195 protein-coding genes, 1 tRNA gene, 3 other RNA genes and 3 pseudogenes (2 of these 202 cut by a window edge) are annotated in these 229,636 nt (G+C 65.7%); 104 read left to right on the top strand and 98 right to left on the bottom strand.

Features of this window, described 5'->3' with window-relative positions; all coding sequences use genetic code 11:
- On the bottom strand, positions 1 to 397 hold the 5' portion of the coding sequence (locus tag ACDH77_RS02225; protein ID WP_109291335.1) for a lectin. The gene continues 227 nt to the left of window position 1, outside the view; 397 of the gene's 624 nt are visible here — the first part of the coding sequence; it begins with the start codon at positions 395 to 397; the stop codon falls past the left edge of the window.
- A 165-nt stretch (positions 398 to 562) separates the two neighbouring features.
- Here ACDH77_RS02225 and ACDH77_RS02220 point away from each other — a divergent pair, with 165 nt between their 5' ends.
- The gene (locus ACDH77_RS02220) at positions 563 to 1,114 is read left to right on the top strand and encodes a hypothetical protein (protein ID WP_008575544.1); all 552 of its coding nucleotides are present in this window, start codon (positions 563 to 565) and stop codon (positions 1,112 to 1,114) included.
- A 321-nt stretch (positions 1,115 to 1,435) separates the two neighbouring features.
- Here ACDH77_RS02220 and hmgA read toward each other — a convergent pair whose 3' ends face one another.
- The 3 genes from hmgA to hppD form a co-directional block, all read right to left on the bottom strand.
- Positions 1,436 to 2,755, bottom strand: coding sequence for a homogentisate 1,2-dioxygenase (gene hmgA / locus ACDH77_RS02215; protein WP_031420829.1), 1,320 nt, complete (start codon positions 2,753 to 2,755; stop codon positions 1,436 to 1,438).
- Between the two features lie 85 nt (positions 2,756 to 2,840).
- Positions 2,841 to 3,233 (bottom strand): endonuclease domain-containing protein, encoded by a 393-nt coding sequence (locus ACDH77_RS02210; RefSeq protein WP_046932216.1) that lies wholly within the window; start codon positions 3,231 to 3,233, stop codon positions 2,841 to 2,843.
- A gap of 178 nt (positions 3,234 to 3,411) precedes the next feature.
- Entirely contained in the window at positions 3,412 to 4,527 is a 1,116-nt protein-coding gene (hppD, locus tag ACDH77_RS02205; RefSeq protein WP_008575541.1) for a 4-hydroxyphenylpyruvate dioxygenase, read from the bottom strand.
- Between the two features lie 122 nt (positions 4,528 to 4,649).
- Here hppD and ACDH77_RS02200 point away from each other — a divergent pair, with 122 nt between their 5' ends.
- Positions 4,650 to 5,138, top strand: a complete 489-nt coding sequence (locus ACDH77_RS02200) for a MarR family winged helix-turn-helix transcriptional regulator (RefSeq protein WP_008575539.1) — start codon at positions 4,650 to 4,652, stop codon at positions 5,136 to 5,138.
- Positions 5,139 to 5,496: 358 nt separating this feature from the next.
- Here the strand turns inward: ACDH77_RS02200 and ACDH77_RS02195 are convergent, their stop codons facing one another.
- From ACDH77_RS02195 to ACDH77_RS02185, 3 genes are all read right to left on the bottom strand, one after another.
- Complete coding sequence (locus tag ACDH77_RS02195; RefSeq protein ID WP_008575538.1) at positions 5,497 to 6,087, bottom strand: thioredoxin family protein; 591 nt, start codon at positions 6,085 to 6,087, stop codon at positions 5,497 to 5,499.
- 11 nt (positions 6,088 to 6,098) lie between these two features.
- Positions 6,099 to 7,619, bottom strand: coding sequence for a peptide MFS transporter (locus ACDH77_RS02190; protein ID WP_011346143.1), 1,521 nt, complete (start codon positions 7,617 to 7,619; stop codon positions 6,099 to 6,101).
- 249 nt (positions 7,620 to 7,868) lie between these two features.
- Positions 7,869 to 8,765 carry a tryptophan 2,3-dioxygenase gene (locus ACDH77_RS02185; protein WP_008575535.1) on the bottom strand — a complete coding sequence of 299 codons (897 nt, stop codon included), beginning with the start codon at positions 8,763 to 8,765 and terminating at the stop codon, positions 7,869 to 7,871.
- A 440-nt stretch (positions 8,766 to 9,205) separates the two neighbouring features.
- Here ACDH77_RS02185 and ACDH77_RS02180 point away from each other — a divergent pair, with 440 nt between their 5' ends.
- The 5 genes from ACDH77_RS02180 to ACDH77_RS02160 all read left to right on the top strand — a co-directional run bounded on the left by ACDH77_RS02180 (position 9,206) and on the right by ACDH77_RS02160 (position 17,006).
- Complete coding sequence (locus ACDH77_RS02180; protein WP_031420826.1) at positions 9,206 to 12,787, top strand: lamin tail domain-containing protein; 3,582 nt, start codon at positions 9,206 to 9,208, stop codon at positions 12,785 to 12,787.
- A 177-nt stretch (positions 12,788 to 12,964) separates the two neighbouring features.
- A complete protein-coding gene (gene pdhA / locus ACDH77_RS02175; protein WP_008575531.1) occupies positions 12,965 to 14,053 on the top strand; it encodes a pyruvate dehydrogenase (acetyl-transferring) E1 component subunit alpha in 1,089 nt (362 codons plus the stop codon).
- Positions 14,046 to 15,116 (top strand): alpha-ketoacid dehydrogenase subunit beta, encoded by a 1,071-nt coding sequence (locus ACDH77_RS02170; RefSeq protein ID WP_008575529.1) that lies wholly within the window; start codon positions 14,046 to 14,048, stop codon positions 15,114 to 15,116. The genes pdhA and ACDH77_RS02170 overlap by 8 nt, the downstream gene beginning before the upstream one ends.
- 1 nt (position 15,117) lies before the next feature.
- Positions 15,118 to 15,501, top strand: a complete 384-nt coding sequence (locus tag ACDH77_RS02165; RefSeq protein ID WP_008575527.1) for an SH3 domain-containing protein — start codon at positions 15,118 to 15,120, stop codon at positions 15,499 to 15,501.
- A complete protein-coding gene (locus tag ACDH77_RS02160) occupies positions 15,498 to 17,006 on the top strand; it encodes a dihydrolipoamide acetyltransferase family protein (protein WP_008575524.1) in 1,509 nt (502 codons plus the stop codon). The genes ACDH77_RS02165 and ACDH77_RS02160 overlap by 4 nt, the downstream gene beginning before the upstream one ends.
- A gap of 2 nt (positions 17,007 to 17,008) precedes the next feature.
- Here ACDH77_RS02160 and ACDH77_RS02155 read toward each other — a convergent pair.
- Positions 17,009 to 17,319, bottom strand: a pseudogene (locus tag ACDH77_RS02155) (transposase); the annotation flags it as partial.
- 75 nt (positions 17,320 to 17,394) lie between these two features.
- On the opposite strand from ACDH77_RS02155, the gene ACDH77_RS02150 reads away from it, so the two are divergent.
- Positions 17,395 to 18,503 (top strand): IS3-like element ISXca2 family transposase gene (locus ACDH77_RS02150; protein WP_087944180.1). Its coding sequence is split into 2 segments (ribosomal slippage): positions 17,395 to 17,647 and positions 17,647 to 18,503, totalling 1,110 coding nucleotides; the frame shifts between segments, so codons are not numbered across the junction.
- Positions 18,504 to 18,715: 212 nt separating this feature from the next.
- A complete protein-coding gene (locus tag ACDH77_RS02145) occupies positions 18,716 to 20,008 on the top strand; it encodes a DEAD/DEAH box helicase (RefSeq protein ID WP_109291297.1) in 1,293 nt (430 codons plus the stop codon).
- A gap of 435 nt (positions 20,009 to 20,443) precedes the next feature.
- On the opposite strand, the gene ACDH77_RS02140 is transcribed toward ACDH77_RS02145, so the two are convergent.
- The 5 genes from ACDH77_RS02140 to ACDH77_RS02120 form a co-directional block, all read right to left on the bottom strand.
- Positions 20,444 to 20,779 (bottom strand): DUF6172 family protein, encoded by a 336-nt coding sequence (locus ACDH77_RS02140; protein ID WP_109291299.1) that lies wholly within the window; start codon positions 20,777 to 20,779, stop codon positions 20,444 to 20,446.
- Between the two features lie 179 nt (positions 20,780 to 20,958).
- Positions 20,959 to 21,882 (bottom strand): oxidoreductase, encoded by a 924-nt coding sequence (locus ACDH77_RS02135; RefSeq protein ID WP_218489138.1) that lies wholly within the window; start codon positions 21,880 to 21,882, stop codon positions 20,959 to 20,961.
- Positions 21,883 to 21,897: 15 nt separating this feature from the next.
- Positions 21,898 to 24,996, bottom strand: coding sequence for an efflux RND transporter permease subunit (locus tag ACDH77_RS02130; RefSeq protein WP_218489137.1), 3,099 nt, complete (start codon positions 24,994 to 24,996; stop codon positions 21,898 to 21,900).
- A complete protein-coding gene (locus tag ACDH77_RS02125; protein WP_014089164.1) occupies positions 24,993 to 26,141 on the bottom strand; it encodes an efflux RND transporter periplasmic adaptor subunit in 1,149 nt (382 codons plus the stop codon). Before ACDH77_RS02125 ends, ACDH77_RS02130 begins: the two co-directional genes overlap by 4 nt.
- Positions 26,142 to 26,218: 77 nt before the next feature.
- Positions 26,219 to 26,836, bottom strand: a complete 618-nt coding sequence (locus ACDH77_RS02120; protein WP_008575513.1) for a TetR/AcrR family transcriptional regulator — start codon at positions 26,834 to 26,836, stop codon at positions 26,219 to 26,221.
- A gap of 88 nt (positions 26,837 to 26,924) precedes the next feature.
- Here ACDH77_RS02120 and ACDH77_RS02115 point away from each other — a divergent pair, with 88 nt between their 5' ends.
- A complete protein-coding gene (locus ACDH77_RS02115; protein WP_372353701.1) occupies positions 26,925 to 28,433 on the top strand; it encodes an efflux transporter outer membrane subunit in 1,509 nt (502 codons plus the stop codon).
- A 125-nt stretch (positions 28,434 to 28,558) separates the two neighbouring features.
- Here the strand turns inward: ACDH77_RS02115 and ACDH77_RS02110 are convergent, their stop codons facing one another.
- On the bottom strand, positions 28,559 to 28,990 hold the full coding sequence (locus ACDH77_RS02110) for a VirK family protein (protein WP_003486419.1): 432 nt from the start codon (positions 28,988 to 28,990) through the stop codon (positions 28,559 to 28,561).
- A gap of 230 nt (positions 28,991 to 29,220) precedes the next feature.
- Complete coding sequence (locus ACDH77_RS02105) at positions 29,221 to 30,630, bottom strand: FAD/NAD(P)-binding protein (protein ID WP_071118540.1); 1,410 nt, start codon at positions 30,628 to 30,630, stop codon at positions 29,221 to 29,223.
- A gap of 376 nt (positions 30,631 to 31,006) precedes the next feature.
- Here ACDH77_RS02105 and ACDH77_RS02100 point away from each other — a divergent pair, with 376 nt between their 5' ends.
- Positions 31,007 to 31,765 (top strand): SDR family NAD(P)-dependent oxidoreductase, encoded by a 759-nt coding sequence (locus ACDH77_RS02100; protein ID WP_011346127.1) that lies wholly within the window; start codon positions 31,007 to 31,009, stop codon positions 31,763 to 31,765.
- A gap of 170 nt (positions 31,766 to 31,935) precedes the next feature.
- Here the strand turns inward: ACDH77_RS02100 and ACDH77_RS02095 are convergent, their stop codons facing one another.
- From ACDH77_RS02095 to glgA, 8 genes are all read right to left on the bottom strand, one after another.
- Entirely contained in the window at positions 31,936 to 32,568 is a 633-nt protein-coding gene (locus tag ACDH77_RS02095) for an NAD(P)H-binding protein (RefSeq protein ID WP_029818445.1), read from the bottom strand.
- Between the two features lie 16 nt (positions 32,569 to 32,584).
- A complete protein-coding gene (gene glgX / locus ACDH77_RS02090) occupies positions 32,585 to 34,747 on the bottom strand; it encodes a glycogen debranching protein GlgX (RefSeq protein WP_008575501.1) in 2,163 nt (720 codons plus the stop codon).
- A gap of 117 nt (positions 34,748 to 34,864) precedes the next feature.
- On the bottom strand, positions 34,865 to 35,050 hold the full coding sequence (locus tag ACDH77_RS02085) for a DUF2934 domain-containing protein (RefSeq protein ID WP_008575499.1): 186 nt from the start codon (positions 35,048 to 35,050) through the stop codon (positions 34,865 to 34,867).
- Between the two features lie 21 nt (positions 35,051 to 35,071).
- Positions 35,072 to 37,681, bottom strand: a complete 2,610-nt coding sequence (treY, locus tag ACDH77_RS02080; protein WP_071118541.1) for a malto-oligosyltrehalose synthase — start codon at positions 37,679 to 37,681, stop codon at positions 35,072 to 35,074.
- On the bottom strand, positions 37,678 to 39,627 hold the full coding sequence (locus tag ACDH77_RS02075) for a 4-alpha-glucanotransferase (protein ID WP_372353700.1): 1,950 nt from the start codon (positions 39,625 to 39,627) through the stop codon (positions 37,678 to 37,680). Before ACDH77_RS02075 ends, treY begins: the two co-directional genes overlap by 4 nt.
- Positions 39,624 to 41,381 carry a malto-oligosyltrehalose trehalohydrolase gene (treZ, locus tag ACDH77_RS02070; protein WP_218489135.1) on the bottom strand — a complete coding sequence of 586 codons (1,758 nt, stop codon included), beginning with the start codon at positions 41,379 to 41,381 and terminating at the stop codon, positions 39,624 to 39,626. The genes ACDH77_RS02075 and treZ overlap by 4 nt, the downstream gene beginning before the upstream one ends.
- 2 nt (positions 41,382 to 41,383) lie before the next feature.
- Positions 41,384 to 43,615 (bottom strand): 1,4-alpha-glucan branching enzyme, encoded by a 2,232-nt coding sequence (locus tag ACDH77_RS02065; protein ID WP_031420814.1) that lies wholly within the window; start codon positions 43,613 to 43,615, stop codon positions 41,384 to 41,386.
- Positions 43,612 to 45,195 carry a glycogen synthase GlgA gene (gene glgA, locus ACDH77_RS02060; RefSeq protein ID WP_008575489.1) on the bottom strand — a complete coding sequence of 528 codons (1,584 nt, stop codon included), beginning with the start codon at positions 45,193 to 45,195 and terminating at the stop codon, positions 43,612 to 43,614. Before glgA ends, ACDH77_RS02065 begins: the two co-directional genes overlap by 4 nt.
- 487 nt (positions 45,196 to 45,682) lie before the next feature.
- Here glgA and ACDH77_RS02055 point away from each other — a divergent pair, with 487 nt between their 5' ends.
- Positions 45,683 to 47,311, top strand: a complete 1,629-nt coding sequence (locus tag ACDH77_RS02055; RefSeq protein WP_014089156.1) for a sensor domain-containing diguanylate cyclase — start codon at positions 45,683 to 45,685, stop codon at positions 47,309 to 47,311.
- 86 nt (positions 47,312 to 47,397) lie between these two features.
- Here ACDH77_RS02055 and ACDH77_RS02050 read toward each other — a convergent pair whose 3' ends face one another.
- On the bottom strand, positions 47,398 to 48,339 hold the full coding sequence (locus ACDH77_RS02050) for a DUF808 domain-containing protein (RefSeq protein ID WP_057682285.1): 942 nt from the start codon (positions 48,337 to 48,339) through the stop codon (positions 47,398 to 47,400).
- Positions 48,340 to 48,398: 59 nt separating this feature from the next.
- Between ACDH77_RS02050 and ACDH77_RS02045 the strand changes: the two genes are divergently transcribed.
- Together ACDH77_RS02045 and ACDH77_RS02040 are read left to right on the top strand one after the other, a co-directional pair.
- Positions 48,399 to 50,300: an ABC1 kinase family protein gene (locus ACDH77_RS02045; RefSeq protein ID WP_372353699.1), complete on the top strand. Its 1,902-nt coding sequence runs from the start codon at positions 48,399 to 48,401 to the stop codon at positions 50,298 to 50,300.
- Positions 50,301 to 50,993: 693 nt separating this feature from the next.
- On the top strand, positions 50,994 to 53,102 hold the full coding sequence (locus ACDH77_RS02040; RefSeq protein ID WP_031420811.1) for a phosphoglycerol transferase I: 2,109 nt from the start codon (positions 50,994 to 50,996) through the stop codon (positions 53,100 to 53,102).
- A 96-nt stretch (positions 53,103 to 53,198) separates the two neighbouring features.
- Here ACDH77_RS02040 and ACDH77_RS02035 read toward each other — a convergent pair whose 3' ends face one another.
- Positions 53,199 to 55,589: a DUF3772 domain-containing protein gene (locus ACDH77_RS02035; protein ID WP_228735371.1), complete on the bottom strand. Its 2,391-nt coding sequence runs from the start codon at positions 55,587 to 55,589 to the stop codon at positions 53,199 to 53,201.
- Positions 55,590 to 55,941: 352 nt separating this feature from the next.
- On the opposite strand from ACDH77_RS02035, the gene ACDH77_RS02030 reads away from it, so the two are divergent.
- Positions 55,942 to 56,283, top strand: coding sequence for an HPF/RaiA family ribosome-associated protein (locus tag ACDH77_RS02030; protein WP_007974834.1), 342 nt, complete (start codon positions 55,942 to 55,944; stop codon positions 56,281 to 56,283).
- A gap of 1,428 nt (positions 56,284 to 57,711) precedes the next feature.
- Positions 57,712 to 59,271: a hypothetical protein gene (locus ACDH77_RS02025; RefSeq protein ID WP_338334675.1), complete on the top strand. Its 1,560-nt coding sequence runs from the start codon at positions 57,712 to 57,714 to the stop codon at positions 59,269 to 59,271.
- 461 nt (positions 59,272 to 59,732) lie between these two features.
- Here ACDH77_RS02025 and ACDH77_RS02020 read toward each other — a convergent pair whose 3' ends face one another.
- Entirely contained in the window at positions 59,733 to 60,296 is a 564-nt protein-coding gene (locus tag ACDH77_RS02020) for a lytic transglycosylase domain-containing protein (protein WP_031420808.1), read from the bottom strand.
- A gap of 375 nt (positions 60,297 to 60,671) precedes the next feature.
- Between ACDH77_RS02020 and xopA the strand changes: the two genes are divergently transcribed.
- Positions 60,672 to 61,067, top strand: coding sequence for a XopA/Hpa1 family type III secretion system protein (gene xopA, locus ACDH77_RS02015; RefSeq protein WP_029818428.1), 396 nt, complete (start codon positions 60,672 to 60,674; stop codon positions 61,065 to 61,067).
- Between the two features lie 736 nt (positions 61,068 to 61,803).
- Here xopA and sctC read toward each other — a convergent pair.
- The 9 genes from sctC to ACDH77_RS01970 form a co-directional block, all read right to left on the bottom strand.
- Positions 61,804 to 63,627 carry a type III secretion system outer membrane ring subunit SctC gene (sctC, locus tag ACDH77_RS02010; RefSeq protein WP_277573009.1) on the bottom strand — a complete coding sequence of 608 codons (1,824 nt, stop codon included), beginning with the start codon at positions 63,625 to 63,627 and terminating at the stop codon, positions 61,804 to 61,806.
- 81 nt (positions 63,628 to 63,708) lie between these two features.
- The gene (sctT, locus tag ACDH77_RS02005; RefSeq protein WP_029818425.1) at positions 63,709 to 64,539 is read right to left on the bottom strand and encodes a type III secretion system export apparatus subunit SctT; all 831 of its coding nucleotides are present in this window, start codon (positions 64,537 to 64,539) and stop codon (positions 63,709 to 63,711) included.
- Positions 64,536 to 65,045 (bottom strand): type III secretion protein HrpB7, encoded by a 510-nt coding sequence (locus ACDH77_RS02000; RefSeq protein ID WP_014089145.1) that lies wholly within the window; start codon positions 65,043 to 65,045, stop codon positions 64,536 to 64,538. The genes sctT and ACDH77_RS02000 overlap by 4 nt, the downstream gene beginning before the upstream one ends.
- Positions 65,038 to 66,366, bottom strand: coding sequence for a type III secretion system ATPase SctN (gene sctN / locus ACDH77_RS01995; RefSeq protein WP_014089144.1), 1,329 nt, complete (start codon positions 66,364 to 66,366; stop codon positions 65,038 to 65,040). The genes ACDH77_RS02000 and sctN overlap by 8 nt, the downstream gene beginning before the upstream one ends.
- Positions 66,356 to 67,057 (bottom strand): type III secretion system stator protein SctL, encoded by a 702-nt coding sequence (gene sctL / locus ACDH77_RS01990; protein WP_031420807.1) that lies wholly within the window; start codon positions 67,055 to 67,057, stop codon positions 66,356 to 66,358. Before sctL ends, sctN begins: the two co-directional genes overlap by 11 nt.
- Positions 67,042 to 67,671, bottom strand: a complete 630-nt coding sequence (locus ACDH77_RS01985) for a type III secretion protein HrpB4 (RefSeq protein WP_031420806.1) — start codon at positions 67,669 to 67,671, stop codon at positions 67,042 to 67,044. The genes sctL and ACDH77_RS01985 overlap by 16 nt, the downstream gene beginning before the upstream one ends.
- 7 nt (positions 67,672 to 67,678) lie before the next feature.
- Complete coding sequence (gene sctJ / locus ACDH77_RS01980) at positions 67,679 to 68,440, bottom strand: type III secretion system inner membrane ring lipoprotein SctJ (RefSeq protein WP_031420805.1); 762 nt, start codon at positions 68,438 to 68,440, stop codon at positions 67,679 to 67,681.
- Between the two features lies 1 nt (position 68,441).
- Positions 68,442 to 68,834, bottom strand: a complete 393-nt coding sequence (locus ACDH77_RS01975; RefSeq protein WP_008575450.1) for a type III secretion protein HrpB2 — start codon at positions 68,832 to 68,834, stop codon at positions 68,442 to 68,444.
- Between the two features lie 33 nt (positions 68,835 to 68,867).
- Positions 68,868 to 69,323 (bottom strand): HrpB1 family type III secretion system apparatus protein, encoded by a 456-nt coding sequence (locus ACDH77_RS01970; RefSeq protein WP_071117730.1) that lies wholly within the window; start codon positions 69,321 to 69,323, stop codon positions 68,868 to 68,870.
- A 214-nt stretch (positions 69,324 to 69,537) separates the two neighbouring features.
- Between ACDH77_RS01970 and sctU the strand changes: the two genes are divergently transcribed.
- From sctU to ACDH77_RS01910, 12 genes are all read left to right on the top strand, one after another.
- Positions 69,538 to 70,611: a type III secretion system export apparatus subunit SctU gene (gene sctU / locus ACDH77_RS01965; protein ID WP_031420803.1), complete on the top strand. Its 1,074-nt coding sequence runs from the start codon at positions 69,538 to 69,540 to the stop codon at positions 70,609 to 70,611.
- A complete protein-coding gene (locus tag ACDH77_RS01960; protein WP_372353698.1) occupies positions 70,605 to 72,542 on the top strand; it encodes an FHIPEP family type III secretion protein in 1,938 nt (645 codons plus the stop codon). The genes sctU and ACDH77_RS01960 overlap by 7 nt, the downstream gene beginning before the upstream one ends.
- Positions 72,542 to 73,180 carry a type III secretion system protein SctP gene (gene sctP / locus ACDH77_RS01955; protein WP_372353697.1) on the top strand — a complete coding sequence of 213 codons (639 nt, stop codon included), beginning with the start codon at positions 72,542 to 72,544 and terminating at the stop codon, positions 73,178 to 73,180. Before ACDH77_RS01960 ends, sctP begins: the two co-directional genes overlap by 1 nt.
- A 92-nt stretch (positions 73,181 to 73,272) precedes the next feature.
- Complete coding sequence (gene sctQ, locus ACDH77_RS01950) at positions 73,273 to 74,226, top strand: type III secretion system cytoplasmic ring protein SctQ (protein ID WP_372353881.1); 954 nt, start codon at positions 73,273 to 73,275, stop codon at positions 74,224 to 74,226.
- A complete protein-coding gene (gene sctR / locus ACDH77_RS01945) occupies positions 74,213 to 74,857 on the top strand; it encodes a type III secretion system export apparatus subunit SctR (protein WP_003485742.1) in 645 nt (214 codons plus the stop codon). The genes sctQ and sctR overlap by 14 nt, the downstream gene beginning before the upstream one ends.
- A gap of 4 nt (positions 74,858 to 74,861) precedes the next feature.
- Positions 74,862 to 75,122, top strand: a complete 261-nt coding sequence (gene sctS / locus ACDH77_RS01940; protein WP_008575435.1) for a type III secretion system export apparatus subunit SctS — start codon at positions 74,862 to 74,864, stop codon at positions 75,120 to 75,122.
- Entirely contained in the window at positions 75,119 to 75,946 is an 828-nt protein-coding gene (locus ACDH77_RS01935; protein ID WP_277573012.1) for a 4-hydroxyphenylacetate catabolism regulator HpaA, read from the top strand. Before sctS ends, ACDH77_RS01935 begins: the two co-directional genes overlap by 4 nt.
- Positions 75,943 to 76,881, top strand: a complete 939-nt coding sequence (gene hrpD5, locus ACDH77_RS01930) for an HrpD5 family protein (RefSeq protein ID WP_029818413.1) — start codon at positions 75,943 to 75,945, stop codon at positions 76,879 to 76,881. The genes ACDH77_RS01935 and hrpD5 overlap by 4 nt, the downstream gene beginning before the upstream one ends.
- Before the next feature lie 11 nt (positions 76,882 to 76,892).
- Positions 76,893 to 77,135: an HrpD6 family protein gene (gene hrpD6 / locus ACDH77_RS01925; RefSeq protein WP_031420799.1), complete on the top strand. Its 243-nt coding sequence runs from the start codon at positions 76,893 to 76,895 to the stop codon at positions 77,133 to 77,135.
- A gap of 80 nt (positions 77,136 to 77,215) precedes the next feature.
- Positions 77,216 to 77,497 carry an HrpE family protein gene (gene hrpE, locus ACDH77_RS01920; protein WP_139790233.1) on the top strand — a complete coding sequence of 94 codons (282 nt, stop codon included), beginning with the start codon at positions 77,216 to 77,218 and terminating at the stop codon, positions 77,495 to 77,497.
- Between the two features lie 54 nt (positions 77,498 to 77,551).
- Complete coding sequence (locus ACDH77_RS01915; protein ID WP_008575425.1) at positions 77,552 to 78,022, top strand: CesT family type III secretion system chaperone; 471 nt, start codon at positions 77,552 to 77,554, stop codon at positions 78,020 to 78,022.
- A 284-nt stretch (positions 78,023 to 78,306) separates the two neighbouring features.
- Complete coding sequence (locus ACDH77_RS01910; protein ID WP_150114869.1) at positions 78,307 to 78,540, top strand: hypothetical protein; 234 nt, start codon at positions 78,307 to 78,309, stop codon at positions 78,538 to 78,540.
- 101 nt (positions 78,541 to 78,641) lie between these two features.
- Here the strand turns inward: ACDH77_RS01910 and xopF1 are convergent, their stop codons facing one another.
- Both xopF1 and hap3 read right to left on the bottom strand, forming a co-directional pair.
- Positions 78,642 to 80,654: a type III secretion system effector XopF1 gene (gene xopF1, locus ACDH77_RS01905; protein WP_338338634.1), complete on the bottom strand. Its 2,013-nt coding sequence runs from the start codon at positions 80,652 to 80,654 to the stop codon at positions 78,642 to 78,644.
- Positions 80,651 to 81,097, bottom strand: coding sequence for an Hpa3 family type III secretion system protein (gene hap3, locus ACDH77_RS01900; RefSeq protein ID WP_081711028.1), 447 nt, complete (start codon positions 81,095 to 81,097; stop codon positions 80,651 to 80,653). The genes xopF1 and hap3 overlap by 4 nt, the downstream gene beginning before the upstream one ends.
- Before the next feature lie 886 nt (positions 81,098 to 81,983).
- Here hap3 and ACDH77_RS01895 point away from each other — a divergent pair.
- From ACDH77_RS01895 to ACDH77_RS01885, 3 genes are all read left to right on the top strand, one after another.
- On the top strand, positions 81,984 to 84,428 hold the full coding sequence (locus ACDH77_RS01895; protein ID WP_372353880.1) for an HrpF/NolX family T3SS translocon protein: 2,445 nt from the start codon (positions 81,984 to 81,986) through the stop codon (positions 84,426 to 84,428).
- A gap of 1,042 nt (positions 84,429 to 85,470) precedes the next feature.
- On the top strand, positions 85,471 to 86,922 hold the full coding sequence (xopAE, locus tag ACDH77_RS01890; protein WP_372353879.1) for a type III secretion system effector XopAE: 1,452 nt from the start codon (positions 85,471 to 85,473) through the stop codon (positions 86,920 to 86,922).
- Positions 86,923 to 86,969: 47 nt separating this feature from the next.
- On the top strand, positions 86,970 to 87,158 hold the full coding sequence (locus tag ACDH77_RS01885; RefSeq protein ID WP_011346088.1) for a hypothetical protein: 189 nt from the start codon (positions 86,970 to 86,972) through the stop codon (positions 87,156 to 87,158).
- A gap of 165 nt (positions 87,159 to 87,323) precedes the next feature.
- Here ACDH77_RS01885 and ACDH77_RS01880 read toward each other — a convergent pair.
- A tRNA-Arg gene (locus ACDH77_RS01880) sits at positions 87,324 to 87,400 on the bottom strand.
- A 476-nt stretch (positions 87,401 to 87,876) separates the two neighbouring features.
- On the opposite strand from ACDH77_RS01880, the gene ubiA reads away from it, so the two are divergent.
- On the top strand, positions 87,877 to 88,782 hold the full coding sequence (gene ubiA, locus ACDH77_RS01875; protein ID WP_008575414.1) for a 4-hydroxybenzoate octaprenyltransferase: 906 nt from the start codon (positions 87,877 to 87,879) through the stop codon (positions 88,780 to 88,782).
- A gap of 360 nt (positions 88,783 to 89,142) precedes the next feature.
- Here the strand turns inward: ubiA and ACDH77_RS01870 are convergent, their stop codons facing one another.
- Positions 89,143 to 89,868 (bottom strand): ComF family protein, encoded by a 726-nt coding sequence (locus tag ACDH77_RS01870; RefSeq protein WP_011346085.1) that lies wholly within the window; start codon positions 89,866 to 89,868, stop codon positions 89,143 to 89,145.
- A gap of 49 nt (positions 89,869 to 89,917) precedes the next feature.
- On the opposite strand from ACDH77_RS01870, the gene bioB reads away from it, so the two are divergent.
- The 7 genes from bioB (at position 89,918) to lpxO (ending at position 96,607) form a co-directional block, all read left to right on the top strand.
- On the top strand, positions 89,918 to 90,952 hold the full coding sequence (gene bioB / locus ACDH77_RS01865) for a biotin synthase BioB (RefSeq protein WP_022558035.1): 1,035 nt from the start codon (positions 89,918 to 89,920) through the stop codon (positions 90,950 to 90,952).
- On the top strand, positions 90,876 to 92,249 hold the full coding sequence (bioF, locus tag ACDH77_RS01860) for an 8-amino-7-oxononanoate synthase (RefSeq protein ID WP_372353696.1): 1,374 nt from the start codon (positions 90,876 to 90,878) through the stop codon (positions 92,247 to 92,249). Before bioB ends, bioF begins: the two co-directional genes overlap by 77 nt.
- Positions 92,250 to 92,440: 191 nt before the next feature.
- Positions 92,441 to 92,815, top strand: coding sequence for a hypothetical protein (locus ACDH77_RS01855; RefSeq protein ID WP_008578119.1), 375 nt, complete (start codon positions 92,441 to 92,443; stop codon positions 92,813 to 92,815).
- A gap of 100 nt (positions 92,816 to 92,915) precedes the next feature.
- Entirely contained in the window at positions 92,916 to 93,677 is a 762-nt protein-coding gene (bioH, locus tag ACDH77_RS01850; RefSeq protein ID WP_014089124.1) for a pimeloyl-ACP methyl ester esterase BioH, read from the top strand.
- A gap of 44 nt (positions 93,678 to 93,721) precedes the next feature.
- Complete coding sequence (locus ACDH77_RS01845) at positions 93,722 to 94,504, top strand: SDR family oxidoreductase (protein WP_338338635.1); 783 nt, start codon at positions 93,722 to 93,724, stop codon at positions 94,502 to 94,504.
- A 63-nt stretch (positions 94,505 to 94,567) separates the two neighbouring features.
- Complete coding sequence (gene bioC, locus ACDH77_RS01840; RefSeq protein ID WP_372353695.1) at positions 94,568 to 95,452, top strand: malonyl-ACP O-methyltransferase BioC; 885 nt, start codon at positions 94,568 to 94,570, stop codon at positions 95,450 to 95,452.
- A 249-nt stretch (positions 95,453 to 95,701) separates the two neighbouring features.
- Positions 95,702 to 96,607: a lipid A hydroxylase LpxO gene (lpxO, locus tag ACDH77_RS01835; protein WP_008578114.1), complete on the top strand. Its 906-nt coding sequence runs from the start codon at positions 95,702 to 95,704 to the stop codon at positions 96,605 to 96,607.
- A gap of 101 nt (positions 96,608 to 96,708) precedes the next feature.
- Here lpxO and ACDH77_RS01830 read toward each other — a convergent pair whose 3' ends face one another.
- From ACDH77_RS01830 to ACDH77_RS01820, 3 genes are read right to left on the bottom strand one after another with little or no spacing between them, the layout of a single operon-like run.
- The gene (locus ACDH77_RS01830) at positions 96,709 to 97,128 is read right to left on the bottom strand and encodes a nuclear transport factor 2 family protein (RefSeq protein ID WP_008578113.1); all 420 of its coding nucleotides are present in this window, start codon (positions 97,126 to 97,128) and stop codon (positions 96,709 to 96,711) included.
- Between the two features lie 43 nt (positions 97,129 to 97,171).
- Positions 97,172 to 97,789: a YdcF family protein gene (locus ACDH77_RS01825; protein ID WP_005912742.1), complete on the bottom strand. Its 618-nt coding sequence runs from the start codon at positions 97,787 to 97,789 to the stop codon at positions 97,172 to 97,174.
- A complete protein-coding gene (locus ACDH77_RS01820; protein WP_008578111.1) occupies positions 97,774 to 98,733 on the bottom strand; it encodes a pyridoxal-phosphate dependent enzyme in 960 nt (319 codons plus the stop codon). The genes ACDH77_RS01825 and ACDH77_RS01820 overlap by 16 nt, the downstream gene beginning before the upstream one ends.
- A gap of 157 nt (positions 98,734 to 98,890) precedes the next feature.
- On the opposite strand from ACDH77_RS01820, the gene ACDH77_RS01815 reads away from it, so the two are divergent.
- The 4 genes from ACDH77_RS01815 to ACDH77_RS01800 all read left to right on the top strand — a co-directional run bounded on the left by ACDH77_RS01815 (position 98,891) and on the right by ACDH77_RS01800 (position 102,758).
- Positions 98,891 to 99,364: a hypothetical protein gene (locus tag ACDH77_RS01815; RefSeq protein ID WP_005912746.1), complete on the top strand. Its 474-nt coding sequence runs from the start codon at positions 98,891 to 98,893 to the stop codon at positions 99,362 to 99,364.
- A gap of 138 nt (positions 99,365 to 99,502) precedes the next feature.
- Positions 99,503 to 99,673: a hypothetical protein gene (locus ACDH77_RS01810; protein WP_014089120.1), complete on the top strand. Its 171-nt coding sequence runs from the start codon at positions 99,503 to 99,505 to the stop codon at positions 99,671 to 99,673.
- 261 nt (positions 99,674 to 99,934) lie between these two features.
- Positions 99,935 to 101,839, top strand: coding sequence for a tRNA uridine-5-carboxymethylaminomethyl(34) synthesis enzyme MnmG (mnmG, locus tag ACDH77_RS01805; RefSeq protein ID WP_372353694.1), 1,905 nt, complete (start codon positions 99,935 to 99,937; stop codon positions 101,837 to 101,839).
- 238 nt (positions 101,840 to 102,077) lie between these two features.
- Positions 102,078 to 102,758, top strand: a complete 681-nt coding sequence (locus tag ACDH77_RS01800; RefSeq protein WP_008578109.1) for a DUF2490 domain-containing protein — start codon at positions 102,078 to 102,080, stop codon at positions 102,756 to 102,758.
- A gap of 298 nt (positions 102,759 to 103,056) precedes the next feature.
- Here ACDH77_RS01800 and ACDH77_RS01795 read toward each other — a convergent pair whose 3' ends face one another.
- Complete coding sequence (locus ACDH77_RS01795; protein WP_109291321.1) at positions 103,057 to 104,025, bottom strand: alpha/beta hydrolase; 969 nt, start codon at positions 104,023 to 104,025, stop codon at positions 103,057 to 103,059.
- Between the two features lie 254 nt (positions 104,026 to 104,279).
- The gene (locus ACDH77_RS01790) at positions 104,280 to 105,140 is read right to left on the bottom strand and encodes a PA4780 family RIO1-like protein kinase (protein ID WP_008578107.1); all 861 of its coding nucleotides are present in this window, start codon (positions 105,138 to 105,140) and stop codon (positions 104,280 to 104,282) included.
- Between the two features lie 148 nt (positions 105,141 to 105,288).
- Here ACDH77_RS01790 and ACDH77_RS01785 point away from each other — a divergent pair, with 148 nt between their 5' ends.
- Positions 105,289 to 106,149, top strand: coding sequence for an IclR family transcriptional regulator C-terminal domain-containing protein (locus tag ACDH77_RS01785; protein ID WP_008578106.1), 861 nt, complete (start codon positions 105,289 to 105,291; stop codon positions 106,147 to 106,149).
- Between the two features lie 225 nt (positions 106,150 to 106,374).
- On the opposite strand, the gene ACDH77_RS01780 is transcribed toward ACDH77_RS01785, so the two are convergent.
- From ACDH77_RS01780 to ACDH77_RS01735, 10 genes are all read right to left on the bottom strand, one after another.
- Positions 106,375 to 106,449: non-coding RNA, sX9 sRNA (locus tag ACDH77_RS01780), on the bottom strand.
- A gap of 60 nt (positions 106,450 to 106,509) precedes the next feature.
- A complete protein-coding gene (locus ACDH77_RS01775) occupies positions 106,510 to 107,436 on the bottom strand; it encodes an alpha/beta hydrolase (protein WP_109291323.1) in 927 nt (308 codons plus the stop codon).
- 180 nt (positions 107,437 to 107,616) lie between these two features.
- Entirely contained in the window at positions 107,617 to 108,030 is a 414-nt protein-coding gene (gene pcaC, locus ACDH77_RS01770; protein ID WP_008578104.1) for a 4-carboxymuconolactone decarboxylase, read from the bottom strand.
- Between the two features lie 26 nt (positions 108,031 to 108,056).
- A complete protein-coding gene (gene pcaD, locus ACDH77_RS01765) occupies positions 108,057 to 108,839 on the bottom strand; it encodes a 3-oxoadipate enol-lactonase (RefSeq protein ID WP_008578103.1) in 783 nt (260 codons plus the stop codon).
- Positions 108,840 to 108,849: 10 nt separating this feature from the next.
- Positions 108,850 to 110,202 (bottom strand): 3-carboxy-cis,cis-muconate cycloisomerase, encoded by a 1,353-nt coding sequence (locus ACDH77_RS01760; RefSeq protein ID WP_042773779.1) that lies wholly within the window; start codon positions 110,200 to 110,202, stop codon positions 108,850 to 108,852.
- A 357-nt stretch (positions 110,203 to 110,559) separates the two neighbouring features.
- Complete coding sequence (gene pcaG / locus ACDH77_RS01755; RefSeq protein WP_011346072.1) at positions 110,560 to 111,123, bottom strand: protocatechuate 3,4-dioxygenase subunit alpha; 564 nt, start codon at positions 111,121 to 111,123, stop codon at positions 110,560 to 110,562.
- Between the two features lie 4 nt (positions 111,124 to 111,127).
- Positions 111,128 to 111,862 (bottom strand): protocatechuate 3,4-dioxygenase subunit beta, encoded by a 735-nt coding sequence (gene pcaH, locus ACDH77_RS01750; protein WP_014089110.1) that lies wholly within the window; start codon positions 111,860 to 111,862, stop codon positions 111,128 to 111,130.
- A gap of 78 nt (positions 111,863 to 111,940) precedes the next feature.
- The gene (pcaF, locus tag ACDH77_RS01745; protein ID WP_029818388.1) at positions 111,941 to 113,149 is read right to left on the bottom strand and encodes a 3-oxoadipyl-CoA thiolase; all 1,209 of its coding nucleotides are present in this window, start codon (positions 113,147 to 113,149) and stop codon (positions 111,941 to 111,943) included.
- On the bottom strand, positions 113,146 to 113,934 hold the full coding sequence (locus tag ACDH77_RS01740) for a CoA-transferase subunit beta (RefSeq protein WP_031420782.1): 789 nt from the start codon (positions 113,932 to 113,934) through the stop codon (positions 113,146 to 113,148). Before ACDH77_RS01740 ends, pcaF begins: the two co-directional genes overlap by 4 nt.
- A complete protein-coding gene (locus tag ACDH77_RS01735) occupies positions 113,931 to 114,794 on the bottom strand; it encodes a CoA transferase subunit A (protein WP_031420781.1) in 864 nt (287 codons plus the stop codon). The genes ACDH77_RS01740 and ACDH77_RS01735 overlap by 4 nt, the downstream gene beginning before the upstream one ends.
- A gap of 251 nt (positions 114,795 to 115,045) precedes the next feature.
- Between ACDH77_RS01735 and ACDH77_RS01730 the strand changes: the two genes are divergently transcribed.
- From ACDH77_RS01730 to glpK, 6 genes are all read left to right on the top strand, one after another.
- A complete protein-coding gene (locus tag ACDH77_RS01730) occupies positions 115,046 to 116,122 on the top strand; it encodes an aromatic ring-hydroxylating dioxygenase subunit alpha (RefSeq protein WP_008577962.1) in 1,077 nt (358 codons plus the stop codon).
- A gap of 100 nt (positions 116,123 to 116,222) precedes the next feature.
- Positions 116,223 to 117,206, top strand: coding sequence for a PDR/VanB family oxidoreductase (locus tag ACDH77_RS01725; protein WP_008577963.1), 984 nt, complete (start codon positions 116,223 to 116,225; stop codon positions 117,204 to 117,206).
- Between the two features lie 341 nt (positions 117,207 to 117,547).
- A complete protein-coding gene (locus tag ACDH77_RS01720) occupies positions 117,548 to 118,375 on the top strand; it encodes a DeoR/GlpR family DNA-binding transcription regulator (protein ID WP_008577964.1) in 828 nt (275 codons plus the stop codon).
- A 223-nt stretch (positions 118,376 to 118,598) separates the two neighbouring features.
- The gene (gene glpD / locus ACDH77_RS01715; protein WP_008577966.1) at positions 118,599 to 120,113 is read left to right on the top strand and encodes a glycerol-3-phosphate dehydrogenase; all 1,515 of its coding nucleotides are present in this window, start codon (positions 118,599 to 118,601) and stop codon (positions 120,111 to 120,113) included.
- A 174-nt stretch (positions 120,114 to 120,287) separates the two neighbouring features.
- Positions 120,288 to 121,109, top strand: a complete 822-nt coding sequence (locus ACDH77_RS01710; protein ID WP_008577967.1) for an MIP/aquaporin family protein — start codon at positions 120,288 to 120,290, stop codon at positions 121,107 to 121,109.
- Between the two features lie 139 nt (positions 121,110 to 121,248).
- Positions 121,249 to 122,748, top strand: a complete 1,500-nt coding sequence (glpK, locus tag ACDH77_RS01705) for a glycerol kinase GlpK (protein WP_031420778.1) — start codon at positions 121,249 to 121,251, stop codon at positions 122,746 to 122,748.
- Positions 122,749 to 122,863: 115 nt separating this feature from the next.
- On the opposite strand, the gene ACDH77_RS01700 is transcribed toward glpK, so the two are convergent.
- The gene (locus tag ACDH77_RS01700) at positions 122,864 to 123,376 is read right to left on the bottom strand and encodes a nuclear transport factor 2 family protein (protein WP_014089102.1); all 513 of its coding nucleotides are present in this window, start codon (positions 123,374 to 123,376) and stop codon (positions 122,864 to 122,866) included.
- 440 nt (positions 123,377 to 123,816) lie between these two features.
- On the bottom strand, positions 123,817 to 125,001 hold the full coding sequence (gene pobA / locus ACDH77_RS01695; protein WP_008577971.1) for a 4-hydroxybenzoate 3-monooxygenase: 1,185 nt from the start codon (positions 124,999 to 125,001) through the stop codon (positions 123,817 to 123,819).
- Positions 125,002 to 125,097: 96 nt separating this feature from the next.
- On the opposite strand from pobA, the gene ACDH77_RS01690 reads away from it, so the two are divergent.
- Positions 125,098 to 125,985, top strand: a complete 888-nt coding sequence (locus ACDH77_RS01690) for a helix-turn-helix domain-containing protein (protein ID WP_014089100.1) — start codon at positions 125,098 to 125,100, stop codon at positions 125,983 to 125,985.
- Positions 125,986 to 126,255: 270 nt separating this feature from the next.
- Here the strand turns inward: ACDH77_RS01690 and ACDH77_RS01685 are convergent, their stop codons facing one another.
- The 6 genes from ACDH77_RS01685 to ACDH77_RS01660 all read right to left on the bottom strand — a co-directional run bounded on the left by ACDH77_RS01685 (position 126,256) and on the right by ACDH77_RS01660 (position 133,350).
- Positions 126,256 to 127,737 carry a benzaldehyde dehydrogenase gene (locus ACDH77_RS01685; protein WP_008577973.1) on the bottom strand — a complete coding sequence of 494 codons (1,482 nt, stop codon included), beginning with the start codon at positions 127,735 to 127,737 and terminating at the stop codon, positions 126,256 to 126,258.
- A gap of 31 nt (positions 127,738 to 127,768) precedes the next feature.
- Positions 127,769 to 128,536 carry a coniferyl-alcohol dehydrogenase gene (locus ACDH77_RS01680; RefSeq protein WP_014089098.1) on the bottom strand — a complete coding sequence of 256 codons (768 nt, stop codon included), beginning with the start codon at positions 128,534 to 128,536 and terminating at the stop codon, positions 127,769 to 127,771.
- A gap of 33 nt (positions 128,537 to 128,569) precedes the next feature.
- Entirely contained in the window at positions 128,570 to 129,562 is a 993-nt protein-coding gene (locus ACDH77_RS01675; protein ID WP_008577975.1) for a transporter, read from the bottom strand.
- Between the two features lie 167 nt (positions 129,563 to 129,729).
- A complete protein-coding gene (locus ACDH77_RS01670; protein ID WP_011346056.1) occupies positions 129,730 to 130,260 on the bottom strand; it encodes a MarR family winged helix-turn-helix transcriptional regulator in 531 nt (176 codons plus the stop codon).
- 382 nt (positions 130,261 to 130,642) lie between these two features.
- Positions 130,643 to 131,890 carry an HD-GYP domain-containing protein gene (locus ACDH77_RS01665; RefSeq protein WP_008577977.1) on the bottom strand — a complete coding sequence of 416 codons (1,248 nt, stop codon included), beginning with the start codon at positions 131,888 to 131,890 and terminating at the stop codon, positions 130,643 to 130,645.
- A gap of 149 nt (positions 131,891 to 132,039) precedes the next feature.
- Entirely contained in the window at positions 132,040 to 133,350 is a 1,311-nt protein-coding gene (locus ACDH77_RS01660) for an MFS transporter (RefSeq protein WP_031420775.1), read from the bottom strand.
- A 240-nt stretch (positions 133,351 to 133,590) separates the two neighbouring features.
- Here ACDH77_RS01660 and ACDH77_RS01655 point away from each other — a divergent pair.
- Positions 133,591 to 133,815 (top strand): annotated as a pseudogene (locus ACDH77_RS01655) (hypothetical protein).
- The gene (locus ACDH77_RS01650; protein ID WP_031420774.1) at positions 133,812 to 134,357 is read left to right on the top strand and encodes a gamma carbonic anhydrase family protein; all 546 of its coding nucleotides are present in this window, start codon (positions 133,812 to 133,814) and stop codon (positions 134,355 to 134,357) included. Before ACDH77_RS01655 ends, ACDH77_RS01650 begins: the two are co-directional and overlap by 4 nt.
- Positions 134,358 to 134,413: 56 nt before the next feature.
- Here ACDH77_RS01650 and ACDH77_RS01645 read toward each other — a convergent pair whose 3' ends face one another.
- A complete protein-coding gene (locus tag ACDH77_RS01645; RefSeq protein WP_031420773.1) occupies positions 134,414 to 134,602 on the bottom strand; it encodes a hypothetical protein in 189 nt (62 codons plus the stop codon).
- Between the two features lie 126 nt (positions 134,603 to 134,728).
- On the bottom strand, positions 134,729 to 136,090 hold the full coding sequence (locus ACDH77_RS01640) for a glycoside hydrolase family 5 protein (RefSeq protein ID WP_031420772.1): 1,362 nt from the start codon (positions 136,088 to 136,090) through the stop codon (positions 134,729 to 134,731).
- 385 nt (positions 136,091 to 136,475) lie between these two features.
- Between ACDH77_RS01640 and ilvD the strand changes: the two genes are divergently transcribed.
- From ilvD to ACDH77_RS01615, 5 genes and pseudogenes are all read left to right on the top strand, one after another.
- A complete protein-coding gene (gene ilvD, locus ACDH77_RS01635) occupies positions 136,476 to 138,314 on the top strand; it encodes a dihydroxy-acid dehydratase (RefSeq protein WP_031420771.1) in 1,839 nt (612 codons plus the stop codon).
- Between the two features lie 64 nt (positions 138,315 to 138,378).
- Positions 138,379 to 138,594 (top strand): annotated as a pseudogene (locus ACDH77_RS01630) (hypothetical protein); the annotation flags it as partial.
- A gap of 1,187 nt (positions 138,595 to 139,781) precedes the next feature.
- Positions 139,782 to 140,018: a hypothetical protein gene (locus tag ACDH77_RS01625; RefSeq protein ID WP_144080855.1), complete on the top strand. Its 237-nt coding sequence runs from the start codon at positions 139,782 to 139,784 to the stop codon at positions 140,016 to 140,018.
- A 619-nt stretch (positions 140,019 to 140,637) separates the two neighbouring features.
- Positions 140,638 to 141,740 (top strand): IS3 family transposase gene (locus tag ACDH77_RS01620; protein WP_094030629.1). Its coding sequence is split into 2 segments (ribosomal slippage): positions 140,638 to 140,896 and positions 140,896 to 141,740, totalling 1,104 coding nucleotides; the frame shifts between segments, so codons are not numbered across the junction.
- Positions 141,741 to 142,236: 496 nt separating this feature from the next.
- Positions 142,237 to 142,512: a hypothetical protein gene (locus ACDH77_RS01615; protein ID WP_014089090.1), complete on the top strand. Its 276-nt coding sequence runs from the start codon at positions 142,237 to 142,239 to the stop codon at positions 142,510 to 142,512.
- Between the two features lie 193 nt (positions 142,513 to 142,705).
- Here the strand turns inward: ACDH77_RS01615 and ACDH77_RS01610 are convergent, their stop codons facing one another.
- A complete protein-coding gene (locus tag ACDH77_RS01610) occupies positions 142,706 to 143,137 on the bottom strand; it encodes a winged helix-turn-helix transcriptional regulator (protein WP_008576183.1) in 432 nt (143 codons plus the stop codon).
- A gap of 136 nt (positions 143,138 to 143,273) precedes the next feature.
- Here ACDH77_RS01610 and ACDH77_RS01605 point away from each other — a divergent pair, with 136 nt between their 5' ends.
- The 3 genes from ACDH77_RS01605 (at position 143,274) to kdgT (ending at position 147,556) form a co-directional block, all read left to right on the top strand.
- Positions 143,274 to 144,152 carry an SDR family oxidoreductase gene (locus ACDH77_RS01605; protein ID WP_031420769.1) on the top strand — a complete coding sequence of 293 codons (879 nt, stop codon included), beginning with the start codon at positions 143,274 to 143,276 and terminating at the stop codon, positions 144,150 to 144,152.
- An 836-nt stretch (positions 144,153 to 144,988) separates the two neighbouring features.
- The gene (locus ACDH77_RS01600; protein WP_031420765.1) at positions 144,989 to 146,446 is read left to right on the top strand and encodes an OprO/OprP family phosphate-selective porin; all 1,458 of its coding nucleotides are present in this window, start codon (positions 144,989 to 144,991) and stop codon (positions 146,444 to 146,446) included.
- A 153-nt stretch (positions 146,447 to 146,599) separates the two neighbouring features.
- Entirely contained in the window at positions 146,600 to 147,556 is a 957-nt protein-coding gene (gene kdgT, locus ACDH77_RS01595; protein WP_033478904.1) for a 2-keto-3-deoxygluconate transporter, read from the top strand.
- 216 nt (positions 147,557 to 147,772) lie between these two features.
- On the opposite strand, the gene ACDH77_RS01590 is transcribed toward kdgT, so the two are convergent.
- From ACDH77_RS01590 to msuE, 4 genes are all read right to left on the bottom strand, one after another.
- A non-coding RNA gene (locus ACDH77_RS01590) (sX9 sRNA) lies at positions 147,773 to 147,849 on the bottom strand.
- A gap of 60 nt (positions 147,850 to 147,909) precedes the next feature.
- Complete coding sequence (locus ACDH77_RS01585; RefSeq protein ID WP_033478903.1) at positions 147,910 to 148,938, bottom strand: methionine synthase; 1,029 nt, start codon at positions 148,936 to 148,938, stop codon at positions 147,910 to 147,912.
- Between the two features lie 28 nt (positions 148,939 to 148,966).
- Positions 148,967 to 149,950, bottom strand: coding sequence for a DUF1852 domain-containing protein (locus ACDH77_RS01580; protein ID WP_109298535.1), 984 nt, complete (start codon positions 149,948 to 149,950; stop codon positions 148,967 to 148,969).
- A gap of 141 nt (positions 149,951 to 150,091) precedes the next feature.
- On the bottom strand, positions 150,092 to 150,679 hold the full coding sequence (gene msuE / locus ACDH77_RS01575; RefSeq protein ID WP_071118791.1) for an FMN reductase: 588 nt from the start codon (positions 150,677 to 150,679) through the stop codon (positions 150,092 to 150,094).
- Positions 150,680 to 150,867: 188 nt separating this feature from the next.
- Between msuE and ACDH77_RS01570 the strand changes: the two genes are divergently transcribed.
- From ACDH77_RS01570 to ACDH77_RS01555, 4 genes are all read left to right on the top strand, one after another.
- Positions 150,868 to 151,782, top strand: a complete 915-nt coding sequence (locus ACDH77_RS01570; protein WP_008574897.1) for a LysR family transcriptional regulator — start codon at positions 150,868 to 150,870, stop codon at positions 151,780 to 151,782.
- The gene (locus tag ACDH77_RS01565) at positions 151,782 to 152,447 is read left to right on the top strand and encodes an epoxyqueuosine reductase QueH (protein WP_014089082.1); all 666 of its coding nucleotides are present in this window, start codon (positions 151,782 to 151,784) and stop codon (positions 152,445 to 152,447) included. Before ACDH77_RS01570 ends, ACDH77_RS01565 begins: the two co-directional genes overlap by 1 nt.
- 107 nt (positions 152,448 to 152,554) lie before the next feature.
- A complete protein-coding gene (locus ACDH77_RS01560; protein ID WP_071118790.1) occupies positions 152,555 to 153,454 on the top strand; it encodes a methylenetetrahydrofolate reductase in 900 nt (299 codons plus the stop codon).
- Positions 153,455 to 153,866: 412 nt separating this feature from the next.
- Positions 153,867 to 155,825, top strand: coding sequence for a choice-of-anchor X domain-containing protein (locus tag ACDH77_RS01555; protein WP_071118789.1), 1,959 nt, complete (start codon positions 153,867 to 153,869; stop codon positions 155,823 to 155,825).
- 237 nt (positions 155,826 to 156,062) lie between these two features.
- Here ACDH77_RS01555 and ACDH77_RS01550 read toward each other — a convergent pair whose 3' ends face one another.
- From ACDH77_RS01550 to ACDH77_RS01540, 3 genes are read right to left on the bottom strand one after another with little or no spacing between them, the layout of a single operon-like run.
- Complete coding sequence (locus ACDH77_RS01550) at positions 156,063 to 157,511, bottom strand: efflux transporter outer membrane subunit (RefSeq protein ID WP_039417711.1); 1,449 nt, start codon at positions 157,509 to 157,511, stop codon at positions 156,063 to 156,065.
- The gene (locus ACDH77_RS01545) at positions 157,511 to 160,660 is read right to left on the bottom strand and encodes an efflux RND transporter permease subunit (RefSeq protein ID WP_372353693.1); all 3,150 of its coding nucleotides are present in this window, start codon (positions 160,658 to 160,660) and stop codon (positions 157,511 to 157,513) included. Before ACDH77_RS01545 ends, ACDH77_RS01550 begins: the two co-directional genes overlap by 1 nt.
- A 9-nt stretch (positions 160,661 to 160,669) precedes the next feature.
- Positions 160,670 to 161,893, bottom strand: a complete 1,224-nt coding sequence (locus ACDH77_RS01540; protein ID WP_372353692.1) for an efflux RND transporter periplasmic adaptor subunit — start codon at positions 161,891 to 161,893, stop codon at positions 160,670 to 160,672.
- Positions 161,894 to 162,053: 160 nt separating this feature from the next.
- On the opposite strand from ACDH77_RS01540, the gene baeS reads away from it, so the two are divergent.
- Together baeS and ACDH77_RS01530 are read left to right on the top strand one after the other, a co-directional pair.
- Positions 162,054 to 163,433 (top strand): sensor histidine kinase efflux regulator BaeS, encoded by a 1,380-nt coding sequence (baeS, locus tag ACDH77_RS01535; RefSeq protein ID WP_039417708.1) that lies wholly within the window; start codon positions 162,054 to 162,056, stop codon positions 163,431 to 163,433.
- A complete protein-coding gene (locus tag ACDH77_RS01530) occupies positions 163,430 to 164,113 on the top strand; it encodes a response regulator (RefSeq protein WP_071118186.1) in 684 nt (227 codons plus the stop codon). Before baeS ends, ACDH77_RS01530 begins: the two co-directional genes overlap by 4 nt.
- 114 nt (positions 164,114 to 164,227) lie before the next feature.
- On the opposite strand, the gene purU is transcribed toward ACDH77_RS01530, so the two are convergent.
- The 6 genes from purU to ACDH77_RS01500 all read right to left on the bottom strand — a co-directional run bounded on the left by purU (position 164,228) and on the right by ACDH77_RS01500 (position 170,069).
- Complete coding sequence (purU, locus tag ACDH77_RS01525) at positions 164,228 to 165,079, bottom strand: formyltetrahydrofolate deformylase (protein WP_014089076.1); 852 nt, start codon at positions 165,077 to 165,079, stop codon at positions 164,228 to 164,230.
- A gap of 212 nt (positions 165,080 to 165,291) precedes the next feature.
- Positions 165,292 to 165,684, bottom strand: a complete 393-nt coding sequence (locus ACDH77_RS01520; RefSeq protein WP_008574877.1) for an XVIPCD domain-containing protein — start codon at positions 165,682 to 165,684, stop codon at positions 165,292 to 165,294.
- A 213-nt stretch (positions 165,685 to 165,897) separates the two neighbouring features.
- The gene (locus tag ACDH77_RS01515; protein ID WP_057681340.1) at positions 165,898 to 166,776 is read right to left on the bottom strand and encodes an NAD(P)-dependent oxidoreductase; all 879 of its coding nucleotides are present in this window, start codon (positions 166,774 to 166,776) and stop codon (positions 165,898 to 165,900) included.
- 34 nt (positions 166,777 to 166,810) lie between these two features.
- A complete protein-coding gene (locus tag ACDH77_RS01510) occupies positions 166,811 to 167,929 on the bottom strand; it encodes an NADH:flavin oxidoreductase/NADH oxidase (protein ID WP_011346028.1) in 1,119 nt (372 codons plus the stop codon).
- 59 nt (positions 167,930 to 167,988) lie between these two features.
- Positions 167,989 to 168,870, bottom strand: a complete 882-nt coding sequence (locus tag ACDH77_RS01505; RefSeq protein ID WP_033479224.1) for an NAD-dependent protein deacetylase — start codon at positions 168,868 to 168,870, stop codon at positions 167,989 to 167,991.
- Positions 168,871 to 169,148: 278 nt separating this feature from the next.
- Positions 169,149 to 170,069, bottom strand: coding sequence for an alpha/beta fold hydrolase (locus tag ACDH77_RS01500; protein ID WP_277574427.1), 921 nt, complete (start codon positions 170,067 to 170,069; stop codon positions 169,149 to 169,151).
- A gap of 90 nt (positions 170,070 to 170,159) precedes the next feature.
- Here ACDH77_RS01500 and ACDH77_RS01495 point away from each other — a divergent pair, with 90 nt between their 5' ends.
- On the top strand, positions 170,160 to 170,588 hold the full coding sequence (locus ACDH77_RS01495; protein ID WP_031420750.1) for a MerR family transcriptional regulator: 429 nt from the start codon (positions 170,160 to 170,162) through the stop codon (positions 170,586 to 170,588).
- 19 nt (positions 170,589 to 170,607) lie between these two features.
- Here the strand turns inward: ACDH77_RS01495 and ACDH77_RS01490 are convergent, their stop codons facing one another.
- A complete protein-coding gene (locus ACDH77_RS01490; RefSeq protein WP_372353691.1) occupies positions 170,608 to 171,894 on the bottom strand; it encodes an MFS transporter in 1,287 nt (428 codons plus the stop codon).
- 96 nt (positions 171,895 to 171,990) lie between these two features.
- Between ACDH77_RS01490 and ACDH77_RS01485 the strand changes: the two genes are divergently transcribed.
- Positions 171,991 to 172,878, top strand: a complete 888-nt coding sequence (locus ACDH77_RS01485) for a LysR family transcriptional regulator (RefSeq protein ID WP_014089071.1) — start codon at positions 171,991 to 171,993, stop codon at positions 172,876 to 172,878.
- Between the two features lie 286 nt (positions 172,879 to 173,164).
- Here ACDH77_RS01485 and ACDH77_RS01480 read toward each other — a convergent pair whose 3' ends face one another.
- On the bottom strand, positions 173,165 to 174,043 hold the full coding sequence (locus ACDH77_RS01480) for a hypothetical protein (protein WP_372353690.1): 879 nt from the start codon (positions 174,041 to 174,043) through the stop codon (positions 173,165 to 173,167).
- Between the two features lie 332 nt (positions 174,044 to 174,375).
- Here ACDH77_RS01480 and ACDH77_RS01475 point away from each other — a divergent pair, with 332 nt between their 5' ends.
- Positions 174,376 to 175,044, top strand: coding sequence for a VOC family protein (locus ACDH77_RS01475; RefSeq protein WP_372353689.1), 669 nt, complete (start codon positions 174,376 to 174,378; stop codon positions 175,042 to 175,044).
- A gap of 142 nt (positions 175,045 to 175,186) precedes the next feature.
- On the opposite strand, the gene ACDH77_RS01470 is transcribed toward ACDH77_RS01475, so the two are convergent.
- Positions 175,187 to 176,005: a TatD family hydrolase gene (locus ACDH77_RS01470; RefSeq protein WP_372353688.1), complete on the bottom strand. Its 819-nt coding sequence runs from the start codon at positions 176,003 to 176,005 to the stop codon at positions 175,187 to 175,189.
- A gap of 210 nt (positions 176,006 to 176,215) precedes the next feature.
- Positions 176,216 to 177,133, bottom strand: coding sequence for a LysR family transcriptional regulator (locus ACDH77_RS01465; protein ID WP_372353687.1), 918 nt, complete (start codon positions 177,131 to 177,133; stop codon positions 176,216 to 176,218).
- Positions 177,134 to 177,258: 125 nt separating this feature from the next.
- Between ACDH77_RS01465 and ACDH77_RS01460 the strand changes: the two genes are divergently transcribed.
- The 8 genes from ACDH77_RS01460 (at position 177,259) to gvpU (ending at position 188,125) form a co-directional block, all read left to right on the top strand.
- Entirely contained in the window at positions 177,259 to 178,311 is a 1,053-nt protein-coding gene (locus ACDH77_RS01460) for an aromatic ring-hydroxylating oxygenase subunit alpha (RefSeq protein WP_011346019.1), read from the top strand.
- A gap of 17 nt (positions 178,312 to 178,328) precedes the next feature.
- Positions 178,329 to 179,285: a PDR/VanB family oxidoreductase gene (locus ACDH77_RS01455; RefSeq protein WP_071118470.1), complete on the top strand. Its 957-nt coding sequence runs from the start codon at positions 178,329 to 178,331 to the stop codon at positions 179,283 to 179,285.
- Positions 179,286 to 179,654: 369 nt separating this feature from the next.
- Positions 179,655 to 180,968 carry an NCS2 family permease gene (locus ACDH77_RS01450; RefSeq protein ID WP_338338830.1) on the top strand — a complete coding sequence of 438 codons (1,314 nt, stop codon included), beginning with the start codon at positions 179,655 to 179,657 and terminating at the stop codon, positions 180,966 to 180,968.
- A gap of 127 nt (positions 180,969 to 181,095) precedes the next feature.
- Positions 181,096 to 182,646, top strand: a complete 1,551-nt coding sequence (locus ACDH77_RS01445; protein ID WP_372353686.1) for an adenosine deaminase — start codon at positions 181,096 to 181,098, stop codon at positions 182,644 to 182,646.
- Between the two features lie 151 nt (positions 182,647 to 182,797).
- Positions 182,798 to 183,940: a nucleoside hydrolase gene (locus ACDH77_RS01440; protein WP_372353685.1), complete on the top strand. Its 1,143-nt coding sequence runs from the start codon at positions 182,798 to 182,800 to the stop codon at positions 183,938 to 183,940.
- A gap of 462 nt (positions 183,941 to 184,402) precedes the next feature.
- Positions 184,403 to 185,863: an AtzE family amidohydrolase gene (locus tag ACDH77_RS01435; protein WP_057681331.1), complete on the top strand. Its 1,461-nt coding sequence runs from the start codon at positions 184,403 to 184,405 to the stop codon at positions 185,861 to 185,863.
- The gene (locus tag ACDH77_RS01430) at positions 185,863 to 187,443 is read left to right on the top strand and encodes a gamma-glutamyltransferase family protein (protein ID WP_008572350.1); all 1,581 of its coding nucleotides are present in this window, start codon (positions 185,863 to 185,865) and stop codon (positions 187,441 to 187,443) included. Before ACDH77_RS01435 ends, ACDH77_RS01430 begins: the two co-directional genes overlap by 1 nt.
- Before the next feature lie 223 nt (positions 187,444 to 187,666).
- Positions 187,667 to 188,125 carry a gas vesicle accessory protein GvpU gene (gene gvpU / locus ACDH77_RS01425; RefSeq protein WP_008572349.1) on the top strand — a complete coding sequence of 153 codons (459 nt, stop codon included), beginning with the start codon at positions 187,667 to 187,669 and terminating at the stop codon, positions 188,123 to 188,125.
- 4 nt (positions 188,126 to 188,129) lie between these two features.
- On the opposite strand, the gene ACDH77_RS01420 is transcribed toward gvpU, so the two are convergent.
- Together ACDH77_RS01420 and ACDH77_RS01415 are read right to left on the bottom strand one after the other, a co-directional pair.
- Positions 188,130 to 188,206: non-coding RNA, sX9 sRNA (locus ACDH77_RS01420), on the bottom strand.
- A 240-nt stretch (positions 188,207 to 188,446) separates the two neighbouring features.
- The gene (locus tag ACDH77_RS01415; RefSeq protein ID WP_011346013.1) at positions 188,447 to 189,334 is read right to left on the bottom strand and encodes an alpha/beta fold hydrolase; all 888 of its coding nucleotides are present in this window, start codon (positions 189,332 to 189,334) and stop codon (positions 188,447 to 188,449) included.
- Between the two features lie 366 nt (positions 189,335 to 189,700).
- On the opposite strand from ACDH77_RS01415, the gene ACDH77_RS01410 reads away from it, so the two are divergent.
- From ACDH77_RS01410 to ACDH77_RS01370, 9 genes are all read left to right on the top strand, one after another.
- On the top strand, positions 189,701 to 190,633 hold the full coding sequence (locus ACDH77_RS01410) for a LysR family transcriptional regulator (RefSeq protein ID WP_008572345.1): 933 nt from the start codon (positions 189,701 to 189,703) through the stop codon (positions 190,631 to 190,633).
- A gap of 566 nt (positions 190,634 to 191,199) precedes the next feature.
- Positions 191,200 to 192,420: an allantoate amidohydrolase gene (locus ACDH77_RS01405; RefSeq protein ID WP_372353878.1), complete on the top strand. Its 1,221-nt coding sequence runs from the start codon at positions 191,200 to 191,202 to the stop codon at positions 192,418 to 192,420.
- Complete coding sequence (locus ACDH77_RS01400) at positions 192,410 to 193,666, top strand: alanine--glyoxylate aminotransferase family protein (RefSeq protein WP_372353684.1); 1,257 nt, start codon at positions 192,410 to 192,412, stop codon at positions 193,664 to 193,666. Before ACDH77_RS01405 ends, ACDH77_RS01400 begins: the two co-directional genes overlap by 11 nt.
- Entirely contained in the window at positions 193,663 to 194,553 is an 891-nt protein-coding gene (puuE, locus tag ACDH77_RS01395; protein WP_031420725.1) for an allantoinase PuuE, read from the top strand. Before ACDH77_RS01400 ends, puuE begins: the two co-directional genes overlap by 4 nt.
- Positions 194,550 to 194,945, top strand: coding sequence for an oxalurate catabolism protein HpxZ (hpxZ, locus tag ACDH77_RS01390; RefSeq protein WP_014089057.1), 396 nt, complete (start codon positions 194,550 to 194,552; stop codon positions 194,943 to 194,945). Before puuE ends, hpxZ begins: the two co-directional genes overlap by 4 nt.
- Positions 194,942 to 195,433 (top strand): 2-oxo-4-hydroxy-4-carboxy-5-ureidoimidazoline decarboxylase, encoded by a 492-nt coding sequence (uraD, locus tag ACDH77_RS01385; protein ID WP_011346006.1) that lies wholly within the window; start codon positions 194,942 to 194,944, stop codon positions 195,431 to 195,433. The genes hpxZ and uraD overlap by 4 nt, the downstream gene beginning before the upstream one ends.
- Entirely contained in the window at positions 195,430 to 196,851 is a 1,422-nt protein-coding gene (gene hpyO, locus ACDH77_RS01380) for an FAD-dependent urate hydroxylase HpyO (RefSeq protein WP_014089055.1), read from the top strand. The genes uraD and hpyO overlap by 4 nt, the downstream gene beginning before the upstream one ends.
- Positions 196,821 to 197,180 (top strand): hydroxyisourate hydrolase, encoded by a 360-nt coding sequence (uraH, locus tag ACDH77_RS01375; protein ID WP_014089054.1) that lies wholly within the window; start codon positions 196,821 to 196,823, stop codon positions 197,178 to 197,180. The genes hpyO and uraH overlap by 31 nt, the downstream gene beginning before the upstream one ends.
- Before the next feature lie 167 nt (positions 197,181 to 197,347).
- Positions 197,348 to 197,821 carry a DUF1456 family protein gene (locus tag ACDH77_RS01370; protein ID WP_003489391.1) on the top strand — a complete coding sequence of 158 codons (474 nt, stop codon included), beginning with the start codon at positions 197,348 to 197,350 and terminating at the stop codon, positions 197,819 to 197,821.
- Between the two features lie 180 nt (positions 197,822 to 198,001).
- Here the strand turns inward: ACDH77_RS01370 and ACDH77_RS01365 are convergent, their stop codons facing one another.
- Positions 198,002 to 198,286, bottom strand: coding sequence for a hypothetical protein (locus ACDH77_RS01365; protein ID WP_008572328.1), 285 nt, complete (start codon positions 198,284 to 198,286; stop codon positions 198,002 to 198,004).
- Positions 198,287 to 198,517: 231 nt separating this feature from the next.
- Between ACDH77_RS01365 and hrpB the strand changes: the two genes are divergently transcribed.
- Complete coding sequence (hrpB, locus tag ACDH77_RS01360) at positions 198,518 to 201,019, top strand: ATP-dependent helicase HrpB (RefSeq protein ID WP_372353683.1); 2,502 nt, start codon at positions 198,518 to 198,520, stop codon at positions 201,017 to 201,019.
- 262 nt (positions 201,020 to 201,281) lie between these two features.
- Positions 201,282 to 201,713 (top strand): hypothetical protein, encoded by a 432-nt coding sequence (locus ACDH77_RS01355; protein WP_008572324.1) that lies wholly within the window; start codon positions 201,282 to 201,284, stop codon positions 201,711 to 201,713.
- A gap of 329 nt (positions 201,714 to 202,042) precedes the next feature.
- On the opposite strand, the gene ACDH77_RS01350 is transcribed toward ACDH77_RS01355, so the two are convergent.
- Entirely contained in the window at positions 202,043 to 202,615 is a 573-nt protein-coding gene (locus ACDH77_RS01350) for a pseudouridine synthase (protein ID WP_218195841.1), read from the bottom strand.
- A gap of 93 nt (positions 202,616 to 202,708) precedes the next feature.
- On the bottom strand, positions 202,709 to 203,563 hold the full coding sequence (locus tag ACDH77_RS01345; protein WP_008572322.1) for a class I SAM-dependent methyltransferase: 855 nt from the start codon (positions 203,561 to 203,563) through the stop codon (positions 202,709 to 202,711).
- 234 nt (positions 203,564 to 203,797) lie between these two features.
- Here ACDH77_RS01345 and ACDH77_RS01340 point away from each other — a divergent pair, with 234 nt between their 5' ends.
- The 3 genes from ACDH77_RS01340 to xopE all read left to right on the top strand — a co-directional run bounded on the left by ACDH77_RS01340 (position 203,798) and on the right by xopE (position 207,313).
- On the top strand, positions 203,798 to 204,769 hold the full coding sequence (locus tag ACDH77_RS01340; RefSeq protein ID WP_008572321.1) for an aldo/keto reductase: 972 nt from the start codon (positions 203,798 to 203,800) through the stop codon (positions 204,767 to 204,769).
- 134 nt (positions 204,770 to 204,903) lie between these two features.
- On the top strand, positions 204,904 to 205,932 hold the full coding sequence (locus ACDH77_RS01335; RefSeq protein WP_277575248.1) for an NADP-dependent oxidoreductase: 1,029 nt from the start codon (positions 204,904 to 204,906) through the stop codon (positions 205,930 to 205,932).
- 178 nt (positions 205,933 to 206,110) lie between these two features.
- Positions 206,111 to 207,313 (top strand): XopE/AvrPphe family type III secretion system effector, encoded by a 1,203-nt coding sequence (gene xopE, locus ACDH77_RS01330; protein WP_372353682.1) that lies wholly within the window; start codon positions 206,111 to 206,113, stop codon positions 207,311 to 207,313.
- A gap of 309 nt (positions 207,314 to 207,622) precedes the next feature.
- Here the strand turns inward: xopE and ACDH77_RS01325 are convergent, their stop codons facing one another.
- On the bottom strand, positions 207,623 to 208,039 hold the full coding sequence (locus ACDH77_RS01325) for a hypothetical protein (RefSeq protein ID WP_014089047.1): 417 nt from the start codon (positions 208,037 to 208,039) through the stop codon (positions 207,623 to 207,625).
- Between the two features lie 219 nt (positions 208,040 to 208,258).
- Here ACDH77_RS01325 and ACDH77_RS01320 point away from each other — a divergent pair, with 219 nt between their 5' ends.
- Positions 208,259 to 209,062, top strand: a complete 804-nt coding sequence (locus ACDH77_RS01320) for a DUF2884 family protein (RefSeq protein ID WP_338338498.1) — start codon at positions 208,259 to 208,261, stop codon at positions 209,060 to 209,062.
- 234 nt (positions 209,063 to 209,296) lie between these two features.
- On the opposite strand, the gene ACDH77_RS01315 is transcribed toward ACDH77_RS01320, so the two are convergent.
- The 4 genes from ACDH77_RS01315 to ACDH77_RS01300 all read right to left on the bottom strand — a co-directional run bounded on the left by ACDH77_RS01315 (position 209,297) and on the right by ACDH77_RS01300 (position 212,533).
- Positions 209,297 to 209,725, bottom strand: a complete 429-nt coding sequence (locus ACDH77_RS01315; RefSeq protein WP_003488682.1) for an organic hydroperoxide resistance protein — start codon at positions 209,723 to 209,725, stop codon at positions 209,297 to 209,299.
- A gap of 108 nt (positions 209,726 to 209,833) precedes the next feature.
- On the bottom strand, positions 209,834 to 210,295 hold the full coding sequence (locus ACDH77_RS01310) for a MarR family winged helix-turn-helix transcriptional regulator (protein WP_005912321.1): 462 nt from the start codon (positions 210,293 to 210,295) through the stop codon (positions 209,834 to 209,836).
- 399 nt (positions 210,296 to 210,694) lie between these two features.
- Positions 210,695 to 211,789 (bottom strand): cell division protein ZapE, encoded by a 1,095-nt coding sequence (gene zapE, locus ACDH77_RS01305; RefSeq protein WP_011345994.1) that lies wholly within the window; start codon positions 211,787 to 211,789, stop codon positions 210,695 to 210,697.
- Positions 211,790 to 211,870: 81 nt separating this feature from the next.
- Positions 211,871 to 212,533 carry an alpha/beta hydrolase gene (locus ACDH77_RS01300; protein WP_014089045.1) on the bottom strand — a complete coding sequence of 221 codons (663 nt, stop codon included), beginning with the start codon at positions 212,531 to 212,533 and terminating at the stop codon, positions 211,871 to 211,873.
- Positions 212,534 to 212,599: 66 nt separating this feature from the next.
- On the opposite strand from ACDH77_RS01300, the gene ACDH77_RS01295 reads away from it, so the two are divergent.
- Both ACDH77_RS01295 and xopR read left to right on the top strand, forming a co-directional pair.
- Entirely contained in the window at positions 212,600 to 213,475 is an 876-nt protein-coding gene (locus ACDH77_RS01295; protein ID WP_031420709.1) for an EamA family transporter, read from the top strand.
- A 96-nt stretch (positions 213,476 to 213,571) separates the two neighbouring features.
- Entirely contained in the window at positions 213,572 to 214,786 is a 1,215-nt protein-coding gene (xopR, locus tag ACDH77_RS01290) for a type III secretion system effector protein XopR (protein ID WP_277612564.1), read from the top strand.
- Positions 214,787 to 214,949: 163 nt separating this feature from the next.
- Here the strand turns inward: xopR and ACDH77_RS01285 are convergent, their stop codons facing one another.
- Positions 214,950 to 216,275 carry a GTP-binding protein gene (locus ACDH77_RS01285; RefSeq protein ID WP_008572284.1) on the bottom strand — a complete coding sequence of 442 codons (1,326 nt, stop codon included), beginning with the start codon at positions 216,273 to 216,275 and terminating at the stop codon, positions 214,950 to 214,952.
- A gap of 52 nt (positions 216,276 to 216,327) precedes the next feature.
- Between ACDH77_RS01285 and ACDH77_RS01280 the strand changes: the two genes are divergently transcribed.
- Complete coding sequence (locus tag ACDH77_RS01280) at positions 216,328 to 216,723, top strand: MerC family mercury resistance protein (protein WP_014089041.1); 396 nt, start codon at positions 216,328 to 216,330, stop codon at positions 216,721 to 216,723.
- Positions 216,724 to 217,016: 293 nt separating this feature from the next.
- Here the strand turns inward: ACDH77_RS01280 and ACDH77_RS01275 are convergent, their stop codons facing one another.
- Both ACDH77_RS01275 and ACDH77_RS01270 read right to left on the bottom strand, forming a co-directional pair.
- On the bottom strand, positions 217,017 to 218,735 hold the full coding sequence (locus ACDH77_RS01275) for an ExeM/NucH family extracellular endonuclease (RefSeq protein WP_071117906.1): 1,719 nt from the start codon (positions 218,733 to 218,735) through the stop codon (positions 217,017 to 217,019).
- Positions 218,736 to 219,011: 276 nt separating this feature from the next.
- Positions 219,012 to 219,530 carry a c-type cytochrome gene (locus ACDH77_RS01270; RefSeq protein WP_008572280.1) on the bottom strand — a complete coding sequence of 173 codons (519 nt, stop codon included), beginning with the start codon at positions 219,528 to 219,530 and terminating at the stop codon, positions 219,012 to 219,014.
- A gap of 281 nt (positions 219,531 to 219,811) precedes the next feature.
- Between ACDH77_RS01270 and ACDH77_RS01265 the strand changes: the two genes are divergently transcribed.
- The 4 genes from ACDH77_RS01265 to ACDH77_RS01250 all read left to right on the top strand — a co-directional run bounded on the left by ACDH77_RS01265 (position 219,812) and on the right by ACDH77_RS01250 (position 222,896).
- Positions 219,812 to 220,456, top strand: a complete 645-nt coding sequence (locus tag ACDH77_RS01265; RefSeq protein ID WP_109290517.1) for a DUF4198 domain-containing protein — start codon at positions 219,812 to 219,814, stop codon at positions 220,454 to 220,456.
- A gap of 180 nt (positions 220,457 to 220,636) precedes the next feature.
- On the top strand, positions 220,637 to 220,948 hold the full coding sequence (locus ACDH77_RS01260) for a DUF3649 domain-containing protein (protein ID WP_008572273.1): 312 nt from the start codon (positions 220,637 to 220,639) through the stop codon (positions 220,946 to 220,948).
- On the top strand, positions 220,945 to 222,564 hold the full coding sequence (locus ACDH77_RS01255) for a PepSY domain-containing protein (protein WP_277575196.1): 1,620 nt from the start codon (positions 220,945 to 220,947) through the stop codon (positions 222,562 to 222,564). The genes ACDH77_RS01260 and ACDH77_RS01255 overlap by 4 nt, the downstream gene beginning before the upstream one ends.
- Positions 222,561 to 222,896 carry a DUF3325 domain-containing protein gene (locus ACDH77_RS01250; RefSeq protein ID WP_014089036.1) on the top strand — a complete coding sequence of 112 codons (336 nt, stop codon included), beginning with the start codon at positions 222,561 to 222,563 and terminating at the stop codon, positions 222,894 to 222,896. Before ACDH77_RS01255 ends, ACDH77_RS01250 begins: the two co-directional genes overlap by 4 nt.
- Positions 222,897 to 223,002: 106 nt before the next feature.
- On the opposite strand, the gene ACDH77_RS01245 is transcribed toward ACDH77_RS01250, so the two are convergent.
- From ACDH77_RS01245 to ACDH77_RS01235, 3 genes are all read right to left on the bottom strand, one after another.
- Positions 223,003 to 223,527, bottom strand: coding sequence for an RES family NAD+ phosphorylase (locus tag ACDH77_RS01245; protein ID WP_008572268.1), 525 nt, complete (start codon positions 223,525 to 223,527; stop codon positions 223,003 to 223,005).
- A complete protein-coding gene (locus ACDH77_RS01240; RefSeq protein WP_031420702.1) occupies positions 223,524 to 223,898 on the bottom strand; it encodes a hypothetical protein in 375 nt (124 codons plus the stop codon). The genes ACDH77_RS01245 and ACDH77_RS01240 overlap by 4 nt, the downstream gene beginning before the upstream one ends.
- An 86-nt stretch (positions 223,899 to 223,984) precedes the next feature.
- Entirely contained in the window at positions 223,985 to 224,605 is a 621-nt protein-coding gene (locus ACDH77_RS01235) for a TetR/AcrR family transcriptional regulator (protein ID WP_031420701.1), read from the bottom strand.
- 128 nt (positions 224,606 to 224,733) lie between these two features.
- On the opposite strand from ACDH77_RS01235, the gene ACDH77_RS01230 reads away from it, so the two are divergent.
- The 3 genes from ACDH77_RS01230 to ACDH77_RS01220 form a co-directional block, all read left to right on the top strand.
- The gene (locus ACDH77_RS01230; RefSeq protein WP_033837229.1) at positions 224,734 to 225,897 is read left to right on the top strand and encodes an isovaleryl-CoA dehydrogenase; all 1,164 of its coding nucleotides are present in this window, start codon (positions 224,734 to 224,736) and stop codon (positions 225,895 to 225,897) included.
- Between the two features lie 10 nt (positions 225,898 to 225,907).
- A complete protein-coding gene (locus ACDH77_RS01225) occupies positions 225,908 to 227,518 on the top strand; it encodes a carboxyl transferase domain-containing protein (RefSeq protein ID WP_029818300.1) in 1,611 nt (536 codons plus the stop codon).
- Between the two features lie 240 nt (positions 227,519 to 227,758).
- Positions 227,759 to 229,636 carry the 5' portion of an acetyl-CoA carboxylase biotin carboxylase subunit gene (locus ACDH77_RS01220; RefSeq protein WP_372353681.1) on the top strand. Its footprint extends 150 nt past the window's final position, so 1,878 of the gene's 2,028 nt are visible here — the first part of the coding sequence; it begins with the start codon at positions 227,759 to 227,761; the stop codon falls past the right edge of the window.

The raw sequence follows: 229,636 nt of genomic DNA, 5'->3' as shown, positions 1-229,636 counted from the left end.
CCGTCTCTTTCGCTTCGTTGGTCTGCAAGCGCACCAATTGCCCGCCTTCGAACATGAAGCCCAAGCGACGCGCATCGCTGGCCCACCGTGGGCGCAGCAGGTAACAGCCATTATCGGGTGCCGCCTCGCCCTGCAAATCGCCACCCCAGGCAGCCCGCGCCTGGCCGGCATCCATCCCAAAGCGCAAGTCGCCATAGCCATCCATGCGCGCAAGCGCAGCGGGGTCCTGCTGGGTGCGCGGAGGAAATGTGCCAGCTGGCGCCGTGGCCGGCGGGACAGTGGCCGCCGGTTGATCGTCAGCGGCCGCAACCGGTACGTGCTCGGCGTTGGCGGGCGCGGCCGGCGCGGGCGATTGGTCGGCGCGGTTGCAGCTGGTCAGTACGAGCAATGCGCTCATCAGGCCCAATAGTCTGTATGTCATCTGCGCGTTTCCTAGAGTTGCAGTACAGCGTACACAGCCACCATCGCGACCATGTGCAGAGCGTGGCCACACACCGTCGCCGCCATGTCATCGGCGCTTCATTGGCGGGCGTCACGCTATTGGCTTCGCAGGACCGCCGCCATGATCCCACGCAAGACCGAGCTCGCCCTAACCACGTTGCAATCGCACCGCAGCCCGCTGACGCTGCTGCAACGGCGCGCGTTGATCCTGGCCGACGGCCAGCGCGATCTGGCCACGCTCGCCATGCTGCTGGGCGGCGACGGCACCGGCTTGGTGCAGAGCCTGTGCGCGATGGGGTATCTGGATCTTGGACCCGCTGCAGGCGGTGCTGCGGGTCAAACGCGCACGGCAGCCACTGCCGCGCTGCCCGATGTGCACGAAGCACCCGTGGCCCTACCGGACGCAGGGCCCAGCGAAGAAGAGCTGCGGCGCCTGCGTCGCCGTGCAGCGACCAATGCACGCCTGTATTTGCTCGATATCCTGCAGTTGCAACGCAATGCCCTTGCCGCTGCGCTGCATCGGCAACTGCACGCCGCGCGCGACGACGATCAGATCCGCACGACCATCGCCGAGGCGTTGCACGCGCTGCCGCAGATCACCTCGGCGAGCTACGCCGAACGTGTCCGTACACGGATCGGCGAGCTGCTGCCGGAGACCTTGCAAGCCGCGTGATACATCCGCGTGATCTGGCAGTGGTGGCCAGCGCGCGCCGACCGGCTCGTGCCGAGTCGCTCAACATGCGCAGGGGCTGGAGCCGAGCGCCGCATCACCGCAACGGCCGCGCTCGCGCACCCACCGCTCGCATCACATCGCTGGCGCGCTGACAGAGCAGCTGCAGTCCGGCTTGAGAGCGTCGGACAACCTGCCGCTCAGCCGCCAGGTGCAGCCGGCTGGTACTCGGGGCAGGCATCTGGCCGTCATCCACTCCAGGCACCGTGTGCCTGAGCATCGTCCGCACCATCTGCCAATTGCTTGCGAGGTCTTGACCACGCGCTAGGTTGCGTCTTCCGTTGTCGGCGGTTGAAACGCAGCGCGCAATCCGGACCAGCACTGCTGGTAATCGGCTTGCCGATGGGCGGCGTTCAATGCCTGCTGCGTAGGGCGCAACACCGCGCGCGTTTCGAACATGAAGGCCATGGTGTCGGCGATCACGTCCGGGCGCGTGAGATCTGCCTGTGACGCCTTGTCGAAGGTGGCCGCATCCGGGCCGTGCCCGCTCATGCAGTTATGCAACGAGGCGCCACCGGGCGCGAAGCCTTCGGCCTTGGCATCGTAGACGCCATGCACCAGGCCCATGAATTCGCTGGCGACGTTGCGATGGAACCACGGCGGGCGGAAGGTGTGCTGTGCCACCAGCCAACGCGGCGGGAAAATCGCAAAATCCATGTTTGCCGTCCCGTGCGTGTCGCTGGGCGAGGTCAGCACGGTGAAGATGCTGGGATCGGGATGATCGAAACTGATCGAGCCGATGGTGTTGAAGCGACGCAGGTCGTAACGATAAGGCGCGTAATTGCCGTGCCAGGCGACGACATCCAGCGGCGAGTGACCGATGTCGGCACGCCAGAGATGGCCCTGGAATTTGGCCACCAGTTCGAACCTGCCTTCGCGTTGTTCGAAGGCGGCGCGAGGGGTCTGGAAATCGCGCGGATTGGCCAGGCCATTGGCGCCGATCGGCCCCAGGTCCGGCAGGCGCAGCAGGCCGCCGAAGTTTTCGCAGACGTAGCCACGCGCTTCACTATCGAGCAGTTCCACCCGGAAACGCACACCGCGCGGTATCACGCCGATCTGTTGCGGCTCCAGTTCAAGCACGCCCAGTTCGGTGCAGACCCGCAACCGGCCAAGCTGCGGCACCAGCAGCAGCTCGCCGTCGGCGTCGTAGAAGAAACGATCGCGCATGGAGGCGTTGGCCGCATACAGATGCACGGCCACGCCGGTCATCGCCTCCGGGCTGCCATTGCCGGCCATGGTGTACAGGCCATCGACGAAATCGGTGCGCGTGGCCGGCAACGGCAACGGCAACGGACTCCAGCGCAGCTGATCCGGCGGCACCGGGCCGCCGCCGAAGTCGTTGTGGAGCCGAGACTGCTCGATCAGCGAGAAACGCCCATGCACCGCTGCCGGACGAATGCGGTACAGCCAGCTGCGCCGGTTCTCGCCGCGTGGCGCGGTGAAGGCGGTGCCGGACAACTGCTCGGCGTACAGGCCATGCGCCACGCGCTGCGGTGAGTTCTGCCCGACCGGCAGACTGCCGGCCACCGCCTCGGTTGCGAACTCATTGCCGAAGCCGGTCATGTAGGAAGTCTGGTCATGCATGGGCGTGGGCTCTTTGGTTGCGGCACCACCGTTGCAGGGAGGTGCGATGATTGCAGGGAGGTGCGATGTTAGAGAAACGCAATGTTCAAGCCCCTCTCCCACCGGGAGAGGGGTTGGGGTGAGGGTACGGCGTCGCGACTATCGTGAAGATCGCCTCAACCACAGCATCGAGTGAAAGCAGCACATCGTTGTTCCAAAAGCGCAGCACGATCCAGCCTTTCGATTGAAGCCACCGCGTCCTTGCCTGATCGAAGGATGCCTGATGCTGCGATCCGTCCAACTCAACAATCACCTTAGCTTCAATGCAACAAAAGTCTGCGATGTACGGTGGAATCGGATGCTGCCTTCGGAACTTGAAGCCTTGGAGCTGATTCCCACGCGGACGGCGCCAAAGTGCACGCTCTGCCTCGGTCATGTGGCGACGCGATGCACGGGCGTGGGCACGGGTGACGGTAGGCAATGGCGGTTTGATTTTCATCGCTCCACCGTACCCTCACCCCAACCCCTCTCCCGTGGGGAGAGGGGCTTCAAGCACGTCCGTTTTCATGGGCTTTTCTTATCAGACAGCCTGGTCTTGCTGAGGTGGCGCTCGAGGGTCTTGCTCCAAGCGAATCCCGAATCCCGAATCCCGAATCACCAATACCCAATCCCCGCCCTCAAAGCACCCCGCGCTTGATCTGATCGCGCTCGATGCTTTCGAACAACGCCTGGAAATTGCCTTCGCCAAAGCCTTCGTTGCCCTTGCGCTGGATGATCTCGAAGAAGATCGGGCCGATGCAGTTGGTGGTGAAGATCTGCAGCAGCTTGCGCTGCTTGGTATCGGGGTCGGCGTCGATCAGGATCTTGTTGCGGCGCAGGCGTTCGACATCTTCGCCATGCGCGGGGATGCGCAGGTCCACCACATCGAAATACGTGTCCGGCGTATCCAGGAAACTCACGCCGGCGGCGCGCATCTTTTCCACGCTGGTGTAGATGTCGTCGGTAAAGCAGGCGATGTGCTGGATGCCTTCGCCCTGATACGCGTCCAGATACTCGTTGATCTGGCTCTTGGGGTCGGAGGATTCGTTGAGCGGGATGCGCACGATGCCGTCCGGCGCGGTCATCGCCTTGGACACCAGGCCGGTCTTGGCGCCCTTGATGTCGAAATAGCGGATCTCGCGGAAGTTGAACAGGCGCTCGTAATAGTCCGACCAGCGCTGCATGTTGCCGAAATACAGGTTGTGGGTCAGGTGGTCGATGAAGGTCAGTCCGAAGCCGGCCGGGTGCTGGTCGGCACCGTCGATCGGCTCGAAATCGGCGTCGTAGATACTGCCGGCCTCACCGTAACGGTCCACCAGGTACAGCATGCAATCGCCGATTCCCTTGACCACCGGCGCCGGAACCGCGCGGGTGTCGGGCTTGTTCTGCACGGCTTCACCGCCGTTGCCCAGCACCGTCTGCAGCACGGTCTCGGACGGGGTGCGGAAGCGGATGGCAAAGCCGCAGGCGCAGGGGCCGTGCGCGGCGGCGAAATCGGCAGCGAACGAATCGGGATCTTCGTTGAGCAGGAAGTTGACCCCGCCCTGGCGATAGACGGTAATGGGGCGGCTGCGGTGACGCAGCACCGCGCTGAAGCCCATCTTGCGGAAATAATCGTGCAGCTGTTCCCCCTGGCCGGCCGGTGCGGCGAATTCGACGAACTCGAAGCCGTCGATGCCCATCGGATTGTCGAAGGTGGTGACCTGCATGCCAGGATCGGGGCGGGTTGCGGTGGTGTTCGGTTGTGCGCTCATCTTCGTTTCTCCACGCTTGGGGGGCCGCAGGGCTATGCGGAGTAGCAGAAGACCCGCGAGAATGCGCAGGCCACCCTCGGTTTGTAGTTGCAAATGAAACCAAAATCAAGACACAGTGCAACATGAGCGATCTCGACAGCCCCCACCCGCCGCAATATCCCGTGCTGCTCAACCTCGAGCAGTTCCTGCCGTATCGCCTGAGCGTGCTGTCCAACCGGATCAGCAGCAACATCGCCAAGGTATACGGCGATCGTTACGGCATGGCGATTCCCGAGTGGCGGGTGATCACGATCCTGGCGCTGTATCCGGGTTCCTCGGCCAGCGAGGTCTCCGACCGCACGGCGATGGACAAGGTGGCAGTCAGCCGCGCCGTGGCGCGCCTGCTGGAGCGCGGCTTCATCCGCCGCGAGACCCATGGCGACGATCGCCGCCGCTCGATGCTGGCGTTGTCGCCGGCCGGGCGGCAGGTCTACGAGACCGTCGCGCCGCTGGTCAACGAGATGGAACAACGGCTGATGTCGGTGTTCAGCGCCGAAGAACAGCAGGTCCTGGAAACGCTGATCGACCGGCTGGCCAAGGACGGGCTGCCGCGCATGGCCAGCAAGGACTGAGCAGCGCTACGCCGGGAGCCAATGCGTGGTGCCTTGGCGCCGCACAGGATCGGATCCGGTTGCAATCGGCGCTGGCGCAGCACTGGCCTGGATGCCGTGCCGCGGCGCCCTCGCGTGATTTCGATAGATTGTCGGCGCGCTCGGAAACGACTGTTCGCTGGCTCGCAAATCACGCATTGACGCAGCGCATCGCATGCCGGTGTGGCTGCCGTCGCCAGCAAGGCCTCATCACATCGCGCCAGGGCTGCGCGCGTGGAAGTCACAGGCTGAGTTCGCGCCGGGCGATAGCCATCGGCACGATGCAAATAAAAACCCCCGCAGCAATGCGGGGGTTTTTGTGTGACGCGTTCGCGCAACGTCAGGCCTGCGGTGGCGCCCACTGCTTGAGGAAATCGAACAGCTTCTTGCGGTCGAAACCCTCGCCCTTGCGCAACTCCGGGCCGGACTGCGTGGTCAGCAGCTTGCCGTCGCTGTCCAGCACCAGCAGCGACGGGGCGTCGTTGAGCTGGGCGAACGCCGACAGGAAGGCAGCGTTCTCGTTGGCTGCATCGCGATTGACCTTGACCACCACGAAGTGCGCGTCGCGGAAGCTGCGCAGCTCCGCATCGCCGCCCATCAACTCGTCCAGCGCCTTGCAGGGCTCACAGGCGGCATTGCCGACATTGAGCACGATGCGCTTGCCGCCGCGCTTGGCCTCGACCTTGGCCGTCTCCAGATCGGCCGCCGGATCGCGCGAGGGATCGTATTGCGCATTGAGCGCAGCGGCCGCGGCGATGTCGGCCGCGGTCGGCGTGTTGCCCGAAGACACCGGCTGGCTGGGATCGGCGCTGGGCGGCTTCTGCATCGAGGTATCCAACGGCTTGGGCGCCTCCTGCGGGCTGCTGGTCTGCCCGCAGGCGCTCAACAGACCGGTCAGCAGCAGGCCACAGACAAGGGGTTTGATCGGCATCGCTGTTCTCCTCACTTCACACCATGCATCAATTTATTGATCAGCGGCGCGATCAGGAACAGCAACGCGCCGGCGCCCACCAGCGCCCAGAACCCGAACGTATACCCACCCAGCGCCGAGGACACGCTCATGCCTTCGTTTCCGCTGACATGGCCGGCGAAAATGCCCGACAGGTTGTTGCCGATGCCGGTGGACAAAAACCAGCCACCCATGCCGAAACCGACCAGGCGTACCGGGGCCAGCTTGGTCACCATCGACAGGCCGATCGGCGACAGGCACAGCTCGCCGACCGACTGGATGACGTAGACCATGAACAGGGTCCAGAACGGAATCTTGCCGGCGTCGTTGACCAGGCTGGACAGCGCAAACATCAGCAGCAGGAAGGCCAGGCCGTTGAACAGCAGGCCCAGGCCGAACTTGCGCGGAATCGACGGATTGAAGCGGCCGGACTTGACCCAGATCCACGCGATGACCGGTGCCAGCGCAATGATGGCGATGGAGTTCACCGACTGGAACCAGGCGGTAGGGAAGGTCCAGCTGCCGAAATTGCGGTTGACGATGTTGTCGGCCAGGAAGGTAAACGAGCTGCCGGCCTGTTCGAAGAACATCCAGAACAGCACGTTGAAAGCGAAGATGATCAGCATCGCGATCACCTTGTCGCGCTGTACCTTGCCTTCACGGATGCCTTCCACCAGCAGCATCACCGACAGGCCGATGAACAGCACCGTCAGCACGATCTGCAACACGTCCGCACCGACGGCGAGCAGGAAGTACACGCCCGGAATCGCCAGCAAGCAGCCCACCAGCACCATCAGCACGCGGCCCATGCCCTGCGCGTTGGGCGCCGGGGCGCCGATGCCCTTGAGCTGGACGCGGCCGAACCAGAACCACACCAGGCTGATCAGCATGCCCACGCCGGAAGCCATGAACACCATCTTGTAGGACGGCATGACTTCAGTGCCGAACACCTTTTCGGCCAGCAACTGGGTCAACACCGGCGAGATCATCGCGCCCAGGTTGATGCCCATGTAGAAGATGGTGAAGCCGCTGTCGCGGCGCGGATCGGCCACCGAATACAGCTTGCCGACCATGGTGGAAATGTTCGGTTTGAACAGCCCGTTGCCGACCACCACGGTGGCCAGGCCGATCTCGAACATGGTGTGGTCGGGAATGGCGATCAGGAACAGGCCGGTCGCCATGACGGCCGCCCCGACCAGGATGGAGCGCTGGTAACCGAGCACGCGGTCGGCCACGTAGCCGCCGAAGATCGCCGCCGCGTACACCAGCGCCAGGTAGGCGCCATAGGTCCGCCCCGCCGGCGCCTGGCCGGTGGCATCGCCATTGAAGAACTGCGCCACGATGTACAACACCAGCGCCCAGCGAATGCCGTAGAACGCGAAGCGTTCCCAGAATTCGGTCATGAACAGCAGCCACAACGGCCGGGGGTGGCCGAGCAACGTGGGGAACTCGGGAGGCGCCGGCGGCTGCGGCGGTGTGGAGGCGGATGTCGGCGCGGTCGCGTCAACGCTCATAGAGGTCCCTTGCGTATTCAGTGATGGCTGGGTGCACCGAGGCGAGCCCGGGCGACGCGCGAGGATCACTTAGACGTCATGTACGCGTCAAATTCGCCGGAGTCAGCTGCCTGATGGCCGTGGGTGGAGTTGGCGGAATTTGGCCGCGTGCTGGGGCACCAGGGGCCGGCGTGAGATCGCGCCGGCCCTGTTCCGAAAGCACAAGCGCTTGCGTGCGCTTGCCTTGCCCTTGCGCATGCCTGGCCTTGCTCAGCCCTGCGCGGCGTCCGGGGCGCCTTGCGGGGGGCGGCCGTCCACGCCCACCGAGGTGCGCACGTCGAACAGTTCCGGGAAGAACGTCAGCGCCAGCGCCTGCTGCAGGAAGCCGACGCCGCTGGAGCCGCCGGTGCCGCGCTTGAAGCCGATCACCCGCATCACCGTGCGCATGTGGCGGAAGCGCCACAGCTGGAACTGGGTTTCCACATCCACCAGGTCCTCGCACAGCGCGTACTCGCGCCAGTAGCGGTCGGTGTTTTCGTAGATGCGCTCGAAGACCGGCCGCAGGCTGTCGTCGGCCACGTGTGCGGCGGTCCAGTCGCGGGCCTGGTAGTGCTGCGGAATCGCGTGACCGAAGCGCGCCAGATAGCGCAGGAACTCCTCGTACAGGCTGGGTGCTTCCAGCGCCTCGCGCAGCCGCGCCTGGCCGTGCGGGTCGTAGGCGAACACCTGCAGCATCTGCGGGTTCTTGTTGCCGAGCAGGAACTCGATGTAGCGGTATTGCAGCGACTGGAAGCCCGACGACGGCCCCAGCACGTCGCGAAACCCCATGTACTCGCTCGGGGTGAGCGTTTCCAGCACCGACCACTGCTCGGTCAGTTGCCGCAGGACCTGCTTGCTGCGCGCCAGCACCTTGCGGCATTGCCAGACTTCGTCGCGCTGCAGATGCACGATGGCCGCGCGCAACTCGTGCGCCAGCAGCTTCAGCCACAGCTCGGAGGTCTGGTGCTGGATGATGAACAGCATTTCATCATGATGCGCCGGCTCGGACAGGGGCTGCTGCGCAGACAGCAGTTGATCCAGCCGCAGATACCCGCCGTAGGTCAGCCGCCCCTCCAGGTCGGTGTGGATGCCAGGTTCCAGGTCACGCAGGTTCTTGTCGACGGGCATGGCATCGCGCTGAAGATCGGGCCACGCAGGGTAACGCAGCGGCCGGGATTCGGGATTCGGGATTCGGGATTGGCGGATGGCGGATGGCGGATGGCGGATGGCGAAGCGTATTGGGCCACGGCTATCCCCGGCCCTGGCTGGCTGCTTGCAGCCCTGGCGGGATTGCCTGAGGGGATCGGGGCCAGCGAGATACGTGCGCAGGTGCCTCGTAGAAAATCCGTATGCACGATTGGCACGCCCGGGCCTCAGCGTCGAGCCCGCTTCCTTCAGCTTTGAACCACTTGGCAGGCGCCCGGTGCGGTCTCAGCCACTGCGCCGCTGTCACCATATCGTCAACCTAGGTCTGCAAATTCATGCAGAATCGAACGGCGCTGCCGGCCAGGGACGTGGCCGGACCAGGGGAGCGTTTCACGTCTCAAGGATCAGGGGACTCTCATCTCATGCATGTGTTGCAGCGTCGTGCAGCCGTATTTCTGTGTGCGCTGGCCGTGGCCGGCCACGCCAATGCCCAGGTCGTCATCAGCCAGGTCTACGGCGGTGGCGGCAATAGCGGCGCCACCCTCCGCAGCGATTTCATCGAGCTGCACAACATCGGCAGTGCCCCGGTCAGCCTGGACGGCTGGTCGGTGCAGTACGCCTCCGCGGCCGGCAGCAGCTGGCAGGTCACCCCGCTGGCGGGCACTGTCCCGGCCGGCGGCTATTACCTGATCAAGCAGGCCGACGGCAGCGGCGGCAGCGTGGCGCTGCCCACGCCCGATGCCACCGGCACGCTGGCCATGAGCGGCACCGCCGGCAAGGTGGCGCTGAGCAATAGCGCCTCCGCGTTGAGCGGCACCTGCCCCACCGGCAATGCCGATCTGGTCGGCTACGGCAGCACCGCCAGCTGCGCCGAAGGCAATGCGCCCACGCCGGCCCCCAGCAACACGCTGGCGGTGCTGCGCGGCAACGACGGTTGCACCGATACCGACACCAACGCCGCCGACTTCGCCACCGGCGCGCCTGCCCCGCGCAATGCCGCCAGCCCCGCGCGCCTGTGCAGCGGCGGCGGCCAGCCGGTCGCCACGCTGGCCGATGTCAGCCAGGCCGAAGGCAATGCCGGCACCCGCAGCTTGGTGTTCACCCTGAGCCTGAGCCAGCCGGCCGGTGCGAGCGGGGTGAGCTTCACCGCCGCCACCGTCGATGGCACCGCCACTGCCGGCAGCGACTATGTCGCCCTGCCCGCCACCACCCTGCGCATCGCCGCTGGCGAACGCAGCGCCACCATTTCCGTCGATGTCCTGGGCGACACCACGCCGGAGCCGGATGAAAGCTTCCGGCTGCAGATCAGCGGCCTCACCGGCGCGCTGCCGGCCACGCTGAGCGCCACCGGCACCATCCTCAACGACGACTTCAGCCTGTTGCCGATCCACGCCATCCAGGGCAAGGGGGCGCGCTCGCCGCTGGAGGGCCAGGTGGTGGCCACCTCGGGCATCGTGACGGCACGCCGCAGCGCCGGGTTCTTCCTGCAGGCGCCCGATAGCGAAGCCGACGCCGACCCGTCCACCTCCGAAGGCGTGTACGTCTACACCGGCAGCGCACCGCCGGAGGCGGCCGCCATCGGCAACCGGGTGCGCGTGCAGGGCACGGTGATCGAATACGTGCCCACCGCCGACCCCACCCAGCCACCGCTCACCGAGATCGGCGGCAGCCTGACCGTGCTGGCCGATTCCACCGGCAACCCGTTGCCGATGCCGGTGGCGTTGAGCGCGAACTTCCCCAACCCCAACGGTGCCTTCGATCAGCTCGAAGCGCTGGAAGGCATGCGCGTGGCCGCCGCCAGCCTCACCGTCAATACCCCCACCGGCGGCAGCGTCAACGAGACCAACGCCACGGCGACCAGCAATGGCGTCTTCCATGCCGTGGTCACCGGCGTGCCGCGCGCCTACCGCGAGCCGGGCGTGCAGTTGCCCGACCCGCTGCCGGCCGGCTCGCCTGCCGGCGTGCCGCGCTGGAATACCAATCCCGAAGTGATCGCGGTCGGCAGTGCCGGCGTCGGCGCCGAGCGGCTGGATCTGGCCTCCGGCTGCCAGGTGCTCGATGTCGTCGGCCCGCTGGATTACAGCTTCCGCCGCTACACGCTGTACCCGGAACGCACCCCGCAGGTGAACTGCAACGGTGCCGACCAACCGCGCCCGGCACCGGTACCGCAGGCCGACGACGTGGCCGTGGCGACCTACAACATGGAGCGCTTCTTCGACGACCAGAACGACCCGGCGATCGGCGAACCGGTGCTCACGCCGGCCGCCTTCCAGGCCCGCCTCAACAAGGCCTCGCTGGCGATCCGCAACTACCTGCACACGCCCGACATCCTGGGCACGGTGGAAGTGGAAAACCTCAGCGTGCTGCAGACCCTGGCCGCGCGCGTCAACGCCGATGCGGTGGCCGCCGGCCAGCAGGATCCCAAGTACGTGGCGTACCTGCAGGAAGGCAACGACGTGGGCGGCATCGACGTCGGTTTCCTGGTCAAGACCGCACAGATCGCCGGCGGCGTGGCGCGCGTGGAAGTTCTCTCGATCGCTCAGGAAGGCAAGACCACCACCTGGACCGAGCCGGGTGGCGGCGTGAGCCTGCTCAACGACCGCCCGCCGCTGGTGCTCACCGCCAACGTGCACCAGGCCGACGGCCGCGTGCTGCCGCTGACCGCCATCGTGGTGCATCAGCGTTCGCTCAACGGCGCCGAAACCGACGATGCGGCCGGCATGCGCATCCGCGCCAAGCGCCAGGCGCAGGCCGAGTATCTGGCGCGCCTGCTGCAGACGCGTCAGCAATTGAACCCTGACGAAAAAGTGCTGGTCATGGGCGACTTCAACGCCTTCGAATTCAACGACGGCTATGTGGATGCGATGGGCACCGTCACCGGCAAACCGGCGCCGGATGCGCAGACCGTGGTGGGCGGCGATGGCACCGATCTGGTCAACCCGGATTACACCGACCTGACCTGGTTCAACACGCCCGACCAGAGCTACTCGTACGCCTTCGACGGCAACGTGCAGTCGCTGGATCACATCCTGGCCAACGATGCGCTGATGCGCGCGCCGCAGATCGCCTCGCTGTCGGTGGGCCACGCGCGCATCAATGCCGACTTCCCCGGCACCGCGCGTAACGATGCCAATACGCCGACGCGGCTGTCCGATCACGATCCCACCGTGGTGCTGTTGCGCATGACCAAACAGGTCAATGCGGACCTGGGCGTGGCGGTCACTGCTGCGCGCGATCAGGTCACCGAAGGCGAGCGCATCGATTTCAGTGTGGACGTCGAAAACCGCGGCCCCGACAGTGCGGCGTTCGCTGCGGTTGCCTTGGCGTTCGATGCCGCAGTGAGCCCACGCGTCACCGCCGCACCTGGCTGGGTGTGCCAACCGCCGCAGACCGGCACCCAGACGGTGGTCACCTGCACCATTGCAGCGTTGGCAGCCGGTAACGCGCAGAACTTCTCGGTGCAGGTGGAGGCGGGTGCGGCATTGGCCGGACGGACGTTGACCCTGGCTGCATCGGCGGCTTCGCAAACCCCCGATCCGCAGTCGGGCAACGACACCGATGCGGCCAGCGTGACGGTACAGGCGCAACCCCGCAGCGACCTGGCGGTACGTTTCGACGGCCCAAGCAGCCTGCCGACCACCGCCTTCAGCGCCACCTACCGCGTGCTGGTGAGCAATGTCGGCGCCGCACCGGCGCAAGGCTCCGGCCTGGTGATCGAAGGCAACACGGTGTCGGCGTTGTCGCAATTGGTACCGCCGCAAGGCTGGCGTTGCGACAAGCAGACCCAATCGCTGCGTCGGGCCCGCTTCGTCTGCAGCACCGCCGCGGTGGTACTGCCCGGCGCGCAGGCAACGTTCCAGCTGACCGTCGCTGCCAGGCCCATCCCGGCCGACGGCGCGGTGCGGGTGCAGGCCACGGCCACCTCGCGTTCGCCCGATGCCAACCCAGCCGACAACACTGCGCTGATCGTGACGCCGATCGGCGGAGGTGATGGGCGCCGCTGATCGCAGTGCAACACGTCGCAGTTCTCTACTGCGACAAAGGGCGCGGCCTGGTCCGCGCCCTTTTTTTTGTGCAAGCCAGCATGATTGTCTGCTGCGGTGCAGGACAGCGTTTTGCTTCGCCGTCCTTAACATGGCAACTCATATCATTTGAAACTTCTTGATGAAGGTGTCGTCGCAATGAGCGTAGCCGCGCAGTTCCAGATCGACTATCTGCAATACATGGACGCGGACGGCCAATGGGTCCGCGACGACCTTCCGGCCGACGCCGCCAACCCGCAACAACTGCTCGCCCTGTTCAAGCGCATGTTGTTCGTGCGCACCTTCGACACCAAGTCGGTGGCCTTGCAGCGCACCGGCAAGCTGGGCACCTACGCGGCCTGCATCGGCCACGAGGCCACGCATGTGGGCATCGGCGCTTCGATGCGCAGCGGCGATGTGTTCGCGCCCAGCTACCGCGAATACGGCACCATGTTCGAACGCGGCGTGCGCCCGCGCGATGTGCTGCTGTACTGGGGCGGCGACGAGCGCGGCAGCGACTATCCGCGCGATGCCGATGCGGCGATCGACTTCCCGATCTGCGTGCCCATTTCCACCCAGTGCCTGCACGCGGCCGGTTCGGCGCTGTCGTTCAAGCTGCAGGGCAAACCGCAGGTTGCGGTGGCCTGCTGCGGCGACGGTGGCAGCTCCAAGACCGACTTCTATGCCGCACTCAATTCGGCCGGCGCCTACAAGCTGCCGCTGATCCTGTGCGTGATCAACAACGGCTGGGCGATCTCGGTGCCGCGCTCGGCGCAGACCGGCGCGCAGACGCTTGCGCAGAAGGGCCTGGCCGGCGGCCTGCAGTGCCTGCAGGTGGACGGCAACGATCTGGTTGCCGTGCTCGAAGCCATGCGTCAGGCACGCGTGCGCGCACTGGCCGGCGATGGCGGCACGGTGATCGAGTTTTTGACCTATCGCCTGTCCGACCACACCACCGCCGACGACGCGCGGCGCTATCGCGGCGAAGAAGAGGTCAAGCAGGGCTGGGCGCGCGAACCGCTGCTGCGCCTGCGCCGCTACCTCACCGCGCAAGGCCTGTGGGACGCCGCCCAGGAAGACGCCTGGAAGGCCGAATGCAGCGCGCGCGTGGACGAAGAGGTCAACGCCTATCTCAACACGCCGGTGCAGCCGGTCGAAGCGATGTTCGATTACCTCTACGGCGACCCGCCGGCCGAGTTGCTGGCACAGCGCGCCGAGGTGATGGCGCTGGAGTCGCGCCATGGATGAGCTCACCCATGTGCCTGCCGACACCTCCCAGCACGCCAGTGCCCCCTACAACGCTGCGGCAACGCGCGGAGAGATCGCCATGAGTTCGCCCATCACCCTGATCGAAGCCATCACCCAGGCGCTAGCCTGGGAGCTGGAACACGACCCCGCGGTACTGGTGCTGGGCGAGGATGTCGGCGTCAACGGTGGCGTGTTTCGTGCCACCGCCGGCCTGCAGCAACGCTTCGGCAGCGACCGCGTGCTGGACACGCCGCTGGACGAAACCACCATCGCCGGGCTGAGCGTCGGGCTGGCCGCGCAAGGCATGAAGCCGGTGGCCGAAGCGCAGTTCGACGGCTTCGTGTATCCGATGGTCGACCATCTGATCTGCCACGCCGCCCGCCTGCGCAACCGCACCCGTGGCCGCCTGCATTGCCCGATGGTGCTGCGCGTGCCGTGGGGCGGTGGCATCCGCGCGCCGGAACATCACAGCGAAGCCAACGAAGCCATCTTCACCAACGTACCGGGCCTGCGCGTGGTGCTGCCGTCCTCGCCGCAGCGCGCCTATGGCCTGCTGCTGGCCGCCATCCGCGACCCGGATCCGGTCATCTACATGGAGCCCAAGCGCATCTATCGCCAGTACAAGGAAGTGGTGGCCAACGACGGGCAAGCGCTGCCGCTGGATGTGTGCTTCGTGCTGCGCGACGGCACCGATGTCACCCTGGTGACCTGGGGCGCGCAGGTGAAAGAGGCACTGGAGGCGGCCGACAAACTCGCTGGCGAAGGCATCAGCGCCGAAGTTATCGACGTGGCCACGTTGCGCCCGCTGGACTTCGACACCATCGCCGAATCGGTGGCCAAGACCGGCCGCTGCGTGATCGTGCAGGAAGCCCCGCGCAGCGCCGGTTTCGGTGCGGAAATCGCCGCGCGCCTGGCCGAACAGTCGATGTACGACCTGGTGGCGCCGGTGGAACGCGTCACCGGTTACGACACGCATATCCCGCTGTTCCGGCTGGAAATGAAGTTCCTGCCGAGCGTGGAGCGCATCGTCGCCGCGGCACGTCGCGCGGTGGCTGCCGGCTGATATGCGCGCCCGTCTGCTTTGCGACCATCGCGCCGCCTACGCCAACCCGGTCCGCTTCCAGGCAGGCCAGCAGGTTGGCGTGGGCGTGCGCGACGAAGAATGGCCGGCGTTTGCCTGGGTCACGACCGATAGCGGACGCGCCGGTTGGGCGCCGCTGGCCTGGTTGCGCCCGCTGGGGGACGGCCGGGCCGAAGCCCTGCGCGATTACGACGCACGCGAACTCGATGCCCAGACAGGCGAGGACGTGTTGCTGCATCACGAACACGGTGGCTGGTGGTGGTCCGAACGTGCCGACGGCACGCAGGGCTGGCTGCCGGCCGCCGACCTTGAACTCCTCGACGACACCACGCCGCAGCTGCCGGCCGCGCAAGAGAACCTGCCATGAGCGACAACAAGAATTTCCACCTGCCCGACCTGGGCGAAGGCCTGCCCGACGCCACCATCGTGGAATGGTTCGTCAAGGAGGGCGACACCGTGCGCCTGGACGACCCGTTGGTGTCGATGGAAACCGCCAAGGCGGTGGTCGAGGTGCCCTCGCCGTTTTCCGGGACCGTGGTCAAGCTCGCCGGCGCCGCCGGCGATGTGATCGTGACCGGCTCGGTGCTGGCGCAGTTCGCGCTGGATGCCTCGCAGCCGCAACGCGCCGACGGCCAGGACACCGGCCATTCGCATGGCCCGGCGCCGACGCACGCACCCACGCCCAGCACCGGCGACAGCGCGACTGGGCACACCACGCGCGTGGTGGCCTCCGATAACGGCGGCGAAATTGCCGATGCCGATGCTGGCGATGGCAGCAGCGATCGCGACGATGCCGGCACCGTGGTCGGCGCGATGCAGAGCTCCAACGCCGTGCAGAGCGAGCAGGCCATTACCGTCGGCGGCGTGCGCGCCATGCCGGTGGTGCGCGCGCTGGCGCGCAAGCTGCGTGTGGACCTGGCACAGGTGCGCGCTACCGGCCCGGACGGCACGGTCACGCTGGCAGACGTAAAGCAGGCAGCGGCCGCCGGTACCGCGCAGCCCTCACCCGGCGCGCACGGCGCGCCGACCTCTCCTGCCCGCGGGCGAGGTGGTCCGATCGATGACGGTGGGAGAGCTGCTGGGATCGCTGCCGACGGCAGGGATCGACCCGCAACAGCACCCCTTCTTCCGCCTGCGGGAGAAGGTGCCCGCAGGGCGGACGAGGGCAACGCCCGCTCCACGCTGTCGGCCAGCGGCAAGCCGATGCGCACCCAGTCGCCCGGCATCAGCGCCAAGGGCCAACCCGAGCAACTCAAGGGCGTGCGCCGCAACATGGCACGTGTGATGGCCGATGCACACACCAAGGTGGTGCCGACCACGCTCAACGACGATGCCGATCTGCACGCCTGGCAGCCCGGTAACGATGTCACCGTGCGTCTGGTGCGCGGCATCGTGCGCGCCTGCCAGGCGGTGCCCGCACTCAATGCCTGGTTCGACGGCGACGCACTCAGCCGCACCCTGCACCACCAAGTCGACATCGGCATTGCCGTGGATACCGAAGAAGGCTTGTTCGTGCCGGCGTTGCGCAACGCCGACATGCTGGATGCGCATGGCATTCGCGAAGGCGTCAACCGGCTGCGCCAGCAGGTGGAAAGCCGCAGCATCGCCGCGTCCGAACTGAGCGGCTACACCATCTCGCTGTCCAACTTCGGCATGTTTGCCGGCCGCTACGCCACGCCGGTGGTGGTGCCGCCCTGCGTGGCGATCGTGGCCGCCGGCCGCGCGCGCTACCAACTCACCCCGGTGATGGGCGGAGTGGAAACGCACAAGGTGATGCCGCTGTCGCTGACCTTCGATCACCGCGCCGCCACCGGCGGTGAAGCGGCGCGCTTCCTGCGCGCCTTGCTGGACGATCTGGCGTTGACCAACTGAGCACTGTCTTTTTTGCCATGTAGCACGATGTGCGTCACCGTGACAGCGGCAACATTGGCCGCTGTCCGATGCACATGCTGCACCGGCCCGGAACACTCATTCACGCCGATGTGCGCCTTCATCCCGAGATACCACACTTGCCCTCTCGGCGTGATGCATCTCAGGGTCGCGCGCGTGATCGGCACTTTTGGTCGAACCGGGCGTAGCGATCCGCGTCGCATCGACGATCGTCCGGGGACGTAGACTCTGGCCCTTGCGCGTCAGAGGCGCGTTGACCGCTTCCAGCAACACCATGGGCCTCCAGCAAGCGTCGATGTCGACTCCCCGTAAACTTGATCCAGCCATAACTAGAGGTCTCCGGGCACACTAGCCATCAAGGAGACCACCAATGCGCAAGAGCAAGTTCACCGATAGCCAGATCGTCGCCACGCTGAAGCAGGTCGAGGGTGGCCGCCAAGTCAAGGATGTGTGTCGTGAGCTAGGGATTTCCGATGCGACGTACTACGTCTGGAAATCCAAGTACGGCGGCATGGAGGCCGCTGATGTGCAGCGCCTTCGCGACCTGGAGACCGAGCACAACAAGCTCAAACGCATGTACGCCGAGCTGGCGATGGAAAACCATGCATTGAAGGATGTCATCGCAAAAAAACTGTAGACCCGGCGCACAAGCGCCCGCTTCTGGCCTGGCTCATCGAGCAGCATGGCTGGAGCGAGCGCCGGGCCTGTTCGGTGGTTGGCGTGGCGCGCTCGACGATGCGCTATCAGCGTCGTCCCGATCGGGATGATGAGGTTATCGCGCTGTTGTCCGAGTTGGCCGAGCGTTTTCCTGAGCGTGGATTTGGAAAACTTTTTCAAATCATCCGCCGTCGCGGACATGTGTGGAACCACAAGAGGGTCTGGCGCGTGTATTGCCTGATGAAGCTCAATCAACGTCGTCGCAGCAGGCGCCGGGTACCGACGCGTCATCCACAGCCGCTGGCCTGCGGTGATCGACCCAATGCTGGATGGTCGATCGACTTCATGTCCGATGCGTTATGGGACGGTCGGCGTTTTCGCACGTTCAATGTCATCGACGATTTCAGTCGGGAAGCCTTGGCGATCGAAGTGGACCTGAATCTTCCGGCCGCCCGCGTCATCCGCACGTTGGAACGCATCGCAGCTTGGCGCGGCTATCCGAACAAGCTACGTTTGGACAACGGGCCGGAATTTGTCGCGCTGGCCTTGTCCGAGTGGGCCGAGCGTAAGGGCATCGCCTTGGACTTCATTGAACCGGGGCGTCCGATGCAGAACGGTTTTATCGAACGCTTCAACGGCAGCTACAGGCGCGGCGTGCTGGACATGCATCTCTTCCGCACGCTGAGCGAGGTCCGCGAACAGACCGAACACTGGCTTGCCGACTACAACCAACAGATCCCGCACGACAGCCTGGGCGGACTAACGCCCGCTGAGTTCCGTGATCAACATCAACCGCAGACCTCTAGTTTTAGCTGGCATTGAATTGCGGGGAGTCGACAACAGGCGCAGCTCCCCATAGCCTGACCCACCCCGGGAGACCGGGCCACGGCCAAGGCGAAGTCGCATTGGACGCAGCAGACCTCGGGTCGACACACCGGTTGTTGCCACTGCCGCTTGGCGGCGCCACGCGCGGCTAGCGCACCTGCACTTCGTTTCGGCATGCACGCCGTCGACAATGCGCGGATAATCGCGCGATGTCACTGAAAGCAGATTTGCTGTCGCTACAGCTACAGCCCGTGTTCGAGTCCGCGCTCGCCAGGGCCGGTGTGCGTGCGCTCACGCCGATCCAGGTCGCGATGATTCCGCCGATGCTGGCCGCACGCGACCTGATCGCCACCGCGCAGACCGGCTCGGGCAAGACCCTGGCATATGCCTTGCCGCTGCTGCAGCAGCGCCTGCAGGCGCCGGAACAGGCCCCGCGCGTGCTGGGCGGGCTGATCCTGGTACCGACGCGTGAGCTGGTCGCGCAGGTCGCGCAGACCCTGCTGTCGCTAGCCGCCGCCTTGCCGCGACGGCTGAAGATCGTCGCCGCCACCGGCGGTGAAGCCATCAATCCGCAGCTGATGGCCTTGCGCGGTGGCGCCGACATCGTCATCGCCACCCCGGGGCGGCTGCTGGACCTGGTGACGCACAATGCGCTGCGCCTCTCGCAGGTAAGCACGCTGGTGCTGGACGAAGCCGATCGCCTGCTCGACCTGGGCTTTGGCGCCGAGCTCGATCGCATCCTGGCCTTGCTGCCGGCGCAGCGGCAAAGCGTGCTGGTCTCGGCCACCTTCCCAGCCGCCATCGCGTCGCTGGCCAAGCGTCGCCTGCGCGATCCGTTGCGCATCACCCTCGACGCCACGCCCGAACAGGCACCGGCGATCGCGCAACGCGCCATCGCAGTGGATGCCGGCCAACGTACGCAGCTGCTGCGTCACCTGCTGCTGGAATACGGATGGCCGCAACTGCTGGTCTTCGTCGCCAGCCGCCACAGCGCCGACAAGGTTGCCGAGAAACTGAGCAAGACCGGCATCGCCGCCTTGCCGCTGCACGGCGAATTGAGCCAGGGCCGCCGCGAACGCACGCTGCGCGCCTTCAAACAGGCGGACGTGCAGGTGCTGGTGGCCACCGACCTGGCCGGGCGCGGCATCGACATCGACGCCTTGCCGGCCGTGCTTAATTACGACCTGCCCCGCTCCACTGTCGACTACACCCACCGCATCGGCCGCACCGCACGCGCCGGTGCCAGCGGCGTGGCGATCAGCTTCGTCACGGCAGACAGCGCCCAGCAGTGGCGGCTGATCGAAAAACGCCAGGGCCTGCGCGTGCCGACCAGCGTGATCGAAGGGTTCGAGCCAACTCCGGTCCAGGCGCCTGCCCCCGACCATGCGCCCGGCGCAGCGGTGCGTGCAGCGGATGACAACGGCGGCATCAAGGGCAAGCGGCCGAGCAAGAAGGACAAATTACGTGCCGCGGCGCAGGCGCAGGCTGGCAAGCCGGGCTGAGAGTAGCGAACGCATCGTCGCGAGCAGTCCTAGCACCGGCGCGTGATGACTGCGCCCACACCGCCGCACTGCAGCGCGGGCTGGCCTGGCAACCGCCCGCCTCGGCAGCCGAACGCGCTCAGCATGCCTAAGCCGCAACCGCCCAGCAAAACGCGCTGGCGCAACAGCGTCGGCCAGCCACGGCCCGCTCGAACCGCTGCGTCCGAGCGGCAAGTGCCCGCTACCAAGCACCAGCAGGGTTGGCCGATGGCAGCGTCCCCGTCGCTCCGCCAACAAGGGCGCTCGCCAGCGTTAAGGCACCGCAGGCCTCCTGCACCCCTGCCAGTTGCCATCCGCAACGCACGAGGCCTGGCTCGTCCATGCGATGCGGTCGACAATCCGCCAGCAACTGCTCGTCCCGTAGCGGTGCGCCGCCGACGGGACGACGATCAAACCTCAGTCCTGCTCGAAATCCAGTTCGCCATCACCGAACGCATGATCGCTCTGCGCGCGCGGCGTGCGCTTGCCCGGCTTGCGCAGGATTTCGACGAAGAACTGCTCGCCACCGTCGGCGACGAGTGCGTTGATCGAGCGGATCAGCTCGGCCGGCGGCAGTGCCACGGCACTGGCTTCATCCACACCGAAGCGCATATCGAAGTCCCAGTAGTCCGCGCCAGCCGGCAGCTCCTTGCGGCGCTCGCGGCGGATGTACTTGCGGATATCGTGCTTGCTGGATTCCAGCAGACGATCGCGGTTCTTGCCTTCGAGGTTGAGCTGGTAGGTCTTGCGCATGGCGACATCGGTGGTGGGGACTGGCCGCCTATTGTGAGGCCAAGGCGGCATCCTCGGTGAATCCAGCATCAAGTGGCGCTGCAGAACCGCCAAATGGCGGCATGCGCGCCTGGACTGACGCAATCGCGCCGTACGGCCCAACCCCTGCGTTCCCGGCCGCATCGACGCCCTGACGCATCTCACCGCAGCCCGAGCTGTTTGCGCAGGCTGCCGTCCACCGCGCTGGCGGGCAGGAACCGGCGCAGCTTGCTCAGCAGCGATGCCTGCCCGGCGGGTGTGCGGCGCATGCGCCACCTGCCCAGGGCCGCCTCCACCACGTTGGCGGCCACGCCATGCGGTTCCGGCGCGGTGTCGATACTGTGCGTGACTGCCCGCGCCACCACGCCACGCTCGCGGTCGTAATCGGCAATGGTGGCCTGCACCACCGGCGAATTGCTGCCCAGGCTGGTTTTCGTATACGCAGGCTCCACCAGCGTCACGCGAATGCCGAATTGACGCAGCTCGTGATCCAGCGTTTCCGACAGCCCTTCCACCGCATGTTTGGAGGCGGCATACACACCCATGTACGGCGCCGGCAGGAACCCCAGCACCGAGCTGACATTGACGATGCGGCCCTGGCCGCGTGCGCGCATGTGCGGCAGCACGGCCTGCACGGTGCGCAGGATGCCGAGTAGGTTGATGTCGAATAATGCGGCCGCTTCGTCGACGCTGGTTTCTTCAATGGCACCGACAAGATTGGTGCCTGCGTTGTTGACCAGTACATCGATGCGGCCCGCGCGGGCGATGATGCCATCGGCCGCACGCTGCACCGAAGCGGCATCGCGGATATCCATTTCCACCAGCTCCACGGCCGTCAACGGTGTGGCACCGGCCAGGTGACGCACGCTGCCGTAAACGAGGCAGCCGGCTCGGGCGAAGTGTTCTGCGGCGGCACGGCCAATGCCGGACGACACGCCCGTGATCAGCACAACGGTCTGCTGTTGCATTGCGGTTCCTTCAATCAAGAGAAAGACATCGGCGATACGCGTGCGGCCTGCAGGGCATGCGTTCGGAAGGTGGTGACGATGGCGCACGACATTGCGCTGCGACGGCACCGTGGCCACCGTCGCAGAAGTGCTTCATGCAGGCCGGGCAATGTCCGGTGCGTTATTCCCTTTGCCGGGATCGGGCCGGATCTTGAACCAGATCGAATACATCGCCGGCAGGAACACCAGGGTCAACACGGTGCCGGCCAACGTGCCGCCGATCAGCGTGTAGGCCAAGGTGCCCCAGAACACGGAATGGGTGAGTGGAATGAATGCCAGGATCGCCGCCAGTGCCGTCAGAATCACCGGACGCGCACGCTGCACGGTGGCTTCCACCAACGCATGGAACGGATCCAGACCCTCGGCTTCGTTGTGATGGATCTGTCCGATCAGGATCAGCGTGTTGCGCATCAGGATGCCCGACAGCGCAATCAATCCCACCAGCGCATTGATGCCGAACGGCTGCTGGAACAGGATCAAGGTCGGCACCACGCCGATCAGGCCGAGCGGGCTGGTGAGAAACACCATCACCATCGCCGAGATCGAGCGCACCTGCAGGATGATGATGAGCAACGTGGCCGCCAGCATGATGGGGAACAGCGGCAGCATCGCGGCGGTGGCCTTGCCGGACTCCTCGATGGAGCCGGCCTCCTTGATCTGATATCCGCTGGGCAGTTTGTCGATGATCGGCTGCAGCTGCCTGGTGATCGCAGCCGAGACATCCGGCGGCTGCAGCGTGTCGTCGACATCGCCGCCCACCGTGATGGTCGGCACGCGATCGCGGCGCCGCATCACCGGCTCTTCCATCCGCACATCCACCTTACCTACCTGCGACAGCGGGACGCGTTGGCCGTTGCCGCCGGCCAGGGTGAAGTCGGCGATGCGTGCCGGATCCAGACGGGTATCGCCGGCCGACCGCGCCACCACCTGCACGCTGCGGATATCCTCGCGCACCAGCGTGGTCGGCACGCCGCTGAGCAGGAACTGCAACTGCTGGGCGACCGCGGCCGAGGTCAGCCCCACCGCCTGCAGGCGATCCTGGTCCAGGCTGAAATGCAGGGTCGGTGTGCGCACGCCCCAGTCGGTATTGACGGTGCGCAGCATCGGGCTGTCCTGCATCACCTGCATGACCTGCGCAGCGATGCCGCGCAGCACCGTCGGGTCCGGACCGCTCACCCGGTAGGCGACCGGAAACTTCGAATACGGGCCGAAGGTCAATTGCGTCACGCGCACGCGCGCTTCCGGTGCCAGGCCTTGCGCGATCGCCTCACGCAAGCGCAGCTTCAGCGCATCGCGCTCGTGCTGGTCGTCGGTGCGCACCACGATCTTGGAGAACGAGGGGTCCGGCAGTTCCGGACCCATCGCCAGGAAAAAGCGCGGCGCGCCCTGACCGATGTAGGCGGTCACGATCTTTGCTTCCTTCTGCTTGGACAGCCAGGCTTCCACCTTGGCGGCCGCCGTGCTGGTCTGGTTGATCGAGGTGCCGTACGGCAGCTGCACTTCCACCAGCACTTCGGGCCGGTCGGAGATCGGGAAGAACTGCTTCTTGACCATGCCCATGCCCACGACCGCCAGCACGAACAGCCCCACCACGGACCCTGCGACCAGCCACTTGCGGGCAATGACGCGACCCAGCGCCTGGCGGAAGCGGTTGTAGCGCGGCGTGTTGTAGATCGCTGCGTGGCCGCCTTCGACCTTCTTCAGGTCGGGAAGCATCTTCACGCCCAGATACGGCGTGAACACGACCGCCACCACCCACGACACGATCAACGCAATGCCCACGATCCAGAACATGTTGCTGGTGTATTCGCCGGCAGTGGAAGCAGCAAATCCGTTCGGCATGAAGCCCACCGCGGTGACCAGGGTGCCGGACAACATCGGTGCGGCGGTGTGGCTCCAGGCATACGCCGAGGCGGCAACGCGGCTATAGCCTTCTTCCATCTTCACCACCATCATCTCGATGGCGATGATGGCATCGTCGACCAGCAAGCCCAGCCCCAGGATCAACGAGCCCAGCGTGATTCGGTCGAAATTCTTGCCCGTCGCCAGCATCACCACGAACACTGCTGCCAGCGTCAGCGGCACGGCTGCCGCCACCACGATGCCCACGCGCCAGCCCATGCTGACGAAGCACACCAGCATCACCACCAGCAACGCGACGAAAAACTTGGTCATGAACTCGCCGACCGACGCATCGATGTTGACGGCCTGGTCGGTGACCTTGCTCAGACGCATGCCCAGCGGCAGTTCGGCATTGATCGCCCCCACTTCGGCGTCGAGCGATTTGCCCAGATCCAGGCCATTCCAGCCATCGCGCATGATGATGCCCAGCAACAATGCCGGTTCGCCGCCGCTGCGGATCATGAAGGTGGACGGATCTTCGTAGCCGCGTTTAACGGTGGCGATATCGGACAATTTCAGCGTGCGGCCCTGCACGACCAACGGGGTGTCGCGGATCTTCTGCAGGCTGTCGAGCGCACCATCCAGGCGAATGAACACCTGTGGCCCGCGCGTTTCCACCGAGCCGGCCGCATTCAACGCGTTTTGCGCGTTGAGTGCGGCAAACACGTCCTGCGGACTGACCCCCAGCGTGGCCAGACGCTCATGCGAGAACTCGACAAAGATGCGCTCGGGTTGCTCGCCGATGATGTTGACCTTCTTGACGCCCGGCACGTGCAGGATGCGCTGGCGCAGGGTCTCGGCATCGCGTGCCAGCAAGCGCTGCGGCTCGCCCTTTGCCTTGAGCGCGAACAGCGCAAAGGTGACGTCGGCATATTCGTCGTTGATCAGCGGCCCGATCACGCCGGCCGGCAAGTTGGCCACTTCATCGCCGGCCTTCTTGCGCGCCTGATAGAACTGCTCCTGCACCTCCCCAGGCGGGGTACTGTCCATCAAGGTCAGCGTCGTAAACGCAAGACCCGGACGCGTGTAGGTTTCGGTACGGTCGTACCAGCGCAATTCCTGCATGCGCTTTTCGAGTTTCTCGGCCACCTGGTCCTGCATTTCCTGCGGCGTGGCACCGGGCCAGGCGGTCACGATCGTCATCACCTTGATGGTGAATGCCGGGTCTTCGGCACGACCGAGCTTGAGAAACGCCACCAGGCCGGCCAGCGAGATCAGGAAGATCAGAAACAGCGTGATGGAGCGCTCGCGCACGGCAAGCGCCGAGAGATTGAACCGGCCCTCGCTCACGGCTGCGCTCCTGCCGCCTTGGCGGTGCTGCCAGCAGTGGCCGCGCTGCTACCGGCCACGCCTTCGCCGGCAATGCGTACCTGCTCGCCTTCGCGCAACAGATGCGCCCCCAACGCCACGATGCGCTCGCCGCGTGCCAGCTTGCCGGCCACGTTGGCGTGGTCATCGTCCAGGCCCAGCACCGTCACCGGCCGCCAGCTCACCCTGGTCGGGTTGCCGGCAATCACCCACACGCCCGGCCCCTTGCCGGCGTCGAACAGCGCGGCCAGCGGTACCTGCAGGCCGGCCTGGTTCCCGGAGGCGGTGCCGCCGGGGACGCGCACGCTGACCGTGGTGCCGAGCGGTGCCTGTGCGAGCGCGCCGTCCAGCACGTAGCGTGCCTCGAAGGTGCGGGTGAGCCGGTCGGCGCTCTCGGACAGCTGGCGCAAGGTGGCCGGCACGGTGACGGCGGCGTTGCCGAACAGCGTGGCTTGGGCCACCGAGCCGACCTGCGGGCGCAGAGTTTCCGGCAGCTGGATCACCGCTTCGCGCGGGCCGGCGTGCGCCAGCCGCACCACCGGCTGCCCGGCCGCAACCACCTGGCCCGGCTCGACCAGCGTTTCCATCACCACGCCGTCGGCGTCGGCCGCCAGGTCGGTGTAGCGGTTGGCGTTGCGCGCCACGTCAGCCTGGGCCTGGGCGGCGCTCAGCTGCGCCCTGGCCGCATCGGCGGCGGCCTTGATCTGGTCGTAGGCCGAAGCCGAGATGGCGCCGGTACCGCGCAGGTCGCGGTACCGGGCTTCATCTTCGGCGGTCTGCTGCGCCCGGGCGCGCGCGGCGGCCACCGTGTCCTGCTGCGCACGCGCAGCCAGTTGCAGATCCACCGGGTCGATACGCATCAGCGGTTGCCCGCGCTTGACGCTCTGCCCGGCATCGACCAGCCGCTCGGACACCTTGCCGGCCACCCGGAACCCCAGGTCGCTCTGCACGCGCGCCGCTACCGTGCCGGAGAAGGTGCGCACCGCAGCGCTGGCATCCCCAGCCGTGGCAACCCGCACCCGCGGCGCGGCGGTCCGTGGATCGGGCTGCGCCTTGCCGCCGCAGGCGCTCAGCGCCAGCGGCAAGACACAGAGGAAGGTAAAGGCGACAAGGCGGCGGCGACGCATGGCAATCCCGGAGCGATCGGATGAAGGCTCGCATCCTGATACTTGTGACTAAATCAGTCAATAGTCACAAACATTTTTTACGGCGACAGGCTTCGCAATACCAGGCTGGACAACAGCAGCGGCACATCGCCGGCATGATCCAGGCTGTGCTGCAGCAGCACCGGATTGATGTATGGGCGCATCACCAGATAGGTGGCCTGGGTCAGTTCGTCCAGCGGCGTCTTGCGCTCGAAGTCACCGTTCTGGCGCCCTTGCACCAGAATGTCCTGCAGCAGTGCCTGGATGTGGCCCTCGTACGCAATGACGGGCGGCCAGCGCTCGGTCGCGGCCGACGTGGCGATCTCGTACAACTTGCGCTCGCGCGAGTACAGCCGCAGGCTCGCCTCGATAATCGCCTTGAAAAGGCTACGCAATTTCTCTGGCGGCGACGCCGCGGCAGACACCGCAGCCAGCACCTCGGCCTCGATCTCCCCCAGGCAATGCGAGCAGATCATCTCGCCGATGGCCTGCTTGGATTCGAAGAACTTGTAGATGTAGGCCTTGGAAAAACCGATCTCCCTTGCCAGGTCGGACACGGCCGTCTTTTCGTAGCCGTAGCGGCTGAAATGCTCGGTGGCGGCCACCACGATCTGGTCGCGAACGTCATGGTCGGCCGGGCCGCGGCCCGACACGGGATAGTTGGATGCTTTGCTCATCGCGACAGCTTAGCGCCGTCGTTGCCGACTTACAAAAGTGACTATTTCGTATTATAGTCACTTACCACTCGTCATTCCGGCCCCGCCCATGTCGTCACTCCGCACCCTCGCAGTGTTCGTTGCCGCCAGCCTCGTCACAGGTTGCGCGGTTGGTCCCGACTACGCCCGGCCGGAGGTGCCGCTGCCGGACCGCTACATCGGCCAAGCGGATATCGCGCAGCGCCAGGCCGCAGTGCCAGCCGACCTGTCGACCTGGTGGGACGGCTTCAACGATCCCGACCTGAGCCGCTACGTCAATGCGGCGCTGGCGCAAAACCTGGACCTGGCCCAGGCCGGCGCACGCGTGGCCCAGGCGCGCGCCGGGCTGAGTGCCGCCACCGCGGCGCTACTGCCGGCCGGCAACATCAGCGGCAGCGCCACGCGTGCCTACCAATCGCTGGAAACCCCATTGGGCCAGGTGCTCAGCAGCACGCCCAGCTTCGACCGCCATGCCAGCGTGTACGAAGCCAACCTGGGCGCCAGCTGGGAGCTGGATCTGTTCGGGGGCCTGCGCCGCGGCCGTCAGGCGGCATTGGCCGATTACCAGGCCACCGAAGCCGGCGCCGCGGCCACCCGTCTGGCGGTGGCCGCGCAGACCGCCGATATCTACATCAGCGTCCGCGGCTTGCAGGCGCGGCTGGACGTGGCGCAGCGCCAGGTCGCCACCCAGCAAGGGCTGGTTTCGATGGTGACGCTGCTGCACGGCAAAGGCCTTGCCGCCGAACTGCAGTTGCAGCAGGCCCAGGGCGCGCTCGCGCAGGCGCAGGCCGGCGTACCCGGCCTGGAAGCAGGCCTGGTTGCGGCAATGAACGCGCTGGACGTGATGCTTGGCGTGCCGCCCGGCACGCACCGTGCCGAGCTGTCGGCGACCAAACCCATTCCGCCAGCCCCCCAGATCGCCGACAGCGGCACCCCCGGCGACCTGCTACGGCGCCGGCCCGACCTGATCGTGGCCGAGCGTCGGCTGGCCGCCTCCAATGCGCGTATCGGCGTGGCGATGGCCGAGTACTACCCCAAGTTTTCGCTGAGCGGCCTGCTTGGCAGCGCCACCGCCATCTCCGGTGCGAACCTGTTTACCGGCGACGCCGCGCAGTCGTCCGGCGTACTCGGCCTGCGCTGGCGGCTGTTCGACTTCGGCCGCATCAACGCACAGATCGCACAGGCCAAAGGCCAGCAAGCCGAACAATTGGCGGCTTATCGCCTTGCGGTATTGCGCGCCACCGAAGACGTCGAAAACGCATTCACCGCACTGATCAAACGTGAGCAGCAGGCAGCGGTGCTGACGCAGGGCGTGGATGCACTCGGCAAGGCACGCGGCGCCTCTGCGCTGGCCTACGAAAAAGGCACGGTGAGCCTGATCGAAGTGCTCAACGCCGACGACAGCCTGCTACGCGCCTCCGACGCGCAGGTGCAGGCGCGTACCGACGCGGCGCGCAGCGCGGTTGCGACCTTCAAGGCGCTGGGCGGCGGTTGGCAGGCCGGCGGTGCGGGTCCTGCTGCGATCGCTGTCGCCGTGGACAGCAACCGTCACCGAGACGACACGACAGCAACTAAGTGAATGACACGCCACGCTGACGTTGATGGGCGTCTGCGCAGGTGGCACGCCACCGCTACCGATGTCGCCGGCTACACGCAACCGCAAGAGCTGGCCGACAGGGTCAGCAAACGGCTTGTCAGCCGTGCTCAATCGGCATGGAAGCGCACGCCTGCATTAATCTTGCATTGATACGCCAGCACCGGCCCGCGTTGCTGCAGGCCCGGCAAGTCGTACATGTAGGTGGTGAAGCGCAGCGTGTCATCCGGGCGCAGCTGGTAGCGCATGAATTGCTGGATCGGCTTGCCGTCGTTGGCCACGGTAAAATGCGCATCGGAAAAGGCCACGGTACCGTCGGCGGTGATGCGATAGGCGTCGATGTGGCGGCCGCCGCGGGTCTGCGTGGCCGGCGTGCCTTCTTCGGGCGTGCAACGTGCAAGGTCGGTGCTCACACTGACGTCGTAGCCGGCGTCCAGGGCAGCGAGAACTTCGGCGCGGTTGTTCAGCGATTCGGTGGCCAGGGCAGGCAGCGCACACGCGCACAGCGTGGCGAACAGCGCGGCAGGAACAAGACGTGGCATGGCGGACTCCAGGCGGGGAAATGGATGCGACGGCCTGGGCTTGCATGCGCCCAGGACCGCCAACATGACCCAGTTCGGCCTGCATGAGCGCGCGGCACTACGCATCGCGCGGCATGAGTGCGCTCGCCGGCGGACGCCGCGCACAGATCCAGAGGCCGGCCATCACTGCGCATGCGCGGGCGGCGCGATGCGCAGGTCGAGATCGTCAAAGATCTCGTCAATTGCCACATCTACAACCGCGCGTTGACCTCGCGCGGCACGTGCTCGGGCATGGGCTGTAACGCCGGCGTTGCGCCCAGCAACAAGCGGTCGGCCAATGCACGCGTGGCCACGCGCAACTCGGGCACGGCGGTGATTTCCCAATAACGCCCCCGCAAGAGCGGCCCGACGCAATACAGTCCCGGCACGATCTGACCGGCGCTGTCGCGGACGCGCAACTGCGCATCGGTGTCCACGCCCAGGCCCAAGGGATCGGCCCGCAACAGACCGGCTTCGCGCATGCCGGCGATCAGGGGATCGCTGGTGCGATCGATGTCGGTATCCAGCCCGGTAGCGCGAATTACCGCATCGTAATGACCGGTCTGCGCGTCGGCAGCACCACGCGGGCGGATCACCGCCTCTACGCCATCTGGCACCCAGCGCGCCCGCAGCAAGCGCGCAGAGACGATCTGCAACTGGCCAGATGCCTGCAATTGCGCCAGCTGTTCGGCCGCACCGGGCGCCACGCGATGGCGGGCCACTTCCCAGTACGGGCGCAGGTGCCGCAAAAAGCGTGCACGCTGGGGAAGTTCCAGGCGCTGCCACAGCGGCTGCAGATGCGGGCGCAGCGCGTCCACCACGCGACGCCAATCGTCGACCACCGCACTGAGCTGACGCACTCCGCGCAGCAGGCCACGCAGGTCGGCGTCCTTGAGCGCACGCTGCAGATGCGGCGGCAATTCCAATGGCGCGCCGGGCTGGCGCAGATGCGCCTGCGGTGCCAGTCCGCGCCGCGAAATCGCCAGCAGGCGGCCGCGATGCCCTCGTGTGTGCAAGGTCAGCGCCACGTCCACCATGGTCAACCCGGTACCGACGATCAGCACATCGTCGTCCGGCGACAGCCGCGCCAATGCGTCGCCCTGCCACGGCCACCCGATGTAACGCGGATGCACGCTCAAGCGCGGGCCGATACCCGCCAGCGCCTGCGGTTGCAGTGCGCCGACCGCCAGCACCACGCGATCGCTCTGGAAGGCATCGCCATTGGCCAGAAACACGCGGAACCCCTTGCGCACGCGCTCCACCGCCACCGCTTCCTGCGACAGCCGCATGACCGACGCCTGCGCACTGCTCACTGCTGCATCCAGTTCGCTGCGCAGATAGTCGCCGTACGCCAGCCGCGGCAGGAATTCCAGCCGCCCGCTCTCGCCCAGGTGCAGGGTGTCGGCGAACGCGCCGGGGGCCTGCGCGTCGATGCCCAGATCCTTGGCACGCACGTTGAGCAGATGCTCTGGTCGCGCTGCGCCGTAGGCGATCCCGCTGCCAAAGGTGTCGGCCACGCCGACCAGGGTGATGCGTACCTGCGCATCGGCCGTCTGCGCCAGTGCACGGACCAGCGCGGTGCCGCAGAAGCCGGCGCCGATCACGGTGATATGGGTTTCCATGTGCAAATCCCGCTGAATGACCCGCACGTTGTGCCCGCAGCGCGCCGCCGATGTGTAAACGTTTGGTTAGCGCCGAGCAAGCAAAAACGCATGAGCTGATCGCCGGCAGTGATGAGGCAGGCGGGGCATGCAGCGCCGATCGTCCATGGCAGCGATATGACAGCGGTCGCCACCGTACGTGGTGATGCCGCGTGCGTTGCGCATGGCTGTTTTCTGCGGCGCTGCGCAATGCGGCGATGCAAACGGCTGAGGCCAATGGTCCGGTGCAGCGCAAACATGCAGGGCGATCGTCGTCCGTGCCGCACTTGCGATACGCGTGGCGACCCCGTGGCCCGCGGCTATCGGATAATACGACCATCCAAACCGAGCAGCCGCCATGTCAAACACCGCAGTTCGTCCGCAACGCGTGCTGATCGCTGGCGGCAGCCGTGGCATTGGCCTGGCGATCGCAGAAGGCTTCGTGCGTCATGGCGCGCAGGTTTCGATCTGCGCACGCAATGCCGCCGGTCTTGCACACGCTGCAGACGCACTGGCAGCGCATGGCACCCCGGTGCATACACTGCCTTGCGACCTGGCAGACGCCACGCAGATCGATGCCTACGTGCACGCTGCAGCACAAGCGCTGGGCGGTCTGGACGTAGTCATCAACAACGCCTCCGGCTTTGGCCATGGCAACGACGATGCAAGCTGGCAGGCGGGCCTGGATGTCGACCTGATGGCCGCAGTGCGCTGCAACCGCGCCGCGTTGCCGTATCTGCGCCGCAGCGCGGCTGCGGTGATCCTCAACATCAGTTCGATCAATGCGCAACGCCCCACCCCGCGCGCGATCGCCTACTCCACCGCCAAGGCCGCGCTCGATTACTACACCACCACCCTGGCTGCAGAGCTGGCGCGCGAGCGCATCCGCGTCAATGCCATCTCGCCTGGCTCAATCGAATTTCCAGGTGGTCTGTGGGACAAACGCAGCCGCGAGGAGCCGGAGCTCTACGCACGCATCCGCGACAGCATCCCGTTCGGCGGCTTCGGACAGGTGCAGCATGTTGCCGATGCCGCGTTGTTTCTGGCATCGCCACAGGCGAGTTGGATCACCGGGCAAGTGTTGGCCGTGGATGGCGGGCAGTCGCTGGGCGTGTAAGCACCATCTCTGCTGACGGAGATACCGATCGGCTGCTCGCGGACTCGTAGGAGCGTGCCTGCGCGCGACCCAGCTGCATCGGTAACGCGTCCTCGCGCGCAGTCACGCTCGACGACACGGTGGCGTTTCGCCTGTATCCGATGTCCCCACGCCGAAGCGACGAGATCCCGTTAGCCAGCCAACTCCGCCGCCTCGATGCTGTGCTCACCCCGTGCCGGTGCCAGCGCAGCTGACACCATCGCCGCGGCAATCCGTTCGGCCGGATTGATGCGAAAACGACGTGGCAGGAGCGGGCCGAGCGCGCCAAGGACGACGCTGCCGATGTGCTCGCCGGTGCGGCGCTCTTCGCGTTCGCCGCCGATCAGGCCGGGGCGTACGAAGGTGAGCGAGGGGAAACCGATCTGGCGCAGATCGCGCTCCAGTTCGCCCTTGACGCGGCTGTAGAAGATGCGCGACTGCGCGTTGGCGCCGGCCGCCGAGTTCAGCACGAACACCGAGGTACCTTGTGCGCAGGCGGCGCGCGCGATGGCAAGCGGGTAATCGTGGTCGATACGATAGAACGCATCGCGCGAGCCGGCCTGTTTCATCGTGCTCCCCAACGCACAGATGGCCGCTTCCATGCGCGGTGCCGTCCAGTGCTCGAGCCGTTCGAAGTCGATCACCTGATTGCGCAACTTGGGATGGATCTGCGCCAGCGGCCGCCGCGTCATCGCGACCACGCCGGTGCACCGCGTATCGCCCAGCAATTGCTGCAGCACGTGCCTGCCGACCAGGCCGGTCGCCCCTGCCAACAAGACATCCATCAGGCCATCCTCGCCATCAGCGCGCGCCTTCGGAGACGATCCGCGCACTGCTGACGATGCGATCGCGCTCCACTGCCAATAGCGTCAGCGAATGCGCCGGGGCCTTCCATTCGCTGCCACCGGCCACCACACGGCCGCCGTGGCGCGCGGTGTCCACCAGCACGCGCCAATGTTCGTCATGCATGGCCGGCAGCGTAAACGACACCGCGGTAGAGGCGGCATTGATCAGCATCAGCAAGGTCACGTTGGCGGCAATCTCGCGCAGGCCGGTGGTCGGCGAGCGGCCATCCAGACGCAGCATCAACGCGCGCGCTTCCGGGTCGTGCCAGGCGGCTTCATCCATCTCGGTGCCGTTGGGCGCCAGCCAGGTCAGATCCTTCAGGCCCAGCGCTTCGTCGAACTTGCCGTCGAAGAAACGCGCGCGATGCAACAGCGGATAGCGCTGCCGAATACGAATCAATCGGCGCACGAATGCGGCCTGGTCGGCGGCGGCAGCCTTGGTGGCAGCGGTCCAGTCGATCCAGGTCAACTCGTTATCCTGGCAATACGCGTTGTTGTTGCCGTTCTGGCTGTGGCCGAACTCATCGCCGGCCAGCAGCATCGGCGTGCCCTGCGACAACAGCAAGGTGGCGAGCAGGTTGCGCATCTGCTGGCGACGCAGCTGCTTGATCGCCGGGTCGTTGGTCTCGCCTTCCACGCCATAGTTAGAAGAGATGTTGTGGTCGCTGCCGTCCCTGCCGTCTTCGCCATTGGCGAGGTTGTGCTTGGTTTCGTAGCTGACCAGATCGCGCAGGGTGAAGCCGTCATGCGCGGTGACGAAATTGACCGATGCGGTGGGGCGGCGGCCGCTGTGATTGAACAGGTCCGCAGAGCCGGTGAGGCGCGTGGCCAACTCGGCCAGCTGGCCGCTGTCGCCGCGCCAGAACGCGCGCACGTTGTCGCGGAACTTGTCGTTCCATTCCACCCAGCCGGGCGGGAAATTGCCCACCTGATAACCGCCGGGGCCGATATCCCACGGCTCGGCGATCAGCTTGGTCTGGCTGAGCACCGGATCCTGGCGCACCGCATCCAGGAAACTGCCGGACGGATCGAAGCCATAGCGTTCGCGGCCCAGGATGCTGGCCAGATCGAAACGGAAGCCGTCCACGTGCATCTCCTGCACCCAGTAACGCAGCGAATCCATCACCATGCGCAGCGCGCCGACATTGGTGAGGTCGAAGGTGTTACCGGTGCCGGTGTCGTTGATGTAGAAGCGGCGATCGTCGGCCAGGCGATAATAGCTGGCGTTGTCGATGCCCTTGAACGAGAGCGTGGGCCCGAGCTCGTTGCCTTCGGCAGTGTGGTTGTAGACCACGTCCAGCAGCACTTCCAGGCCGGCGTGATGCAGGCGCGCCACCATCTGCTTGAACTCGGCCACCGTGCGCGTGGACATGTAACGCGCCTGCGGGGCAAAAAAGCCCAGCGTGTTGTAGCCCCAGTAATTGCGCAGGCCTTTTTCCAGCAGATATTGATCGTCCACGAACGCATGCACCGGCAGCAATTCCACGGCGGTGACGCCGAGCGAACTGATGTGGTCGATCAATTCGTCGGTCTTCAGCGCCGAAAAGGTGCCGCGCTCTTCCGGCGGCACCGCCGGATGCAGCATGCTCAGCCCGCGCACGTGCGCTTCGTAGATCACCGTGCGGTTCCAGGGCGTCTGCGGCGGGCGGTCCTGGCCCCAGGTGAAGGCCGGGTCGATCACGGCGGATTTGGGCATGAACGCGGCGCTGTCGCGGCGGTCGAAGCTCAGGTCCTTGTCGCGATGGCCGATGATGTAGCCGAACAGGTGCGGCGCCCATTTGAGTTCGCCAACGATCTGCTTGGCGTACGGGTCCAGCAGCAATTTGTTGTGGTTGAAGCGGTGCCCGGCATCGGGCGCATATGGCCCGTGCACGCGGTAGCCATACAACTGGCCGGGCCGTGCGTCGGGCAGATAACCGTGCCAGACCTCGTCGGTGTATTCGGGGAGCGCAATGCGCTCCTGTTCGCGGCCACGTTCGTCGAACAGACACAGCTCCACCCGGGTGGCATTGCGCGAATACAGCGCGAAGTTGACGCCCAACCCATCCCAGGTGGCACCGAGCGGGTTGGGACGGCCTTCGCGAATGCGCGAGCGCTGGGTGAACTTGCGAGTGGCCATCGGTGACTCCTTAGAACGGTGAACGCAAACGGTGCGCGATTTTGCACTGGCGGCGCAGTCCGCAGCACACGGGCCGGCGCGCAGCAGGCCGGCCCATGCACGCTGCCAGACGCGCCGTTACTGGCGTGCAGCGATCGGGGTGGCCGCGTATTCGGCGGCCTGTTCGGCGGCGCGCTCCTCGGCCTCCACCAACCGCTCGGCCATGGCCCAATGGCGGTCCGCGTGCCCGTCCGGGCGGCCCTCCGCCTCCCAAATCTCCCGTGCCAACTGGGCAAGCCGCGCCTGCCGTTCCATGTCATTCATTGCGTACGTTTCTCTCAGGGGTCAATTTTCTTGGGACAACAACACTGCCACCGGCGCACGTGCAAACAGCGTGGATAGCGCCACGCGGCCGCGCTGCGACTGCAGCGTGCTGCCATCGAGCACATTACGGTATGTGCCCTCGCCCAATGCCAACGACGCCTGACCCCAGGTGGCAGGCGCCACCAGCAACGGCAGATCGCCATCGCCTTCGACGCCGGCGCCCAGCCGCGTGACGGCCACCACCAGCGACTGACCGCGATACTGGCGACGGAATGCCAGCGCCTGTGCATCGCCGCCGACCGCCACGTTCAAGGGTTGGTAGTCGCCCTTCGCAAATAGCGCTGGAAATTCGCGGCGCAACTGCAGCAACAGCGCCGTCAGGCGCGCCTTGACCGCGCCATCGCGCCAGCTGCGCAGCAACCCGGAGAAGTCGCGCGCCTGCTGCAGCCACTGCTGGCGCTGGACGTAATCCACCGGACGGCGGTTGTCCGGATCCACCAGCGACAGATCCCAGCCTTCGGTCCCCTGGTACAGGTCGGGCACGCCGGGCACGGTCAGGCGCAAGGTGGTTTGCACCAGGCTGTTGCGCGCGCCGGCGGCGGCGATGTAGTTGCTTGCGCGCAGCAGCGCGCGCCGCAGCGGCAGCCCGGCGCGGCTGCACAGCACCTGCTCCACGGTGGCCTGCACGGCGTGCTCATAGGCCGGCGAGCCGTCGGTCCAGCTGGTGTGCAGCTTGGCTTCGCGCACCGCCTTGAGCAGCCATTGCGCGATGCGCTCGGCGTAGCCGGCAAGCGGCTCGGTCTGGTCGGCGCCCAGGCCGATCGGCCAGGCCGCCACCAGGGTCTGCCACAGCATCTGCTGGTCGCCCCCGGACAGGGCCGGCGATTCCAGCGCGTCGACCAGCGCATCGAACTGGGCGCTCTGCTCGATCCACCAGCGCGGTTGCTCGGACAGTACCGCCAGCCGCATGCGCAGGTCTTCGCCACGCTTGTGGTCGTGGGTGGCGGTAGCCAGCAACGCGCGCGGGTAATGCTTGGCGCGCTCGAGATTCTGCGCGTGGAACTCGGCCGCTTCGTTGGCGAAATGGGTCGGGTGGCTGCCGACCTCGTTGCGCGACAGCAGCACGCCGTGCCGGTAGAACGCGGTGTCCTCCACCGACTTGGCATTGAGCGGTGCGGACAGCTGCTCCACGCGACGGCGCAGGATGCGCCGCAAGGCGATCTGCGCACGGTCTGCGCCGGCATCGTCGAGCAACCACCGCTCGATCGCATCCACGGCCGCCACGATCGATTCCGGCATCCCCTCGCGCGCCTTTACGGCGGTAGCGCGCAAACGCTCCGCTTCGCTGCCGGTGATGCCCTTGGCGCCGGCATAGGTGCGATACACCGGGAACCAGCGCAGCAGCACGCACAAGCCGCGCGCCAGCATCTGCGGGCTGAACTCGCGCGTGGGCGGATCCAGCCGCGCCAACGCCGACAACGCCCCCACGGCGCGATTGAATTCGCTCTGCAGCGGGCCACGCAGGATTTCGTCGCGGGCGGTGCGTTCTTCCTGCGCGAAATCGCCGCTGCGCCCGCTCACCTTCTGCCAGGCACGCGCCAATGGCCGGAAGCCGGCCGCATCGTGCAGCACGCCGCCCACCTGGTCCATGAAGTCGTAACCGGTGGTGCCATCGCACGGCCAGTCGGCTGGCAGGTGCTCGCCCGGTGCGAGGATCTTTTCCAGGTACAGGCCCAGCGTGCCGGGCTTGAGCCCACGCGTGCGGCCGGCCGCATCCAGCCGGCTGCGCAGCTTGCGCACATAGCCGGTGGGGTCGGTCAGCCCGTCCACGTGGTCGATGCGCAAGCCGTCCAGATGGCCTTCGGCCACCAGCCGCAGCGGCAACGCGTGCACCGCGTCGAACACCGCCGGCAATTCCACCCGCAAGGCCACCAGCGAGGTGATATCGAAGAAGCGGCGGTAGTTGAGCATGTCGTTGCCCACGCGCCACCAGTTCAGGCGATACGGCTGGCGTTCGATCAACTTGTGCAGGCGGCCGTCGCCGCGTTTGGCGCCGTCGTTGTAGTCGCGCAGCCATTGCGCACGTGCGGCTTTCTCGGGGATGTCCAGCGTCTGCGGACGAATCGGGTAACGCTGGTCATAATGCGCCAACGCCGCGCTGCCGTCGTCTTCGATCACCAGCGTGATCAGGCCTTCGGCCAGCGCTGTCGCATAGGGGCGGTCCAGGACTGCCAGCCACAGCTTGCCGTCGCGCCCGGGCGCGCGCCAGTCGATGTCGAACCAGTCGGCGTGCCTGGCACTGCGGCCATTGCGCAGCACATCCCACCACCACGCATTCTGCGCATGCGTGGCCATGTGGTTGGGCACGATGTCGGCGATCAGACCCATGCCGTGTTCGCGCGCGGCCTGCGAGAGCGCCACCAGGGCGTCTTCGCCGCCGAGTTCGGGATTGACCACGGTGGGGTCGATATTGTCGTAGCCGTGCGTGGAGCCCGGCACGGCCGTGCCGATCGGCGACAGGTACAGGTGACTGATACCCAGGCCTGCGTAGTACGGCACCTGCGCGAGCGCATCGTGCAGGGTGAAGCCGGCATGCAGCTGCAGGCGGGCGGTAGCGCGAAGATCGATCATGGATGCGGTTCCGAAACGGCCGCGACGCGACGCGCCTCGGCAAAGCCGTGCAGCGCCGAACTCAGGCGCGCATGCGGCAAGGGATCGGGCAGGCGTCGACGCCAGTTGGGATGCACTTCGACGGTGCCCGGCAGGTTGGGTTGTTCGTCCAGGGCCAGCGCGTCTTCCACCGGCAACAAGGCCAGCGGCGAGACACTGGTGGCGGTGAAGCGCAATGCGCCCAGCAGCGGGTCGCGCGCACTGCTCAGGCCGGCAAGTTCGACAGCGGCATCCAGCCGTGCCACGTCCTTGTTGCGCGCGGCCGCATCGTCGCTGGCCTGCGCGGGCTGGATCAGTTCCAGCTTGCGCCGCCAGTCGATATCGCGGCCGGTGCGCCAGCCGGTGAGCGTGGGCAGATCGTGCGTGGTAGTGGTGGCGATCGCATCCGGCCGCCACAGCGCCGGCGAGACGAATGCGCCGTCGTCGTTGCGCGTGAACATCAACACATCGATGCCCATCACTCCACGCTGCGAGAGTTCTTCGCGGATGCCCGGCGGCACCACGCCCAGGTCCTCGCCGATGACGATCGCCCGGTGCCGCCACGATTCCAGCGCCAGCAGGTTGAGCAGATCGTGCAACGGGTAGGCCAGATACGCACCTTCATTGGAACTGGCGCCATCGGGGACCACCCATAGCCGCATCAGGCCCAGGATGTGGTCGATGCGGATGCCGCCGCGGTCGCGCAGCACCGCACGCAGCAGCGCGATATACGGCGCGTAGCCGCTGCGCCGCAGCGCCGTGGGCGAATACGCCCCGATGCCCCAATGCTGGCCATCGGCATTGAAGGCATCCGGCGGCGCGCCCAGCACCAGCCCGCGCAATACGGTGTCGGCCGCCGCTGCGGCTTCGGCGCCGTTGGGGTCGAAGCCCACCGCCAGATCGGCGATCAAACCGATCTTCATGCCGCGCTCGTGCGCCTCGCGCTGCGCATCGGACCAGCTGCGCGCCGCCAGCCATTGCGTGAACACATGCAGCTGCGGATCGTTGTCGCCGAAATCCTGCGCAGCAAAGCGTGCAAAGCCCTCCAGCGCCGCGCCGCCTGCGTTGCGGAAGGCGACCAGATCGGCATGATCGGGCGAAACGCGCGTGTACAACTGGCGCAGCAATTCCCACTTGGCGTGCGCCGAGGCCTGCCAATCGATCAATGCAGCGTTATGCAAGCCATCGAAACGTTCGCGCAGGCCGGGCACCGCGTTGATGGCATCCAGCGCCAGTTCGCCCAGGATGCGCACCGGCGCGGCATGCAAGGGATCGAGAAAGCGCCGATCGCTGGGCGAATACGGGCTGTAGCCGCCGCTCACCGGGCGCGCGGCGTGCACCGGACTCAATGCCAGGGCGTCGGCGCCGGCCAAGGCCGCGTGCCGCAACCATTCCACCGTGCCGGCGGCATCGCCGATACCGCCGTCATCCAGGCTGCGTGCCGAATACACCTGCAGCGCCATGCCCCAGGCACGCGGCGATGGCTGGCCACAGGCATCGGCCACACTGAAGCAACGTGGCGGCGCCACGGCCACCTGCTGGGTAATCGCGCCGATCTGCAGCGTCCAGTAACCGAAACGCTGCGGCGCGCGCAGGCGCCCTTGCGCATCGGCACGCACGTCTTCGCTGGCGCCGCTGTCGTCGCTCCAGCGGCCACTGGCGTGTGCCGCCACGCGCAACGGCAGCGGCTGACCCACCTGCACCGTCAGCAGCGGCGCCGGCTCGTCGACCTGCGCCTGGCAGCGGCGCAGGCTGTCGGCGCGCTGCGCCGCGGTGGCGGCCGGCAGTTCCAGCGCGCTGAGCACCGCATGCACCGATTGCTCGGAGACCTGCCGCGGCTGGTCGCTGGCATCCACCCAATCCACCATCACCCCGGCCGCGGCGGCCAGGGTGTTGAGATCATCCCCGCCCGGATCGCGCGTACTCATGCCTGCGCCTCGTGCCAGGCGATGAAGCCGTCGACCGGTAGTTCCCGCGCATCGGCAGCCACGTTTTCGACATGCGCCACGCGTCCGCGCAGCGGCGGCAACGGCACCGGCTGGGTGCCGACATTGAAGGCGATATGCCACAGCCCGCCCGGCAGCTCCCAGGTGGCGGCCACCGCGCCATCGGCAAGCACGCTGGCACGCACGGCGCGCGCCTGCGCCAGGCCCGGCACCAGCCACTGACGACGCACGTCCAGCAGCGCCGTGAACCAGCTTGCCCACTGCGCGCCGTCGCCATGCGCGGCATCGGCGATCGGCGCACGCGATGCCGCGAACGTGGCATGGCTGTTCGGATCGGGAATGGTGGCGCGCTGGGCCTCATCGGCAAACGCGGCGAAGTGCGCGAACTCCTTGCGGCGGCCTTCGCGCACCGCATCGTCCAACGGTGGGCCGAAGTCGGTGAAGAACAGGAACGGTTGCTTGGCGCCCCACGGTTCGCCCATGAAAAACAGCGGAATCATCGGCGTCAATGCGGTCAGCGCCAACGCCGCGCGCAAGCGTTGCGGCGACACCAGCACGCTCAGCCGCTCGCCGCGGGCGCGGTTGCCGATCTGGTCGTGATTCTGCGCAAACACCACGAATTTGTGCGGCGGCAAGGCGCCACTGGGTTCGCCCCGCACATGCCCGCGCGGGTCCGGCTCGCCCTGATAGGCGAACCCTTCGCCCAGCACGCGCGCCAGGTGCTCGGTCGGCTTGTCGGCGAACGCGGCGTAATAGCCTTCCTCTTCGCCAGTGAGCAGCACATGCAGTGCGTTATGGAAGTCGTCGTCCCACTGCGCGGTATAGCCACGCTGCAGTTGCGAGGCCTGATTGGCCTCGTTTTCCAGCACCAGATGCACATGCCGCCCGGCCGGCAGGCTGGCCTCGACGGTCTCGCGCAAGGTATCCAGGAACGCGTTGGGCGATATCGCATGCACCGCATCCAGGCGCAGGCCGTCGAAACCGTATTCGTGCAGCCACATCAGCGCGTTGTCGAGAAAATACCGCTGCACCGGCGGCTTGCGGAAATCGATCGCCGCGCCCCACGGGGTGGGCTTGTCCTCGTTGAAGAATGGCGCGGCATAGCTGTGCAGGTAATTGCCGTCCGGGCCGAAGTGGTTGTAGACCACATCCAGCAACACCATCAGGCCATGCCCGTGCGCGGCATCGATCAGCGCCTTCAGTTCGTCCGGTGTGCCATACGCCTCCACCGGTGCATACGGCAGCACGCCGTCGTAGCCCCAGTTATGCGCGCCGGGAAACGCGCTCAACGGCATCAGTTCGATGGCGGTGATGCCCATCGCCGCCAGCTGCGGCAGTTGCGCCTGCACACCGGCATAGCCGCCGCAGGTGCCGACATGCACTTCGTAGATCACTGCCTCGTCCCACGGCCGTCCCTGCCACTGGGCGTTTTGCCAGGCATAGCCGTCGGTCGGCTGTACCGCGCTGGGGCCGTGCACGCCTTCGGGCTGCCAGCGCGAGGCCGGGTCCGGGACCGGCTCAGCGCCGTCGACGCTATAGCGGTAACGCGCATTGGCAGCGCAGTCGATGACGGCGCTGAAAAAACCGTCCTGTCCCGCCTGCAGCGCGCGGCGCGCGCCGTCGTCGAAGACCACGTCCACGCTCTTGGCTGCTGGAGCCCAGAGCGCAAAGCGCACCTGTCCCTCACCCGCCGGCCAGGCGCCCCAGGCCGGTGTGATTGCATTGCGCTGGTTCATCGTTATTTCTCCGCTTGCAGATAGATCGTGGCCAGCGGCGGTAGGGTCAGGCGCAGACGTTGCGCATGCCCATGCATGCCCACCGGCTCGGTCGCCAGGCGACCGCTGTTGCCGAGGTTGCTGCCGCCGTAATGGGCACTGTCGGTGTTGAGGATCTCGCGCCAGAGGCCAGCACGCGGCACCCCCACGTGATAGTCGTGATGCGGTTGCGGGGTGAGGTTGCTCACTGCCAGCAACGGTGCGCCGCCGGCAGGATCGTGGCGGACGAACGCCAGCACGCTGTTGCGCGCATCGTCGGCCACGCTCCAGTCGAAGCCGTCGGCGCGATGGCTGCCGCGATACAGCGCCGGCGTGCGGCGCAGTGCGGCGTTGAGATCGCCCACCAGTTGCTGCATGCCACGATGGCGCGCGCCGTCCAGCAGATGCCAGTCCAGCGACTGGTCGTGATTCCAGTCGGCCCATTGGCCGAACTCGGCGCCCATGAACAGCAGTTTGTCGCCCGGGTGCGCCCACATCAGCGCCAGGTAGGCGCGCAGGTTGGCGAAGCGGCGCCAGTCATCGCCCGGCATCTGCCCGAGCAGGCCCCCGGTGCCGTGCACCACTTCATCGTGCGAGAGCGGCAACACGAAGCGTTCGTCGAAGGCGTACACCAGCCCGAAGGTGAGCTGGCTATGGTGCTGCGCACGTTCGGCCGGATCGCGCTGCATGTAGCCCAGCGTGTCGTGCATCCAGCCCATGTTCCATTTGTGGGTGAAGCCCAGGCCGCCATCGCTGATCGCGGCGGTCACGCCCGGCCAGGCGGTGGATTCTTCGGCAATGGTGAGCACGCCGGGGAACTGGGTGGCGATTTCGCGGTTGAGCTGGCGCAGGAACGCGACCGCCTCCAGGTTCTCGCGGCCGCCATGCGCATTGGGCACCCACTCGCCTTCGGCGCGGCCGTAGTCGCGATACAGCATCGAGGCCACCGCATCCACGCGCAGGCCGTCGAGGTGGTAATGCTCGATCCATTCCAGCGCGCTGCCCAGCAGGTAAGCGGTCACTTCCGGCCGACCGTAGTTGTAGATCAGCGTATTCCAGTCGCGATGCATGCCTTCGCGCGGGTCGGCATGCTCGTACAGCGCGGCGCCGTCGAACTGGGCCAGGCCGTGCGCGTCATCGGGAAAGTGCGCGCTGACCCAATCCAGGATCACGCCGATCCCGGCGCGGTGACAGGCATCGACGAACTGCGCAAAGCCGTCCGGGCTGCCATGGCGCGCGGTGGGCGCATACAGGCCCAGCGGCTGATAGCCCCAGGAACCGCCGAACGGGTGTTCGGTGATCGGCAGCAATTCGATATGCGTGAAGCCGAGCTGCTGTACGTAAGGAATCAACTGCTCGGCCAGCGTTGGCCAGTCCAGCGGTTGGTTGTGTCCGTCGCGGCGCCAGGAGGCGGCATGCACCTCGTAGATCGACAGCGGCGCCGGCACGGCGCCGGGGTCGCGGTTGGCCATCCAGGCCGCATCGGTCCAGGCGAATGCGGCGGCGCTGGGCACCACCGAAGCGGTTGCCGGCGGCAATTCGGTTTGCCGGGCCACCGGGTCGGCCTTGAGCAGCACCCGCCCATCGGCTGCGGTGACGGCATATTTGTACCGGGCGCCGGCTTCCACGCGCGGCAGGAAGAGTTCCCAAAAGCCACCGATGCGCTGCCGCATCGGATGCCGCCGCACGTCCCAGCCGTTGAAGTCGCCAACCACCGCCACGCGTTGGGCATGGGGTGCCCACACCGCAAAGCGCACGCCCGGCACATCGCCACAGTGGACATGCTGCGCGCCCAGCGCACGACGCACGGCCTGGCCATCGCCGGCAGCGATCTGCAGCAACAGCGATTCGTCCAACGTGGCCGCGAACGCGTACGGGTCTTCGACCTCCTGCACCCTGTCTGGCCACACGATGCGCAGCCGGTACGGCCCATCGGCCGCCAGGATGCCTTCGAAGACGCCATCGATGGCGCTGGCCTGCATGCGCGCGAGCAGCTTGCCGCGCGGGTCGATCAAGCCCATCGCCTCGGCGCCCGGTGCCAACACGCGCACCTGACGGCGGCCATCGGCCAGCGGTTTCGGTCCAAGCACCGCAAAGGCATCGGCCGGCAAGCCGTTGGCCAGGGCTTGCAGGGTCTGCGACGTTTCCGAGATCCCTTCCGTGGTCATGCCGTCTGCTTCCGTGCGCTGCTCCTGCCCGCCCTGCCGTTCGCTCATGACACCGTCGCGAGCGCGGGCGCGGTTGCGGCGGTGTGTTCGTAGAGCGAGAGGTATTTTTTGCCTGCCACGTCCCAACCGCTGGGACGCAGCATGGCCGCGCGCCGCATCGCAGACAGCAGGCTGGGCAGGCGGAAGGTGCGGAAGGCGCGCTCCAGGCAGCGGCGCAGCGCTTCGACGCTGGCGTGCTGGAACAGGAAGCCGGTCACGCCATCGTCCACGGTGTCGATCAGCCCGCCGGTCGCATGCGCGATCGGCAGGCAGCCGAAGCGCTGCGCATACATCTGGCTCAGGCCGCAGGGCTCGAAGCGCGAGGGCATCAGCAGGAAGTCGGCACCGGCGAACATGCGCCGCGCCAGGCCTTCCTCGAAGCCGATGAAGGCGCCCACCTGACCGGGATAGCGCCTGGTCAGCTCGGCCACCTGCCGTTCGATCTCCGGCTCGCCGCCGCCGATCACCGCGATCTGGCCACCAGCGGCCACGATCTGCGGGGCCACCTCGCAAATCAGGTCCAGGCCTTTCTGATGCACCAGCCGCGACACCACCGCAAACAGCGGGCCGGTGCTCTCGCGCAGCCCGAATGCCTTGCGCACCTGCGCTGCATTGGCCTGCCGGCCCTGCCACTGGTTCACGCTGAAGTGCGAATCCAGGTATTCATCGGTGCGCGGATCCCAGCTGGCGTCGATGCCGTTGACGATGCCGGTGAGCGCGCCCTTGGCAGCGCGACCGGCCAACAGCCGGTCCAGGCCGCAGCCCTGTGCCGGGCCGGTGATCTGCTTGGCGTAGCTGACGCTGACCGTGTTGACGTGGTCGGCATTGACGATGCCGCCGCGCAGGAACGACATCTGCCCATAGAACTCCAGCTCGGCCACTCGCTCGGCAGGGATGCCCAGCGCGGCAGCCATCGAATACGGCACCAGGCCCTGGTAGGCCAGGTTATGGATGGTCAGCAGGCACGGCGTGGTGCCGCCGGACCAGCGCACATAGCCGGCCGCCAGCGCGCAGGGCCAGTCGTTGAGATGCAGCAGGCGCGGTTTCCAGCCCAGGCCGGCGTGGCCGGCCGCAATCTGCGCGGCGGCATGCGACAAGGTGGCAAAGCGGATCGCGTTGTCCTCGAACTCCGAACCGCTGGTGCTCACATAGGGCGAGCCGTCGCGTTCGAACAACTCCTTGGACAGCAGGATATAGATCGGCAGCCCGTCCGATTGCACGATGCGGCCGATGTCGCAGGCCGGCAGCGCGGCATGCGCCAACACGCGGCCCACGATCTCCACCTTGCCCGCACGCTCGAGCACGGCGCGGTAGCCAGGGATCAGCACACGTACGTCGTAGCGGTGGCGCAGCGCGCGCGGCAACGCGGCCGCCACATCGCCCAACCCGCCGGCCTTGATGAAGTCCGCCATTTCCGACACCACGAACAAGGCACCGCGCGTGTCTGCCAACGAGACCGGCAAGCGCTCGTGGTGACGGATGAAGCGGCCACGCGCATCGCGCGGGCGCCCGCTCTTTTTCAGAGTCGGGAGCAGCGTGCTGCGCTCTAAGCGTGCGGTAGTAGCGTGAAGCGGCATCATGGCAACCATCGAAACATCCGTCGTAATGTGGGTGGAGACGGAAAAACGGCGAAGCGAAAACCGCCGTCTGCCGATTCAGCCAGACGACTTGCTACGAGTGAGGAGCGTGGGCAACGCGCGTACTCCACGTCGCCCTTGCAGAGGAATCTACACCCCGACCAAATAAAATATGCGTGAACACGTGCTGACTTTTCTGCGACAGCCCACATTCCTTTACGCGCAGTTGCGCACGCCTCAAGGCATAAGCGCCACATTGCAGTGCGATGACATCCCCGTCTCGGTGCGTTGGCCGTGACATGCACCGAATGCGGGAACTTCCGGCCGCGTTCGCCCTCATCCGGGTAACCGGTTCATCAATGCCTTGTTTCGGGCCTGGCGACCATGCTTCGCGCCCGGCCTGCATGCCGTTGCCGCGCGCTACGGCCCGGCTTGCTCAAGCGCCCCCTCCATGGGCCGATATCGAGCGTTAGCACAAGACCTCTCGAGACCCTGGCGCATGGCAGACCAGCCCGAACACCCAAGCCGCCCCCGTGGCGGGCTGCGCCGCCTGTTGCCCTGGGGCGGCACGGACACCGCGCGCCCTGCCGCTGCCCTGCCGACGGTGATCAATGGCGAGCGCAGCGGTCATGGCCTGGCCGCGCACCAGCTGGTGCCGGCCAAGGCCAAGTCCGGCGCACACGATCCGGCCGCTGCCACTGCATTGCTGATACGGCTGTTCTCACATGCCGCGCATCCCGAAGCGCTGCTGCTCGCGTTCGCTGAAGGCATCGCCAGCCTGCATGGCGAGCTCGGCGACATGGGCGTGCGCCTGAGCGCGGCGTACGCGGCCGGCGATTGGCCCGGCTATGGCCGTGCCTTGCGCCAGCTCATCGACAAATACATCCGCACCATCGATATCGGCGATTCGCTGGCCGAAGGCCGCACGGAAGCCGAGCAGCTGCGCGATCTGCTGCGCCACGCGCTGGGCAATGCCCTGGCCACGCTGTTGCAACGCAGCCCGGAGCTGGCCGAAGAGGCGCAAACGCTGGCATCGGCGCTGCGCCACTGGCGCCCCGGACACGAGCTGATCACGCTGGAACAACGCCTGCGCGAACTCAGCCACCAGATCGGCCTGCGCGCCGAAGATGCCAGCGAACAACAGAACCTGTTACTGGGCCTGTTCGACCTATTGCTGGAGAACGTCGGCGAACTCCTGGACGATCGCAGCTGGTTGCAGGGCCAGATCTCGGTGGTGCGGCAACTGATTTCCGGCCCGCTGGATGTCAGTTCCATCGAACAGGCACGCGGCACCCTGCGCGAGGTGACCTACAAGCAGGGTCTGCTCAAGCAGGGCATCGCCGAGTCCAAGACCGCCATGCGCGAAATGATGGTGTCCTTCGTCGACCGGCTGGACGGCATGGCCACCAGCACCGGGCAATACCACGACCGCGTTGCCGGCTATTCGCAGGCGATCGGCGAGGCGCGCGGCATCCCCGACCTCAACCGGCTGCTGCAGGACCTGCTGCAGGACACCGCCGGCGTACAGGCACAGGCCCTGGCAGCGCGCGACGAACTGCTCGCGGCACGCCGGCAGGTGGAAGATTCCGAACAGCGCATCGCCTTGCTCGAACAGGAGCTCAAGGACGTCGCCGGCCTGGTGCGCGAAGACCAACTGACCGGCGCGCTCAACCGGCGCGGCTTCGAAGAATTGTTCCAGCGTGAAGCCGTGCGCACCCAGCGCAGTGGCCAGCCCCTATGCGTGGCAATGCTGGACCTGGACGACTTCCGCCGCCTCAACGAGACCCACGGCCACGCCGGCGGCGACGCCGCGCTGCGCCACACGGTGGAGGTGGCCAAGGCGGTGCTGCGCACCACCGATGCCATCGCCCGCTTCGGCGGCGAGGAATTCGTGCTGCTGCTGCCGGACTCGACCATCTTCGAAGCCAGCGCGGCAGTGATCCGCCTGCAACGCGCACTGTCGCAGCGCTCGCTGCTGCATGACGACGTGCGCGTGTTCATCAGCTTCAGCGCCGGCGTGGCGCTACGCGGGACCGACGAGACCCAGGACGAGGTCATCCGCCGCGCCGACCGCGCCATGTACGACGCCAAGGCGGCTGGCAAGAACCGGGTGATCAACGCCGATTAGCGGCGATCGTCGGCGAACGCACGGTGCACCCGGGCGATCGCTAAGCGGCGTGTACCGTGCTGGCTGGCCTGGCGCCGCGCCGTGCATCAATGCGCGGGCTTGGCTCCGCGCAGCTTCTGAAACAGCATCACCGCGCCGAGCACGAGCGCGCCGGCGACCACGCCCACCAGCATGTTGCCCAGCGCCTCGACCAGCCAGCCCATGCTGCCGGACGACTCGGCCAGATCCACCACCAGGTGATGCAGCGCCGGGATGTTGTGCACCAGGATGCCGCCGCCGACCAGGAACATCGCCAGCGTGCCGGCCACCGACAGGAACTTCATCAACCACGGCGCCGCCACCAGGATGCCGCGACCCAGGGCCGCCAGCGCGGCGCCCTTCCTGGTCAGGTACAGGCCCAGGTCGTCCAGCTTCACGATCGCGGCGACCACGCCGTAGACGCCGATGGTCATCGCCAGCGCAATGGCCACCAGCACCGCCACCTGCTGCCCGAAGGACACCTCCGAGACCACGCCCAGCGAGAGCACGATGATCTCGGCCGAGAGGATGAAATCGGTGCGGATCGCGCCCTTCACCTTGTCCTTTTCCAGCGCCACCACGTCCACGTTCTGGTCGGCCAGCGCGCGGGTGCGTTCGGCATGCCGCTGTGCTTCTTGCTCATCGTTGTGCAGAAACTTGTGCGCCAGCTTTTCCACGCCCTCGAAGCACAGGTAGGCGCCACCGATCATCATCAGCGGCATCACCAACGGCACGTTGTAGCCGCGCCCGCGCAGCCACGCTTCCAGCGCGCTGATCCCCAACGCCGCCGGCACCAGGATCATCTTGTTGACCAGCGAGCCCTTGGCTACCGCCCACACCACCGGCAATTCGCGGTCGGCCGTGACGCCGGTGACCTGCTGCGCATTGAGCGCCAGATCGTCGCCCAACACGCCTGCGGTCTTCTTGGCCGCAACCTTGGTCAGGATGGAAACGTCGTCCAGCAGTGTGGCGATGTCGTCGAGCAGGGTGAACAGGCTGGCACCGGCCATGCGCAAGGTCCTTCTGGGGTGGTCGCGAATTCTCGCCGATCCCGCACCCGCGTGGGGTGATGAGCGGCCATTGCGCGGTCGTTGCACGCTGTTGGCAGAGCGATGCAGGCACCGCAGCGCCTGCGCTTGCGGCCGTTCGTACTCGCCTTGGGCAGGTTTGCCTGCGGTGTGCGGGAGCGCGCGGATTCACCACGCGACGACCCGTCGCTGGCCACACTCGCCGCCTGCATGACGCCCCGGAGATGGCCTTGAGTCACAACGACCCGCACCGCGCCCCGGCTGCAAGCCCGGCTGATCATGCCGTGATTGGCGGCATGAGCCGGCGCACGCAGATCCTGCGCTTGCTGTTGCGCTACCGCGGCTCGGGCGTGTTCGCTGGCATGAACCTGGACCCGGCGGCCATCAACGAATACGAAGTGCCCGCAGAAGGCACCCCGGACCAGTTCGTCTCCGACCTGGAATCGCTCGGGCCCACCTTCGTCAAACTGGGCCAGATGCTGTCGACCCGGCCGGACATCGTGCCGCCGGAATTTGCCACCGCGCTGGAGCGCATGCAGGAGAACACCAGCTCGGTGCCGGTGGAGCGCATCCGCCAGATCATCGAGGAAGAGCTCGGGGTCTCGGTCAACAAGGCGTTCTCGTTCTTCGACCCGGCCCCGTTGGGCTGCGCCTCGCTGGCGCAGGTGCACCGCGCTGCGCTGCGCGACGGCACGCCGGTGGCGATCAAGGTGCAGAAGCCCGAAGTGGCCGCGCAGGTGCGTTCGGATCTGGACGTGCTCAAGAGCTTCGCCACTGCCGCCGACCGTCTCACCGGCATTGGCCGGCGTGTGCGCTTTGCCGACTGGCTGGGCGAATTCGGCAAGACCCTGCGCGCCGAGCTCAACTACGAAGACGAAGCCGAAACCCTGGCGCGCTTCGGCAAGCACCTCAAGCCGTTCCCCTTGCTGTGGGTGCCGCAACCGGTGTGGGACCTGAGCAGCCGCAAGGTGCTGACCATGCAGCTGGCCGAAGGCGTGCGCGTGGACAAGATCTCCGGTCTTCGCCGCACCGAACAGCCGATGGACGAGCTGGCCGCGGAACTGGTCAAGGGGTATCTGGACCAGATGTTCGTGCATGGCGAAATCCATGCCGACCCGCATCCGGGCAATTTGCGGGTGCTGCAGGACGGGCGTCTGGCCATCTTCGACCTGGGCATGGTGGCGCATGTGCCGCCGCGCCTGCGCGAGCGCCTGCTCAAGTTGCTGTTTGCCGCGGTCGATGGGCGCGGCGAGGAAGTGGCCGAAGAGACCATTGCGCTGAGCACGCGGCTGGAGGATTACGACGAAGAACGCTACCAGCGCGAAACCGGGCAGATGATCGCGCGCTACGCAGCGCACGATGCCACCTCCGAAGGCCGGGTGGTGCTGGATCTGGTGCGCATCGCCACCTCGACCGGCTTGCGGACGCCGCCGGAGTTGAGCCTGCTCGGCAAGACCTTGCTGAATCTGGAAGGCGTGTGCCGCGCGTTGTCGCCCACGCTGGATACCCGCCGCATCGTCGAGCGCCATCTGCAGCACGTGATGCGCGCGCGCCTGAAGAAATCCCTGTCCGCGGCCAACCTGGCCAGCGAGGCGATGGAACTGCAGCACCTGGTGCGCGAAGGACCGCGCCGCATGTCCGAGATCCTGTCGCTGGCTGCGGAAAACCGCCTGCAGATGCGCGTCACCGGGCTGGAAGAATCGCACCTGATGGAAAGCCTGCAGAAGATCGCCAACCGCGTGGCGGCGGGCATCGTCACGGCTGCGCTGATCATGGCGTCGGCGCAGATGATGCGCATCGAAACCGGCTTGAAGTTATGGGGCTACCCGGCTATTGCGATGGTGCTGTTCCTGCTCGGGGTCGTGCTGGGGCTGGGCATCGTGGTCAGTGCGCTGCTGTTCGACCGCCGCGTGCGTGCGCGCGAAGAGCGTGGGCACCGCTAGCCGTTAGGGCTGGTTGCCGCAGGTGGGCGCCTTGGTGCCCTGCGGGCAGGCATTGGGTCTGCGTCAGTCACCAGCCTGCGAACAAGTGCCCCTGACAAGACCGCGCCGCACGCACCCGGCGGGCGCGGCCGGAACCGGCATGTGACGTGTAAGCGACGGTTGCTGCGCGCTGTCCACGTTCAGTGACGACTGCTTCTTATCGTGTCGACAGTCCGTTCAACCGCGCAGGCAGGTGTGAGCGATTGCGCGTCAGGGGTAGCGCCTGTGATCTCCGCATTGCATGCGTGCACGACACGCAGCGAACGGTGCAAGAAAAGCGCCAGTTCCGTTCGTGCGTCTTGCAACGTGCTCGATGCAGCGGATTGCAGGCGTCCTGCGCACACCACGGTGTCCCCACCCCTGCTCGCTGCGTGCAGCAGCGCTGCAGCGAGCACAACCACTATCACGCGTGGGCGCAAGGCATCTGACGCCACCAGCGTTTCAGCATCTTCGCGCTGGTTGGTGCGCACGGATGCGTCGCCGCTGTCCGGCGATGCTGGCCGGAGGTCAGGCCGGATCTGTCTCCAACAAACATTTCAGTCAGCTTCGGCGCGGCATAGTCCGTCATCCGGGTGTCACATTGCAGGTGGCGCACAGGACATGGCGAGCAAGGCGTCCGGTACGCGCTCGCATCATTCCCCACGGACGCTGCGCATGCATTGGATGTTGTTGGTTTCGTTGTTGCTATTGCTGTGGCTGTTGGTCGCTTCTCCGCGTCTGGCATGGCTCAAGGCTGGCCTGTTGTCGCTCTTTCTGCTGCTGCTCAGCGCCTGGGGATTGGTCGACCGGCTCAGCGGCGACGGTATCAATGCAGCCACGCTGTATCACCTGCGCGCCGACATGGACGGCGCCGGCGTCAGCGACTTTTCCGGCTATATCGCGGTTTTCGTCGGCATGCTGTTGCTCTCGCTGAGCCCGCTGTTGCTGGTGCGGGTACGCCGCTTCCAGCGTCCGCGTGGTGGCGGCGCCGTGTTCGCAGGCTTTGTGGGCATGTTGTTGGTCGGCATCGCCGCAAGCCCGCTGTATCGCGATGGCAAGCGCCTGTACTACCAGCTGCGCCCGGTCGATTACGCCACCGTGGTGCCGGAATACCAGGTGCCGCAGCAACCGCTGCACAAGCGCAAGAACATCGTCTGGATCTATGGCGAAAGCCTGGAGCGCACCTACTTCGACGAACAGGTGTTTCCGGGCCTGATGCCCAATCTGCGCGCGCTTGCGACCGAAGCGGTGGACGTACGCAATCTCGCCTCCACCGAAGGCAGCGGCTGGACCATCGCCGGCATGGTCGCCTCGATGTGTGGCGTGCCGCTCACCACCGCGCCAGGCGACGAGAACAGCATGGACCGCATGGGCATGTTCCTGCCCGAAGCGCGCTGCCTGGGCGATTACCTCAAGGATCAGGGCTACCGCAATCATTACGTGGGCGGTGCCGATGCCAGCTTTGCCGGCAAGGGCCGTTTCCTGTCCAGCCATGGCTTCGACGTGGTGCATGACGTGCACCATTTCCACGACCAGGGTGTCGCGCCAAAGCATTTTTCTGCATGGGGCGTGCACGACGATGTCCTGCTGGACGACGCCTGGGATACCTTCCAGACGCTGTCGCGTGCCGGCCAACCCTTCATGCTGACCACGCTGACCATGGACACCCACCATCCGGCCGGCCACCTGCCACTGGCGTGCAAGGGCCAGCAGTACGACAGCGCACTGGGCGATATCGGTCTGCTGCATGCAATCAAATGCAGCGACCGTTTGATCGGCGAACTGGTCGCGCGCATCCGCAGCAGCCGGTATGGCAAAAACACCATCATCGTCATCGCCTCCGATCATCTGGCCATGCCCAACGACCTGAGCGACGTGCTGGCCAAGCAGAAGCGCGAGAACCTGCTGTTGTTCCTGGGCAAGGACATCGCGCCACAACAGGTCCTCACGCGCGCAGGTAGCACGCTCGATTCGGGCGCTACGCTGCTGCAGTTGCTGGAACCAGGCATGCGCACGCTGGGCTTTGGCCGCTCGTTGCTGGCCCGCGATGCCCCACCCAGTGCCAGCGCGGCCGCCAGCCGCGACAGCGGCAAGGACTATCCGCGCTACCTGGCCTACGCGCGCACGCTGTGGACCGGGCGCAGTACGCGCATGCTGCGCATCAATGGCAATGGCGATGTGGTGGTCGGCGTGCAACAGGTGCGCCCACCGGTGCTGCTGGAATACGACAAGGACACCAACCTGAAAACGGTGTACCTGGAAAACACCTCGCGCCAGTTCGACCGCACGCATTCCAAGGGCACGCTGGCCTATGTGGACCGCTGCACGGCGTTCGAAGACGGCTCGGCCGATGGCCACTGGTGTGCGCTGGTGGTGGACCGCCACCAGAGCATGAAGCTGTATCGCGACCCGGACCTTACCCGCGGCATCGCCGTCGACGCGCCGCTGGAAGCCACCCAGCAGGGCCCGCGTCCGCGCGTGCGTCAGCCGATCATGCTCACCCAGGCGGCGCGTAAGACCGATGCCGGCCGCTACATGCTCGAGCTCTACGCCAAGCGCCGGCCCACGCGCGCGTTCTGGGTGGAAGCGGTGTCCTCCGAACGTAAGGTCGTGCTGGCACAGCAATGGGTCGTGCCCGACGCCGCCGGGCGCATCCGCATGCCGGTGGGCCTGGAACATGCGGTGGAAGACCTGGAGATTCGTGCCTGGCTTGATTACACCGAAGACGTCAGCGTGGACGACCTGGCCTTGGTCAAGGACATCCCGGTGGCGGATCGCTCCTGATGTGCCGACATGCGTCCATCGATGGTCGGGCATGGTTGTGCAATCAGCGCAAGCCGACCGACTTGCCGCTGCGCAGCCCTCGCCGACCTCGCCAGCTCAGTCATCCGACGCAGGCGCACCATCTCCGGCCTCGCGTGCCACGGCGGCCCCTGCACGACTGAAGCGGATCTCCTGCGGCGACTGCAACGCAATGCCCACCGTCGCCATGCGCTGCAGCAGCGCGAAGAACAGCTGGCTGCGCACGCCATACGAATCGCGCGGACTGCTCACGTAGGCGAACGAGTTGAAATTGACGTGCCCGCCGGCCAGCGAATCGATGAACACCGATGGCGCCGGTTCGGCCAGCACCTTCTCGTGCTCGGCGAACAAGGCCAGCAACATGTCGCGCACCCTGGCCACGTCGGTTTCCAGCGGCACCGAGAACTGCAACTGCACACGGCCCATCGGATTGGACAGCGTCATGTTGCGCACGCTCTTGGTGATCAACTCCGAGTTGGGCACGATCAACGTGGAGCGGTCGCCCACCTGGATTTCGGTCGCTCGCACGCTGATCTTGCGCACGTCGCCTTCCTGATCGCCGATACGCACCCAATCGCCGATCTTCACCGGACGCTCGGCCAGCAAGATCAACCCGGACACGAAGTTCTGCGTAATCGCCTGCAGACCAAAACCAATGCCCACCGACAGTGCGCTCAACACCAGCGCCAACCGCTTCAAATCCAGACCCAGCGCCGTGAGCCCCCACACCACCACGATCAACCAGCCCAGATAGCGCGCCACCGTGCTGATCGAATTCCGCGCTCCCGCATCCAGTTCGGTCTTGGGCAGATAGGTGTTGAGCAGCCACTTCTGCACCACATGGACCAGACCCATGCCGAGCAGGAACACACACAGCGCCCTGGCCACGTCGCCGGGCGTGATGACAAGTTCCTTGCCAATTGCAATACCGTGCGAAACGTTTTCCAACCAGCCGGTCACTGCGGCGAGGTTGGCGCCGTACGGCGTCACCAGCGCGGCAATGCCTAGTAGCACCAGCAGCACGCGTACTGCCGCAGAGATCAGTAACCCTACCTGCACCAACCGCCCGCTGCCGACATTCAGTGCATGCGACAGCGCTCGGCTGAAACGGCTCTCCGGCTTGAACACCCAGGTCGTCAGGTCGTCGGCAAACATCACCAGTAGCGCGAGCACGCTGCACACCAGGGTGATCCAGATGATCTGCTGCTCGACGAACAGTGCCAGATTGATGTAGCCGAACAAGGCCGCCACTAACGCGAAGATCACCGCCAGATGGCCCAGCAGACGGATCAGCACGATGTAACCGCCGCCACGCGACACCACCGGCGGTGGTGCGCTGCTGTCCGCATCGGCCGCGCCCACGTTTGCGGCATGAGCGCGCAACGACAGGGTCAGGCCAGCCAGTGCCGACAGGATCAACCCCGCATACAACAGCGCGGCAACTGCATCGGTAGCGATGGTTAATGCGCTGCTGCTGCGCGCCACGTCGTTGATTCTGATCGCCATACCGCTAAACCAGCTCACCGCGGCCGTGGCAAGACAATGCACACGCAAACGATCGACAGTGGCATCGTCCAACGGGAACAGACGCCAGGTGGGCTGGTGCTTCATCAATAGGCTGGCGCTGAGCGAACCGACGAAGGCCGCCACGCAACTGATCACCACAAATGCACTCAGCAGCTGCTCCAGATCGGTCGGCAGCTCGCTGAGTGCGCGGACGCTCTCGGCCAACGCCCATGCCGCCATGCCCAGCGTCAGGGTGCCCACCAACAAAAACCACAGTGCAAGGCCGGAGCGCCGCAAGCGGCCACCGGGCGCGCGCGAGGCCGCATACCGCCGCCCCAGGTGACGCAGGAAGATGCGCAACGGAAATGCCAGCATCAATGCCGCCAGCGTTCCGATCATCAGACCGGCGACGCCATTGGTCGCTGTGCCGGTGCGCACCGCCTGTACGGCCTTGTCGGACAGCGCCTGCAGGCGCGCTCGGTCGTCGGGCCATTCCCGCGCGATCTCATTCCACAACGCGGGCGACAGCGGCGAGGCAGCGCGCGCGGAGAGCTTCTCGCTGAAGCGCTGGGCGCGCTCGCCTTCGAGCCGGTCGGCGAGATCCTTGGCATCCAGTGCCAGCAGGTTCGCCCGCTTGAGCTCGGCATCTAGCCCGTTGCGCTCTCGCGTGAGCGCGCGGCGTTGGTCGCGTAGATCTGGTGGGTCGGTCTTCTGCTCTTCGCCAAGCCCGGCCAGCCGGACAGACAGCTCCTTCAACGGAGGCTCCAGCGAGCGCGCCAGATCCTGGGCCTGGCGCTGTGCGCCGGTGACATCGTCAGCCAGCTTGCGCAACTGGTCGGTGTCGGACTTTTCCATCCCCGCTTCGGCTTGGGTCAGCACCTTTTGCATGCTGTCCAGTTGGGTCTGCGCGGTCTCCAGCACCGTGTCCTCGTCCTGGGCCACAGCCGTGCCAACACAGACCATCCCCAGCGCGGCAAGCAACAACAGACGCCGCAACAAGCCCTGACGGGCACCACAGGTAAATCGGAATTCGGACACAGGCAGGCATCGAACAGGCGCGGGCGACCGCGGGTGCCGGCATCTTAAGGCACCGCCCCTGATCGAGCCGATTGCCCGGGACCGGTGATTCAGCCGCGGCAGGTCTGGGTCCGCGAACCGATCGGACGATCTCGTTGCACCGCGGCGATGGCGGCAGAGGACCCTGCTAGCGCATGAATGGGCCTACCGCGTTGTCACTTTGCGACAACACGCCGCTGACGCAGAATCGAGCCACCGCTGCGGCAGACGCAGCGGATGACCGCGAAGGAGATCCTCTATGCAGATTCAGATCCAGACCGACAAGCACGTGCCACACGATCCGTCCGTTGTGGCGCATGTCGAAAAGACCTGCACCGCCCAGCTGGCCCATTTCGCCAGCGACATCACCCGTGTGGAAGTGCATTTGCGTGATGAGAACGGCCAGCGCGGCGGCGCGGCGGATCGAACCTGCAGCATCGAGGCGCACGTCGCCGGCCTGCCGCCGATCGCGGCTACCAACAGCGCCGAAACGACGGCCTCTGCCGTGACCGGAGCTGCGCGCAAACTGCGCACTGCCATCGAACATGCACGCGGCAAGCAGCACTCCAAGGCCACCGCCCCGCCGCCGGACATGCTTTGATCTGATCTGGAGGTTGGCATCTGCCTCGGCGGCTGCCAACCTTTGCGGCGATGGCATCGCGGCACGTCATCTAGCGATGCGCGAAGCGCCCCTCCAAAACCTGTGACCATTAAACGGCATTCGGCCCGTCGCACTCATCTTGCGGCGGGCCGAATGCTTTGAATCTCTTGGTGCTTACGGAAAGAGCCCAATCCCAAGCACACGGCGCCGATTTTAAGGATTGTCGAGCTGATCTCTGGCTTTTACGCCAGCAGCGTCCAGGCAACTGGGCTCATGACCAGCGACGCGGATAACCCGCGTAGCGACAGGCTGAGCCGCACCAATCGGGTGCAACGTTGCCTGGATCCTTTCGCCCATTGCACGGCACTGCTGAAGGTATACGTATGGTTTGCTTCCCACAGCAGCACGGGATTATGTCTTGAGTCCGGCAGCAAACCGATCAAACTCGCCTTGCGCAGTTCGGCTTTCGATCTCCATGACTTACCGGCAGATTCGTAAGTCAGCCCGTTCGAGTTCCCGGCAACTCCCAGGCGCGTTACCGTAATTGCATGGCCTGGAAAAGATAGCCAACCGCTGCTGCAATTTTCCATGATCGCAGCAATGCAATCGCTCGACCGCGGACTGGCCACGGACCGACGCAGCCACTCGATTCCCTCCTCCAGCCCGGCTCGCCCCGGTCCGCAGGGTTCGGCAGCGTGTGGCTGGCATGCGAATCAGGGTATGCGCAGAAACAGATAGGTCGCAGTGGTGTTGGGGAAAATGCGGCTTAAAGGCCGGCTGCAGCCTTGGTGCGGTTGCACCTTGTTGGCTTCGCGATCTTGGTGCTCGGAAATGCTGCCATCTGCTCTCCAAGCCACACCACGCGTCCTGGGCGATCGCTCGAACGCTCTAACCAGTCATTGCGCCATCGATCCGCACGGGCACCGACGCCCATCAACCAACACATGTCGCAGCGCTGGCACACGCGCACGTCTTCGTCCCTGCAAGGACGGCCGCGGCAGCAAACATATTTGGCCAGCACAGACGAATTGGTTGTTCGGATGTGGAATGATCGTTTCGCCAAGCGCGCGTCAAGATTCTGTGGATTCATGCGAACTTCAAGCTCGCCGACGACGATGACACATACCACGCAAGGTGGCCGTGGATAGCAGGGACGCCTGGGCGCATCGATTGCGAGCGAAGAAGTCACGCTCTGGTTGCACGGGCAGCTGAGCGCAGCATATGCACCTTGCCGGGTCGGCGTGCCGCACGTCACGCATGATTGTCCGGTCCACGCGTCTGGCTGCCGATCGCGATCCCCACGCTGCAATCAAGCCCCTCGCCGCCATGCCCTTCTTGATGAGGTACCCATCGTCCGGCGCTATCGATCAATCGCCCCGCAAGCCTGGGCGAGAGCATGCCGATATCCCCCCAACGCGAGGACAAGCCGTGACGAAGATCTCTTCAGCCAGTACCTCCCAGCAACCGCAAGCCACAAGCGGCGATATTGTGATCGAGATACCGGCACAACGACGCGACGATACATCGACGCCCAGGATCGATTCTCCCCTCTCCGCCCTGCCGCCCAGACCTTCGGGACGACGCAATAGCACAGGAAGCGACAGCGGATATGAAACCGCCAACGACGCAGATCTGTCCCCCTATGGAAGTCCGCAGCCGCATGCTCCGCTGCGGGGGGAAGAGAGCAGCAGCGAGCAGTTCTACGACGCTGAAGACTCCTTGGAACCATCGGCTCTGCCATCACTTTCCCAGGAACACGCTGCACAACATGGCTCCCAAGCGCATGCATCCACCACTGCGACAGGCACTGCGCGCTTGGGCGCACTGGCGGCGTCGGTCCGCGCAGGTGCAACACATGGAGTCACCACCCTCCTTGGACCCGCCGCGACAGCGGTCGCAGCTGCGGCGCGCGGTGTCATACCGATCAGCTTCGACAAACAATACCTGGGCGCTGCGCTGGGACATCTCGTGCACCAGACCACTTCCGTGGGACCGACCACGTTCGTGCGCGAGTTGATCGGCGAAGCGCTGTTTGCCGCGTTTCGCCAGCTCCCACCCGAAGCGGTCGTTGCCATGCAGGCGGTGTCGGGCACGCTGCATCTGGCCCTGCATACGCTGCGGCGCAACCGCGAAAACCGCAATCCGGATGCCGCCGCCCGAGGTTTTCACAACCTGAATCTTGAACAGTGGGAAGCGCTGTCCGAAGACGAACGTCATCACAAGAGGAGCGAGCAGCAACATTACTCGAATCTGGTCACCCGGCTCGCGCTGACCGGCATCTTGAGCAATATCGCCATCGGCGCTGCGGGCAAGGCTTCTGGCCGACCGGAGATGGCGGCCAGGCTGCTGGCCAGTGAGCTCAAGGTCGCCCCTTATGCTGCGGCCCGCGACGCCATCCAGGCGACATTCCGCATGGTGGGAATGCGGTCACCGACCAACGGTGGCGTCAGCGATCCCCACGTCACCAGTGCAGGCAGGTTTTACGGCATGGCCAACGTCCTGACCAACCTGGCGTCGAACGAGCTGGAGGCACCAGACTTTGCATCGGCCAGGCAGCGCTGGGCAGGACTGATGTCGCCCTTCAATATGGGAGAGGCGACCAGGGTCGTCTTTCAGCAAGCGGCGGTGAACGCGGCCTTGAATGTCGGTCTGGAGACAGCCGACTGGCTCAATGTCACCCAACACGAAGCCGACGAAGCCGGGACGCAGCAGATCTGGGAACCAACCTGGAAGGCCAAGCGCGAGGATTATGAGCGGGTCATGGATCATTCTGTCGCGCGCACGGCCGCCATCAACTCCAACATCGCATTCGGTACAGCAGTCAACATGATTGGCACCTGGCTCGGTTTGTCGCCAGCACGCAGCGCATTGCTCTCCAATACGTTGGCGGGCATGGCTGCCGGCATGCAGTACAAGGTCATCGCCGGCACCTGGCAGGCTGCAGCGGCGGTGCGCGAAGCCGAGGCCGCTCGCACGCGAACTGAGTGAGCGTGGCCGCGCCTGGCGACGGCTATCGCGCAGCCCTCGGCGAGTGCAGCACCTGGTGGTCGCACACGCACTGCCGGTTCAACGGCAGTGCGTGTGCAACAGCTGTGTGGTGGCCCCATGCGCAGCCTCCAGCACGTCCTAACAAACCGACCGGCGGCGGACAGCAGGGATTGATCGAAAGCTAGGCTGCGTATGCCAATTCTCAGCTCAGGTCGCGGCTAGCGGGTCTCTGCACCACAGGTCTCCAGCCGCGCTATGCACCTTGTCGACCCATGATGACGGATGCTGCTGTGGCGATCGCCATTTCAGCCACCGTATGCGCGACAGCATGGTCACCGCGCTATTTTCTGCGGATGACTCCGTCGCGGGGCGCCGCCGCTTTGTACGGTCGTACGTTATCACCCCAGGGAATCCCCGCGCACATCGGGCTGCGCCTACGCCCTCCTGCAGTGGCACACCCGCTATTCATCAATCACACCGCGCCTTAGCAGAATCGAATGAATGGCATGCGCATATTTATCGCGCTCTCCCGGCGTTTCGGAATGGTAGGCGCCTACTGCAGCCCAGGTATTTCCATATTTATTGGTCATCTCGCGCAACCTCCAAGCTGCCACATACACGCTGACGCACGGCTGCATCAACGCGTCCTTGGAGATTCCATAGCCGGATAGCCGCCGCAGGTGGATGGAGTTGATCTGCATCTTTCCGTAATCCACCGTACCGTTGTTGTTGCGATGGATCGCGTCGGCGCGACCTCGCGATTCCTGCCAGGCAATGGCCCGCAGCACCCAAGGGTTGACATGCTGATATCCGGCAGCTTCTTCGAAGCAATCCGCACGTGCGAAAGGCGCCGCGCATGCCAGCGCTGCCGCAAACAAAATGCGCTGCGGACCAGCCCCTGCCCGACGACCACGTCCGGACCATTGCGCGCGCATGCGCCGCTTTGGCGAAAGCCCGGACGAGGCCTCCCACTGCCAATTGGATGCTTTATCGACATACTTGCATGCGATCGTTGAATTGATCATGTGTCGTTACCTCGATCTCGATTGAATACAGGTCTCCAGGTGAGTAGAGCGCCGGCACACAACGACCCACGACGCTCGACGGCGGCAACATAACGCCACCTGTACGCGATTTACTCAGGACCGACGAAACACTTAACAGGCAAGCGAAAAAACCTTTTTCCAACAATGCCGCGCGGATTTACTTATCGATCCTAGAACATTTTTTCACTTGCGCTCTTCGCGCGGACAAGCGCGATTTCGCAAACTTTCTGACAATAATGGGTTGCCGCTTCTACTGTTCGATCGGGGCGCAAAACCCGCCCCGCAGCCACCGCCGTCTAGGCACGGCGGTTGATACAAAGACAAATCCCAGTTAATCAGAGAGGAATCGTCATGATGAATTCTTTGAACACACAGATCGGCGCCAACTCGTCCTTCTTGCAGGTCGATCCCAGCCAGAACTCGCAACCCGGTTCGAACCAGGGCAACCAAGGCATCTCGGAAAAGCAGCTGGACCAGCTGCTGACCCAGCTCATCATGGCCCTGCTTCAGCAGAGCAACAATGCCGACCAGGGTCAGGGCCAGGGTGGTGACTCTGGTGGTCAAGGCGGCAATTCGCAGCAGGCCGGGCAGCCCAATGGTTCCCCCTCGCCATACACCCAGATGCTCATGAATATCGTCGGAGACATTCTCCAGTCGCAGAATGGCGGTGGCTTCGGCGGCGGGTTCGGCGGTGGCTTTGGTGGCGGCCTCGGCACCAGCCTGGCCAGCGACACCGGATCGATGCAGTAAAAAACTGCTGGTCGCCCCTACCGGCCACGGCCTGCAGGTTGCCGCTTCATGCGTCAGCCTGCAGGTGCCTTGGTTGCTGTCACCGCAAACATTCGCTACCCACTTCAGGCGCGCTTGTCAGCTTTCGCGCCGCAGGTGCCTGACATATAGCCATCGGCATGCGAGCAGAGCCGTTCCGGCTTCAACGCAGACGAAATATCCGGATTTTCTTCCGGCACACGCCTTCTCAACTGGGTCTCCACTGCCGGCGTGACGTTGGTTGGATGTTCAACCGCACACCATCACGCCACGTCGCTCCACTAGAGCCTGCCGCGCCCACGTACCGGCCATGCACACTGCTGCCGGCCCAGCACTTCTTGACACGATTGCGCGCAACCGCCGCCCGCTGAAGGCTTGGATGCCGCTTCGCCCTCTTAGCGTCTACCGCAGATACCGAGCTGACTGCAAAAAACTTGTCTTTCGCACGCGACAAGCCTGCCATGTGATCGCCAGGTCAGGCTCCGGCAACGCATAAGAACCAGCATGTGCGAGTGACACATGCTGATTCCGGGCACCGCCCGATGATCATCCAGGCGGTGGCGTCAGGCGCTCCGGGTCAATACGCATACGCGCCAATTGCATTGCCCTTCTAATGAATTCCCAGGCAATCCCGGCAGTACTCGGCCGATGATATGCACCGAATGTCAGGCAATCGCAGCAAACCCTCTCATCGCCTAGCGATGGCGTTCGCGAACCATCAGGGCGACACCACATGCGGGGTCAGCAGAAACAGCCGTTGCATGCGGGTCCCGCTTTTTTGGCGGTGCTTGAACAGATTACCGACCAATGGAATCTTCGACAGGCCCGGTACCGCATTCAGATCGGTCTCGTCGGCATCGTAGGCGTATCCTGCAATCAGCAGGCTTTGGCCTTCATTGACGAATGCCTGGGTCGTGATCTCGCTGGAGGTAATGACCGGAATGCCGTCCACGGTGTTGGATCCGAGCTGGCCATCCTCGATACGCACATCCAGACGCATCTGACCGTTCGGCGAGCCCGGCACCACGCTGGGGAGGACCCGCAACGACACCCCGGCGGAGAGGTTATAAAGATCGGCCGATGCGTATCCGCTGACCCGGACAAATGCCTGTTGCTTGTGATCCATGACCGCTTCGACGTTGTCCAGCGTCGCAACCTGGGGCGAAGACACGATCTTGGCCTTGTTGGTCGTCTCCAACGCCGACACGCGCGTCATCAGGTAGCGTCCGGCGTCTCCCAGCACGGCCGTCAAGGTGCCCCCAGCCGGCGTGGTCGCGCCATCGGTGGCAGCGCCACTCAATGCGCCGTTGAAGCCCAACTGACTGCCACTGCCGTTGCCGGTCTGTATGTCCGTGTGCTGGCTGTGGAAGCGCCAGTCGACACCGAGATCCTGCATGGCGCCATCGCGGACCTCGATGATGGTGGCATCGATCTGCAGCAACTTGGGCCGGTTGTCCAGCTGTTGAATCAGGGTGCCATAGCTCTGCATCCGCTCCGGTCGATCGCGGATCAGGATGGCATTGGTACGCGGATCGGCTTCGATCACCGGCGCATCGGAGGCCAGCTCTGCGCCACCACCGACGTCGATCGGAGTGGACTCGTCGCGCCGTGCCTTGCTGAGCTCCGGCCATACGCTGGCCGGCGACCCCACAGCCGCAGCAGCTCCACTGCCGGGCAACGGCGGGCTGACCGGCACGCGATCGGACGACGAGGCGCCCCCGAACCAGGACGAAGGCAGCCCGAGGATGCCGCTGGCTCCGCCACCTTGACCCTGTGCGGCATTGCCGAATGTGTTGGAGGACCCACCGCCGATGGGCTGTACCCGGCCAAAGTTGGCGCTAGGCCCGGGTATCGCCGCGACCGGCGCGCCGCGTGCGCCGTACATGCTGCGCAACAGGCTGGCCATGCCGGGAATCTGCACATCCTGGCCGCCGATGCGCGTCGTGTGGTCGGCCGCTTGCGCATAATGCAGCTGGAACACCTGCACTTCGGTGGCATCGCGCTGACGCGCGCCCTGCTCGACCTGCTTGGCAATCGCCGAAACGGTATCCACATACCCTGGCGGCCCGGAGACCACCGCCACATGCGCGGCCTCGTCGTAACGCACCGGGAAGCGCGGATCGTCCAGGCGCATGCGTGCAAGTGCGTCGCGCAGTGACTTCGTCGATGCAGTCCCCAGGCTCAAGGTCGCGCTCTTGGATTCGTTCGCACCCCAGATCCTGAGCACGGCACCGTCGTAGTACCAGACGAAGCCGTAGGTGGCCGCCAGATCGTCGAGGAATTTCTGCGGGGAGGTTTCGAATTTGCCGCTCAGGGTGCCGGTCACCTCTGGCGAGATCCAGGTGGCGATGGACTGGCTGGCGGACAAATCACGCAGCACTTCTTTGAGATCCTTGTTGTCGGCGACGTATTTGAACGTGCGCGAATGCCACGGGACCTGGGCGGCGTCGGCATGTGGCGACAACAGCGGCAGCAGGCTGAGCATCAGTACGGCGGCCAATGGAGCACGTCGGCGGTGGGCGGTGGTACAGGCAGGAGCCATGGCGTTCCCTCTGCTAGGCAAGTGAAAAAGTCGGTAGCGACCAGTGTAGGAAGTGCAAAGCCGGGAATGTCTCAATAAAGATCAGTGCGTCGCGCCTCCCTTGCCAGCCAGGTTGGCGGCATCGTGCAATTGCTGCTGGAAATGCAGGAAACCGAGTGCTTCGCCGAATTGCGCGATGAAGACGCTGGTCAGCAAGGCGAGCAGCAACAACGCCAGCACCCCACGGATTGGCTGACTCAAGTTCGACGGTTCGAGTTTGTCGGCCGCTCGCGCCACCAGGCCGATCGCAAGATCCACCAGCACAAGCACCAGCATCACCGGTGCGGACAGTTTGACGACGGCGGCCATCATGCTGTCGGATTGCTGGATCACGAACGATTCGGCAACCGCCCCCATGTTCGGCCCAAGCTGGGTCAGCGGCCACCAGCGAAACGATTCGAACAGCGCGCCGAGCAACATCAGCATGCCGCCCAATGCGTAGAACGACACGATGGCCAGTTGCAGCAGCACCGTGGACACCGGCGTGCTTTGCTGGCCGCTGAGCGGGTTGGTCATCTGCACGTTGTTGTAACCGGCAAGGTCGTCGATCAGCAGGCCAACGCTCTCGGCGATCCAGAACACCGTCGATGCGGCAAACCCGATCAGCAGACCGACGAACGCCTCCTTCAACGCCACCCCGACCAGGCCCGCCGCCTGGATCTTCGCCAGCGCATCGGCCGGCTGCCCATAGGCGATGAACGAGCTCAGGACGTAGATGACGCCATTGCGCGCGATTCCGGGAAGACTGTCCTGCGCCGTTGCCGGTAGCACGATGAACATCACGAACACGCGCACCCCGCACAGTGCCAGCAGGGTCAACAGCGACACGCCCTGCGAGGAAATGGCCAGCAAGGCATCGGTGGCGTCGTTCATCGGGCGCCCCCATGTGCGGCGCGGTGCGAACGCAGCGCGACCAGTGCCTCGATCGCGTCCTCTTCCTCCGCTGCGTCGCGTTGCGCCTGTCGGGCGCGGCGCGCACTGGCGGCCTTGTCTGCGTATACCTGCGCCTGTGCCTGCAGCTTGCTCAGTGCCTGCTGCACGGACGCGAGCTCATCGCGGGCGCTCTGCAACGACTGATCCGCCGCTGCCTGCGCCTGCTCGGCAGCACGACAGGCCTCCAGCAGCACGGTGCGGAAGCGTTCGTGCTGCAGGATCGTATCGATATCGATCGAACCCCCCACGCCGGTTTTGTCCATCAGTGCCGCATCGCAGTTGGCCAAGCGTGTGGTGCAGGCCTCTGCCTCCTGTCTGCACCTGGCAAGTTCGCGGTCGCAGTGTTCCAACGCACGCCTGCAGTCACTCAGGCGTTCCTGCGTGCGCTCGCAGCGGCGTGCCTTGAGCTGGTGCAGCACCGACCAGGTGTAAGCAGGCTCACGCATCGTCGGTCACGCTGGCTAGCAGTTCCAGCGTACTTTCGTAGGCGCTGAGCTGGTCGGTCGGTTGGCTGAGAAAGTCGCGAATCGCATCGATCCTGTCGATCGCTTCGTCGGCAACGGCATCGCTTCCCTGACGGTATTCGCCCACCTGCACCAGGGTTTCCACCTCGTTGTACTTGGCGAGCAGGCGCCGCAACCGGCCGGCGGCCTGGGAGTGGTCGGACGGGACGATCTGGCTCATCACCCGGCTCAGGCTGGCCAGCACGTCGATTGCCGGGTACTGGTTCTTGGCCGCGATCTCGCGAGAGAGAATCAGGTGCCCATCGAGGATGCCGCGCACTTCTTCGGCGATCGGATCGCTGCCGGTATCGTCCTCGGCCAGCACGGTGTAGAACGCGGTGATCGACCCGCTCTCGCCCATGCCCGCGCGTTCGAGCAGGCGCGGCAACTCGGCAAACACCGATGGCGGAAAGCCGCGGCGCGTGGGCGGCTCGCCGGCCGCCAGACCGATCTCGCGTTGCGCGCGGGCAAAGCGCGTCAGCGAGTCCATCATCAGCAGCACGCGCAGGCCCCGATCCCGGAAATACTCGGCGATGGCGGTGCCGACGTAGGCGGCCTTCGCGCGCTCGATCGATGAGCGATCGGAGGTTGCGCAGACCACGACGCTGCGTGCCAGACCATCGGCGCCGAGAATCAGCTCGATGAACTCCCGCACCTCGCGCCCGCGCTCGCCGATCAGCACGATCACGTTGACATCGCACTGCGTCCCGCGCGCGAACATTCCCATCAAGGTGCTCTTGCCGACGCCTGCTGCGGCGAAGATGCCCATGCGCTGGCCCTCGCCCAGCGTCATCAGGCCATCCACGATCCGCACGCCGGTCGGCATGGGGTGTTCGATCAGCCGCCGACGCATCGGGTCCGGTGCCTGCGCCTGGATCGGCACCCAGGTGTCGCAGGCGATGGCTCCTTGCCCGTCCGATGGCTCGCCCAGGCCGTCGAGCACGCGCCCCAGCAAGGCCGGTCCCACAGGCACCGCCAACGGGCGCCCCAATCCGATCACGCGCGTCTCGCGCGACAGCCCGATCAGTTCCCCGAACGGCGCCAGCAACGCCAGATCGCGACTGAAGCCCACCACTTCGGCCCGCTGCAACAAGCTGCCATCGCGTTGGCGCAACTCGCACACCTCGCCCAGGCTGACCTGCACGCCGGCCACCTTGAGCATGGTGCCGACGACTTCGACCACCTTGCCATAACGACGACCGACCGCGAGCGTGGCCAGTTCGCGTTCGAGCGTTGTCTCCAGCAGGGGCGTCTCAGCCAGCATCCGCCGGCTCCTGGGGTGCGGCCAACACGCGGCGAATGACGCGCCGCAGACTGCGCAGCTGATCGCGCAGATCGGTCTCGAACACGCCCGTATCCCATTCGCACACGCAGGCGCCCACGGCCAGGTCGGCATCGCCGCATAGCTCGACCTGCAGGGTCCAGCCCGCCTCGGTGGCGGCCGCATCGAAGGCGCGCCGCGCAGCGTCCACCGCGTCGGGGTGCACGCTCACCCGCAGGGCTTTGGCCTCGTCCAGGGCACCTTCCAAGGCCTGCGCCGCACGCGCATACAGCGCCGCGGGATCGTGTCCGAGGATGATGTGCTCGCAGGTGCGCGCCACAATCTCGGCCAGACGCTCGCGTGACCGCTGCGCGGCCGCTTCGGCGGCAAAGGCATGGCGCAGGCCCGATTCGTTCCACTCATCGAGCTGACGTCGCAGGCCGGCTGCATATCCCAGGCGTGCGCTGCGCTCGGCCTTCTGGCGCGCATCGTGCAGGATCGCCTCGGCCTGCTGCTGGGCCTCGTCGACCAGCGTCTGTGCACGTGTCTGCGCCTGGCTCAGGGCCTGTTCGCAGCGTGCGTGCACCTCGGCAGTGGCAGCGTCCAGCGCCAACACCGAGGCCAGCGCCTCGCGCGGAATGACATCGCAATCCAGACCGATCGCATCGGGCGTTGACCTCAACCACAGACGCATGACGCCTCCGGTATCAGGGTGGGAAGCGCGGTCAGGAAGGCATCGCTCGCACCGTCTGCTGCGACGGTGGCCACCTGCGCGGCGCCCAACGGCAAGGACAGCGCCAGCAGCTTGGCAACAACCGGGTTGGACCAGACGCCATCGGCCTGCATCCGACGCCAACCGTCGCCGACCCACGCCGCCTGATCGGCATCGCGTGGCAACAGGGGCACGGGGAGGCCGGCCGACGCGTTCTGGCGCACATGCTCAAGCACGGCCGGCCCCACACACTGTTCGAGCCAGTCCAGACGTTCGCGCTCGATACAACGACGCACCGCCAACCCGCGCGAGAACAACGCCCGCGCGATCAGGACCTTGGCCAATCGCGCGGGCATCAGCAGGGCAAGTTGGTTCGCATGCAGGCCGAGTGCAGACGGCGACAATTCCGACCATCCAGACCACGCCTGGATTACCCGCATACGACGGTGGACGGGCGCCGCTGCCCAGCCCGACGCTGCCACCGGGCCAAGCCAATGCGCCACCCGTGCGGCGTCCAAGGACTCTGCCAGTTGCGCCAACGCGTCCGTCCAGCGCTGAACACAGCGTGCCGCATTGTCGATCCGCGTGTCGTCCATCCCGCGCTCACCCGGCTTTGCCTTTCGTCAACTCGCGCAGGCGCTGCCAGCCGCCCCACCGGCCCGCCTGTGGGTTTGGCCACCAGTACAGCGCCGCCGCGCCCGCCAGGCACAACGCCAACGCACACCCGGCCAGCCACGGCCATGGCGAAGGTCTCGGCGGTGCCGATGCGGTGAACTGCGCATCGCTCTCCGCTCCGCCCGGCACCAGCGTGACGCTGACGTTTTCGTAGGTGAGTCCCTCCACGCTGTGCATGACCAACGTCTTGATGTTGGGCACCAGGCTGGTCAGATCGCTACCGACGCGGAACTTGATGAACACCGCAGCGCTGGACGGTTTTACCGAGGTGGACAGCGGGTCGTTGTTGGGCAGCACGATTTCCACATCGGCCGAGATCACCCCATCGATATTCGACAAGGTCTGCGATAGCTGCTGCGACACACCATAGATGAAACGTACGCGCTCTTCGGTGGGTGTCGAGATCAGCCCGTCCTTCTTGAACATCTCGCCGAGATTGGCGTGCCGCTCATGCGGCAAACCATGCGCGCGCAGCACCTCCAGCGAATAGGACACCTGATCGTGCGGTGCGTTCACCGCCCAGGTCTTGCCGTCGTCTGGCGTGACCTTGGACGCATCCACGCCCGCATGCAGCAACACCTCGAGCATGTCGTTGGCATCATTTTCGGTGAGCCCGGAGTACAGCTGCTGACTGCACGCAGACAGCAGCAGCGCCACCAGCAGCACCACCAGGCATCTCGGCGCGCGCATGCTACTGGTTCTTCACCAGCGTCTGCACGGCGTTCTTTCCCGATTGCGCCACGCCCACGCTGACATTGAGGTTGAAGCCGACCATGGTCAGCTCGTGCATCAACTTGATCTGCTGCGCTGCCATTTCCTGCAGCCCCATGGTCGGTGCCTGCATGCTGAAGGCATCGATATGCTCGGCGATGGTACGCACGCCATCGTTCTGCACATCGACCACCCGGCTCATCATGCTCGGGTTGCCTACGCGCTGCATGGCGGGCGGCAAGGGGCTGGAGGATTGCATCAGCGCTTGAAAGCGATTCACCAGCGCTTGGTTGGGCGTCGCTACCGGCGACAGCGCTTGGGTCGCGGCAGCACTGGTGCCGGCAATCGCTTGGACAGGAGGAATGAGCGTCATCGCATACTCCTATGGGGTCGGGACTGGCGTCACTCAGGCGCGCAGGTACTGCGAATTCGGAACTTCCATCGGTGCTGAAGCTTCGACCGGTACTTCCGCCGGCGCGGACGTTGGGGTGCTTCGCCCGGACAGCGCCTTGACCAGGGCCACCGCATCGGCATCGGCGTCTTCTTCGATCAGCCCGTCTGCAACGCCATGCCACGACGGGTCCCCCATCGCGAACAGGCAGCAGGCGTACAAGGCCCTGCACAGCGGCTTGGAGCCGGCGTCGCTCTCCAGTTCGCGCAACAGGCGCGCACCTTCCACGTAATTGCCGCGCTTGATCGAAATCCATGCATCGAAGGTATCCAGCGCCTTCAGCTCCGGCCGCAGGACACGGACTGCGGCCAGCACAGCGGCAGCGTCCTGAATCTTTTCATGGGTGAGTCCGACCGTGATCAGTTCGATGAGCCCACTCACGACCGACCCGGGACATTGAATCTTCTCCACACTGCACCTCGTTTTTAATGGCATGCGGACCGTACACGTGGGGAACGCTACGCGCGCCACGCCGGCCGGATCCTTTCGGAAGCGAATATCGGAATTCGCTGGCGAACAAATCATTCCGGCTTCGCCAGGCCATCCACACATTCGCCTGGAAAACGGATCGCTCCACCACAGCTGCCCACAATCGGGGGCGCAGCGATCGCGGAAGGAGAAGGCAATGTCGGAAGAAAAAACCGAGAAGCCGACCGAGAAGAAACTGCGGGATGCGCGCAAGGACGGGGAAGTTCCGGTCAGCCCGGACGTCACTGCAGCGGCGGTGCTCTTCGGCGCGTTATTGGTGATGAAATCGGCCGGCGATTACTTCTCCGATCACATGCGCGCATTGATGACGATCGGCTTCGATTTTTCAGAACATACACGCGATGCAGCGGCCATCAACCGCGCACTCGGCCATATCGGCATCCAGGGATTGCTGTTGATGCTGCCGTTCCTGGCTGCCTGCCTGTTGGCTGGTATGGCGGGCGGTGCGTTCCAGACTGGCCTGAATGCCTCGCTCAAGCCGGTGGCGCCCAAGTTCGATTCCCTCAATCCCGCAACCGGGGTCAAGAAACTCTTTTCGTTGCGAAGCCTCATCAACTTGCTGAAGTTGATCATCAAGGCCATCTTGATCGGCGTAGTGCTGTGGGTCGGTATCCGCGCCCTCATGCCGATGATCATTGGGCTTGCCTACGAGACACCGCTTGATGTTGCGCAAATTGCCTGGCGCACCCTGGGCATGCTCTTCGCACTGGGCGTGCTGCTGTTCGTCCTGGTCGGCGCTGCAGACTGGAGCGTGCAGCGCTGGCTGTTCATCCGCGACAAGCGAATGAGCAAGGACGAGCAGAAGCGCGAATTCAAGGAAAGCGAGGGCGACCCCGAAATCAAGGGCAAGCGCAAGGAATTCGCCAAGGAGCTGGTCTTCGGCGACCCGCGCGAGCGCGTGGCCAAGGCCAAGGTGATGGTGGTCAACCCGACCCATTACGCAGTGGCGCTGGCCTACGAGCCCGACGACTTCGGCTTGCCGCAGGTCGTTGCCAAGGGCGTGGACGACGGCGCACTGGAACTGCGCGCCTTCGCGCATAACCAGGGCATTCCGATCGTTGCCAATCCGCCACTGGCGCGTGCGCTGTATCAGGTTGAATTGGGCGATGCAATCCCCGAGCCACTGTTCGAAACGGTTGCGGTGGTGTTGCGCTGGGTCGATGAACTCGGTCGCGACCACGGCGACGGCGATGGAGCCCTGCCATGCTAGGAGACCGCGTGCGAGCGACAAGGTATTTCGCTTATAGCGGCGAAGTGGCGATCGCCGCCCTGGTGGTGGCGGTCATCGGGCTGATGATCCTGCCGCTGCCAACGCCCATGATCGATACGTTGCTGGGCATCAACATCACCCTGAGCGTGGTGCTGTTGATGGTCACGATGTATGTGCCCGACTCGATCTCGCTCTCGTCGTTTCCTTCCCTGCTGCTGTTCACCACGCTACTGCGGCTGTCCTTGAATATCGCCTCGACGAAGTCGATCCTGCTGCATGCCGAGGCGGGCCATATCATCGAGAGCTTCGGCGAGCTGGTGGTCGGCGGCAATCTGGTGGTGGGCCTGGTGGTTTTCTTGATCATCACCACCGTGCAGTTCATCGTGATCGCAAAGGGTTCCGAACGCGTTGCCGAGGTCGGTGCGCGCTTCACGTTGGACGCAATGCCCGGCAAGCAGATGAGTATCGATGCCGACCTGCGTGGCGGCAACCTGACCGCAGATGAGGCACGCCGCAAACGCGCGCGGCTGGCCATGGAAAGCCAACTGCACGGCGGCATGGATGGCGCCATGAAATTCGTCAAGGGTGATGCGATCGCCGGCCTGGTGATTACCATGGTCAACATCCTGGCCGGTATCGTGGTCGGCGTGACGTACCACGGCATGACGGCCGGCGACGCCGCCAACCGCTTTGCGATCCTGTCGGTAGGCGATGCGATGGTGTCGCAGATCGCCTCACTGCTGATATCGGTGGCCGCCGGCGTCATGATCACCCGCGTGGCCAACGAGAACGAGACCAGGCTCAGCTCGCTCGGGCTCGATATCGGCCGTCAGCTCACCAGCAATGCGCGGGCCCTGATGGCAGCGAGCGTGCTGCTGGCCTGCTTTGCGTTCGTCCCCGGCTTTCCCGCCGTGCTGTTCCTGCTGCTGGCAGCGGCCGTCGGCGCCGGCGGCTATACGATCTGGCGCAAGCAACGCGACATCAGCGGCACCGATCAGCGCAAGTTGCCTTCGGCGAGCCGTAAAGGTGCCAAAGGCGAGGCGCCACATATCCGCAAAAACGCCCCGGATTTCGCCTCCCCTTTGTCGATGCGGCTGTCGCCGCAGCTGGCCGCTCTGCTCGACCCCGCGCGGCTGGATCAGGCGATCGAAAGTGAGCGGCGGCAATTGGTCGAATTGCTGGGCTTGCCGTTTCCCGGGATCGCGATATGGCAGACCGAGTCGCTGCAAGGCATGCAATACGAAGTGTTGATTCACGATGTCCCCGAGACACGCGCCGAACTGGAGAACACCGACGACATGCAGGCCGCACTGGCCCGGCAGGCCATCGCGCCCCTGCATGCACGGGCGCACTTGTTCGTCGGCATCCAGGAGACGCAGTGGATGCTGGAGCAGGTGGCCGTGGACTACCCCGGGCTGGTTGCGGAAGTCAACAAGGCGATGCCCGCCCAGCGCATAGCCGATGTGTTGCGGCGCCTTCTGGAAGAAAGGATTCCGGTGCGCAATATCAAGAGCATTCTGGAAAGTCTGGTGGTCTGGGGGCCGAAGGAAAAGGATCTTCTGATGTTGACCGAGTATGTGCGCTGCGACCTGGGCCGTTATCTGGCGCATACCGCAACCGCAGGCACCGGGCAGCTGCCAGCGGTAATGCTCGACCATGCTGTCGAACAACTGATCAGGCAATCGATTCGCGCGACCGCGGCCGGCAATTTCCTGGCACTTCCGCCCGAGCAGGCGAACCAGCTTGTCGAACAGGTGGAACGCATCGTCGGCGACCATGAGCAGCATCCGCTGGCGGTGGTCGCGTCGATGGACGTGCGCAGATATGTGCGCCGCATGATCGAAGCACGGCTGACCTGGCTGCAGGTCTATTCGTTCCAGGAGCTGGGTTCGGAGGTGCAGCTGCAGCCGATCGGTAGAGTGGTGGTGTGATGCGCAAGCCGCCCCTCCGCCATGTGCGCATCCTGCCGGTCAGCGGCGCACTGCAGCGGCCGGCGGCTCCAGCCACGCCGGCCCGGTCGGCGCTGCGCTCCAGCTTCCTGCAACTGCGCCAGCGCTTGCGCAGCGCACAGCTCGCGCTTCCCTGCATGGTGTTGCCACCGCAGTGCGACGAGGATCGGCCCCAGCCTGATGCCGAGGAGGGCTTCACCGACGCGCATGACAGCGTGCCCGTGCAAACCGACCCGCCCTTACGTATCGAGGTGACGAAACACCAAGAGCCGTCCCAAGGCAACGACGATGGCGCAGTGGGGCGACAGATTGCGACCGAGTGGATACGCACGCAACGCGCCCAAATGGCGATCGACCGTATCGCGCTGCGGGTGGCCGAGTTCTGCAATGCCCAACCGGTGCGCAGCGCAGGGAGCTGGGAAGCGTGGCTGGATATCGACCAAGAGGTCGTCGCACAAACGACGTTGTTTTTGCGGCTTTCGCCGGACCAGCTATCGCTTCGCTTCAATACCAGTTCGCCAGATGCGCGCGAGGTACTTTGGTGCGGAAGGCAGCGCCTGGAGGCTGCACTGACGTCCACGCTGAGTAGCACGCTCCAGATCAGCATCGAGGTTGTCTAACGCGGCACTGGCGACAGAAAGCCATTTGGAGGAACTCCATCTTGCTAACCGAGCAGAGCCAGACTCCACCGGCACGTGCACTCTCTCAGGCGTTGACGCGCGTTGCTGCCGAGCGCGCCCAGCTGGGCAGAGTGTTCGGCGACCCACGCGCAGCACGCCAATGCGGCTTTGCCACGCATTGCCGTCGCATCTCGCCCAACGATGCGGCCCGCCTGCGCCTGCAGCTGGATGCCGGCCAGATGGATTTGCGGATTGCCGCGCGCGACGGCCTGGCCCTGCTATTGAACGAGGACGACGACGCACTACGCGTTTCGATCGCGGGAATGCTGCTGGCCGATCGCCTGGGCGCATTTGCGCCGCTCGGCCTGGGCGCTGCCGAGGTGATTGCCTTCGAGCGCGATGCAGAGCCAGACGACTGCCACGGCATCGGCATGACACTGGGCGATCTCGATGCCGTTGCGCTGACGGCGAGCGCGTCGCTGCTGGCCACGTTGCAGGCCGCAGTCGGCGGACTTGCGCCGCCCGCGCAGCTGCCAGCCTGGCTGGCTGCACTGCGCGTCAACACGCGCCTGCGCATCGGCGGGCGCACCGCATCGGCGGCATTGCTGCAGTCGCTGCGGCCTGGCGATGTCTTGCTGCATTGCACGGCCTCGGCTGCGGTGACCAGCGGCGATGTGCTCTGGGGTATCGCCGGAGGCGCGGTATTGCGCGCGCCGGTGCGCTTGAACCTGCAACAGATGATCCTGGAGGCCAGCCCCACCATGCAGCACGATACGTTTGAGCCGGAAGTCGCGCCGTCCACCAGCAACGTGGCAGAACTGGAACTGCCGGTGCAGCTGGAAGTGGATCAACTTGCGCTGTCTCTATCGACCTTGTCGGGTTTACAGCCCGGGCAGATCCTGGAGTTGTCGGTGCCGGTCGATCAAGCCGACATCCGCCTGGTCGTTTACGGCCAGACCATCGGCACCGGCAGGCTGCTGGCAGTTGGCGAACATCTGGGTGTGCAGATCCTCAGCATGTCGGAGAGCACGCATGCAGATGCCTGACGTCGGCTCGCTGCTGCTGGTGGTCATCATGCTGGGCTTGCTGCCCTTCGCAGCGATGGTGGTCACCTCCTACACCAAGATCGTGGTCGTGCTCGGCCTGCTGCGCAATGCGATCGGGGTACAGCAGGTGCCGCCCAACATGGTCCTCAATGGCGTTGCATTGCTGGTGTCGTGCTTTGTGATGGCCCCGGTGGGCATGGAGGCGTTCAAGGCCGCACAGAACTACGGCGCCGGGTCGGATAACAGCCGCGTGGTGGTGCTGCTCGACGCCTGCCGCGAGCCGTTTCGGCAGTTCCTCCTCAAACACACACGCGAGCGCGAAAAGGCGTTTTTCATGCGTTCTGCACAGCAGATCTGGCCCAAGGACAAAGCCGCCACGCTCAAGTCGGACGACTTGCTGGTCTTGGCACCGGCATTCACGCTCAGCGAATTGACCGAAGCCTTCCGTATCGGGTTTCTGTTGTATCTGGTGTTTATCGTCATCGACCTGGTGGTGGCCAACGCGCTGATGGCGATGGGCCTTTCACAGGTCACACCGACCAATGTGGCGATCCCGTTCAAGCTGCTGTTGTTTGTCGCCATGGACGGCTGGTCGATGCTGATTCACGGCCTGGTTCTGAGCTATCGGTGACGCCATGGACCATGACGATCTAGTGCGATTCACCTCCGAAGCCTTGCTGCTCTGCCTCAAGGTGTCCTTGCCGGTGGTCGGTGTCGCCGCGTTGGCCGGGCTGCTGATCGCCTTCGTCCAGGCGGTGATGTCGCTGCAGGATGCATCGATCTCGTTCGCGCTCAAGCTGGTGGTGGTGGTGGCCGCCATTGCCGTGACGGCGCCGTGGGGTGCCTCGGCCATCATGCAGTTCGGCCAGGCATTGATGCAGGCGGCGTTCCCATGATCCGTCGCATCTCGCCCGGCACCTTGCGGCCCTCGGTTTCCATCGAGCATGGCGGCTCGCATCACCATGGCGATCATCATGCCGATGCGGCAGGCACCAGCGCGGGGTCGCCTACCGACATTGCGGCACGAGCACCGCGTCTGCGCCCTGCTCCACCGCGCAGGCGACGCCGCGGGATCCGGTCGCTGGACGGCCAGGAGGATGAATTCGACGCCAACGAGCAGGAAGAGATCGAAGCCAAACGCGAGTGCGCACTGCGCGGACGGGTGAGCGTGGCGATCACGCCGGCCCAGAGCCGGGAGCATGGCCAGGGCGACCAGCACGGCGGTGACCGCAGCACGCATACCGACGATCCGCAGGCCGGTCCATGGCACAGCGCCGCTCCAGCGCAATTGAGCGACAGCATCCGCACGTGCATCGACGCGATTGTCGATCGCTACGTGACCAGGCGCGACGCCGATCCAGTGGCCAAGCGCCACGCGCTGGCTGCTGCGCTTGTCGAGCTGCGCGCCGTCGGCGTTTCGCATCCTGCCGTCGCCCCCTTGACCGCAACGATCTGGAGATTGATGCGCGAGCATCTACGCGCGTACGACAAGGCCACTGCGGCGGAAAACCTGCTGGCCTTGCGGACCCGATTACTGGAGTTGATGCCATCGGAGTTGGAGCCGGTGCCAGCGCTACGCAATTTTCATCTCCTGCTTCCACTGATCCTGCTGAATGCGGAAAAACCGCGCAGACGCATCGACCGTACACATGCCATCACACGTCTGAACACACTGCTGATTGAGCAACCACAACCGGCGGCTCAGGAGGTTCGCCCATGACCATGCAGCTTCGCGTACTGACAGGAACCCACGCAGGCGCACGATTAGATTTGGCGCAAGGTCGCTACACCCTGGGGAGCGATCCACAAACCGATATCCGAATAGACGATTGGCCTGGTTGCTCACTCATTATCGAGGTAGACCAAGATGGTCAGATCCGCTATAGCAGCGACACGGTGCAAGAAACGTTCTTTGTTGCATTTCAGCCGGTCCGCTTCGGCCCGCTGGTGCTATGCGTTGGCGATGCTGCTGCCGATTGGCCGGACGATGTGGCGCTGCTGGAGCGGCTGCTTTCCCCAGCACCGCCGCCGGCGCCGCGCACGTCCAGGCGCAAAGTCTTGCGTACTGCGGTGGGCGCCGTGCTAGCGCTTGCCGCCGCAGCGTTGCTCCCCTCGTTGCAGCCGGCGTTTCTGTCCGATGCGGCCACCCGGCAGCATCCGGAAAATACCCTCAATCAGGCCAAAGCCTTATTGAAGCAGCTGGGCTTCCGCGAAGCGCACGCAGAACAGGTCGGCACGCGCGTGCTGATCGAAGGCCTGGTCCCCAGCAGCGCCGATGCCGCACGCTTGCGTGCGCAGGTGCATCGCTATCACCCAGGCGTTGCCGTCAACGTGGCGGTGGTGGACGAGGTCGTGGCGACGCTGCGCGACACCCTGGCCGACCCCGCCCTCACCGTCCGTTACGAGGGCAATGGCGTTTTCTCGGTTTCCGGCAGCAGCGACTACGCAGAACGCGCAAGCCGCCGGATTGCCGACGTCCGCAGCGACCTGGGCCCGGAGGTCCGCGCGCTGCACGTAGAGATCAGCCAGCAAGACCCGTCCATCAAACCACCGGACAATTACGACGCGGCATTGCTCGCCGATGGCCTGCACTATGTCGAAACGCCGGATGGCACCAAGCACATGACATCCCTGCCGCAGCAAGCGGCGCAATGAGAGATCACACCATGTTCGATGCAATGACCGATGCGGTCACTCAGGATATGAGCAAGATTCTGCAGACCAAGGCGATGGATCTGTCCGGCGAGCGGCTGCGCAACGTGGAGACGGCGCTGGATGCCACTGCGCAACAGATTCGCGTGCACTGGTCTGCAGCGAGCGACCAGGTCGCGCGCAACGACTTCAACGTCTTGTATGACGGCATCACGGCCGCGCGCAACATCGTCGCGCACATCGCAAGCATGCCGTAAATCGATTTCTTGGTCGCTCGGACCAAGTAAAACGCGCCGATAGGCGCACCATTACATGCTCACTACGAAGGAGTACTGGTATGCAAATTTTTCCTGAAGTAAGCTCGTGGAGGTCCCGTGTTGGCCAAGGCATGGATGGCTTCACCGGTGGTTTGTCCAATGGAATTTCCGGCGCTGCTGCACTCTCTGGTGCAAACGGCCAGATGGATTCGCTACTCGGCGACATGGCAGCCTCGGACGAGGCTCAGAAGTCCATGAACAACAAGATCACGATGCTCAAAAACGATCTGGACTTCAACGTGGCACTCAACAAGTTCATCGGCAAGGCGGGCGACAACGCTAAGCAGCTCGTTGGCCAGTAATGGGCTCGGGCATGCGCAGGGCTTGTAGGGGGTCCTGTGCATGTCTCTCCAGAGATGAGCAGCGCGCGATTCGAAACCATCGTTCGACAGATGTGCGAGGCACTGGACTTGCCGGATGTGGAGTCGGTGCTGAATCGGCGTGTGCTTTGGGTGGAGGGCTTTGAGGTCTATCTGCACCTGCCGACCCCACAGCCCGAAGACGACGTAAAGGAAGAAGCACTGTATCTGCGCATCGCCTACGGGTTACCACCTGCCGGGCGGACATTGACCGTTTTCAGGCTTCTGCTCGAAGCCAATCTCTCGGTGTATGCGCAGGACCAAGCACAGCTTGGACTGAACGATGACGGCGTTATCGTGCTGATTGTGCGGGTACCGCTGGACGACGACGTGGATGGGGCGTGGATCTGCGATCTGCTTGCCCACTACGCCGAGCATGGCCGCTACTGGAACAACAATATCTTCGTGGCGCACGACGAGATGTTCGAAGGAATCGCGACGGGCAACTATCTGTGGTTACGCGCCTGATACAGGCTTGTTGGCAGCTTGCCGAAGCCTCAATCACGGCCGCAGCGGCGCCCATTCGCCATGGCACAGCAACCTAGCTTGCCGGCCAACTCCACCGGCCTGGCACTCCTCTGCCCGATGGCGCCGGTGGCGCTGAGTGAAACCCACTTGCCATGTCGAAGCCTGACACGCCTGCATCTGCGCTGGCTTGCTCCCCGATATAGGTTTGGCGGGAGATCGCAGGTCTGTCGTGCCGGCTCACCGCGATGGCCTACACTGCACAGAACAAAGGCAGGCGCAGACGCATGGTCTACACCGTGCACATCCGCGACGGCAGCTGTTGCACCGGTGCTGTTGGCGCTGACGAGGGACACGACCACTTTGCCGGCGAGTTCTTTCCGGTGTTTGACGTGCGCGTCAAGTTCGACGCGTTCCGGAGCGACGGCGCCATCGAGTCGCAGATGCAATGCCTGCCTCGTGCAGTGAGCGACCTGCGCAGGTCGAGGCATGAGGCCGTGGTGTTCCATCATTGCTGGTAATGGCTAAGCTGCCAGACACCACCAAGCCACAGACGCGACGACAGCGACGTCTGTGGCGGCGGTGTACAACACTCCTGAGTATCAACGCGGCAGCTGAGCGCTCATGCTCGCCCGCTCTGCCACTGGCGAAGTGCTTCGCTGTCATGCAGTGCACGCTTGAGCGTTTGCAGCTGGCCATCCAGCGCCTGCGTGGCCGCGTCGCGGGGGACGCCGCTAAAGGTTTGACTCCACCCCTCGCGCAGTGCAGTGCGTACCGCATCGATGGTCGCGATCGAAACGGACTGCGTGCCGATCTCCGTACGCAATGTCTGCAGCGCAGTACGCAGTGTCTGGCCAAGCGGCCCAGGGCCAGGCGCGGCGCGCATCCCCTCCTCCATGGCACGCTCTGCCTCGGCAGGTGTCGGCCCCGAGAGCCTGGCGATCGCCTGGTCCACGGGCTCGGCCAGGGCCTCGAGGGTTCGTTCGATGGTGCGTTGATGCTCGGCTGCAAGCGCGGCACGCTCGTTGTCCAGGCGCGCCGCCTGGGAGGTATTGGCGCCGTTCTTGGCCTTGAGCGCATTCCAGAACGTATCGTTGAACACGGTTTGCACGGCCTGCTGCACGACCACAGCCGTGGAATTGACGGCTTCGCCAGCAACACGGATGTGGCTCCCCCCACGCAACGGCGCTGTGATGATGCGCCCGGCCCCCATCGAGCCGAAGCTGGCCATGACGTTGCTCAGCATGTGGCGGGTCAACAGGTCGCGTGCCGTGGTGGCGACGGCGTTTGCGCTGTTGAAGCCCTGCCTTGCCAACGCCAACGCTTCCTTTCCGGTGTCCAGCAAATAGCTAGGCGGGAAATGCACGGCGTCGGACCATTGTGCAGGCCGGCGCGCTTTGTCGGGCAACGCCAACGCAAACAGGTTCAGCCGTTGCTCTCCGCCAACCAGATCCGGGACACGCATTTGGCCGGTCCGTGCCACGGCTTTGCCTGTTTCCAGCAGTGCCTTCTGCACGACCCCGGCGCCGCCAATGGCCAGCGCGCTCAACCCCCACTGGCCGACAGGCGTCAGTAAGCCCGGTTCACCACCAGTCCGGCGCGCGGCGTTGAACCCTGCGTTGATCACTGGCTTGAGCAACAAGGTATCCAGTGACTTGTCGTCCAGGGTCGATTGGCGCTGCGTGATGCCCAGGCGGCGGTCGTAGGTCTGCGCCTTGAGGTCGGCAAGCGTCGGCGCATTGTTCTCGCCCGGACGCGTGAAGCGCTTGCCCTCGGCAGTGATTTCCAGAATGACCGGTGGTGGATCGGGCACCAGGATTTTGGGGTCGATGGCCTGAAACCTCGGCAGGTTGGAAACGCGCGCGCGCCGGTCCATTGCCGGGATCAACAACGTATCGCTGGTATAGGACGCAGACCCCGCCGCGACACCTGCAACCATCGCCGTACTCAGCTCCTCCGCGTCGGCCGGGCGCCGGGACGCATAGGCCGCACCCGTGGCAAGACCGACCGGATTACGCATCGCACCGATAATGAACGACCGTAGGCATTCGTAGGCAATCGGCAATGCCGCTTTCGTGCCCGCTGTCTTCATGTCACCGACAGCCTGGTATCCGGCATCCGGCCCAAAGGCATTGATGCGTTCCTGCACGCGCGCGTCAGCCCATTCCAGATAGCTGGCCTGCAGGGCCGTCTGCTCTTCCGAGGGCGCAGCAAATGGCAGAGCGTCCAGACGGGCACGTAGCTGCGCTTTCACCTCGGCGGCCGCCGCCGTGCTGCGTTCGGCATAGGTCGCCGCGGCGGCAGGCACATCCGGTGTGTCGATTTCCCGGGCAGGGGACACGACCTGCGCGGTGTAAAACGTTGCGTCCGACGCTTGCGACGACTGCGACGAGTCGGACCGATGCGAGCCGCCGAGCATGGCCCCTTCTTCATCTGCATGAGGACTGGCGCGACCGGCCAATGATGCGCGACGACCACGCAGCGCCGCGCTGGAAGAGGCCAGGCCCGCAAGCGGGCCAGTGGGTGCGCGTTCTTCCCGCGGGGCAGCAACGTCTTCGGCCTGCGTTGGTTGGACGGGAGGATGCGAGGCTGCGCCGCGACTGGCAGCGGTGCCGATATCGCTGGAGAGTTTCATGAGGCCACCTCCTTGGCCGTATCGACCTGCGTCGCCAGCGCGTCCAGCACGACGCGGGCAACCACCTGCCCACGGTCCAGTGCAGCGGCCACCTCTTCAGGCGTGCGCACCAGCAACAGCGGGCAAACGCAGAGCAAGCCGAGATCCGACAGCGTGAGCCGCCAGCCATACTCGGTCAGCAGTTGCTCCTGCAGCGACAGCAGCATCACCACCTCCTCGCCTCCAAGCTCGCGTGCCGCCAGGGGCAAGATCACTTCCGGGAAGGCCATCAATGCGTCTGGCTGCCCCTGCGTGTGGACGCGGCACAGCATGCCGGCAGGGCCCAGAATGGTCTCGCCTTCGCCGAGCCGCTGCGCAAGCTCACCAGGTAGCCCAAGGCATGCGCTCAGGCCGATAAAAAAAGCGGTATTCGCTGTTTGTTGATTGTGCGATTCCAACGTCATCTGAAGTACTCCGTGAGGAAATTCGATGGGTTGCTACGCGCCAGCAGCGCGCGGCACATTGTCTTGCCCACAAATGCGCGCCCAAGCGAAGTGGGGCGAACCACCTGCGCCATACACGAAGTGGGGTGCCGGTAAATTGCCCAACCAAAACCTGCGCCACACCTTAATAAAACGGACACAATCGGATGACAGCGCCCCTGACCTGGCGAAGGAACCAAGACTGATAAGTGCGCCTGCAGGCACCGCCGGCAATTTCGCGTCCAGGCGGGTCTACTGACGCAAGCGAATTACCGAGATATTAACTAACTGCGCACTTCATCCTGCGCACTTCATCCGTGTCAGCTCCAGCGTTGGCCAGCGCGTTGATTCGGTGCAAGCCCCACTTGGCGACCCAGATGATCCCAACACGTTTCATGGCCGTGATTCTAGGCTCCAGCCGGGCAATAAAAGAAATGTCATGCAACCAGGTTCCATGACATTCCCTGGTTTCTCAGCAAATCCAGGGCTGCAGTCAGAACAGCCCTCACAATTCCAAAACTGAGGGGTTCGGCCGCCGCGTGACGGAACGCTGGTGATCGCTGCACACGCCGCCGGAACACCGCGATGATCTGCATCTCCAAGCACGTATCGTAGCGATGTACATGAGTGCGCCGGCCCACAGCAGGAACGATCGCCGCTCAACTATCGGCGCCAAGCAGCACCGGCAGGCAACGCATCGACGGGCCGATTTTTGCGCTTTTTTCGCCAAAATAGTTCGTCGGCCAGGGTGCACCTTGCGCAGATTGGCAACATACGTCTACACCGCATGGGCGCATCCGTGCGGCCGTATAAGAATCAACTTATACGAAGGTGCTCTGCCAATTCTGTCATTCGCGAGGCCGCCTCTATGTCGCTCAACACGCTTTCTACCGGGAGCAACCCCAGCCAACTGCTGGGCACCTCTTTCAACGAGTCGTCTTCATCGGAGCTGCTTGGGTCCGATTCGTCCAAGGACGGCTCGGATCTGCCATCGACGATGGACGACATCTTCCTGCTGATCTACCAGTTGCTGGCAGCCCTCCAAACCAACACGCCAACGAGTACATCAAGCAATGCGTCGGCCGATGCACCGGCAAACACGCCAAGCGGCGATGCCAGCACCCCGTCCTCCGCATCGGACGATCAAGCCACCCAGCCGATCGAAAAGCGCACCTCCTGGCCATCGCTGGGCTACGACTTCGACCCCAAGCACATCAAGGGGAAGGATGCGCCGCCGGCGCTGGAAGGTTCGACGGTGACCTGGAACGATGGGACGCTGACCAAGTCGGAGCTTCAGATCGTTTCGACGCTGAATGCGCACAAGGACCAGATGCCGCTCGAGTACAAGAATCTCGACGACAAGATCAACGACCCTTCCACGCCCGCCGACCTGAAGGCTGCATTGCAGGGCCTGAAACAGGACCCGCGCTTGTTCTTTGCGATCGGTTCCCAGGGAGACGGCAAGTGCGGCGGCAAGATCAGCGCGCAGGATCTTTGGGACTTCTCTGATTCACATCCGCAGGTCAAGGAACTGGGCGGGAAGAACGACGAGTTCAACCCCAAGAATATCAAGGGATCCAACCCGCCGCCGCCGGCGGAGGGCTCGACGGTCACCTGGAACGAGGGCCAGCTCAATCAATCCGAACTGGAGATTGTTTCGGTTCTGGATCGGCACAAGGACCAGGTCGACTCGCTGTCCTTCGATCAGCTGGACGCCAAGATCAACGACCCGTCGACGCAGCCTGACTTGAAGAAAGCGCTGCAAGGATTGCAGAAGGATCCGCGGTTGTTCTTTGCCATCGGCTCGCAGAAGGACGGCAAGTGCGGCGGCAAGATCAAGGCGCAGGACCTCACAGACTTCTCGTACTACCATCCGCAGATTGCCGAATACAACGACAAGCAGGCAAAGAGCTACACGCAGAACTACATCGCATCCGATAGCCCCGACAAAACCAAGGCGTCGGTCATGACCAAAAGCGATGCCCTGCGCGAGTTGTATCGCTATTCCGACTATCTGCCCGGCAACCTGAGCGAGGACGAATTCGCCAAGATCGTCGATGGCGACAGCAAGACCGGCAAGTGCCCGCCGCAGGTGATCGCGGCTGCTCAATATTTTCGCGATCATCCGGACGAGTGGAAGGAATTTGCAGGGGATTCGGGCTCGATGAGCACGCCGGATTTCCTGCAGAAATCCACCTCCGAGATGCACCTGACCGCGGACGAGCAGAAGACGCTGGACACCATCAACAGTCATCAGGACGCGTTCTACGGCGACGGCAAGGAAATCACGCGCGACAAGCTCGACGCGATCTCCAAGGACGACAAGGCCGACCCGGCCGTCAAGCAGGCCGCGACGCAGTTGTTGGCCGACCCGCTGCTGTTCGGCTTGTTGAACAACTCCATCACCGGCTACAAGAAGCCCCATCACTTCTTCGGCGGCGGCCATGTCGTCGATTCGGGCAAGATCAGCCAGGACGATTTCCGGCAGTTCTATGACCACATGAGTGCAGCCAACAAGACCGTGGACACGCCGGCCACGCACGAGGCGAGCTCGCCCGATCAGCAAAAGGCTGTCGCGGACATGCTGGTGGGCAAGGACGATCCGCCGGCGATCAAGAAGCCCAAAAAGGATGTCGGCACGTTCCAACAGGGCCTGCACGAGTTCCTCAAGTGGGACAGCAAGATCCTGGACTGGATGTCCGTGGGGCTCAGCGCATTGAACGGGATCCCCATCATCGGCGAAATTGCCGATGCGGCGTCGATTGCATTGGAGAGCGAGGCGCAGGCAGCGCAGGTGGTCGACACCGCGATTCAAGGTGGCGACATGTCGCTGGCCTTGAAGCTGGCCGGCATCAATATGGCCGGGGCGGTGGTTGGAGCGGTCGGCGGCCCCACGGCCAGAATCGGGGCCAAGGGCGTGGCCAAGGGCGTGGCCAAGGGAGTGGCCGAAGCCGCGGCCAAGGGAGCAGCCGAGGGCGCGGCCAAGGGAACTGCAAAGGGAACGGCAAAGGGCGTCGCCAAAGGTGGCGGTAAAACCGCCGCCGAACGGCCGAGCGCCGCTGAGTTCGCGAAAGGCTACGTGGGCGGCACCGCCATCAGTAAATCGGTTGAAATTCTCAAGACGCCCGTCCTGGCGGGCTTGCACTACGAAGAATATCAACTGGACAAGCAGAAAGACGGACAGATCCACCAGAAGCTGGAAAACGCCGGCGGTGTCCCGGTGGGTAAGCAGATTATCCCCAAAGGCATCGCCGACAACTTCGAGGGAGACCTGCGGCAGAATCTGCGCAATATCCGGATCCGTCGCAGATAATGCGCATGCCACAGCGAGGTTTCGTTTCGGCGTCTTGCCGCCGGCGTTGGTGCTCGAAGGCAAGCGTTGAGGCAACGCCGGTCGATGGGCCACGACGTGCGGCAGCATCGCGCTGATGCGTTGCGGTATCGCTCGGCGACCTTCGTATGAACGTGCCTCCAGGTGCCTGGAGGCACGTTCCGGCGCCGCTGCGCCATGCGCCTTGGCGAACAGGTGGCGGGATACCGGAAGCTCTCCCGCGAGCATCGACATCCTGGCAATGAAGACCGGCGATACACGTGGAGACTGCGTCGCAAACGATGCGGCGCGTCACCAGATCGATCGCCGGTTGCCATCGTGTGCATCGCGCCGACAGCCGATGACATCGAATGCCGAACAATCACCGCTGTCGGTGAGCAGGGATGCAGCACCGGCGCGCTTCTACAAAAACCGATTCGCCAGGCGATGCAGCCTCTTCGCGTTGATGCGGCGATGGCAGTCGCATCGCAGTAGCCTGCACGCTTGAACGCCGCAGCCAGCCGACCAAGCAGGGTGTATCTCCATGTTCAATGTCAATCGCCTACTCCGCTCTCGCCCGCGAACGGACAACGCCGATCAAGCGCCCGCGCAAGACAGTCCTTCACGGCAACCTTCGAACGCAGAGGGCTTGTTGAGCCCCCTGCTCGCGCGGCCGCGACGGCGCGAAAGCACGTCAGCGGCCGGCACGTCGACGCCTGGAAACCCAGTGCACAGGAGCCCTTTCCGTTCACCTCTGCGTCCGTCGGGCCAGCCGGCTGCACTTGCGGGTGCCTCTTCTGCGCCACCGCGCAGCATCGAGCACGACATCGATGATTGGCTTGCGCAAAGCCTACCGATGGCAGAGCGGGTTCGAACGGGCTACAACCTGCACGACGGGTCGAGAGATATGTCGCGGGAAGTACTGCAAAACGCCGCAGACGCCATCCGCCGTGCAGCGAGCCGCCGCAGCACCGAACTTGTCGTCGATTGCCTGCCTGCCACGACGCTACCTGACGCGATCGGCCGGCTCGACGCGCTACAGAAATTGACGCTGCTCCATACCGGGCTTCAGTCGCTGCCAGACAGCCTGGGGCAGCTGCGCCGGCTCCGCCATTTGCAGATCACTGGCGCGCCGGACCTGAAGACGCTGCCGCCCTCGTTGACGCGCCTGTCCAATCTCAGAACCCTTCAATTGGCGATGGTCCCGTTAGACGAATTACCCGCAGACCTTGGGCGCATGCAGGGTCTGCGCGGCCTCGCGCTAGGCCGCGGGCACTATGCGCGCCTGCCGGACAGCATCGTCGAACTGAGCCGGTTGAGCGAGTTGCGCGTGTCGCACTCGTCGCATTTTCGCCAGTTGCCTGAAAACATCGGCCTCATGCAGGGGCTCAGGTCACTGGAGGTGGCATCGAATTCCAAGCTGGAGCAGCTGCCAGGCAGCCTCACGCAGCTGCATCTGCTGGAAAAACTCGACCTGTCATCCAACCGCCGGCTGGCGCACTTGCCTGAGGACATCGGGCAACTGCGCGGCTTGACGGAACTGTCGCTGAGAAGTTGCGCTGCGCTGCAGCAGCTGCCGGACAGCGTGGGGGATCTGGCCCAGCTGCAACTGCTGGACCTGCGCGACACGGGCCTGCAGACTCTTCCACAGTCGCTGGCACGACTGCCCGCTCAATGCGATATCAAGGTGCCGGATCATCTGGCAGACCGATTGCTGCAGATCCGCGACCCGGAGCGGGCGCAGCGCCAGGCACAGCGCGCGGCACAGCGGCTGGCCGAGCGGAGACGACGCGCGCCCGTGCCGGCGGCGCAACAGGCCGGGTCGTCGTGGAACCGCGTCCCCGAGTTCACGCGCGTGTTGCGCAGTGTCGATGCCGACCTGGGCGAGCGTTTCGAGAAATGGACGCAAGGCCTGATGCAAAATGCCAGGATCTTCGGCGCATCCATCACATCGGCCGACATGCCCCTGCTGGACCAGGTGGTAGCCGAGGCCATTCGGTCACCCGAATTCCGCAGCAGCTTCGGCCAATTCTTGAGCGACCACACCATCAAGACGCTCAACCTGGATGGCATGACGCAAGTGGGTGGGCGCGGGCCCGCCGTGCGAGGAGACGCCAAAACCGCGTTTGCCGAGATGCTCAAGCACAAGCTCATGCACACGCAGGACCACCAGACCGCACTGGGCCTGCTGCTGGAAGCACTGAGGAATTCCGACCTGGGGCTGTCCAGGGAGACGCTGCTGCGCAGCAGGAATGAACTCACCGGGCGTGTGGAAATGTGGCCGCCACTGAAGGCCTACATCTCCATGCACGATGTGGAAGGAAAAGCGGCGCAGGATGCGGCGATCACGTGGGCGATGGCTCAGTTTGACGAAGCGCATGAGGGTGTCATCGGGGAAGCGGAGGCCAAGCAGGAGTCCGAGCAGGCGCAGGCCAACGCGAACCGCTTCATCGAGCGGCGGGCGCGTGTACTGCTCCAGGAATGGCACATCCATTAGACCCTGGCGCCCGGCGATGCCACTCCCGCAGTTGAGAATGGACAGGCATGCTGATGATGTTGATCGCAGAACCCGGCGGGTGTTTGCCCGCCGCGTCCATGCAGTCGTTATCGGCTGTGTGCAACCAGCCAAGCGGCAGCGGTCTGTTTGCTCGCGTCGCTCAAACTGCGGAAGCCACGCATATCCAGGACGCCGCGTTGGTCGCTGCCGTTGCAGCGTTCCATGAAGCCGCTTGACTGCATGGGGCATCCATCTTCTGCGTTGAGGGCAGGTGCGCCCATCTATGCCCGATCAGTGTGGATGCCAATGGCTCCGGGTGGACCGTTCGCTGTACAGGCAACAAAAAACCCCCGATCTCTCGAGGGTTTTTTTAAATCCCAGCACAAGCTCTGGAACTGAACTGGTGCGCCCGGAGGGATTCGAACCCCCGACCAATGGCTTCGGAAGCCACTACTCTATCCGGCTGAGCTACGAGCGCCTGGCCGCGCATTATGCCAGAACAGCCGGCGTGCGCGTGATGGGGCTGGGCGACACGCGACCTGGCCAGCCACTACGTCACTCCAGATGTGATGACACCGGCCTCTCGGCCCGGGCAGTCGCCGGGCGGCACCGGACGCCCAGGTTCAAGCGCACAGGGTCCAGACGTGCAGCGGTGTGGCCATCTCAAGCGGCCGTCGCAGAGGCAGCCTGCTCAACGTCCCACCTGACCGTCAGCTTGGGCACGCGCCTGAGCGCGGTCACTGCCGAGCCTGCGTGGCAGGCCGTATCACCTGCCGCAGCCCACCCGCACCAGCGCCCGGCCCTGGCCGCTCGCAACCTTGATCGCTGCGGCCAGCCGCACCCCATGACAGCCGGCCATCATGGATGGCAGGGCATTGCCAGGATTGCCGCCCGCACAGCGCCCACCCCGCGCCCACATGACCACGGCCGAGCCGCGCTGCTACCCTTTGCCGCATGAGCAAGCATGGTGTCGAACAACTGCCCGCAGCGCGCGCGCTGACGTGGCCGCAGCGATTGGGCCAGTACTGGAAGCTGGTCCGTGGCGACCGCCCGATCGGGAGCCTGCTGCTGCTCTGGCCCACCTGGTGGGCGTTGTGGCTGGCTGCCGATGGCCTGCCGCCGCTGTGGACGTTGTTCGTGTTCACTGCCGGGGTGTGGCTGACCCGCTCGGCCGGCTGCGTGATCAACGATTACGCCGACCGCTGGCTGGATCCGCACGTGGAGCGCACCAAATCGCGTCCGCTGGCCACCGGCGCGGTCTCCGGGCACGAGGCGCTGTGGGTCTTCGTGGTGCTGATGCTGGTGGCCTTCGCGCTGGTGCTCACGCTCAACTGGCTCACCGTGGCGCTGAGCGTGCCCGGCGTGTTCCTGGCCGCCAGCTACCCCTATCTCAAGCGCCATACCCACCTGCCGCAGGTCTATCTGGGCATGGCGTTCGGCTGGGGCATCCCGATGGCCTTCGCCGCCGTGCAAGGCCGCGTGCCGTTGCTGGGCTGGCTGCTGTATGCCGCCAACATCCTGTGGGCCACCGCCTACGACACCTGGTACGCCATGGTCGACCGCGACGACGATATCCGCATGGGCAGCAAATCCACCGCCATCCTGTTCGGCAGATTCGATCTGATTGCACAAGGCATCTTGTATGCGCTGATGGCCGCGACGCTGGTGCTGGTCGGCCTGCGCGCCGATCTCGGTGTGGCGTACTGGGCCGGTCTGGCCGTTGCGGCGCTGCTGGTCGCCTACGAATTCCGCATCGCCCGCCACCGCGAGCGTGGCCCCTGCTTCCGCGCCTTCCTGCACAACAACTGGGTCGGCCTGGCGATCTTCGTCGGCATCGCCGTGGCGGTGGCGGGGCGTTAGATTCGGGATTCGGGATTCGGGATTCGGGATTCGGGAATCGGGAATCGGGAATCGGGAATCCGTCGATTACAGACCAGATGTTGGGATGACGGGTTAGGGTTCGAAGCATGCGCGCATCTTTGACGGCTCTACTCCTCGTCTCGTCCTCCGCCGTCCACCCACCGAAGCCGCATCGCCATCCACCGCGCTGTCCTGTCAGGCAGCGAGCCCCTCTCCTGCGGGGGCGAAAAGACACGGCTTGCGCGCCACTGGCGCGCGTGTCTTGGAGCGCCCGCGCCGCAAGCGTGGGCCGGGGCGCAGAGCGGGGGTTGGGGTGAGGGTAAGGGCGAAGCCTCGCGCACCTGACGCCGGCAGGCCAGATCACGGCACCCGCGCGCAGACCCACGCATCCACCCGTTGAACACCCGCCTTGCGCAAGGCCTTCGCCGCGGCGTGGAGTGTCGCGCCGGTCGTCATCACGTCGTCCACCAAGGCCACATGCGCCGGCAAGGCGCCGCGGGCCTCGAAGGCATCGCGCAGATTGCGCTGCCGCTCGACCGCGTCCAGTTCGGATTGCGGTGCGGTTGCGCGAACGCGTCGCAGCAACGGCAGGCACGGCAGCTGCAGCGCGCGGCCCAGCGGTCGGGCCAGCTCCAGCGCCTGATCGTAACCGCGCTGGCGCAGGCGCTGCCGGTGCAGGCTTACCGGCACCAACGCCTGCGGGCGCGGCAGCCCCACGCAGCGCCGGGCCATCAGTTCGCTGAGCAGGCGGCCTGCCGCCAGGTCCTGATGGAACTTGAACCGCCGCAGCAGCCCATCCACCGGCCAGCGATAGGTAAAACAGGCATGCACCCGCTGCAGCGGTGATGGGTGCTGCAGGCACTGCCCGCATAGCGCCACCGCGTCGGAGACGAACAGTTGCGTGGCGCAGCACAGGCAGGCATGGCCGTGATCGGGCAAGGCGGCGCGGCATGCGGGGCATAGATCGCCATCGGGCGTGCCGGCCTCCGCGCAGACCAGGCACAGGCTCGGCAGCAACAGCCGCAGCACCCGCTGCGGCCATCTGTAAACCGATCGAACCTGATTGAAGTTGACAGCCTCTTCCATGCTCACCAGACTGCCTGGCTTCCAAGCCGCTGACTGTCAGGAAACTCCGATGTCTGTTGTCGTCCGCCATGACTGGGATCGCAAAGAGCTGCAGGCGCTGTTCGATTTGCCGTTCCCGGAGCTGCTGCACCGCGCGGCCAGCGTGCATCGCGCGCACTTCGACCCGGCGCAAGTGCAGGTGTCCACCCTGCTCTCGGTCAAGACCGGCGGTTGCCCGGAAGACTGTGCGTACTGCCCGCAGGCGCAGCGTTACGACACCGGCGTGAGCGCGCAGAAGCTCATGGAGACCGAAGAGGTCGTGGCCAAGGCGCGCCAGGCCAAGGCCGCCGGCGCCTCGCGCTTCTGCATGGGCGCGGCCTGGCGCTCGCCCAAGGAGCGCGACATCCCCAAGGTCGCGGCGATGATCCGCGAGGTCAAGGCCATGGGCCTGGAAACCTGCGCCACGCTCGGCATGCTCGACGCCGGCCAGGCGCGTGCGCTCAAGGATGCCGGGCTGGACTACTACAACCACAATCTGGACACCGCGCCGGATTATTACGACTCGATCATCCACACCCGCCAGTACCAGGACCGCCTGAACACGCTCGAGCATGTGCGCGATGTCGGCCTGAAGACCTGCTGCGGCGGCATCGTCGGCATGGGCGAAACCCGCGAACACCGCATTGGCCTGCTGCTGGCGCTGGCCACGCTGCCGGCGCATCCGGATTCGGTGCCGATCAACCAACTGGTGCAGGTACCCGGTACGCCGCTGCACGGCACCCAGCAGCTGGATCCGTTCGAGTTCGTGCGCATGATCGCCGTCGCCCGGATCGCCATGCCGAAATCGATGGTGCGCCTGTCCGCCGGCCGCGAGGCGATGAGCGACGAACTGCAGGCACTGTGCTTCCTGGCCGGTGCCAACTCGATTTTCTACGGCGAAAAACTGCTCACCACCGGCAACCCGGACACCGAGCGCGACCAGGCCCTGTTCCAGCGCCTGGGCCTGCGCCCGATGCAGATCACCGTGGATGCGGCCGAGCACGATCATCCCGGCACCGTCCATGCGGAGATCACCCGCAGCGCGGCCTGCGAGCACGCCGCCTGACCCGGCGCCGGGCGCCGGTCGTCGGTGGCGGCTGGGCGCCCCGAGCCCGGCACGCTACGCTAGCGGGCCTTCCCTGCCGTTGAACGCCCCCATGGCTCGCCCCGATCTGCACGAACGGATTTCGTCGCTGCGTAAATTGCGTGTGGCCCAGGAACGGGTGCGGGTGCGGCGACAGGTGGGGCGGCGCGATGGCGTGCGGCTGGAGATCGATGGCCGTTGGCTGACCGGTTTCTGTTCCAACGACTACCTGGGTCTGTCGCAACAGTTCGAAGTGGTCGCCGCGCTGCAGGATGCCGCTGCCCGCGATGGTGCCGGCGCCACCGCCTCGCATCTGATCTGCGGCCACCACACCGCGCACGAAACGCTCGAACGCGAAATCGCCGACTGGTTGGGTTATCCGTCGGCGTTGCTGTTCGGCAGCGGCTTCATCGCCAATCTGGCCGTGCAGCAAGCGTTACTCAGCGAAGAAGACGACGTCTGCGTGCAGGACCGGCTCAATCACGCCAGCCTGCTCGATGCCACGCGGCTGGCCGGTTGCCGGCTGCGGCGCTATCCGCACCTGGACGTGGAAGGCGCGATGCGCCAGCTCAAGGGCGCGCCCGAAGGCGCGGCGATGCTGGCCACCGACGGCGTTTTCAGCATGGATGGCGATGTCGCGCCGCTGCGCGCCTTGAGCCTGGTGGCACGCATGCAGCACGCGCTGTTCTATGTGGACGACGCGCACGGTGTCGGCGTGCTCGGTCCGCAGGGGCGCGGTTGCGTGGCCGATGCCGGGTTGGGCGTGGCCGAAGTGCCGTTGCAGTTGGTCACCCTGGGCAAGGCGCTCGGTGGCTACGGCGCGGTGGTGGTGGGCGAAGAGGCGTTGGTGCGCCATCTGGCCGAAACTGCGCGCCCCTACATCTACACCACTGCACTGCCGCCGGCGCAAGTGGCGGCCACCCTGGCGGCCGTGCGCCTGGCGCGTCGCGACGATTGGCGGCGTACGCGCCTGGTCGAATTGATCGGTGCGTTCCGCGATGGCGCGCGCAAGCACGGCTTCGAACTGATGGCCTCCGACACGCCGATCCAGCCGCTGCTATGCGGCGAGGAAGCAACCGTGATGGCGATGTCGGCTGCGCTCGAACACGCAGGTTTCATGGTTGGCGCCATTCGTCCGCCCACCGTGCCCGAAGGCAAGGCGCGCTTGCGCGTCACCTTGTCTGCGCTGCATACGCCGCAGCAGGTGCAGGCATTGATCGAGGCCATCGTGCAGGCGTGCGACGTGGTCAGTCGGCAGCCGCTGCGTGCCTCTGCCTGAGACACGCGGCAGTGCGTGGCTGGCCTGCATGCGAGCACGCGTTGGCCACTCAGCCAATGCAGCGATTGCACGACGCAGCTGCATGGCAGGCGACAACGGCGCGCTGACCGTGCATTGCGGGATGGATCGCCTGCATTGGACCCGCCGTGCAACCGGTGCGCGCCTGCATCCAATCGCACCCGGCCACTGACATGCCACTGGCGACACCTGGCACGGATACGGTGGCGCAACGTCGCGTGTGGGAAGCGTTGTCGCGGCTGTACCTGGACAGCGACAGTTGCGACGACGACGGCATCGCGCGCGTCCTGGCTGCCTCGCCCTTCACCCTGGACCAGTTGCGCACGATGTTGTTGTACGAAGTGCACCCGGTGCTGATCGGCAATCTGCGCAGCGTGGCCGGCGTCTGGGACGGCTTCGATCCCGACTGGCTGGCTGCGGCGATCCAGGCGCGGCGCGCACGGCGCCGACACTGGCCGGCGCGCTGGCACTGGTGCGGCCATGCGCGCGCGCAATGGGCACTGCTGGCTCCAAAGATCGTCGCACTGCGTGCAGCCGCCACGCATTGACGCCTGGGCGCTGCACCCACCATCGGATCTGCGTGCCTCCAATGACCAGCGCGCATCCCACCATGCGTGCCGGCACGCCACAATCGGCGACAATGCGCGCATGCATATCGATGTCATCGGCCACGGGCCTGCGCTGGTTCTCCTGCACGGTTGGGCACTGCACGGCGGCGTGTTCGCACCGCTGGTGGAGCGCCTGGCGCCGCACTATCAATTGCATCTGGTCGACCTGCCCGGGCACGGCTTCAGTCGCGACGACAGCACGCCGCTGGCATTGCCGTATGTGGTTGCAGAAATTGCGGCCGCCACACCGCCGGCGGTCTGGCTCGGCTGGTCGCTGGGCGGGCTGTTTGCGCTGCATGCGGCCGCCACCCTGCCGCAGGTGCGTGGGTTGGCGATGATTGCCGCCACGCCGCGTTTCGTGCGTGGCAACGATTGGCCCAGTGCCGTCCAGCGCGAGGTGTTCGTGCAATTCGGGATCGAGTTGTCGCGCGACTACCGCGGCACGCTGGAGCGTTTTCTTGCGCTGGACACACTGGGCTCGGCGCATGCACGCAGCGAACTGCGCAGCCTGCGCGAGACGCTCACCGCGCGCGGCGAACCGGCACCGGAGGCGTTGCAGCAAGGGCTCGCCCTGCTCGAACGCACCGATCTGCGCCGCGCCGTGCCGCAACTCGCACGCCCCAGCCTTTGGATCGCCGGGCAACGCGATCGCCTGGTGCCTGCCGCCGGCATGCATGCCGCCGCCGCGCTCAGCCCACACGCGCAGGCGCTCACCATTGCCGGCGGTGGTCACGCGCCGTTTCTGGGTCATGCAGATCAGGTGAGCGAGGCGCTGCAACGCTTCGTTGCGTCCGTACCATGAGCCGATCGTCGATCATGCGACATCGCTGATCGAGGACACCTCGCATGGATCTGGGAATCGCTGGCCGCTGGGCGTTGGTCTGCGCCGCAAGCAAAGGGCTGGGTTTGGGCTGCGCACGTGCATTGGCCGGCGAAGGCGCCAATGTGGTGATCGCCGCGCGCGGCCGTGAGGCACTGGAGCACGCCGCCGACGCCTTGCGCGCACTGCCCGGCGCTGGCCAGGTGCGCAGCGTGGTTGCCGATATCGCCACGCCGGAAGGACGCAGCGCCGCACTTGTGGCCTGTCCGCAGGTCGACATCCTGATCAACAACGCGGGCGGCCCGCCGCCGGGCGATTTCCGCCAGTGGGAACGCGCCGACTGGTTGCGCGCGCTGGACGCCAACATGCTGGCGCCGATCGAACTGATCCGCGCCACCGTCGATGGCATGCGCGCACGCCGCTTCGGCCGCATCGTCAACATCACCTCCAGCGCGGTGAAGGCGCCGATCGACATCCTCGGCCTGTCCAATGGCGCGCGCGCCGGCCTGACCGGTTTCGTCGCCGGGCTCGCGCGCAGCACCGTGGCCGACAACGTCACCATCAACAACCTGCTGCCTGGGCAGTTCGTCACCGACCGCTTGCGCGGCAACTTCGCCGCCATCGCGCAGCAACAGGGCAGCAGCGCCGACGAGGTCGCCGAACGCAAGCGTGCGGGCATTCCGGCGGCGCGTTTTGGCGAGCCGGACGAGTTCGGCGCGGCCTGCGCCTTTCTGTGCAGCGCGCAGGCCGGCTATATCACCGGACAGAATCTGTTGATCGATGGCGGCAGCTATCCCGGCACGTTCTAGCGCGGCGCCTTGCACGCCCGATCGATTCCCTCCGCCCCTGCCAGGGGCGACAATAGCCTTGCCATGACCAGTACTTTCGATCCCCGCCACGTCCGGCGCGCCTTTGCGCGTGCCGCCAACACCTATACCGCCGCCGCCGCGCTTCAACGCGAAGCGGAAGCCCGCCTGCTCGAATCGCTCGACTACCTGGGCGAGCAGGTGCCCAAGGTGGTGCTGGATGTCGGCGCCGGCCCCGGCCATGCCAGCGCTGCAATCAAGAAGCGCTGGCCCAAGGCACAGGTGATCGCGCTGGATCAGGCCATGCCGATGCTGCGCCAGGCGCGCAAGGCCGCAGGCTGGTGGAAGCCGTTCACGCAGGTATGCGCCGATGCGCGCGCGCTACCGGTCGCCGACGGCAGCGTGGATGTGATCTTCAGCAATCTGTGCCTGCAGTGGGTGGAAGACCTGCCGGCCGTGTTCGCCGGTTTCCGTCGCGCGCTGCGCCCGGGCGGGTTGCTGCTGTGCTCCACCTTCGGCCCGGAAACGCTGATCGAATTGCGCGAGGCCTTTGCGCAGACCGACCCGGCCCCCCACGTCAGCCGCTTTCCGCCGATCGCCCAATTCGGCGATGCCCTGCTGATGTCCGGGTTCCGCGACCCGGTGCTGGACCGCGACCTGTTCACCCTGACCTACAACGACCTGCCCGCACTGATGCGCGAGCTGCGTGCGATGGGAGCAACCAATGCGCTCAGCAACCGCCGCGCCACCCTGACCGGACGCGGTCGCTTCGCGGCCGCCAGCGCGGCCTACGAACCGCTGCGGCGACCGGACGGCACCCTGCCCAGCTCCTGGGAAGTGATCTACGCCCATGCCTGGGCACCGGCGCCGGGCGCGCCCATCCGCGAACACGGGCATGAGGTCGCCAGCGTGCCGGTCAGCGCCATCCCGATCCGCCGCCGCATCGACTGAACGGCGGTGCAGAACGCCGGTCCGCGCGCATCCACTGCCGGTGAGACACAGCGTATTGCGCCCATGCCACTGCTCAGCGGTCAGGCTCGGCGGTGACAGTTGCTAGAATTCTGAAGTGACCGGCCGCACTTCCTTCGTTGCGGCTTACCTTGTTCGATGGTGGCTACCGGCACGACGCAGCAGTGCTGCGTGCGTTTCTTGGCAGCCACTCTCACGTTTGCGGCCCCCCGCCCCCAATCGGCCTCCCTCATGTTGAAGTGGCTCCTCATCGCGCTGTTCATCGCATCGGCGCTCTACATCCATTATCGCGGTCGCGTGCGGCACCGGCTCAGCCGGCAGTTGCTGGACCATTCCACCTTCATGGCCCCCATCAACACACTGATGTACCTGTGTTCGCGGGTGCCGACCACCCCGTTCATCGACCCGGGCAAGGAATTTCCCGAGCTGGCGCCGCTGCGCGCGAGCTGGCCACTGATCCGCGACGAAGCGGTGGCGTTGCAGCAGATGCAGAAGATCCGCGCTGCCGAAGGCTATACCGACATCGGCTTCAATTCGTTCTTCCGGCGTGGCTGGAAGCGCTTCTATCTGAAGTGGTACGGCACCGCGCATCCGTCTGCCGCCGAATTGTGTCCGCAGACCACCGCCTTGCTGAAATCCATTCCCACGGTCAAGGCCGCGATGTTCGCCGAGCTGCCGCCGGGCAGCGAACTTCGCCCGCACCGCGACCCGTTCGCCGGCTCCATGCGCCTGCACCTGGGCCTGGCCACACCGAACGACGACCGTTGCTTCATCGACGTCGACGGCCAGCGCCACAGCTGGCGCGATGGCGAGTGGACCATGTTCGACGAGACCTATATCCATTACGCGCGCAACGACACCGACCAGGACCGCATCATCCTGTTCTGCGATATCGAACGCCCGATGCGTTGGCGCTGGGCGGCGGCGGTGAACCGCTTCGTCGGCCGCAGCCTGCTCTCGGCCGGCGCCTCGCCCAATCAGGAAGGCGACAAGACCGGCGGCATCAATCGCGTGTTCCGCTATTTCTACGCCGCCCGCCTCAAGGCCAAGGCGCTGAAGGAACGCAACAACCCGCTGTACCAGGTGCTCAAGTGGAGCATCTTCATCCTGGTGGTGGTCGGGATCGTGTTGCTGTAATTCCCGCCTACCCGCGTAGAAGCGCACCCGGGCGCGAGCGTCGTCGTCGATAACGCTTCATCGCACCCAGGTGCGCTGTTACGCAGCGCTGGTCGATGCGCTCAGCGCGATACCTGCGCAATCCATTCCTGCAGGTTGTAGTAGTTGGTCACGCGGGTGATCTTGTCGCCGCGCACGTCGAAGAACGCACCGCCCACCAGCACATAGGTCTGCCCGTTGGCCTCCGGCAGGCCTTCGTCGGTGGTGTGATAGACGCCATGCACCACGTACTCGGCACCGACCCGGGTGCCATCGTCGTTGGCGATGACGACCACATCGCGCAATTGCTCGCGGTAGCTGTCGTTCATGCGCTGCAGGAACGCGGCGAATGCGTTGCGGCCGATTTCGCGCGGACCTTGATTGAGGTCGTGGGCGACGTCCTCGGCCAGAAACGCCAACATGCCGTCCCAATCGCCACGGTTGAATGCTGCGTAGTAGGCCTGCACCAGGCCAATGGCGTGTTGCCGATGGGTCTCGCTCATGCTCGAACCTGCCCGCTGGGAAAGCCGCATCATAGGCCTGCGGTCACGGCCCTTGCACCACCAGATCGCGGTGGAAGTAGTACACCTCCTGTAACAGGAAGCGCCAGCTGGTGTGGAAGCTGCGAAACCGCGTGCTCGGCGTGGACGAAGCCAGCGCGTCGATACCCAGTTCCTGGCTCAGCCGCAGCGCGCGCGCCATGTGCAGTGGGTCGCTGACGATGATCGCCCGATGCAGGCCGTGCCGCTCCATCAGCGTGCGCGCCTGTTCCAGGTTCTGCCGGGTGGTGCGCGAGGTGGTTTCGATCACGATGGCCTCCGGCGGAATGCCGTGGCGCAGCGCGTAGCGTCGGGCCACCTGCGATTCGGCAAAGCGTGCGCCGTTGCCGAAGCCACCGGTGAACAACAGCCGCGGCGCGTAGCCCTGCGCGTACAGGTCCAATGCGTGCCGGATGCGTTCTTCGAACACCGGCGAAGGGCGCGCATCGTAGGCGGCCGCACCCAGCACGATGATCACATCGGCCGGTGCGGCCTGATCGCGGTCGCCGATCCACACGATCCAGCCTGCCACGGCCACCAGCCAGATCAGCGCCAGCATGCACAACCGCCAGCCCCAGCCCCACAGGCCGAGCCCGCGTGAGCGCCTGCTCACGCCGCGGCCCAAGGCAAGGCATCCAGATCGACATTGCCGCCGGACAGGATCAGCCCCACCCGCCGCCCGGCAAACCGTGCCGGCTGGGCCAGGACCGCGGCCAGGGCGATCGCCGAAGACGGCTCGACCACTTGCTTGAGCAACTGCCAGACCAGCCGCATCGCCTGGACGACCGCCGCATCGTCCACCGTGATCACCTGTGCCCCGGCGCGCTGCAGCACTGCGAAGTTGGGCGCGCCCAAGGTGCCGCGCAGGCCATCGCAAATGGTGTCCGGCACGAAATCGACCAGCCGCTGCCCGGCCGCCAGCGAACGCGCGGTGTCGGCTGCGCCGGCCGGCTCGGCCAGTACCAGCTCGCAGTCCGGCGAGGATTGCAGCGCCAGTGCGGCGCCGGCCGCCAGCCCACCACCGCCGACCGGCGCCACCAGCACATCCAGCCCGCCGCTTTGGTGCAGCAGCTCCAGCGTGGCGGTGCCCTGCCCGGCGATCACTGCACGATCGGTATACGGGTGCACCAGCGTGGCGCCGCTGCCGGCCTGCACCTCGGCGCACATCTGTTCCCGCGCCGCGATGGTCGGCGCGCAACGCCACAACGTGGCGCCGTTCCGGGAGATATTGGCCAGCTTGGCCGCCACCGCGCCCTCGGGCACCACCACATGGCAGCCGATGCCGCGCGTGCGTGCGGCAAGCGCCAGCGCCGCGCCGTGGTTGCCGGAGGAATGCGTGACCACACCATGCGCAGCCAGCTCATCCGGCAGCGACCACACGGCATTGCAGGCACCGCGGAACTTGAATGCGCCGCTGCGCTGCAAATGCTCGGCCTTGAAGAACAACTGCGCACTGCTGAGCGCGTCCAGACTGTGCGATGTCAGCAACGGTGTCGGCGCGCAGTGCGGCGCAATCCGCGCAGCGGCCTGCAGGACGTCGGAATGGGCAAGGGGGACCGTCTCGATCATGCCTGCAAGATTAACGTATCGCCTCCTCTTCACGGGTCGCACGCAGTGCCGCCGCGCATGCTGGATCGATGACAAAGCGTCGCAATGCCGCACAATTAAGGACCGATTCAATGCATCGGTTCGACAGTGGCATCATGGTTGCAGGAGGGCACCATCCATGAAATTCCGTCTGATCTTCGCCGCCGGGCTCTTGGCCCTGGGCGGCTGCGCAACCTACGACTACACCGGCGGTGGGTCGGGCGGCTATTACCGTGGTGCGCCTGCCGTGCAGTATCGCTATCCGCCCGGCTACTCCCCGTACTTCTACGGCAATCCGTATGGTTTGCCATATGGGTATGGCGCCGGGTCGATCGGCCTGTACGACTACCCTGTGTATCCGGTCTATCGCGGTGGTGGCGGCTACTACTACCGGCAGTACGATCGCCGTCCGCAGTACCGTCCGCCGCGCCCGAACGGCTCGTTCAACAACGGGCAGCGCCCCGGCGGCTCGCGGCCGCAGCAACCCAATCGCCCGCCGGCAACCGGCGCGCCGCCGTCGCGGCCGCCACCGCGTATCGGCGCACCGCCGCGCGTCATTCGCGAGATCCAGCGGCAAACCGCGCCGCGCAACACACGCGAACAGATTCCGTGAGAGGCTGACTGCGACCTGGCCCACACTTGGCGATATTGGGGGCTTGCGTTCAGCTGACGATTGGCCGCAAGCTAGGTGCTCTGTGTGACCCGCCACGTCATTTTTTGACCGGGCCAGCCCCACTGACGACTTATGTCGATGTCCGACAGGGAAATCTGGATCCCCCCTGTTCCGGCCCTGTCGGATATCGGCGCCTACAACACAGAAAGCCCCGGCATGCCGGGGCTTTCTGTTTTTGTTTCGATGGTTGCCAAGCAGGCTGCAGCGGAACGGGCGCGTGCTCCATTTCGCAGAAATCTTAAAAAATAAGGGTCGGCAGTCCCCCGACTACCGACCCTTACGCTACCCCATCGCACGCGCGGCTGGCCCCTGTTCCAATTCCAGCCTTTGCGCCCATGTCGCAATGCCACGACGGGTGCAGTAGAGATATCCGCACGAAACATGCCAACTTGAGGGTCACTTACGTAAATTGTGATTTTCATCACAATTCATAGCGAACGAGTGACCTCGCCCGCCCTTCAGCCGATACTTTCGCGGCCGTTTTCCTTTTCCCGCTCCTGGTCCACGCCCATGTCCGACTCCTTCTATCGCTACGACGTCATCGTGATCGGTGGCGGTCATGCCGGCACCGAGGCCGCCCTGGCGTCTGCACGCACAGGGGCGCACACCTTGTTGCTCACCCACAACATCGAGACGGTGGGCGCGATGAGCTGTAACCCCGCCATCGGCGGAATCGGCAAGGGCCACCTGGTCAAGGAGATCGACGCACTCGGCGGGGCGATGGCACGCGCCGCGGATCTGGCCGGCATCCAGTGGCGCACGCTCAACGCCTCCAAGGGGCCGGCAGTGCGTGCCACGCGCTGCCAGGCCGATCGCAACCTGTACCGCACTGCGATCCGCTGCATCGTCGAGGCCCAGCCCAACCTGACCGTCTTCCAGGCGGCAGTGGACGACCTGATCATCCACAACGGCACGTCCGAAGCCGACAGCGTGCGCGGCGTCATCACCCAGACCGGGCTGCGTTTCCAAGCGCCTTCGGTGGTGCTGACCGCCGGTACGTTCCTGGCCGGCAAGATCCATGTCGGCGAAACCCAGTACGCGGCCGGGCGCATGGGCGACCCGCCGGCCACCACGCTGGCCGCGCGCCTGCGCGAGCGCCCGTTCGCGATCGACCGGCTCAAGACCGGCACCCCGCCGCGGATCGACGGGCGCACCCTCGATTACGGCGTGATGGCCGAGCAACCCGGCGACGACCCATTGCCGGTGATGTCGTTCATGGGCCAGGTCAGCGACCATCCGCGCCAGGTCAGCTGCTGGATCACCCAGACCACCGAACAGACCCACGAGATCATTCGCAACGCGCTGCACCGCTCGCCGCTGTATTCGGGGCAGATCGAAGGCATCGGCCCGCGCTACTGCCCGTCGATCGAAGACAAGGTGGTGCGTTTTGCCGAGAAGACCAGCCACCAGATCTTCGTCGAACCCGAAGGGCTGGAGGTGGCCGAGATCTATCCCAACGGTATTTCCACCTCGCTGCCGTTCGATGTGCAGCTGGCGCTGGTGCGCTCGATCCACGGCTTTGCGAACGCGCACATCACCCGCCCCGGCTACGCCATCGAATACGACTTCTTCGACCCGCGCGGGCTCAAGGCCTCGCTGGAGACCAAGACGGTGGGCGGGCTGTTCTTCGCCGGGCAGATCAACGGCACGACCGGTTACGAAGAGGCGGCCGCCCAGGGTCTGCTGGCCGGACTCAACGCAGCGCGCCACGTGCAGGGGCTGCCGGCGTGGTCGCCGCGCCGCGACGAGGCCTACCTGGGCGTGCTGGTGGACGATCTCATTACCCACGGCACCACCGAGCCGTATCGCATGTTCACCAGCCGCGCCGAATACCGCTTGCAGCTTCGCGAGGACAATGCCGATGCGCGGCTGACCGGCGTCGGGCGTGCGATGGGCCTGGTGGACGACGCGCGCTGGGCGCGCTTTGCGGCCAAGCAGGAGGCCGTGCAACGCGAAACGACGCGGTTGTCGGCGCTTTGGGCGACACCGGGCAATGCGCTGGGCCGCGAGGTGGCAGACGCGCTGGGCGTGACGGTCAGCCGCGAAACCAACGTGCTGGATCTGATCAAGCGCCCGGAGCTCACCTACGCCACCTTGATGCGGGTGCCGACCCTGGGCCCGGGCGTGGATGATGCGCAGGTGGCCGAGCAGGTCGAGATCAGCGTCAAGTACGCCGGTTATCTGGATCGCCAGCGCGACGATATCGCGCGTCAGCAACGTCACGAAACCACGCCGATCCCGGACGGTTTCGATTACGCCAGCGTGCGTGGTCTGTCGATCGAGGTGCAACAGAAACTCGAACGCGTGCGTCCCCAGCACATCGGCCAGGCACAACGGATTCCCGGCATGACGCCGGCGGCGATCTCGCTGCTGCTGGTGCATCTGGAGCGCGCGCGACGCAGCCAGGTGGCGTGATCGACGCGACGATCGCTGCCCGTCGGCAGCGATCGCCGGGCCATCCATCCCTCTGAAGGCAGCCGTGAGCGCGCCAGTCATCGCGAAACGATGGCGTGTGCCGATTAGCGAACATGCGGGCGAGCAAAGGCGACCTGAGCCGACCGAACGGTCGAAGCGGACTCAAGCGTTATTGCTATGATTTGCCAACGACGACACATTTCGACACATGAACGCATCTCGCACGTTATTGCCGGCGATGTTTCGCAGCGCCTGCGCCCTGCTGCTGTTGACCCTGGCATGCAGTTGGCCGGCGCATGCCAGGACCGAAGAAGACGGGCGTTACTGGCTGAGCGTCTACGCGCAAGGCAAGCTGCCGGTCGAAAACCTGTACTGGAGCATGGATGTGCATCCGCGCTGGCGCGAGGAAGGCGAACAGTTCGATCAACTGATCTTGCGCCCTGCCGTGTTCTATCGGCTCAATCCCAAGGCCAGTGTCTGGATGGGTTACGACACCATCATCAGCCATCCGGCCGGGCAGCCATCCAACCGCGAGAATCGCTGGTGGGGGCAATTTCAATATCAATTCGATCCGATCGCCGAGATCACCGTTACCAGCCGCACGCGCCTGGAACAGCGTCACCGCGAAGGCTTCAGCGATGAAGGGTATCGCGTGCGGCAGATGATCCGCGCGGTGCGCCCCAGCGGGTTCAGTCCGCAATTGTCGTGGGTGGCGTTCAACGAAGTGTTCGTCAATCTGGATCAGACCCGATGGGGCGCACAACGCGGTCTCGATCAGAACCGGGTGTTTGTCGGCATCAACTGGAAATTCAATGCCATTGCCAACGCCGATGTCGGTTACCTGAATCAGTTCGTCAACACGCGTACGGTGGATCGGGAAAACCACGTCCTGATGACCACGTTCCGCTTCAATTTTTGAGCATCACGTGCGCGTGGGCCAATGCAGGGCGAAGTTGAAAGCGCTGCGTTCAATCGACCCCGGCGCCATGCTGACTGGTTTCGATAGGACCTGCGGGTTGCCGACGAGCCACCGATGACGACCGTGACGGTTCGCGTGGTGCACAGCGCCCTTGGCGCCCACACAGCTGCCGGCGCACGGCTGCACCCAGGTGTTCTTTTTGCGAGGCGAGCCCGCACGCGGTGACACATGCCCCGACGCTGCAGTGACACCGCCACAGGTGCGGCAGCGCGTGCCTCGGCACGGCTGCCGCAGGCTGTCAGGCGGCCCTGCGTTCGATCGCGGGCAGCAGGCGCTGGCGTAGCGTCAACGCCGCCAGGTCCAGCGTTTCACCGGCGGCACGCAAGACGCTGCCCATGTTGATGAAGCCGTGGATCATGCCCGGGAAACTATGCAGGGTGACCTCCACTCCCGCCGCACGCAGGCGCTCGGCATAGGCGCGGCCTTCGTCGTACAGCATGTCGCGGTCGCAGACCACGACCAGCGCAGGCGCAACGCCGGCGACATCCGGCGCCAGCATCGGCGAGACACGCCAGTCGTTGGCCACCGCCATGTCGGGCAGCAGATGGCGGTTGAAGAATTCCACCGCTGCCGCAGTCAACGGTGGCAGGCCGGCATTGAGCGAGCGCGATGGATACACGCCGCTGTCCTGGCGCGCGTCGGTCAGCGGATAGACCAGCAGCTGGCAACGCAAGGCGATGCCGGCATCGCGCGCGGCCAGTGCGGCAACCGCGGCCATGGCGCCGCCGATACTGTCGCCGCAGACAGCAAGGCGCTGCACATCGGCGCCGACCATGTCCGGGTGCGCAGCCAGCCAATGCAACGTCGCGATGACATCTTCCACGCCGGCCGGCGCCGGATGCTCGGGGGCCAGACGGTAATGGATCGCCAGCACCTGACAGCCAGCACGCGCCGCCAGTTGCCGGCACACATCGTCATGCGATTCCAGATCGCCCACCAGACCGCCGCCGCCGTGCACGAACAGGCAGGTCGGGGCCGGGCCGGCCGCGACCCCCGTGGGGCGATACAAGCGCAAAGGCACTGCACCGGTGGCGGCCTCGGCCTGCAGATCGCGTACCTCGGCCATCTCGATGCGCGGGAAACCGAACTGCGCGCCCACCGCGCGCATCATCGCGCGCGCGCCTTCGATCGGCAGGGTTTCCATGGGCGGCTGCGCCGCCTCTTGAAGCTGGGCGAACAGACGCACGACATCAGGATCAAACGACATGACGAACTCTCCGATAAGCGATGGTCGAGCTTGCCAGATTGTTATGAACCATCACTATTCAAATCGTTAATCAGTACCGACAAAAAGGCCGGTGGTCCGGGCACGTACGCAAAAAAGCCCAAAATTGCTGAAAAAAGTGGCCGCACACGCGCAGATTGGCCGCTCGGCGATGTCGCAATGACTGCAGCGTGCGCGCTGAATTTGCTGCGCTGCATCGCAACCAATGCGCTGCTGCTGCGGCCTGTTGGCGCTTCCTAGTCGTTGTCTTCGGCAGCCGCTTCGCGGCCTTGCTGGCGAATGAGGTTTTCCTGGCGCGCATCTTCGATCGAGGCACGGACGGCGCGTACATCGGCGCGGCGGGTGTCGAATTTGAACCGCCCGGTGAGCACGCTGTCCGGGCGCAGTTCGCCCTTTTCGAACAGCGCCCACATCTCTTCGCCGTAATGGGTGTCCAGCAGCTCGGGCGCGAAACGGCCCAGGCAGTCGCGCAGGTTGTGCACATCGCGCAGCAGCATGTCGCGCGCGGCATTGTTGCCAGCGGCACTGACCACCTGCGGAAAGTCGATCACCACCGGGCCATCGGGCGAAACCAGCACGTTGTATTCGGACAGATCGCCGTGCACCAGGCCCAGCGACAGCATCTTGACCACATCGCCGATCAGGCTGGTGTGGAAGGCGCGCGCCTGCTCGGGTTCCAGGTCCACCTCGCCCAGCCGCGGTGCGCTGTGACCGGCGTCATCGGTGACCAGATCCATCAGCAGCACGCCATGGAAGTAACCGCGCGGTTTGGGCACATGCACCCCGGCATCCACCAGTTGATAGAGCGCGTCGGCTTCGGTGTTCTTCCAGGCGGTTTCGGCTTCCTTGCGGCCGAACTTGGTGGCCTTGCCCATCGCGCGGGCCTGACGGCTGCCACGCACCTTGCGGCCTTCCTGGTACTGCACGCGCGCCTGGAAACTGCGTTGCGCCATGTCCTTGTAGACCTTGGCGCACAGGATCTCGGCGCCTGCGCTCACGACGTAGACGGATGCTTCCTTGCCGCTCTTCAGTGGTCGCAACACTTCGTCGATGACGCCGTCGTCGATCAGCGGCTGCAGGCCGTTGGGGGTTTTCATGGACTAAGCGCACCGATCCGTCACAAACCAGCGGCGATTATGCGGCAAGCAGGGTGAAGCGCTTACATGCCCACGCACAGAGTGTGAGCCGGGGCATGCCATGGCGCGAGCGCTTACCATGCACGGACCTGTCCGCTGCCGCACTCCTATGCCCGAGCCCGCCTCCAGCCGCCGCAAACGTCCCGCCGCCGTGGTTGCGGCCGGCAGCGATCGCGGCCTGCCGCATGAGCTGATGCAGCAGATCGCCGCCGCCCAGGGCGATCCGGACTTCATGACCTCGCTGGGGCGCGGGCTGGTGGTGCTGAGCGTGTTCGCACAGCATGCGCGCGAAGTGACGATGTCGCAGATCAGCCTGGAAACCGGCATCTCGCGCGCAGCCGTCCGGCGCGTGCTGCATACGCTGGCCAAGCTGGGCTATGTGGGCGAGCAAGGACGTGGCTACGTGTTGCTGCCGCGCGTGCTGGGCATCGGCGGCGCGTACGCGGCGTCTTCATCGATGACCGCGGCCGCACAGCCGGTCCTGGACGGGCTGCGCGACCAACTGCACGAATCGTGTTCGCTGGGCGTGCTGGATGGCGACGATCTGCTGTACGTGGCGCGCTCGGAAACGGTGCGCATCATGTCGATCGGGCTGCGCCCGGGGACGCGGCTGCCGGCCTACTGCACCTCGATGGGGCGGGTGTTGCTGGCCGCCCTGCCCGGCGACACCTTGCAGGCGTATCTGGAACGCACCACCTTGCGTCCGCGGACCGACCGTACGGTGACCCAGGCCTCGGCGCTGCTGGAGGTGCTGGCGCGCACGCGCCGCGAAGGCATGTGCCTGACCGATCAGGAACTGGAAATCGGCCTGCGCTCGATCGCCGTGCCGGTGCGCAACCTGCGCGGCGAGGTGATCGCCGCGCTCAACATTGGCGCCCAGGCCGGGCGGGTGAGCCTGCAGACGATGCAAACGCAGTTGCTGGAACCGCTGAAGCAGGCGGCGCAGCGGCTGGGAACCTTGCTGAGTTAGTGCAGCACCTTGCGTTGGCGCGGGCGTCGCCCGCGGGGCATCTGACCTGCCCCTGTGCTGCATAAGCGCTAGTGGCGCAGCGGTGGCTGGCAGAGGTCAAAAGCAATCGCGTCCACACATTGCGCGTGTGCCCGACGTGCATGCGAGGCTGCACATCGCAAAGTGCCAGGCTAGACCTGTTCGGATTGATCGCCACTTGCTGTTGCACGCGTCCCGACTCAGAGCGGCAAACACGACATAGCGAGCAGTCGGCAGATGGGTGCGGATGACGCATAGGAACCGCAATGCACGAGGTTGCAATGACGCACCGGGCACCGGCCACGCCCGCCTGACGGCCGGGCAGTCTTTTGTTGACGGCTCCTAGCGCGGCCGGCGCAGAAAGCTCACCAGCGCGTCCACCCACGCCGCGTGGCTGTCTTCGACCTGGGCCACGTGGTCGGCGTGCGGTAGGGTCACCCAGCTGCGATCTTCGCTGCGCAGGCGTGCGTAGAGATGCGCGTTGTCTGCCTGGGTGGCGATCGGGTCGTCGACGCCGCGCAACAGCAAGACCGGCACCGTCGCGACTTGCTCGGGGTGGAAGGCGAACTGCTCCATGGCGCGCCAGTCGGTGCGGACCGGGTCCGCTGCCAGCGCCTGGGCGACGTAAGCCGCACGCACACCCGGTGGTGCCGCATTGGCGGTGATGAAGTCCTCACCGGCCGCAGCGGCCGTGGTGGGTGCGCGCAAGGGCCGATCTGCCGGAACCGCCGGCGCGGGCGCTGCATCCACGTCATCAGGGAAGCCAAACAACACCAGGGCAGACATCGCCTGCGGTTGCTGCTGCGCGAGCAGCAACGCCACCCGCGCCCCGTTGGAATAGCCCAGCAATGCCGGCGGCGGCAGGCCGGGATGGGTCTGCGCGACCCAGGCCAGCACATTGCGGACATCGGCCACTGCACGGGCGGGCGTATTCCAGCCCGTGCGGTCGCGTGGGCTGCCACCGTAGCCGCGCAGATCCACCGCATACGCGGCAAACCCGGCTTGCGCGAGCGCTGCAAGGACAGAGCGCGCGTCACGCGGCTCGCCAGGCACCTGCAAATCGAAGTTGGGCAATGCGCTCCAGGTGCGGCCGTGCACCAGCACGATCGTGCCACGTGGCTGCGCGGGCACGCGCGACCACACGGTCAGCGTCTGGCCATCGTCGGTACGCACCCGCGCCGACACGGTGCCGGGGCCGGGCTGCGGTTGTGCGTGCAGCGCCGCGGTTGCCAATGACACCACCAGCAGGCAGACCAATCGATGCAGCATGCAATGTCTCCGGTTGCGGTGGGTTGAGCGCCGCCAATACGCGTGTGCGCGCAATCGGCAGGCGATTTTGGACGGCGCACCAGGCGCCGCAGTGTACGAGTGGTCCCCGCCGCACCGGGTACCGAACACGCGCGCCGGACGCTGAGCGCAGTCGGTTTGCCCGCCGCCCGGAGACCACTCTTACCGCGGTTGCGCCGCCGAGGCTGCGCCGGCGTCGGCCGCTTGTTCTTCCAGGATCGGCCTGGCCAGCGCGAACGCGTGGTTGGCGGCCGGCACGCCGCAGTAGATCGCCGCCTGCAGCAGCACTTCCTTGATCTGCGCAGGCGTGACGCCGTTGTTGCGCGCCGCACGCACGTGCAGCTTGAATTCTTCGTCGTGGCCTAGCGCGATCATCATCGACAGGGTGATCAGCGAACGGGTGTGGGCCGGCAGGCCGTCGCGGGTCCAGATGCTGCCCCAGGCGTAGCGGGTGATCAGGTCCTGAAATTCTTCGGTGAATTCGCTACGCGCGGCCAGCGCACGGTCGACGTGCGCATCGCCAAGGACGCGTCGGCGTTCGCGCATGCCGGCTTGATAACGTTCGTCTTCGTGCATGGGGTGTCCTTGCAAGGTGGGAAAGCTCACTGGCCCTGAAGAAAGCCGAGCACCGCCTGGTTGAACGCGGCCGGCGATTCCAGGTTGCAGATGTGGCGGCCGGGTACCTGGGCGTAATGCCCATCCGGCGCGGCATAGGCGATCTCGCGCAGGTCAGGCGGCGGGCACACCGGGTCGTCGTCGCCGGCCAGCGCCAGCAGCGGCAGGCTTAGCCCGTCCAATGCGCCGCGGAAGTCCGCATCGGCCACCGCCTGGCAGCAGGCGATGTAGCCGGCAGGCGAAGTGGATACGAAGGCAGCAGCGATCATGTCCAGGCGCTGCGCATGGCTGATGGCAAATTCGGGGGTAAACCAGCGCTGCAGCGTGGCATCGATCAGCGTCGGAAGGCCTTCGCTGCGCACCTGTTCGATGCGGGTTTCCCAGGCGGCGGCACTGCCGATCTTCTGCGCGGTGGCGCACACCACCAGCCGGCGCAAGCGCTGCGGTGCATGCAGGCCCAGCCACTGGCCGGTGAGCCCGCCGATCGACAGGCCGCAGAAATCGCTTTGCGCGATCTCCAGGGCGTCCCACAGTGCCAGCACGTCCTGACCCAGGTCGGCGACGCTGTACGGGCCGGGCGGCGTCTCCGAATACCCATGGCCGCGGCGGTCGTAGCGCAGGATGCGGTAGTGCGGAGCGAAGGCTTCGAGCTGCACGTCCCACATGTGCAGATCGGTGCCCAGCGAATTGCAGAAAGTCAGCCAGGGGCGTCCTTCGGTGCCGTCCAGGCGGTAGTGCAGGCGATGCGTGGGCAACTGGAGATAAGCCATCGAGGCACCGTCAACAGGAAGAAGATCCAGCCAGCACGCGGTCGATCCACACCGAGGACATGCCGCGCCAACTTGCGCTATCGAACACTGCCTGCAGTTGCGCGTGCGTGAGCACCGCGCTCACCTGCGCGTGCTCGCCAAGCACCTCGCGCAAATGCCGTTGCTGCGCCTGCGCGCGCAGCGCGGCCTGTTCCACCAGGGCGTGCGCCTGCGGCTTGCCCAGGTGTGGCGCAAGCGCGAACACGGCCGCCTCGGCGTAGAGCAGCCCGCCGTGGCTGTCCAGATGCGCCTGCATGCGTGGGCGATCCAGTTCCAGACCCGACAGGCACAGCTGCATCTGCGCCAGGCTACCGGCGGTGAGGCAGACGATCTGCGGCAAGGTGTCCCACTCGGCATGCCATTGCCCGGCTGCGCGCTCGTGCGGCTGCGCCATGGCGCTGAACAAGGTGGCGACCAGGCCCGGTACGCGTGTGGCCGCAGCCACGGCTGCCACGCTGGAGACCGGATTGCGCTTGTGCGGCATCGCCGAGGAGCCACCTTTGCCGGCGGCGGCCGGCTCGAACGCTTCGCCCACCTCCGTTTGCATCAGCAACACCACATCGCCGCCGATCTTGCCCAGCGTGCCGGCCAGCAGACCGAAGGCGCAGCCGACCTCGACGATGCGGTCGCGCGCGGTATGCCAGGGCAGCGCGGGCAGCGGCAACGCCAGGGCGCTCGCCAGCGCCTGCGCCACTTCCAGGCCACGGCCCTGCAACGAGGCCAGGGTGCCGGCCGCGCCGCCGAACTGCAGCACCAAGGCATCGTGCCGCAAGGCGTGCAGGCGCCGCTGCGCACGCTGCAGGGCGTCCAGCCAACCGGCGACCTTGAGCCCGAAGGTGACCGGCACGGCCTGCTGCAGCAGGGTGCGACCGGGCAGGCCGGTGTTGCGCTCGCGTTCGGCCAGCACCGCCAGATCGGCGCACAGGGCGTGCAGACGCGGCAGCAGCAGATCCAGTGCGGCGCGCAGCTGCAGCACCATGCCGGTATCGATGACGTCCTGGCTGGTGGCACCCCAGTGCACCCAGCGCGCGGCGGCGTTGTCGTGCGCGGCCACCTGCGCGGTCAGCGCCTTGACCAGCGGAATGGCGGGATTGCCGGCCAGCGCCGTGGCCTGCGCCAACGCGGCCAGATCGTAGTGCTGCACATCGCAGGCAGCGGCAATGGCCTGCGCGGCCTCGGCGGGAATCACCCCGCACTGCGCCTGGGCGCGCGCCAGCGCCGATTCGAACTGCAGCATCGCCTGCACGCGCGCGGCATCGTCGAACAAGGCCTCGCACGCAGGCTCGCCGAACAAGGATCCCAACAACGAAGATGTCGCACTCATGCATTGCATCTCTAGGCGAGCCGGCAGCATCGCACCGATGTACCAAGGTGCCAACTAGACCAAAGGGCAATGCATCGGGCGCGCCTGGCACTGCCGGGATGAGGTGGATGAGGCCATGCGTGCTTGCGCTGCGTGCACGCGAGTGCACGTGTGCACCTGCCTGCCACGATGCGCGCTGCCCCGGATGCATGTGCGTGAGGCGTCACGGCGCATTGCTTGTCGCCGGAGATACCCTGGCGATGTTTCGGCAGCAGGCGCTCGTGCAGCGGCGCCTATGGCCCTGTGGACGTGGCCGCGTGCCGGCAGGATGCAGCGCTGCCCCTGTACGCATACGGCGTTTCAACATCGGCATGCGGATCAATAGCGGAAGAACACCGTTTCCGCGTCGCCCTGCATGTGGATGTCCCACGTGTACGCACTGCCTGGATGCGGCTGGGCCAGCAAGGTGGCGCGCCGCTCGGCCGGCACCAGCGCCAGGATCGGGTCGCTGCCCAGCTGTGGGTCGTCGGCGAAATACAGCCGCGTCGACACCCCGCGCAAGAGGCCGCGCATGAAGACCAGCACCGTCAGATGCGCCGCCTGCTGCTTGCCGTCCGGGCCCGCCACCCTGCCCGGCTTGATGGTGCTGAAGGTAAAACGCCCGTTGGCATCGGTGGGCACGCGGCCCCAGCCGTCGAAGCTGGGGTCGTGGGCCTCGCAGCGACCGTCGGCCACATGCGCATAGATGCCCGCAGCATCGGCTTGCCACACTTCCAGCACCGCATCGGCCACTGGCGCGCCGGCGCCATCGAAGATGCAACCGCTGATCTGCACATGCGTGCCCGCGGCCTGCGCAGGTGCGATCTGTTGGCGATACAGCGGCTCCAATCCCAGCCGGTAATACGGCCCGACGGTCTGCGACGGCGTTGCATGCAGGCTCATTGTGTCACTCCCAGACCGTTTGCTTGCGACCGCGCAAGACGATGTCGAAGCGGTAGGCCAACGCGTACTCGCTGACCGCGTTTTCCCAGTCGAAACTGGACACCATGCGTTCGCGCGCCAGCGCATCGTCGACACAGTTGAAGATGGGGTCGTGCGCCAGCAGCGGGTCGCCGGGGAAATACATCTGGGTGACCAGCCGCTGCCCGATGCCATCGCCGTGCAACGAAAAATGGATGTGCGCCGGCCGCCAGGCGTTGTAGTGATTGCGCCACGGATACGCGCCCGGCTTGATGGTCTTGAAACTGTAGCGGCCGTGCTCATCGGTCAGCACCTGGCCGGTGCCGCGGAAGTTGGGGTCCAGCGGTGCATCGTGCTGATCGCCAGCGTGCTGGTAGCGACCAGCCGCGTTGCATTGCCACACTTCCACCACGCTGTGGCGGACCGGCCTGCCGTTTTCGTCGAGCACGCGGCCGGAGACGATGATGCGCTCGCCCAGCGGCGCGCCACTGAACCCCGCAGTGAGATCGGCCGCGTGCGCGCCCAGCGTGAGCCGATCCAGCCGCGGGCCGGTGACTTCCGACAGCGTGACCGGCAGGTCGATCGGATCACGCGTAGGCCCTCGCAATGTGGTGGAAGCGTATGCCGGATGCAGGTAGGCCGGCTGTGTCCCGGGCCGGCTGCGGCGGTAGCCGAGCAGCGGGTCGGCGATGGCAGGTTGGTCAGCGGTGGGATCGCGCATCTTGAATCTCCGTCGGCAACAAGACGACCAGAACAACATGGGTGCAAGGGAAGGAGGAGGGAGGTTGCAACAGCCGGTTCACAGGCGCTCGATCGCCAACGCCACGCCCTGCCCCACTCCGATGCACATGCTGGCCAGCCCGAGTCGCCCGTTGCCCGCCTCCAGCTGCCGCAGCAAGGTCAGCGCCAGCCGCGCGCCGCTCATGCCGAGCGGATGCCCGAGCGCAATGGCGCCACCGTTGGCATTGACGTGTGCGGCATCGTCGGCCAGGCCCAATGCACGCGTGCAGGCCAGCGCCTGCGCAGCGAAGGCTTCATTGAATTCGATCGCATCGAACTGCGCGATGCGCAGGTGCAAGCGCGCCAGCAGGCGCTGGGTGGCCGGCACCGGGCCGATGCCCATGTACGCCGGCTCCACGCCCGCCGAGGCGAACCCCAGCACGCGCGCACGCGGCGTCAGCCGGTGAGCCTGCACGGCCTGCGCCGAGGCCAGCAGCAAGGCAGCGGCGCCATCGTTGAGACCGGAGGCATTGCCGGCCGTCACGGTGCCGGGCTGGCGGAACACCGGTTTGAGCTTGGCCAGCATGTCGGCGGTGGTGTTGGGTCGCGGCGCTTCATCGTGTTCGACCGTGGAGGCATCGCCGCCCTTGCGCGCTGCCACGGCCACCGGGGTGATTTCCGCATCGAAGAAACCGGCTGCCTGCGCCGCCGCCACGCGTTGCTGGCTGCGCAGTGCGAACGCATCCTGGTCTTCGCGCGCGATGGCGTACCGCTGCGCCACGTTTTCCGCCGTTTCCCCCATCAGTTCGGTGCCATAGACCGCCTGCAGGCGCGGATTGATGAAGCGCCAGCCCATGGTGGTGTCTTCCAGCTGCTGGGTGCGGGCGAAGGCGCTGTCGGCCTTGCCCATCACCCACGGCGCGCGCGACATCGATTCGACGCCGCCGGCAATGGCAAGATCCAGTTCGCCGGCACGGATGCCGCGCGCTACCGTGCCGATCGCGTCCAGGCCCGAGCCGCACAGGCGATTGAGCGTGCTGCCCGGCACCGAAGACGGCAGGCCGGCCAGCAACAGACTCATACGCGCGACATTGCGATTGTCTTCGCCGGCCTGGTTGGCGCAGCCCAGGTACACATCGTCGATTGCGGCCGGCTCCAGCTGCGACTGCCGCGCCAGCAATGCGGCGATGGGCACTGCGCCCAGATCGTCGGCGCGCACGCTGGACAAGGCGCCACCGTAACGGCCGATCGGCGTGCGGATGCCATCGATCAGGTACACCTCACTCATGCCTGGGCTCCCATTGCCTGCACACCATGCGCTGCATCGGTGCGTGCCTGCAGCGCGCGCAAGGCATCCAGCTCGGCGGTACTGGGCGGCGTGGTTTGTGCAAGGTCGGCGGCGAACCGGATCGGCCACCCGGTCGCCGCGCTGACCTGCTCGCGCGTGGCGCCGGGATGCAGCGAGGTCACGGTGAGTTCGCGGGTCACGGGGTCGGGTTCCATCACGCACAGGTCGGTGACGACCACGGTCGGGCCGGCGCCGGGGAGGCCGGCGCGCGCGCGCGCATCGCCACCGTCCAGATGCCCGACCGTGGTGATGAAGTCCAACCGCGACACGAAGCTGCGTTCGGATTGGCGCATGATGATGAACACCTGCTTGGCGCTGGCGGCAATTTCCGGCGCGCCACCGGCGCCTGGCAGGCGCGTTTTCGGCGCAGCGTAGGAACCAATCACGGTGGTGTTGAGGTTGGCGTACCGATCGATCTGCGCCGCCCCCAGAAAGCCCACATCCACGCGCCCGCCCTGCAGCCAGTAGCGGAAGATCTCCGGCGTGGAGACCACGGTGGCGGCGGTTTCGGCCAGCTCGCCGTCGCCGATCGAGAGTGGCAACACCTGCGGGCGCGCACCGATCGGTCCGGATTCGTAGATCAAGGTGACGTCCGGTGCATGCGTCAGCCGAGCCAGGTTGGCGGCAGTGGACGGCAAGCCGATGCCGACAAAACACACTGCGCCATCGGGAAGGCGACGCGCGGCAGCCACCGTCATCATCTCGTTGGTGCTGTAGGCGCTCATGCGGCCACCTGCTGCTGGGACTGTGCATACACGCGCTGAAAACCGGCGAAATCGTCGGTGTCGAGAATATGCGTCTGGATCCAGGCCTGGAACGTCGCACGGTCGCGCGCGATCGCATCCCAGGCCAGATAGAACCGATTGTCGCGCGCGTAGTAGCCATGCGCATACGAGGGCGCCGCGCCACCAGGGACAACGCAGACCGCATCGACAACCCAACGCGGCAGGATGCAGGCATTGGGCGGCGCGTCCAGGCTGTCGACGATCTCTTCCACCGTCACGATCACCTTGCGCGCTGCCAGCACCGCTTCCTTCTGCACGCCCAGAATGCCCCAGAGCAACACGTTGCCGCGGCGGTCGGCCCGCTGGGCGTGGATCACCGTGACATCGGGGTTGACGGCCGGCGAGGTGGCCAGCGTTTGGCCGGTATACGGGCACTGCAGGAACTTGATGCTGTCGTTGACGCGCGGCAGATCCGAACCGACATACCCGCGCAGCACTGCAAACGGCAGCCCCGACGCACCGGCCACATAGGCATTGGCCATATCGGCGTGGCTGTGTTCGCGAATCTGCAGCGGCTGCGGCCAGGCGTGTTCCACTGCATCGCGCAGCCGGTGCAACGAACCGACGCCGGGATTGCCGCCCCAGGAAAACCGCAGCGCTGCCGCGCAACCGGCGCCGATCAGCTGGTCGTAGATCAGGTCGGGGGTCATGCGCACCAGCCGCAGCGCGCGCTTGTGCTGACGGATCACCTCGTGCCCGGCCGCATGCGGAATCAGATGGGTGAAGCCTTCCATCGCCACGCAATCGCCATCGGCGATCAGCTGCGACACCGCTTCCGCGAGAGCGACGATTTCGGCCATTGCGTTCCCTTCCAGCACAGCGAGCGTGGGCTCACGGTAGGCGCAGCCGGCAGGGTGGTCAATCCGATAATCGGTGATTCAAATCGATATTCGCACAATTTCGGCAGACCCGTAACGCGCCCACATTGTCTCCGGTGTATACATAACTTCGCGCGCAAGCAGACGCCAGCGTTGCATTGCGCGCCAACTAGCTGCAGGCCGGCGCACGCCGCGTCGCATCCAGGTTGCCTACACACCCAGGAGTCACGGTCATGTCGCAGTCCAAGCCGCTGTTTCCCCTCAATGCGTGGTACGCCGTTGCCTGGGACCATGAGATCAAGCACGTGCTCAGCCCGCGCAAGCTCTGCAACCTGGACGTGGTGGTCTACCGCACCACCGCCGGTACGGTCGTCGCGCTCGAAGACGCCTGCTGGCATCGGCTGGTGCCCTTGTCGATGGGCAAGCTGCGCGGCGACGACGTGGTCTGCGGCTATCACGGGCTGGTCTACAACACGCAGGGGCGCTGCGTGCACATGCCCTCGCAGGACACCATCAATCCCTCGGCCTGCGTGCGCAGCTTTCCGGTGGCCGAAAAACACCGCTACGTATGGATCTGGCCGGGCGACCCGGCCAAGGCCGATACGCGCCTGATTCCCGACCTGCACTGGTCGCACGATCCGGCCTGGGCCGGCGATGGCCGCACCATCCATGCCAAGTGCGACTATCGGCTGGTGCTGGACAACCTGATGGACCTGACCCACGAGACCTTCGTGCACGGCTCCAGCATCGGCCAGGACGAAGTGGCCGAAGCGCCATTCGATGTGGTGCACGGCGATCGCGGCGTCATCGTGTCGCGCTGGATGCGCAACATCGACCCGCCGCCGTTCTGGGCCAGCCAGATCGCCCGCCATCTGGACTATCGCGGCAAGGTCGATCGTTGGCAGATCATCCGTTTCGAGGCACCCTCCACCATCGCCATCGATGTCGGCGTGGCCATCGCCGGCACCGGCGCGCCGGAAGGCGATCGCAGCCAGGGCGTCAACGGCTACGTGCTCAACACCATCACGCCCGAAACCGACACCACCTGCCATTACTTCTGGGCATTCATGCGCAACTACGCGCTGCACGACCAGTCGCTGACCACGCTCACCCGCGACGGCGTGACAGGCGTGTTCGGCGAAGACGAAGCAGTGCTGGAAGCGCAGCAACGCGCCATCGATGCGCATCCGGATCACACTTTCTACAACCTCAACGTCGATGCCGGCGGGATGTGGGCGCGACGCGTGATCGACCGCCTGATCGCACAGGAACAACGCGCGCAGGATCTGTCGCTGCGCATGGTGGGCTAAGCACTTCGCATGCGGCCAGCCATCTCATCGCTCACAGCGCCGCATTGCGGCGCCGTCACAGCCGGCGCCGGCCGGCAGACCTCATTGCCCGGAGCCCTCCATGCGTAAAGACACCCAGTGGCATCGTGCCCGCGTCGTCAGCATTGCCGACGCCTGCCCGGGCGTGCGCGAAATCGTGCTCGATCCCGGCACCGCTGCGCGTAGCTTCGAGGTGGGCAGCCATGTGGATTTTCGTGTGCAGCTGCATGGTCGCGACGATGTGCGCTCGTATTCGTTGGTGGGCGAACCGCGTGCCGATGGGTACTACCAGATCGCAGTGCGGCAAATGCCCGACAGCCGCGGCGGCTCGCTGCATATGTGGACGCTTGCGCCGGGCGATGTGGTGGAGATGTCGCCGCCCAGCAACAACTTCGCGCTGGATGAAAGCGGCGAGGAAATCCTGCTGATTGCCGGCGGCATCGGCATCACCCCGATCGTCGGCATGGCGCAGCGGCTGGCGCGTGGCCACCGCGCGTTTCGTCTGCTGTACGCCGGCCGCTCGCGCAGCGCAATGGCGTATGTCGACACGCTGGAAGCACTGCTGGGCGAACGTTTGCAACTGCAATGCGACGACAGCGCCGGCCCGCCGGATCTGGCTGCCGAACTGGCGCGCCTGTCGCCCAATGCCGAGGTGTATGTGTGCGGGCCGCTGGGCATGCTCGAGGCGGTACGCCAGCACTGGCACGCCGCCGGCCGGCCGCGTGCGCGCCTGCACTTCGAAACCTTCGGCAATAGCGGGCGGGTGCCGGCGCAGGCGTTCGTGGTGAAATTGCCGGGGCTGGGCCTGGAAGTGCCGGTCGCTGAAAACGAATCGATGCTGGACGCACTGGCCGACGCCGGGGTGGAGCTGATCGCCGAGTGCCGCCGTGGCGAATGCGGCCTGTGCGCGGTGGACGTGCTGGACAGCTCCGCCGATATCGATCACCGCGACGTGTTCTTCAGCGACGAGCAGCGCCGGGAGAATCGCAAGCTCTGTGCCTGCGTGTCGCGTGCGGTAGGCGGCAGCATCAGCATCGACACCGGCTATCGCAGCGAGCTGGGCTGAGCCGGCATCCGGCCGGCTGCGCACCGTCTGGCGGTTGCGGTCGATACCGGGCTTAGCGAGCAACGCGTTTGCGGCGCCCGCGTTTCATCGGCACGACCCACTGCGTGTCCGCGCGTTGCTGGCCACCTGCTCGTTGGCGCTTCAGCACGCACACACCGAAGGCGGCGATCTTTACCGAGCCCTGGCCGAGCCTGCCGGGTAATCGTATGCCTCCAGAACCGTGCAGCCTCAGCGCAGCGCGTCCGGCATGTCGCCACGCGTGCACCGCTTCAGGCCGATGTTCGCCGGCAAGCCCCTGTCGCGCTCAGCGTGCACCCCGCCGTGTTTGCATCCTCACGCGTATGCGCGATCATCTGCGCATGGAGTCGACTCACTACAGGACGGTCCCGGCGCCGGCGTTGAACCCGCGCCAGGAGCAATTGGTGGCGCTGGTGCGGCAGCAGGGCTTTGCCGAGGTCGAAGGTTTGGCCACACGCTTTGAGGTGACGCCGCAGACCATCCGCCGCGATCTGACCTTGCTCTGCGATGCCGGCGTGCTGCGCCGCTATCACGGCGGCGTCAGCATGCCCTCCAGCGTGGAGAATCTGGCCTACACCGCACGCAAGGCGCTGCAGGCCCGCGAAAAGCAGCACATCGCCGCACGTGTGGCGCGTTTCATTCCCGACGATGCCTCGCTGTTCATCAACTTGGGTACCACCAACGAAGAAGTCGCACGCGCGTTGCTGCAGCACCGCGGGCTGCGCGTGATCACCAACAACCTCAACGTGGCGGTGATGCTCAGCGCCAACCCCAGTTTCGAGGTGATCGTGGCCGGCGGTGTGGTGCGCGGGCGCGACCAGGGCGTGACCGGCGAGGCGACGGTGGAGCTGATCCGCCAGTTCAAGGTGGACTTCGGGGTGATCGGCATTTCCGGTATCGATCTGGACGGCACCCTGCTGGATTTCGATTACCAGGAAGTGCGCGTGGCGCAGGCCATCATCGAGCACTCGCGGCACGTGCTGCTGGCCGCCGATCACAGCAAATTCGGTCGCAACGCCATGGTGCGGCTGGGCGCCCTCGCCCAGGTGCACGACTGGTTCACCGACCGGCCGCCGCCGCAGGAGTTGGCGAGCGTCCTGGCCGAGGCCGGTACCCGGGTGCACCTGGCGGACGCGGACGGAACCGCCTGAGTTCGATGTTCGTTTTTGATCGTTTTTACGTGATAGCCGCCGAAAACCATTGGGCCTGATAGGTACGCCATCTCTTAATCCGCTCTTTCATAGCCGATTCGCGCGTACGTCACTGCTGATACTAAAGCTGTCCATCTTCACGCCCCCGCAAGGTTCGATGTTCGAATATGTTCGAACATGACAACTTGGGTTCGCTCATCAGCGCGCCCGGACGGAGGCACCGATGGGCGAGATATACGATCTTCTGGTAATCGGCGGCGGCATCAACGGGGTCGGCATTGCCCGTGATGCGGCCGGGCGCGGTCTGTCGGTGTGCCTGTGCGAGCAGGACGACCTGGCCGCGCATACCAGCAGCGCCAGTACCAAACTCATTCACGGCGGCCTGCGCTATCTGGAGCAATACGAATTCGCGCTGGTCGGCAAGGCACTGGCCGAGCGCGAAGTGTTGCTGCGGCTGGCCCCGCACATCATCTGGCCGTTGCGCTTCCTGCTGCCCCACCAACCGCACCTGCGCCCGGCATGGATGATCCGCGCCGGGCTGTTCCTGTACGACCATCTGGGCGGCAGCAAGCGCAGCCTGCCGCGCTCGCGGCGGCTGTCGCTGCGGACGCACCCGGTCGGTGCGCCGCTGCAGGAATCGCTGCGCACCGGCTTCGTGTATTCGGATGCCTGGGTGCAGGACGCGCGGCTGGTGGTGCTCAACGCGATGGACGCCGCCAGGCGCGGCGCCAAGATCCACACCCGCACGCGCTGTGTCGGCGCCTGGCGCGATGCCGGCTTCTGGTATGCCGAGCTCGAAGACCGCGAGGGCCGACGCCGCACGGTGCAGGCGCGCGCGCTCGCCAATGCGGCCGGCCCCTGGGCAGTGGCGTTCCTGGACACCGTGGCCTCGGTGCCGCACGAACACGCATTGCGGCTGGTCAAGGGCAGCCATATCGTGGTGCCCAAGCTGTTCGATCACGACCATGCGTACATCTTCCAGCAACCGGACCGGCGCATCGTGTTCGCCATCCCCTACGAGCACGACTTCACCTTGATCGGCACCACCGACGTGGACTACGAAGCCGACCCCGCCGCGCCGAAGATCGATGCTGCCGAGGTGCAGTACCTGTGCGATGCGGTGAACCTGTATTTCCAGCAGCAGATCTCCCCCGCCGATGTGGTGTGGAATTACAGTGGCGTGCGCCCGTTGCTGGACGATGCCGAAGACAACGCAGCCGAAGTGACCCGCGATTACCAGCTGGAAGTGGTCACCGAGGGTGCGCCGTTGCTCAACGTATTCGGCGGCAAGCTGACCACCTATCGCAAGCTCGCCGAAGAGGCAGTGGACCGGCTCACCCACGCGCTGGGCGCACGCAAGCCGGCGTGGACCGCACATGGGGAGGCATTACCAGGCGGCGAGCAGCGCGATATCGCCAGCCTGCTGGAACGCGTCGGCCGCGCGCGCCCCTGGCTGCCGGCGGCGACTGCGCAGCGGCTGGTGCGCAACTACGGCACCTGCGCCGAACAACTGCTTGGCGATGCGCAGAGCCTGGCCGATCTGGGCACGCACTTCGGTGCGGACCTGTACCAGGCCGAGGTGGATTACCTGCGTCAACATGAATGGGCGGTGGCTGCCGACGATATCCTGTGGCGGCGCAGCAAGCTCGGCCTGCGGATCGATGCGGCCGGGCGGCAGCGCCTGGAAGACTATCTGCAGACGCAGCCGATCCGGCAACGCGATGCCGTTTCTGCTTGAACACACCGCGTTGCCGGCGAGGACGGGTCGCCCGGCAACGTATTCCGGCGCTTCAGCCAGCGTCACCCAAGTCACGTGGAGGGCACCCCAGATGAGCATCACCGACCACCGCTGCGCGGGAGCAAGCGCGCTGCACGCTGTTTTCTGCATCTTCGACCTTGCGGGCATGCACGCATGAGCCGGCAACTCGTAGGTGAGTTGATCTCCGAGGCGGTCGCGATGTTCATCATCATCGCGCTCGGCGATTCGGTGGCGGCGATGTACATCCTGTACGACCCCAGCCCTTATCAAAACGCCTATTGGGGCGTGTGTATCGCCTGGGGCCTGGCGGTGACACTGGCGATCTACGTGACCGGCTCGGTGTCCGGGACGCACGCCAATCCGGCGGTCACGCTGGCGCTGGCACTGTTCCGCGGTTTTTCCTGGAAGAAGGTACTGCCCTACTGGTTTGCGCAGGTGGTCGGTGCATTCCTGGGCGCGGCCATCGTCTATCAGTTGTACGGGCCGGTGATCGATCACTTCAACCAGGTGCAGCAGCTCACCCGCGAAGCCGGCGGCGCAGCCGGGGTGTTCTTCACCGCACCGGGGCTGGCGGTCACGCCGATGCATGCGCTGGTCGACCAGATCATCATCACGGCGTTCCTGATCTTCGGCATCTTCGCCATCACCGAGCAGTTCAACGAGGCCGCACCCACTGCCAACTCCGGCGCGTTGATGATCGGCTTGCTGGTCGCCACGCTGGGCGCGTCGATGGGCTATCTGGAGGCCTGGGCGATGAACCCGGCGCGCGACTTCGGCCCGCGCCTGTTCGCGTATTTCGCCGGCTGGGGCGAGGCCGCGTTGCCGGCCAAGGACAACTATTGGTGGATCCCGATCGTTGGCCCGTTGATCGGCGGGCCGATCGGCGCGCTGGCCTATCAGTGGCTGATCCTGCCATTCCTGCCGGCGCGGGTGCGCCATCTGCAAGGCGGCAGCAAACCGCTCGATCCACTGTGATGGTGCTGCGCCAAGCCAACAATCACGCTGACGACGCGTGAGGTTACCTGTGGCCAAACCCTGATGGCCACGCGGCGTCATCGCCTGCACCGACCTTTCTCGCCGTGCGCCAATGCCGGCATTGTTCGAGGAATTTTCGATGGAAAAGCAGTACGTCCTTGCGATCGATCAAGGCACCACCAGCTCACGCGCGATGTTGTTCGACCGCCAGGGCAAGGTGGCCGGCGTGGCGCAGCGCGAATTCGGCCAGATCTTTCCGCAGCCGGGTTGGGTGGAACACAACCCGCGCGAGATCATGACCAGCGTCTATACCACCATCACCGAGCTGCTCAACAACGCGCAGATCGATGCGCGCGCGATCGCCGGGATCGGCATCACCAACCAGCGCGAGACCGCGGTGGTGTGGGACAAGGCCACCGGCCAGCCGATCTACAACGCCATCGTGTGGCAATCGCGGCAGACCAAGGACATCTGCACCCAGCTCAAGGAGGCCGGGCATGAGCAGATGGTGCGCGAGAAGACCGGCCTGCTGATCGATGCGTATTTTTCCGGGACCAAGGTCAAGTGGATTCTCGACCACGTCGAAGGCGCGCGCGAACGCGCGCAGAAAGGCGAACTGGCGTTCGGCACCATCGACAGTTGGCTGATCTGGAATCTCACCGGCGGCAAGGTGCACGTCACCGACTACACCAATGCCTCGCGCACCATGATGTTCAACATCCATACGCTTGAGTGGGATGCTGAACTGCTGGCCATGTTGGACGTGCCCGCGCAGATGCTGCCGGACGTGCGTTCGTCCAGCGAGGTCTATGGCATGACCCAGACCCAGTACTTCTATGGCGAACAGGTGCCCATCGCCGGCATCGCCGGCGACCAGCAGGCCGCGTTGTTCGGCCAGGCCTGCTTCGAACCGGGCATGGCGAAAAACACCTATGGCACCGGCTGTTTCATGCTGATGAATACCGGCGACAAGGCGGTGGCGTCCAAGGCCGGTTTGCTGACCACGATTGCCTGGGGCATCGACGGCAAGGTCGAATACGCGCTGGAAGGCGCGATCTTCGTTGCCGGCTCGGTGGTGCAGTGGCTGCGCGATGGCTTGCGCATGCTGGGCAAGGCCAGCGACTCGCAAGCCTATGCCGAGCGTGCCGGCGACAACGATGGCGTGTACATCGTGCCGGCCTTCGTCGGCCTGGGCGCGCCGTACTGGCGCAGCGACATCCGCGGCGCGGTGTTCGGGCTGACGCGTGGTACCACCAAGGAACACTTCGTGCGTGCAGCAGTCGAATCGATGGCCTATCAGACCCGCGACGTGCTCACCGCGATGCAAAGCGATTCCGGCATCGAGCTGAAAGAACTGCGTGCCGACGGCGGTGCCATCGCCAACGACTTCATGGCGCAGTTCCAGAGTGACATTCTCAATGTGCCGGTACTCCGCCCGGAAGTGGCGGAAACCACTGCGCTGGGTGCGGCGTATCTGGCAGGGCTGGCAACTGGATTCTGGGGCAGCCGCGAAGAAATCGCCAAACAGTGGGCCGTGGATCGCCGCTTCGAACCGGCCATGGCCGACGACAAGCGCCAAGCGCTCTACGCCGGCTGGCAGCAAGCAGTGGAAGCGACGATGGGATTCCGCATCAGCTGACACTGGGGCCGCAACACGACAGCGCCCACTGTGAGGTGGGCGCTGTGATGAGCTCATCTTCGAGCGTCGAGGACACACGCAGGGCCACACAACGCAGCCTGGTGTGCAGCGGTGGTTACTGGCCGCCGGTGCTGGCACGTCCGGCGATGGTGTCCGGGTCCCAATGTTCCTTGATCAGGCCCTTCTCGATCCGGAACATGTCGAACCAGGTGGTGGTGTACGTGGTGCCGGGCTTATTGGGGTTGGGTAAGGTGCGCACCGACACCAGGGTGACCAGATCGCCATCGGCGGTGATGGCGACCAAGGGCAATCGCACCCGCGGCTGCACCGGCGTCGGCTTCACGAATGCCGTCAGGAAGGCGATAAACGCATCGCGCCCATTGGCCACGTTCGGATTGTGCTGGATGTAGTTCTTGTCCATGTACATCGGCGCGTACTGCACCTGGCCAGCTTCGAACACGGTGCGCCAGAAATCGTAGACCAGCCGCTTGTTGGCAGTTTCATACCAGGTGCTGCCGAGCAGCATCTTCTGATGATCGGGATTGGCCGTTACCGCGGTCTGCGCGAACGCAGCCATTGGTGCGATGAGCATGACCAGCAACAAGGCACGGGAGAGCAATTTCTTCATGGAGTACTCCTGGGTGGAGAGCGGCAGTGCGCTCATCGGGGATGCCAGCAACGTGTCCGTTGAGCGGGGGGAAGACGCGCGTGCGCACAGCTGCATTAACGCGTCATCGCCACCCTACCGGTGCCGTTCACCGGCCCGCTAGCCGCCTGAGCATGCACCTGGGCACTTGTGCAACCGTTGGTGAGAAAAACATCACCCATGTGGTGAGCGCCAGCGTGCTGCTGCACCGTGTACAGAATGGACCCGGGGTGTGGCGGTCGAGCGGGCGATGACCGCAGTGGAAGCAATGCATGTGCGCTGACGCGCATCATTCATGCCGGTTTGGGGAAGCGCTGTGTGCGCACGCATCGCACTTGCGCAGCCAAGGCGACATCGAACCAGGATATCCACCTAGAAATCCGCTCCGCGGCGGCTGCTAGTTCGCGATCACCAATGCGCCATCAGTCCGATAGCGCGGCCAACGGGAGACCTGCATAATTTTCCGCCAGCGTCGCGCGGCCCGCCTCGCTACCGAGCAGATAGTCCAGCTCCGCTCCGTGCAGCCGCGCAGTGAATGCGTCTTCGTCATCGAAGCGGTGCAACAGGGTGGTCATCCACCACGAGAACCGTTCGGCCTTCCACACCCGCTGCAAGGCCAAGGTCGAATACTGTTCCAGCACACCGGCATCGCCGCTTGTCTTCCAACGCTCGAACAGCTGCGCCAACAGGCCGACATCGCCAAGCGCCAGATTCAGGCCCTTGGCGCCGGTGGGCGGCACGATATGCGCAGCATCGCCAGCCAGGAACAAGCGGCCATACTGCATCGGCTCGGCGACGAAACTGCGCAGCGGTGCGATGCTCTTCTCGATCGATGCGCCGGTGACCAGTTGCGCCGCCAACGCAGGCGGGAGCCGTGCACGCAACTCGTCCCAGAACGCCTGATCGCTCCAGGCCTCCACCTGCGCGCTGGCCGGCACCTGGATGTAATAGCGCGTACGGGTGGGCGAGCGCATCGAACATAGTGCAAACCCGCGCCGGTGACGTGCGTAGACCAGTTCTTCGTGCACGGGTGGCGTATCGGCCAGCACCCCAAGCCAACCGAACGGGTACACGCGCTCGAACAGGCGCAGCCGCTCGGCGGGGATGCTGGCACGGCTGACGCCGTGATACCCATCGCAGCCGACGATGTAGTCGCAGTCAAGACGCCTGCGCTGGCCGTCCTGCGTGAACTCCAGAGCAGGCGTGGTGCCTTCCACATCGCACAGGGCCACGTCCTGCGCGTTGTAATGGGTAGGTGCCCCGCTGCGCTGGCGCGCATGCATCAGATCGGCGGTGACCTCGGTCTGCCCATAAACGGTGACGCCGCGGCCGCAGCCGCGCAGCAGGTCGATACGCTCGCGCTGCCCGTCCAGGGACAATTCGAAGCCGTGATGCAGCAAGCCTTCGCGCTGCAACCGCTCGCCGACGCCGGCGCGCTGCAGCAGTTCCACACTGCCCTGCTCCAATACCCCGGCGCGGATGCGCGCCAGCACATGCTGGGGCGTCTGCCGCTCGACGATGACGCAATCGATGCCGGCGAGCCGCAACAGTTCGCCCAGCAACAGGCCCGATGGCCCGGCGCCGATGATCGCAACCTGCGTTCGCATGCACTGCTCCTGGCTTGGATGGCGATGCGTGCAGTGTCGGTAGCCAAAGCGCTGCGTTGAAGGGATGATTGCGTGCAGTCCTTGGACTTTTCGACGATGGCCACATCCGTGCCCGACACTGCCGCAGTCCCTGCCTTCGGCTTGTACGGCGAGCAACACGCCGATGCCGCCGAATTGCTGCATTGGGAATCGATTGCCGCACGCAGCCGACTGCACGACTGGCAGATCGTGCCGCACCGACACGAGGATTTGGCGCAACTGGTCTATGTGCAGCGCGGACCGGCCACGCTGCAGCTGGATGGGCGCACCCAACGCCTGCGCGGTGCCAGCGTGGTGTGGCTTCCGCCGCTCTGCGTGCATGGCTTTGCCTTCGACCCGGCAGTGCGTGGCCACGTCATCACCATGTGCATGCCGCTGGTCAGGACGGCGCTGAACGCTGCGCCGTTACTGCAACAGGTCATGGCCGCGCCAGCCGTTGTGCACGCCCAGCATGCGCGCAAATGGCTGGATGTGTTGTTTGGCAGCATTGCGCAGGACCACGCACGCCGGTCGATCGGCGATGACCTCGCAGCGCAGGCCGCAGCGGCGCAGCTGGTCATCTGGATGGCGCGTACGGCACTGGAGCGGGCCCGGCATGCCGCAGCGATCAGCCCGCAGGCAGACCCGGCGCTGCGCCACCTGCGCGCCTATCAAGGCTTGATCGACCAGCACTACCGCGCCCACTGGCCGATTTCCCGCTACGCCGATCAACTCGGGTTGACGCCCGGTCACCTAAACGCGTTATGCCAGCGCCTGGCTGGCGCCTCCGCACTGCAGTTGTTGCAGCGCAGGATCATGCTGGAAGCACGCCGCACCCTGCGTTACACCAGCCTGAGCGTGCAACAGATTGCCGCCAGCCTTGGATTTTTCGACGCCGCCTATTTCAGTCGCTACTTCGCACGGCACGCCGGTTGCTCGCCGACGCGCTTTCGGGCCGGTCAGTAGGAGCGACCAGCAGAACGACTTCGCTCACTCGCTGCGCGCGTAGCAGGGAGAACGTTCTGCAGACCAGCTGCAGGGTCCTTGCCCGCCCACCATCGCAGGACACGCTGCACGTGGCGAGGGCACCGCGCGCTCGACCAGTGAAGCCTTTGCCTGCATCCAGAACTGATGCAACGCCGCACCAAAAATCCAAGGCAATGGCCGGGCACGTGACCGCCATCCATACAGCGATGGAGAGGCCGAGCCAGCCGCCCCATTCCCAAGCCATTGCGATCAGAACGGATACTGCGGCACTTCGCTCTTGATCGTCAGCCATTGCCAGTGCGTGTACTGCTCCCAATCGGCGGGGCCGCCGACGCTGGTGCCGTTGCCCGACGCACCGGTGCCGCCGAATGGATTGACGACTTCGTCGGCCACCGTCTGGTCGTTGATATGCAGCAGGCCGGTGTGCAACTTCTCGCCCAGGGCCAGCGCGCGCGAGACCGATGCCGACAGGATGCCGGCCGCCAGCCCGTACTCGCCCTGGTTGGCCAACTCGGCAGCGTCGTCGTCGGTGTCGAACACGGTGATGTTGATCACCGGGCCGAACACTTCTTCGTCGAACGCGCGCATGCCAGGACGCACGTTGGACAATACGGTCGGCGCATAGAACAGGCCTTCATGGGTGGCGCCGGCCTCCACGACCGCGCCGGCTGCGACGCTATCGTTGACGATGTCGACGACGCGCTGCAGCTGGCGTTGATCGATGATCGGGCCCAATGCCACGGTGCCGCTGACCGGGTCGCCCACCGGCAAATGGCGGGCTTTTTCGGCCAGCCGTTGGGTCAGTGCCTGCGCCACGCTGCGGTGCACCAGCACACGCCCGGTCGCCATGCAGATCTGGCCCTGGTGCATGTAGGCGCCGAACGCGACCGCCGAGGCGGCCTTGTCCAGATCCGCGTCGTCGAGCACGATCACCGCGTTGTTGCCACCCAATTCCAGCGAGACTTTCTTCAGATGGCGGCCGGCAATTTCGCCGATGCGGCGGCCGGCGGCCGTGGAGCCGGTGAACGCAATCATCGGGACATCCGGCGATTCCACCAGCGCCTGGCCAATCTGCGCATCGCCATGCAACACGTGCAGCAGGCCCTTGGGCAGGCCGGCTTCTTCGAGCACCTGCGCGATGATCACGCCACCGGTGTAGGGCGTGCGCGGGTCGGGTTTGAGAATGACCGCATTGCCCATCGCCAGCGCCGGCGCCACCGAGCGCAGCGACAGAATCAATGGGAAATTGAACGGCGAAATCACCCCGATCACGCCCAATGGCAGGCGGCGCGCAAGGCTGAGTTGGCCGGATGCGGTCGGCAACATCTGGCCGCTGGCTTGCAACGGCATTGCGGCAGCCTGCTGGTAGAACACCACCGATTCGTCCACCTCGCGCTGGGCCTTGGGCAGGATGCCGCCGGTTTCGCGCGCAATCAGCAACGTGGCTTCGGCACTGCGTGCCTGCATCGCCTGCGCAGCACGATGAAAGACGGCTGCGCGTTCGCGCGGCGGTGTCGCGGCCCAGGCACGCTGCGCCTGCTTGGCCTGTGCGATGGCAGCGGCGACATCGGCCAGGTCGGCCTTGCCCACTTCATGCAGCAAGGCGCCGGTTGCCGGCTCATGGATGGGCACGCTGCCACCGCGACCGGGCACCCAGTCGCCATTGAAGATGCAGCCATGCCACGCGGGCGAGTCGGTCGCAGCGGCGGTTGCGCTGGTAAGGGCATTCATGGTCTAGCCTCCTGCTAAAAACGTGTGGGGATTACAGCGTGGTGGAAGCCAGCCCGCCATCGATCGGCAGGGTGATGCCGTTGATCCAGCGGGCTGCGTCGGATGCCAGAAACACGATACCCTCGGCCACTTCATCGGCATAGGCCGGGCGGGTCATGCGCTTGGCGTCTGCCTTGACACGTTCCTCGCCGAGCATGGCAGCAAAATCGCCCAGGATCGGGGTGAACACCGGGCCCGGAGAGACGTTGTTCACGCGCACGCCGTGGTCGGCGAACCAGGGCCGCGATTGCAGCAAGGTCCACACGATCAAGGCCTCTTTGAAGTATTGGTAGCAGGTGTCGTGCGCCACCGGATGCGCCGCCAGCCACGCGCGGCCGCTTTCGAAGCTGTCGGTTGCCGCCAGCTGCTTGTGCAGGTCCAGACGCTGCGGCCATTCGGCGCCCAGGATCGAGGCGACATTGATGATGGAACCGCCCGGCACGATGCGTGGCAGCAACCCCTGGGTCAGATGGCGCAAGCCCAGATAGTTCACCCGCGCCACCACATCCAGCGGCGCGGTGCCCGGCACGCCGGCAATGTTCGCCAGGGCATCGATGTGGTCCGGCAACGCCTTCACCAGGGCATCGATGGATGCCGGGTCGCCGAGATCGGCCTGGTGAAAGCCGTGCAGGGTCATCTGCACGGGCGTGCGATCGACCCCGATCACCTTGGCACCATGAAACCGCGCCAGCCGTGCGACCTCCGCGCCAATGCCCGACGCCACGCCGGTCACCACGATCGTCTTGTTCTGCAAATTCATCGCCATCCTCCAAAGGAGCCAGCCGTGCCGGCGCTAGAACACATGGACATACTCGAAATTGACATTGTTGCCGGACGCGGCATTGCGCACCTCCACCGGTAGATAGACGTTGGCGAACAGGATGTTGTTTGCATCAAAGCGCCACACGCCACCCGGCCCTGCATAGAACGCGCGTTGACGGCTGTCCGGCACGCGCTGGTCGTTGGTGCGGTTGTCGCGGAACTGGGTCAGGTAATACGCATTGATGCCCAGCCGCAGCTTCGGTGCCACCTCCCAGGAGGTGGCGAAGTTGATCCATCCCGCATCGCCTGCCTGACCATTGCGGAAGTCGAAGCCTGGCGGCAAGTTCGGACGGCGCTCGCTGCGAAAGTTATAGATGTAGTTGATGCGTGCGCTAAGTTCCCAATTGGGCGTGGGCAGTACCGTGAATGCGTAGCTTGGAATGAGCGACCAGTAACCGGAGCTCTGGTTGAGATCGCGATTGCCGTCGTACTTGCCAATCGGTGCCACGGCGTCGAATTCGAACCGCTGCGAGAACACCGGTCGCCCGTTGCGGATCACAGGTGGCATTTGCAGATACGGCCCGAACGTCACATCACCCACGCCGGCGCCATTGTCACGCAGCGTGGCAATGCTGTTGCGGCCGAAGGAGGCATCCAGATTGACCAGCGGCACCAGCGCAGTGATGCCGAGCGCGCCGCCGAATACGTGATAGGGCGTGACGTAAGCGAACTGGGTCAGCAACACGGTGGAATCGATCCGCGGGTTGTCGAACACCGGGATATCGTTGCCACGTGCGTCCTTGATGGCATCCAGCGCGTTGTGCCGCAGATAGGTGACCACCGCCAAGCCGGGCGTGGTGCTGGTAAAGCCATCCAGGAAACTGGTGCCCCCGGTATTGATGCCATTGGTCAGCGCCGCGCTCTGTGGCGCACTTTGCGCAGGCGCCGCACCCGCTGCCAGGCATGCCGCCAGGCCGAGCAACGCGCGCAGCCGCCAGCCTGCTGCCACACCCGCACCACGCATCACCGATGATCGAATCACTGCAGATATCTCCAGCGTTGGGAAGCAACAGCGGTGCGTGCCACATCAGCGACGGCAGGCAAGCGCGCGCGCCGCGCGACGCACAGCACGTGCAGTGGAAACGTTCGTTGGGAATGGCTGCCGGGCGGCAGGCCGCCGACCGAGGCGGGTTACGGCGTGTCCAGACGGTCCAGACGGTCCAGGGCGCGCAACAACGGTGCTTCGCTGGAACCGAGCACGGCACTGAGCTGCTGTTCCATGCGCAGCACTTCGGCCTCGGCGGCGGCCAGGAGCGCGGCACCGGCCGCGGTCAGCGAAAGGTGCTGCATGCGCCGGTCCTGCCGCCCACGCACCTGCCGCAGCAGGCGACGCTTGACCAGCCTGGCCACCACGATCGCCAGATTCGGCGGCGACACGTGCAGCACATCGCCGATCTGGCGCTGGTTGATGCCGGGGTTGCCATCCACCAGCATCAGCAGCGAGAAGTCGACCGGCTTGAGGTCGAAGGCGGCCACGCACTCCTGGAACATCCGCCGCACCATCAACTCGGTGCGGGTGATGCGATACCCCAGCAACCGCAGCAGCCGCGCCTGATCCACCGAGGTGACGGCGTCGGGCAAGGGTGCAGCAAGAGCGGTGACGGGCATGGCGGTTCTCGCGACGGGGGCAGCGGGCGGACCGGTACGCGCAATGCGCCGCATCCGCAACGCCGATCCACGGCGTGCACCGCATTGTAGACGCCACCGGGCCTGCCGATGTGGACAGGCACGCCGCGGGTGCACGCGCCGCGGGTGCGTCAGCCCCGACGCCCTGCCACGCACGCAGCCTGCAGCGTCGGGCCGGCGCTGCGGCTGACGGGGGGCGACGGTGATCCGGGCAAGGCTGAGACATGGTTCCGGCCGGCAAGTGATTGCGTTCCGGAATAGTTATTGATCATAACTACATTGCCAAGCTGCAGCGCAGCATGGTCGCGTTCGCTAGCGGGGTGGCGCTTCTGTGCAAGGAGTGTCGCAGTGATCGGCGCGCATGACGCACCGCGCGCATTGCCGCGGCGGCTGCCGATTCAACGCCTGTATAGCCCGTCTAGGGCAGCCAGAGCTTTTCCAGATCGCGGAAGCCCCATTCGGCAGGGCTTTCCATCTGCGCAATGCGGTCATGGCAGTCCGGACGCGACAGGTCGATGTCCTGCACCAACACGTGGCTGCGCAACTTGGCCGAATAGAACACGCGCACCTTGGGCTTGAGCAGCGCATCGGGCGTCTGTTCGATCACCACCGCAAGTTTTTGCGACTCCAGCCGCACCAGCGAGCCGACCGGATAAATCCCCAGCCGGCGCACGAAAGCCTGGAACACCACCGGGTCGAAATGGCCCTTCCAGGACGCCATTTGCTTGAGCGATTCGGCCGGATCCCAACCGCGTTTGTAAGGGCGGTCCGAGCTGATGGCGTCGTAGACATCGCAGACCGCACCCATGCGCGACATCAACGAAATATTCTCGCCCACCAATTGATTCGGATAGCCGCTGCCATCCATCTTTTCGTGATGATGCAGCGCGATTTCCAGCACCACCGCGTTCTGCACGCCGCCGGCCACCAGCAGCCGATGGCCATCCAGCGGATGCTGGCGCATGATCTCCATTTCGTCGTTGGTGAGCCGGCCGGGCTTGTTGAGAATTTCCAACGGTGTCACCGCCTTGCCCATGTCGTGCAGCAGGCCGCCCATCGCTGCTTCCACCACCTGCGATTCGGGCAGGCCGAGCTGGCGCGCCAACCCGCTCATCAGCCCGGCCACGGCCATCGAATGCAGATAGGTGTAGTCGTCGGCGGTCTTGAGCCGCGCCACGCTGATCAAGGCCTGCGGATGCCGCAGCACCGAGTCGTTGATGGCTTCCACCAGCGGCATGGCCGCTTCTGTGTCGACGGTGCGCCCCAGCCGCACATCGCGGAACATCGCCTCGACCATGTCGCGGCCGTCTTCGAAGATGCGGCGTGCGCGTACCACCTCCGCTTCGATGCCGACCTGGGCGGTCACGCTGTTGGTGCGCACGCTACGCGGCGCGGCGGCAGGCTCCGGCGGTTCGGGCGCAGCAGGTGCCGGGCTCGGCGGCGCGGCTGGTTCGGCGGACACGCCAGGGGGCGTGGGCGCCTCCACATCCAGCCCGCGCGCGGTATCGATCACCAACTGCTCGATGCGGCTGTCATGGATCTTCTCCACATCGTCGGAATCGACCAGAAACGACGTCTTCCAGAACGGATGGTGCACCCACGCGCCCAGCAGCTTGTAGACGTACATGCCGGGGCGGAGTTGATCTGAGTCGATGGTTCTGAGCATGCCGGCGCTGGTCTGCACAATGTCCAGGAAAAGTTCGCCACGACTTGGCGGTCTGCGGTGTTATCGGCACATGGCACGATTTCTTTGGCCCGCGGCCGGGTCGGGGAACGGCCCGGATGTGATGCCGGACGCGGCTGTAGGCGGGCCGCTCAGCGGTTGGGCAACCGCATCGCCAGCACGGCGACGATGGCCAACAGCAACGGCACGCTGCAGGCCAGATACAACATGGCCGGTGACCATCCGGCGTCCAGCAACACCCCGGCGCAGAACGGCGACAAGATCGCACCCAAGCGCCCCACCCCGATCGCCCAGCCCAGCGCAGTCGAACGCACCGCAGCGTTGAAGACGATCGGAACAATGGCGTACATGCCGCCCACCGCAGCAAACATCGCTGCCCCGGTGAGCAAGGCGACGGCGAACGCCCAGCTCAACTGCGTACTGCACAGGCCGGAGGCCAGCATCGCCAGGCCCATCAGCAACAGGGACCCGATCGTCAGGCGCGCCAGCCGCACGCACGATGCCAACCCGCTGAACAGCAAGCCGCCGCCGATGCCACCAAGATTCAACAGCACCCCGCCCGTGACGCCGTCCGTGGCCGACGCGCCGGCGGTCACCAGCAGCTTCGGCGTCCAGCTGATCACGAAGTAGAACGCAAACATCAGCGAGAAAAAGCCAAGCGCGATCAGCAGCGTGTGCCGCCGCATGGCAGCGTCAAACAGGGCCCGATAGCCTTGTGCCTGCGTGGCAGATTGCGGCGGCAGCGGCGGCAATGCGTCGTGCGGCGGCATTCCCATCCGCGCCAGCACGGCGTTGAAGCGCGCGACGGCATCGGGTGGCCGGCGCATGATCAGGAACTCCAGCGACTCGGGCAGGAATGCAAGCACCAACGGCACGCACAGCAACGATGCCACCGCCCCGAGTACGAACACCGCGGGCCACGACCACTGTTGCATCAACAGTTCGGCAATCATGCCACCCAGCGTGGCACCGACCGGGTAGCCGGTCACCTGCAGCACGATGGCAGTGTTGCGCCAACGGGGGCTGGAAAACTCCCCTGCCGTGACTGCAACGCAGGCCAACATACCGCCGATACCCAGACCGGTCAGCAGCCGCAGCGCCCCGAGCTGCCATGCAGTGCTGGCCACTGCCGACATGCCCATGCCGACGGTCAGGATGGCCAGACATGCCAGCGTCAGCGCGCGACGACCGATGCGGTCGGCCAGCGGCGCCAACCCCAGTGCGCCAAGCGCCATGCCGATCAGGCCCGCGCTGAACAGCATGCCCAGCAGCTTGCCCGACAGCTGCCAGTCTGCCGACACGTGCGGTGCGGTGAACGCCATCGCCATCACGTCGAAGCCGTCGAGCATCGTCAGCAACACGCACACCGCAACGGCTCTCCACTGAAACGGCGTCATGCGCTCCAGCACGAAATGCCCAAACGATGCAGTGTGCTGAGGCATTGGCATGTCCTGTGGTGAGAGAGGGTTGAGGCGAAGGCACTGCAGTGGCCGTTGAACGGCGCAGTGTGCGAGACCGGCTAAACCGCGGTGCAGCGATGCGTGCAATCGCCGATGCGCAGTGGCTTGCGACCGCCTGCACACGCTAGCCCATTGCGCTGCCGGTTCAAGGCCGATGACCGCAACGCTGTGCGCTTATCGGAAATGCGCCAACACACTTGGCCAGCGCTGCGATGCCTTCGGATGCACCGCGTCACGTGCTGCCCGCGGCTTTGGAATCTCTGGCGACGCGACACACTCCATTGCACGTCGGCCCACCCGGCCACCTCTGCCAGCCACCTCGCACACATTGCATCCGTGCGTTGGTGACTGCAGCCCGGTGCGCTGCCGCAGCGGCAACCGCAGCGCAGGTATCATCCGCGGCGTGTCCGCAGTGGGCGGCACGCTGACCTGACGGAGATGCCGTGACCCCGATTCGCTCCTTTTTGCACCACACCCCGCAACTGGGCGCCCGCGTCTACGTCGATCCTGCCTGCACCATCATCGGCGAGGTGAGCCTGGGCGATGACGTCTCGGTCTGGCCGGGCACCGTGATTCGCGGCGACGTCAATCATGTGCAGATCGGCGCGCGCACCAACGTGCAGGACGGCACCATCATCCACGTCAGCCACCACAGCCCGTTCAACAAGGCCGGCTACCCCACCGTGATCGGCGAGGACGTCACCGTCGGCCACGGCACCATCCTGCATGCCTGCACCATCGAAGACCTGTGCCTGATCGGCATGGGCGCCTGCGTGCTCGATGGCGCAACGGTCAAGCGCTATGGCTTTGTCGGCGCCGGCGCAGTGGTGGGCCCGGGCAAGGTGGTGGGCGAAGCCGAGTTGTGGCTGGGCAATCCTGCACGCCCGGCGCGCACGCTCAGCGACAAGGAAATCGAAAGCCTGCATTACTCCGCGCAACATTACGTGCGGCTCAAGGATCAGTACCTGGGCGGCTCACCCGCCGGCTGAGCCGCAGCACCGGCGCACCTGTCTGGCGCGGGCGCGACGGTACCAGGTGCGCGCGGCTACGGCTGCGTGGCGTGCTCCAGTGCCGTCAACATCGCCAGCGCCTGGGCGCGCGATGCACCGCACATGTCCTGGGACGGACGCAGGCTGGTGCAGACCGCCGGCCGCGTCGGCAGGCCGAACAGGCGGCAGCGGCCCTGCCCGTCCAGTTGCACGCACGGCACCCCCGCCGGCTTGCCGTGCGGCATGCCGGGAATCGCCGAACTGATGGATGGAGCGATACAGCAGGCCGCGCAGCCAGCGCGGCAGGGGATGTCCATGTGCATGCCGCAGTGTAAACCGCCGCCACCTCCCCGTAGCGGCGGCGATGCCCGCTAGCGGGGCGGAACGTAGCTGGACAGGCGCACGTCGAAGAACGCCTGCACGGCCGCCAGGTTGGCCTTGGCCTGGATGTCCGCACCCACGTCGCGGCTCATGCCAAGCACGTCGTCGTCCGGCCACCCGGGGCCGAAGCACCACTGCGTGCTGGGAATGTTGTAGGCCTGCAAGTGCGCCAGCATGCGCGTGGTGGCGATCTCCGCGCTGCGATTGCCGGCCGGATAGCCGTGCTCGCCCAGATAACCGCGCTTGCCGGCCTGCTGCAGCGCTTCGATGAACGGGCTGACCATGTCGATGCCGGTATCCGGCTTGATCACCTCGTTGCGTCCACCGGGCCCGATCCAGTTACCGCCCCCGCTGCCATTGCTGTCGAGATAGTTGTGCGCCTCGTACACGATGCAATCGTATGGGTCCGGGATGTCGAACAGGTCCATCGAATCGTCCTGCCAGCGCCGGGCGCTGGCATAGCCGTTGCCGCACACGAAAACGAAATGGTTTCGATCGCGGTCGATGATGGTCTTGGAGCAGGCGGTGGCGGTCTTCTGCCAATGTGCGGCCATCGACAGCACCGTGCCATCCGCATTGCGCTCGGCGCCCTGGTACGGCTCGTTCATGACGCCCCAGCCGAACACCGCCGGATGCTGCTTGAACCGGTTGACGATACGCGCCCACAGATCCGGCAGGCCGGCGTCGTTGTAGAGCGTGCACCCCGGCGTGCCGATCACCCGGTATTCGTAGAGCTTGAGCAGTTGGTCGCGACCGTCCAGATAGCCCACGTAATTGAAGTTGCGCAGCGGATAGGTATCGGCCCACAGCTCGGCCGCCGCCAGATCGCCCACACGATTGCCGCGCGCATCGACGACTGCACCGCTGGCATCGCGCCGGTATCCGCTCTTGGCCGCCACCCGCTGCGGCAGCCGCATGTAATCGTGCAGCTCCACGATGGCGCGCTTGCCGCGCGCAGCGATATTGTCCAACGCGTCCTGCACCTGCTTGCAGTAGCTCTCGTTCAACGGCGCGCCCTGCCCACGCGTGAAGCGCGCGGCGGTGGTCGGCAGACGGAAGAGCGGGCAGCTTCCTGCCGCGGCCACATGCTGCGCAGTGATGGCGCGGTAATGCGTGCCGATCTCGGCGTTTTCCACATAACTATTGGAGGCCAGACCGGACAGGTTGAGGCCAGCGAACGGCAGGCTGGCGCTTTGCGCGGCCGCATGGCCTGCCCAACCGGTGGTGGCCACGACCGCGGCGCCGGCCGCCCCTTGCAGCACGCGACGGCGGGTGATGCCGCCGGCGACCGGTGGCGTGGTGGAGTGGGGCGGTGCCGCTGGTGCACGGCGTGGAGATGGATGGTCGGACATAGGGGCGCCTCCTGCGGTGCCGTTGGAAAGATCCTCGCCGGCGCAGCTCCCCCTCGGCCGCACCGACCGCTCTCGATAGTGGCCGCGCCCCAGCGCCCGGATCTGCGCGCCGGTTCGCACTCCTGCCACTGCATGCCCGGGCGCATACGTTTACATCGCATTACATGACAGGCCAACGGCGCTGCGCCGGTGCAGGCCCGTGAGCCGATGGCGCCGGAGCGGCAACTGCGCGGCATGCCGGCAACGCCCGCCGCTGCACTGCGAGTGCACGCCGGCGTGCGTGCTAACGTGCGGACCCTGCGCGTGCGGTGACGGTTGCAGCAGCAACAGTCACGACGCGCTCTAATTGCCAGCCACCGCTCGCCAATCAGCCGTCGAATTCGCCATGCCCGAGTACCGTTCCAAAACCTCCACCCACGGCCGCAACATGGCCGGCGCCCGCGCCCTGTGGCGTGCCACCGGCATGCGCGATGGCGACTTCCACAAGCCCATCATCGCCATCGCCAACTCGTTCACGCAGTTCGTGCCCGGGCATGTGCACCTGAAGGATCTTGGTCAGCTGGTCGCGCGCGAGATCGAACGCGTCGGCGGCGTGGCCAAAGAGTTCGACACCATCGCCGTGGATGACGGCATCGCGATGGGCCATGACGGCATGCTGTATTCGCTGCCCAGCCGCGAGATCATCGCCGACTCGGTCGAATACATGGTCAACGCGCATTGCGCCGACGCGCTGGTGTGCATTTCCAATTGCGACAAGATCACCCCCGGCATGTTGATGGCCGCGCTACGGCTCAACATCCCCACCGTGTTCGTTTCCGGCGGCCCGATGGAAGCCGGCAAGACCAAGCTGGCCGAGCACAAGCTCGACCTGATCGACGCGATGGTGATCGCCGCCGACGACAGCGCCTCCGACGAAAAGGTGGCAGAGTTCGAGCGCAGCGCCTGCCCCACCTGCGGCTCGTGCTCGGGCATGTTCACCGCCAACTCGATGAACTGCCTGACCGAAGCGCTGGGCCTGTCGCTGCCCGGCAACGGCACGGTCGTCGCCACGCACGCCGACCGCGAACAACTGTTCCTGCGCGCCGGACGCGTGGCGGTGGAACTGTGTCACCGCTGGTACGGCGGCGAAGATCCCACTGCCCTGCCGCGCGGCATCGCCACCTTCGAAGCCTTCGAAAATGCGATGACGCTGGATATCGCCATGGGTGGCTCGACCAACACCATCCTGCATCTGCTCGCTGCCGCACAGGAGGGCGAGGTTGCATTCGGCATGCACGATATCGACCGCCTGTCCAAGCGCGTGCCGCAGCTGTGCAAGGTCGCGCCGAATACGCCCAAGTACCACATCGAAGACGTGCATCGCGCCGGCGGCATCATGGCCATTCTCGGCGAGCTGGCACGTGGTGGCCTGCTGCATACCAACGCCGCCACCGTGCACGCACGCACGCTGGCTGAGGCCATCGCGCAATGGGATGTCACCCAGACCGACGATGAAACAGTACACACGTTCTACAAAGCCGGCCCGGCCGGCATTCCCACGCAGATCGCCTTCAGCCAGGCCACGCGCTGGGACAGCCTGGATACCGACCGCAGCGAGGGCTGCATCCGCGATGTCGCACACGCGTTCTCGCAAGAAGGCGGCCTGGCCGTGCTGTACGGCAATATCGCCCGCGACGGCTGCGTGGTGAAAACTGCAGGCGTGGACGAATCCATCCACGTATTCGAAGGCACGGCCCGCGTGTTCGAGAGCCAGGATGCGGCAGTCAAGGGCATCCTTGCCGATGAGGTGGTTGCGGGGGACGTGGTGGTCATCCGCTACGAGGGCCCCAAGGGCGGCCCCGGCATGCAGGAAATGCTCTACCCCACCAGCTATCTCAAATCCAAGGGCCTGGGCAAACAATGCGCCCTGCTCACCGACGGCCGCTTCTCCGGCGGCACCTCGGGGTTATCGATCGGCCACGCATCGCCGGAAGCCGCCGCAGGCGGCGCGATCGGCCTGGTGCGCGACGGCGACAGGATCCTGATCGACATTCCCCAGCGCTCGATCAACCTGCTGATCTCGGACGAGGAACTCGCCCTTCGTCGTGCCGAGCAAGATGCCAAGGGCTGGAAGCCGGTGGAAGTGCGCCCCCGCAAGGTCACTACTGCATTGAAGGCGTACGCGTTGCTGGCGACCAGTGCGGACAAGGGTGCGGTGCGGGACAAGGCATTGTTGGACGGCTAGGGACAGCGAGCGCAGCGTGGCGAGCTGGCTTCGGATGGCCAGCGCGGTGCAACGCATTCGGTGGATTTTCCTTGTCCGTAACAAGGTTGTTGGGCACCAGTCCCTAGGGCAGAGCGCTGCAGAGGTCCATCGCCTTGCTGGGATTACAATCCTTGAGCTGGAAGAGTTCGTACAGGATGCGCAGCACCTTCTAAAGTGCACGCAATCGTTCGACAACTTGGTCAACGACCTCCGCGATAACAATTCATTCAAGCCGAACCCGCTTCGTGGATTGGCTTAACTCGGGCGTTAGTCCGCAAGGGAGATCGCGTGGAAGGCCCAACCAACAAGCTTCTCATCGTCGGCGGCGCACTGAGTGGCGTTGCAGCACTGGCACATCTTGCATGCTTGGTAGTGGGCGAACCACTCTTCCGCCTCTTGGGCGCCGGAGAGCAGATGGCGCAACGTCACGCTGAAGGCAGCTGGTACCCGACAGTGGTCACACTAGCAATCGCCACCATCTTGGCCATCTGGGGTGCATACGCACTCTCGGCTGCAGGTGTATTCCGGCCGTTTCCGCTACGTCGAACAGTCCTTACGGCGGTCACAGGTATTTACATCGTTCGCGGTGTGGCGTTTGTCCCGGTCATGGCCTACTTCCCTGGCAACAGCCTCACGTTCTGGGTCGTGAGCTCGGCGACCTGTCTCGCCATTGGTCTAGTGCACCTTGTGGGGCTTCGCCAGTCGTGGGGAAGACTGCGTCGGCTTGCCGCCTGACAATTCATTCAAGCCGAGCCCGCTTCGGGATGCGGCTTAACTCAGGCGTCAGGCGGCATAGCAACTCGGTGATTACAGCTGCGGAAGGGATGGCGGCAGAACTACAAGGCGCATCCTTAGAAGAGAGGAGGACTTTTGTTCGGGTATGCGAACAGGAGGCGGTCGCCATCAAATCAGCATCACGCGACCAGCGCGTCGCGCATTTCGTTGCAGGACTTCCTTACAGCATAGGCCTAATAGATGATGAGGCCTAACAATTCATTCAAGCCGAATCCGCTTCGCGGCTCGGCTTAAGTCAGGTGTTAAGTGCCATGGACAATCTCTGGGGTCGTGTAGAAAAAGCCTGCTGGTCGTCCGTTCCCCACATGGCTCGCCGCCCCGCAACCGAGGCCGATGTGATAGAGGGTAGAGCCGTGTTCTACATCCCTGGCGGGTCCGAGCCCGTGGACTTCGCGCTTCCGTGCTGCGCTCTCCAGCGCCTTGAGTCTGGTGAGTCCGAGCCCGTCGTCGTAGTCCAAGCTGAGCACGGCCCCTCCGGTGTCATCCTTGGCGTCAGGCCGCTGTGTGGCGGCAATGGCATTTGCATGCTCTCGGAGGTTGAATTGCTTCCGGACGGCTTTCCGTTGCAGGATGGCACATAACAATTCATTCAAGTCGAACCCGCTTCGCGGATCGGCTTAATTCAGGCGTTAGGCCTCGGGGGAAAGTTCAATGCTCACCTACGCAGACGGATCACCAATTCAAGTAGGAGACTCGGTGCTGCTGGAACATGGCCAGACTCCTGGCACCGTTGAGCTTGTCATTCTGACGGCAGCCGAGATGGAGACCATCGGCACTGAAGAACCTGGCGTTATGCTTTTGTCACCCCCATTTGGCCGCGTCTACCTACCAAAATGGTTCCTGCAGCGAGAGCCTTTGCAATATGTTCCTCACCGGCCATCAGCCTAACAATTCATTCCCGCCGAAGTTGTTTCGCAACTCGATTTAATTCCAGCGTTAGGCCGCTATGTCACCTCTATTCGCTGCCGAGATTCATCTGCTACCGACAGACGCCGGCGGATGCACTGGCCACCTGGTGCACGGCGAGTGGCGCGCAGTCCTTGGCATCAACAACGAGTATTGGTCGGCTCGCCTGCTCTTCTCGGGCAATCCTTTGCCTGGAGAGACTTTCCCGGCTACGGTACAACTGCTCATGCCAGAGGCTGTTCGATACTTCCCGGTCGGTACCGAGTTCACGGTCTGGGAGGGTGATACAAAAGCTACTGGCCGCGTGCTGTCAGGCGCGGCCTAACAATCCATTCAAGCCGAAACCGCTTAGTGGGTCTGCTTAATTTGGGCGTTAGCCACGTGAGACCTACTCTTTTCTTGTTTCTGGTTTCGGCTCCTCTTGGCGGATGCCAAGTCCAAGATGTCAGCACATCCTACGGCGCAGTCAATCCTAAGACCGCAATCCCATCGCCTCCTCAAGACTTTGGCGACATCAGCCACTTCAATGCCTGCGACGCCCCCCCGATTTTGAGTAGCACCTCAGTTTGGAGTCCAATTCCCTAACTCGAGGAGATTGGACGTGAAGAAGCGTTTTTCTGAAGAACAGATCATCGGCTTCCTGCGCGAAGCTGATGCCGGTGTGGCGATCAAGGACCTGTGCCGGCGGCATGGCTTCAGCGAGGCTTCCTATTATCTGTGGCGCAGCAAGTTCGGCGGGATGAGCGTGCCCGATGCCAAGCGGCTCAAGGACCTTGAGTCCGAGAACGCGCGGCTGAAGAAGTTGCTGGCCGAGCAGCTGTTCGAGAACGACCTGATCAAGGATGCACTGCGAAAAAAGTGGTGAGCGCACCGGCGCGTCGCATGCTGGTGCGCGAGTGGATCGGGCGTGGTGCCAGCGAGCGTCGTGCGTTGGCAGTGATCGGCATGAGCGCCAGTGCGCTGCGATATTGCCCGCGCGAAGATCGCAACGTCGAACTGCGCGAACGCATCTGTGCGTTGGCGCATCGCCATCGCCGTTATGGTGTGGGGATGATCTATCTCAAATTACGACAGGAAGGACGCATCGTGAACTACAAGCGTGTGGAGCGGTTGTACCGCGAGCAGCAGCTGCAGGTCCGGCGCCGCAAGCGCAAAAAGGTGCTGATAGGAGAGCGTCAGCCGCTGCTGCGGCCATCGCAGGCCAATCAGGTGTGGTCGATGGATTTCGTGTTCGACCGCAGCGCCGAAGGCCGAGTGATCAAGTGTCTGGTGATCGTGGACGATGCAACCCACGAAGCGATCGCCATCGAGGTGGAGCGCGCAATCTCGGGCCATGGCGTGACACGCGTGCTGGATCGGCTGGCGCACAGTCGCGGCTTGCCACAGGTGATCCGCACAGATAACGGCAAGGAGTTTTGCGGCAAAGCGATGGTGGCCTGGGCACATGCGCGTGGCGTGCAGTTACGGCTGATCCAGCCTGGCAAGCCAAACCAGAACGCCTACGTCGAATCGTTCAATGGCCGGCTGCGCGACGAATGCCTCAACGAGCACTGGTTCCCAACCCTGCTGCATGCGCGTACCGAGATCGAACGCTGGCGACGCGAATACAACGAGGAGCGACCCAAGAAGGCCATTGGCGGCATGACGCCATCTGCGTATGCCCAACAGCTGGCCAACACCGATATCATCAACCCCGGACTCTAAACCCGGCCGCTACTCAGAGCGGGGGGACGTCGGCGGCTCGGCTTACCTCAAGCGTCAGGCCGTATGACCAGTTGCCCCATGCTCACTTCAACTGCAAGAGATTGATGTCGCCCCGTGCTTCGACTGCGGGCATGCGCCTGGCGAGCTAGACGAGTGCATTCGCGGAAAGCACGAGTACCACGCCTTTGAAATTTGGGGCCAAGAGATTGTCCTCTGCGACTTCTGTGATGCAGATTTTGGGTCGTACTTTCCGGATTACTGGGGCCTGCCGGAGGGGCCACTGCCAGATTACCCGCTGCATCTTGTTCGCAAGGTTGAGCGCCCCGGCATCGGACGGGACCTATACTGCGCCAACTGCAATCACCGCCTGGAGTTTCTACTGTTCCGGTCGCGTGTGGCGGCGCAGAATGCGGCCTAACAACTCTTTCAAGCCAAGTCCGTCTCGCGGGCAGGCGGCAGCGTAATTCAAGCGCTGGCGCTCTTCAGGAATCGGTGCATGGATCAGTCACAAGCAGACGCAATCGCGCAGGCCATACTTCAGCCGGATCTGGAAGCACGAGAAAAGATTCGTCGCAGGCGTGCCGCGAAAGATCGGGCCGTGGCGGGCCGTCGGATGGTTGGCTGGTTCTCGCTTTCCGGCTTCGTTATCGGTGCCGGTGTGGCACACCTTACTGGCTATCGCTTCACCGATGGCATCATTTGGGGTGGCATCGCTGGCGGCGGGGTTGGCTGGGCTGCACTGACGCTGTGTCGTCGCCGGTTGGCGCCCTGACACTTCATTCCATCCGACAGCACTTCACAGCGCGGACTGACTCACGCATCAGACCGCACATGAGAGAGATGCAAGCAGGGACACCACGAGTGCCTTCTGCAGTCACGGCCGACAGCTCAGCCGATGCGCACGCGGGAGCGCCGCTGCACCACCTCAGCGCATTGGCTTGAATCGCGGTGACGCAGCACTGCGCCTATGCCATCGCTTCGTCGGGATCCAACGCCACTGCCGCCTGCTGCGCGCGATCGAATCGCTCACGCGCGGCGCGGATGCTGCCGTGGTTTTCGCCCGCCCACGTGAGCAGTTGCGAGACCGGGCCGAGGAGGGAAATTCCCAGCTTGGAGAGCGCGTATTCCACGCTCGGCGGCTTGGTGGCGTAGACCTTGCGGGTGATCATGCCGTTGCGCTCAAGATTGCGCAGCGTCTGGGTCAGCATGCGCTTGGAGATGTCCGGCACGGCGCGCTGGATGGCACTGAAGCGGGATGGGCCGGGGATCAGCGTCAGCAGGATCAGCAGGGTCCACTTGTCGCCGATCTGGTCGAGTACATCGCGCACCGGGCACTTGGTGGCGTCGAAGGGTCCTTCCAGGGACGGCGGCAGCGGGAACAGGGCAATCGCATTCACGTGGGGTATCTCACGGTAACCAGGGGGAGCGAAACTGCCTCCTTGCGGAGGCCGGGGCGGGGCTGACACTATGCGGGCGACCAATGAGGTCTAGATAGTAGACCAAATCTCTTATGCGAACCTACCGGAGCCCGTCATGACATCTACATCCCCCCTGATTCTTGTCACCGGCGCCAGCGGGCAGTTGGGTGCGCTGGTTGTCCAAGCGCTGCTTGGCCATCTGCCTGCCAACCGCATCGTAGCAACGGCCCGGGATACCGCGTCACTTGCCGAGTTCGCAAAACGCGACATCGCGGTACGTCAGGCCGACTATGCGAACCCGCAAAGCCTGGACACCGCCTTCGCCGGCGTGGGCCGCGTGTTGCTGGTCTCGTCCAATGCGGTCGGCCAGCGCGTGCCGCAACACCGCAACGTGATCGAGGCTGCAAGGCGCGCCGGGGTGGAACTGCTGGCGTATACGAGCATCCTGCATGCCGATACCAGCACGCTGTCGCTGGCCGCCGAGCATGTGGCCACCGAGGCGCTGCTGCGCGAGAGCGGCGTGCCGCACGCGTTGTTGCGCAATGGCTGGTACACCGAGAACTACACCGGCTCGATCGCCGCAGAAGTCGCCCACGGCGCGGTGATCGGCAGTGCGGGCGACGGCAAAATCAGCGCCGCCACGCGCGCCGACTATGCTGCGGCGGCGGCTGCAGTACTGGCTTCGGACGCCCCACAGGCCAGCCAGGTGTACGAGCTGGCAGGCGATACCGCTTTCACGATGGCCGAGTACGCCGCCGAGGTGGCGCAGCAGTCGGGCAAGCCGGTGGCCTATCACGACCTGCCGGAAGCCGATTACGCGGCAGCGCTGGTGCAGATCGGCCTGCCAGCCGGCTTTGCGCAGGTGCTGGCGCAGTGCTCGGCCGCCTCGCGCGACGGCGCCCTGTTCGATGAGAGCCAGACTCTGGGCCGGTTGATCGGCCGCCCCACCACGCCGTTGCGCGACGCGGTGGCGGCGGCACTCGCGGCGCGCTGAGTCACGGCGCGACCACTGCGCTGCCCAGCCGTTCGGCACGCAGTGGTTCGCGCAGCGTTGAGCAAGTGCGACGTGACCCCTTGGAACCCGGCGAACTTCGTGGCGCTTCACCGCATGCAACCAGCGGCGATGGCCGGCTGGTCGGCGTGGCTGCGTGTGTCGGGATGATCTCCAGTGCGTTGGACCAGTGGCACTGGTTCAGGCGATCGGGTGTGGCGCTGCTCTGAACGGCCGATCAGCAGCCGTGCGCGTCTCGGTTGGTCAACGCGTGGCGCGGTGAGCGCGCCGATGCGGCACTGGGTCGCTGCCAGCGCTGGAGACCTGCACAGCCTGGCGCTGCGCGACATATCCCCCCGCGCAGCAGACGGCCGCGTGACCGGGCCGATGTCGCCGCCGGTGACACGTGCCTGCGGCTACCCAATGGTGGCGCAGACGCTGCGCACGCTGGCGAATCCAGCAGGTCTCATGCCGCGCAGCCATCGGCGATGGGCCACGTCGAAAGCTTGGACGGCCCGTGCGCAATCTCCGCCATGCCCACGACCGCACCTTCCGAATCCAGTTCTGTACGAGCGTCTGCACCCCATCGCGCGCAGCTGGGCCCGCCTCACGTTGGTCGCAGAACTGCCATCGCCCCGACACGACCGTGACACAAGGGCCACGGCAGCGAGGTCCGCCAGTGTCACCAAACTGACATCAAATCTAAATATAACTGCTGCCATTGCCGCTACGTCAGGACGACCGGCGCCTGGCAGGCGCTTCCACGCCGTGCAGCCGCCTTCTTGGCAGCACCGGATCGACGCAGCCGCCGACCCGTTTCCCTTGCACGAGCCGGACCGATGAAAAAACGCAATTTCGCCACTGTTCTGTGCGCCCTCAGCGCGACCGCCAGCGGCAGCACGCTGGCCGCCGAGCTGGAGCTGTACGTCGACCGCAAGACCAAGCAGATCTTCGCCGAGCCGGCGCCAGGGCGCGACAAGCTGGGCACCTTCGTGCAGGTGGACGAAAACGGCAAGCTGCCGGCGTCGGCGATGCCGGCAACGCCTGCGCAACCGCTCCCGCCCGCGCCGGGCGCCGCCACGCCCGCCGACACTGCCGTTGCCCAGGCCGCGCCTGCGCCGGCGCCCGCTGCAACGCCAGCGCCGGCCAAGTCCGGCGACGCCGGCAAAAAGTGGTACGACAAACTCAGCCTGCGCGGCTACACCCAGATCCGCTACAACCAGGGCATCGGCGGCGATGCGCAGGACCTGCGCGCGCCGGGCGACCGCTTTATCGGCAACGACCAGAGCCTGGGCATCCGCCGTGCGCGCCTGGTGCTGAGCGGCGATCTCAACGAGCACGTGTCGCTGTATTTCCAGCCGGATTTCGCCAGCACGCCCACCGGCTCCACCACCTCCAACTTTGCGCAGCTGCGCGATGCCTACGCCGATATCTTCTTCGACAAGAAGCGCGAATATCGCGTGCGTGTGGGTCAGTCGAAAATGCCGTACGGCTGGGAAAATCTGCAGTCCAGCCAGAACCGGCTCTCGCTGGATCGTGCCGATGCACTCAACTCCGGCCTGCGCGACGAACGCGATATCGGTGCGGTGTTTTATTACAGCCCCACCGTGGCCAAGGGCCGCTTCCAGGACCTGGTCAAGTCGGGATTGAAGGGGTCCGGCGATTACGGCGTAATCGGTGCCGGTGTGTACAACGGCCAGGGCGCCAACCGCGCCGAGCGCAACGACAGCATGCACGCGGTGGTGCACGCCACCTACCCGTTCAAGTTCGCCAACGGCCAGTACCTGGAAGTGGGCGCCGACGCCTACGCCGGCCGCTTCGTGCCGACTGCGGCGGCAGTGAATATCGGCGGCCGCAGCTTTACCCCGGCCATCACCGAGCCCAATGGCTATACCGACCAGCGCGTGGCCGCGCACATCATCTACTACCCGCAGCCGTTCGGACTGCAGGCGGAGTGGACGGTGGGCCGTGGCCCGGAACTGGATGTGGCCCAACGCCGCATCCGCACCCGCTCGTTGAGCGGCGGCTACGTGCAGGCCATGTTCAAGCACGACTTCAACTACGGCACCTTGCTGCCCTACCTGAAATGGCAGACCTACCGCGGCGGCTCCAAGTTCGACACCAATGCCCCGCGCATGCGTCTGGACGAAGTGGAAGCCGGTGTCGAATGGCAGCCGATGGATGCGCTGGAACTGGTGTTCGCCTATTCGAAGATGAAGCGCACCGACGTCAGCACCGCGCCGTATCCGGTGGTGGAAGGCGATTTGCTGCGCCTGCAGTTGCAGGTCAATTACTGAGCAAGGTCGGCAGCGCCGGTCATGGCCGCTGTGGCGATCATGGCCGGCGCATTCGTGTGCGGCTGCGCGCGTTCGCGCCGGGATCTGCATGCACGCAGGTGCCTGCGCGATGCTGCCAGCCCCGCGCGTGGTGACGCGCTCACTGGAACGCAGATGCACATCAAGGCCACGGTGGAGCGACTTCCCGGCGGGATGATGCTGGTCCCCCTGTTGCTCGGGGCGGTTTGCCACACGCTCTGGCCGCAGGCCGGCAGCACCTTGGGATCTTTCAGCAACGGGCTGATCAGCGGCACCGTTCCGATCCTGGCGGTGTGGTTTTTCTGCATGGGGGCAACCATCCAGCTGCGCGCCTCCGGACGAGTGCTGCGCCGTTCGGGCAGCCTGGTGCTGACCAAGATCGCAGTGGCCTGGCTGGTGGCAGTCCTGTGCGCACCGCTGCTTCCCATCGGCGGCGTGCCGAGCGGGCCGCTGGCCGGGCTGTCGGTCCTGGCGCTGGTGGCTGCGATGGACATGACCAACGGCGGGCTGTACGCCGCGTTGATGCAGCAATACGGCAGCAGCGAAGACGCAGGGGCGGTGGTGCTGATGTCGCTGGAATCGGGACCGCTGATCTCCATGCTGATCCTGGGTGCCAGCGGCCTGGCCAGCTTCGACCCACTGCTGTTCGTCGGTGCGGTGCTGCCGCTGTTGCTGGGCTTTGCGCTCGGCAACCTCGATGCGCAATTGCGGCAGTTCTTCGCGCAGGCGACCACGACGCTGGTGCCCTTCTTCGGCTTCGCGCTCGGCAACACGCTGGATCTGTCCACCATCGCCCACACCGGCGCAAGCGGGGTGCTGCTGGGCGTGGCAGTCATCGTGATCACCGGGCTACCCCTGCTGCTGGCCGACCGCTGGATCGGCGGCGGCAACGGCACGGCCGGGGTGGCGGCCTCCAGCACCGCCGGTGCCGCCGTGGCCACTCCGGCGCTGATCGCCGGCATGGCACCGCAGTTCGCACCCGCCGCGCCGGCCGCGACGGCGCTGGTGGCCAGCGCGGTCATCGTCACCTCGTTGCTGGTGCCGTTGCTGACGGCCTTGTATGCACGCCGTGGGGTTGCACGCAGCGGCTGAGAGCCGGGCCGGTGTCATGCGGCCTGCGATGGGATGCGTGGGCCATGCGCGTTGCGCCATGCATGGCGCCGGCGCGATCAAGCGCCGGCGACGCCCGTGCGCAGCCGCTGGCGATGATATGGACGATGTCCACGAATCGGCATCTGCCGCGTTTGCGCGCACCCCGGGCCCGCCCGACGGCACGGGGCACACTGCTGTGGCAATGAGACTAGGAGCGGCTGACAAAACGTAGCGAGCGGCCGTGAGGTGGGCGCGGACGGCGCGCTCAGAACCGCAATGTACAAGCGGTACATGAGAATTCCGAGCACCGGCCGCGCCCGCCTGACGGCTGCGTAGGAGTGTTGTTAGTTGCCCTAAGCCGACAGCTCGTCACGCACGATCTGCGCGCCTGCACTGAGCGCACCGAGCTTGCCGCGCGCCACGTGCCGGGCGAGCGGCGCCATGCCGCAGTTGGTGGAGGGATAGAGTTTGTCGGCATCGACGAAGCGCAGCGCCTTTCGCAGTGTCTCGGCCACTTCCTGCGGTGTTTCGATGGTGGTGCTTGCCACGTCGATGGCACCGACCATCACCTTCTTGCCGCGAACGAGTTCGATCAGATCGATCGGCACGTGCGAGTTGTGGCATTCCAGCGAAATGATGTCGAGCGAGGATGTTTGCAGCTTGGGAAACGACTCTTCGTACTGGCGCCACTCCGAGCCCAGCGTCTGCTTCCAGTCGGTATTGGCCTTGATGCCGTAGCCATAGCAGATGTGGACGGCGGTCTCGCACTTCAGCCCTTCCACCGCGCGCTCCAGGGTGGCAACGCCCCAGTCGTTGACCTCGTCGAAGAAGACATTGAAGGCCGGTTCGTCGAACTGGATGATGTCCACGCCGGCCGCTTCGAGTTCCCTGGCTTCCTGATTGAGGATCTTGGCAAACTCCCATGCCAGTTTTTCGCGGCTTTTGTAGTGCGCATCGAAGAGGGTGTCGATCATCGTCATCGGGCCGGGCAGCGCCCACTTGATCGGCTGGCGGGTCTGCTGGCGCAGGAACCTGGCGTCGTCCACGAACACCGACTTTGGGCGGCTGACCGCGCCGACGACGGTCGGCACGCTGGCGTCGTAGCGGTCGCGAATCCTGACCGTCTGCCGCTTTTCGAAATCGACACCGCTGAGATGTTCGATAAACGTGGTGACGAAATGCTGACGGGTCTGTTCGCCGTCGCTAACGATATCGATGCCGGCGTGCTGCTGTTCCTGCAGCGACAAACGCAGCGCGTCCTGCTTGCCTTCGATCAATTCGGCGCCCTGCAATTTCCAGGGCGACCAGAGCGTTTCGGGCTGGGCAAGCCAGGACGGCTTGGGCAGGCTACCGGCGGTTGAGGTGGGAAGCAGCTTTGTCATGATGAGTAATGGGATGGGTTCTGGTTGATTAGGAAGCGTGGCTGGACGCCCACTGCGCAAGAAGGTTGCCGTAGGGCCGGATGAAGTGCTCTTCGGTGAACTTTCCCTGCGTCACGGCGAGCTGGCTGCGCTCTTGGCGGTCGTAGACGATCTGGGTGGACGAATAGTCCTGATGCTTCAGGCTCGGCCGATAGGTCGGCCCTGCTGCAGCGTTGGCGTTGTAGATCTCTGGCCGGTAGATCTTCTGAAATGTCTCCATCGTGGCGATGGTGCCGATCAGCTCCAGGTTGGTGTAGTCGCCGAGCAGGTCGCCGAAGAAGTAGAACGCCAAGGGCGCAACGCTGTTGGGTGGCATGAAATAGCGCACCTGCAGGCCCATCTTTTCGAAATACTGGTCGGTCAACGAAAACGCGTCCTGGCGGTATTCGATGCCCAGGATGGGGTGCCGGTTCCCGGTGCGGTGATAGGTTCTGCTGGTGGAGACGCTGATGCAGATGACCGGCGGCTTCCGGAAGTGCGCGCAATATGCGGGCGAATGCACGAAGTGCTTGAACAGCTTGCCGTGCAGGTCACCAAAATCGTCCGGGACTTTGAAGCCGGACGCATCCTGGTTGTGCGCGGGCAGCAGCACGCTGAAATCGTAGTCGCGCACGTAGGAGGAGAAATTATTGCCGGCAATGCCGTCGATACGCGCGCCGGTGTGGCGATCGACGATGGTGGGCTTCAATATCTCGATCAACGGAAACGCATCGTCCAGCGCGCGTTCGCCGATGTGCATTTCGACGGAGATAATGTCCAGCTCCACCGCATAACGGTCGCGGTCGGGGTTATCCCAGTGCGCCAGCTCGTTGCAGCGGTTGTCGATCATCGCCAGCGTGTTACGCAGGTTTTCCTGACGTCGCTGACCCCTGGCCAGGTTGGCGAAATTGGTCGTGTTGCGCGTCGTGGCCGAGGGACGGTAGTCCTCATCGAAGCGCAGGCTCTTGATGGTGAAATTCAATGCGTGAGTCATTGCGAACCGATGCCTTGTTTCTAAGATGGGAACGCGCGCATGCGCTGCGTAACGGGTCATGCCGGCGGCATGCAAGCCGGGAAGTGGATCAGCGCGCGCTTGCCGACCGATCCGGTTCCCTGGCTACCGCGAGCTGGACCCTCAGGCCGCAGCCACACCCGGCGCGGCAATGGACCGTGCATGCCCGGTCAGCTCGATCAACGGCAATGCCCGCTGCACCGCCAGCATGGCCCGTTCGGCCAGCGCGTCGTTGTGCACGCGGTAGTCCAGAAAGTCGCGGTCGGTTGCGTAAACGCCCAGCGGCAGGGTGCGTGCCTGGAAGAAGCTGAAAAGCGGACGTAGCTGATGGTCGATCACCAACGCATGGCGGTCGCTGCCCCCGGTTGCGGCGAGCAGCACGGGCGTGTCGATCAAGGCGTCCTGATCGATGAAATCGAAGAAATGCTTGAACAGTCCGGTGAAGGAGCCGCGGTAGACCGGTGTTGCCACCACCAGCACGTCGGCCTGCTCCACCAGGCAGAGCGCCTGCTCCACCGTGTCGGGCACTTGGGTACGCCAGAGCGCGCCCGCGAAGTGCGGAGCCAACGCTCCAAGTTCGACCAAATGGCGCTCGCACGGCACCTGATCGGCGATTAACTCCAGCAGGTGTTCTGCCAGGGCGACGGCCTTGGAGGGGCGTTGCATCCCGCCGGAGACCGCAACGACGCGGAGTGGGTGTTTGACAGTCATGCTGGGCAACCTTACGCAGTGGGAACGTCGTGCAGTGCGCCAGGACGCTTGCGGCCCGACCCATCGGCCGCGCCTTGGTCCGAACCCGTTCACACGGCAGCGGCTGAACGACGAGTCCCGATGCTAGGGCTCGCATTCGATGAAGTAAAATGGTGTTATTTCAACATTCCATGAATTCGGATCATTGAATGCTCGAGCGCATCCATCTCACCATCGTCCAGCAGGTCGAGCAGCAAGGCTCGCTGACTGCCGCCGCAGGCGTGCTGAATCTGACCCAGTCGGCGCTGAGCCACAGCATGAAGAAGCTGGAACAGCAACTGGGCACCGACATCTGGTTGCGCGAGGGGCGCAGCCTGCGCCTGACCCAGGCCGGCCAGTACCTGCTGGCGGTGGCGAACCGGGTGCTGCCGCAACTGGATCTGGCCGAAGAGCGGCTGGGGCAGTTTGCCCAGGGCGAGCGCGGTGCGCTACGCATCGGCATGGAATGCCATCCCTGCTACCAGTGGCTGCTCAAGCTGGTGGCGCCGTATCTGGCCACCTGGCCGGATGTGGATGTGGATGTGAAGCAGAAGTTCCAGTTCGGCGGCATCGGCGCGTTGTTCGGCTACGAGATCGATCTGCTGGTCACGCCCGACCCGCTGTTCAAGCCAGGGCTCAGGTTCGAGCCGGTGTTCGACTACGAGCAGGTGCTGGTCGTGGCCAAGCGCCATGCGCTGGCGTCGGCGGCCTACGTCAAGCCACAGCAGCTCACACGCGAAGTGCTGATCAGCTACCCGGTGGATCTTGAGCGCCTGGATATCTACAGCCAGTTCCTGTTGCCGGCCGGCGTCACGCCGCGGCGCCACAAGGCCATCGAAACCACCGACATCATGATGCAGATGGTGGCCAGCGGCCGCGGCGTGGCCGCCATGCCGCGCTGGCTGGTGGAGGAATATGCGGCCAGGATGGACGTGGTGCCGGTGCGGCTGGGTGCGCGCGGCATCCCCAAGCAGATCTATCTGGGCGCGCGCGAGGCGGACATCGCGATCGATTACCTGCGCGCCTTCATCGAACTGGCGCGCGCGCCCGCCAATGCCACTGCCTACACGCAAGGACCCCACTGATGGATTCCACTGCCCAACGCATGCCACTTCCACTGCCTGATGGCCACGCCAAGGTCTTGCTGCATTCGTGCTGCGCGCCGTGCTCTGGCGAGGTCATGGAGGCGATGTTGGCCTCCGGCATCGACTACACCATCTTTTTCTACAACCCCAACATTCATCCGCGCAAGGAATACGAGTTGCGCAAGGATGAGAACGTGCGTTTTGCCGAACAGTTCGGCGTGCCCTTCATCGATGCCGACTACGATCGGGACAACTGGTTCGAGCGGGCGCGCGGGATGGAAAACGAACCTGAGCGCGGCGTGCGTTGCACCATGTGCTTTGACATGCGCTTCGAACGCACCGCGCTGTATGCCCACGAGCACGGCTTTCCGGTGATCACCAGTTCGCTGGGCATCTCGCGCTGGAAAAACATGCAGCAGATCAACGACTGCGGCATTCGCGCCGCGTCCAGGTATCCCGGCTTGATGTATTGGGAGTACAACTGGCGCAAGGGCGGTGGCGCCTCGCGCATGATTCAGATCAGCAAGCGCGAGAACTTCTATCAACAGGAATACTGCGGCTGCGTCTATTCCCTGCGCGACACCAATCGGCATCGTGTGGACAGCGGCCGCAAGCGCATTCAACTCGGTGTGAAGTTCTACGGCGATGACGCGCCGGAAGACTGAGCCTTTCGCCAGTCCAGCGGAGACCACATGGGGATTTTGGCTCCTTTCCGCTGGATCAGTGCGTCGTGGCGATGCCACCCGATCATCATGACAAGACGGCAAGACCCGTGATTTCTACCGACACGCCGAACTTCGCGAGCACCGTGACCGAGGCCTATTCGCTGGAGGTCAGCGCCAAGGACGTCGGCGCGCTGACCAATGCGGCCCCACGCATCCTGCCTGGCTGCGCCATGTTCATCCCCTACCTGCCAGGCCAAAACCAGGCGGTGCGGCTGGCCGCAGCACAGATGGTGCGTAGCCTTGGTTTCGAACCTGTGCCCCATCTTTCCGCGCGTCGCATCGGCTCGCTCGGGGAACTGCAGGCATGTATCGCGCGCCTGGTCGATGAGGCCGGCGTCACACGCTGCCTGGTGATTGCGGGCGATCCCTCCACTCCGAAGGGACCGTTTCCCGACAGCGTGTCGCTGATCGAGACGGGTTTGTTTGAACGCTCAGGCATCCGCACCATCGCCGTGGCGGGTCACCCGGAGGGGCATCCGATCCTGCGCACGACAGAACAATGGGAAGTGCTGGAACGCAAGTGTCGCAGCATCCAGGAGCGTGGCATGGCGCCCCTGATCGTGACGCAGTTCGGGTTCGACGCCGACATCGTGGTGACATGGCTGGAAGCGTTGCGCGCGCGTGGCATGACGCATCCGGTGCGGGTGGGCGTGCCTGGTCCTGCCAGTGTCGCCGTTCTCGCACGCTATGCGGCAAGCTGCGGTGTCGGCGCCTGCGCGTCGGTGCTCTCAAACTATGGCATTTCCATTGGCAAGTTATTCGGCAACGCGGGACCGGATCGCTTTGTCGATCGCCTCGCCAGCCGCCTGACAGAAGCCCATGGAGATGTCCGCCTGCACCTGTTTCCGTTCGGCGGCATCGCCCAGTCTGTGGAGTGGGTTGCGCACTATCGCTCGCGTGCTTCGCAGCAAGATCGCATGCGTTCCGTGCGCGCCGATCAGGCCTGACAGCAACCTGTCCGTGTGCCAATCGGCGCGGGCTTGAGACGGTCACACCGCTGCTGATCTGGCTATCCATCCGTGGCAAGGCCGACGAGGATGAGAACAGCTGAATGCGCTGTATGTGTCATGGGTCAAGGCCATCTGGCAGCTCCAGCTAAATCGCAAGAGGTTGAAGAGAGAATTGCGTGTTCCTGCGCTGCACGCGTTTCTCTAAACAACACCGCGTCCGCGACCCCGATCACCATCAGCATTGCTTGATTTCTAACGACTTGCGCGCGGCACCGCGAGTGTTGCAGCGCACAGCAGACCTGTCACAAGAGCGCGGTATAACCGTCTACGAATCGCGGCGAGGGGGCGCTGCATCCGATGTCGTTGCCGTGCGCGATGGCATCGCTTCTGCAATGCTCACGGAGATGCCATGCCGAAGCCGTCGCCGTTGTCGCTGTTGTGCTCCCTCTCATTGCTCTGCGCGCCGCTTGCGGCAGCCGAGTTGCAGCCCAAACAATTGGCTGGCCCACCGGAAGAGTTCGCGCAGATGCGTGCGCCAGATCCGGCCGAGTCGGCGATTCTGTCCAAGAGTGCATTGCTGCCGGTGGAACTGGCACCGGCCGGTCAATCCGCGCGCTGGCAAGGCAGCTTGCCGGTGGAAAACGGGCACCTGCGCTTCATGGTGCTGGCCGGCGATCAGGCCTGGGAGGCGGCAGTGGCTGCACCTCAGCTTGCCGGCGCGCGCACCGCCGCCGTGGCGACGCCGCTGCAAGCGCAGCGCACGCTGCTGGGCACCGCCGAGCACGGCACCAGCGGCGTGCGCTACGCCGTGGAGTCGGCGCGCAACGGCGCCTGGTCATTGACGCTGCAGTCGTCCTCGCCGGTGACGCAGCGTGGCTACGTGCTGATGGAAGGCGATGCGCGCACGCAGCTTGCTTCGTACCTGCGCACGCGTCAGCAGCGGGTTGGCCAGTCGCTCACGCTCAACGCGTTGCTGAGCGGCAACGATGTACGCGGCGCCACGCTGCTGACGGCACAAGCCGGAACGATCGACGAAGCAAGCCTGCGTGTGATCGATCCGCAAGGCGGTGTGCGCAGCCTGCCGATGGCCGACGACGGCAAGCACGACGATGGCGCCGCTGGCGATGGCGTGTACGGCGGCACATTCCAACCGACCAGCGAGGGTACCTGGATTGCCCAGGTCGTCGTGCATGGGCATGACCAGGCCGGCCAGCCGTTCGTGCGGACCAGCGAGCATGTGGTGCCGGTGGTGGATACGTCGCTACGTCTGCTCGGCAATGCCCTGGGCGCACGTGCTGCAGCGGGCACGCGGCTGACGATCGCGCTGCCAGTGGCTGCGCGAGGCAACGCGCCGTCGCATTACCGCGTGTTCGGCCAGGTCTGGGGCACCGATGCCAAGGGCAAGGACATCCCGGTGGCCTGGATCGGCGGCATGCTGACGCCGCAACAAGGCCAGCTCCCGCTAAGCCTGGACGAACGCTGGATTGCGCGCGCCGGTGCGCGTGCGCCGTTTACGCTGCGCAGCCTGCGCATCGAAGACCCGGACCATTACATCCCGCTGGTGCAGGCCGCCACGCTACCGTTGCAGGTGCCCGCGTTGCGACGCGCCAGCATCGCGCGCGCCAGCACGGCAATCGATGAAAGCATGCGCATGGGCCCGCGCCCGACTGCGTTGGCGTCTGCGATGACAACGGCACAGCCTCAGGCCGCCGGTTCGCAACTGGTGCTGGTGCACGGCTATTGCTCCAACGGCGTATGGCCACAGGCGCAATTCACCAACGCCTCGACCTTCCTGGATGCCAAGCAGAACCGCAGCAACGATCAGTTCGCGCAGCGAATCGCGCAGTTCGCCAGCCAATGGTCGTCGTTCTCCACGGTCGCGCACAGCCAGGGCGGCATGGCGGCGCTGCACCTGTATGCCTACTACTGGAGCGGGCTGGATAACGCCACCGGTGGGCGAGTGATGCAATCGGTGGGCACGCCGTATCAAGGCACCAATCTGTCTGGGGTGCTGGCCGCTGTGGGTTCGTGGTTCGGCGTGGGCTGCGGCACCAATAGCGACATGACCTACGACGGCGCCAAGGCCTGGCTGGCCGGCATCCCGGCCGATGCACGCGCCAAGGTCAACTACTACACCACCTCGTTCGCCAAGACCAACTGGTACACCAACGACTACTGCAACGCTGCCTCGGACCTGGTGTTGAACGACCCGGAAGACGGCACGGTGGAGCAGGTCAATGCGCAGCTGCCGGGTGGCGTGAATCGCGGCCACACCACCGGCCAATGCCACACCACCGGCATGCGCGACCCGGCGCAGTATCTGGATGCCAATCGCAACGCGGTGATGAATGCGAATGCGGCGCGTTGAGGGCCGGGATGATCAGCCATTCGGCTACTGAAAAGCCAGGGAATCGGGATCAGGGATTGGGCAAGGCGCTGTCCCGGGCACGTCCCCGGTGCAGCGCCGATTTGACCAGGTGCCTAAGCTGACGCTGGTGCAGTTTGATCGGAATATGTTTGTTGTAGGAGCGGCTTCAGCCGCGACAGGCATGACCGACAATGTCTGTCGCGGCTGCGCCGCTCCTACGAGCGTGCGGGCAATACGCTAACGCGCCGCACCCGCCACAGACGCGCCGCTCTGCGCATCGGCGCCACCGCCGAGCACCTTGTACAAGGTCACCCGATTGCTCGCCTCGGTCAGCCGCAAGCTGATCAATGTCTGTTGCGCGCTGTAGAGCGTGCGCTGCGCATCCAGCGTCACCAGGTAACTGTCCACGCCATGGCGATAGCGCGCATCCGACAGGCTGAAGCTGCGTTGTGCGGCGTCCACCATCGCCTGCTGCGCATGCATGCGTTCTTCGAGCTGCGTGCGTTCGGCCAGTGCATCGGCCACTTCACTGAAGGCGGTCTGGATCGCCAATTCGTATTGCGCAATGGTGATGTCCTTTTCCAACGTGGCCACATCCAGTTCGGCCTTCAACGCGCCGGCACGGAAGATCGGCAAGCTCACGCTGGGCGAGAACGACCATGTATGGTCGCCATCGAACAGGCTGGATAACGCATCGCTGCCGCGCCCGGCATTGGCGGTCAACGAGATGGTGGGGAAGAAGGCCGCACGTGCCGCGCCGATATCTGCATTGGCGGCCTTGAGCGTGTGCTCGGCCGACAGCACGTCCGGGCGCTGCAACAACACCCGCGATTCCAGCTGGGCAGGCAACGGCGCCAGCGCCACGCCCGTCTCGATCGCATCGCTGGCAGGCAACAACGCAGCCGGCACCGGCGTGCCCACGACCAGATTCAAGGCGTTGCGCGACTGCGCCAGCTGGGTGGTGTAGTTGGCCACATCAGCGCGCGCGCTTTCCACACTGGTCTGGATCTGCGCCAGATCCAGACCGGAGGCGATGCCGTTGTCGTGCTGCAGCTCGGTCAGACGCAAGGTCTTGCGTTGGCTGTCCAGGGTCTGCTGCGCGAGCGCCAGGCGCTGCTGATCGGCGGCAACGGTCAACCAGTCGTTGGCCACTTCAGCGACCAGACTCAGACGCGTGCTGCGCTGGGTTTGCTCGCTGGCAAGATAGGTTTCCAGGGCCTGGTTCTTGAGGCTGCGGATGCGGCCGAACAGGTCAAGCTCCCAGCTGCTGATGCCCACCTCACCGCTGGCGCTGCGGATGATCTGCGGGGCGCCGGTGAAACTGGTCGCTGCCGCAGCGCGCTGTGCGGTATGCGAGACGGTGGCATCGACGGCGGGAAACAGGCTCGCACGTTGGATGCGGTACTGCGCGCGTGCCTGCTCGATATTGAGCACTGCCACGCGCAGGTCGCGGTTGTTGTCCAACGCCAGCGCGACCACCTGCTGCAGACGCGCATCGGTCACCACCTGCCGCCAATCCACAGCGGCTGCATTCGGCATGCCGGTGCCTGCGTTGCCGGTGCTGCCGGTGTCGCCGATCACCCCGGGCACCGGCGCATCCGGGCGCGCGTAATGCGGTGCCATGCTGACGCAACCACTCAAGGCGATGGCGCAGGCCGCTGCCACACTTGCAAAGCTAAAGCGCATCACGGGGCCACCTCGGACGTCTCAGCGGCTGTCGCGTGATCAGACGCCTTGCCCGGAAACACGCTGCGCACCATCACGTAGAACAACGGCACGAAGAAGATGCCCAGCAGCGTAGAGACCAGCGTGCCACCGAGCACGCCGGTGCCCAGCGAATGGCGTCCACCGGAGCCGGCGCCGCTGCTGACCACCATCGGCAGCACGCCGAGCAGGAACGCCAGCGAGGTCATCACGATCGGGCGCAAGCGCATGCGCGCGGCATGCAAGGTCGCTTCGATCAGCGGCTGGCCCTTTTCTTCCAGTTCCTTGGCGAACTCCACGATCAGGATGCCGTTCTTGGCCGCCAGGCCCATCGTCGCCAGCAGGCCGACCTGGAAATAGATGTCGTTGGAGAGCCCGCGCAGCCACGTTGCCAGCAGTGCGCCGACGATGCCCACCGGCACCGCCAGCATCACCGAGATCGGGATCGACCAGCTCTCGTACAGCGCGGCCAGGCACAGGAACACGAATACCAGCGACACCGCGTACAGCATCCAGGTCTGCGCGCCGGCAGCCTGCTCCTGGTAGGACATGCCCGACCAGGCGTAACCCACGTCCTTGCCGATCTTGCCCACCAGCCCGGCGATGCCGTTCATCGCTTCGCCGGAACTGATGCCACTGGCAGCGCTGCCGGTGATCTCCATCGACTCCACGCCGTTGAAGCGGCTCAGCACCTGCGGCGCATACGCCCACGCGCTGCTGGAAAACGCCGAGAACGGCACCATCTCCGAACTGCTGTTGCGCACGTACCAGCGGCCGATGTCGGCAGGCAGCATGCGCGCGCTCGGCTCGCCCTGCACGTACACGCGCTTGACCCGGTTGTTGTTGAGGAAATCGTTGACGTAGCTGCCGCCCATCACCGTGGCCAGCGTGGTGTTGATGTCCGCCGCATCCAGGCCGAGCGCGCCAGCCTTGGCGTCGTCGATCTGCACGCGGTAGGTGGGCGCATCCTCCAGGCCGTTGAAGCGCACGGCGGTCAGGTCCTTGTCGGCGTTGGCCAGTTGCAGCAGTTGCTGCCTGGCGGTGACCAGCGCGTCGTGGCCCTTGCCGGCCACGTCCTGCAACTGCAGGGTGAAACCGGAACTGGTACCCAGGCCGTTGATCGCCGGCGGCGACAGTGCGAACACCTGCGCATCGGGCAGCGCGCCCATCATCGCGCCGGTGATGCGGTTGGCGATCTCCTGCGCAGGCGCATCGCGCTGCGCCCAATCCTTGAGCTTGATGAAACCCATGCCCGAGTTCTGGCTGCTGCCGGCAAAGCTGAAGCCGGAGATGGTCATCATCCCCGCCACTTCCGGTTGCTTGAGGATGAAGTCGGTGGCCCGATCGATCGACTGCTGCGTGCGCTGCTGCGTGGCGCCGGCCGGTGTGGTGAACATCACCATCAGCATGCCCTGGTCTTCGTCGGGCAGGAACGAACTGGGCAGGCGCCAGAACAGCAGCGCCATCACCGCGAGCAGCACCAGATAGACCAGCCCGCCGAGCTTGCGGTGGCCGATCAACTTGTCCACGCCGCGGCCGTAGCGATCGGCGCCGCGGTCGAAGCGGTCGTTGAACCAGCCGAAGAAACGTCCGAGCGGCCCCTTGCGCGACACGTGGCCGCCCTGCTCGATCGGCTTGAGCAGGCTGGCGCACAGCGCCGGGCTCAGGGTCAGCGCCACCAGCAGCGACAGCAGCATCGCCGCGGCGATGGTCACCGAGAACTGGCGGTAGATCTCGCCGGTGGCGCCGCCGAAGAACGCCATCGGCAGGAACACCGCGGTCAGCACCAGGGCGATGCCGACCAGCGCGCCGGAGATCTGCCCCATCGAGGTATAGGTCGCTTGCCGCGGCGACATGCCCTGCTCGCTCATCAGGCGCTCGACGTTCTCCACCACCACGATGGCGTCGTCGACCAGCAAACCGATCGCCAGCACCATCGCGAACATGGTCAGCGTGTTGATCGAATAGCCGAGCAACGCGAGCACGCCGAAGGTGCCCAGCAGCACCACCGGCACCGCGATCACCGGCACCAGCGTGGCGCGCCAGTTCTGCAGGAACAGGTACATCACCAGCACCACCAGCACGATCGCCTCGAGCAGGGTCTTGACCACCTCCTCGATGGAAATGCGCACGAACGGCGTGGTGTCGTAGGCGATCTCGTACTTCAGCCCGGTGGGAAAGTACGGCTTGAGCTGTTCGAGCTTGTCTTCCACCGCCTTGGCCGCATCCAGCGCATTGGCGCCGGTCGCCAGCTCCAGTCCCATGCCCGAGGCTGACTTGCCGTTGTACTTGGAACTGGATGCATACGACTTGGAACCCAGCTCCACTCGCGCCACGTCGCGTAGATACACGGTGGCGCCGCCGGGCTGCGACTTCAGCACGATCGCCTCGAATTGCGCCGGGGTCTTGAGCTTGCTGCGCGAGGTGACCGTGGCGTTGAGCTGCTGACCCTGCACCGCCGGCAACGCGCCCAGCGCGCCGGAGGAGACGTCGGCGTTCTGCGCCGAAATCGCGTTGCTCACGTCCGCGGGCATCAGCGCATAGGTGCGCAGCTTGTCCGGATCCAGCCACACCCGCATCGAGTATTCAGAGCCGAACACGTTGACCCCGCCGACACCGTTGAGCCGGCTGATCGGGTCCTGCAGCGTGGACACCATGTAGTCGCCGATGTCGGTGCTGTCCATGCTGCCGTCTTCGGAGGTGAAGGCCAGCACCATGAACATACTGCTGCTGGTGGACTTGGTGACGGTCACGCCATTGCTCTGCACCGCCTCCGGCAGCATCGCCTCGCCTTGCGACACCTTGTTCTGCACCTGCACCTGGGCGGTGTCCGGGTCGGTGCCGGAATCGAAGGTCAGGGTGATCGAGGCGGTGCCGGCGGAACTGCTGCTGGAAGACATGTACAGCAGATGGTCCAACCCGGTCATCTGCTGCTCGAGGATCTGCGTGACCGAGTTTTGCACGGTCTGCGCCGAGGCACCGGTGTAGGTGGCGCTGACGTTGATCGTCGGCGGGGCGATGTTGGGATACTGCTCCAGCGGCAATGACAGGATCGAGAGCGCGCCGGCCAGGGTGATCACGATGGCGATGACCCAGGCGAAGATGGGACGGTCGATGAAGAAGCGGGCCATGGCGGTTCCTCAGTCGGCCTTGGGCGCCGCCGCGGCGGTGCCCTGCGTGGATGGCGACGCGTTGGCGGCCGAGTCGGCCGCAGCGGTCTGGCTCACTTCCACGGCCCTGACCTCGGCGCCGACCGACGCCTTCTGCAGGCCCTGCACGATGACCTTGTCGCCAGCCTTCAATCCCTGGCGCACCACCCACTTGTCGCCGATCGCATCGCCGGTGGTCAGCACCCGCTGCGCGACCTTGTTGTCGGTGCCGACCACCATCGCCACCGCCTGGCCCTTGCTGTTGCGGCTGATCGCCTGCTGCGGCGCCAGGATGGCCTGCTCGTCCACGGCCATCGAGAGCTTCGCGGTGACATACATGCCCGGCAGCAACACCCGCTCGGGATTGGGCACCACCGCGCGCAGCTTCACCGTGCCGGTGGCGGTATCGACCGCGGCATCCACCACCTCCAACGTGCCGCTATGTGCGTAGGTGCTGCCGTCCTCCAGTTGCAGCGTCACCTCGGCCTTGCCATCCACTGCCTTGAGCTGGCCGGCGTCGAGCTGGCGGCGCAACTGCAGCAGCTGGGCGCTGGACTGGGTCACGTCCACATAGATCGGGTCGAGTTGGTTGATGGTGGCCAGCACCTCGCTCTGGCCGGCACTGACCAGCGCGCCCGGCGTGTAGCTGGAGGTGCCGATGCGGCCGGACACCGGCGCGGTGATGCGGGTGTAGTCGAGATTGATGCGCGCGGTCTGCAACGACGCCTTGGCCGCGACCACCGCCGCCTGGTTCGAGCGCAGCGTGGCCAACGCATCGTCGCCGTCCTGCTTGCTGACCGCATCCAGCCCGACCAGGGTCTGGTAGCGCTGCGCCTTGGGCCTGGCCGACAACACCGCCGCCTCGGCTTGCGCCAGATCGCCCTTGGCCGTGTCGTACGCGGCCTGGTAACTGGCCGGATCGATTTCATACAGCACCTGCCCGGCCTGGACGTCCTGGCCTTCGGTGAACAGCCGCTTGCGCAAAATGCCGCCGACCTGCGGGCGCACGTCCGAGGTGACGTAGGCCACGGTGCGACCGGACAAGGTCTGGTCCACGGCCAGCCGCTGCACCTTCAAGGTCTGCACGCCGACCTGCGTCTGCGGCATCTGCGGCGGCTGCCTGGAAGAACACGCGGCCATGAGCGTGGTCGCGGCGGCGAGCAGCAGCAAGCGCACGGACGCAGTGCGAAAACGATGGGTAGCGACGGGCAACATGCGACGAACTCACGGTTTATCCGAATGTGGCCACGCTACGGCGCGAATGTGCAGCAAATTTGGAGATTGCCGGCCGCGGCGTCGATTCGCTTGATTTCCCCTGGCCCGACCCGGCTAATACGCAGCAGCTGCGGTTACCGCGCTTCGCATCACCTCTTCGATGAAACTGGGTATCACCGCCAAGCTGTTTCTCGCCATCCTCGCCGCGTGCGTGGCAGTGCTGCTGATCAACGGCATCGCGGTGCAGGCCTTCGTCAAACGCCAGTTCCTGGACTACCTCAACGAACAGGGCGTGGAGCGCATGCAAGAGACCTTGCCGCGGGTCAGGGCCGAATACGCGCGGCACGGCAGCTGGGAGTTCGTGCGCGACAATCCCGATGCCTGGTTCGTCCTGATGCGCCCGGAGCGTGGCCCCGGCCCGCCGCGCGAGGCACCGCCGATTTCCGACCAGACCGGCGCGGTGTTTCGCTTCGCGCTGCTCGACCAGGACTACACGCCGGTGATCGGCAATCCGGATGTCGGCCGCCACGACATCCTGCGCCCGGTGGTGGTTGGCGGCCGCACCGTCGGCTGGATGGCGATGCTGCCGTTCCAGAAGGCGCTGGCAGCGGCGGATGCGCGCTTCTACGCCGCCCAGCAACGCGCGTGGTGGGCGATCGGCGGCGCCTGCCTGCTGGTCGCCGCGCTGCTCGGCTGGCTGTTGTCGCGCACCTTGCTGCGGCGCCTGCGTGGCCTGACCCAGGCCACCCACCTGCTCGCTGCGGGCGACTACGCCACCCGCATCGACGCCGCGGCGCGCGACGAACTGGGCCAGCTGGCGCGCGATTTCAACCTGCTGGCGCAAGCGTTGGAGCACAACGAACGCGCGCGGCGCGACTTCATGGCCGACATCTCGCACGAGCTGCGCACGCCGCTGGCGGTCCTGCGCGCCGAACTGGAAGCACTGCAGGACGGCATCCGGCCGATGACACCCAACTCGCTGGGGTCGCTGCACCAGCAGGTCGGCCAGTTGGGCAAGCTGATCGAGGACCTGTACGACGTGTCGCTGACCGATGTCGGTGCGCTGGCGTATCGGCGCGCTCCCGTCGATCTGGCGGTCATCCTGGCAACCGTGCTGGACGGCTTGCACGCGCGCTTTGCCGCCGCGCAGCTGCAGGTGCAGGCGCAGATCGATGCCGGCCCGCTGCAGCTGGACGGCGACGAGCGCCGTCTGCAGCAACTGCTGGGCAACCTGCTGGAAAACACGCTGCGCTACACCGACGCCGGTGGCACGGTGCAGGTGCGCTGCGTGCGCCGCGGCGCGGTGCTGGAGCTGGTGGTCGAAGACAGCGCGCCAGGCGTGGATGCAGACAAGCGCGCGCGGTTGTTCGAACGCTTCTACCGCACCGAGGCCTCACGCAATCGTGCCAGCGGCGGCAGCGGCCTGGGCCTGGCGATCTGCCGCAACATCGCCGAGGCACACGGCGGCTCGATCCACGCCGAGGCTTCCGCACTGGGCGGGCTGCGCATGGTGCTGCGCTTGCCGGCGCTGGCCGCATGAGCAGCGCGTCCCCGATCGGGCATGTGCTGATCGTCGAGGACGAACCGCGCCTGGCCGCGGTGTTGGGCGAGTACCTGCACGCGGCGGGCTATTCGCACGACTGGATCGCCGATGGCGCGCAAGCGTTGGGCGCATTCCGCGCGCAGCAGCCGGACCTGGTGTTGCTGGACCTGATGCTGCCCAACCGTGGCGGCCTGGACATCTGCCGCGACCTGCGCAAGGAAAGCGCGGTGCCGGTCATCATGGTCACCGCACGCGTGGAGGAAATCGACCGCCTGCTGGGCCTGGAGATCGGCGCGGACGACTACATCTGCAAGCCGTTCAGCCCGCGCGAAGTGGTGGCGCGTGTCCAGGCAGTGTTGCGCCGTCATCGCTACGACCCCCACGGCGCACCGGCACCGGGCCTGCATATCGACGAGGATGCCTGTCGCGCCAGCGTGGACGGCCGCGCCCTGGACCTGACCCAGGTCGAATTCCGCCTGCTGCGCACCCTCGCCGCCGCCCCGGGGCGGGTGTACTCGCGCGAGCAACTGATGGGCCGGCTCTACGCCGACCACCGCATCGTCACCGACCGCACTGTCGACAGCCACGTCAAGAATCTACGCCGCAAGCTCGCCGACGCCGGCGGCGAGGACTGGGTCCGCTCGGTCTATGGCGCGGGGTATCGCTTCGAGCCGTGATTCGGGATTGGGGATTCGGGATTCGGGATTGGCAAGAGCGGTAGCGCCATGGCTGAAACGCAATCGGTCAAGCCGCTTTCGCGAATCCCCAATCCCGAATCCCGACTCCCCGCCTCAACGAAACACCACCGTGCGATGTCCATTGAGCACGATGCGGTGTTCGACGTGGCGGCGTACTGCGCGCGCCAGCACCAGCGATTCGGTGTCGCTGCCCAGGCGGATCAGGTCGCGCGGGGTCATGGCGTGGTCCACGCGGGCGACGTCCTGCTCGATGATCGGGCCTTCGTCCAGATCTTCGGTGACGTAGTGCGCGGTGGCGCCGATGATCTTGACCCCGCGCGCGTGCGCCTGGTGATACGGCTGCGCGCCCTTGAAACTGGGCAGGAAACTGTGATGGATATTGATCGCGCGCCCGGCCAGTGCCCGGCACAGCTGCGGCGACAGGATCTGCATGTAGCGCGCCAGCACCACCAGATCGATCTGCAGATCATCGACCAGGGCGAGCAGCTGCGCTTCCTGCGCGGCGCGCGTGTCGGCGCTCACGGGCAGATGGTGGAAGGCGATGCCGTAGGAGGCTGCCAACGGCGCGAAGTCGGTGTGGTTGGAGACCACCGCAGCGATGTCCACCGGCAATTGCCGGCTGTGCATGCGGAACAACAGGTCGTTGAGGCAATGGCCCTGCTTGCTCACCAGCACCAGCAGGCGCGCGCGGCGGCGTGCGTCATGCAGTTGCCATGTCATCTGAAATTCGCCAGCGAGCACGGCAAAGCGCTGCTCCAGCGCGGCAATGTCGGTCTTTGCCGGTTTGTGGAAATGCACGCGCAGAAAGAATCGCCCGCTTTCGTCGTCGCCGAATTGCTGTGCGTCGAGGATGTTGCAGGCCAGGTCGAACAGCAGCCCGGTCACGCGATAGACGATACCGGTGCGGTCGGGACAGGACAGGGTGAGGATGTAGTCGGAGCGCATCGGCGCAATGATAGCCAATGCGCGACATCACCGACGCAGTGCTTGCGTCGGTAACTTTTGCAGTGCGAACGGGTGCAAAAACCGGCGTGCCGTCCAGCCGATGTTTGACGCTCTGCAAGATGACGTGCAGCCAACATCACGTGTCGCCCGGCAGGGCCATGCGTGCACCGATGCGGATGCGCGGCACCGCCACGCACGTCCGGCATCGGCACTCAGCGCGGCGGCAAACGCAGCATCAGCCGCCGGTTGATCTCCTCCAGCTGCGCAAGCGATGCGTCCACCGATGTTTCCATGGCTTCCTGCGTGGTGATGTGTGCACGCAGATGCGCGGGGTCGGACAGCTCGCCACGCACCAGGAACACGTTCTCGCCGACTTCGCCCAGATGGCGGCTGAGCACCACGTAGTCCACCTGGTCGAAGCCATGCTGCTTGGCCAGCGGCAGCAGGCGCGCGGCCATGCGTTCGCTTGCCTGGTCCACGGGCTTGCCTAACTCGGCGTCCAGCACGCTGACCGCTTCGCGGATCTGTGCGAACAGGTAGTGGTCCGGGTGCTCGGGATGGTCGGGGCCCACCGGGCCCTGGTGGATGACCGGTGCGTCGGTCATCGCGTGCCACCGGCGCAAGCCCGTGCGCTCGGCGCGCGCACGGGCAAGCCGAGCGTGATCTGCAGGTGTCGCATCGCATCCTCCCTGGAGCGGCGGCTGTAACGAGCCGGCATTTTAGAAGGTCCGCTGCATGTTTGGGTGAGCAAGCGGTGGGCCGTCGTGGCATGAAGCCAAGTGCCTTGCGCAGGGCTCAATCCGCGTTGCGCAAGGTGATCAGGCCACCTGCCCTGCCCGCCGCGCCGAGACGTCCGCCAGGACCGCCCAGTCTGCGTTGCCGTCGCCATGCGCAATGGCCTCGTCCAGCCCTGCGCGCAGCAGTTCGCCCAACGGCATCGGCACCTGCTTGTCGGCGCCGGCCTGGATGGCCAGGTCCACATCCTTGCGGCCCAGCGTGGCGGTGAAACCCGCCGGCAGGTATTGGCGCTGCATGATCAGCCGGCCATAGCCCTGGTAGGCGGGCGCGGCGAACAAGGTGCTGGTGAGCATGCCCAAAAATTGCGTGGCATCCACACCGTGACCGCGTGCCAGCGCACTGGCTTCGGCCATGGCGCCGATGGCGCTGGCCAGGCAGAAGTTGGCGGCCAGCTTCACTGCATTGGCCTGCTCCGGTGCGCGACCGATGTACCAGGTCTTCTGCCCCAGCGCATCGAACATCGGCTGCACCCGAGCCACGGCCGCTTCATCGCCGGCGGCCAGGATATTGAGCTTGCCGGCTTCGGCTACATCCACACGCCCAAGCACCGGCGCGGCCACGTAGGCCACGCCACGTTCGGCATGCAGCGCGGTCAACTCGTGTGCCAGCGCCACCGAAATGGTGGCCATGTTGACGTGCACGCTGCCCGCCGGCAGCGCGTCCAGTACGCCACGCTCCAGCACGGTCTGGCGCACTGCATTGTCGTCGGCCAGCATCGAAAACAGCAGCGGGCCATGCGCGGCATCGTGCGGTCGCTCCACCACCGTGGCGCCAGCGTCGTGCAGCGGCTGGGCGCGTTCGGGCGAACGGTTCCACACGCTCAACGCGAACCCGCCACGCAGCAGGTTGTGCGCCATCGGCAGGCCCATCGTGCCCAAGCCCAGAAATCCTATCGGCATGCGGTGTCCTTGTTCGGTATGACGTCAGGTGCAGTCAGTTGGCGAACACGCCCCGCGCATCGCGCGGTTCGCAACGCAGGTATTGCGGTGCCGGCGTGACCGATGCGCCCAGTGCCGCGGCGGCATGCCACGGCCAGCGTGGGTCGTACAGGATGCCACGCGCCAGCGCGATCGCGTCGGCCTGGCCTTCCTGCAAAATTGCCTCGGCCTGCGCCGGCTCGGTGATCAAGCCTACGCCAATCACCGGCGTGTTCACCTGCGCGCGAATCTCCTGTGCGAACGGAATCTGATAGCCCGCCTGCAACGGAATCTGCTGGCGTGGATCAAGCCCGCCGCTGGAGACGTGGATGTAATGCGCGCCGCGTGCATCCAGCGCCTGCGACAAGGCGATGCTCTGCTGCACATCCCAACCGCCTTGGACCCAATCGGTGGCCGAGATGCGCACGCCAACGGCGATTTTTTCGGACACTGCCGCACGCACCGCATCGAAGATGCGTAGCGTCAGCCGCATGCGGTTTTCCAGCGACCCGCCATACGCATCGCTGCGCTGGTTGCTCAGCGGCGACAGGAACTGATGCATCAGATAACCATGTGCGGCGTGCAGTTCGATCAACTCCAGGCCCAGCCGTTCGGCACGTTTTGCCGATGCGACAAAGGCGTCCACCACGGCATCGATCCCCGCCTCGTCCAATGCCTGCGGCACCGGCTGTCCCTGCCGGAACGGCAGCGCCGATGCAGACACGGTCTGCCAGCCATGCGCATGATCGGGTGCGATGGCCTCGCCGCCTTTCCACGGCAGATCGGTCGACGCCTTGCGGCCGGCGTGCGCCAGCTGGATGCCGATCGGCATCGGCGACCAGCGTCGTACCGATTGCAACACCTCGGCCAGGGCCTGCTCGGTCGCATCGTCGTACAAACCAAGATCGGCGTAACTGATGCGCCCTTCCGGCACCACCGCCGCCGCTTCGAGAATCAGCAAGCCGGCGCCCGATTGCGACAAGGTGCCCAGGTGGATGCGGTGCCAATCGCTGGCGCGGCCGTCCTGTGCCGAGTACTGGCACATCGGCGCAATGACAATCCGGTTGGCGAGCGCGAGCGGACCGAAGGTGATGGGGGAGAACAACTGGCTCAAGGCGGCATCCACAGCTGACATGGGGTGCTTATTGCACTGCGCCGCGCGCGCCGGCACAACCGCTGCGATGGATCACTGCGTCATGCAGAGCGCGCACCGGCGTCATTGACGCTACGTACACGCGGCAGGTCCGTCGGCCCGTGCAGGAACGCCAGCGCCTGCGCACACGACTGCTCCACCTTCAACGTCAGCAGCGCGTCCGCACGCGTGCGCCCGAAGTTGAGCGCGGCGATCGGCAAGCCGTTGCGCGCGGCGGTCTGCACGAAGCGAAAGCCCGAGTACACCATCAACGACGAACCCACCACCAGCACTGCATCGGCAGCGTGCAGATGCGCAAAGGCGCGCTCCACCCGCTCGCGCGGCACGTTCTCGCCGAAGAACACCACATCCGGCTTGAGCACGCCACCGCACACCGGGCACGGCGGCACCACGAAATGCTCGAAGGCCACATCGTCCAGATCGGCGTCGCCATCGGGCGCCTGCGCGGCCTCAAGCGCTGCCCAGCCCGGATTGGCCTGCTCAAGCAACAGTTGAAATTCGCTGCGTGGCATGCGGCGCTCGCAGCCCATGCAGCGCACCACATCGAGCCGGCCATGCAGATCGATCACCGCCTGGCTGCCAGCGGCCTGATGCAGGCGGTCCACGTTCTGGGTGAGCAGCACTTCCAACTGGCCGCGCGCTTCCAGCGCAGCGAGCGCGTGATGGGTGGCATTGGGTTGTGCCTGGCCGAAGCGCGGCCAGCCGACCAGGCTGCGCGCCCAGTAGCGCTGCCGCGTGGATAGCTCGCCCATGAACGCCTGGAACGTCACCGGCTGTGGACGCTTCCAGCCGCCTTGCAGGTCCCGGTAATCGGGAATGCCCGAATCGGTGCTGCAGCCGGCACCGGTGAGCACGAACAGGCGCCGATGGCGCGCGATGAAGTCCTGCAGCGGGTGATCGTCGTGGGCAGGGACAGCGGTCATGTGGTAGTTCCGGAAAGCCATGGGAGCACGTTGCGCCAGCGCCACGTGCCCGGCCCGCCGCGGCGCCGTGTCGGCCGCCAGACCGGCGCGCTTGTTCGCGCATAGCTGTGCACATCACACCGTCGTCGTCGAGTGAAGATGTACACCGAATACGCGCAACGCGCCGTCCTGGATGCAGGCACGCAGACGGTACAGCATCACGCCATGGCCGCGCGGGTGGTTTCGAGCCGTCCGCGGTGGGGCATGTTGTGGCTGCCGGTGCTCAATGCGCGGCGCGTTCAGTGTTCGACAAAGCGCAGCAGATCCTGATTGAAACGCGCACTGTCCTCCAGGAACGGCGCATGCCCGGCATCCGGATACAGCACGGTCTGCGCGCGCGGCTGGAGCTGGCGCGCACGCGCCACGGTCGGCTCGGTGGCGACCAGGGCATCGCGCGCGCCGTACATCAGCAGCACCGGCAGGCGCGTGCGCTGCAGGCCGGCGATATCGATCGACATGCCTTGCACGGCACGCTGCATGTCCCACGAGGCCAGCGATGCGTTGGCCAGCAAGGTCTCGAACACCGGCACCGGCGGTTGGGTGGCAAAGCACAGCCGCAGGAAATCCCGCACCGCCTGCAGATGCGTACGCAGATCGGGCGAAACCAGATCGCGATAGACCGCCGGATGCGCGCCCAGCTGCTCTGCGCGCAGTTCGATCACACCGTCGACGTACACCACGCCGGCAAGCCCGGTATCGCCATATCGGCTCAGGTAGTTGCTGATCACCGCGCCGCCCAGGGACCAGCCCACCAGGACCGCCTGGCGCGCGTTTGCGGCCTTCAACACGGCAGCCAGGTCGTCAGCCCAACGCATGCCGTCTTGATACGCCGATGCGGCAGCCGGCCTGCCGGAAGCGCCATGCCCGCGCAAATCGTACGTAATCAGCCGATACCGCTGCAGGCGCACATCGGCCAGTTGTGCATCCCAATTGATGCGACTCCCGAGCAGGCCATGCACGAAGACGATGGCCGTGCCATCGGTGGCGCCGTGCTCCTGCACCGCCAGGCGCACGCCATCGGGTGCGGTGACGGTATAGCTGCGTGCGGTCGCAATGTCGCTCGGGCTGGCTGTCGCCCACATCGAACATATCAACAACACACACGCCAACAGGTAGCGCAGCGGCAGCATGCGGCTGCCGGGCAACAGGCGAACAGACATCGGGTGAGCTCCAGACGAATAAGAGCCGTGATCGTGCAGCCTCACACCAATGTGAGGGTCAAAGCCGTGCGCGCAGCGTATGCTTGGCGCATGGCCGCTTGCTCTGAACCCTTGCTGCGCATTGGTGCGCTGGCGCAACAGACCGGCGCCAGCGTGCGTTCGATCCGTCATTACGATGCGCACGGGTTGCTGACATCCTCGCGCAGCGCCAACGGCTACCGGGTCTTTCCTCATGCATGCATTGCACAGGTGCGCCAGATACAGCGCCTGATTGCAACAGGTTTCAACCTGGATGAGATTGTCGGCTTTCCTGAGTGCATGCGCCTGGTGGAAGGCGCGCAGATGTGCCCGGAAACCGCGCAGGCGCATCGCGCGCGCCTGCAGCTGATCGAGCGCCAGCTGGCCGATCTGGAGCGGCGGCGTGCGCATCTGTTGGCAACCTTGGCGCAGGCAGCCGGGGATGCAACGGCCGCCACGTCTTCAGCCGCGCAAGCCACACGGCGCCAGCGGGCGCGCTAGAAGCGTCGGGCGCGCTGCATCACTCGCCCCGCGCAGGATGCGGGGCAAACCGGCCATAGGGGCGTGCATCGTCGGCACGTTGGCGCAGCACGTATGCCGACGCAAGCGCCAGCATCAACAATGTCAGGCACATGCCGACCAACGCGGCCCAGCCGCCGTGTTGCCAGAACCAGCCGCCGAGCGCGCCGATCACGCTGGAGCCGGCGTAATACGCCAGCAGATACAGCGACGCGGCATGGCTGCGATGCGCACCACCGAGCCGGCTCACCCATGCGCTGGCGGCCGAATGCGCGATGAAGAACCCGATCGTCACCACCACGATGCCGGCCACCACCAACGCCAGCACGTGCGCCAGGGTCAGCGCCACGCCGAGCCCGCACAGCACGATGCCGATCGTGACCACTGGCCCGCGCCCGAACCGGTCCGATGCCGCACCGGCCACCGAGGAACTGACGATGCCGAACACATAGGCGCTGAAGATCATCCCGATCTGGCTCTGGCTCAAGCCGAATTCCGGCCCGCCCAGGCGAAAGCCGGCGTAGTTGTACAGGCACACAAACACACCCATCAACAGGAACGGCAGCGCGAACAGAAACGGCAGATTGCGATCGCGCAGGTGCCCGGCCCAGGCGCGCAGATGGAAGCGCAGGTTGATGCCGTGCCGGCGCACGAAATTGCGCGACGGCGGCAGCAGCCAGAAGAACGCCAGCGCGCACAGCAGGTCGAACACGCTCAACACCGCCAATGCGGTGCGCCAATCGGTGTGGTCGGTCAGCACGCTCATCACGATGCGCCCGCTCATGCCGCCAAAGGCATTGCCGGCCACGTACAGGCCGGTGGCCGCCCCCATCTTGCTGGCCGGCAATTCTTCGCCCAGGTACACCATCGCCACCGCCGGCACCCCGCCCAGCGCGATGCCGGACAAGGTACGCATCACCACCAGCGCGCCCCAGTGCGGCAGGAACGCAGCAATCAGATTGAGTCCTGCTGCCAATGCGATCGACACGAACATCAATCCGCGCCGGCCCAGGTTTTCCGACACTGCGCCAGCACCAAAAATCGCCAGCGCCAGCGCACCGGTCGCCAGCGACAACGGCAGCGAGGCGGTCGCTGGGTCCACCTTGAAGGCACGCGCAAATTCCGGCAGCAGCGGCTGCACGCTGTACAGCAGCGAAAAGGTCGCAAAGCCGGCCAGAAACAGCGCCAGGCGAATGCGCACCGCTGCAGGTGCGTCGGCGTCGGCGTCGGGGCCGGAACGGGTGGGTGGGTCAGGCAACAAACCCGGGCGATGATCGGAGGAAGACACGGCAGTGCACGTGTGACGTGGGAAGGGGAGTATTCGCCTGCCGCCACCCCCTGTCCAATATATGATGCCGGCAGTTGCCATATCTGGAACAGATGGATGGAGCTGCGCCACCTGCGCTATTTCCTCGCGGTTGCCGAAGAAGGCAACTTCACCCGCGCCGCCGCGCGCGTGGGCATTGGCCAACCGCCGCTCAGCCAGCAGATCCAGACCCTGGAACGCGAGCTGGGCACGCCGTTGTTTCGGCGCACCCACAGCGGCGCCGAGCTCACTCCGGCTGGCGAGGCGTTTGTGGGCGAGGTGCGGCGCGTGCTTGCCGATGTGGAACGCGCCGCCGAAACCGCACGCCGGGTGGCGCGTGGCGAATCCGGACGGTTGCGCCTGGGCTTCACCGCCTCTGCCGCCTTCAGCCCGGTGGTGCCGCGCTTGATTCGCGACTTCCGCCGCAAGTGGCCGCAGGTGGAGTTGCTGCTGGAAGAAACCAATACCGCCAGCCTGCTGGTCGGGCTGGCCGATGGCCGTCTGGATGCGGCGTTCGTGCGCTACGGGCTGAGCACGCCACCGGATCTGCAATTGCTGCGCTTTGCCGACGAGCCGATGAAGATCGCCGTCCCCGCCGCGCACCCCCTGGCCACGCGCAACAGCGCGCCGTTGGCCGCACTGGCCGGGGAACCTTTCATTCTGTTTCCGCGCAGTTTCGGCTCGAGCCTGTACGACGAAATCCTCGCCGCCTGCCGCGACTCCGGCGTGACCTTGCGCATCACCCAGGAAGCGCCACAGATGTCGTCCATCATCAATCTGGTGGCCGCCGAGCTGGGCGTTTCGGTGGTGCCCGCCTCCACCGCGCAGCTGCAGCGGCCCGGCGTGCGCTATCTGGATATCGAAGGCCATATGCCGCTGGCGCGACTGGCCCTGGCCGCCGCGCCGGGTGGACTGGAAACCACACCGTTGGTGCGGCATTTGTGGGCGCTGGCCAAGTTGATCTAGCGCTGGCCACACGACCTACGATACAGCGACGTTCCTGCTTGATGCCGTTGGAACGATGTTGACCCTGGGCCCTGATCATTGACGAGAGCATGCACCGACCGCGAGGGGCCGGCGCTCACTGCAGACATCGTTCGAGTAGCAACCCATCGTTTCCCAGATCATCGACGTCGGGGAAGTGCCGGGTTGTTACTCGCACAGGGAACACCGAGGCAGACGTTACGTGGCTGCGCTTTGGAAGACCAATCGCCGTCCTATGGAGACCATTGAGACTCTGCGGGCTGGCTCTTCAAGAAATGCCATCGCTGGCGCCACCGCGCACCCCAGCATCGCTTACCGCCTTCCGCCTGCTTGGTGAGTAACCATCCTGTAGGACATTGGCCAGCGCAGGCCGCAGATAATCAGAATAGCCTGGATCATGGCTTCGAAGCATCGCTTCAAGCGATATAGTGACACTATCGAAGTACGCGATGGCACCCCCACGGCAGCCGTCGTATTCGATGCCGGCACCATTGGCATCAATCCTCGTCAGTTCATTCAAGATGCCTTCCAAGTCTTTTATATTTAAATCGATATCATTCAAGATGCCCTTGTTTTCGCCTCGGCTTGAGAGCTCGTCTTTCAGCAGCTTCAGCCGGGCCAGGAAATCGTTCGCTTTTGCAAGATGCGATTCCAGTTTTTTTTGATTGCTGATTTTTTTCTCAAAATCCAGCAGTGTGCGTTCGATTCGGTGAAGGTGGCGCTCAGCGATATAGCTACCTTCACCGCCCATGCGCTCCAACGCCTGTTTGTCCCGGTCAATGATTCCCTTGAGAATATCGAGATTGAATGCTTGCCGGCCGCCGACACTTGTTCTCGCGCAGCGTTCCTGAAGACTCCGCCACTGGTCTTCCAGAATGATCGCGCGCTGTAGCATCGATTGGCGTTGCTCGGTCAACTTCTCCAACTTCGATTGGGGGCGCAACCGGGCAGTGGATTGGCTCCTACTCCCGGAGGGTCTGCGGGCCGGTCGCTCCAGGGATGACAGCCACATATCGGCAATCTGGCGTCCTGCGCAACCCTCGACGGCAGTGTGCTCCTGCGGCCCAGCCGTCATGTTTCCTGCATGCGGCATGGGGTTGCTGGTGGACGCTTCGGCGGTGCCATGCTCCGGCAACGCGGGCGCCATGTTTGCAGAGGGTATGCGTAGGCAGTTTCCCATTTGTACATCTCCCATGCTTTCCTAAAGCATAGGCAATGATGCGCACGCCGCGTCCACGTCGATGGAAATCCCGCTTGCGTATGCGAAGGCCCGGCCTGCGAAGCAGCGAACTGTCGGGCAACTAACGAGTGGCTGTGAACATTGAAATTGATCGATGCCAGCAATTGCAGGCAAAACTCAGCCAGGTCAGCCCGCAGGCCGGCACTTACTCACCACCGGTTACGACGCGCAGAGTGAAACGCTTGACCTCAACTGCGCTTGAGGTCGTTCAATGCCGGTTTTCCAACGACATTGCCGCCATGCATCTGCGTCATCTGGTACTGCCCTGCCTGGACCCCGACCTGACCCTGCGCTTCTACCGCGATGTACTGCAGTTGCCCATCCATGGCAACGCGGTGCGCATCGGCTGGAGCACACTGGAATGCGTGCAGGCGCAGCGGCCGGTGGGCAGCGTGCATCTAGCCTTCAACGTGGCCCCGTCGCGCTTCCAAGCCGCTGCGCAGTGGATTGGCGCACGCGCCACCTTGCTGAGCGATGCACACGGTCGCGAGCATTTCGCCCTGGACGGCGTGTGGCAGTCGCACTCGGTGTACTTCGCCGGGCCCGATGGCGCAGTGCTGGAGTTGATCGCGCGCAATGCCTTGCAGGATGCACCGGTCGGTAAAGGCCAGTTCGGCGGCGAAGAACTGCGGTGCCTGAGCGAAATCGGCCTGCCTAGCAACAATGTCGAGGTGGTGACGCGCAGCCTGGCGCATCACTTCGGCCTGCAACCCTTCGCCCCGCCGCTGGAGGGCTTTGCGGCCTTGGGCGATGACCACGGCCTGTTGATCGTGGTCGACCAGCGCCGGCGGTGGTTTCCGCAACAACGGCAACTGCCCTGGGCCGACGGCCTGCGCATCAGCGTGGACGCGCCAGAACCCGGCCTGCGCCTGCGCGATGCGCAGGGGTGGGAATTGCTGGCCGCGTAAACTTCCGCGCGCAGCTCGATCCACTCAGCGCCGTGCACAGCAGCACTGCGCTCACCGCCGGCAGGTGGCCGGCTCGGTGCGGCATGCGGCACGCGTGCACTGCGGTAACAGCGCGCCAATGCGGCACGATTGCGAGATGCTGTCAGCCGCTCGTGGCGCTGGCAGGCTCCGGCAAGCGGAAGAACGCACGCGCCGCGGCCGTGCTGTTGGCGGCGGTCACCGCGACATCTTCGCCACGATCGCGCGCCAGCTCTTGGACGATATGCGACAGGAACATCGGCTCGTTGCGGCGGTCCTTGGGCATCGGCTTGAGCGTGCGCGGCAGCAGGTACGGCGCATCGGTTTCGATCATCAACCGGTTGGCCGGAATGTTGCGCACTAGCTCGCGCAGGTGCGCACCGCGGCGCTCATCGCACAGCCATCCGGTGATGCCGATGTAGTAGTCGCGGTCCAGATACGCGAACAGTTCGTCGCGCGTGCCGGTGAAGCAGTGCACCACCGCCGCACCCAGGCGGCCTTCGAAGCTGCGCATGATGGCGATGAAATCCTCATGCGCATCGCGCTGGTGCAGGAACAGCGGCTTGCCGTTGTCGGCGGCCAACTGCAGCTGGCGTTCGAAGGCCTTGTGCTGCGCAGGGCGCGGCGCAAAATCGCGGAAGTAATCCAGCCCACACTCGCCCACTGCCACCACCTGCGGATGCGCCTGCAGGGTGCGCATTTCCGCTTCGCATTCGGCAGTGAATTCCACTGCGTGATGCGGATGCACGCCGGCGGTGGCGTACAGGAATCCGGGGTGTTGCTGCGCCAGTTGCAGGGCCAGCGGCGAATGCTCGCGGCTGGCGCCGGTAATTACCAGCTGCGCCACCCCGGCATCGCGTGCGCGTTGCAGCACCGCATCGCGATCGCGATCGCGATCGAACGCGTCATGGGTGAGGTTGGCGCCGATATCGATCAATTGCATGCTGCGGTGTCGCCTGAAAGAACAGGGGTGATTGTACTGGGTGAGGTTGCTCATCCGCCCTGCGGGCACCTGCTCCGGCAGGCGGGGGAAAGAGCATCCGTAACGGGATCTGCATGCGGTCAGCGGTGCCTCAGCCACAAGCCTGCACGAACGCGCGATCCTTCCCCCTGTGTGACAAGGGCAGGGATGAGGGCCGCCTGCGCGACACACTCACCCCACCGCCGGCACCGCCATCGCATCGATCTTTGCCGCCAGCGCCTGGATCGCCAGCTGCGCCGAACGCGAGAGCTGCCGCTGCGGGGCCACGCACAGCGCCAGCGTCATCGGTTTGGTCAGGTGCTGACGAAACGGCACGAAGGCCAGGCGCCCGTCGGCCACGTCCGGGGCGGCGTCCAGCCACGACATCAGCCCCACGCCGGCGCCGGCACGCACCAGGCCGCGCAGGGTGCGCACGTCGTTGCAGTGGGTGAGCCGCTTCACATCGATGTGCTGGCGCTGGTACAGCACCTTGGCGTGCTCGCCGACGATCAACGGCGCGGCCGGCAGCAACAGACGGTGCTCCAGCGTCTCGCTCAGCTGCAGCTCGGTACGGGTGCTCAACGGGTGCCCCACCGGCATCGCAATGCCGAGCGGAATGTCCGCAAACGCGCGCACCTCCAGGTCCACGCTGCTGACCGGGTCCAGCAGCAGGCCGATATCCACATCGGCCGAGGTCACCATTTCCATCACCCGCTGGTTGTGCGCGGTGGACAGGTTGAAGGTGATGCCCGGGTGCTCCTGCACCAGCGCGGCCACCGCCGCGGGCACCACGCCTTCGCTGAGCGCGTCGATCATGGCGATCTCCACATGCCCCCGGCGCAGGCCCTTGAGCTCGTCGAAGCGCTCCAGGGTGCGTGCGTAGGCCTTCTCCCAGCCGCGCACGTCCACCAGCAACAGCTCGCCGGCAGCGGTCAGCCGCAGCCGGCCGGGCAGGCGTTCGAACAGCTGGGCGCCCAGTTCTTCTTCGGCCTTGAGGATCTGCCGGTCGATCGCCGACGCCGACACGTGCAACACCTCGGAGGCCTTGCGGATGCTGCCGCAGCGGGCCACTTCGATGAAATACCGGGTAAAGCGCGAAAAGGTCAGCATGCGGCGGGGCTCGGTTGGCGTTGCATTTTTTGCAATGGCTGGGCTGAAAATCGATGTTTGATCACACACCCCCGGCTTCCTAGAGTCAATCCGGCACCGCTCCCGCCCCACGCCAGAGACCGCCCATGGATGTCGCCGTCCCCGCCCTGCCGCTGCACTGCACCTTCGAGGCCGCCGATTGGCAGCGCCTGGCCCGGCACTGGCATGCGGTGGCGCTGAGCAGCGAGGTGAGCGAAGCGCCGTTCAAGGCCACCCTGCTGGACGAGCCGCTGGTGTTGTACCGGCTGGGCAGCGAGTTGGTGGCCGCGCGCGACGTCTGCCCGCACCGCGGGGTGCCGCTGAGCATGGGCACGGCCGATGGCGGCGGCGTGGTGTGCGCCTATCACGGCCTGCGCTTCGGCGCGGGCGGGCGCTGCAACCATATCCCGGCCAGCCCCAGCCAGAACATCCCGGCCAGGATGCGTCTGCACACCTATGCGGTGGCCGAACGCTACGGGCTGATCTGGGTGTGCCTGGCCAAGCCGGCCGGGGTGAGCGATGCGGACATCCAGATTCCACCGATGCCGGGCTGGGACGAAGACGGCTTCCAGCAGATCGTCTGCCCGGCCTTCGACATCGGCGGCAGCGCCGCGCGGCAGCTGGAAGGATTCATCGACGTGGCGCATTTCGCCTTCGTGCACACCGCCACGTTCGCACAGCCGGACAAGCGCGAAGTGCCGGCCTACACCACCACCGAAACGCCGACCGGCTTCAACGCCGATTACCTGAGCACCGTGGCCAACTATTCGGTGGACATGCCGCTGCCCGACGTGGCGCCGGACTTCCAGTGGCTACGCCACTTCGAAGTGCATCTGCCCTTCACCGCCACGCTCACCATCCACTTCCCGGTACCGGGCAAGCGGTTGGTGATCATGAATGCCGCCAGCCCGGTGTCCAAGCACGCCACCCGGCTGCTGGTGCCGATCGCGCGCAATTTCGACACCCATCTGCCGGTGGAAGACGTGCACGCCTTCAACCTGCGCGTGTTCGAAGAAGACCGCGCCATGGTGGAAGCGCAGCGGCCGGAGTATTTGCCGCTGGACCCGCTGCTGGAAGTGCACATTCCCGCCGATCGCAGTTCCATCGCCTATCGCCGCGGGCTGCGCAGCCAGGGCTATAGCGACTTCTTCCTGCGCTGACGGCCGAGGACACCCGCATGAGCCTGCATGAAGTGCGCGTTGCCGACGTCGTCGATCAGGGCCACCGCCAGCGCGCGATCCGGCTGGAACCGGTGGGCGCCCAGTTGCCGGCATTCGAGGCCGGCGCGCATGTCGACCTGCATCTGCCGGATGGCTTGATTCGCCAATACTCGATCGCCAGCGCGCCGCATGTGCGCGACCACTATCTGCTGTGCGTCAAGCTGGCAGACGCCTCGCGTGGCGGCTCGCGGCATCTGTGCGAACAGCTCGCGCCCGGCGACCGCCTGCGCATCTCCACACCGCGCAATCTGTTTCCGCTGCACCCCGGCGAGCGCCATGTGCTGCTGGCGGCCGGCATCGGCATCACCCCGCTGCTGTCGATGGCCCAAGCACTGGAAGCGCGCGGCGAGCCCTTCGTGCTGCACTACTACGCACGCCGGCATGCGGATGTGGCGTTTTCGCAGCGGCTGCAACAAGGCTTTACGCATGGGCAGGTGTACCTGCACCTGAGCGATGGCGGGCAGAGTCCACGCGTGCATGTGCCCGAGGAACTGCGCCAGGCACGTGCGCGCGACCAGCTGTATCTGTGCGGGCCGGCGGCGTTCATGGACCACTTCACCGTGCTGGCAAAGGCGCATGGCTGGACGGCGGCGCAACTGCATCGCGAACACTTCGCCGCCGCGCCCAGCCTCGCCCACGATGCCGACAGCGCGTTCGAGGTGGAACTGGCTGCCAGCGGCCGCGTGGTGCAGGTGCCGGCCGATTGCAGCATCGCCAGCGCCTTGCGCGATGCCGGTATCGAGGTGCCGCTGTCGTGCGAACAAGGCATGTGCGGCGCCTGCCTGACCGGCGTGCTGGCTGGCACGCCAGATCATCGCGACAGCGTGCTCAGCGACGCCGAACGCGCCGCCAACCGGCAGATCACCGTGTGCTGTTCGCGCAGCCGCTCGCCACGGTTGGTGCTGGATCTGTGAATGCCGCCTACGCCGTGCGATCGCGCTTGTTCCGTCACGTCGCGCTCTCGGAGGATTCGCTTGCGGACACCAATGGCACGTAACGTACCGTGCCATCCGTTACCGCATCGGCGCTGCGATGCGCACGTGGCCGAGGCACAGGCAGGGCGACAATGCGCGATATCGCCGCAGCACGACGCCACGCTACGGTTTGTGAGTTCCCCTCGCACCGCAATCCCTGCCCGATGCCCGTGGCAAGCGCAGCGCAACAGGGCAAGATGGGCCGCCCGCGTGCGCGCCCTGCCACGCACCCCGCCCCATATCGATGAGATCTCTGCCGATGTTCGTTTGTCCTGCCGTCAACCGGCTGTACGCCCCGAGCGCATGCTGATGCGCTGGCCCGGTTTTGCGCTCGCCGCCAACGGCAGCAGCGTGCGCACCGAACTGCTGGCCGGTGCCACCACCTTCCTGACGATGGCGTACATCGTCTTCGTCAATCCCGACATCCTGGCCACCACCGGCATGGATCACGGCGCGGTGTTCGTGGCCACCTGCCTGGCTGCAGCACTGGGTTCGCTGCTGATGGGCGTGCTGGCCAACTACCCCATCGGCATGGCGCCCGGCATGGGCCTGAACGCATTCTTCGCCTTCAGCGTGGTCGCCACATTGGGCTACAGCTGGCAGCAGACCCTGGGGCTGGTGTTCGTTTCCGGCTGCCTCTTTCTGCTGCTCACCGTCACCGGCGCGCGGCGCTGGTTGGTAGATGGCATTCCGCCCACCTTGCGCAGCGCCATTGCGGCGGGCATTGGCTTGTTCCTGGCCCTGATCGGGCTGCAGAAGGCCGGGCTGGTGGTGGCGCATCCACAGACCTTGCTGACCTTGGGCGATCTGCACCGGCCCGAGCCACTGCTTGCGCTGGCCGGGCTGCTGCTGATCGGCGTGCTGGAAGTGCGCCGCGTGCGGGGTGCCATGTTGCTGGGCATTCTTGCGGTGACCGGCGCGGCGCTGGCGTTGGGGCTGGTGCGCTACCAAGGCGTCCTGGCGCTGCCGCCAAGCCTGGCGCCCACCTTGCTGCAGCTGGATATCGTCGGCGCCTTGCACGGCCATGGCGGCGGCGGTGCGCTCGCTGCGGTGCTGCATGTGGTGCTGGTGTTCGTGCTGGTGGAAATGTTCGACGCCACCGGCACGCTGATGGGTGTGGCGCAACGCGCCGGCCTGCTGCACACGCCCGCGCAGCGCCGCCAGTTCGACCGCGCGCTGCTTGCCGACAGTACCGCCATCCTGGCCGGCTCGCTGCTCGGCACCTCCAGCACCACTGCCTATGTGGAAAGCGCCGCCGGCGTGCAGGTGGGCGGGCGCACCGGCCTCACCGCGCTGGTGGTTGCCGCCTTGTTCTTGCTTGCCCTGCTGTTCTCGCCGCTGGCCGCGATGGTGCCGGCCTACGCCACCGCACCCGCGCTGATCTACCTGGCCTCGGTGATGCTGCGCGAATGCACGCAGATCCAGTGGGACGATGTGGGCGACGCCTTGCCGGCCGCCATCTGCATGCTCGCCATGCCGCTGACCTATTCCATTGCGACGGGGCTTGCGTTCGGCTTCGTCACCTATGCCGCGCTCAGGCTCGGCAGCGGCCGCTGGCGTGGGGTGCACCCGGCCACCTGGGCCATCGCGTGCTTGTTCGTGCTGCGCTATGCGCTGGAATGATGCGCGCCTCCACGTGTTCCAGGTCTGCTTGCCGGCGCGTACGTGGGTGGCTTCGGATCGCGCTGGTGGGCACGCTATGGGGCCGCCGGCCGTCGCACGCCACCGTCTCTCAAAACGAGTCTCCTGCATGCCATTTGTTTGCCGCTGTCTGATCCTGAGCGTGTGGGCGTGCTTGCCCGTTGCCGTGCACGCACGGCCAACACCAGCACCGGCGCCTGCGCAACAACGCCAACTGCAGGTGTCGCAGTTGTTCCGTGAGGCGGCCGCGCAGCCGGCACAGCTACGCACTTGGCTGCAGGCCATGCCGAAAGGTGGCGACCTGCATAACCACCTCTCCGGTTCGGTGTATGCGGAAGACTATCTGCAGTGGGCCAGCGACGATGGCGCCTGCGTGCAACTGGACGACCTGAGCCTGCGCGCGCCGCCCTGCGGGGCCGGCCAGGAGCCGGCGGGCGGCCTGGCGACCCGCAATGCCGCGCTGTACGGGCGGATAGTGAATTCGCTGTCGATGCGCAACTTCCTGCCAGGCCCAACGCACCCCAGCGGCCACGATCAGTTCTTCAGCACCTTCGGCAAGTTCGATGCGGTGGTCCGCACCCGTGTCGCCGACACCGTCGCCGCAGTGCTGGAGCAGGCCGCACGCGACCGCGTGCCGTATGTGGAAATCATCGCCAACCCGCCGCAGATGGATCAGGCTGCCAAGCGCATGCAGTTACTGCCGTGGAAGGGCGAGGACGACGCAGCCAACCTGCGTGCGTTGCAGCCCGACCTGGCGCCGCTGGTGCAGGCCGCGCAACGCGATCTTGCCGACATCGACGCGCAGGTCCGGCGCGTACTGCGTTGCGACCAGGCCGATGCACGCCCCGGCTGCACGGTCGAGTACCGCTATGTTCCGTATGTGCTGCGCGTGCTGCCGCAGCCGATGGTGTTCGGGCAGATGGCGCTGGCGCATGCGCTGATCGCGGCCGGCGGCAGCCGCGCGGTGGCGCTGAACATCGTCGCGCCGGAAGACAATCCAGTGGCGCTGGCCGATTACGCGCGGCACATGGCGATGTTCCGCTTCTTCGCAACGCGTTATCCCGGTGTGCCGCTGTCGCTGCATGCCGGCGAGCTGGCGCTGGGGCTGGTGCCGCCGGCGCAGCTGCGCTCGCATATTCGGCAGGCGGTGGATGCCGGTGCACGCCGCATCGGTCATGGCGTGGACCTGCCCTACGAGGACGATGCCGAAGCACTGCTGCAACGCATGCGACGCGAACAGGTTGCGGTGGAGATCAACCTCACCAGCAACGATGTGATCCTGGGCGTCAAGGGCATGGCGCATCCGCTGGCGCTGTATCTGCGTGCCGGCGTGCCGGTGGTGTTGTCCACCGACGATGCCGGCGTCTCGCGTGCGGACATGACCCACGAGTACCAACGCGCGATGCAGGAACAAGGCCTCGACTACCCCACGCTCAAACAGCTGGCCCGCAATGGCCTCACCTACAGCTTCCTGCCGGGCACCAGCCTGTGGGATGCCGACGGTAAAGTTGCGCAGGCCTGCGCCACGGCGTTGCAGCGCGAAACCGATGACGCTGCCTGTCGCGCATTCCGCCAGAGCAGCGAAAAGGCGCGGTTGCAATGGCAGCTGGAAACCGACCTGGCCCAGTACGAGCGCACGCTATTGCTGCAGCACAGATAGCACCGACAACGACATGACATATGCAACGTAGGAGCGCGCCCGAGCACGAACGGGCTTAACCGGTAACGCACCGTCGCGCGCAGGCACGCTCCTACAAATGCCTCTCTCCATCGCCGTTGCAACGCCTTCAATCTTCCACGACAAGAACGCAATGACCGATCCGCACCGCCCCTCATCCAGACGCCGCGTCATTCTCGAAGACGACATCGACGGCTTCACGCCCGCACAGCTGCTGCTGTTGCAATCGCCCGACGTGCAGGTGCTGGGCATCAGTGCCGTCAGCGGCAATATCTGGCGCGATGAGGCGCTGGCGCATACCTGCCGCCTGCTGGAACTGGCTGGCCATCCGCAGATTCCAGTGCTTCCCGGCCCGGTGCATCCGCTGCTCAACAGCGAGTTGGCCACCGAGCGCTGGGAAGCGCTGTACGGCAAACTCGTCTGGAAAGGCGCATGGACCAGGCACTGGGTGGACGGGGACACCATGCAAAGCGCGCCGCGCTATCACGCCCACGATGTGGTGCCCGAGCTGGCATTGGGCAATCCCAGCGTGGTGCGCCCCGCAGACGAGCCGGCCGCGTTGTTCATGCTGCGCATGGTGCGTCAATACCCGGGCGAGGTGAGCATCATCGCAACCGGCCCGTTGACCAATCTGGCACTGGCGCAATCGCTGGACCCGTCCTTTGCCACGTTGGCGCGCGAGCTGGTCTATATGGGTGGCAGCCTCAATCCACGGCAGCAACGCAATAGCGTGAGTGCGCAGCAATTCGCACGCGAGTTCGTCAATTCGCCGCGACGCGAATTCAATATCCGCTGGGACCCGGAAGCGGCCAGCATCGTCATGCGCGCGCCGTGGCGGCAGATCACCATGGTGCCGGTCGACCCCTCCACCGCCACCGAACTCACCGCCGAGTTGCTGGCGCGCATGAGTGCGGCCGACACCACGATTGGCCATGCACTGCGCCGCCGCGAGCCGGGCTTTCCGATGTGGGACGAACTGGCCACGGCCGTGTGGCTGCGCCCCGACTTGGCCACCCGCACCGAAACGCTGTACGTCGACACCAACACCGCCTTCGATGCCGGGTACGGCGACATCTTGTCGTGGGCACCGGGGTATCAGCCCGGGCTGGGCGAGCAGGCGCAGACGGTGGTGCATGCGGTGGACGTGCCGGCATTCGAACAGCTGCTGGTCGACCGCCTCACCGCGCCGCAACCACCGGCAGTGGGGTTACCACTTCCCCTTTTCCCATCGGACCTCGGTCCCCTTGATGGAACAAGGTGCCCGCAGGGCGAATGAAGGTTCGATATGCGGATGACAGTGCTGCATCGGTAGAGTCGCTGGTGAGGAATGTGGAAACAAATGCCTGGCACATCTCCAACTGCCGTGACAGCCTCGCCCAACGCCGCCAGCGCCCCAGCCCGCGTTTGCGATGCGAACGCTCCCATGCACGCGCACCGGTGGCGCGCAAACCTTGCCTTCTCGCTCCGCGAGAGAGCCGTTCGATCAGGACGTGAGACAGAAAGACGCGCGATGACGCTGCTGCATGATTAGATCCAATGCCGGAAGCTGCACGTCTGCGGTCTTTGCGGTCACAACGACCGCGTAACGGTGACGCGCAATCCCGACAGCCTCGTGTCGGCTCTCAACGCATCAGCCAGCACGTTTGCACGACCCGCACGCCAAGCAGACAAGCAGACAAGCAGACAAGCAGACAAGCGAATCTCAACTCCCCAATCCCCGCTTTCCAACAGGTGATCCATGCAACTCCCCGCGCAATGGCAGGCAGGCGTCGATCGCAATACCGAAGTGCTGCGTGGGCACGCGCAGCTGCTGGCCAGCTTCCATGCGCCGCCTGCAACGGCACACGAGGGCGGCGGTGCGCGCGGCCAGATTGCCTCCATCGTCAGCACCACGCGCAGCCAGCCCACGCTGGCCGCGCGACTGGCCACCCAGACGCTGACGCGCATCAACCAGGCCAACGACCGCCTGTGCGCCATCACCCGCCTGCTGCCGGCGCGTGCCGCGGCTGATGCCGCGCGCGTGCAGGCCGCGCTTGCCGGGGGCAGCGACGGGGGCGCGTTGGCCGGCGTGCCATTCGTGGTCAAGGACCTGTTCGACGTAGCCGGGCAGGTCACCACCGCCGGCGCCGCGGTGCGTGCGCACTGCCCGCCGGCCAGCCGCGATGCGGCGGTGGTGCAACGGCTCAGCGACGCCGGGGCCGTGCTGGTGGGTACCGCCAACATGGACGAATTCGCGTACGGTTTTGCCACCGTCAACGCGCATTACGGCACCACCGCCAATCCGCACGATCTCCAGCATCTGGCGGGCGGCTCGTCGGGCGGCTCGGCGGCTGCGGTGGCGGCCGGGCTGGTGCCGTTCGCGCTTGGCTCGGACACCAATGGTTCCATCCGCGTGCCGGCCGCGCTGTGCGGCATCTACGGCCTGCGCCCCACGCACGGCGCCGTGCCCCTGGATGGCGTGTTCCCGTTTGTCGACGCACTGGACGTGGCCGGCCCATTCGCCACCTCGGTGGCCGACCTGCGCCGCGTCCATGAGGTACTGCGCGGGCAGCCGCTGCCTTCGTGCCATGCCGGCAACCTGCGTGTCGCGCGGTTGGGCGGCTGGTTTGAACGCAATCTGGATCCGGATCTGGAGGCCGGGCTGCAGGCCCTGCTCACCGCCTGCAACAGCCTTTCGTCGATCGACCTGCCGGAGGCCGAACGCGCACGCGCCGCTGCCTTCGTCCTGACCGCTGCCGAAGGCGGGCATCGTCACCGCAGCGCACTCACCGCGCACGGCGCGCAGTTCGACCCGGCCACCCGCGACCGCCTGCTCGCCGGCTTGCAGCTGCCCGCCAGCGCGGTGGCCGATGCGCACCGCTTCGCACAATGGTTTGCCGATGCCATGCACGCGCTGTGGGACCAGGTGGAGGTGCTCATCGCGCCGGCCACCCCGTGCGTGGCGCCACGCATCGACCAGGACACCATCCAGATCGACGGTTTGCCCGTCTCCGCACGCGCGAACCTGGGCATTTTTACCCAGCCACTCGGCCTGGCCGCCTGCCCGGTGCTGGCCGCACCGTTGCCGCGTCCCGGGCGCCTGCCACTGGGCGTGCAACTGATCGCCGCGCCCGGCCGTGAAGACCGCCTGTTTGCGCTGGCCGCGCAACTCGAACGCGACGGCCTGCTCGCCTTCAGCCCGCCGCCGGAGTCACGCTGATGGTGCATACCCTGCGCGCGCGCCGCGGCATGGTGGTCGCACCGCACCACTTGGCCGCACAGGCCGGGCGCGATGTCTTGCGCGACGGCGGCAATGCCGTCGAAGCGGTCGTGGCCACCGCCGCCTGCCTGGCGGTGGTCTACCCGCACATGACCGGCATCGGCGGCGATGGCTTCTGGCTCATCCACGAACCCGATGGCCGCGTGCATGCCATCGATGCCTGCGGCCGCGCGGCGCAGGCGGCAACACTGGATTTCTATCGCGGCCACGCCCACGTTCCGTGGCGCGGGCCAGGCGCGGCCAATACCGTGGCCGGCACCGTCTCCGGCTGGGCGCTGGCCCTGCAGCAGGCAAACGGCAGCGTGTCGCTGCAACGCCTGTTGAGCGATGCGATCCATCACGCCAGCGCCGGCGTGCCGGTCACGCTGGGCGGGGCGCAGATCGCCGCCAGCAAGGGCGCAGAACTGCGTCTGCAACCCGGCGCCTATGCCGAGATCTTTGAGCCGCACGGCGTCCCGCTGGGCGAAGGCGCGCTGCTGCACCAGGCGCAGCTCGCGCGCACCCTGCAGCGGCTCGCCGATGAAGGGCTGGAGAGTTTCTATCGTGGCGCGATCGCACACGATATCGCCGCAGACCTGCAGGCATTGGACAGCCCGCTCAGCGCACACGACCTGGCGATCCATCGCGCCGACGTCAGCGTGCCGTTATCGGTTGTCATCCAGGGCGCGCGCCTCTACAACCACGCGCCCCCCACGCAGGGGCTCGCCTCGCTGTTGATCCTGGCGCTCTTCGATCGCCTGAAGGTGGAAGACGCAGACAGCTACGCACACCTGCACGGGCTGATCGAAGCCAGCAAGCAGGCGTTCCTGATCCGCGACGCACACCTGGGCGACCCCGCCTGGATGACGCTCGACGCGCAAGCCCTGCTCGACGACAGCACCGCACTCGATGCGCTCGCCGCACGCATCGACATGAGCGCCGCACTGCCGTGGCCACAGCCCTCGCAAGCAGGCGACACCGTCTGGTTCGGCGCCATCGACGCGCACGGCCGCGCGGTCAGCTGCATCCAGTCCACCTACTTCGAATTCGGCTCCGGCCTGGTGCTGCCGCGCACTGGCATCACCTGGCAGAACCGAGGCTGCAGCTTTCGCCTCGCCCCCGATGGCTGGAACGCCCTTGCCCCAGGCCGCAAACCCTTCCACACCCTCAACCCGGCACTGGCCACCTTCGACGATGGCCGCGTGATGGCCTACGGCACCATGGGCGGCGAAGGCCAACCGCAAACCCAGGCCGCCGTGTTCTCCCGCTACGCCCGCTTCGGCATGCCGCTGCAGCAGGCGGTCAGCGCACCGCGCTGGCTGCTCGGCCGCACCTGGGGCGAAGACAGCACGGCGTTGAAGCTGGAAGACCGCTTCGACCCGGCCGTCGTGCAAGCCCTGCGCAACGCCGGGCATGCGGTGGAACTGCTGCCGGCGTACAGCGCGGTGATGGGGCATGCCGGTGCCTTGGTGCGTGAGGTCGATGGCGTGATCAGCGGCGCCAGTGATCCGCGCTCCGATGGGGTGGTGGCGGGGTGGTGACTAGGGCGGTCGTTCCGCTGCGGTCGCTCGCCCCATGCGCGCCATGGGCATGCACCGGGTGAAAGTGTCCATGTGTCGCAAGACCGTCGTGCCGGAGCCTTCGTAGCGAACCCAACCACGGCAACCTTGGCGATCCGTGTGCCATGCTTAGGCACGCCAAGGGCGCGCCATCCACATCTGCGTTACGGCTAACGCGTCGTCCAATCCACTCAAGGAGAGCAACATGACAGACCAAGATCAACATCAACCGTCGCTGGAAGACGTCAAGTTGGCGTTCGATGGCCAGAGCGTGGATTGGTATCTGCAGAAGCTGGTCGGCATTGCCAACACCTCGGACGTGCAGTTCGGCGTCACGCTGTTTGTCGAAGGCATCGTCATTTCCGGCCAGTTGGTCAGCGGCAAGCGGTATTTCGAGGCATTTGCGCAGGAGTTCTCTGCGGCCTACCCCGGCGCGGCCGATGAAAAAGAAGATATCCGTCGCGCGTTTGCCAGCCACGCCAGCATCTACGATTCCGAAGACGATGCGCAGCAGAGCAGCACGCCGCCGCAGTTCATCCACCTGATCGATGCGCGTTGCTTCTCACCGGGCGGCCAGCCGCTGCCAAGCAACCGTGGCGTGTTGTGGCGTGGCAAGGTCAATGCGGTTTCCGGCTTCACCCTTGGGTCGCTGTCGGCAGACTGAGCGCGGCCAACAGCACGTCGCGCGCCGCCGTCAGGTGGGCGCGGAAGGCGCGCTCAGAACCGCAGTGTACGTGTGGTACATGCCGATTCCGGGCACCGGCCGCGCCCGCCTGGCGGCGGCGCAGTCGTTTTTGTTAGGTGCTTCAAGCCCCGTACCGTCTGCTCCAGTGTGAGTGCGCGCCATCTCACACTGGACTACCAACCACATCTCGAAGCAGTGCAAGGCCGCTCCAGAACGGCAGCATTTGGCGATCCTGTGTCAGGCAGCGCCGTTGGACCTCAGCGCACGTTGGCGATGCAGTGGCATCAACACGGCCACGCGTCATACAGACGGCGCGAGCGTACGCGACAAGAACTCACTGATGGAGTGCGCAATCTCCACCGCATGCGTCTCCAGTGCAAAGTGCCCCGTGTCCAGCAGGTGCACTTCGGCCTTTGGCAGATCCTTGCGGTAGGCCTGTGCGCCGGCCGGGATAAAGGCTGGGTCGTGCTTGCCCCACACGGCCAGCAATGGCGGCTGATGGGTACGAAAATACGCTTGGAATGCCGGGTACGCTGCCACGTTGCTGCGGTAATCCAGGATCAGGTCGAGCTGGATCTCTTCGGCGCCCGGGCGCGCCATGTAGGCGATATCCAGCATGTAGCCGTCCGGCGACAGTGCCCCGGGCGCGACACCGGTACCGTACTGCCACTCACGAATGGTCTGCGGCGACAACGATGCACGGCAGGCCTCGCGATTGGCGGCGCTTGGCTCACGCCAGTAGGCTTGCCAGGCGTCCCATTGGTCGCTGAAGCCCTCCAGGTAGGCATTGCCGTTCTGGCTGATGATGGCGCTCACCCGTTCCGGATGCGCGGCCGCAAGGCGGAAGCCGACCGGTGCACCGTAGTCGAACAGGTACAGGCCATAACGCGTCAGCCCCAAGGCGTCGGTAAAGCCTTCGATCACCTTGTAGAGCGCCTCGAAGGTGTAATCGAACTGCCCACGCGGCGGTGCCTTGGTCATGCCGAAGCCGGGGAGATCCGGGGCGATCAGACGGTATTGGCTTGCCAGCAGCGGCATCAGGTCGCGGAACATGTGGCTGGCACTGGGAAACCCATGCAACAGCAACAGGACCGGTGCGTCCTTGCGCCCTGCCTCGCGATAGAACACCTGGACATCGCCAACCTGCTGGGTGCGATACCTGATGCGCTGGGTGGAGTCGTGGGACATGCTGCCTCCGTCAAGTGGTGGGGTGTATGCGCCGGAAGTGTCGGCTGCACGCAATCTGCCGGCCCCCAGGGCCAGTGCCGTGCCAATCCACCCCAGGCGCAGGATGGAGCGGCGCCCGTGTAACGCCGGCGCATGTTGCCGGTGGGAATTGATGCGTGGGTCGGCGTGCATGCTGGTGCGGCAAAGCGTGTGGAAAGGCGGCCATGCTAGGTGCGCCGGTCCAGCACGAGAACCACCCTGGGATTCAATTGAGCATTGCATCGCACGCAATGCCGCGGCCACTGTTGCGTTTGCATGCGCTGCATGGCGCATGCGGCATCCAGGGGTTGCTCACATCGGGCTGCTAGGCTGCGTGCCCGGTCGAAGGTGATTGTCGAAGTCGAGGCGCAGGTGGACCGCATCCAGGAAATGACGCTGTTTGCCGCGCTGGCCGAGCACACCAGCTTTGCGGGTGTCGCACGCCATCTCGGCATTTCCACCGCCACGGTCACGCGCACCATCGCGCAGCTGGAAGCGCGGCTGGGCGTGCTGCTGGTGGTGCGCAGCACACGCACCATGCGGTTCACCGCAGCAGGCCAGCAGTATGCAAGCGACTGCCGGCGCCTGTTGGCCGAGTTGGAGGATGTCGAAAGCCGCGCCGCTGGCCTGCATACGCTCCCCAGCGGCTTGCTCACCGTGACTGCCCCGCAGATGTTCGGTGCACTGCATGTCACACCTGTCGTGGCGCACTTCCTCAGCCGCTACCCGGCGATGCGCGCACGGACACTGCTGGTGGACCGCGTCGTGCCGCTGCTGGAGGAAGGCATCGATGTGGCGATCCGGATCGGCACGTTGCCCGATTCGTCGCTGACTGCCATCCCGGTCGGCAGCGTCCGTCGCATGGTCTGTGCCTCGCCCGGCTATCTTGCAGAACACGGCATACCGCAGCACCCGGACAGGCTGCCGCAGCATGCAACGATTTCCACCTCCGCGGCCGAACGCGCGCCCAAGTGGGCGTTTCGTCTGGATGGCCGTGCGCATGAGGTGGACGTTGCCTCGCGCCTGAGCGTCAGCGCATTCAACGCCGCCATCGTTGCCGCAGTGGATGGGTGGGGCCTCACGCAAGTGCCGTCCTACCAGGTCCGCCAACACCTGCAAAACGGAACGCTGGTCAGCGTGCTGGATGCCTTCGAAATCGCGCCCGAACCGGTGCACGTGGTCCATGTCGAAGGCCGCCGCGGCTCGTCGAAGGTGCGCACCTTCGTGGACGAGTGCGTGGCTGCGTTACGGCACGACCTTGGATGTGCGGACGGCGGTTGAGCGGCGCCAGGCAGCCCCGCCATGCCGTTGGCTGCCGCACGCGCGCGAAGGCGCGCCTGACCGCAGCAGCGCCATGCAGTCGATCGGCCGATGCAGTTGCAGCGCGATCCTCCCGAACTGTATGAACAGCCGCCCCCGCCCCATGAGCACGTTCCGAGGTTTTCCTTCGCGCGGCGTGTGGCGCATGGGCTGCGCGTGACGCAGCACCCACGGCGTTGCGGTGCATTCGCGGCGTTGCCGCCAACCGGTGCGGGCACGACCGTGGCCGAGGTGCCGCTGGCACGCGCACGCGTTCGCCGGATGAGGTTCTCGCAAGGGCACGCCTGCCGCCGGCAGCCCCATGCCATCGGGCCAGGCACCGCGTTGCATTTTTTGCAGCACAAGCCCGCGAAAAAACTCTTTGATGGCGACAGGACTGCCTCCCTATAGTCCAAGCGTCACCTCTCCCGCCTGCTCCTGGACCGCTGTTGAAGGCTCCGCGAGCCCCGTTGGTCCTGTCGATGCCCGCTGCCCTGCCGTCCCGCCAAGCGACCGCCGACCTCACCGCTCCTGGCGGTGCGCGTGCGGTGGCACGCTGCGACGCGCTGGGCGTTGCGCCCTACAGCGATAGCGATACCGGGCTATTCCGCGGCTGGCTTGGTCCTGCCCACCGCGCCACGGTGGAACAGGTGGGCACCTGGATGAGGGCGGCCGGCATGCAGGTGCGCATCGATCCCCTCGGCACATTGGTGGGCCGGTACGCCGGCACGCGGCCAGACACGCCGGCGCTGCTGATCGGCAGCCACCTGGACAGCGTGCGCGATGCCGGGCGCTACGACGGCCCGCTCGGCATCCTGCTCGGGATCGAATGCGTCGCTGCGCTGCATGCACAGGGGCGCAGGCTACCGTTCGCCATCGAGGTCATCGCCTTCGGCGACGAGGAAGGCTCGCGCTTTCCCGCGTCCATGTTCTGCAGCCGCGCGGTGGCCGGCACGCTCGACCCCGCCAGGCTGGCGGTCACCGACGCCGCCGGCGTCACGGTGGCCAGCGCCCTGGCCGCGTGGAACCTGGACATCGCCCACGTGCAGCGCGCCGCCCGCGCGCCGGGCAGCGTGCTGGCGTATCTGGAAACGCATATCGAACAAGGCCCGGTACTGGAAGTCGAAGGATTGCCGCTCGGCATCGTCAGCGCCATCGCCGCCCAGCGGCGCTTCGCGCTGCGCTTCGAGGGCCGCGCCGGGCATGCCGGCACCACCAGCATGGCACTGCGCCGCGACGCGTTGAGCGCCGCCGCCGAAGCGCTGCTGGCCATCGAGCGCATCGCGCGCGTAGGCAGCAGCGATCTGGTTGCCACCGTCGGCACGCTGCAGGTGGCACCCGGCGCCACCAATGTGGTGCCGGGGCGTGTGGACTGCACGCTGGACGTGCGCGCCGGCAGCGACGCGAGCCGCGATGCCGCCGTGCATCTGATCGAACAGGCACTGGCGCAGATCGCCATCCACCGCGGCATCGCCATCGCCATCGAGCCGCTGCAGACACTGGCTGCCAGCCCCTGCGCGCCGGCACTGATCACGCGGCTGGAACATGCGGTTGCCGCGCAAGGCATCGCACCGCGCCAGCTGGTCTCCGGTGCGGGCCACGATGCCATGGTGATGGCAGCGCTGTGTCCTACGGCGATGCTGTTCGTGCGCTGCGCCGGCGGGATCAGCCATCATCCGGACGAGCATGTCGATCCGGCCGATGCCGAGATTGCACTGGCGGTCATGCGCCATTTCATCGAACACCTGGGAGAACCCCTTGTCACCTGATCTGCGTCAGCTGCACACCTTTGGCGAACTCGATCCCCCGCAGCGCCTGTTGATGGGCCCGGGCCCGGTCAATGCGCATCCGCGCGTGCTGCGTGCGATGGCCGCCGATCTGCTGGGGCAGTTCGATCCGGAAATGACCAACTACATGAACGAGGTGATGGCGCTGTACCGGCCATTGTTCGGCACCGAGAATCGCTGGACGTTCCTGGTCGATGGCACCGCGCGCGCCGGCATCGAAGCGGCGCTGGTGTCGCTGGTCAGCCCCGGCGAGCGCGTGCTGGTGCTCAACTTCGGCCGCTTCGGGTTGCTGCTCACCGAAATCCTGGGCCGTCTCGGCGCCGATGTGCACACGGTGGATGCGCCGTGGGGCGAGGTACTGCCGCTGAGCGCGATTGCCGAGGCGATCGCGCGCGTGGCGCCCAGGCTGGTGGCCACCGTGCACGGCGACACCTCCACCACCATGGCCCAGCCGCTCGATGGCGTCGGTGCGTTGTGCCGCGCAGCTGGCGCGCTGAGTTATGTGGACGCCACCGCCACCATCGGCGGCATGCCCGTCGCCAGCGACCGCTGGGAGGTGGACGTGGTTACCGGCGGTTTGCAGAAATGCCTGGGCGGGCCGTCCGGCTCGGCGCCGATCACCGTGTCCGAGCGCGCGGCCGAGGCCATCTTCGCGCGTCGCCATGTCGAACGCGGCATCGTGCGCGCCGACATCGCCAACGGCAGCGGCCCGCGCATCGCCTCGAACTATTTCGACCTGGCGATGATCATGGATTACTGGTCGGACAAGCGCCTCAATCACCACACCGAAGCCACCACCATGCTGTACGGCGCCCGCGAATGCGCACGCGTGGCCCTGCAGGAAGGCCTGGATGCACGCTTCGCGCGCCACGCGGCGGCCGGGCGCGCGGTCAGTGCAGGTATCCGCGCGTTGGGGCTGGAAGTGTTCGGCGACGATGCGCATCGCATGACCAACGTCACCGGCGTGGTGATTCCGCCCGGCATCGACGGCGAGGCGGTGCGCCGCCGCATGCGTGAGGATTTCGAGATCGAGATCGGCACCGCGTTCGGGCCGCTGCAGGGCAAGATCTGGCGCATCGGCGCGATGGGCTACAACGCGATGAAGCACAAGGTGCTGATCACCCTGGCCGCACTGGAAGCGGTACTGCGCGCCGAAGGTGATGCCTGCACGCACGGCCTGGCGGTGGAAGCGGCACTGGCCGCCTGGCACGCGGAAGCGCAGGCATGAACGCTGCGCGCGACCTGCTCGGCTATGGCGCCACGCCGCCCGCGGCGCAATGGCCGGGCGGCGCGCGCATCGCAGTGCAGTTCGTGATCAATTACGAAGAAGGCGCGGAAAATTGCGTGCTCAATGGCGATGCCGGTTCCGAAGCGTTCCTGTCCGAAATGGTCGGTGCGCACGCGCACCCCGGCGCACGCGCCATGGCCATGGAAAGCCTGTACGAATACGGCAGCCGCGCCGGCTTCTGGCGGCTGCATCGCTTGTTCACTGCACGCAACGTGCCGGTGACGGTGTTCGGGGTGGCGCAGGCCTTGGCATCCAATCCGGACGCGGTGGCCGCGATGCAGGCGGCCCGGTGGGAAATCGCCAGCCACGGTCTGCGCTGGATCGATTATCAACACGTGGACGAGGCCACCGAACGCGCGCATATCGCGCAGGCCATCGCCGTGCATACGCGCGTCACCGGCAGCCGGCCGCTGGGCTGGTATCAGGGCCGCACCAGCCCCAACACCGCCCGCCTGATTGCCGAAGAAGGTGGCTTTGTCTACGACGCCGACAGCTACGCCGACGATGTGCCGTACTACGACCACCGCCACGGCCGTGCGCAGTTGATCGTGCCGTACACGCTGGATGCCAACGATATGAAATTCGTCGCCTATAACGGCTTTGCCGATGGCGAGCCGTTCTTCCGCTATCTGCGCGACAGCTTCGAACAATTGCGCAGCGAAGGCGGGCGCATGCTTTCGATCGGCCTGCACGGGCGCATCGTGGGCAAGCCGGCACGCGCGGCGGCGCTGGCGCGCTTTGTCGATCATGTACTGGCCAGCGGCGATGCCTGGATTGCGCGCCGCATCGATATTGCGCGCCATTGGCTGCAGGTGCACCCGGCATGAGCATTGCCGCCTCCCGGATCGATCTGCCCGAGGTGATCGCGCAAGTGACGGCCGCCTTCCATGCCTACGAAACCGCGCTGATGCGCGACGACATCGCGGCGATGGATGCGCTGTTTCATGCAGCGCCCAGCACGGTGCGCTATGGCGTGGGCGAAGTGTTGTACGGCATCGATGCGATCCGCGCATTTCGCAGCGGCCGCGGTGGTTCGCCGCAACGCCAGCTCGCACATGTGCAGGTACACGGCTTCGGGCATGACTTTGCCACTACGCACGCGGAGTTCATTCGCGAGGGCAGCAGCGCACGCGGGCGGCAAAGCCAGAGCTGGGTGCGCTTTGCCGACGGCTGGAAAGTGGTGGCTGCGCATGTCTCGTTGCAAGGCACGCACGCATGAGCGTGGTCGACGACCCCGCGCTGGACGATGCCGCCTTCCTGGCGCGCTACCGCGACCTGTTCGAGCACTCGCCGTGGGTGGTTGAACGTGCGCTGCGGCGGCGGCCGTTGGCCGATGTGCATCACGGCCTGATGCAGGTCGTCTACGACGCATCGCCGCAAGATCAGGTCGCACTGATCCGCGCCCACCCAGAGCTGGCCGGCAAGGCCGCGATCGACCGCACGCTCACCGAAGCATCGGCCGCGGAGCAGGCTTCGGCCGGGCTGGACCGGCTCAGCGAGGACGAATTCAAGCGCTTCCACGCGCTCAATCAGGCTTATCGCCACCGTTTCGGATTTCCGTTCGTGATCTGCGTGCGGCTGCACGACAAGGCCGGCATTCTGGCCGCGCTGGCGCAGCGGCTGGAGGCCGCGCGCAATGCAGAGATCGCCACCGCCATCGCCGAAATCGGCAAGATCGTTCACCTGCGCCTGGAGGCACTGCCATGAGCCTGGCCCACCTCGAACGTACCCTCGCCCACGACCTGCAATGCCTGGCCCACGGCGGCGATGCCTGGGTGCAACCGCGCGTGCATCCGAGCGGGCACGTCTACGACGTCATCATCGTCGGCGCCGGGCAGAGCGGCCTGGGGGCGGCGTTCGCGCTGCAACGCGAGCGTGTGCACAACCTGCTGGTGATCGACGAAAACCCGGCGGGCCAGGAAGGTCCGTGGGTGACCTACGCGCGCATGCAGACCTTGCGCACGCCCAAGCACATCACCTCGATCGATCTGGGCGTGCCATCGCTCACCTTCCGCGCGTGGTGGGAGGCGCAGTACGGCAGCGCCGCATGGGATGCGCTGGACAAGATTCCGCGCGCGCGCTGGATGGATTATCTGCGCTGGTATCGCACAACGCTGCGCTTGCCGGTGCGCAACGCCACCCGCCTGGTCCGCGTGGAGCCGGACTTCGCACCGGGTATCCATCGCCTGCATCTGGCGATGGGCGCCCCCCTGCTCACGCGCAAACTGATTCTGGCCACCGGCATCCAGGGCGGGGGCCAGTGGGTGGTGCCCGAGTGGATCAGCCGCGCCCTGCCCGCGCACCGCTACGCGCACACGTCCGGCCAGATCGATTTCGCCGCACTGGCCGGCAAGCGTGTGGGCATTCTGGGCGGCGGCGCCTCGGCCTTCGACAATGCCTGCTTTGCGCTCGAACAGGGCCTGGCCAGTGCCGAGGTGTTCGTGCGGCGTAGCGAATTGCCGCGCATCAATCCGTTCCGGCACATGGAACAGGCCGGCATCATTCCGCGTTTTCTGGCGCTGCCGGATGCAGACAAGTATCGGATGATGGCCAGCTTCTTCGCGCACAACCAACCGCCCACCAACGACACCTTCCAGCGCGCCTGTGCGCATGCCGGCTTCGCGCTGCATCTTGGCGCGCCGTGGCTGGACGTGGCCGAACGCGATGACGAGATCGTCGTGCGCACGCCGCAGCGCGAACACCGCTTTGATTTCCTTGCCATCGCCACCGGCCTGGTCACCGATCCGCAGCTGCGTCCGGAACTGGCTGCGCTGTCCGGGCGCATCGCCTGCTGGGGCGACCGCTATCGGCCACCGCCGGGCCAGGCCAATCCGGTGCTGGACGCACACCCCTATCTGGGCCCCGGTTTCGAACTGCTGCCACGCACGCCTGACGATGCCGCGCTGCTGCATGGGCTGTTCGCCTTCAACTATTCGGCGCTGATCAATCACGGCCCATCGGCCGCCGCGCTGTCCGGGCTGAAGGTAGCACTGCCGCGGCTGGCCCGCGCAGTGGCCGACCAATTGTTCCTGGACGACCGCCAGGCCGTCGTCGACCAGTACTTGGCCTACGACCAACCCGAATTCGTCGGCCAATGGCCGCAGCCCACCCAGGCGGTGGCATGAGCACGCTGTCCACGCACGTGCTGGACACCGCCAGCGGCCGCCCCGCCGCGGGCGTGCCGCTGCGGCTGTTCGCCGGCGAGACGCTGCACTTCGAGGGCGTGACCAATCCCGACGGCCGCTGCCCGGACCTGGCCGCGCTCGCGCTGCAACCCGGCCGCTACCGGCTGGAATTCGACCTCGCCCGCTATTGGCAGGCAACCGGCATGGCGCTGGCCGATCCACCGTTCCTGGACTGCATCCCGATCGCCTTCGGCATCGCCGACGACGGCCACTACCATGTCCCGCTGCTGCTGTCCCCGTACGGGTACTCCACCTATCGCGGCAGCTGAGCGCTGCGTCGTGCCGCAGTGCAGGCAATTCGGGCCCGTCTGCACGACGGCCTGCGCTTCCATCGCTGCCGGTGCGCATGACCCCCTGCGCACGGTGTCAGACCGGTTTCACTCAAGCCCCGTAGAATGGCCGCTTTCCGGCGACAGGCCGGGGCACCGGAACTGTCATGATCCACAACGATGTACTGCGCAGCATCCGCTATATGCTCGACCTCAGCGACGACAAGGTGGTGGACATCACCCACCTGGCCGACCCCGAGTTCGCGCTCGACAAGCCGCAGGTACAGGCCTGGCTGAAGAAGGAAGACGAGCCGGGCTTTGAGCCCTGCACCGATGCGATGCTGGCGCGTTTTCTCGACGGCCTGGTGCTGCGCTTCCGCGGCCGCGACGAGAGCCAGCCGCCACGCCCGCTGGAAACCCGCGTCGGCAACAACCTGGTGTTGAAGAAGCTGCGCGTGGCCTTCGAATTGAAGGACGTCGACATGCACGCCATCTTCGCCAGCGCCGGTTTCCCGCTGTCCAAGCCGGAACTCTCCGCACTGTTTCGCCAACCCGGCCACAAGAATTTCCGCCCCTGCGGCGACCAGCTGCTGCGCGCCTTCCTCAAGGGCCTGACCGCCCGGATGCGCGAAGCGGGATGATCTTCAGCGCACACGCTTGGCCGCTGGCGCTTGTCCAGCGGATGCCCTTTTTCGGTGCAAGAGCATCATTGAGAACCGCACGCACGCTCTAAATCGCCACCACGGTACGAATGACCATGCGCCATCCGTACCGTCGTCGTCAGATCACGCGTGACGGCGCCCAAAACGCAGCAGGTGCGATCAGCTGAAACGTCTGTTGCGGATCTGCTCGCGTTCTTGTTCGGTCATATCATCCATGTGGATGTAGTGGACGCCTTGTCCGCGCGGGGCACTGAGAAGCTGCGACTCGATGTCCTCCTGGTCGCCGTCGGGCGAGGAGATCAGACCCACGATGGTACCGTGCGGGGCAACCCGCCATAGCGCCACACGTTGGAAGACGCGCACCTGGTCGGTATCGGTCACTTGGGGATAGGTAGCGTACCAACCATCGGCAGGCAGGTAGCGATAAGAACCGTAGTCGTTCATAGCGTCTCTGGATTGGCGGAGTGGCCTGCCGATTGTGGAAAGACCTTGACCAAGTGGGATACGGGGATTTCCGATTTAGCGCTGCGATTACGTCTCTCGCACCCAATGTTTCGCTGCAGCGTGGAGCGTTTCGTGCGCTGTATTGTGGTGAGCCGGAACGCAGCGGGCTGCCGGCAGTTGCGCACAGGTCTCTGTCGCACTCTATGCAGCACAAACGTATCCTTCCCGCGCATGACCGACCCTGCTTTTCCGATCTCCCCGTTGTTGCCGCAAATTCGCGACAGTCTCGCTGCGCATCCGCGGCTGGTGCTGGAAGCCCCGCCCGGCGCCGGCAAGACCACCCAGGTGCCGCTGGCGTTGCTGGACGCGCCGTGGCTGGCCGGCCGCAGAATCGTGATGCTCGAACCGCGCCGCGTGGCGGCCCGCAGCGCGGCGCAGTTCATGGCGCGCCAGCTCGGCGAGCCGGTCGGCGAAACGGTGGGGTACCGCATCCGCTTCGAGAACAAGACCTCCGCGCGCACCCGCATCGAAGTCGTCACCGAAGGCATCCTGACCCGGCTGATCCAGGACGACCCCATGCTGGAAAGCGTCGGCGCGCTGCTGTTCGACGAATTCCACGAACGCCATCTGGCCGGCGACCTGGGTCTGGCGCTGGCGCTGGATGTGCAGGCGCAGGTGCGCGATGACCTGCGCATCGTGGCGATGTCGGCCACGCTGGATGGCGAACGCCTGGCCGGCTTTCTGGAAGCGCCGCGGCTGAGCAGTGCCGGGCGCAGTTTCCCGGTGGAGATTGCGCACTTTCCGGCGCGCCGCGACGAAGCGCTGGAGCCGCAGACGCGGCGCGCGGTGGAGCACGCGTTGTCCACGCATCCCGGCGACGTGCTGGTGTTTTTGCCCGGCCAGCGCGAGATCGCGCGGGTGCATCGCGCACTGCAGGATGCGCTGGATCCGGCGGTGCAGGTGCTGCCGCTGCACGGCGAGCTGTCGGTGGAGGCGCAAAGCCAGGTACTGCAGCCCGACCCGCAAGGCCGCCGCCGCGTGGTGCTGGCCACCAACGTGGCCGAATCTTCGGTCACCTTGCCCGGCGTGCGCGTGGTGATCGACAGCGGGCTGGCGCTCGAGCCGCATTACGACCCCAACAGCGGGTTTTCGCGGCTGGACGTGGCCGCCATTGCGCAGGCTTCGGCCGACCAGCGCGCCGGCCGCGCCGGGCGTGTCGCCAGCGGCTGGGCCTACCGGCTGTGGCCGCAGTCGCAACGGCTGGAACCGCAGCGCCGTGCCGAGATCACCCAGGTGGAACTGGCCGGCCTGGCGCTGGAACTGGCCGCCTGGGGCAGCAGCGCGCTGCGCTTTGTCGATGCGCCGCCCAGTGGCGCACTGGCCGCCGCGCGCGAGCTGCTGCGGCGGCTGGGCGCGCTCACCGCAAGCGGCGGCATCACCACGCTCGGCCGGCGCATGCTCGCGCTGGGCACGCATCCACGCCTGGCGGCGATGCTGGCGCAGGCCGGCGATGCGCCGCGTGTGGCGCTGGCCTGCGACCTGGCCGCGTTGCTGGAAGCGCGCGATCCGCTGCGCCAGGGTGGCGATGGGCTGGCCGCGCGTTGGCGGGCGCTGGCGGCATTTCGTCAGGGCCGCAGCGCGGCCGACGCCGATCGTGGCGGCCTGGCTGCCATCGACAGCGCTGCCAAACAATGGCGGCGCCGGCTGCGCTGCGACAGCGCCCCGCCATCCAGCGTGGAGGCGCACGCGCTCGGCGACCTGCTGTCGCACGCATTTCCCGATCGCATCGCCGTACGCCACCCCGCCGACCCGCTGCGCTACCTGCTCGCCAACGGCCGCAGCGCGCGCCTGTTCGACCATAGCGATCTGCGCGGCGAACCGTGGCTGGTGGCCAGCGAACTGCGCTATGAAGCCAAGGATGCGCTGTTGCTGCGCGCCGCGCCGGTGGATGAAGCCTACCTGCGTCGCAGCCTGCCCGAGCGCTTCGTGCAGCAGGACGTGGTGCAATGGGACGCGGACAAACGGGCCCTGGTCGCCCGCCGCCAATCCAGCTTCGACCGCATCGTGCTCGACAGCCGCCCGGCCGGCCGCGTCGACCCGGCACACGCCGCAGCCGCGCTCACCGACGCAGTGCGTCAACTCGGCCTGGACGCCCTGCCGTGGACAGAAAACCTGCAGCAGTGGCGCGCCCGCGTGCAGTCGCTGCAGAGATGGATGCCAGAGCTGGCGCTGCCCGATCTCTCCGATGCCACACTGCTGGAGACGCTGGACACCTGGCTACGCCCGGCCTTCGCCGGCAAGACCCGCCTGGACGCGCTGGATGAGGCCAGCCTGGGCGAAGCACTGAAGAGCGCGCTGCCCTGGGAGCGCCGCCAGTGGATCGACCGCCATGCGCCGACCCGCATCAGCGTGCCCTCCGGCATGGAGCGCCCCATCAGCTATGCCCTCGACCACGCCGGCCAACCGCTACCGCCGGTGCTGGCGGTCAAACTGCAGGAACTGTTCGGCCTGGCCGAAACCCCACGCATCGCCGACGGCCGCATCCCGTTGACCTTGCACCTGCTGTCGCCCGGCGGGCGGCCGTTGCAGGTGACCCAGGACTTGAAGAGTTTCTGGGCGAATACGTATCCGGACGTTAAAAAAGAGATGAAGGGGCGGTATCCGAGGCATCCGTGGCCGGATGATCCCTGGACAGCTGCAGCAACCCACAGAGCAAAGCCACGCGGCACCTGAAACGCATGGACCCGCGGCGGCGGTGAAACAGACAGGCGCTCGCAATCTCCTGCGGCGCGGACAGCTGCAGCAACCCACAGAGCAAAGCCACGCGGCACCTGAAACGCACGGACCCGCGGCGGCGGTGAAACAGACGGGCGCTCGGAATCCACCGCGGCGCACTACCTAACCGTAAGCCAAACGGCACCCGGTCCCGCTAACGCCGCCTATACGCATCAGCGCACAGACTGCAGATCACGTACTCAGAAAGGAAACGCCTCCGATGAGCAAGCTGACTGTGATCACCGAACGCGCCCTGGAGCGTGCCCTGGAACTGGCCGGCACTGCGGGCGACCAGCTGCGTCATGCCGCGTCCAACGCGGGCGACCAGGCACGCCACGCCGGCAGCAGCCTGCGTCATTTCGGACCGAGCGCAAGCGAATGGCTCAAGACCGGCGCCGCACTCGGCGCAGTGCGCACCGGTGGCAAGGCCGCCAGCAAACTGGTCAAGCGCAACCCGGCCGTGACGGTTGCTGCCGCGGTCGCAGGCCTGGGCCTGATCGGCTATGCGGTGTACCGCAAGCGTCAGCGTGACCAGCAGGTGCTCGGCGGCAATGTGCATCGTCTGGATCGCGAACATGCCAGCAATGCCAACGCACGCCGTGCCGCCTACCAGCGCCGCGGTGCAGTGACCCCGAGTGACGGCATCGAATAAGCCAACGCGCGAAGTCATGCAAAAACGCCACGGCACCAAGCCGTGGCGTTTTCGTTTGTGGCATGCATGTCTGCGTGCAGCGCAATGCATCGATGTCAGCGATTGAGGGGCCCACGCTGCGTGCCGTCTGCGTCAGATGATGGGACGACCATCGAACCCATCGAATAACGGTCGGCCATACGTGGCTCAGGCGAAGCGGGAGACAAGAACAGGATCTCCCCGCTCACACGCTCCGGTCATTGCGCCCGCCGGCGACGCGAACGTCTTGTCAGCGGCTAAACGCCTTGCCGCCCTGCCACGCGTACCGCGCCCGTCACAGACGCCACACCTCAGCGCCGGCTTCGGCTCGGGCGCGCGCTGGCGGTGTCTTCAGCGCGCCACTGCCCAGGTGCAAGCGCGTCCAGCCGCCAATCGCCGATGGCCACGCGCACCAGGCGCAAGGTCGGCAAGCCCACCGCCGCGGTCATGCGCCGCACCTGACGGTTGCGGCCTTCGGTGATCTGCAGCTCCAGCCAGGCATCGGGCACGGTCTTGCGCACGCGCACCGGAGGATCGCGCGGCCACAGCTGCGGTGCCGGGTCGAGCATGCGCACCTGTGCCGGCCGGGTGGGTCCATCGTTGAGCACCACCCCGTCGCGCAACGCCTGCAGTTGTTCGGGCTGTGGCGCGCCCTCCACCTGGACCCAGTACGTCTTGGGCTGTTTGTGGCGCGGATCGGTCAGCCGATGCGCCAATGCACCGTCGTCGGTCAGCAACAGCAAGCCTTCGCTGTCATGGTCCAGACGGCCTGCGGCATACACATCGGGCGGCAAGCCGAATTCGGCCAGCGTGCGCTTGGGCGGCTGCGAGCGGTCGCTGAATTGCGAGAGCACACCGTAGGGTTTGTTCAACAACACCAACATTGCCAATCCTGTTGCGCGACGCGCTGCACATGCCCTGATGACGTCAAACATCTGCATGCCGACACGCGCAACGCGCCGGCATGCAGCCGGGCGTCAGCGCTTGACGAACTTCAAGGTCATGCGGTCGCTCTCGCCGATGGCCTGGTACTTGGCATCGTCGGCCTTGTCATGGCTGTTGCTGGGCGGCAGCGTCCACACACCGCCCGGGTAATCCTTGGTGTCGCGCGGGTTGGCGTTGACCTCGCTCTTGCCAACCAGGGTGAAACCGGCGGCTTCGGCCATTGCAATCACCTGTGCCTGGCCAACGTAGCCGCTCTTGTCGTCGGCCGGCACATCGGCCTTGGCGCGATGTTCGACCACGCCAAGCACGCCGCCGGGCTTAAGCACCTTGTAGAAGCCGGCGAACATCGCCTCGGCAGTGCCGGCCATGCGCCAGTTGTGCACGTTGCGAAAGGTCAGCACCAGGTCGGCGGAGTTGTCCACGCCAAAGGAAGGCGACTTGGGCACATACGACACGAGCGAGGGCTTGCCATACACCTCCGGCTTGGCATGGAACTTCTTCTCCAGCTCGTCGCGCGCACGCTGCGCATATTCGCGGCTGCGGCCTTCCGGTGCCGACGCCGGGTCGACCACCGCGGCCACGTACTTGCCCTTTTCGCGCAGGTACGGCGCCAGGATTTCCGAATACCAGCCGCCGCCGGGAGTAATTTCGATGACGGTCTGGGTCGGCTTGATGCCGAAGAACGCCAACGTCTGACCGGGATGGCGATACTGATCGCGCTGCACGTACACGCGGTCGCGCCAGTTGCCGTTGATGGCCGCCTGCAATGCGGCGTCGGGCGCGGGCAAGCTCGCGCTATCGGCAGGCTTCACCGCCATCGCCAGCGGCGCGCTCATCGCCACCACCACACCCATCACACATGCACAGGCCAGCTTGTTGCCGATCATCGCAGCACCCTCATCCGGGGAAAAAGTAGCGCGAGCCTAGCATGCGCTCCAGGGCCTGCCATGTGCCCGTCGTGCATTCGCACAAGGCCTGTTGCCGCGTCCCCCGTCGCCGACATGTTCAGATCCTGTGAGCTGCTGGGGACGATCGGCGGAACGCTGAATCCACGCAGATGTCACACGCAACATCGGTGTGCGTGACTATCCTGTTGCCAGTTCGAATCAGGAGCATCCACGATGACCCAACCCCGCGCACTCGGCCGCTCCGGCCTGCAGGTTCAACCGATCGTCTTCGGCGGCAATGTGTTCGGCTGGAGCGCGGACGAGGCGACCTCGTTTGCCTTGCTCGATGCATTCGTGGATGCCGGCTTCAATCTCATCGATACGGCCGATGCTTACTCCGGCTGGGTGCCGGGCAATCGCGGCGGCGAATCGGAAACCATCATCGGGCGCTGGCTTGCGCGCAGCGGCAAGCGCGACAAGGTGCTGATCGCCACCAAGGTCGCCAAGTGGAGCGAGCATCCCGGCCTGTCGCCGGACAACATCGCAGCAGCGGTGGAAGATTCGCTGACGCGTCTGCAGACCGATGTGATCGATCTGTACCAGGCGCACGAAGACGACGAATCGATTCCGCTGGAAGCAACGCTGGCGGCATTCGGCCGACTGATTGAGCAAGGCAAGGTGCGTGCGATCGGCGCGTCCAACTACAGTGCTGCGCGCCTGCGCGATGCGCTGGATATTTCCGAGCAGTACAAACTGCCGCGCTACGAAAGCCTGCAGCCGGAATACAACCTGTACGACCGCGCCGGTTACGAAGCCGAGCTGGAGCCCCTCGTGCGCGAACGCGAGCTGGGCGTGATCAGCTATTACTCGCTGGCCAGCGGCTTTCTCACCGGCAAATATCGCAGCGCCGACGACGCCGGCAAGAGCAGCGCACGCGGTGCATCGGTGGTCAAGCAGTACGTCAACCCGCGTGGCCTGCGCATCCTGCAGGCGCTGGACGATCTGGCCGTGACGCACAATGCAACGCCTGCGCAGATTGCGCTGGCCTGGCTGATCGCACGCCCCGGCCTGACCGCGCCGATCGTCAGCGCCACCAGCGTGACCCAGTTGCACGATGTGCTTGCAGCCGCACGCGTGGCGCTCAGCGCCGATCAGATCGCGCAACTGGACAGCGCCAGCGCGCCGGAGTCATCGGCAACGCGCTAGTGCATCAGGGGGCATGTCGCGTTGTGTGCCGACCATGCACCCTGCTGCGCCTGTGACAGTACTCTCCCGCGCAGCCGCACAGCGGCCGTGCTCACCCGACCGCCCACGCGCGGACTGCCTACGAGCCATTCCCCATGACGTCCATCATCAACCGCCGCATCGTGCTGGCATCGCGCCCGCACGGAGAACCCAGCGCCGACAATTTCCGCATCGAAGAGGTCGCCGTCGCACCGACCGGCCACGACCAGATTCTGGTCCGCAATCGCTTCCTGTCGCTGGACCCGTATATGCGTGGCCGCATGGACGAAGGTCCCTCTTACGCCGCGCCAGTGGCCATCGATGCCGTGATGGAAGGCGGCACCGTCGGCGAAGTCATTGCGTCCAATCACGCCGACTATCAGCCTGGCGATCTGCTGGTGCTGCCCGGCGGCTGGCAGACGCATAGCCTGTTGACCCCCACGACACCCCTGCGCAAGCTGCCCAAGGACGACAGCCTGCCACTGAGCACCGCGCTCGGCGTCTATGGCATGCCCGGGTTTACCGCGTATGCGGGCCTGCATGAAATCGGCAAGCCACAGCCCGGCGAAACGCTGGTGGTCGCTGCCGCCAGCGGCCCGGTCGGCGCCACGGTGGCGCAGCTGGCACGCCTGCAGGGCCTGCGCGTGGTCGCCATTGCCGGTGGCGAAGAAAAAGTACGTTACCTGCGTGACACACTGCAGGTGGACGTGGCGCTGGACCACCGCGCCGACGACTTTGCAGAGCAGTTGCGCACTGCAACGCCGGACGGCATCGACATCTATTTCGAAAACGTTGGCGGCAAGGTGTTCGATGCGGTGCTGCCGCAGCTCAACGACTTTGCACGCGTCCCGGTCTGCGGCGTGATCGCGACCTACAACAGCCGCGGGCAAGCCCACCCCGGCCCGGATCGCCTGCCCGACTTCATGGGCCAGGTGCTGCGCAAACGCCTGACGGTGCGCGGCTTCATCCAGCACGATTTCATCCGCCTGATGCCTGCCTTCCTGCGCGAAATGGGCCAGTGGCTGCGCGAAGACAAAATTCAGTACCGCGAGCACGTGCTGCACGGCCTGGACAGCGCCCCGCAGGGCCTGATCGACGTGTTGCGCGGCAAGAACTTCGGCAAGGCCGTGGTCGCTCTGGACTAACGGCATTCGTCGTGCCTCTCTACACCCTTCGCGCTTGCGATTTTCCATTCCCAAGCAACCCAATGCGCGGCGGCGCCAGCGCCAATCATTCGTGATCCCACACACGACTTCGGCGAACCAGCAACGTTCGCCGAGCACCTTGCCACACTGGGTGCGGGGTTCATGATCGGAGAGCGACATGGGACTATGCATTTCAAAGCCGGCGATGTCTGGGTCGAGCGTGGCAGCGTCACCTGAGCATCCCGAAAGCTCTGCCTCAGAGCAGGTCACCGCCCCCGCGCCTTTACCCGAGCCATCGGTGCCGCCTAGCCTGCAGGGCTTGGCGAGACTCGGCGCTGCCCGTGCGAGGCGGAGGCGCTCCGGGAAACCGACCCTGCAGCCGCACGAAGTCCAGCAGGCCGCCTACCAACTCGGAATGCGCCTCAGCGGCAGGCCCATTGAAGACGTTCGCGACCGTCAACGCCTGGCCGACGCTACGGCAACGGTGCACGAGACACGGCTGGCCTTGCATCATGGACGAGGCAATATCGAGAGCGATTTTCGGCTCAGCAATGGGCGCAGCTCCACCTGTAGTTACCTGTCTTACAGTTTCCTGTCTTACTGGCCCGGGAAACATGACATCAATTTGATGGCAGGTTGCGCGCTGGCTGTCAGCGCAGGCAATTGTGACCAAAACGCAGCGATCAACACACGCCGGCATGCGGCCCGCATGGAGGGTGGCGGGCAGATAACCAACGTCTGTGACCAAGCGTGCGCCCACATGTACGCGCTGTACCAGCCTCCAGGCTCGGCAGAGGCCCAAGACTCGGCCGTCGTTCTCGACTCGTGGTCCGATGGTCCGGCGGTTCTACTCAGGGATTCGCGCTGGGCCGGAACATACCACCGCACATCCACCTATCCGATTGAGCGCTTCGACAAGCCGGGTGCAATCGATGCGCTGGCCAGGACCCGCGCATTGCAAGCCGAAATCGAGGATCCGCAAACCGAGTTCCATGCACATCTGCGCGGCGTGGAGAGCGTCGTTCGCACCCCGCCCGTACCTCGCAAGATCTATGCCTCAACTCCGGTCATCGCCCCCGACCTGGTCCAAAGTACGCGCCAGAGGCTGCAAGAGTTATCGCCGCGGACGCGTAAGGCGCTGGCCGCCGATGCGGCGCGGCAAGCCTACGGACTGGATGACGCACAGCCCATCTCGCCGCGCACGACGACAGCGATCCTGAAAGATGCAGCGCGCCTGGATGCCTTGGGTCGCCCTCCCTTGAGTTGGGCGCCAACTTCTCACACACGGCTGAAGCGTTTTGTCACCAATGCCCGGACCAATGCAAGGCAGGCTTTCTGGTATCGACGCGGGTGGCGCCCGCCTGTCACGGTGGCGAGATGAACGCCCCTTCGATCAGGCGAACAGCTGCCTGATCGTTCAGCGGTACCCCGTCATCGGCCTGATGGGCTGATGGCGGCCCGCCGAACACCTTTGCTGCGCAATACGTTGTTGGTAGACGGTGGAATTCAGCTGCGCGGCACCGGCAGCCTGTGCGCAAGACCGTGTCGTGATGCACGGCCCGTGCAGAAACCTCGGGTTGAAGATGATCCGGTAATGCTGCCGGGTGAGATGCGCCTTTGAACGGACGCGCAAGCGTCAGCTGTTAGCCACGTGCACGACACATAACCGCGAGGTGCGGCCCGATCGCCGCTAGTTCAACGGCCCGATTGCCATCGCCTGGCGGTCGATGCGGTGCTTTTCGGCAAGCGCCTGCATGCCTTGCAGGGTCGAGGCGATCAGGCTCGCGTAACGCAATCGCCACAGGGTGGCGCGGTCGTTGTCGTCGCGCGTGCTGCCCAGGCCGTCGAGCACCTGCGGCAGACGGCGGTCGGCAAGCGCCGACGCGGCCAGGTAGGGCTTTGCGGGAGCGATGACATCCACCGGCTCGCGCCAGTCGTTGGCCACCTGCCGGGCGATGCCGGCCAGATGCGAAAGCTGGTGCATGCCGATCAGCGTCTCGTGCAGCATCTCGCGGCATGCCCATTGCCACAGCGCCACCTTTTCCGACGGGTCCTGGGCAATCTCGGTAAGCGCCAGGTCTACCTTTTCGATGCGTGGGTCGAGCATTGCGTGGCTCCGATGCTGCTGTGCAACATAATTCACACCATCAGCCGTGAGAATCAAGTGAGCGCGTCGTTTGAATGCCGTCAGTGCGCCGATGCTCGACCGGGTTCACGCTTCGCTGCAACCGCCTGTCGACGCGCACCGGCGGCACCCTGACTTCCTTCCCATGGCGGCGCCCTGCACCGTGCGCAATGCTGAAGGCCCGATTCCCAAGGCCACCGCATGCGCAGCACCGTGTTCTTCGCACCGTTGTGGCTGCTGGTGGCCTGCGCCGCACAGGCCCAGACCGCAACGCCGCGGCTGTCCTCGCAGCAATGCACGGTCAGCACCTCCTACGACGTGCTCGCAGATACCGGCGGTATCTGGCTGCGCCGCAAACAGGGCCTGCCGCGCGAGATCTTTTTCCACGGTGGCGAGCTCAACGTGGACCGCCAACCACAGCCGGTCAGCGCCGCCGACGCGCAACGCCTGCGCGAGCTGGAGCAAGGCACGCGCGCGTTGATGCCGGCGGTGGCGTCGGTTGCCCAGTCGGTGGTCGACATCACGTTCGATGCGCTCAATGGCGTGGTGCACGTGCTGTCCGGCAGCGCGCGCCAGCGGCGCAAGGTGGAGCAATTGCGCACGGCAGCACGGGCGCAGGTCGATGGCAGCCTCGGGCGTGGACGGTGGGAGCAAGCGTTGTTCGACGAACGCTTTGAAGCCAACGTCGAACATGCCGCCGAGGAGCTGGCCGGCAGCCTCACCCGCAGCATGATGTGGACGGTGATGAGCGGACGCGCTGCGGAGTTGGAGCGCCGCGGCGAGCAATTGGATGCGCAGATGCAGCAGCAGATGCAGGGCCGCAGCGACGCGCTCCAAGCGCAGGCCCGCACCCTGTGCGTGCGGGCGCAAGCGCTCTACGCCGTGCAGCAAGCGCTGGAGTACCGCTTCAACGGCGAGCGCTTGCAGATGCTGGAACTCAACGCGCACCCGCAGCCGGCGGATGTCGTGGCCTCCACTGGCGTGGCGGCTACGGCGAGGCGCTAAGCAGCGTGTCGCCTTGCGCGCGTCTGCTCGATGCGCTTGCCGTGCGTCACGGTGCGTACGCCGCGCGGCGCATGCCATGACAGGCGACGCCGAAGTGCCCGCTGGCGCGTCATCGCCGGGCAATGCGTGCGCTAACCTGCAATCTTCTCAAGCCACAACGCACAACGGCCCGACGCATGCGCCGGGCCGTCGTTGAAACCGTGACACGCACTGCGCATCGCGGCCTGGCCTGCATTACGCCAGGGTCAGGGTGACGTCGATATTGCCGCGGGTCGCATTGGAGTACGGGCAGACCTGATGGGCCTTGTCGACCAGCGTCTGCAGTTCGGCCTTGTCCATGCCCGGCACGGCGATACGCAGTTCCACGACGATGCCGAAGCCGCCCGGGATCTGGCCGATGCCCACGCTGCTGTCGATGCTCACTTCGCCCGGCAGCTTGAGCTTGTCCTGTGCGGCGACGGCCTTCATCGCACCGATGAAACAGGCAGCGTAACCGGCTGCGAACAGCTGCTCCGGATTGGTACCGTCGCCGCCGGCGCCGCCGAGCTCGCGCGGGGTGGACAACTTGGCGTCCAGCGCCTTGTCCGAGGACACGGCACGGCCTTCGCGGCCGCCGGTGGCAGTGGCGTGGGCGGTGTAGAGGACTTTTTCAGGTGAGGCCATGGTGGTTCTCCAGGGTGAGCGCGAGGGGCGCATGAGGGTTCAATAGGTTCAATAGTTGACGATTGAATCGTGTACGACGCGTTGCAAAACAGTGCACATGCCGGAAGCTCACCCGGCGCCAAGGCTGGAGCGTAGCTTCTCCAGTTCCTGCTTGAGTTGACGCAGTTCGTCCAACGAACAGGCCGACGCACAAAACACCTGTTCCGGTACCGCGCCCGCCTTGCTGCGCAACGCACGGCCGGTCTCGGTCAACGCGATGATGACTTGGCGCTCGTCGTTGGCCGCACGCGTGCGGGTCACCAGCCCGGCCGCCTGCAGACGCTTGAGCAACGGCGTGAGCGTGGCCGAATCCAGGTACAGGCGCTCGCCGATCTCCGACACGCTGCGTTCATCGGTCTCCCACAGCACCAGCATGACCAGGTACTGCGGGTAGGTCAGGTCCAGCGCCTTCAGCAAGCCGCGGTAGAGCTTGTGCATCGCCAGGTTGGCCGAATACAACGCAAAGCACAGCTGGTTGTCGAGCTGCAGCAGCGCATCGGTGCGGGCAGTGGTGGCCGTGGCGGTGTCCATGGGGCGCAATTTAAATAGTGCGCGATCTAATTGCAAGCGATTTATCAGGGTGTCCTCTGCGGCTTGGCTCCGTGAGGGACCATCGGCCATTGCGACCAGAACTTCGGACGCTGGCTGGGAGCTGGGGCCTTCGCAGTAGCGCTGCAGGATCAGGCGCTGTGGCAGGGATGCCACAGCCGCGCGTGACATGGCGGCGGCACGTATCACGATCGCCGGATGCGCACGGCATCACCTGGGGCGCCTCATCGGCTCCACGAAGGAATTGAAGGACGTACCAGCAACAACCCGACTATCGTCGTCAACCGCAGTTGAGCGGTCACGCTGCCGGCAGTGCAGTGCCACCACCGCACATGCACGGCAGTGGCAATCGCACAGGTCATCGCCTATCCGATGACCGACTCACGCGCGATGCGCCGTTGCCAGATACTCCGCGCTCTGCATTTCGATCAGGCGCGAAGCGGTGCGCTCGAATGCACCGGCCAGGCGCTGGCCGCTGTATAGGGCCGGCGGTGCGTCTTGCGCGGTGCAGACCAGATTGACATGGCGGTCGTACAGCTCGTCGATCAGGTTGACGAAGCGGCGCGCGGCGTCTTCGTTCATGCGGTCGAAGTGCGGAATACCGCCCAGCAACACGGTGGTGAACTCGCGCGCAATCTCGATGTAGTCGCTGGGTCCGCGCGGGCCTTCGCACAGCGCAGCAAAATCGAACCAGGCGATGCTCTTGCCGCGTGCGCGCACCGGAATCTTGCGCGCCTCGATTTCGATATTGCCGGCACGCGCCTCGGCGTTGCCGCTCAACTCGGCCCACCGCTGCGCAAGCCAATCGTCGGCCTGCGCATCCAACGGCGCGCGATACACCGGCGAACGCGTCAGCGCGCGCATGCGGTAATCCTCGGTGCCTTCGGCGTAGAGCTCCACGCAGAACTTCTGCAGCAACCCGATCGCCGGCATGAAACTGTCGCGCTGCAAGCCGTTGGCATAGAGGTTTTCCGGCGCGGTGTTGGACGTGGTCACCAGCGTCACGCCTTCGGCGAACAGGCGTTCGAGCAAACGTGCCAGCAGCATCGCATCGCCGATATCGGTAACGAAGAATTCGTCCAGCACCAGCACGCGCAGGTTCTCGCGCCACTGCTGGGCGATGCGTGCCAGCGGATCGCTTTGCCCGGCGTGCTCGCGCAACTGCTCGTGCACGCCGCGCATGAAGCGGTGGAAGTGGGTGCGGTATTTCTGCTTGATCGGCAGGCCGTCGTAGAACAGATCGACCAGAAAGGTCTTGCCGCGCCCGACACCGCCCCAGAAGTACAAGCCGCGTACCGGCTCGGGCTTTTTCCAGAACGCCGACAGCCGGTCCAGCCAACCATCTTGCGCGCTGTCCACCAGCGCCTCGTGGATGCGGTCCAGCTCGGCCAAGGCCGCCTGCTGCGCAGGGTCGGCGCGCCAGTCGCCGCGTTGTACGCCGGCGGCGTAGCGCTGCGACGGGGTCATCTCACTCATTGCATTCTCCGCGGGCCGCCGGCTGTTGCGCGGACCGCTCAACAGCGCATCGCCTGGCGATACGCGTGGGCCGTGCCGCGGTCAGGCTGCGGCCGGCAACCAGCGCCGGACACCATGCTGGATCGCACCGCGCAGGTCGATCAATTTGCGGTGGAAGAAATGGCTGGTGTCGGGCATGCGCACCAGCTCGGGTTGCTGCTCCAGCGTTTCCAACCAGTCGTAGACCGCCTGCGGGTCGACGATCTCGTCGGCATCGCCCTGGATCACCAACCATTGCGCCGGCGGCTGGATGTCGCTGAAATCCCAGCGCCCGGCCGGCGGCGCGATCGAGATCAGCACCTGCGGTTCGAGCGAGCCGGCGGCGCGCAACGAGACATACGCGCCGAAGCTGAAACCGCCCAACCACAACGTGTGGCCTGGCCGCTGCGCACGCACCCACTCGGCAACCGCACGCAGGTCGTCCTGCTCGCCATCGCCATGGTCGAACGCGCCGGCCGAATTGCCGACGCTGCGAAAATTGAAGCGCACCACGGTGATGCCCAGCTCGCGCAGCGCGCGCGCGGCCATGGTGACGACCTTGTTGTGCATGCTGCCGCCCTCGGTGGAGAGCGGATGGCAGAAGATGGCGGTGACCGCGTGTGCGGCAACATCCGGCTCGGGCAGATCGACCGCGACATCCAGCGGGCCGACCGGCCCGTCCAAGGTCAACGCAGCCGATTCGGTGGGGAATGAGGGATTGGACATGCCTGCATAATAGCCGCCCCGCCGGCCGCGTTCATCGCCCTGCCTGCACACTTCGTTGCGTTGCCCATGCATTTTCTGCTGTTTGCCGTTGTCTGCAGTGTCCTGGTGTCGGTGCTGTTGAAGCTTGCGCCACGCCACCAGATCGACGTGTTTCAGGCCATTACCTGGAACTACGCCACCGCTGCACTCCTGGCCTGGCTGATCCTGCATCCGGCGCTGGACACGCTAAGCGCCACGACCACTCCCTGGTTGGCGTTGCTGCTGTTGGCCGTGGCGCTGCCTTCCATCTTCCTGGTGCTGGCGCGGTCGGTCGCGGTGGCCGGCGTCGTGCGCACCGATGTCGCGCAACGCTTGTCGCTGGTGCTCTCGTTGGCCGCCGCCTTCACCGTTTTCGGCGAACCGGTCAATGGCTGGAAACTGGCAGGGCTTGCGCTGGGCATGGCGGCCATCGTGTGCATCGTGCGACGCCCCCGTCAGCACCTAGCGACCGATCCGCTGCCGAGCACAACCGGCCTGCCCTGGCTGATTGGCGTCTGGATGGGCTTTGCGCTCATCGACCTGCTGCTCAAGCACATCGCGCAGGCCGGGACACCATCGCTGACCTCGTTGACCTTGTGCTTTGCGCTGGCCTTCTTGCTGATGCTTGGCGTGCAGAGCGTGCGTTGGGCACGTGGCGCACGCCTGAGCACCCGCAGCATGCTTGCCGGCGTGCTGTTGGGTGCGCTCAATTTCGGCAACATCCTGTGTTACGTACGTGCCCACCAGCTGCTGCCGCACAGCCCGGCGACCGTGTTTGCCAGCATGAATCTGGGTGTGGTCGTGCTGGGGGCACTGGTGGGCACATTGGGATTTGCCGAACGCCTGGGCCTGCGCGGCTGGTTGGGGCTGGCACTGGCCGCACCGGCCATCGCGGCGATCGCCTGGGGAATACGTCTGGGTTGACGCCCGCTTTCGGCCTGCGCGACGTCGGTTCGCCATCCGCCTTCCGCGCCGGTTGGCGGTCGCTAGCATGAGCGTGCATTCCCGCGGGAGTTTGTGATGCGCCTGACTTCGTTCTTTCGCAGCACTCATCCGGTTGCCCCGGAGCCGTTCAATCCGGCAGCCACCGATACGGCAGCGACAGCAGGTGCGACGCCGTCGCCGCACCTGCTGTCTCACGCGCCCAAGGCCGGCACCGCGCAGGGCGCGGCCAAATCGCGGCAAGGCATGCTGGCTTCGGCACGCAAGTCGCTGGCCATGCTACGCAAACAGCTGCCGTCGATGTGCATGGGAGCGCCAGCCACGAAAACGGCGCAGAGCCAGCCTACGCTGGCCACATCGGCACCGAACGCTGCCAGGCAAGGCACGCACCCGCGTCCACCGGCACTGCAGGCTGGCGTCGATGCGCGATGGAAGGCGCCCGAGGCGATGCCTCAGCCGCGCAATCGTGCGCCGATATACACAGCAGCGCCACCGCAGCAACCGCCGTCGCCGCCACGCGCGTCAGAACGCTTTCAGCAACGTCAACGCGCTCCCGAGCAACAGCGGCAGCAGCAGGTTCCAAACGTGGCCAGGCGCGAACCGCTACGGCCGCCGCAGCAGCCGACGTTCCCCGTGCGGCCGGCACCGGCTGCTTCCCCGAAAGCGGCGACACCGGCTCCGCCCTCGCCGTCCAGGCGGCTACGCCCGGTGCGCAACATGAATCTGGAATTGGCCGCGCTCAACGAGCAGTGCCATAACATCGGCCGGCGCCTCTACAAGGAGCGCCGGGCGCCTAGCCCGCAGGAAAGGTCGGTGTTCGAGATGCGAGCGGCCCTGATCGCCGAGCGCGACGCCGTGCGCGATCGGCAGCTCGATGGGATGTTGGCGGCGCTGGCGCCATTGGAGAAGATCGCTGCGCCGAGGACCACCAGCAGTCGGCTGGCCATGGTCCAATATGACGTGATGCAGTCCAATCGCCGTGCGTTGCTTGCGGTCCGCGAAAATATCGACATGACCAAGATGGCACGGTATTACACGCGCGCGCAGCGGCGCCTGCAATCCTTGAAGGAGAGCGATGCTCCGCCCGACAAGATCCGACGCCTGGAACGCATGATGCAGGGCTATACCAACGTGCTGGCGCTGGAAGACATGGTCAAGCGCACCGACGACCAGTTGCATCGGATGGGTGCGCCACGCTTGATGGACAGCATCCCCACCACGCCGCAGGAGCGTGCGCTGTCCGAGCAGAACGAACGCGACGACCATCAGGAGGCGATCAACAACGGCTATTGAGCGCGTCGTCGTTGCGCGCAAAGCGTCCGCGGACCGCCAGCGCCCACGCACGCCCTGGCGTCAGCCACGACACAGCGTGCCGTTGACCAAAACTGCGATCTCGCCAGTGCAATGGGACTGGCGATGTCCGCGGCTCGCCTGTCGGGCGGCAGCAGTGCTGCCTTCAACGCGCCCAGTGCGGAAATGGGTCGTCCAGCAGTTGCCATTGCGCCGGCCCCTGCCGTAGTTCCTGGTCGCTGAGCAGGCACGCGTCCAGCGCGGCGCGTGTGCGCGGTGCATCCATGTCCACGCCGATCACCGCCAGCTCCTGGCGGCGGTCGCCCCAGAGCGGATGCCACAACCGCTGCATCGCGGCGTATTCGTTGGCATCGCCCACCTCGTGCGGTTGCGGCAGTGGCGCGGTCCAGCACTGCGTCTGTTGCCGCTGCCAGCCGATATCGGTGTATGGCAGTGGCGTGACGCTGGTCTGCAGCGGCTGGCCGACCGACTGCGCATCCACACGGTGGCGCGCAGCGAACCAGAACCCGGCCGCGCTGGTCTGGGTGGCACCGCCCACGCTGGACAGTTCACCCACCCAATCCATGCGACTGGCCAGCCAGAAGAAGCCCTTGCTGCGGATCACCTGCGGCAAGCCGCTGTGCACCATGCGCGCGAAGCGCTGCGGATGGAATGGCCGGCGTGCGCGGTACACGAAGCTGCTGATGCCGTATTCCTCGGTCTCGGGCGTGTGCTGGCCGCGCAGCTCCTGCATCCAGCCCGGCGCCAGCTGCGCACGGGTGAAATCGAAACGCCCGGTGTCCAGCAGCTGCTGCAGCGGCACTTCGCCGTGCGCGGCATCCACAATTGCCGCGTCGCGGTTGAGCGCGCGCAACACGGCGCGAAGGCGTTGCAGCTGCTGCGCGTCGATGCGGTCGCACTTGCTGATCACCAGCACATCGGCGAACTCCACCTGTTCGCCCAGCAACTGCACCAGCCCGCGCGTGTCGTCCGGGCCGGCTTGCTGGCCCAGGTCGGCCAGCGTGGCAGCCGAGCCGAAGTCTTCCAGGAAATGGCTGCCGTCCACCACCGTCACCATGGTGTCCAGCCGGGCGATGTCCGACAGGCTGAAACCATCGGCATCGCGCACCGCGAAGGTGGCTGCCACCGGCATCGGCTCAGCAATACCGGTCGATTCGATCAGCAGATAGTCGTAGCGACCCTGCTCGGCCAGCCGCCGCACTTCCTGCAGCAGATCGTCGCGCAGCGTGCAGCAAATGCAGCCGTTACTGAATTCCACCAGCGTCTCTTCGGTGCGCCGCAACGCCGCGCCGCCCTCGCGAACCAGCTGCGCGTCGATGTTGACCTCGCTCATGTCGTTGACGATGACCGCCACCCGCAAGCCGTCGCGGTTGTGCAGGATGCGGTTGAGCAAGGTGGTCTTGCCCGCACCCAGAAAGCCGGACAACACGGTGACGGGAAGGCGCGCATCGCGCTGGGGGGACAGAGACATCCTGAGAACCTGGCGGGAAAGGAGTGTTACTATATAACACTTACTGGACCGGATGCTTCTGATGCGCGCCACCGCCTCCCTGCTGGACAGCTCGGCCATCGCCTTGTCCGGGTTATGCCTGTTGCATTGCCTCGCCCTGCCGCTGCTGGCCGCCACGCTCCCGCTACTGGGCGCCTGGAGCCGGGCCGAGTGGATACATGTGATGTTCGCCACGGCGGCGGTGCCGCTGAGCGGCTACGCGCTATGGAGCACGCATCGCCGGCACGCCCTGCCGGCGCCGGTCTGGGTGCTGGCGCTGTGCGGACTGGCCGGGCTGGTGATTGGAGCGAGCGGTCTGGTCGGCGATGCGCTGGAAACACCGGTCACGGTCGCCGGCAGCCTGCTGCTGGCCAGCACGCATCTGCTCAATCTGCGGCTGCGTCGCCGACATGGGACATGCGCGAACTAGCGACCGATCGGCGTACGGCACCATCGCCAGAGCGGTCGCCAGGCGGGAAGGGAGGTGGGGCACGCATCGGTGGTCGATGCGCGCCCTGCTGGGCTCGACCACCTCAACGCATGCCGCGCGTCGGCGTCGGCGTCAGTGCTGCCGCCGTGATCACCTTCGCGTCATCGTCCGCCGCGTCCGCTTGGCTTGACGACGGCCTACGCAATCCTCGATGACCGCCCGGTTTGCAGCAGCACGCGCGTCCCCAATTCGCCTTGGCACGCGTGCAGCGTGCACAGCCACGATCGGCAGCGCTACAACGAAAAACCCAGCAACACCGGGTCGTGATCGGAGCTGCGCCACGGCCCCGGCAGGTTGCGCTTGGCGTAGCCGGCGTCGTCCATGACATCGGCATTGATATGCCATTCGGCCGCGCCACGCAGCTGCTTGGCCATCGCCGGGCTGAGCAACGCATGGTCCAGGCGCCCGCTCAGGCCGTCGTAAACGTAGCTGTAGGGCTGCTTCACACCGGCCACTGCAAACGCGTCCTGCCAGCCGCTGGCGCGCAGGCTGCGCATCGGCATTTCCATCGCATAGGCATTGAAGTCGCCCAGCAGCACGGCGAGCTTGGTCTGCGCGCCAGTGGGGTCGGTCTGCAACCACTGGTGCAACCGCTTGGCCGATTCGGTCCGGGTGGCATTCCAGCAGGCCTGGCCGTCCTGCTGATCGGCGTCGGCACCGCTGGCGTTGCCGCAGCCTTTGGACTTGAAGTGATTGGCGACCACCACGAAGGTGGCTCCGCGCGCACTGCGAAACGCCTGCGCCAGCGGCACGCGACTGTGGTTCTCGAACGGCCCGCCGGTCAGCGTGGCCGGCTCGCCGACCGGGGTGACCTGCGAGCTGCGATAGAGGATGCCGACCCGGATCGCATCGTCGCCCGGGCCGCTGCCGGTATCGACGAACTGCCAATCCTTGTCCTTGCCGGCAGCGTTGAGCGCGGCCACCAGTTGCGATACCGCCGCATCGGCGCCGTTGCCGTCGTTTTCCACTTCCATCAACGCAGCCACGTCGGCGTCCAATGGCACGATGGTGGCGACCAGCTTGGCCAGCTGCGCCTGGAACTGTTCGTGCGTGCGTGCGCCACGCTTGGTCGGGAAGCCACCGCCACGGCCATTGCCGTTGAAGAAATTCTCCAGGTTGAACGAGGCAATACGCAGATCGCCGCCCACCTGCGGCGCAACGGCTGTGGGCATCGCCGGCAAGGTCAGTGGGCTCAGCACCTGGATGCGATAGTTGCCGTCGTAGCGTTGATCGACGATGCCATCGACCGATTTGAGCAGGCTGCCGCTGCGCAACACCGGATCGGCCGGCAGATACGACACCGTCTTGGGGCTGCGGCCGTTGCGCGCATCGTCCAGCAACACGCGACGACGTGCGTTATCGGCCTGCACCTGCGCGAACGCCGGCGTGCCGGCAGCGGCGACCTCGCTCGGCTGCCACAGGCGTCCGCCGAACGCGGCGACCAGCTCGCCGTACGTATCCAGGCGGTCGCTGCCATTGAGCGTGAGCGAGGCGATGCGCACGTGCTCGCCTTCCAGCGCTTCCCAGTTGGCCGGCGGGCCGCTGAGCATGCGCACCGGCACCGGCTGGCCACTGGCAAGCCGCTCGATGCTGCTGGCGTCCACGGTGGTCAGGCTCGCCTCGCCACCTGCCGAAACCTCGCGCACGGTGCCGACGATGCGCACGCGGTCGCCCACCGCCAGCTCGGCATTGCCGGCCCCGGTGACGAACAGGCCATGCGAGCGCCGCGGTTCGAACCCGGGCTGCTGCACGAACAGGCCGGCCAGCCCCGCGCGCGTATCGGCGGTGACGATTGCTTCCACCTCCACCACGCGACCGTCGTACGGGCTGCGGCTGTCTTCGCCCTGCACGTCGGCAATCGAGAGCCGCTGCGCGGCACCATCGGCGGCGCTGCACAGCAACGGGGCCAACAGACCAACCAAACCGAGCACAACCAGCGGGCGAGGCGACATCGAACGACTCCAGTGAGTGGATCAAACGCAAACGCCGCCCGGAAAGGCGGCGCGTGATAACGAAAAAGCGCGGAAACAGGCTAGCAAACGATGGTCAATGACCGCCAGGCACATACGCTGCGCAACCGTGATGCGGCTAACGCGTGCACTGATGCAGTGCTGCAGCGCCTAGGTCACCTCTGCACGCGAGGCGTTCGATCGGGCGCGCAACACAGCCAATGCGCGGTACCAGGCGGGAATCGCAGACCCATCCTCCTCCGCCGACTTGCCGAGCCCTTACTTGAGGTTGCCCAGCATCCAATCGACAGTGGCGCGCACCTGCTCTTCGGTCAGCGCCGGGTTGCCGCCCTTGGGAGGCATGATGCCGCCATCCGGACCGGTGTAGCCCTCGATCGCGTGCTTGTACAAGGTGTCCTTGCCCTGTGCGATGCGTGCATCCCAATGCGAATGGTCCAGCGTGGGCGCCTTGCCGACACCGGTGGTGTGGCAGGCGGTGCACAGGTTGTTGAAGATGGTCTTGCCGTCGGTCGTACCGCCGTAAGCAGACTGCGAGGCGGCCTTGGCCAGCGCCGCGGCCTGGGCTGCGGCCTGCGCGGACGCGCCAGTGGCGCCGGCATACACCGCACCGGCAGGCGCAATGCGTTGCTGCACACGTTTTGCGGCGGTGGGCGAGACTTCGTCGGGGATAGCGCGTTGCAAATACGCTGCCAGGGCGATCAGGCCCAGGGTGATCACCACGAGTAAACCGATCACCATCGAGAATTTTTTCAGGAACTCGAGGTCGTAATTCCGCACGCGCTCACCCCTGGCTGTTGGTCGAAGACCTCTGCTAGCGCCGGAGTATAGAGCACACTTTGCGCCAGTCTGACCAGCCTGTATGACAGTTTTCGCAGCGATGGGCGCTGCGCGCCCGGTGGGCGGATGCTTCTGTCCACGGGCACGCCCGCCCGGCTGGCCAATTGCCGCAGCGCCGCATGCCGCGCATTGGTCTCCGTTGTGGGAATTGCGTATCATTCCCAACAACCACGGTGGCGCGGTTCTCGCCTCGCCAGTCCCGTCCTTGAGGAGTCGCCGCGATGAAATCCTTTCTGCTGTCCTGCCTGGCCTTGGCCAGCATCAGCCTGTCTGCCCAGGCCCACGAAATCTGGATCGAGCGCGACGGCAGCGGCCCGGTGCGCATCTTCTTCGGCGAACCGGCGCAGGACGCGCTGGACCATGGCGAAGACGAGATCAAGCGCGTGGTCAAGCCGAACGTGTTCGGCACTGCCGGCAAAGCCGGCCCGCTGCAGCGCGGGACCGAGTTCCTGACCGCGCCGCTGGCCGGCAGCGGCGATGCGTGGTTGAGCGACGACAGCGTGTTCGAGCCGTGGAAGGGGGAAGCCGGCGGCTTCGAGACGGTGAGCTATTACGCACGCGCCGGCCGTGCCACACCGGCTGCAAAGCTCGATTTCGAGCTGGTTCCCACCGCTGCCAATCGCAATACGCTGACCGTGCTTTATCGCAACAAGCCGCTGCCCAAGGTGGAAGTGACGGTGATCGACCCGCAAAAGTGGCAGAAGACGCTGACCTCCGATGCCAAGGGCCAGGTGAGGCTGCCCACGCTGCGCGCCGGCCGTCACATCCTGGTGGCCACCCACAAGGAACCGGTGAAGCGCGAGATCGCTGGCAAGCAGGTGTCGATGGTGCATCACATCAGCACGCTGACGTTCCTGGCCGAGTAGCGTGGTCGGCACATCTCCCGCGCACTCATGGAACGGGCGCTGCCGCTGCGCGGCCGCGACGCCGGGCTTGCGCGTCCGATGCCACACGCGGGAACCACTAGCGGTTGCCGGCCCACCCGGCTGGGCAACGGTGTGCTGCGGTATGGCGGTTGCCCCACGTCCATCGCGCGCGGTGGCGTGATGTCCAGCGCCTCGCCCCTGCCGCTTGCCTGGTTCAGGCGCCCCTGGCTGGGCGTGCTTGCGCGCACGCTGGCAGCCATCTTCGGTGGCTACGCGCTGGCCAGCGCCACCAATCTGTTGCTGGCACTGGTGCTGCCGATGCCGCGCAGTGAAGCGGTATTGACCAGCATGCTGATCGGAATCGTGGTGTGCGCGTGTGCGCCGTTGTGGGCCTTCGCCACCGCCAGCGTGTGGCGTGCCTGGGCCGGCATCGCGGTGCCGGCGGCGTTGATGTTTGCGTTGGCCACGTGGCTGCAACGGAGCGCGGCATGAAGCAGGGCTTTCGCCAATCGATGGCGTGGCTGCACACCTGGACCGGGCTGCTGGTCGGCTGGGTCTTGCTGCTGATCTTCATGGGCGGCACGGCCAGTTATTACCGCGACGAAATCAGCCGCTGGATGCGCCCGGAACTGCCCACCACCACCGTGAGCACCGCCACCGCGCTGCGCAGTGCCGAGCAGTATCTGCAGACACACGCAGCCGATGCAGTGAGCTGGAACATCACCTTGCCGGATCCGCGCACTCCGGTGGTGAGCATGTACTGGCAGAATCCCGCGCCCGCCGACGGCAAACCGGCAGAGCGCCGGCAGATGTACGGCACCGCCATCATCGACCCGGCCACCGGCAAGGACATCGCCGCACGCGACACGCTGGGCGGCGAGTTCTTCTACCGGCTGCATTTCGACCTGCATTACGTACCGGTGATGTGGGCGCGCTACATCGTGGGATTCTGCGCGATGTTCATGCTGGTGGCGATCATCAGCGGGGTGATCACGCATAAGAAAATCTTCAAGGATTTCTTCACCTTCCGCCCCGGCAAGGGGCTACGGTCGTGGCTGGATTTCCACAACGTCAGCGCGGTGACCGCGCTTCCGTACCACGCGATGATTACCTACACCGGCATCGTGACCTTGATGTTCATGTACCTGCCGTGGGGCATCAAGGCGCGCTATGCCGGCGATGAGATGCGCTTCTACGACGAGGCGGCCAACCGGGTGGCCGATACGCGCAAGGCCGCCGGTGTACCGGCGCACATGCTGCCGCTGGAGCAGTTCGTGGCACGTGCGCGCAGCGACTGGCGTGGTGGCCAGGTGAGCAATGTGGCGGTGTCACTGCCCAACGATGCGCACGCTGCCGTCGGGGTGAGCCAGTTGGCCGACAACCTTTCCACCGACGTGCCCTCCATCCTGTTCGATGCAGTGAGCGGCGAGCGCCTGCTACGCAGCGGGCCGCCGGGCGGTGCCAGCCAAACGCGCGGGGTGATGGTGGGCCTGCATCTGGCCCATTTCGCCGGGCCATGGCTGCGCGCGCTGTTTTTCGGCTCCGGCTTGCTGGGCTGCCTGATGGTGGCCAGCGGCGTGGTGATGTGGGCAGTGAAAGAACGCCCCAAGCATCTGAAAGCCGGGCGAATCGGTTTCGGGCTGCGCCTGGTGGATGCACTCAATATCGGCACCGTGGCCGGTTTGCCGATCGCCTTTGCAAGCTTCTTCTGGGCCAACCGCGTGTTGCCGGTCGGCCTGGATGCGCGTGCAGCGATGGAGGCCAATGTGTTTTTTGCTGCGTGGGCCACGGCATTGCTGGCCGCATTCGTGTGGCCGCGGCGTGCGATGTGGAGCTGGCAGCTCTATCTGGGCGCGGCGTTGTTCGCGCTGGTGCCGGTGCTCAACGCGATCACCACCGATGCGCATCTGGGCGTGACGCTGCCGGCCGGGCAATGGGCACTGGCCGGTGTGGATCTGGTGTGCCTGTTCCTGGGCCTTAGCCTAGGCATTGCCGCCTTTCGCCTGCAGCGTTGGAAAGCGCCGCAGCCGGCTTCGGCACGACGCGCGCGCGCTGCGGCTGCCGCAACGCCCGTGCCGCACACCGCGCCGATCCAGGAAAGCGCATGAGCGTGTTGCTGTTGCTGGCGCTGAATTTTTCCGGCTTTGCTGCGCTATGCCTGGCGATGGACAAGCATCAACTGGAACTTCGCGGCCGCCTGCTGGGCACTGCACGGTCGCGCCAACTGCGTGTGCTGGGTTGGTTGCTGCTGTGTGTCACCTTCGCGTTGGCGGTGCATGCGCAGGGCTGGGGCATCGGCGCAGTGCTGTGGCTGGGCACGTTGACCGCCAGTGCGGCGGTGTTGTCGCTGTGGCTGCTGCCGTACCGGCGCGGCGCGATCGTGCCGGCCGCAGTGGCTGCACCGGTGCTGGCGGGTGTGGTGCAGGTGCTGAGTGGTTGAAGGTGGTTCGCGGCTGATCAGAGGTCTACTGCGTGCGTTTGCATGCCGACGCGGCGGCAACGAGCAGCATGAAGCACACGCGTGACCGGCCGACGGAATCGCCGAGCTAAACAGTCGGCGGGTCGCCCCAACTGCGGCCATCGCGCGGCAGGCGGCCATCGTCAAGCACCTGCAGCACGCGCTCGGGCTGCAGCATGTCCAGAAACAGCACCACGTTGACGCCTTCCGGCCGCGCCATGCTGGGGAAGATCGCGCCGGGAATCTCTGCTTCGCGCAACAGGTCGCCGAGCACCCAGCTCACCGGTTCGATCTTGTTGACCAGCGCCTTGCGCCAGTCGTCGGCCCAGTCGGCCCACACCGCATCCCAGCTGGCATCGAGCAGACGCAGATCGGCCAGCGCCGGAAGATCGGCGGCGTAGCTGACCAGCGTCAACGGTGGCAGGAACGGGGCGGCCTGGGCATATTCGGCCGCGGCGGTTTCCAGTTGCAGCGACAGATAGAGCGCCGGCTGGCCGAAGCGATTGAAACGCCCACCCGAGCGCGCCGCACCGGCACCGCTCAGCGGTTCGGCGGCCCAGCGCGGGGTAAAGGCGCGATAGAGCGTGCAGTGCGCCGGGGCGCTCAGCTTCAACCGGCGGCCCCTGCGGCGACCGTGCGCAGATAGGTCAGCGCATCGTCGGTGCGTCCCTGCTTGACCACTTCCAGCAAGGTGGCGAACTCGAACGCGGGGATCGGCGTGTTCTTGAGGTGGAACACCACCTGGCGCTCGTCCGGTTGCACCTGCGCCATCGCCACCAGCAGCCGCGACAGATTGCGCAGCAGGTCCTGCACGCGCGGGCTTTCAGGGTGCACGCGCAGGCTGTTGCGATGCACGCCGGCCAGGTCGGCCAGTTCCTGTTGCGAAAGATCCAGCAGACCGGCCATGGCCGACGGCGACAGGATGGTTCGGTCCGGCACGCGCAGGCGTTCGGTCAAGGTCAGGGGATTGAGAACGGCGACCATCGCACGGCTCCGGCAAGGTAGGTGCACAGTATATGCACAGTCAGCTGCATCCGGGAGGCACATCCATGCGCTCGGTCAGTGCACTGTCAGCTGCGCGCTTGCGCTGCCCCCACCGCGCGCAGACAGAAGCCGCAGATCGCTTCGACCAGTTGCTCGCCCTGTTGCGGGTCGCTACGGCTGGGGGCGATCGGCCCCACCAGGGCCTCGGTAAACGCGCCAACGATGCAGGCAGCCGCGGCATCCAGCGACTGCTGCGGAAACTCCCCGGCCGCCACGCCTTCGGCAAGCAGCTGGCGAAACACCTCGCCGAACAGGCGGCGGCCGCGGATGCGCTCGGCGTCGACCTCGCTCTCCACCGGCTCGGCGATGAAGGCGTATGCCAATGCCGGGCCGGCCAGCGCCCGCCGAACGAAAGTGGCGATCGCGCTACGCAGGCGCTCGGCTGCGCTGGCCTGGGTGGCCGCAATGGCACGCAGGATGGCCATCTCGCGCTGTACCGCTTCGTTTAGAACTTCTACGAAAAGTTCGGCTTTCGACGGGAAATGTCGATAAATCTGCCCGGTTGATACGCCCGCCGCCGCGGCCACCGCGGTGACCGGTGCATTGCGGTAACCGCCTTCGGCGATCAGGACGCGGGCGGCGTGCAGGATCCGTTCGCGATTGCCGGCCAGGCGTTCTTCCATCAGGGCGGAGCGTCGATAAGCCATGGTGTGATTCTTGGTTCAATAGTTGAATTTTAGTTCACTTTTTTGTTGCGGACCGCTAGTCTGGCCGCATCCGCCGCGCGGTCCGCCCGCTCCCACCCGGCACATCCCGATCCCTGTGGAGTTGTTGCATGCATGTGCCGTCCTTGAACTTCGAGCTTGGCGAAGAGATCGACCTGCTGCGCGAAAGCGTGGCCGCCTTCGCCAGCCACCATATCGCTCCGCTGGCCGCGGCAGCCGACCACGATAACGTGTTCCCCGCCCAGCTATGGCGCCTGCTCGGCGAACAAGGGCTGCTCGGTCTGACCGTAGAAGACGCGTACGGCGGCAGCGGCATGGGCTATCTGGCGCATGTGGTGGCGATGGAAGAGATCTCCCGCGCTGGCGGTGCGATCGGGCTGTCGTATGGCGCGCATTCGAATCTGTGCCTGAACCAGCTGCGCAAGAACGCCAGCCACGAGCAGAAGCAACGCTACCTGCCCAAGCTGTGCAGTGGCGAGCATGTGGGCGCGCTGGCGATGAGCGAAGCCGGCTCCGGTTCGGACGTGGTGTCGATGAAGCTGCGCGCCGATGCGCGCGGCGACCGCTTTGTGCTCAACGGCAGCAAGATGTGGATCACCAACGGCCCGGATGCCGACGTGTTGGTGGTGTACGCCAAGACCGACCCGGACGCCGGCGCGCGCGGCATCACCGCCTTTATCGTGGAGAAGGGCATGCCGGGCTTTTCCACGGCGCAGAAGCTCGACAAGCTGGGCATGCGCGGCTCCAACACCTGCGAGCTGGTGTTCACCGATTGCGAAGTACCGGCGGAAAACGTGCTGGGCACGCTCAACGGCGGCGTGCGTGTGCTGATGTCCGGGCTGGATTACGAACGCGTGGTGCTGGCCGGCGGGCCGCTCGGGCTGATGGCCGCAGCAATGGACGTGGTGCTGCCGTACGTGCACGAGCGCAAGCAGTTCGGCGAGCCGATCGGCACCTTCCAGTTGATGCAGGCCAAGCTGGCCGACATGTATGTGGGGCTCAATGCCTGCCGCGCGTATGTGTATGCAGTGGCGCGCGCCTGCGATGCCGGGCGTACCACCCGCCAGGACGCAGCCGGCGCCATCCTGTATGCCGCCGAGAAGGCAACCTGGCTGACCGGCCAGGCCATCCAGGTGCTGGGTGGCAATGGCTACATCAACGAGTACCCCACCGGACGCCTGTGGCGCGATGCCAAGTTGTACGAGATTGGCGCGGGCACCTCGGAAATCCGGCGCATGCTGATCGGCCGCGAGTTGTTCGAACGCACCGCCTGACGGAGCCACCATGAGCGTGATCGATAGCCAGCTGCAGGTCAGCGGCGAGAGTTTTCAACACAATGCCGCCGCGATGCGCGCGGTGATCGACGACCTGCGCCACACCCTCGCCCGGACCGCGCGTGGCGGCAGCGACGCCGCACGCGCCAAGCACACCGCACGCGGCAAGCTGTTGGCGCGCGAGCGCATCGATGCCTTGCTGGATCCGGGCAGCCCATTGCTGGAACTCGCCCCCCTGGCCGCCCATGGCATGTACGACGACCAGGTCCCGTGCGCGGGCGTGGTGGCCGGCATTGGCCGCGTGTCCGGCGTGGAATGCGTGATCGTGGCCAACGACGCCACCGTCAAGGGCGGCACCTATTACCCGATGACGGTGAAAAAGCACTTACGTGCGCAGGAGATCGCGCAGCAAAACCGGTTGCCGTGCATCTATCTGGTCGATTCCGGCGGCGCATTCCTGCCGTTGCAGGACGAAGTGTTTCCGGACCGCGACCACTTCGGGCGCATCTTCTACAACCAGGCCAACCTGTCGGCCAACGGCATCCCGCAGATTGCCTGCGTAATGGGCTCGTGCACCGCTGGCGGCGCCTATGTGCCGGCAATGAGCGATGAAACGGTGATCGTGCGCGAGCAAGGCACCATCTTCCTGGGTGGCCCGCCGCTGGTGAAGGCCGCCACCGGCGAAGAAGTCAGTGCCGAAGACCTGGGCGGCGCCGATGTGCATACGCGCATCTCCGGCGTGGCCGATCACTTTGCCGACAACGATCTGCAGGCGCTGGCGCGCGTGCGCGCCATCATCGCGCAGCTCAACTGGCGCAAACCTGCCGCATCGCTGGCGCTGCAGGCACCGTTGCCGCCACGCTATGCCGCCGACGAACTATATGGCGTGATTCCTGCAGATACGCGCAAGCCGTTCGATGTGCGCGAAGTGATCGCGCGCATCGTCGACGATTCGCGCCTGGATGAATTCAAACCGCGCTATGGCAGCACGCTGGTGACAGGGTTTGCGCACCTGCATGGCTACCCGGTCGGCATCATTGCCAACAACGGCATCCTGTTTTCCGAGTCCGCGCTCAAGGGCGCGCACTTCATCGAGCTGTGCACGCAGCGCGGCATTCCGCTGGTCTTCCTGCAGAACATCACCGGCTTCATGGTCGGGCGCAAATACGAACATGGCGGCATCGCCAAGGACGGCGCCAAGCTAGTGATGGCGGTGGCCTGCGCCAAGGTGCCCAAGTTCACCGTGGTGATCGGCGGCTCGTTCGGTGCGGGCAACTACGGCATGTGTGGGCGCGCGTATTCGCCGAACTTCTTGTGGATGTGGCCGAATGCGCGTATCGGCGTGATGGGTGGCGAGCAGGCGGCCAGCGTGCTGGCCACGGTGCGTCGCGACGGTATCGAGGCCAAGGGCGGTGCATGGTCGGGCGAAGACGAGGATGCGTTCAAGGCGCCGATCCGCGCCCAGTTCGAGCAGCAAGGCCATCCGTATTACGCCAGTGCTCGGCTCTGGGACGATGGCATCATCGATCCGGCCGATACGCGCCGCGTGCTGGGCCTGGGATTGTCGGCGGCCTTGAACGCGCCGATCGAACCCACGCGCTTTGGCGTGTTTCGCATGTGAGTGAGGGGGAGCATTGCAGCCGCGGTTCTGCGTGCTGCGGCACCCGATGCTGGTGTGCAGGCTGGGAGTGAGGTTGTGTATATGCGTGCCGGCAATCGTCGACGTTTGCGCAGGTGGCTTGCAGCAACACAGCGCCGTGTGACAACAAACCTGCTTGCGCTCGATGTCGGTGTGCAACAGGCAAGCCGTTTATCTTCGTAAGACGACCCGCCGCTACGGCGACGTGCAGAGACTGATCCGATGACCCAGCGCGACCCTATCGCCGCAGCAACGCAAGCGCCCTTCGACAAGATCCTGATCGCCAATCGCGGCGAGATCGCCTGCCGGGTCATCGCCACCTGCCGCACCCTGGGCATTGCGACGGTGGCGGTGTATTCGGATGCAGACCGCAATGCACGACATGTGCGCATGGCGGACGAAGCGGTGCACATCGGCGCCGCGCCCGCGCAGCAAAGCTATCTGCGGGGCGAAGCAATCCTGCAAGCGGCACGCGCCACCGGTGCGCAGGCGATCCATCCCGGTTATGGGTTCCTGTCGGAAAACGCGGCATTTGCCGAGGCTTGCGCACACGCTGGCATCGTCTTCATCGGCCCACCGGCGGCGGCGATCCGCGCGATGGGCGACAAGAGTGCGGCCAAGGCACTGATGCAACGGGCCGGCGTGCCGCTGACACCGGGCTACCACGGCGACGAGCAGGCACCGGCATTCCTGCGTGCGCAAGCCGACGCCATCGGCTACCCGGTGTTGATCAAGGCCAGTGCCGGCGGCGGCGGCAAGGGCATGCGTCGGGTGGATACCAGCGCAGCGTTCGAAGACGCGTTGGCGAGCTGCCAGCGTGAAGCGCAGTCGGCATTCGGCAATGCGCACGTGCTGGTGGAGAAATATGTCCAGCGGCCGCGGCATATCGAAATCCAGGTGTTCGGCGATACGCATGGCGAGGTGGTGTACCTGTTCGAACGCGACTGCTCGGTGCAGCGCCGCCACCAGAAGGTGCTGGAAGAAGCGCCCGCACCGGGCATGAGCGAAGCCAGGCGCGCGGCGATGGGCAAGGCGGCGGTAGATGCGGCACAGGCGGTGGGCTACGTCGGTGCCGGCACGGTGGAATTCATCGCCGGCCCGGACGGCGATTTCTATTTCATGGAAATGAATACCCGTCTGCAGGTGGAGCACCCGGTGACCGAATTGATCACCGGCACCGATCTGGTCGAGTGGCAATTGCGGGTTGCCGCTGGCGCACGCTTGCCGCGCAGGCAGCACGAGCTACGCATCCACGGGCATGCGCTGGAAGCGCGCCTGTACGCCGAAGATGCCGAGCGCGGTTTCCTGCCGTCCACCGGCACGCTGCGTCAGTTGCAGATGCCTGCTGCCAGCGCGCATGTGCGCGTCGATGCAGGCGTGGGGCAAGGCGACACCATCAGCCCGTACTACGACCCGATGATCGCCAAGCTGATCGTCTGGGATACCGATCGCACGGCTGCATTGGCCCGCATGCGCGCGGCATTGGCGCAATTCCACGCGGTAGGGGTCACCACCAACAGTGCATTTCTGTCGCGCCTGATCGCGACCGATTCGTTCGCATCGGCGAATCTGGACACCGCCTTGATCGAGCGCGAACACGCCGTGCTGTTTCCAGAGGCGCGCAGCCCCGACAACGCCTGGTGGTGTTTGGCAGCGGTGTTGATTGCCGATGCATTGCCGCCAGCGGCCGTTGATCCAGCCGATCCGCATTCGCCGTGGCAGCACGCGGACGGCTGGCGCATCGGTGCGCATGCAGCGCAGCACATCGTCCTGGAAGCAAACGGCGAGCGCCGCCAACTCGCTGTGCGCCCGGATGCCGATGGCTGGCAAGTCACCGACGCAGGCCAGACGCATGCCGTGCGCTACCACCGGCACGAGACGGACGTGCGCGTGGAGATGGACGGCCGGCAATGGCGTGCACAGGTGTTGCGCGACGGCGCCACGCTGACCCTGATCGGGGCCACGCAGCGGGCCGCCTTCCGTCACCACGATGCACTGGCAGAAGCCGACCAGCCCACCCAGGACACCGGCGGACTGACCGCACCGATGCCCGGCCGCATCGTGTCCCTGCCCGCAGCAGTGGGCCAGCCGGTCGCCCGT

Origin of the sequence: Xanthomonas axonopodis pv. maculifoliigardeniae, from assembly GCF_041519315.1 — a bacterium.
GTDB lineage: Bacteria > Pseudomonadota > Gammaproteobacteria > Xanthomonadales > Xanthomonadaceae > Xanthomonas > Xanthomonas euvesicatoria.
Note: the sequence above shows the minus strand (reverse complement) of the source record. Positions and strands in the feature narration are given on the sequence as shown.

Excerpts from the sequence above, each read along its gene's own strand:
- ACDH77_RS01475 (WP_372353689.1), top strand. The coding sequence starts at position 174,376 with ATGCATCTGCGTCATCTGGTACTGCCCTGCCTGGACCCCGACCTGACC.
- ACDH77_RS02035 (WP_228735371.1), bottom strand. The coding sequence starts at position 55,589 with ATGGTCTGTGTTGGCACGGCTGTGGCCCAGGACGAGGACACGGTGCTG.
- ACDH77_RS01795 (WP_109291321.1), bottom strand. The coding sequence starts at position 104,025 with ATGTCGTTTGATCCTGATGTCGTGCGTCTGTTCGCCCAGCTTCAAGAG.
- ACDH77_RS02140 (WP_109291299.1), bottom strand. The coding sequence starts at position 20,779 with ATGCGCAAGACCTACCAGCTCAACCTCGAAGGCAAGAACCGCGATCGT.
- sctN (WP_014089144.1), bottom strand. The coding sequence starts at position 66,366 with ATGCTGGCTGAGACGCCCCTGCTGGAGACAACGCTCGAACGCGAACTG.
- xopA (WP_029818428.1), top strand. The coding sequence starts at position 60,672 with ATGAATTCTTTGAACACACAGATCGGCGCCAACTCGTCCTTCTTGCAG.
- ACDH77_RS02120 (WP_008575513.1), bottom strand. The coding sequence starts at position 26,836 with ATGAGCAAAGCATCCAACTATCCCGTGTCGGGCCGCGGCCCGGCCGAC.
- ACDH77_RS01465 (WP_372353687.1), bottom strand. The coding sequence starts at position 177,133 with ATGCTGACCTTTTCGCGCTTTACCCGGTATTTCATCGAAGTGGCCCGC.
- ACDH77_RS01505 (WP_033479224.1), bottom strand. The coding sequence starts at position 168,870 with ATGACCGCTGTCCCTGCCCACGACGATCACCCGCTGCAGGACTTCATC.
- sctR (WP_003485742.1), top strand. The coding sequence starts at position 74,213 with ATGCAGATGCCTGACGTCGGCTCGCTGCTGCTGGTGGTCATCATGCTG.
- ACDH77_RS01555 (WP_071118789.1), top strand. The coding sequence starts at position 153,867 with ATGCCGAAGCCGTCGCCGTTGTCGCTGTTGTGCTCCCTCTCATTGCTC.
- ACDH77_RS02110 (WP_003486419.1), bottom strand. The coding sequence starts at position 28,990 with ATGCCACGTCTTGTTCCTGCCGCGCTGTTCGCCACGCTGTGCGCGTGT.
- ACDH77_RS02165 (WP_008575527.1), top strand. The coding sequence starts at position 15,118 with ATGCGCGCCCGTCTGCTTTGCGACCATCGCGCCGCCTACGCCAACCCG.
- ACDH77_RS01580 (WP_109298535.1), bottom strand. The coding sequence starts at position 149,950 with ATGACTCACGCATTGAATTTCACCATCAAGAGCCTGCGCTTCGATGAG.
- ACDH77_RS02000 (WP_014089145.1), bottom strand. The coding sequence starts at position 65,045 with ATGCGTGAGCCTGCTTACACCTGGTCGGTGCTGCACCAGCTCAAGGCA.
- ACDH77_RS01265 (WP_109290517.1), top strand. The coding sequence starts at position 219,812 with ATGAAATCCTTTCTGCTGTCCTGCCTGGCCTTGGCCAGCATCAGCCTG.
- bioH (WP_014089124.1), top strand. The coding sequence starts at position 92,916 with ATGCATATCGATGTCATCGGCCACGGGCCTGCGCTGGTTCTCCTGCAC.
- ACDH77_RS02185 (WP_008575535.1), bottom strand. The coding sequence starts at position 8,765 with ATGCCCGTCGACAAGAACCTGCGTGACCTGGAACCTGGCATCCACACC.
- ACDH77_RS01355 (WP_008572324.1), top strand. The coding sequence starts at position 201,282 with ATGAGCAAGCTGACTGTGATCACCGAACGCGCCCTGGAGCGTGCCCTG.
- ACDH77_RS01335 (WP_277575248.1), top strand. The coding sequence starts at position 204,904 with ATGACGTCCATCATCAACCGCCGCATCGTGCTGGCATCGCGCCCGCAC.
- pcaH (WP_014089110.1), bottom strand. The coding sequence starts at position 111,862 with ATGCGCGATCCCACCGCTGACCAACCTGCCATCGCCGACCCGCTGCTC.
- sctJ (WP_031420805.1), bottom strand. The coding sequence starts at position 68,440 with ATGCGCGCGCCGAGATGCCTGGTGGTGCTGCTGGTGGCGCTGCTGCTG.
- ACDH77_RS02085 (WP_008575499.1), bottom strand. The coding sequence starts at position 35,050 with ATGAATGACATGGAACGGCAGGCGCGGCTTGCCCAGTTGGCACGGGAG.
- ACDH77_RS02210 (WP_046932216.1), bottom strand. The coding sequence starts at position 3,233 with ATGAAAATCAAACCGCCATTGCCTACCGTCACCCGTGCCCACGCCCGT.
- hpyO (WP_014089055.1), top strand. The coding sequence starts at position 195,430 with ATGAGCCTGGCCCACCTCGAACGTACCCTCGCCCACGACCTGCAATGC.
- ACDH77_RS01625 (WP_144080855.1), top strand. The coding sequence starts at position 139,782 with ATGCTCACCTACGCAGACGGATCACCAATTCAAGTAGGAGACTCGGTG.
- pcaF (WP_029818388.1), bottom strand. The coding sequence starts at position 113,149 with ATGAGTGAGGTGTACCTGATCGATGGCATCCGCACGCCGATCGGCCGT.
- puuE (WP_031420725.1), top strand. The coding sequence starts at position 193,663 with ATGAACGCTGCGCGCGACCTGCTCGGCTATGGCGCCACGCCGCCCGCG.
- ACDH77_RS01675 (WP_008577975.1), bottom strand. The coding sequence starts at position 129,562 with ATGCGTGGTGCGGGTGTGGCAGCAGGCTGGCGGCTGCGCGCGTTGCTC.
- ACDH77_RS01665 (WP_008577977.1), bottom strand. The coding sequence starts at position 131,890 with ATGCTCAGAACCATCGACTCAGATCAACTCCGCCCCGGCATGTACGTC.
- ACDH77_RS01820 (WP_008578111.1), bottom strand. The coding sequence starts at position 98,733 with ATGATCGAGACGGTCCCCCTTGCCCATTCCGACGTCCTGCAGGCCGCT.
- ACDH77_RS01985 (WP_031420806.1), bottom strand. The coding sequence starts at position 67,671 with ATGGACGACACGCGGATCGACAATGCGGCACGCTGTGTTCAGCGCTGG.
- ACDH77_RS01350 (WP_218195841.1), bottom strand. The coding sequence starts at position 202,615 with ATGTTGGTGTTGTTGAACAAACCCTACGGTGTGCTCTCGCAATTCAGC.
- ACDH77_RS01700 (WP_014089102.1), bottom strand. The coding sequence starts at position 123,376 with ATGAAGAAATTGCTCTCCCGTGCCTTGTTGCTGGTCATGCTCATCGCA.
- ACDH77_RS01310 (WP_005912321.1), bottom strand. The coding sequence starts at position 210,295 with ATGGACACCGCCACGGCCACCACTGCCCGCACCGATGCGCTGCTGCAG.
- glpD (WP_008577966.1), top strand. The coding sequence starts at position 118,599 with ATGGGCGAGATATACGATCTTCTGGTAATCGGCGGCGGCATCAACGGG.
- pobA (WP_008577971.1), bottom strand. The coding sequence starts at position 125,001 with ATGCGAACGCAGGTTGCGATCATCGGCGCCGGGCCATCGGGCCTGTTG.
- ACDH77_RS02125 (WP_014089164.1), bottom strand. The coding sequence starts at position 26,141 with ATGCGTCGCCGCCGCCTTGTCGCCTTTACCTTCCTCTGTGTCTTGCCG.
- ACDH77_RS01345 (WP_008572322.1), bottom strand. The coding sequence starts at position 203,563 with ATGATCGGCAACAAGCTGGCCTGTGCATGTGTGATGGGTGTGGTGGTG.
- ACDH77_RS01735 (WP_031420781.1), bottom strand. The coding sequence starts at position 114,794 with ATGGCCGAAATCGTCGCTCTCGCGGAAGCGGTGTCGCAGCTGATCGCC.
- ACDH77_RS01520 (WP_008574877.1), bottom strand. The coding sequence starts at position 165,684 with ATGACCGACGCACCGGTCATCCACCAGGGCCCGGTGGGCCCCGACCAT.
- lpxO (WP_008578114.1), top strand. The coding sequence starts at position 95,702 with ATGTTGAAGTGGCTCCTCATCGCGCTGTTCATCGCATCGGCGCTCTAC.
- ACDH77_RS01790 (WP_008578107.1), bottom strand. The coding sequence starts at position 105,140 with ATGAAAACCCCCAACGGCCTGCAGCCGCTGATCGACGACGGCGTCATC.
- zapE (WP_011345994.1), bottom strand. The coding sequence starts at position 211,789 with ATGAGTGAGATGACCCCGTCGCAGCGCTACGCCGCCGGCGTACAACGC.
- ACDH77_RS01370 (WP_003489391.1), top strand. The coding sequence starts at position 197,348 with ATGATCCACAACGATGTACTGCGCAGCATCCGCTATATGCTCGACCTC.
- sctP (WP_372353697.1), top strand. The coding sequence starts at position 72,542 with ATGCGCAAGCCGCCCCTCCGCCATGTGCGCATCCTGCCGGTCAGCGGC.
- ACDH77_RS01320 (WP_338338498.1), top strand. The coding sequence starts at position 208,259 with ATGCGCAGCACCGTGTTCTTCGCACCGTTGTGGCTGCTGGTGGCCTGC.
- xopF1 (WP_338338634.1), bottom strand. The coding sequence starts at position 80,654 with ATGAAACTCTCCAGCGATATCGGCACCGCTGCCAGTCGCGGCGCAGCC.
- sctS (WP_008575435.1), top strand. The coding sequence starts at position 74,862 with ATGGACCATGACGATCTAGTGCGATTCACCTCCGAAGCCTTGCTGCTC.
- ACDH77_RS01730 (WP_008577962.1), top strand. The coding sequence starts at position 115,046 with ATGTCGCAGTCCAAGCCGCTGTTTCCCCTCAATGCGTGGTACGCCGTT.
- ACDH77_RS01960 (WP_372353698.1), top strand. The coding sequence starts at position 70,605 with ATGCTAGGAGACCGCGTGCGAGCGACAAGGTATTTCGCTTATAGCGGC.
- ACDH77_RS01615 (WP_014089090.1), top strand. The coding sequence starts at position 142,237 with ATGGATCAGTCACAAGCAGACGCAATCGCGCAGGCCATACTTCAGCCG.
- ACDH77_RS01545 (WP_372353693.1), bottom strand. The coding sequence starts at position 160,660 with ATGGCCCGCTTCTTCATCGACCGTCCCATCTTCGCCTGGGTCATCGCC.
- ACDH77_RS01740 (WP_031420782.1), bottom strand. The coding sequence starts at position 113,934 with ATGAGCGCCTACAGCACCAACGAGATGATGACGGTGGCTGCCGCGCGT.
- ACDH77_RS02050 (WP_057682285.1), bottom strand. The coding sequence starts at position 48,339 with ATGGCCGGTGCCAGCCTGTTCACCCTGCTCGACGACATCGCCACACTG.
- hppD (WP_008575541.1), bottom strand. The coding sequence starts at position 4,527 with ATGAGCGCACAACCGAACACCACCGCAACCCGCCCCGATCCTGGCATG.
- ACDH77_RS02100 (WP_011346127.1), top strand. The coding sequence starts at position 31,007 with ATGTCAAACACCGCAGTTCGTCCGCAACGCGTGCTGATCGCTGGCGGC.
- ACDH77_RS02105 (WP_071118540.1), bottom strand. The coding sequence starts at position 30,630 with ATGGAAACCCATATCACCGTGATCGGCGCCGGCTTCTGCGGCACCGCG.
- hap3 (WP_081711028.1), bottom strand. The coding sequence starts at position 81,097 with ATGACGTTGGAATCGCACAATCAACAAACAGCGAATACCGCTTTTTTT.
- bioC (WP_372353695.1), top strand. The coding sequence starts at position 94,568 with ATGACCAGTACTTTCGATCCCCGCCACGTCCGGCGCGCCTTTGCGCGT.
- gvpU (WP_008572349.1), top strand. The coding sequence starts at position 187,667 with ATGACAGACCAAGATCAACATCAACCGTCGCTGGAAGACGTCAAGTTG.
- xopR (WP_277612564.1), top strand. The coding sequence starts at position 213,572 with ATGCGCCTGACTTCGTTCTTTCGCAGCACTCATCCGGTTGCCCCGGAG.
- ubiA (WP_008575414.1), top strand. The coding sequence starts at position 87,877 with ATGAGCAAGCATGGTGTCGAACAACTGCCCGCAGCGCGCGCGCTGACG.
- ACDH77_RS01895 (WP_372353880.1), top strand. The coding sequence starts at position 81,984 with ATGTCGCTCAACACGCTTTCTACCGGGAGCAACCCCAGCCAACTGCTG.
- hpxZ (WP_014089057.1), top strand. The coding sequence starts at position 194,550 with ATGAGCATTGCCGCCTCCCGGATCGATCTGCCCGAGGTGATCGCGCAA.
- ACDH77_RS01295 (WP_031420709.1), top strand. The coding sequence starts at position 212,600 with ATGCATTTTCTGCTGTTTGCCGTTGTCTGCAGTGTCCTGGTGTCGGTG.
- ACDH77_RS01455 (WP_071118470.1), top strand. The coding sequence starts at position 178,329 with ATGAGCCTGCATGAAGTGCGCGTTGCCGACGTCGTCGATCAGGGCCAC.
- mnmG (WP_372353694.1), top strand. The coding sequence starts at position 99,935 with ATGTCCGACTCCTTCTATCGCTACGACGTCATCGTGATCGGTGGCGGT.
- ACDH77_RS01870 (WP_011346085.1), bottom strand. The coding sequence starts at position 89,868 with ATGGAAGAGGCTGTCAACTTCAATCAGGTTCGATCGGTTTACAGATGG.
- ACDH77_RS01450 (WP_338338830.1), top strand. The coding sequence starts at position 179,655 with ATGCGCTGGCCCGGTTTTGCGCTCGCCGCCAACGGCAGCAGCGTGCGC.
- ACDH77_RS02045 (WP_372353699.1), top strand. The coding sequence starts at position 48,399 with ATGAGCGGCCATTGCGCGGTCGTTGCACGCTGTTGGCAGAGCGATGCA.
- ACDH77_RS01230 (WP_033837229.1), top strand. The coding sequence starts at position 224,734 with ATGCATGTGCCGTCCTTGAACTTCGAGCTTGGCGAAGAGATCGACCTG.
- ACDH77_RS01240 (WP_031420702.1), bottom strand. The coding sequence starts at position 223,898 with ATGGTCGCCGTTCTCAATCCCCTGACCTTGACCGAACGCCTGCGCGTG.
- ACDH77_RS02200 (WP_008575539.1), top strand. The coding sequence starts at position 4,650 with ATGAGCGATCTCGACAGCCCCCACCCGCCGCAATATCCCGTGCTGCTC.
- ACDH77_RS01480 (WP_372353690.1), bottom strand. The coding sequence starts at position 174,043 with ATGGCGCCCGCGTTGCCGGAGCATGGCACCGCCGAAGCGTCCACCAGC.
- ACDH77_RS01670 (WP_011346056.1), bottom strand. The coding sequence starts at position 130,260 with ATGCGGCGCATTGCGCGTACCGGTCCGCCCGCTGCCCCCGTCGCGAGA.
- ACDH77_RS01250 (WP_014089036.1), top strand. The coding sequence starts at position 222,561 with ATGAGCGTGTTGCTGTTGCTGGCGCTGAATTTTTCCGGCTTTGCTGCG.
- ACDH77_RS01605 (WP_031420769.1), top strand. The coding sequence starts at position 143,274 with ATGACATCTACATCCCCCCTGATTCTTGTCACCGGCGCCAGCGGGCAG.
- ACDH77_RS01415 (WP_011346013.1), bottom strand. The coding sequence starts at position 189,334 with ATGTCCCACGACTCCACCCAGCGCATCAGGTATCGCACCCAGCAGGTT.
- glgA (WP_008575489.1), bottom strand. The coding sequence starts at position 45,195 with ATGGTTGCCATGATGCCGCTTCACGCTACTACCGCACGCTTAGAGCGC.
- ACDH77_RS02145 (WP_109291297.1), top strand. The coding sequence starts at position 18,716 with ATGTCACTGAAAGCAGATTTGCTGTCGCTACAGCTACAGCCCGTGTTC.
- ACDH77_RS02220 (WP_008575544.1), top strand. The coding sequence starts at position 563 with ATGATCCCACGCAAGACCGAGCTCGCCCTAACCACGTTGCAATCGCAC.
- msuE (WP_071118791.1), bottom strand. The coding sequence starts at position 150,679 with ATGACTGTCAAACACCCACTCCGCGTCGTTGCGGTCTCCGGCGGGATG.
- uraH (WP_014089054.1), top strand. The coding sequence starts at position 196,821 with ATGGCCGCAGCCCACCCAGGCGGTGGCATGAGCACGCTGTCCACGCAC.
- ACDH77_RS01510 (WP_011346028.1), bottom strand. The coding sequence starts at position 167,929 with ATGTCAGCTGTGGATGCCGCCTTGAGCCAGTTGTTCTCCCCCATCACC.
- hrpD5 (WP_029818413.1), top strand. The coding sequence starts at position 75,943 with ATGACCATGCAGCTTCGCGTACTGACAGGAACCCACGCAGGCGCACGA.
- ACDH77_RS01445 (WP_372353686.1), top strand. The coding sequence starts at position 181,096 with ATGCCATTTGTTTGCCGCTGTCTGATCCTGAGCGTGTGGGCGTGCTTG.
- sctC (WP_277573009.1), bottom strand. The coding sequence starts at position 63,627 with ATGGCTCCTGCCTGTACCACCGCCCACCGCCGACGTGCTCCATTGGCC.
- ACDH77_RS01485 (WP_014089071.1), top strand. The coding sequence starts at position 171,991 with ATGGAGCTGCGCCACCTGCGCTATTTCCTCGCGGTTGCCGAAGAAGGC.
- ACDH77_RS01760 (WP_042773779.1), bottom strand. The coding sequence starts at position 110,202 with ATGAGTGCGACATCTTCGTTGTTGGGATCCTTGTTCGGCGAGCCTGCG.
- ACDH77_RS02180 (WP_031420826.1), top strand. The coding sequence starts at position 9,206 with ATGCATGTGTTGCAGCGTCGTGCAGCCGTATTTCTGTGTGCGCTGGCC.
- ACDH77_RS01845 (WP_338338635.1), top strand. The coding sequence starts at position 93,722 with ATGGATCTGGGAATCGCTGGCCGCTGGGCGTTGGTCTGCGCCGCAAGC.
- ACDH77_RS01235 (WP_031420701.1), bottom strand. The coding sequence starts at position 224,605 with ATGGCTTATCGACGCTCCGCCCTGATGGAAGAACGCCTGGCCGGCAAT.
- pcaC (WP_008578104.1), bottom strand. The coding sequence starts at position 108,030 with ATGCACGAAGACGAACGTTATCAAGCCGGCATGCGCGAACGCCGACGC.
- ACDH77_RS01515 (WP_057681340.1), bottom strand. The coding sequence starts at position 166,776 with ATGCCGATAGGATTTCTGGGCTTGGGCACGATGGGCCTGCCGATGGCG.
- ACDH77_RS01285 (WP_008572284.1), bottom strand. The coding sequence starts at position 216,275 with ATGTCTCTGTCCCCCCAGCGCGATGCGCGCCTTCCCGTCACCGTGTTG.
- ACDH77_RS02160 (WP_008575524.1), top strand. The coding sequence starts at position 15,498 with ATGAGCGACAACAAGAATTTCCACCTGCCCGACCTGGGCGAAGGCCTG.
- ACDH77_RS01530 (WP_071118186.1), top strand. The coding sequence starts at position 163,430 with ATGAGCAGCGCGTCCCCGATCGGGCATGTGCTGATCGTCGAGGACGAA.
- ACDH77_RS01500 (WP_277574427.1), bottom strand. The coding sequence starts at position 170,069 with ATGTCTGTTCGCCTGTTGCCCGGCAGCCGCATGCTGCCGCTGCGCTAC.
- ilvD (WP_031420771.1), top strand. The coding sequence starts at position 136,476 with ATGCCCGAGTACCGTTCCAAAACCTCCACCCACGGCCGCAACATGGCC.
- ACDH77_RS02065 (WP_031420814.1), bottom strand. The coding sequence starts at position 43,615 with ATGAGCGAACGGCAGGGCGGGCAGGAGCAGCGCACGGAAGCAGACGGC.
- ACDH77_RS01660 (WP_031420775.1), bottom strand. The coding sequence starts at position 133,350 with ATGCCTCAGCACACTGCATCGTTTGGGCATTTCGTGCTGGAGCGCATG.
- ACDH77_RS01315 (WP_003488682.1), bottom strand. The coding sequence starts at position 209,725 with ATGGCCTCACCTGAAAAAGTCCTCTACACCGCCCACGCCACTGCCACC.
- ACDH77_RS01340 (WP_008572321.1), top strand. The coding sequence starts at position 203,798 with ATGACCCAACCCCGCGCACTCGGCCGCTCCGGCCTGCAGGTTCAACCG.
- pcaD (WP_008578103.1), bottom strand. The coding sequence starts at position 108,839 with ATGGCTTATCTCCAGTTGCCCACGCATCGCCTGCACTACCGCCTGGAC.
- hmgA (WP_031420829.1), bottom strand. The coding sequence starts at position 2,755 with ATGCATGACCAGACTTCCTACATGACCGGCTTCGGCAATGAGTTCGCA.
- bioF (WP_372353696.1), top strand. The coding sequence starts at position 90,876 with ATGCGGCCGAGCACGATCATCCCGGCACCGTCCATGCGGAGATCACCC.
- ACDH77_RS01565 (WP_014089082.1), top strand. The coding sequence starts at position 151,782 with ATGGATTCCACTGCCCAACGCATGCCACTTCCACTGCCTGATGGCCAC.
- ACDH77_RS01690 (WP_014089100.1), top strand. The coding sequence starts at position 125,098 with ATGGCCACATCCGTGCCCGACACTGCCGCAGTCCCTGCCTTCGGCTTG.
- hrpD6 (WP_031420799.1), top strand. The coding sequence starts at position 76,893 with ATGTTCGATGCAATGACCGATGCGGTCACTCAGGATATGAGCAAGATT.
- bioB (WP_022558035.1), top strand. The coding sequence starts at position 89,918 with ATGTCTGTTGTCGTCCGCCATGACTGGGATCGCAAAGAGCTGCAGGCG.
- ACDH77_RS01725 (WP_008577963.1), top strand. The coding sequence starts at position 116,223 with ATGCGTAAAGACACCCAGTGGCATCGTGCCCGCGTCGTCAGCATTGCC.
- ACDH77_RS01225 (WP_029818300.1), top strand. The coding sequence starts at position 225,908 with ATGAGCGTGATCGATAGCCAGCTGCAGGTCAGCGGCGAGAGTTTTCAA.
- ACDH77_RS01720 (WP_008577964.1), top strand. The coding sequence starts at position 117,548 with ATGCGCGATCATCTGCGCATGGAGTCGACTCACTACAGGACGGTCCCG.
- ACDH77_RS01640 (WP_031420772.1), bottom strand. The coding sequence starts at position 136,090 with ATGTCCGACCATCCATCTCCACGCCGTGCACCAGCGGCACCGCCCCAC.
- ACDH77_RS02170 (WP_008575529.1), top strand. The coding sequence starts at position 14,046 with ATGGATGAGCTCACCCATGTGCCTGCCGACACCTCCCAGCACGCCAGT.
- ACDH77_RS01430 (WP_008572350.1), top strand. The coding sequence starts at position 185,863 with ATGGTGCATACCCTGCGCGCGCGCCGCGGCATGGTGGTCGCACCGCAC.
- ACDH77_RS01710 (WP_008577967.1), top strand. The coding sequence starts at position 120,288 with ATGAGCCGGCAACTCGTAGGTGAGTTGATCTCCGAGGCGGTCGCGATG.
- ACDH77_RS02075 (WP_372353700.1), bottom strand. The coding sequence starts at position 39,627 with ATGAGTACGCGCGATCCGGGCGGGGATGATCTCAACACCCTGGCCGCC.
- ACDH77_RS01815 (WP_005912746.1), top strand. The coding sequence starts at position 98,891 with ATGAAATTCCGTCTGATCTTCGCCGCCGGGCTCTTGGCCCTGGGCGGC.
- ACDH77_RS01785 (WP_008578106.1), top strand. The coding sequence starts at position 105,289 with ATGCCCGAGCCCGCCTCCAGCCGCCGCAAACGTCCCGCCGCCGTGGTT.
- ACDH77_RS02020 (WP_031420808.1), bottom strand. The coding sequence starts at position 60,296 with ATGATCAATTCAACGATCGCATGCAAGTATGTCGATAAAGCATCCAAT.
- ACDH77_RS01830 (WP_008578113.1), bottom strand. The coding sequence starts at position 97,128 with ATGAGCGAGACCCATCGGCAACACGCCATTGGCCTGGTGCAGGCCTAC.
- ACDH77_RS01885 (WP_011346088.1), top strand. The coding sequence starts at position 86,970 with ATGCTGATGATGTTGATCGCAGAACCCGGCGGGTGTTTGCCCGCCGCG.
- ACDH77_RS01435 (WP_057681331.1), top strand. The coding sequence starts at position 184,403 with ATGCAACTCCCCGCGCAATGGCAGGCAGGCGTCGATCGCAATACCGAA.
- glgX (WP_008575501.1), bottom strand. The coding sequence starts at position 34,747 with ATGGCCACTCGCAAGTTCACCCAGCGCTCGCGCATTCGCGAAGGCCGT.
- sctT (WP_029818425.1), bottom strand. The coding sequence starts at position 64,539 with ATGAACGACGCCACCGATGCCTTGCTGGCCATTTCCTCGCAGGGCGTG.
- ACDH77_RS01810 (WP_014089120.1), top strand. The coding sequence starts at position 99,503 with ATGTCCGACAGGGAAATCTGGATCCCCCCTGTTCCGGCCCTGTCGGAT.
- ACDH77_RS02095 (WP_029818445.1), bottom strand. The coding sequence starts at position 32,568 with ATGGATGTCTTGTTGGCAGGGGCGACCGGCCTGGTCGGCAGGCACGTG.
- ACDH77_RS01570 (WP_008574897.1), top strand. The coding sequence starts at position 150,868 with ATGCTCGAGCGCATCCATCTCACCATCGTCCAGCAGGTCGAGCAGCAA.
- ACDH77_RS02055 (WP_014089156.1), top strand. The coding sequence starts at position 45,683 with ATGGCAGACCAGCCCGAACACCCAAGCCGCCCCCGTGGCGGGCTGCGC.
- ACDH77_RS01550 (WP_039417711.1), bottom strand. The coding sequence starts at position 157,511 with ATGCGCTTTAGCTTTGCAAGTGTGGCAGCGGCCTGCGCCATCGCCTTG.
- ACDH77_RS01325 (WP_014089047.1), bottom strand. The coding sequence starts at position 208,039 with ATGCTCGACCCACGCATCGAAAAGGTAGACCTGGCGCTTACCGAGATT.
- ACDH77_RS01910 (WP_150114869.1), top strand. The coding sequence starts at position 78,307 with ATGGTCTACACCGTGCACATCCGCGACGGCAGCTGTTGCACCGGTGCT.
- glpK (WP_031420778.1), top strand. The coding sequence starts at position 121,249 with ATGGAAAAGCAGTACGTCCTTGCGATCGATCAAGGCACCACCAGCTCA.
- hrpB (WP_372353683.1), top strand. The coding sequence starts at position 198,518 with ATGACCGACCCTGCTTTTCCGATCTCCCCGTTGTTGCCGCAAATTCGC.
- treZ (WP_218489135.1), bottom strand. The coding sequence starts at position 41,381 with ATGAACCAGCGCAATGCAATCACACCGGCCTGGGGCGCCTGGCCGGCG.
- sctU (WP_031420803.1), top strand. The coding sequence starts at position 69,538 with ATGTCGGAAGAAAAAACCGAGAAGCCGACCGAGAAGAAACTGCGGGAT.
- ACDH77_RS02115 (WP_372353701.1), top strand. The coding sequence starts at position 26,925 with ATGTCGTCACTCCGCACCCTCGCAGTGTTCGTTGCCGCCAGCCTCGTC.
- ACDH77_RS01685 (WP_008577973.1), bottom strand. The coding sequence starts at position 127,737 with ATGAATGCCCTTACCAGCGCAACCGCCGCTGCGACCGACTCGCCCGCG.
- ACDH77_RS02040 (WP_031420811.1), top strand. The coding sequence starts at position 50,994 with ATGCATTGGATGTTGTTGGTTTCGTTGTTGCTATTGCTGTGGCTGTTG.
- ACDH77_RS02190 (WP_011346143.1), bottom strand. The coding sequence starts at position 7,619 with ATGAGCGTTGACGCGACCGCGCCGACATCCGCCTCCACACCGCCGCAG.
- ACDH77_RS01600 (WP_031420765.1), top strand. The coding sequence starts at position 144,989 with ATGAAAAAACGCAATTTCGCCACTGTTCTGTGCGCCCTCAGCGCGACC.
- ACDH77_RS01365 (WP_008572328.1), bottom strand. The coding sequence starts at position 198,286 with ATGAACGACTACGGTTCTTATCGCTACCTGCCTGCCGATGGTTGGTAC.
- ACDH77_RS01855 (WP_008578119.1), top strand. The coding sequence starts at position 92,441 with ATGCCACTGGCGACACCTGGCACGGATACGGTGGCGCAACGTCGCGTG.
- ACDH77_RS01470 (WP_372353688.1), bottom strand. The coding sequence starts at position 176,005 with ATGCAATTGATCGATATCGGCGCCAACCTCACCCATGACGCGTTCGAT.
- ACDH77_RS01540 (WP_372353692.1), bottom strand. The coding sequence starts at position 161,893 with ATGTTGCCCGTCGCTACCCATCGTTTTCGCACTGCGTCCGTGCGCTTG.
- ACDH77_RS01645 (WP_031420773.1), bottom strand. The coding sequence starts at position 134,602 with ATGCCGCACGGCAAGCCGGCGGGGGTGCCGTGCGTGCAACTGGACGGG.
- ACDH77_RS01255 (WP_277575196.1), top strand. The coding sequence starts at position 220,945 with ATGAAGCAGGGCTTTCGCCAATCGATGGCGTGGCTGCACACCTGGACC.
- ACDH77_RS01260 (WP_008572273.1), top strand. The coding sequence starts at position 220,637 with ATGTCCAGCGCCTCGCCCCTGCCGCTTGCCTGGTTCAGGCGCCCCTGG.
- ACDH77_RS02030 (WP_007974834.1), top strand. The coding sequence starts at position 55,942 with ATGCAGATTCAGATCCAGACCGACAAGCACGTGCCACACGATCCGTCC.
- ACDH77_RS01775 (WP_109291323.1), bottom strand. The coding sequence starts at position 107,436 with ATGCTGCATCGATTGGTCTGCCTGCTGGTGGTGTCATTGGCAACCGCG.
- ACDH77_RS01935 (WP_277573012.1), top strand. The coding sequence starts at position 75,119 with ATGATCCGTCGCATCTCGCCCGGCACCTTGCGGCCCTCGGTTTCCATC.
- ACDH77_RS01585 (WP_033478903.1), bottom strand. The coding sequence starts at position 148,938 with ATGACAAAGCTGCTTCCCACCTCAACCGCCGGTAGCCTGCCCAAGCCG.
- kdgT (WP_033478904.1), top strand. The coding sequence starts at position 146,600 with ATGCACATCAAGGCCACGGTGGAGCGACTTCCCGGCGGGATGATGCTG.
- uraD (WP_011346006.1), top strand. The coding sequence starts at position 194,942 with ATGAGCGTGGTCGACGACCCCGCGCTGGACGATGCCGCCTTCCTGGCG.
- baeS (WP_039417708.1), top strand. The coding sequence starts at position 162,054 with ATGAAACTGGGTATCACCGCCAAGCTGTTTCTCGCCATCCTCGCCGCG.
- pcaG (WP_011346072.1), bottom strand. The coding sequence starts at position 111,123 with ATGAGCCTGCATGCAACGCCGTCGCAGACCGTCGGGCCGTATTACCGG.
- ACDH77_RS01460 (WP_011346019.1), top strand. The coding sequence starts at position 177,259 with ATGGATGTCGCCGTCCCCGCCCTGCCGCTGCACTGCACCTTCGAGGCC.
- ACDH77_RS02195 (WP_008575538.1), bottom strand. The coding sequence starts at position 6,087 with ATGCCGATCAAACCCCTTGTCTGTGGCCTGCTGCTGACCGGTCTGTTG.
- sctL (WP_031420807.1), bottom strand. The coding sequence starts at position 67,057 with ATGCGTCTGTGGTTGAGGTCAACGCCCGATGCGATCGGTCTGGATTGC.
- ACDH77_RS01915 (WP_008575425.1), top strand. The coding sequence starts at position 77,552 with ATGAGCAGCGCGCGATTCGAAACCATCGTTCGACAGATGTGCGAGGCA.
- hrpE (WP_139790233.1), top strand. The coding sequence starts at position 77,216 with ATGCAAATTTTTCCTGAAGTAAGCTCGTGGAGGTCCCGTGTTGGCCAA.
- treY (WP_071118541.1), bottom strand. The coding sequence starts at position 37,681 with ATGATCGATCTTCGCGCTACCGCCCGCCTGCAGCTGCATGCCGGCTTC.
- purU (WP_014089076.1), bottom strand. The coding sequence starts at position 165,079 with ATGCGCTCCGACTACATCCTCACCCTGTCCTGTCCCGACCGCACCGGT.
- pdhA (WP_008575531.1), top strand. The coding sequence starts at position 12,965 with ATGAGCGTAGCCGCGCAGTTCCAGATCGACTATCTGCAATACATGGAC.
- ACDH77_RS01275 (WP_071117906.1), bottom strand. The coding sequence starts at position 218,735 with ATGTCGCCTCGCCCGCTGGTTGTGCTCGGTTTGGTTGGTCTGTTGGCC.
- ACDH77_RS01495 (WP_031420750.1), top strand. The coding sequence starts at position 170,160 with ATGGCCGCTTGCTCTGAACCCTTGCTGCGCATTGGTGCGCTGGCGCAA.
- ACDH77_RS01280 (WP_014089041.1), top strand. The coding sequence starts at position 216,328 with ATGCTTCTGATGCGCGCCACCGCCTCCCTGCTGGACAGCTCGGCCATC.
- xopE (WP_372353682.1), top strand. The coding sequence starts at position 206,111 with ATGGGACTATGCATTTCAAAGCCGGCGATGTCTGGGTCGAGCGTGGCA.
- ACDH77_RS01440 (WP_372353685.1), top strand. The coding sequence starts at position 182,798 with ATGACCGATCCGCACCGCCCCTCATCCAGACGCCGCGTCATTCTCGAA.
- ACDH77_RS01975 (WP_008575450.1), bottom strand. The coding sequence starts at position 68,834 with ATGACGCTCATTCCTCCTGTCCAAGCGATTGCCGGCACCAGTGCTGCC.
- ACDH77_RS01300 (WP_014089045.1), bottom strand. The coding sequence starts at position 212,533 with ATGTCCAATCCCTCATTCCCCACCGAATCGGCTGCGTTGACCTTGGAC.
- ACDH77_RS01800 (WP_008578109.1), top strand. The coding sequence starts at position 102,078 with ATGTTTCGCAGCGCCTGCGCCCTGCTGCTGTTGACCCTGGCATGCAGT.
- ACDH77_RS01680 (WP_014089098.1), bottom strand. The coding sequence starts at position 128,536 with ATGAATTTGCAGAACAAGACGATCGTGGTGACCGGCGTGGCGTCGGGC.